Source organism: Methyloversatilis sp. RAC08, from assembly GCF_001713355.1.
Lineage (GTDB): Bacteria > Pseudomonadota > Gammaproteobacteria > Burkholderiales > Rhodocyclaceae > Methyloversatilis.
In genome coordinates this window covers 3,239,825-3,470,510 of the sequence record NZ_CP016448.1, presented here as the reverse complement: position 1 = coordinate 3,470,510, position 230,686 = coordinate 3,239,825, and the positions used below count along the sequence as shown (strand labels likewise).

Here is a 230,686-nt window from a genome sequence, read left to right as displayed (position 1 = left end):
CATCGATCTGAAGCAGCTTGAAGGCGGCGCGCGAACGATAGCCCTGCGCCTGCGCCTGCTTGACGTAAGGATCGTTGATGTGGTCGTGCACCCACTGGCGGCTGGTTTTGTTCTTTGCCATGACTTAGACTTGCGCGCCTTTACGGATTAAGCACATGTTGACCCTTTCGCCTGACGAACGCCGCGCCCTTCGCGCCAGCGCCCATCCGCTCAAACCGGTCGTGATGATTGCCCAGAACGGGCTGACGGACGCCGTTCTGAAGGAGATCGAGCTCGCGCTGAATTCGCACGAACTGATCAAGGTGAGGGTGTTCGACGCCGGGCGCGAACAGCGCGACGCCTGGCTGACAGCGGCCTGCGAGGCGCTCGGCGCCGCCCCGATCCAGCGCATCGGCAACATTCTTGTGCTGTACCGTCCGAATCCGGCGCTGCATGTCGTGGCAGCACCGCCTGCCGCACCGGTGCGCAAGACACGCGCAAACGCGGGCGACAAACCTTCGGCCGGCAAGCCGGTACCGACACGCAGCAAGCCGGCCAAGCCGATCGCCGGCCGACGCGGTGTGGCGCGCAACGCCAAACCCGCCAGCACCTTCAAGGCGCGCGGCCGGTAAGCACCGGGCCGCGAAGGCGGTTTTTCAGACGTAGCGCACATCCACGATTTCGTACTCGCGCACGCCGCCCGGTGCCTGCACCTCGGCCATATCGCCTGCGTACTTGCCGATCAGCGCTCGGGCGATCGGCGAATTCACCGAAATCATGCCGGACTTCAGATCCGCCTCATCGTCACCGACGATCTGGTAGCTCACCGGCTTGCCGGCCCCTACATCTTCCAGATCGACCGTCGCGCCGAAGACCACGCGCCCTTCGGCATCCAGCGTCTTCGGATCGATGACCAGCGCGTTGGCGAGTTTGCCTTCGATTTCCTGAATGCGCCCCTCGACAAAACCCTGACGCTCCTTCGCCGCGTCGTACTCGGCGTTTTCGGACAGGTCGCCATGCGAGCGCGCTTCGGCGATCGCGGCGATCACGCCCGGGCGATCGACGGTTTTCAGGCGGTGCAGTTCCAGCTTCAGCTTTTCGGCACCCGCCACGGTAAGAGGTACGCTCATGTCAGTCCATCTGCGCATGCAGATCCTGCAGCGCGTAAGTTTCTAGTTCGGAAATGCGCATGCCGGCACACGCGGCACGCGCCCCTTCAACCGTCGTGAACAGGGTCACCCGGCTGGCCAGCGCACTGGTGCGGATGGAACGCGAGTCATTGATTGCACTGCGTTTTTCATCCACGGTATTCACGATGAAAGTAATTTCATCATTCTTGATCATATCGACGATGTGCGGGCGGCCTTCATTCACCTTGTTGACCGCGGTCACCGGCAGACCGGCGGCCGCAATCGCTGCCGCGGTGCCGCGTGTGGCAGCCAGCGTGAAGCCGAGTTCGTGCAGTTCGCGCGCCACATCGACCGCCTTGGGCTTGTCGGCCGGTCGCACCGAAATGAAGGCCTTGCCGCCGCGTGGCAGCTTGACGCCGGCCGCCAGCTGACTTTTGACGAAGGCTTCGCCGAAGGTGCGCCCCACGCCCATCACCTCACCGGTCGATTTCATCTCCGGACCGAGAATGGTGTCCACACCCGGGAACTTGACGAAGGGGAACACCGCTTCCTTGACCGAGAAGTACGGCGGCACGACTTCGCGCGTCACGCCCTGATCCGCCAGCGAACGGCCGGCCATGCAGCGCGCGGCGATCTTGGCCAGCGGCAGGCCGCAGGCCTTTGAAACGAATGGAACGGTACGCGAGGCGCGCGGATTGACTTCCAGCACATAAACCGTGTCACCCGACGCATCGCGCTGAATGGCGAACTGAACGTTCATCAGGCCGACCACGTTGAGGCCGCGCGCCATCAGTTCGGTCTGGCGGCGCAATTCGTCGCACAGTTCCGGCGTGAGCGAAAACGGCGGCAGCGAGCAGGCGGAGTCACCCGAGTGCACGCCCGCCTGTTCGATGTGCTCCATGATGCCGCCGATGATGACCTGGGTGCCATCTGAAAAAGCATCGACGTCGACTTCGGTCGCATCGTTCAGGAAGCGATCCAGAAGCACCGGCGAGTCATTGCTCACCTTGACCGCCTCGCGCATGTAGCGTTCGAGGTCAGACTGCTGATGCACGATTTCCATCGCCCGGCCGCCCAGCACATAGCTCGGACGCACCACCAGCGGGTAGCCGATCTCGGCCGCCAGGCGCACCGCCTGATCTTCGGCCCGCGCCGTGCGGTTCGGCGGCTGCCTGAGCCCCAGTTCATGCAGCAGCTTCTGGAAGCGTTCGCGGTCTTCCGCGGCATCGATCATGTCCGGGCTGGTGCCGATGATGGGCACGCCGTTGGCCTCCAGATCACGCGCCAGCTTCAGCGGCGTCTGGCCGCCGAACTGCACGATGACGCCGACCGGCTTTTCGATGGCGACGATTTCCAGCACGTCTTCCAGCGTCAGCGGCTCGAAATACAGACGATCCGAGGTGTCGTAGTCGGTCGATACGGTTTCCGGATTGCAATTGACCATGATGGTTTCGAATCCGTCCTCGCGCAGTGCGAGTGCCGCGTGCACGCAGCAATAGTCGAATTCGATGCCCTGGCCGATGCGGTTCGGCCCCCCGCCCAGCACCATGATCTTGCGCGCCGACGTGGGGTTGGATTCGCATTCGTCTTCATAGGTCGAATACATGTAGGCGGTATCGGTCGCGAATTCCGCCGCGCAGGTATCCACCCGCTTGTAGACAGGGCGCACACCCAGCGTCTGCCGGTGCAGGCGCAGCGCCGTTTCGTCGCACTGGAACAGCCGGGCCAGCCGGCGGTCGGCAAATCCCTTGCGCTTGAGGTCGCGCATCGTCGCGGCGTCGACGCTCTTCAGACTGCGGCCGAAGAAGGCGCGCTCGGTCAGGATGATGTCTTCGATCTGGGCCAGGAACCACGGGTCGATCTTGGTCAGCTGATGCACCGCATCCAGGCTCATGCCGTTGCGGAAGGCCTGGCCTACGTACCAGATCCGGTTCGGGCCGGGCAGTGCCAGTTCGCGCTCCATTTCGTCAGGATCGGATTCGATCTCGTCGAAACCATAGACGCCGACTTCCAGACCGCGCAGCGCCTTCTGCATCGATTCCTGGAAGCTGCGGCCCATCGCCATCACTTCACCGACCGACTTCATCTGCGTCGTCAGACGGTCATTGGCCTGTGGAAACTTCTCGAACGCGAAACGTGGAATCTTCGTGACCACATAGTCGATCGACGGCTCGAACGACGCCGGCGTGGCACCGCCGGTGATGTCGTTCTGCAGCTCGTCCAGCGTGAAGCCCACCGCCAGCTTGGCGGCGATCTTGGCGATCGGGAAACCGGTCGCCTTGGACGCCAGCGCAGACGAGCGCGATACGCGCGGGTTCATTTCGATGACGATCATGCGACCGTCTTCCGGATTGATCGAAAACTGGACATTCGATCCACCGGTATCGACGCCGATCTCGCGCAACACGGCGATCGAGGCGTTTCGCATGATCTGGTACTCGCGGTCGGTCAGCGTCTGCGCCGGCGCCACGGTGATCGAGTCGCCGGTGTGCACGCCCATCGGATCGAGGTTTTCGATCGAACACACGATGATGCAGTTGTCGGCGCTGTCGCGCACGACCTCCATCTCGAATTCCTTCCAGCCGAGCAGCGATTCCTCGATCAGCAGTTCGCTGGTCGGCGAGGCTTCGAGCCCGCGCTTGCAGATTTCGACGAACTCTTCGTGGTTGTAGGCGATGCCGCCGCCACTGCCGCCCATCGTGAAGGACGGGCGGATGATGGCCGGAAAGCCGATGCTGGCCTGCACCTGCAGGGCTTCTTCGAGCGAGTGCGCAATGCCTGAGCGGGCAGAACCCAGGCCGATCTTGGTCATTGCACGCTTGAACTTCTCGCGGTCCTCGGCCTTGTCGATCGCTTCCTGCTTGGCACCGATGAGTTCGACCTTGTACTTGTCGAGCACGCCGTGACGGGCCAGATCGAGCGCGCAATTCAGCGCGGTCTGACCGCCCATGGTCGGCAGCAGCGCGTCCGGGCGTTCCTTTTCGATGATCTTCTCGACCATCTGCCAGGTGATCGGCTCGATGTAGGTCACATCCGCCATGCCCGGGTCGGTCATGATGGTTGCCGGATTGCTGTTGACCAGCACGACGCGGTAACCCTCTTCGCGCAGGGCCTTGCAGGCCTGGGCGCCGGAATAGTCGAACTCACAGGCCTGGCCGATGACGATGGGGCCGGCGCCGATGATCAGGATGGTTTGAATGTCAGTACGTTTGGGCATTTGTCTGTGAGGGGCTGTGGATCAGGGATAAGGGATCAGGGTGGACTTTCCGGGCGGCTGCGCCGCCCGCGTGCATCCCCGGGCCCTAGCCTCTGTCCCCTGACCCCTCCTCCATCATCTTCACGAATCGGTCGAACAGGTAGGCCACGTCGTGTGGCCCCGGGCTGGCTTCCGGGTGGCCCTGGAAGCAGAAGGCCGGACGGTCGGTCCAGGCCATGCCTTGCAGGCTGCCGTCGAACAGCGATACATGGGTGACGCGCACATTGGCCGGCAGCGTCGCCGGATCCACCGCAAAACCATGATTCTGGCTGGTGATCAGCACACGGCCGGAATCGTTGTCCTTCACCGGATGGTTCGCACCATGGTGGCCGAACTTCATCTTCAACGTTCTGGCACCCGCAGCAAGGCCCATCAGCTGATGGCCGAGGCAGATGCCGAAGGTCGGAACCCTGCGATCGAGGAAGGTACGGATGGCGGACACCGCGTAATCACAAGGTTCCGGGTCTCCCGGGCCGTTCGACAGGAAAACGCCATCAGGTTTCATCGCCAGCACCACGTCCGCCGGCGTCTGCGCCGGCACTACGGTGAGCCGACAGCCGCGGCTGGCAAGCATGCGCAGAATGTTCCGCTTGACGCCGAAATCGTAGGCCACAACATGGCGCGGCATGGCCGCCGGCGTCACGAAACCGCGGCCGAGCTGCCACTCGCCCTCGGTCCATTCGTAAGCTTCCCTGGCACTGACGACTTTCGCCAGGTCCATGCCGGACAGGCCGGCGAACGCCCTTGCCTGGGCAACGGCCTCGGCCGCATCGACCTTGCCGGCCATCAGGCAACCGCTCTGCGCGCCCTTTTCGCGCAGCACGCGGGTCAGTTTGCGGGTATCGATATTGGCGATGCCGACAATGCCCTGCTCCCGCAGATAGGCGTCCAGCGTCTGGTGACTGCGGAAGTTCGATGAACGCAACGGCAGGTCGCGAATGACCAGACCGGCGGCAAATACGCGGCTGGCTTCGACGTCTTCGTGGTTGATGCCGGTGTTGCCGATGTGCGGATAGGTCAGCGTGACGATCTGGCGGGTGTAGCTCGGGTCGGTCAGGATTTCCTGATAGCCGGTCATCGCGGTGTTGAACACCACCTCGCCCGTGGTGATCGTTTCCGCTCCGATGCTTTTGCCGTGAAAGACAGATCCATCGGCGAGTGCGAGCAGCGCGGGCGCATGGGCGGACACGTATTTACTCCTGAAATCTGTTCGGGGGACGGCGGCGCACGCAAGCGCCACATATGCGAAGCGGGAGACGCCGGTCTGGGCGCTCCCGCTGATCGTCGAATTATACCTTGCCGGTGGTGCGCCGCGCAATTTCGCGGGCGCCCCGCTGGCAGGAGCCAGCCAGGAGTCTGCGCGGCAGGCTCCTAGGCCGCGGGCGCCATCACCGCATCGCGCGCGTCGAGCAGCGCTTCGGACAACCGGGCGAGATGGACATCCACCCGCTCGTGCTGGCCGACCAGCGCCGGCATGTCGCCCAACCGGGCGCTGTCCTCGAGCTTCGATACAGCCGCTTCGGCCCGCGCTGCGCCGAATACCGACAGGGAACCCCGGAGGCGATGACAGATGCGGGCGACGCCGGCACTGTCCTTCAGCTGGATGCACACATTGAGGCCGCTGCGCAGTTCCGGCAGCTCGCCGAGGAACACATCGATCACGCGCAAGGCCATCGCGCGGTCACCTTCAAGCGTTTCCAGCGTGTGCGAAATATCGATCACCGGCGGTTCGGCCGGCTCCGCATCGACGACCAAACCGTTGAAATCGGTATTGACCGGCGTGCCGTCGGATTCGCTGCGCGACAGCACACGCTCCAGCGTCGCCAGAAGTTCGTCCGCCTTGACCGGCTTGCTGATGTAATCGTCCATGCCCTCTTCCAGGCACAGCTCGCGGTCACCCTTCATTGCATTGGCGGTCATCGCGATGATGGGCATGTGCTGGACGTTATCGGTATCGACCACCCAGGAACGTCGCTGCTCGCGCGCACGGATGGCGCGCGTCGCCTCGATGCCGCCCATGACCGGCATCTGCACGTCCATCAGCACGACCTCGAAGTGGTCGCGCTCCAGAAGATCCAGCGCTTCCTGACCATTGGACGCGACCGTTACGACATATCCCGCGCGTTCCAGCGTCCGCACGGCAACCAGCTGATTGACCGGATTGTCTTCGGCCAGCAGCACACGCCGCTTGCGCGCCCTGCCGATACCTTCGTGCGCCAGCGAGCGCTCGATATCGAGGTCGCCAATGGCAAAAGCGAAGTCGTCCATTTCCGCTGCAAGGTCGTCCGGCTGGGTCGCGAGTGCCTCGGCCAGCGCGCCGGCAAGCTCGTTGGCCGAAAACGGCTTGTGCAGGCGGCCGCGCACACCTAGCGAGCGGGCGTGCGCGTTGTCGGCCGCCTGATTGGAACCGCTGAACATCATCACGACGCGGTTGAGCCGGTTCGGCCCCTCGCAGAAGGCGGAAATGAAATCGAAGGCGTCGGCATCCGGCAAGGTGCGGTCAACCAGCAGGATGTCAAAGGGGCGCCCTGATTCATGTGCCTGCTTGAGTGCCTGGCGCGCCGCCTGAACCGAGTTGACCGCCAGCGCCGAGGCGCCCATGTCGCCCAGCATGGCCGCCACGACGCCGCGTGATGGCAGGTGGTCTTCGATCAGCAGCACATGGCGACCCGCGAAGCGGCGAAAGTGCGCCGGCAGCGTGGCCTGTTCGATCACCGTGCCGCGCAGCGTGAAATGAAAGGTCGAACCCTGCCCGGGCACGCTGTCCAACCACAGACGCCCCCCCATCAGGGACACCAGACGGTTGCAGATGGCGAGTCCGAGCCCGGTGCCACCGAAACGCCGCGTGGTTGACGTGTCGGCCTGCGCAAACGCTTCGAACACCACGGACTGCTTCGCGGTGTCGATGCCGATCCCGGTATCGCGCACCCAGATGTGCAGTTCGACCTCGCTACCGCAGCCGACCGGTGTACCTGTCGTCTCGCAGCCGATCTCGATTTCACCGCGCGAAGTGAATTTGACGGCATTGCCGATCAGATTGACCAGAATCTGCCGCAGGCGCCCGGGGTCGCCGAGCATGCGCACCGGCAGATCGGGCGACAGGCGGCAGTACATCTCCAGCCCCTTGTGCTGCGCCGCGATGGCAAGGCCGCGCGCAGCGTCGCCGACCACTTCCCCGACCGAATGCTCGACCTGTTCGATGGCGAGCTTGCCGGCCTCGATCTTCGAAAAGTCGAGGATGTCGTTGATGATGACCAGCAGGGCATCCGCCGAGGTCTTGATGGCACGTACGTATTCGGCCTGTTCGCTGTCGAGCGAGGTATCGAGCATCAGTTCGGACATGCCCATGATGCCGTTCATCGGGGTACGGATTTCGTGGCTCATGTTGGCGAGGAAGTCGCTCTTTGCCCGACTGGCCGCTTCCGCCTTTTCCTTGGCCAGCAGCAGTTCTATTTCGGCCTGCCGGCGAGCGTCGAGCTGGCCGAGATAACCCGATACCCGGATGACGCGGCCGCGTTCGTCGCGCTCGGTTGCACCGGCTTCCAGCCTGACCCAGACCGTACGGCCGTCGGCATGGCGGACCCGGCAGTCCAGCGAGGCATCGTCCGCCATGCTGACCAGCCGGTCTTCGAGCCACTGGTCGAAGGCGGTGGTTTCGTCGGCATGCACGATGTCGCGCCATACCGGAAGCGAGTCCGGCAGATCGGTCGGCCCGTAACCCAGTGCTGCCTTGAACTCCGCCGAAACTTCGAAACGCGAGCTCGCGGGCGCCCACTGCCAGCGGTGGCGCGAGGCATCGGTCGTGTCACCCGCTTCGAGCAATTGGTCGATGCGCTGCAGCGACTCTGCCAGCGCAGCGGCAGACGGCGTGCCGGCAAGCCATTGCGCGATTGCGGCTTCATCGATCGATGGCAGACCGAGGTGCTGCAGCAACAGGGAGGACAGCGCTGGGTGCATGGAAATCCGGGGCAGGTGGAACCTGCTGAATTAACGGCCGTACAACGGCGGGCTGAAGAACCGGGGGGCGAACGGCTCGGTAGCCACTGCTCAGCGCAGTCCCAGCACGTCCTGCATGTCGTACAGACCGCTATCCCGGCTGACCAGCCAGCGCGCGGCGCGCAGGCTGCCCAGCGCATAGGGCATGCGACTGGCTGACTTGTGGGTGATTTCGATGCGCTCGCCAAGACCGGCGAACAGCACGGTGTGATCACCGACGATGTCGCCACCGCGTATCGTGGAAAACCCGATGGTCGTGTCCTGCCGCTCGCCGGTATGCCCTTCGCGGCCATAGATGGCGCAGTCGGCCAGCGAACGGCCAAGCGCATCGGCCACCACTTCGCCCATGCGAAGCGCGGTACCGGACGGCGCATCGACCTTCATGCGGTGATGCGCCTCGATCACTTCCACGTCGTAGCCGCTGTTCAGGATGCGCGCAGCCACGTCGAGCAGCCGGAACACCGCATTCACACCGACCGCCATGTTCGGCGCGAACACGATGGCGATGTCGCGCGATGCCTCGACCAGCCGCGCGCGCTGCACGTCGCTGAAGCCGGTCGTGCCGATGATCATCTTTACGTTGTGACGCCGGCAGGCATCGAGGTGGGCCAGCGTGGCTTCCGGACGGGTGAAGTCGATCAGGAAATCGGCCCCGGCCAGGGCCGCATCGACATCGCTGCTGATCGGCACGCCGGCCGGGCTGCCGAGGAAGGCGGCCGCGTCTTCGCCGATGGCGGCCGAGTCCGGACGGTCAAGGGCCGCGACCAGACGGGCGCCTTCATCACGCGACGTCGCTTCTATCAGCATGCGGCCCATGCGGCCGGATGCCCCGGCGATCGCTATGCGCATCGGTGACATGGAATCCTTTCAAACGTGAAATGTGCCGCGATGACTCCGCGTCGGGTCATTTCGGCGCAACGACCTCGCCCAGATCTATCGTGCGGGTACGCGGCGCCTCGGGCTGATTCAGATCGGCTTCTTCCGCACCCACCACGTCGCCACCGAGGCTGACCAGCTTGTCATCCTCGAAATAGACGATCAGGCGGCGCTGCTGGGTGTCTTCCGGCTTGTTGCCCGGCTTGAAGTAGTAAAGATAGTCCCAGCGGTCCGGATGGAATACGTCGGCCAGCATCGGCGACCCGAGCACGAAACGCACCTGGTCGCGCGACATGCCGGGCTTGAGCTGGAAAGCCATTTCCTGCGTCACCAGGTTGCCCTGTCGGATATCGATGCGGAACGGGTTAAGACGATTGGTCACATCGAGCGTCGACGGCACATTGGTGCATCCCGCGAGCACCGGTAAAAGGGCGGCAAGAACATAGCGGACAACTACCACGGGGGCGAAGGACATCGCTGGACGGGACTCGGTTAGGGCTTCGGGCAGATCAGCCCGTTCGCGGCGCGACGCCGGACGGGAGACGAAAGTCTATATTATAGCGACCTTGATATTGCCGTCAGCCTTGCCCATGAGCGCAAACTCGCACAACCTGAAGAACATCGGCCTGAAAGCCACCCTGCCGCGACTCAAGATCCTCGAGCTGTTCCAGCGCGCGGATGTGCGCCACATGAGCGCGGAAGACGTCTACAAGGCGCTGCTGCAGGAAGACATGGACATCGGTCTGGCCACCGTGTATCGCGTGCTGACCCAGTTCGAGCATGCCGGTCTGCTGGAACGCCACTTCTTCGAATCCGGCAAGGCGATGTTCGAGCTGAACGAAGGTCACCATCACGATCACCTCGTCTGCATCCAGTGCGGCAAGGTGGAAGAGTTCTACGATGCCGAAATCGAGCGCCGCCAGATCAAGGTCGCCAAGGACCACGGCTTCGCGGTGCACGACCACGCACTGACGATTTTCGCCAATTGCACGACCGAAGCCTGCCCGAACAAGAAGAAGCCGCAGCGCGAACCCGGCCGATCCGAACCGGGTTGATCAGTTCGCCGGGCGCTCGCCCAGCATTTCCTTCGCGTGCGCCCGCGTCGTTTCGGTGATGATCTCGCCGCCCAGCATGCGTGCGATTTCCTCGATCCGCGCCGCGGCATCGAGCGCGTTCACCGCACTGACTGTCTGACCCGCCAGGCTGCGCTTGGCAATTGACCATTGCCAGTCGGCGCGGGCTGCGACCTGGGGCAGATGGGTGACGCACAGCACCTGGCGCGCCTTGCCCAGCCGCGCCAGCTGACGCCCCACCACCTCGGCCACCCGGCCACCGATGCCGACATCGACCTCGTCGAACACCAGCGTCGGCGTTCCGCTGCGCGCGCTGGCGATCACCTGTATCGCCAGTCCGATGCGCGACAATTCACCGCCCGACGCGACTTTCGCCAGCGGTGCCAGCGGCTGCCCCGGATTGGCAGAAACACGGAACTCGATCTCTTCCAGTCCGGTGGCGGACGGTTCAGCCAGCGGTTGAAGTGCGACTTCGAAGCGGCCACCCTGCATCGCCAGTTCGGCCATGGCTGCAGTCACCTCGGCCGACAGGCGCGCGGCCACCGGCTTGCGCGCGGCTGACAGCCGTGTCGCCGCCTGCAGACAGGCGGAGCGCGCTGCATCGCGCGCCTGCTCGAGCCGGGCTGGATCTGCGTCGGCAGCCAGCCGGTCGAGCTGCAGCTGGCTGTCGGCCAGAAGCGACGGCAGATCGTCCGGTGCGCAGCGGTACTTGCGTGCCGCGCCGAGCACGGCCGCGATGCGATCGTCTGCACGTGCCAGCGCAGCCGGGTCCGCATCGAGCCGATGTGCATAGGCGCGCAGCGCGCGTGCGGCTTCGCCAACCTGGGCCGAGGCCGAATCAATCAGGCTGCAGCATTCGCCCAGCGCGGCATCGAAACCCTGCAATCGGCCCAGCACGGCAGCGATGTGAGCGAGTTGCGCATCCAGCGCCACCTCGCCTTCCTCCAGCAACGCGAGCGCCTCGGCACTGCCTTCGAGCAGTTGCGTGACATGTGCCAGCCGACTGTGTTCCTGCTGCAGCGCCGCCCAGGCGGCGGGTTCGAAAGCCAGTGCAGTGAGCTCATCGACCAGCCACTGCATGCGTTCGCGCTCGCGCAGCGCCGCATCACTGTCCTGCACGGCGCGCACCAGCGCTTGCTCGCGCGCCTGCCATTCCCGATAAAGCCTCGTGACTTCAGCGACTTCGGCCTGCAGTCCGGCATGCTGGTCGAACAACTCGCGCTGCGCCGATTCGCGCATAAGGGCCTGGTGCGCATGCTGGCCGTGGATGTCGACCAGCAGTCCGCCCAGTTCGCGCAGCTGGGCGATGCCGGCCGGCGCGCCGCCTATCCAGGCGCGCGAACGGCTGCCGCTGTCGATCACCCGTCGCACGATGACCCGGTCGCCGTCGCATTCGAAATCCTGCGCAGCCAGCCAGTCGCGCGCCGGACTGTCCGGTGCCAGCATGAATTCGGCCGACAGCTCCGCGCGCTCCCGTCCGAGCCGCACGACCGATGCGTCGGCGCGCGCGCCGAGCAGCAAGCCGAGCGCATCGACGAGGATGGACTTGCCGGCCCCGGTTTCACCGGTCAGCGCACCGAAGCCGGCCGAAAAATCGAGTTCGAGCTGGTCGACCAGGATGAAATCGCGGATGAAAAGGCGTTCGAGCATGCAGCGCAGTGAGGATTCGGATCGGTGATGTAAGTCGGGCGGAACGGGAGAAGCTCAGGCCTCTTTCGGCGCTTCGCTCCAGCGGAGCTTTTCGCGCAGCATGGCAAAGTAGCTGTAGCCGGGAGGATGCATCAGGGTCACGCAATGGGGTGATCGCTCGATGCGCAGACAGTCGCCACCCTGCAGATTGAAATGTTCCTGGCCGTCGAAATGGGCGCGCGCGTCATGCCGCAGAAACAGCCGGACATCGAGTACCGAACTGTCACTGAGCGCAATCGGTCGCGACGACAAGGCGTGCGGGCACAGCGGAACGATGAGCATGCTTCCGAGCGACGGATGCACGATCGGGCCGTTGGCCGACAGCGAATACGCAGTCGAACCGGTCGGCGTGGAAATGATCAGCCCGTCGGAGCGCTGGCTGTATACGAATTCGTCGTCCACCCGGACTTCGAACTCGATCATGCGGCCCAGGTCGCCCTTGGACAGCACGACATCATTGAGCGCCAGCGCCGAAAAAACCGACTCCCCGTCACGCAGCACGCCGGCCTGCAGCAGCGCACGGCGCTCGCGGGTGAATTGCCCTGCCATCAGGGCTTCCATCGCCGACAGCATGTTGGATCGGGCGACATCGGTCAGAAAACCCAGTCTGCCCTGATTGACGCCGACCAGCGGCACATCGTGCGGCGCCAGCTTGCGGGCCGCGCTGATCAGCGAACCATCGCCGCCGATCACCACCGCCAGCCCGGCGCGGCGGCCGATGCCGTCGAATGCAGCCGGCTCGAAATCGTTGCCGGACAAGGCATCTGCCGAATCCTGCTCGATCAGCACTTCGCGGCCGGAATCGCGCAGCCAGTGCGCGAGCGTGCGCATCGATTCGCCCACTTCCGCGCTCTGGTACTTGCCAATCAGGGCGACGCAGCCGAACGACGGTGGGGTTTTATCCATCGCCGAATTAAACCACAAAGGCCGCGATCGACCGCGAAGCCGACGAGAGCGGGCCGGCCTGTGTCAATATCCGGGCCTGACACCGTCGCACCCGCGGCACCGTTCTAGAATCTGAAGCCGGAAGCGTACCCAAACCGCGAAGTCATGCTCGAAGACCGCTCCAGACTGCTGCTCAAAACCCTGGTCGAACGCTACATCGCCGACGGCCAGCCAGTCGGCTCCCGCACGCTTTCAAAGTATTCGGGACTGGACCTGTCGCCGGCCACGATACGCAACGTGATGTCGGATCTGGAAGAACTGGGCTTCATCACCAGCCCGCACACCTCGGCCGGACGCGTTCCGACGCCGCGCGGCTACCGGTTCTTCGTCGACAGCCTGCTGTCGGTGCAGCCCCTGGAGCCCGGCCAGATCAGCGAATTGAAGGGCGAACTGCGCCCGGCCGATCCGCGCGTGCTGGTCGGTCAGGCCTCGCAACTGCTGTCGCAACTGACCCATTTCGCCGGCATTGTGGTGGCACCGCGCCGCCAGATGGTGCGCATCCGCCAGATCGAATTCCTCAGCCTGTCCGACAAGCGCATCCTGCTGATCATCGTGACGGATCAGGGCGAGGTGCAGAACCGCATCCTGCTGACCGAGCGCAATTTCTCGCCGGCCGAACTGGTCAGCGCGGCCAATTTCCTGAACCAGAATTATGTCGGTTTCGATTTCGAGGAAATCCGCGGCCGGCTGCAGGCGGAACTGAAAAAGCTGCATGGCGATCTGACGTCGCTGATGGCGGCTGCGCTGCAGGCGGGCAACGAGGCCTTTTCCGGCGACAAGGGCCAGTACGTCATTTCCGGCGAACGCAATCTGCTGGCGGTGGATGATCTGGCATCGAACATGTCCCGTCTGCGCGAGCTTTTTTCGCTGTTCGACCAGCGCACCCAGCTGGCCAGTCTGCTCGATCTGTCTCAGCAGGCAGAAGGCGTGCAACTTTTCATCGGCGGTGAATCCGGCCTGGCACCGCTCGACGAATGCAGCGTGGTCACCGCGCCCTACGAAATACAGGGTCAGGTGGTCGGCAGCGTCGGCGTGATCGGACCGACCCGCATGGCGTACGAGCGCGTCATTCCGATTGTCGACGTCACCGCCAAGCTGCTGTCGAGCGCGCTCAGCCAGACCTGACCCGAACCACCCGAACCGGGCGCGCCATGGATGCGCGCACCGCAACCCCAACGAGCCCATGTCACGATTCAACGCCGAACCGACCTACACCCATGGCCAGCCCGCGCGCACCGGCGTGTTGCTGGTAAACCTCGGCACGCCCGACAAGCCGGATGCCCCGTCGCTGCGGCGCTACCTGAAGCAGTTCCTGTCGGACGACCGCGTGGTCGAGATCCCGAAGGCCGTGTGGTGGTTCATCCTGAATGTCATCATCCTGAATGTGCGGCCGAAACAGTCAGCCGAAAAGTACGCCTCGGTGTGGACCGATGAAGGCTCGCCGCTGCGCGTGCATACCGAACGCCAGGCCAAGTTGCTGCGCGGCTGGATGATTGCCGAAGGTCAGCCCGACATCGATGTGCGATTTGCCATGCGCTACGGCAATCCGGCCATCGGCGACGTGCTGCAGCAGATGAAGATGGATGGCTGCACGCGCATCCTGATGCTGCCGATGTATCCGCAGGCGGCATCGAGCACGACCGGCTCGATGATCGACGAACTGGCGCATACGCTGCTGCGCTGGCGCAATCTGCCGGAGCTGCGCTATCTGCGTGCCTTCGCGGCAGACGCAGGTTACGTTGGCGCGCTCGCGGCCAGCGTGCGCGAACACTGGGCGAAGAACGGCCGGGCGGACAAGCTGGTCATGTCCTTCCACGGTGTGCCGCACTTCCATCTGGAACAGGGCGACCCCTACCACTGCGAGTGCCACAAGACCGGCCGCCTGCTGGCCGAGGCGCTCGGGCTGGCGAAGGATCAGTATCTGGTCACCTTCCAGTCGCGCTTCGGCAAGGCACGCTGGCTCGAACCGTACACGCAGCCGACGCTTGAGAAGCTCGCCGCGGAAGGCCTGCAGAGCGTGGACGTGATCTGCCCGGGTTTCGTCGCCGACTGCCTGGAAACACTGGAGGAGATCGCGGTGGAAAACCGCGAAGCCTTCATCGGCAAGGGCGGCAAGACCTTCCAGTACATTGCCTGCCTGAACGAGCGTGCCGACTGGATTGATGCACTGGGCCGCATCGTGCGACGCGAACTGGGTCACTGGTGGGACGAAGCGAGCCCGGTCGCCGATCAGCTGGCGCTGCAGGCCGAACGCGCGAAGTCTTTCGGTGCGCCGAAATAGCGGCGCACTGCCCGGCTGGAGACAAAGAAAAAGGCGACCCCCGGGTCGCCTTTTTCTTTCGCTGACCGAAGGTCACGCAGCGCGCGCTTCGGCCACCGGCGTTTCGTCGTTCTTGGCACGGCGCGGGCGACCGCGGCGCGATGCGCCGGGATCGAACTGGCCGTCGAGCTTCTTGAGCGCGTCCTTGCGCGCCTTCAGTGCCATCTTGAACGCACCTTCTTCGCCGTACTTGTTGACCGAGAATTTCACCCGCTTGCGCCGGCCCGACGGCAGTGGCCATGAAGCCACCCAGAACCAGCGCTGTTTTTCTTCCGGCATGTCGCGCGTTTCCGACGCACAGTAACGGCACACCCCGACGACGCCGGAGCGATTGTTCTTCTTGACGATGCTCGAATATTCCCGCAGCGAAAACGGCGGAAACTTTGCAATGATGTCGTCCCGGAACTGCTTGGCAGCGGTGAACGCCTTCTGCTTGCCGCCGAACACGCCATCGCTGAAGTGCTTGCGGTGTATCACGCCACGTCGCTGGATGGTCACGAGCCAGCCATGCGTCCGGCTGGCTTCGTTATCCACGCGGCTGATGCCATAAACTGAATTGCGGCTCAAGGTCGGTCTCCTTCCGATCAGCACCGGGTTGGCCGGGTGCCTGTGAGGAGAGTTTCGGCCTGCAGGATCGAAACTTTAGCGGCCTGAGCGGCTGCGTTTCACGATGAAACAGACAGGTCGTGACGTGGGTCCGGACCGCGAAGCGGCGTCGTTCAGCGACGGAGCGGCGGATCCGGTGCCAGTTCGAGATCAAGCCCCACACCAGCGACGCAGAAACCGGACTCTGTCGGCAGCATGACTTCCTCGCCCTGGGCGGCGAGGGCGGTATTGGCGCGGATCAGACGCTGCACGACGGTACTGATCAGCTGGCCGCGGAAATGTTCGAGACATTCCTCGGACGCGAGCGTCAGCGCCGACGGATTGATTTCGAGGAAGGTGATCTGGGTGGTGGCGATCACCGTGGCCGACCGGCTGACATGCTTCGGATCGAGATAGCCCATCTCGCCGACCACGTCGCCGGTACCCAGTTCGGCGAGCAGGCGGCCACCGACGCTGACCTGGACCTGCCCCGACACGATGAGGCCGAAGCGGTTGTCGGTGTCGCCTTCGCGCATCATCACGGCGTTCTCGGCAAACTGGCGCCAGCCGGAAAAACGCAGCACCTCCCACACCTCGACATCGTCGAATTCGGTGAAGAAAGCCATCTTGCGCAATATGGTGAAACGGGTGGTGTCTGGGGGCCGGTAGTTGTCGTCGAGCAGCTTGAAGCGTACCGACGACAGATCCTTCGCGAACTCGGCGCCGTTCTTGTAGCGCGAGTACAGATCCTTTTCGAGCGCCTTGCGGATCACCCGGTCCATGCCTTCGGGCACTTCCGGATTCAACTGCGACGCGGATGGCGGATCGGCGTTGATGATCTTGTAGATGAGCTGGGCCGGATGCTTGGCGCGGAAGGGCAGCCGCCCGGTCAGCAGGTGGAACAGCACCACGCCGAGCGAATACAGATCGGTCTTCTGGTTCAGCGGATAACCCTTCACCTGTTCCGGGCTCATGTAGGCCGGCGAGCCCACGCCCATGATGAAGGTCGAATCCTTGTCGTTTTCCTTTGCGACATTCAGCGCCAACCCGAAATCGGTCACCTTCACGAGGTCGTTGGCGCCGATCAGGATGTTGGCCGGCTTGATGTCGCGGTGCACGACGCCCTGCTTGAATGCGTAGTCGAGCGCCATGCAGCACTTGAACACGATGCTGACGGCGCGCGGCAGCGGCAGCATCTTGTTGAATTCGCAGTAGTGATCGAGTGCTTCGCCCTCGATGTACTCCATCACCAGATAGGCACGCCCCTCTTCCACCTGGGCGTCGAAAATGCGGATGATGTTCGGGTGGTTCAGCTTGGCGGCGATCGCCGCCTCGGTCAGGAACAGCTTGCGCATGCGGCGCGACCATTTGCCCTGATCGCGGTTCTTGTCGCCGAAATCGACCAGCTTCACGGCGACCAGCTCTTCGATGTCATCGGCCTTGCATAGGTATACGGTGGCCGTTGCGCCTTTGCCAATTTCCCGGATAACCCTGTATTTGCCGATGCGATCAAGCATGCTTGCAGTGCGATGGAGGCGTCATGAACAGCAGCAATGATAGGGCATCGGCCGTAAACGAACAAAAGCACTTCCCGGTACCGACCTGAACCGGTGCGCGGTCTGCGGCTTAATGGCAACAGATCCCGGGGCAGGAACCATGCGGATCGACAGGGCTTGAAAACGCCCGACGACGGCCCCAAGTGCATCGGGTCCGAAAGCCAGAGGAAATCGCTGCATGACCGATCAGACCCCGCAAGACCTGCCGAACACGTTGCCGGCCGATGCCGCAGCGGCCGCCGACACGCAGGCACCCGTTGCAGACCAGGCGCTCGCCGCAGCCGAACTGAAGGTGGCCGAACTGCAGGACGCCTTGCTGCGCGCCAAGGCCGAAACCGAAAACATGCGTCGCCGCGCAGCCGAGGATGTGCTGAAGGCAGGCAAATTCGGCGCCGAAAAGTTCGCCAACGCCATGGTGCCGGTCAAGGACAGCCTTGAGGCAGCGCTCGCCGACCACTCGTCCGACGTGGCCACGCTGCGCTCCGGTGTCGAACTGACGCTCAAGCAGCTGCAGCAGGCCTTCAGCGGTGCGGGCATCGAGGAAACCGATCCGCTGGGCGAGAAGTTCGATCCGCACCGTCATCAGGCGATCAGCCAGATCGAGGCGCCAGGCGAGCCGAATCACGTGGTCCAGGTGCTGCAGAAAGGTTATCTGCTGCATGAACGCGTGCTGCGCCCTGCTCTCGTGATCGTTTCCAGGGCGGCCAGCTGAAAGACCCCTTGAAATGTGGGCGAATGCGCCCACATTTCACGCCAGGCGGTCAATTCGCTCCCGACACACACACTTATATATAGAGGACCCCGAACATGGGAAAAATCATCGGCATCGATCTGGGCACCACCAATAGCTGCGTGTCCGTCATGGAAGGCGGCAAGCCCAAGGTGATCGAGAATTCGGAAGGCGCACGCACCACGCCGTCCATCGTGGCCTACACCGAAGACGGTGAAATCCTGGTTGGCGCCTCGGCCAAACGGCAGGCGGTCACCAATGCCGCGAACACGCTGTTCGCGGTCAAGCGCCTGATCGGTCGCCGCTTCGAAGAGAAGGAAGTCCAGAAGGACATCGCGCTGATGCCCTACAAGATTTCCAAGGCCGACAACGGCGATGCCTGGGTGGAAGTGCGCGGCAAGAAGATTGCACCGCCGCAGGTGTCGGCCGAAGTGCTGCGCAAGATGAAGAAGACCGCCGAAGACTATCTGGGTGAAGAGGTGACCGAAGCGGTCATCACGGTACCCGCCTACTTCAACGACAGCCAGCGCCAGGCCACGAAGGACGCGGGCCGCATCGCCGGTCTGGACGTCAAGCGCATCATCAACGAGCCGACCGCAGCGGCACTCGCCTTCGGCATGGACAAGAAGCCGGGTGATTCGAAGATCGCCGTGTATGACCTGGGCGGCGGCACGTTCGACGTGTCCATCATCGAAATCGCCGACGTCGATGGCGAACACCAGTTCGAAGTGCTGGCCACCAATGGCGACACTTTCCTCGGCGGCGAAGACTTCGACCAGCGCATCATCGATTACGTGATCGACGAATTCAAGAAGGATCAGGGCGTCGACCTGAAGAAGGACATCCTCGCGCTGCAGCGCCTGAAGGAAGCCGCCGAAAAGGCCAAGATCGAACTGTCGTCGGGCGCGCAGACCGAAATCAACCTGCCCTACATCACCGCCGATTCGACCGGCCCGAAGCACCTGGCGATCAAGATCACCCGCGCCAAGTTCGAGTCGCTGGTGGAAGAGCTGATCGAGCGCTCGATCGAGCCGTGCCGCATCGCGATCAAGGATTCGGGCGTCAAGGTCAGCGACATCGACGACGTCATCCTGGTCGGCGGCATGACCCGCATGCCCAAGGTGCAGGAACGCGTGAAGGAGTTCTTCGGCCGCGAACCGCGCAAGGACGTGAATCCTGACGAAGCCGTCGCAGTGGGTGCCTCGATCCAGGGCGGCGTGCTGCAGGGCGACGTCAAGGACGTGCTGCTGCTCGACGTGACCCCGCTGTCGCTGGGCATCGAAACGCTGGGCGGCGTCATGACCAAGATGATCCAGAAGAACACGACGGTGCCGACCAAGTTCTCGCAGACCTTCTCGACCGCCGACGACAACCAGCCGGCGGTGACCATCAAGGTCTATCAGGGCGAGCGCGAAATGGCCAGCGGCAACAAGTCGCTCGGCGAATTCAACCTCGAAGGCATCGCGCCGGCACCGCGCGGCCTGCCGCAGATCGAGGTGACCTTCGACATCGACGCCAACGGCATCCTGCACGTCGGCGCGAAGGACAAGGCGACCGGCAAGGAAAACAAGATCACCATCAAGGCGAATTCCGGACTGTCGGAAGACGAAATCCAGAAGATGGTGAAGGACGCTGAACTGCACGCCGAAGATGACCGTCGTGCCCGCGAGCTGGCTGACACCCGCAACCAGGCTGACGCGCTCGTGCATTCGACGCGCAAGGCGCTGACCGAGCACGGCGACAAGGTCGACGCCGGCGAAAAGGAAGCGATCGAAGCCGCGCTCAAGGAGACCGAAGACGCGATCCGGTCGGGCGACAAGGAAGCGATCGAAGCCAAGAGTGCCGCATTGTCGACCGCCGCGCAGAAGCTCGGCGAAGCGATGTACGCGCAGCAGCAGGCGGCAGCCGGTGAAGCCGGCGGCGCGCCGGGCAGCTCGGGCAAGGACGACGGCGACGTGGTCGATGCCGAGTACACCGAAGTGCACGACAAGAAGTAAGCTGCGCGACTTCCGGTTGCCGATGGCGACCTGACCGCCGGGGCACAGAGAGGCAGGGTCGCACCCTGCTCCTCTGTGCCTTGGCGTATCTGTGGTGATAACGAATGGCAAAACGCGATTTTTACGACATTCTCGGCGTCAATCGGGACGCATCCGACGACGAGATCAAGAAGTCCTACCGCAAGCTGGCGATGAAGTACCACCCGGACCGCAATCCGGACAGCAAGGAAGCGGAAGACAAGTTCAAGGAAGCCAAGGAGGCTTACGAAATCCTGTCGGATGGGCAGAAGCGCGCCGCCTATGACCAGTACGGCCACGCCGGTGTCGACCCCAACATGGGTGGCGGCGGTGGTGCAGGCCCCGGTTTCGGTGATGCCTTCGGCGACATCTTCGGCGAAATCTTCGGCAATGCGGCCGGACGCGGCCGCGCTGGCGGCGGTCGCAGCGGTGTCTATCGCGGTGCCGATCTGCGCTACAACCTGGAAATCACGCTCGAAGAAGCGGCCCGCGGCACCGACACGCGCATCCGCATTCCGACCATGGACGAATGCGGAACCTGCGATGGCACCGGTGCGAAGCCGGGCACCAAGCCGGTCACCTGCACGACCTGCAATGGCGTGGGACAAGTGCGCATGCAGCAGGGCTTCTTCTCGATCCAGCAGACCTGCCCGAAATGCCACGGCACCGGCAAAATGGTGAAGGACCCGTGCGGCACCTGCCATGGCGCAGGTCGCGTGAAGTCGAGCAAGACGCTGCAGGTGAAGATTCCGTCCGGCATCGACGAAGGCGACCGCATCCGGTTGGCTGGCGAAGGCGAACACGGCCAGGGTGGCGGCCCGGCCGGCGATCTGTACGTGCAGATCCACATCAAGCCGCACAGCGTGTTCCAGCGCGAAGGTGACGATCTGCACTGTGAAATGCCGATCGGCTTCGCCACCGCGGCACTGGGCGGCGAAATCGAGATTCCGACGCTGGAGGGCGCCGCCAAGATCAAGATTCCGTCGGAAACCCAGTCCGGCAAGGTGTTCCGCCTGCGCGGAAAGGGCATCAAGGGCGTGCGCAGCAGCACCCCGGGCGATCTGATGTGCCACGTGGTGGTCGAGACGCCGGTCAACCTCACGGCACGGCAGCGCGAACTGCTGAAGGAATTCGACGACATCAACCTGAGCGACGAAGCGAGCCACAGCCCGCGCGCCAAGTCGTGGATGGACAAGATGAAGAATTTCTTCGCCGGCTGAGCCCCGGCGCTGCCGTTTCGGGCAGCCGGAAATGAAAACGCCCGCGTCATGCGGGCGTTTTCATTTTGCTCGCGTCAAGGCGAGGCCCGGATCACGCGACCAGCTTTTTCTCGATCTGATCCTTGACCGCAGAAAGGGCCGGCGGCAAACGGTTCTGCAGGCGCGAGAACAGCTCGTTGTGCAGCTCGATCTCCTGCTGCCAGGCTGCGCGATCGATCGAGGTGATGCGTTCGAACAGTTCGCGGCTGAAATCGACCCCGGTCCAGCTCAGGTCGTCATAGCGCGGCGTGGTGCCGAACAGGTGCTCGATGCCGTTCGCCTGGCCCGCCACGCGGTCGAGCATCCACTTCAGCACACGCATGTTCTCGCCGAAGCCCGGCCACACGAACTTGCCGTTCTCGTCGGTACGGAACCAGTTCACGCAGAAAATGTGCGGCAGCGTCTGGCCGCTGGCTTCGATGCTCTGACCGAGCTTGAGCCAGTGACTGAAGTAGTCGCTCATGTTGTAGCCGCAGAACGGCAGCATCGCAAACGGATCGCGCCGAACCACGCCCTGCTGGCCAGCCGCCGCGGCGGTCGTTTCCGACCCCATCGTGGCCGCCATGTAGACGCCCTCGACCCAGTTGCGTGCCTCGGTCACCAGCGGCACCGTGGTCGACCGGCGGCCACCGAAGATGAAGGCCGAGATCGGCACGCCGGCCGGGTTGTCCCAGGCCGGGTCGATGACCGGGTTCTGCGTCGCCGCGACCGTGAAGCGCGCATTCGGATGCGCCGCCTTGGCACCGGTTTCCTTCGCGATGGCGGGCGTCCAGTCGCGGCCCTGCCAGTCGATCAGGTGCGCTGGCGGCTCCTTGGTCATGCCTTCCCACCACACGTCGCCGTCATCGGTCAGCGCGACATTGGTGAAGATGGTGTCGGACGCGAGCGACGCCATGCAGTTGGCGTTGGTGTTCTGGTTGGTGCCCGGTGCCACGCCGAAGTAGCCGGCTTCCGGGTTGATCGCGTACAGACGGCCGTCCTTGCCAGGCTTGATCCAGGCAATGTCGTCGCCGATGGTGGTGACCTTCCAGCCCTCGAAACCCTTGGGCGGAATCAGCATCGCGAAATTGGTCTTGCCGCAGGCGGACGGAAAAGCCGCCGCGACGTAGTGCTTCTCACCCTGCGGATTTTCCACGCCGAGGATGAGCATGTGTTCGGCCAGCCAGCCCTGGTCGCGGCCCATGGTCGATGCGATGCGCAGTGCAAAGCACTTCTTGCCGAGCAGTGCGTTGCCGCCGTAACCCGAGCCGAAACTCCAGATTTCCCGCGTTTCCGGGTAATGAACGATGTATTTGGTGGCGTTGCACGGCCACGGCACATCCTTCTCACCTGCCGCCAGCGGCTTGCCGACCGTGTGCACGCAGGGCACGAAGTCACCGTCGCTGCCCAGCACGTCGTACACCGCCTTGCCCATGCGGGTCATGATGCGCATGTTGACCGCCACATACGGCGAGTCGGACAGTTCGATGCCGATCTGCGAAATGTGCGAACCGAGCGGGCCCATCGAGAACGGCACGACGTACATCGTGCGCCCGCGCATGCAGCCGCGGAACAGGCCGGTCAGCGTTTCGCGCATCTGCGCCGGCGCCATCCAGTTGTTGGTCGGGCCGGCATCTTCCTCACGCGCCGAGCAGATATAGGTGCGGTCTTCGACGCGCGCGACGTCGGACGGGTCGGACAGTGCGAGATAGGAATTCGGGCGCTTGACCGGATCGAGGCGCTTCATCGTGCCCGATGCGACCATGTCGGCACACAGACGGTCGTACTCTTCTTCCGAACCGTCGCACCAGAAGATGGCATCGGGTTGGGTGAGCGCCGCCACTTCGGCGACCCATGTGACCAGCTTGCGGCTCTTGACCCATGCCGGAACGGGTATTTCGCCGGAGCGGATCTGCTCGGGCGACAAGACGACTTTCATGCGACGCTCTCCATAAACCACACTGGACGGTACGCGGCAGCTGCCGCGTACCGTCCGGTTCAACCGTTTGAACGAAACCCGCATCAGGCCGGGTAGGCCCATGCATCGGACAGGTACTGGCGCAGGCGGGGTGACCTGCGCCTTCCTTTCGGAGGTCGCACTTTATAGATAACGGCATCTTATGTCTGCTATAAGAATCACGAATGCTGCGATTCTCTTGGCGCCGGCAGGCGTGTGGCAGACGGCGCCGCAGCGCGGATCAGTCCTCTGCGGGTGGTGCGACGAGCGCTTTGAGTCCCGCCCGATCGATCAGCCAGTGGTAGCGGCTGTCAGGCGCGTCGGACAGAAGATTGCTGCGGCGCAGGATGCCGAGCGCGCGGCTTGCCGATTCCGGCGCAGCACCGAGAATGGCGCCGATGTCTTCCAGACTCAGTCGGATGGCCCGACCCGGTTCGACATCATCGGCAAGGCGCAGCAGCAGGCGCACGACCCGGGTTTTCACGTCGGCGTGACCTGCCGTCAGTTCGGCCAGCCAGGCGTCAGCTTCAGCCAGCGCGGCATGCCAGTGTTCAAGCAGGGGTTTCTGCAGGCGCGGCGTATCCCGGTTGAGCCGCTCGACGAGCACACGCGGAATGCGGCACAGCGCGACCGGTGACAGCGCAATCGAGGTGTGGTCATAGGCCGGACTCACCAGTGCTTCGAGACCGAACACGTCACCGCGACCCAGGATGCGCAGGATGCGCTGGGTGCCGTCCGCCCCGTAGCGCACCAGCTTGACTGCACCGCTGCGCACCGTGAACAGCCACTCTCCGTGCGCACCTGCGTGATAGATGACTGCGCCGGACGGGTAATCGAAGTCGTCGATCTGGTCGTGCAGAAGCGCGAAATCGGACTCGACAAGATCGGCAAACAGTGCGCTGCGGCGCACGCCGCATTTCTGGCAGTCGCTGTGGCCGTGCCAGGCCGACTTGATCGTGATCGCGCGCACCCTACCCCCGGTGAAATTCCGCTAAGCCCGTCGCCAGGTGGTACCGGCGGCAGAGTCTTCCAGTATGACGCCTTGTTGCTTCAATTCGTCCCGTACGCGGTCGGCAGTCGCAAAATCGCGCGCCTTCTTGGCTGCGATGCGCTGTTCGATGAGTGCATCGATCTGCGCATCGTCCAGTCCGCCTGCCTTCGCACGTCCTTGGAGGAACTCTTCCGCAGATCGTTCCAGCAGACCGAGCACGCCGGCCAGCGCACGCAGTTCGCCCGAAACGGCCGGGTCGCCGCTGCGATTGGCGTCATTCGACAGTTCGAACAGCACGGCCATCGCTTCCGGCGTATTGAAATCGTCGTCCATCGCATTGCGCAGTCGCTGACCGGCCGGCGTTGTCCAGTCCGGACGGGCATCGGCCGGCCGGTACGTTCTTCAGCGTCGTGTACAGGCGGCTCAGTGCGCCGCGGGCATCGTCGAGATGGGCGTCGGAGTAATTGAGCGGGCTGCGGTAGTGCGCGCGCCAAGATGAAGAAACGCACCACTTCGGGGTCGTACTGCTTCAGCACTTCGCGGATGGTGAAGAAATTGCCCAGCGACTTCGACATCTTCTCGTCGTCGACACGCACGAAACCGTTGTGCATCCAGTAATTGACGAAGGTGTGCCCATGCGCACCCTCACTCTGGGCAATCTCGTTCTCGTGGTGCGGAAACTGCAGGTCGGCGCCACCGCCGTGGATGTCGAAATGATCGCCCAGCAACTGTGAGCTCATCGCAGAACATTCGATGTGCCAGCCGGGCCGGCCGTCTCCCCAGGGCGAAGACCATTTCGCGTCGGCGGGTTCCGCGGGTTTGGCGTGCTTCCACAGCACGAAATCCAGCGGGTCCTGCTTGCCGTCGATCACATCCACGCGTTCGCCGGCGCGCAATTCGTCTAGCGACTTGCCGGACAGCTTTCCGTAGCCATCGAACTTGCGCACGCTGTAATTGACGTCGCCGCTCGCCGCGCGATACGCCAGCCCCTTGTCCTGCAGCCGCTCGATCAACGACTGCATCTGCGGCACGAATTCGGTCGCACGCGGCTCGTGATCGGGACGCAGCACGCCGAGCGCATCGGCATCCTCGTGCATCGCCGCGATGAAGCGGTCGGTCAGCGCACGCATCGACTCGCCGTTTTCGGCCGCCCGCTTGATGATCTTGTCGTCGATGTCGGTGATGTTGCGGACATAGGTCACGGCATAGTCCGATGCACGCAGCCAGCGTGCCACCATGTCGAACACCACCATCACACGGGCATGCCCCAGATGGCAATAGTCATACACCGTCATGCCGCACACGTACATGCGCACGCGACCCGGCTCGATCGGAAGGAATGCCTGCTTTTCGCGGCCTATGGTGTTGTAGATCTTGAGCATTGGTGTGGGCCAAACGGAGGGTGCTTGGGGCACGCGCAGACCGCGCGGGCGGGTCGGTACGGAATTCAGGCGCAACAACAGGACGTCGGCACGCCTTCTTGATAAGATTCGGGTCTGTCAAACGACGGTTTCACGCCAAAAAGTCTAACACATGGCCTCTTCGACACGTTTTCGTCTGCCGCTCGCATCGCGCCTCGCAGCCGCCCTGATCATGCTCGGCGTATCGCTCCAGCCGGCCTTCGCCAACAGCGTGCAGGAAGCCGAAAAGCTGCTGCGACAAAAGCAGCCACAGCAGGCGCTGGAACAGATCGACCTGTTTCTTGCAAAGGTGCCACGCGATCCGCAGGGCCGTTTTTTCAAGGGACTGATCCTGACCGAACTGGGTCGCGTACCGGAAGCGACTTCGGTGTTCCAGAAGCTGACCGAGGACTACCCTGAACTGCCGGAGCCCTACAACAACCTGGCCGTGCTCTACGCTCAGCAGAAGCAGTTCGACAAGGCCAAGACGGCGCTCGAGATGGCCATCCGCACCCACCCGAGCTACGCGGTCGCACACGAAAATCTGGGCGACATCTACGCCCGCATGGCGACCCAGGCCTACGACCGGGCACTGCAGCTCGATTCTTCGAACATCGGTGCGCAGAGCAAACTGAACCTGATCCGCGAAATGGTGGGCAACACCCCGCGCAGCGGCAGCAAACCGGGGTCCACGAGCACGCTGGCGGCAACTCCGCCGGCGACTGTCGCAGCGGTCACGCCGCCGGTCGCCGTTACCCCGCCCAAGCCGCCGGAACCCGCAAAGACCGCACCGCCCGCTGCAACGGCAACGGAAACACCGGCAGCACCCCCGTCCGCTGCGGCTGCGATTTCACCGGCCGACGGCGCTGCCGGCCTGCCGGTGGCCGACATCACACGAACTGTCGAGGGCTGGGCCGCCGCCTGGGCGCGCAAGGACGTGAACGCCTACCTCGCGCACTACGACAGCTCTTTCGAAGTTCCCGGCAAGAAATCGCGCAAGGCGTGGGAGGCCGAACGCCGGGCACGCATCGACAAACCTGGCGCGATCGAGGTACGCGTCGAGAACGTGCAGGTCAGCCGAGACGGCGCCGATCGCGTCAAGGCGAGCTTCCGCCAGCACTACAAGGCCGTCGGCCTGAAAAGCTCCACCACCAAGACGCTCTTGCTGGTGAGCCGTGATGGTCGCTGGCTGATCCAGCGGGAGCGCGTCGGCGGATGACGGCGATGCGGTATTTTTCCGGACGCGCGGTGGCGCGCGTCCTGCGCAACGCACTGTGCCTGTCGTCGCTGATCGTCCCGCTCGCCATCGGCTCGGGTCAGTCCGGCGACGCTGTGCGCTACTCCGACAGCGGTCCGGAGCCGATGCTCGAACAGGTGTTCCGCCAGATCGAGCGCAACAAGCTTGGGCTCGCGCTCGAACAGGTCGATGCCCTGCTGCAGATCTGGCCCAACTTCCGGCTCGGCCACCTGATTCGCGGCGACCTGCTGATGGCCCGGTCGAGCGCGCTGACCACGATAGGCAATGCGCCAAACGCTCCTGAAGAGCGACTGGCCGACCTGCGCGATGAAGCCGTGGCGCGCATCCGCGCCTACCGCGACAAGCCACCGGTCGATCGCGTGCCGCGCTACCTGCTGCAATTGCAGGCGTCGCAACGTCATGCGGTGGTGGTGGATACTCGCCGCTCGCGGCTCTATCTGTACGAGAACGTCGCGGGTCAGCCACGCTTCATTGCCGACTATTACGTGTCGCATGGCCGGCTGGGCATCGAAAAGATGCGCGAAGGCGACAAGAAGACGCCGCTGGGGGTCTATCAGGTCACCGGTTTCCTGCCACCGGAACGCCTGACCGATTTCTATGGCGCCGGCGCGCTGCCGATCAATTACCCGAACGCGTGGGACCGCAGACAGGGCCGCAAGGGCCACGGCATCTGGCTGCACGGTACGCCATCCGATACCTTCTCGCGTCCGCCGCGCGCGTCCGACGGTTGCGTCGTGCTGGCCAATTCCGATTTCCTCGCGCTGAACAACCATCTGCAGGGTGCGTCGGTGCCGGTCATCATCAGCGACTCGGTGGAATGGCTGTCGCTGGACGACTGGCAGTCCGAACGCAGCGAATTCAACAAGGCGCACGAACAGTGGCGCAGCGACTGGGAAAGCCGTGACGTCGAGCGCTTCCTGTCGCATTATTCGGCGCGATTCAGCGCTGGCAAGAAGGATCTGGCAGCGTTTGCCGCGCAGAAGCGCGCCGTGAATGCCGGCAAGAAGTGGATCAAGGTCGGTGTGGACAAATTGAGCACCTTCCGCAACCCCGGTCGCGAAGACCTGGTCGTCGTCACTTTCGAACAGGACTACCGCAGCGACAATCTGTCGAACCGCATGATCAAGCAGCAGTATTGGCAGCGGGAAGACGGCCGCTGGCGCATCGTGTTCGAAGGCGAAGGCTGAACCCGGCCGCCCGCCATCGGTCTGTCCGGCTGACACGCCCGTTTGCATGCCCGCATGAATCCCCGATCACCCAACCCGGAGTCATCCTCATGAAGAAGTTTCTGCTCGCGCTGCTCGCCAGCCTTGTCCCGCTGGCCGCTGTCGCCGCCAATCCGCAGGTCGAACTCAAGACCAGCCAGGGTCCGATACTGATCGAGCTGTTCCCGGACGCCGCGCCGGCCACCGTTGCCAACTTCCTGCAGTACGCAAAGTCCGGTTTCTACGACGGCCTGATCTTTCACCGCGTGATGAACGGCTTCATGATCCAGGGCGGTGGGTTTGACGCGCAGATGAACCAGAAGGCAGCCGGCGCGCCGATCCGCAACGAAGCCGAAAAAGCCATGAGCAAGGGTGTGCGCAACGCACCGGGCTATCTGTCGATGGCGCGCACCAACGATCCGCATTCAGCCAGCGCCCAGTTCTTCATCAACCTGGTCGACAACCGCTCGCTCGACTACCCGTCGCGCGACGGCTTCGGTTACGCCGCGTTCGGCAAGGTGATCAAGGGCATGGAAGTGGTCAATGGCATCGCCAACGTCCGCACCGGCGACTTCGGCCCGCACCAGAACGTACCGCTGACGCCGGTGGTCATCCAGTCCGCGCGCGTCGTCGAAGCGCAGCCCTGAACCCGGGCGCGCAGTCGCCACGACTCGCTCCCACTCGCCCCCCACCCACGGCCGCCCCGCGCGGCCCCGCTTACGGAGATACACATGGTCAAGCTGCACACCAACCACGGCGTCATCACGCTCGAACTCGACGCTGAAAAGGCGCCGCAGACGGTCGCCAACTTCCTCGCCTATGTCGAGGCAGGTCACTACAACAACACCATATTCCACCGCGTCATCGGCAATTTCATGATCCAGGGCGGCGGCTTCGAACCCGGCATGAAGCAGAAGGACGCCCAGGCGCCGATCAAGAACGAGTCGGCCAATGGTCTTTCGAACACGGTCGGCACCGTCGCCATGGCGCGCACGTCGGACCCGCATTCGGCCAGCGCGCAGTTCTTCATCAATGTCGGCAACAACCTGTTCCTCGACAAGGACCAGGCGCAGGACGGCTGGGGCTACTGCGTGTTCGGCCGGGTCAGCGAAGGCATGGACGTGGTCGAAAAGATCAAGGCCGTGCGTACCGGTCGTTCGGGCTTCCACCAGGACGTGCCGGTCGAGGACGTACTGATCGAACGCGCCGAAGTGGCCTGAGCGCGCAGGCGCGACGACGCATGGACCTGTTCGCTTCCGATCTCCACCTGTCGTCCGCCACGCCAGACCTCAACGCGGCCTTCCTGCGCCTGCTCGAAGGCCGCGCGCGCAACGCCCGGCGGCTGTTCCTGCTGGGCGACCTTTTCGAGGTGTGGGTCGGCGACGAAGACGCCGGTCTGCCGGAACACCGCCCTATCATCGCGGCGCTGCGCGCGCTGAGCGAGGCCGGCACCGACATCCATGTGCTGCCGGGCAACCGTGACTTCCTGCTCGGCGCCGGCTTCACCGCCGCCACCGGCGCCACGCTGCATGGTGACTGGCTGCTGTGCGACATTGCCGGACGGCAGGCGCTGCTGATGCATGGCGACACGCTGTGCACCGACGACCTGCCGTATCAGCAGTTCCGCCGCATGGTGCGCAGTGCCGACTGGCAGAGCGCCTTTCTAGCCCGCCCGCTCGCCGAGCGCCACGCGATCGCCGCCGACCTGCGCCGGCGCAGCCAGCAGGCCGTCGCCGGCAAGGCCGAAGAATTGATGGATGCCAACGGCGAAGCCATCGCCGCCGTACTGCGCCACCATGACTGCACGTTGCTGATCCACGGCCACACGCATCGACCGGCTCATCACGCGCCCGAAGTGGATGGCGTCGCCTGCGACCGCTGGGTGATCGCCGACTGGCGCGACCGCGCCTGCTGGCTCGAAGCCGACGACCACGATCTGCGCGCCTTCACGACGGCCGACGACGGCCGCATCGTGCCCGACCCGCGCCACGCCTGAAGGATGAACACCATGAGCCTGTCCGACATTCCGGATGAACTGACGCTGCGCCTCGCTGCCGATGGCCGCATCGAATGCCGCCGTGGCACTGACGCGGCCGCGCCGGCGATCCGGTTCGACCCCGCATTCTTCGGCCAACCCGAGTCCGCCGACGCCCAGCGCGCCCTCGGCCGCTTCGTGTTTTCGCTGCTGCAGGGCATGGCCCCGGTTCCGGGTACCGAGGCCGGTCCGGCCGTCGATGGCCCGGCCGCGCTGTACGACAATTTCGTCACCCTGCAGAACCGGGCGATGAAGGAATACTCCGCCAGCCTGCTCGAATTGGCCGAGAAGTCCCTGCAGCAATCCGCCGCCGCCGGTTTCGGCCAGGCCATCGAAGCGATGAAGGACTGGCCGTCGGTGCGGACCGTCGCCGACATGCTGATCGCCCGCGGGCCCGAGCAGCCGCGCTGAGTGGCTCTGTCTCTCCGAGCGCCCGACCGGAAGTCGGCCCGCACGCACATGCCGCTGCAACACCTCCTTGCAACTGGCAACAGCCACTCACCGGCACGTCGCGTAGTGTCAGGGTGTCGCGACTGCTCCCGGGCAGTCAGGCCCTCTCCTTCCGCAAGCCCGCCCCGTGCGGGCTTTTTTTTCGGTCGGCCACGCAAACGGCCGCGTTGCAGCAAAAAGCACGGCCAAAAAAGGCACTCCCGCAAAGAAAAAAGCCAACTCACGGGAGTTGGCTTTGACCATCGAATTCATGGTGCCGCTTGTCGGAATCGAACTGACGACCTACCGCTTACAAGGCGGTTGCTCTACCAACTGAGCTAAAGCGGCGCGGGGCGGATTATATCTGCTGTCTGCCGGGCATGGCGCGCGCATCGGTGACTCAGGGCTTCCGGCATGGATTAAACTCGAATCATCATGAACATGTCTCCACATGTCAGCGCGGTGCAAGCGTTTGCCGCAGATGGAGACCCACCTGCCCGATGCCCGATACCGTCACGCCCGTGCCCGTTCCCGGTTCCTCTGCAAATCGTCTGGCCGGGACCGATGCCGCGCCGATGACGGCTCGTCCGCTGAATGTGCTGCTGATCGAGGATTCGGAGGACGACGCGCTGCTGCTGCTGCACCGCTTCCGGGCGGCCGGCTACCAGGTGTGGTCGCAACGGGTGGAAGACGAGCGCTCACTGCGCGAGGCGCTGGCGTCGCGCACCTGGGATCTGGTGCTGTCCGACCACAACATGCCGCGCTTCTCGGCGATGGCGGCGCTGTCCATCCTGCAGAAGCTGGAGCTCGACCTGCCCTTCATCATCGTGTCCGGAGTCATCGAGGAAGACATTGCGGTGTCGGCGATGCGGGCGGGCGCGCATGACTATCTCAGCAAGGGCAAGCTTGATCGGCTGATTCCGGCGGTCGAGCGCGAAATGCGCGAGGCGCGCAACCGGGCGGAACGGCACAGCGCGCTCGATGCCGTGCGCGACAGCGAGGCGCGCTTTCGCGCGCTGGCGGCCAACATTCCCGGCATGGTGTTCCAGCTGCTGCGCCATGAGGATGGCGGCTGGCGCTTCCTGTTCGTCAGCGAAGGCTGCCTGGCGCTGCTCGGTTTCAAGGCCGGCGAGCTGGTGGCCGCGCCGCGCCGCTTTCTCGACATGATCCTGCCGGACGACATGCCGGAACTCGACCGCGCGATGCACCTGTCGGCACACACCCATGCCACGGTGAATTGGGACGGTCGCATCCGCCTGCCCGATGAAGACATCAAGTGGGTGAACCTGCGCTCGTCGCCGCGCGTGCTCGCGTCCGGCGTGCTGATCTGGGAAGGCATCGTTTCCAACATCACGCAGAGCAAGCTGACCGAGCGCGAACTCCGCCAGTCGCGCGGCCAGCTGGCGGAGCTGTCGTCGCACCTGCAGATCGCCAAGGAAGAGGAACGCGAACGCATTGCGCGTGACATCCACGACGAACTCGGCGGCCTGCTGGTGGCGCTGAAGTTCGAAGTGTCGCTGCTGGCAAACAAGACGGCAGCGGATCTGGACGCGATCAAGGCCCGTTCGGTCAGCATGGGCAAGCTCGTGGATGACGCGATCACCACGGTCGGGCGCATCGCGCGCGAATTGCGCCCGGGCATCCTGAAGGAATTCGGCCTCGCTCCGGCTGTCGAAAGCCATGCGGAAGACTTCGCTGCCCGCACCGGCCTGAAGTGCGAGCTGCTGTGCATCGATCACGACATCGACCCGGACGAGGAAACCGCCATTGCGCTGTTCCGCGTGTTCCAGGAGGCGCTGACCAATGTATCCAAGCACGCGGGTGCCCACACCGTGGAGGTGCGGCTGACGCAGGAAGACGACGACATCGTGCTGGAGGTGGGCGACGATGGCCGCGGCCTGGCGCCGGAAGACCTGAACAAGCCGAAGTCATTCGGCCTGCGCGGCATCCGCGAGCGCGTGGTGCACCTGAACGGACGATTCGAAGCGAGCAGCCGCGAACACGGCGGTACCCGCCTGCTGCTGAGGGTGCCGGCCTGCCGCCGCACCGTACTGGAGTTTTCCCGATGAGCAGCATCCGTATACTTATTGCAGATGACCACGCCATCGTGCGTTCCGGGCTGCGCCAGATCCTGTCCGACAGCCCGGACCTCATCGTCACCGGTGAAGCGGAGAACGGTGTCGAAGCGATGCACAAGCTGCGCGACGGCAGTTTCGACCTCGTGCTGATGGATGTGTCGATGCCCGACCGCAACGGGATCGATACGCTCAAGCTCGTGCGCAAGGAATTTCCGCGCCTGCCGGTGCTGGTGCTGTCGATGCACCCGGAGGACCAGTATGCGATCCGCGCGCTGAAAGCCGGCGCCTCCGGCTATCTGACCAAGCAGAGCGCACCCGAACAGCTGGTCACCGCGATCCGTCAGGTCGCCAGCGGCAAGAAGTACGTCTCGCCCACGCTGGCCATGGAACTGGCCAATGCCATCACCGACGACGACGAGCGGCCGCCGCACGAGAAATTGTCGGATCGCGAGTACCAGACGCTGGTGATGATTGCCTCCGGCAAGACGCTGACGCAGATCGGCGAGGAGCTGAGCCTCAGCGTCAAGACGGTCAGCGTCTATCGCGCGCGGCTGCTTGAAAAGATGCGCATGAAGAACAATGCGGAGCTGACCCACTACGGCCTCAAACACGGGCTGACCGACTAGGGTGTGTCGGCCGCCCGGCCGCCCTTCCGAAATGTGGAATAACTTGCGGATCCGCCCTCAAGACCGTCGTCCGCGTGCCGTTGTAAGCATTCGTTACGGACTGTGAATTGCCACTGAAATGTCTGACGCCATGCAGCCGCTCGAAATCGCCCGTGAAGCCTTGCGACGTCTCGCCATGCGTCAGCTTCAGCCGACACCGGAAAATTACCGGTCGCTCTATCACGAAATCGCCGGTACCAAGGCCGACGACCTGTTCCCGGAACGCGCGCTGAAGCTGGTCTGCAGCACCCTGCCCCGCCTCAACCAATCGCAGATCGAATTCGTCGAACGGCTCGAAAGCGCTGTCGTCAGCCGCAGCTGGTCGGCGATCAGTGGATCGCTGGTCGGCCTGCTGCGTGCGCAGGCGGCGCCCCAGCGCAAATGGACGGCTCTGCTCAAGGACCTGTTCAAGCAGTTCGAACGCAATCACGACTCGCTGACTTATTCGCAGAAGCAGGTGGTGATCCAGCAGTTGCTGGATTCGTCGAGCGGCGAGCTCGACGTCCTCTACGCGCGGCTGAGCAAGCTTGCAGACAACTGGGAATCCTGCGAGAGCAGTGGTGCCGCCGCGGCGGAGCCTCATGGCCATGGCACCCACACTATCGTTCCCCGCGCTGGACAACAGTGACGCTGCGCTGCGCGACCTGTTCGCGAGCACGCTCGAAGGTGTGGTGGGCAGCCTGCTGATTTCGGCGCCTGAGCTGCGCGATGAAGCCCTCGTGCTGGGCCAGGCGTTGCGCGACGTGCGCGACATGCGCGGCGTCGATGATCTGGCGTCCAAGTTGCGCAACCTCGTCTACCGCCTGAATTGGGTGGTCGACGATCAGGCTGAAATCCGCGCCGGTCTGTTGTCGCTGCTTGACCTGCTGCTGAAGAATATCGGCGAACTGGTTCTGGACGACCGCTGGATGCGCGGTCAGATCGATTCGCTGCGCGCCTTGTGCGATCACCCGCTGAGCGCGCGCGAACTGGATGAAGTGGAGCGCCGGCTGCGCGAAGTGATCGAGCGTCAGGGCTCGCTGCGCGGCAACATCGACGACGCGAAGCACCAGATCAAGCTGATGCTGGCGGGTTTTGTCGAGCAGCTCGGCAGCTTCACCGAAGCCACATCGGGCTTCGGTGAAAAAATGGAAGGCTATGCGGAAACGATCGCTGCCCGCCGACGACATCGGTTCGCTGCAGGACGTCATCGCCGAAGTGATCGCCGCCACGCACTCCATGCGCGCAACGACCGAAAAGTCGCGAGCCGAGGTCGACAACATGCGTGACCGCGTGCGTGCGGCAGAAAACGAAATCCAGCGCCTGCAGGTCGAACTGGAACAGACCAGCGAAAAAATGCGTCACGACCCGCTGACCGGCGCACTCAACCGCAAGGGGCTGGAAGAGTCCTATGCCAAGGAAGTGTCGCGCGCCGCACGGCGCGGTTCGATGTTGTGCCTTGCCGTTCTCGACATCGACAACTTCAAGCGGCTCAACGATACCTACGGTCACAACACCGGCGACGAGGCGCTGCTGCACCTGGTCGGCACGGTACGCGACTGCCTGCGTCCGCACGACACGCTGTCGCGCTACGGCGGTGAGGAGTTCGTCATACTGCTGCCGGAGACCTCGGTCGAGGATTCGGTCATCGTGCTGCAGCGCCTGCAGCGCGAACTTACCAAGCGCTATTTCCTGGCCAACAACGACAAGCTGCTGATCACCTTCAGCGCCGGCGTCACCGTGGTCGGCCATGAAGAACCGCAGACGTCGGCCATCGAGCGCGCTGACGTGGCCATGTATCAGGCCAAGGCCACCGGCAAGAATCGCGTGGTCATCGCGCCCGAACAGCCGATCGCTGCGTGAGCCGGGCGCGGCAGTCGCCGCGCCCGTCGTTTGTTTCCCGTTGCCGACAACATTCAATCGTGATTCGCGCCGGGCTGCCTGTTCCGGGATGGCCATACGAAGCGCAGTGTAGTCACGCACCCAGTCAGAGATTGGCAGACATCGCTGCTACCAGCGCCTTCCATGCAGAAGTGATGCGGGATCGATGTTTGGTTGTTGGGCATCGCCTGCGGCTCACCCAAACCCCCAAGTGCTTTCCACGGCGGCGGTGCGGTCGGGTGTGCGTAGGTTGGGGTGAGCCGCAGGCGATGCCCAACGAAAGATTCCTGGTTGCGTCATGCATCACGGCGGACACTGAGCCGCCCGTCAGCAGCCCCTCAGCCGCGCTCCGCTGACATTCCGTAACAGTCCGGAGCAGGTCCGGCACGCTGTCCGGAGCACAAAACGGGCCGACCTTGCAGGCAAAAACGATTGCGGCGGCAACCTCACGTGAGCATGAACGCCCGTACATGCCGCAAGGGCAAGCCATTTCATATCGCCGGCCGCCTGAAAGCCAAGACGACAAAGGCTTTCATTAAGGTGCCCCGCTAAAGTTTGCAGCGGCAACTCCGTTACTTCAAACATCGGCGACATCAACAGCGGGCCATGCAGCCCGGAGCGCCGTAACTACACACCACTTCGTGACAGGAGAAACAAAATGCCGCAACTCATCAACACCAATGTGCCCTCGCTCACCGCACAGCGCAACCTGAACTCTTCGCAAAGTTCGCTCGCCACTTCGCTGCAGCGCCTGTCTTCGGGCCTGCGCATCAACAGCGCGAAGGACGACGCCGCCGGCCTCGCCATCTCGGAGCGTATGACCTCCCAGGTGCGCGGTCTGAACCAGGCTGTCCGCAACGCCAACGATGCCATCTCGCTGACGCAGACTGCCGAAGGCGCGATGGGTTCGATCACCGAAGGTCTGCAGCGCATGCGTGAATTGTCGGTTCAGGCCGCCAATGACTCGAACAGCGCCAGCGACCGTCAGGCCCTGCAGCAGGAAGTTTCGCAGCTGCAACAGGAAATCAACCGTGTTGCCTCGACGACCCAGTTCAACGGCAAGAACCTGCTCGACGGTTCGTTCTCCGGCCAGTACTTCCAGGTCGGCGCAAACGCCAACCAGTCGATCGGCATCAGCCTCAGCAACACCAAGGCCACCAATATCGGTGCCAATACCGTCAGCGCCAACGGCACGCTGAACAATGCAGCCGCCCTCGCCGCCGGTGCCGGCGCCCGTGTCGCCAACACCGTCGTCGCGGCCGAAGATCTGACCGTGACCGGTTCGCTCGGCACGGCAGCGGTTGCAGTGAATCTCGCCGATACGGCCAAGGCTGTCGCTGCGTCCGTCAATGCCCAGAGCGCCACCACCGGCGTGAGCGCAACGGCGGCGACCGAAGCCACGCTGAGCGGCCTGACCGCCACCGGCACCTACACCTTCACGCTGTTCGGCGAAAACACGACCGGTGTCGCCGTGTCGGCCACTATCGGCAATACCTCCGACCTGAGTTCGCTCTCGACCGCGATCAATAACTACGCGGCCACCACGGGCATCACCGCAACGGTCAGCGGCGGTTCGGTCACGCTGAAGTCGGAAAGCGGCGCGGACATCTCGCTCACAGACTTCGCTGGCGCTGGCGATATCAGCCTGCAGGGTCGCAATGCCTTCACCAGCGCAACGGCCGGTGCAGCAGTCGTCCTGACAGGCGCGACGGCGACCACCGACTCCTCGACGGTCGGCGGTACGTTGAAGTTCTCGTCGTCGGACGCCTTCTCGGTCACCAGCGCGTCGGCCGGCGGTCTTTTCACCGCCACCACGGCGAACGCCAGTGCGCTGTCGTCGGTTGCTTCGATCAGCGTTGGCACCCAGACCGGTGCCAATGCCGCGATCGACGTCATCGACGCTGCCCTGCAGTCGATCAATACGCAACGCGCTTCGCTGGGTGCCATCCAGAATCGCGTGCAGAACACGATCAGCAACCTGCAGACCACGTCGGAAAACGTCAGCGCAGCCCGCAGCCGCATTCAGGATGCCGACTTCGCGATGGAAACCGCCAATCTGACCCGCGCGCAGATCCTGCAGCAGGCCGGTACGGCGATGCTGGCGCAAGCCAACTCGCTGCCGCAGAACGTGCTCAGCCTGCTCCGCGGCTAAGCACAAGCAACTGAAAGAAACGGGGCACGGTTCGCCGTGCCCCGCTAACTGCAAGGGGAAATCGTCATGGCGATCCAGCCAGTCCCGAGTACCTCGCCACCGCTCACTCCGGCCCTCACGCAGAGCACCGGAGTGAATGTCGTGGTGCCCGCCAGTGTGCGTGAACAACCCGCGCAGAACACCCCGCTCACAACCGAACAGATCGAACAGACGGTGGATGAAATCCGCCGCCAGATTCAGCCGGTGGACCAGAATTTGCTCTTCACGATTGACAAGGAAACAGGGAAGACAATCGTGAGACTCATCGATTCAAGCACCAAGGAAATCCTGCGGCAGATCCCGTCTGAGGAACTGATCGCCATTGCGCGCGCGCTCGGCAAGGGCCAGAGCGGTCTGATCGAGCGCAAGGCCTGAGGGGCCCGTCACCATGGCCATCTCTTCCGCAGGAATCGGCTCCGGGCTTGACGTTTCAGGCCTCGTATCGCAGTTGATGTCGCTCGAACAGCGCCCGCTGACGCTGCTCGCGCAGAAGGAAGCCGGCGTACAGGCGAAGATTTCCGCCTACGGTTCCATCAAGGGTGCGTTGTCATCCATCCAGTCTGCCGCCACCGCCCTGTCGAATGCGGCAACTTTTACCGCACGCAAGGCAGCCATCGGCAATGCCGACGTGGCAACAGTTGCCGGTACGCAAACGGCGGTTGCCGGCAACTACACGCTTGAAGTCAATACGCTGGCTGAATCGCAAGTGGTTGCGTCCGGCCAGTTCGCGGGCAGCACAGCCAGCGTCGGCAGCGGCACGCTGACCATACAGCTGGGCAAGTACGACGCCGGCGCATTCACCGCCAACCCGGACAAGGCCGCCGTCAACATCACCATCGGCAGCGATGCGATGTCGCTGGCCGACGTGCGCGACGCCATCAACGACGCCGACGCGGGCGTCACCGCCTCGCTCGTCAATGACGGCACCGGCCATCGCCTGGTGCTGCGCTCGGTCGATGGCGGAACCGAAAACACGGTGAAGATCACCGCCACCGACGACGACGGCAACAACACCGACGACGCGGGACTGTCGCGCCTGATCTACGACGCATCGACCGGCGGCACCTCGCGCCTGTCGCAGATGATTCCGGCCTCCGACGCCACGCTGACGGTCAATGGCATCGCCATCACATCGAGTACGAACACGCTGACCGACGCGATCGAGGGTGTGACGCTGAGCCTGAAGAAGACCAACGTCGGCTCGCCTACCGTGGTCTCCGTCACCAATGACACGAGCGTCGCCCGCAGCGGCGTCGAGCGTCTCGTCAAGGCCTACAACGATGCACTCGGGATCATCAAGACGCAGACCAGCTACAACACGGAAACCGACCAAGCCGCCACGCTGAATGGCGAGAGCACGATGCTGGCATTGCGCAACCGCCTGAGTGCCCTGGTCGGCACCTCGATCGCCCCCGGCCTGAATCTGTCGTCCATCGGCGTATCGGTGGAGAAGGACGGCAAGCTGGCAATCGACTCGACCAAACTCACGACTGCGCTCGACAACGGAAACGTGGAAAAGCTGTTCCGCGGCTTCGATGACGTCAAGGGCATGGGCAGCCGGCTGACCGGCCTGATGGACGACATGATCGACGCTGGCGGCCTCATTTCCAGCCGCACCGAAGGGTTGACCGCAGCCGCCAAGTCGTTGGAGAAGCGCGCCGAAGCGATGTCCGACCGCCTGCTGACGATCGAGGCGCGCTACCGCAAGCAATTCAGCGCGCTCGACACACTGATCAGCAACATGACCGCCACCAGCAACTATCTGACGCAACAACTGGCCAATCTGCCGACGATATCGTCGAGCTGATGCACTCACCACGACCGGGGAAAAGGGACTTTCATGTTTGCTTCGCTTTCGAATCCGCACATGGCTTACGCACAGGTCGGAATGGAAACCCGGGTAGCCGGAGCCGATCCGCACCTGCTTATCCTGATGTTGTTCGACGGTGCGCTGATGTCGGTATCCACCGCGAGCCACCAGATGGAAATGGGTGAAACCGCGGGCAAGGGCCTGTCGATTTCGCGTGCCATCGACATCATCGGCAACGGCCTCAAGGTGAGTCTGGATCTGGACGCCGGCGGCGAACTGGCGCAGCGGCTGTATGCCCTGTACGACTACATGTGCGCGCGCCTGCTGCATGCCAATGCCCACAACGACCGCGCCGCACTGGAAGAAGTCAGCCACCTGCTGGGCGAATTGAAGGATGCCTGGGAAGAAATCAGGCAGAAGCTGTCGCAAGGCGCGCCCATGTAGGCAAAAGCGGAAATTGCACGGTAATTACCACTTACATGTGCGCCTCCGAACCGCTGCCCGCCTGTACGCTCATTGACTAACCGGTACCTCCTGCACGACGGCCCGACGACATGAATTCACTGCCCCTGCTCGAAGACATGCACCAGATCTCCAGTCACATGGTTGATGCCGCGCGCGCCAACGACTGGGACCGCCTGGTCACGCTCGAACTCGACGTGTCCGCGCTGCGCCAGCGCATCGCCGACAACGACGAAGAAGCGACTTCGCCCTCCGAGCGCGCCCGCAAGGTTGCGCTGATGAAACAGATACTCGCCCACGACGCCGAAGTGCGCCGCCACGTCGAGCCTTGGATGGCACAGGTCAAGGTGTTCCTCGGCAAGCTGCCGGCAGGCCGGGCCGAAAACGGCTGAACGCATGAACAACCTGCTGCCGGGCATCTCGCAACGTCTTGCGGAACTGGCCCGCGGCTCGGTGCAGGTCGCCGGTCCGGTCAGCCCGATCGGCGAACAGCTGCCTGAATTCCAGCCCGGCGAACGCTACACCGCACAGATCATCCAGAACCTGCAGGACGGGCGCGCACGCGCCCAGGTGGCCGGTCAGATGGTCACGCTGCAGCTTCCGCAGGGCGCGCGCGAAGGCAGCACGGTCACCCTCACCCACGTTTCGCGCAATGCGCAGACACTGATTGCCACGCTGGTCCCGGATTCCGCGGCCGGCGAAACTGCCGATGTCAGCCTCAGCGAGCCGGCGCGTGCCATCAGCGCCCTGCTCGACCGCCCGGCGCCACCGCCGACCCGCCTGTCGGCCGGGCAGGCATTGATTGATCCGGCGATGCTGCGCGCGAGCGCCAACGTGACCGACGCCGCCGCGACACCACTGATTGCCGGCCGGCTGGCGAGCGCGATCGGCCAGAGCGGCCTGTTCTACGAGTCGCACCAGGCGCAGTGGGTCAGCGGCGAGCGCACGATCGAATCCACCGAGCGCGAACCGCAGCGTGCCTTTGATCCACACACCCGTGCAACGCCGGCCGCCGGGCAGCGCGCCGATACCGCAACGCTTGCGCGGGCCGGCGCCGAATTCGCACAGATCAGCGACGCAGCCGCCCCGGAAAAGGCCGAAGCCGCGCGCGCAGATTCCGCAACGCCAGCCGAATTGCGACCGCTGGTGCACAACCAGTTGCTGGGCCTGTCACAGCACTCGCTCGCCTGGGAAGGACTCGCCTGGCCCGGACAGATGATGAAGATCGAGATCGATGACCCGCGCGCCGACGGACGCGCCGACGAGGTCGCTGCAGAAGCAGACGCCGATGTACCCTGGACCTCGCGTCTGCGTCTGGTGCTGCCCGGTCTGGGGGAAATCGAAACATCCCTGACGCTGTGGCGCGACCATGGCATCGCACTCAGTTTTTCCAGTGATCCGGAGGCGCGGCTGCGCATGGGCGGCGCCCTGCTCGAGCTGCAGCAGCGCATGAGCGACGCCGGACTGCGTCTGGGTCAGGTGACCTTCGGCGATGCAGCACCGATTACCGAAGGTGAGCCGACCGAGGCGGCCGAGGACGACACGTCCGGTCCTGCTGGCGCGCAGGTGATGGCATGACGCAATCTGCCCGCGCCCAGGCGGTCGCCATGGCCTACGGTGCCGGTGATGCCGCGCCGCGCGTCGTGGCCAAGGGCCGCGGGCTGGTGGCCGACGAAATCATCCGGCGTGCGCGGGAGGCTGGCGTCTTCGTGCATGAATCGCGTGAAATGGTCGCCCTGCTGATGGGACTCGATCTCGACCAGCGCATCCCGCCCGAACTGTATGTCGCCGTAGCCGAACTGCTGGCGTGGATCTATCGTGTCGAAAAAGGCCTGAACGCCGCACCGCCATCGACCATCAGGGTGCCCGCCTGACCTTGCCCTCCAACGCACCGCCGCAGTCCTGCGCAATCAGGCGCGGCACACCGACAGGACGCATTCCATGACCGAGGACATCCGGTTCGATCTGCTAGAAGCCGACGACTTCGCCCGCTACGTGCTGGACGGCACGACCGACATCTTGTTCTACCTGCGCGCGATCAAGGACCAGAAGGCCAACATCTCGGTCTATGCCGGCCGTTCCAGCGAGCCCTTTCTGACCGCTCTACTGGACATCGACGAAGCGCGCGGCGCGGTGGTGCTCGATGCGCCGCGTGACGAGAAGCACCTCGAAAAGGCGCTCAAGTCCTCACCACTCGTCTGCCTCACCTCGCTGGAAAAGGTGAAGGTTCAATTCATGGTACCGCGCTGCCGCGGCGTCGAATTCGAGGGTGGCCAGGCGCTGGAGATTCCGCTGCCGACGCGCATGCTGCGCCTGCAGCGGCGTGACTACTATCGCCTCATCGTGCCGCCCAATCCGCGCCTGCGCTGCCTGATCCCGACCGGTGACGGCAACGGACGCATGACGGAGGCAAACATCGTGGATATTTCGGGTGGCGGACTGGCCGTGGTGGCGCCACCGAGCAGCCTGAACCTGTCGGTCGACAGCTTGATCGACCAGTGCCAGATCATGTTGCCCGAACTGGGCACCATCACCGCCACGCTGCAGGTGCGCAACATGTTCCGCGTCACCGAACGCGGCGGCAGCGAACTGCGTGCCGGTTGCCAGTTCATCGGCCTGCCGGCCACCGCCGATGCATTGATCCAGCGTTACATCCTGCGCATCGAGCAGGAACGTACAAGTGCGCGAGGCGTCGAGTAACCTGGTCTCGACATGTGAATTCACGCCGTATTGCAGGTCGTTAGGTTGCTGACGGCAACTAATGCGTGCGCTAAGGTCTTACGATGATGGCGGAGGCCGTGCCATCCACGATCGAGACCACGAGGCAATGAACATGGTGAACGACCTGCAGACGCTGTTGCCTCACGGCTACTGTTTTTCCTGGCAGAAGGATTTGCTGCTGCTGCACGTAGTGGCCAACGTGCTCATCGTCCTCGCCTACTTTTCGATACCCATCACGTTGTGGTCCTTCGTCCGCCGTCGCGAGGACCTGAGTTTCGGTCCGATCTTCGTGATGTTCGGCGTCTTCATCATGGCCTGCGGCCTGACCCATGTGATGGACATCTGGACGCTGTGGTATCCGGATTTCTGGCTGGACGGCTGGCTGCGTCTTTTCACCGCAGGCGTATCGATCGGAACGGCCATCATGCTGTGGCGGCTGATCCCGATCGCGCTGTCGCTGCCCAGTCCCGAGTCGCTCAGCCGGGCCAACATCGAACTGAAGGCTGAAATCACCCGCCGCAAGCAGTACGAAGCCGAACTGCGCGCGCTGAACAGCCAGATGAAGCAGCAGATCGACGAACTCGAATCGCTGTCGTACGCCATCTCGCATGACGTGCGCGGTCCGCTGCGGCACATAGAAGGATTCGCGCGCGCGCTGGCCGACAAGCACCCGGCACCGCCTGACCACCCGGCTCAGCGCTATATCGAGCGCATCCGGGCGTCAGTGCATCACCTGAGCGACATCGTCGAAGGTCTGCTCGCATTTTCACGCGCCAGCCGCACCGAAATGCGCCGGGAGCATTGCGACATGAACACGCTGATCGCCGAGGTGGCCGAAGAACTTGCCCCCGACATGGACAGCCATGTCGTTGAACTGAAAGTCGGCGCACTGCCGGACGTACAGGCCGATCCGAAGCTGCTCTACCAGGTTTTCTACAACCTTATGGCCAACGCAGTGAAGTATTCGCGCGACCGCGCACCCGCAGTGATCGAAGTCGATTGCATCGACGACAGCGGCGACGATCTCGTTTTCCGTATCCGTGACAACGGTGCCGGTTTCGACATGCAATATGCAGGCAAACTGTTCGGCGTGTTCCAGCGCCTGCATCATTCAAGCGAATTCGAAGGCACCGGTATCGGACTGGCGAACGTGAAACGCATCGTGGAGCGCCATGGTGGCCGCGTCTGGGCCACCGGCGAAACCAATGCAGGTGCCAGCTTCTTCGTCGCCTTGCCACGGCGGGTCCGTGCCGCGGTGGAGCGTTCTGCAGATCCCTTCACAGGAGCAAGCGATGTCCCTGCACTTGCGTGACATTCTGGTTGTCGAAGACAACGTCAACGATGTCGAACTGATGCTGCTCAGCCTTGGCGAACTCAAGCTCGCCAACGACATTGTCGTCGTTCGCGACGGGGTCGAGGGGCTGGACTACCTCTACAAGCGCGGCCGCTTCGCCACGCGCGAAGGTGGCCAACCGCTGTTCATGATGCTCGACCTGAACATGCCGCGCATGGGCGGCATCGACATGCTGGTCGAAATGCGTCGTGACGACAGCCTGCGCACCCTTCCAGTGGTGATCATGACCTCTTCGCGCGAAGATCCGGACCTTCGCCGCTGCTACGACCTGGGCATCAACGCCTACGTCGTGAAACCGGTGGATTTCGACCAGTTTTCGCGCACGGTAACCAGCCTGGGCATTTTCTGGGCGCTGATCAATGAGCCGCCACCGCGAATCTGAACGCTCAGATGAAAATACAACTATCTGATGTAAAAAGTTTTTTTACTCCGATTCGAATTTTTCTGCCTCGAAACATGAAAGTTCGGTGATACCTGCATCCGTTTGAGCCTCTGCCGAGTAGTGGGAATGACGACGCGCTTTCGAGTTGCGGTCTCGTCCATTTCCCCAACCATTTTCTTCGGAGAGGTCAGACATGTACGAAAAAACCCTGTTGGCAGCGGCATCCACCCTCGCGCTCGCCCTCGCAACCCCGGCCGGCGCTGCCGATTTCATCGGTCTGACGACCGGAAACGAAATCGGCATGATCAGCAGCAGCAACACTTCGGCGGCCACTTTCACGTCGATCACCGGCCTGGGCGCCGGCGAACGCATCCTCGGCATCGATCTGCGCCCGAGCAACAACATGGTGTATGGCGTCAGCAGCCTGAATCGCATCTACACGCTTGACGTGTCGAGCGGCATGGCCACCTTCATGGCGGCACTCGACACCCCGCTGGTCAATCCCTCGCTGTCCTACGGCATCGACTTCAATCCGGTTGCCGATTTCGCCGGTGCGGCGTCGCTGCGTTACGTGAGCAATGTCGGTCAGAACCTGGCGATCAACGTCAATACGGGCGTCGTCGGCAATGCTGCCAGCGTCATCCCGTCCGGCTTCAGCGCTGTCGCCTACACCAACTCGGACGCGTCCGCGATGAGCGGCCCGGCATCGACCGCGCTGTACTACCTCAACACCACGACCGATACGCTGCACGTCGCACCGACCGCCTTCAATGCCCCGACCATCACGACGGTCGGATCACTCGGCATTTCGGGCAACGTGATCGGCGCCAACGGTTTCGAAATCGACGCCAGCGGCATGGGCTGGGCAGCCCTGACGCTGGACAACGGCGACAGCGGGCTTTATTCGATTGACCTGGGCACCGGTCTGGCCACGTTCAACGGCGCGCTGAACGCCAACCTGCGCGGTTTCACATCGGCATCCTTCATGGCACCGGTGCCGGAACCCGAAACCTGGGGCATGCTGCTGTCGGGTCTCGGTCTGATCGGCATGATGGCGCGTCGTCGCATGAGCAAGGCCTGAGCACGTAGCGCGAGCTTCGGTTCGCGCTAACTTCAGAGGCTTCGCGCCGCAGGGTGCGAAGCCTTTTTTTGCTCTTGCTCGACGATGCGTGCCAACAGCCCGGATCAGCCGAGCAGCAGGTTGAAATAATCCACCGGAACGACCTTGCGCGCCACCGGTGCCGGCGGGCGTGGCCAGGGTCGCAGCAAGGCGCCCCGATCGGGCGTGAGACGCTGTTCGAATTGCACGAAGTCCCTGCCAATGATCCGGTTGTATTCCCCCTGGAAGGCGACGAGATAGGCATCTGGCGTCAGTCCGCGCGTATTGCCGAGCAGCAGGTTTTCGATGCACAGCGCAGACAGCCGCGCGAATGCGGTCAGCTTGCCGACCTCGGCAGCCGCGTCCAGATGGCCGTCGGCATCGAGCGTCCATTGCTTGCGCTCGAGCAGCTGGGCGTACGCGAGCGCGGCGTCGCGCACCGGTTGCAGTCCGGTGGCGGCTGTCGGGTAGGCATCGTTGTGCAGGCGCGCCTGGGCGATGTCGATCAGCGTTTCGCGGAATCGCCTGTAGCGGTCGAACACCACCGTCACGTAGAGCGACAGCAGCGTACCGAACAGGATGCCGAGCAGCGCGCCGGCTGCATCCTTGCCCCATCGGGCCCAGACAGGTTCATCTGGTGGCGGGTCGGGAGGCAGATCGGACGGCGAGACACAGACGATCTGCGGCTGAGGACAGGCCGGGCAGCCGTCGGTCGGCGGACAGACCGCGCCGGGATCGGCCACGGAATCGGTCGCAGCGGACGCCACGACAACCTCTGCGACCGGTATCGTCGGCGCGCCATCGGTCGCGTGCACGGGCACTTCGAACGCAAGCCACAGCGCGCCGATCACCGCCCCTGCACGAAACACGCGCAGCAGCGTCAAGCCACCGGCCACCGGGTCCATGCGCCCACAGCCCGGTCGTCAGTCGAGCACATAAGTTTCATCCTGTTCGGGCACCACGGCAGACCAGCCCAGCTCGTGTTCCAGCTTCTGGCGCAGGCTGTCCGCCGCGGCAGCCTCGCCATGCGTCACGAATACACGGCGCGGCGCACGCCCGACCGGGCGCAGCCATTCAAGAATCTCGCGGTAGTCGGCGTGCGCCGACAGGCCGTCGACCTTGGCCACCTCGCAGCTGATCGGCGCATCGCGGCCGAAGATGCGCAGGCTGCGCGTGCCCTTGAGCAGGGCATCGCCGCGCGTGCCTTCAGCCTGGTAGCCGGCGATCACGATCGTGTTGCGCGGGTCGGCGCCAAACGCCAGCAGGTGATGCAGGATGCGCCCGCCATTGAGCATGCCGGCGCCGGCGATGATCACCTTGGGGTAGCGATTGCCCGACAGCGCTTCCGACTCTTCCGGCGTGCGGGTGAAGGTGACCGCGTCACGCATGCGGTCGCACGCCTGCTGGCTGAGCCGGTGCTCGTGCCGGTACTGTCGGAACACACCGGTGACGTCGATCGCCATCGGGCTGTCTAGAAACACCGGCAGGTCGGGAATGCGCCGTTCGTCGATCAGCGTGGCCAGCAGATGCATCAGCGTCTGGGCGCGGCCGACCGCGAACGACGGCAACAGCACCGTGCCACCGCGTGCCGCGGTGCGGCTGACGATGTCGGCCAGCGTGGCAAACGGGTCATGTTCAGGATGCAGGCGATCGCCATAGGTCGACTCGACCACCAGCCAGTCGGTTTCGGGGAGTGGCTCGGGAGCGTGCATCACCGGATCGTCCGGTCGCCCGAGATCGCCGCTGAAGGTGATGCGCTGCCCGGCACATTCGATGCAGACGCTGGCCGCGCCGAGGATGTGCCCGGCGCGCTGGAAGGTGACGCGATACGGGCCGATCGCAAACGGTTCGCCGAAGCCTGTGCTGCGCAGATGCTTCATCGCGTGGCGCGCGTCATCGGCCGTGTACAGCGGCTCGGCCGGATGGTGCTTGCTGTAGCCGTACTTGTTGGCGTGGCGCGCGTCTTCTTCCTGCAGGTGGGCACTGTCCTCGAGCAGGATGTCGACCAGTTCGCGCGTGGCGGATGTCGCCCACACCGGTCCGTCGAAGCCTTCGCGCATCAGCCGCGGCAGATAGCCGGAGTGATCGAGATGGGCGTGCGTCAGCACGACCGCAGACAGCCCGGCCGCATCGACCGGAAACGGTTTCCAGTTGCGGCTGCGGATGTTCTTCACGCCCTGGAACAGGCCGCAGTCCACGAGCAGCGAGTGCCCCTCGTGCGTCAGCAGGTAACGCGAGCCGGTCACCGTGCCGGCGGCGCCCAGAAATCGAATCTTCATCGTTGTCGTCCTCCCGCCACGAGTGTAGGCCGCGATGGCGTCAAGCGACAGGCATGACCGTCAGCCCGCTTGCGGGAGATTCTGCGCGATGCGCCAAAGCACGCCGGCCGGATCGAACAGAACGAAATCCCTCATTCCCCAGGGACGGTCTTCCGGCGGACCGACAGACACGCCGAAGCGGCGGGCGATATCGGCCGACACGACGTGCGCGTGCCAGGCATTCACGTCGGCCACCAGCAGATGCATCTGGAACTGCCGGGCGAACACCGGCTCGTCGGACGCCTGAAGCAGGAAGCTCACGTGGCCGTGGCGCACGTACGCGAGCCGGTGGTCCGCCCACGGCACTTCGAAGCCGAGCGCCAGGTAGAACCTGCGCGAAAGTTCGAAGTCGGTGGCCGGCACGAAGGCCTTGATTTCGACCGGATCCAGATTCATCGCGTGTCGCTCCGGTGAACGCCGGCGCGACTCGCCCGCCGACCGATCAGGGCCAGGCCGGCCAGCAGCGTCAAGGCACTTTCCGGCTCCGGCACCGACGACACCTGCCACCCCATGTCGGCAAAGCCCGCGTAGTCGAGCGCGGTGGGCAACTGGCGTTCGCCGAAGGGGGTACTCGGATCCATCATCGTCTCCTGCATCTGGCCATCGCGCTCGCTCATCGTGCCCTCCGCCCAGTGACTGCCGTAGCGGTCGACCGGCACGCCGCCGCCGTACGCCGCCAGCGACGCGGTGCCGGTGAACAGACCGGTGCCGGCATCGATCTGCGCCAGCCAGGAATCGGCTTCGCCAAAGCCGAGGATGTGACCGATTTCGTGCGTGGCTGTGGTCAGGAAGTCAGGGCTGCCGGGCGACAGACCCGCGGCATCGGCACCGAAGTACCAGTCATTGCTGGCGTTGAACCAGATGTAGCCGCCCCAGGTGGCGTAGTCGCTCGCGTGCGGGCCGGTGGTATTGAGCTGGCCGCGCGTCATGACGGCGTCGACAAAGGCGGCACTGCCGGTGGCCTGCAGGTTGACGCCGGTACCGGCGAAGCCCAGCACCCCCGGCGCGGAGGGCGAGCCGCCGACGTAGATGCGCAAGGTGTCGGCTTCGATGGCGACGTCGTTCAGCGTCACGCCGGGCCCGCCCAGGCTCGGATGCAGGAAGGAGACCGACCACTGGTCACCCTCAGCCGGCATGATCGCACTCAGCGTGTCGGTGAAGCCGCGGTAATGGGAGGCGGCCATGTCGAGCAAGGCGCGGCGGTCGACCCGCGGCGCACCGGTCGCCAGGTCGGTAAAGAATCCGCGTGTGTCGTAGGTGTAGTCGAACTCGATCTCGAGTGCCAGGACCGGTGGCGCTGCTGCGCTCAGCAGCCATGCGAAGATTGGCATCGCAACGGAGTGACGTCGTGATGTCGATGTGCGATCACGCATCAGCGGTCTCCCGGTATCGAACAGGGTGTGCGGCACGACGTGCCAGCGCGGCGACCAGGCAGAGGCCGCCCAGCACCGAGGCCCAGGCTTGCGGTTCGGGCACCGCCGACAGCGGTGTGACCGAACCCCTGCCGCCGCCGTAGACGCCCTGCAGCGCAACGACCATTTCGCCGTCGAGCGCAAACACCGGCCCTTCGTAGACAGAGAACTGCGATGACGCTGCCACCGTCGCATCGCCACTGTCGTAATGCCCCATGCCGAGCGAATGCCCGAGTTCGTGCTGGGCCACCGCGTAGAACCACAGTGGCGTCCAGCCGGCGCCGAAGCGCCCGGCGTTGAACACGATGTCGCCCGCCAGGCCGCTGGCGGCCGAAAACGGAAAGTAGGCGTAGGCGTTCGCATCGCTGATGTCGGCGACCAGACCGACGCGGATGTCGGCCAGACCGGTCGGGTCGTACTCGCCTGTTTCCGGCAGCGGCCCGCTATCGGCCAGTTCGACAAAATGGATGGGCAGCACTGCCGCGTAATCCGACAGCGCCTGCTCGAAGGCGCTGCGCAGCAGCGACGCCGGCAGCGCCACGCCGGCGGCATCGCGCAGCCCTCCGTCGAGCAGATTGCTGAAGCTGTAGCTCAACGTGAGGTCGCTGCCCGGCCCGTCCGGCTGGTCCCAGCTTGCATACATCGGGTAGTGGCCGGCCTGTGCGGGTGCCGCAGCAAACAGTCCGGCGAGGCTCAGCGCGCCGACCAACCTTCGTACCGGAACGATCATGCCGCTCACCGCTTGCCCCCGGCGACGCGCTGAGCGCGACGCGCCACACCCAGCAGACCAAGTCCCGCGAGCAACATTGCGTAGGTCTGGGGTTCCGGCACCGCGGAAACGGTCAGGAAGACCGAACCGGGCGCTTCGGTGTTGTTCAGGAAACCGTGCAGGAACTCGTTGCCCGAATTGTCGTTGAGGCCGGTCAATGCCACTACCTGCACTGCATTGCTTCCGCTGACCCAGCCATTGACGAGGGCCGATACATCGAAGGTGACCGCGCCCGACCCGGTCACGACGCTGCGCGCTGCGAGGTCGGCCGGCAGGATGCTCTGGTTGTAGAAGTTGAGCCAGCTCACGCTGCCGCCCGGATTCGTGTCATCGGTGATGGCCGTGAGCGGATTCGCGGCCAGGCCATGTGCCGACACGGTGAAGGGGCTGTCGGCGCTCGCATCGGCGCCGAATCCGCCGTTCGTTGCCTGCACCGTCAGCACGGCGCTGACCGGACCGGTGAAGGACGAGAAGTCGTAATCGAATGCGAGATAGATGGTTTCGGCGCCGACCGTGCCGAACGGGTTGCCGGTCGATACGCGAAACACCGGCCGGTTGTCACCCGCGTAGCCGCGCACGGCGTTTGCGCCCTGGAAGAAGGAAGACGTCATCACGTCCTCGGTCACGTCTATCGTCACGGCGTGCGCCGGAGCCGCGGTCAGCAGGACTCCCAGCATCAGGGCTGCAGCTGCAGACGGGGCATGTTTGCGCATGGTCATGGTGTCACCTCATTGAGCTTGATGGTTTTCTGCACTTCGCTGCCCGCCATGCAATGGCGGTGCGGCGCGACGAGGCGTGCAGTCGGAGGCTGGCGGACCGATGCGGTCGCGGCTGGCGGGTCGGGCGCGTGCGGCGGAACGGACGGCTTGCGCGCCCGTGCGGTTCGGGCGGTGGCTGGCGAAGGACTCGCTGGGTGACGGACGGGGTTGTCGACGCCTGGCTAGCGGGTGCCGCGTGACTGCTCCAACGAAGCTCGTGGGCAGTAGCGCGGGCGACCGAAGAATCTGTTAAATGAGAATCATTGTCAACTGTGACATCCGCAGATTTGATCTGGACGCTTGCAGTCGGCGCCAGAACGCATCACGGTCTTGGCGCAACGACTCAGTCGTTTCGCCTGGCCCGATGAGTGCGGCACGCTTGGGGGCTTGAATGACATCGTTCTCCGCTCTCGTTCCGGAACGGGCGGCCCGTGTTCTCGATCCCGATTCCGCAGGCGTGCACGTGCCGACTCGGCTGCGCAATGGTCGCCTGCGCGCTGGGCAGCACAGGTGTCCACGCCGCCTGCTGCTCAACCGGTACGACAAGTTCGTCGCTTTCGAGATTTGCCGACGGGCCGAACGAACCGCCACGCCCGGCGGTTCGGCGGCCCGCTCAACGACCGGGCGCCAGGCAGCAGCGCCCCCCCCGTCGTGTTGCTGACAAAGGCCGAAGGCGCACCGATCAATGCTTACTCTTACTCCGCACTCGGCGATTCCGGCTTCGACTGCCGTCAGGCCTATGTCCGCGTCGTACCGGAACCTGCCCCGTCGGTGCTGCTCGCCGGCGGCCTGTTTGCGCTGCTGGCACTGCGCCGCTGCTGACAGGCGAAAAAAAACCGGCCAACAGCCGGTTTTGCCTGCGCGATCCGATCGATCAGACCGGCATGTTCATGATGTCCTGGTAGGCATTCACCAGCTTGTTGCGCACCTGCACCATCTGCTGGAAGGACAGGCTGGCCTTCTGCGACGCGATCATCACGTCCTGCAGATTGGCTTCCGAAGTGCCGGTGATGAAACCTTCCGACATCTGCCTGGCTTGCGCCTGAGCCGCATTAACCTGCTCGATCGCATTCTTCAGCGCATCACCGAAGTCAGCGCCCGAATCGGCGCCCGCCTGAGCGGCAGGCTTGCCGGCAGCGACCTGCGCGGTGGAGCGCAGTTCGGTGATCATCTGGTTCAGGCTGGTATTCATGACTTTCCTCCATTGCAGTTCGGCTTGACTGCCCTGCGCTGCGCCGCAAGGCGGCAAAAAATGCCGCCCGCGGACCACCCATTCAGGGGATTCGACCCGGTTGATGATTCATTAGCAATTCCCGCGCCAACACACTGCAAGGAATCTTCAACCTTCCCGCAGCAATCCATCCGCCTTGTAGCGCGCCAGTTTATACCGCAGCGTGCGCTCGGAAATACCCAGTTTCTCGATCGCCTTCTTGCGCGATCCGCCGACCGCGGCGAGGGTTTCCAGTATCAGGTCGCGTTCCATGTCGCGCACCGACCTGACCTTAAGGGGCGCGTCGGGCGTGGCGCTGGGCGGTGCATCGTTGGCCGCGGGCGTCGGCATGACCGACTCCACGGCGGGAGCGGGCACCGCGACCGGGCGCGACAGACCACGCTGGCCGCCAAGGATGATGTGCTCGGCTTCGATCAGGTCATCAGGCGCCATGATGGCCGCGCGCTGTACGGTGTTTTCCAGTTCACGCACATTGCCGGGCCAGTCGTGACCGGCAAGGATTGCCGCCGCCGAATTGCCGAGCCGCAGCACGCGGCCCTGCGCCTTCGCGCATCCGGCAAGGAAGTGGCGCGCCAGCGGCACGATGTCGCCCGGCCGTTCGCGCAGCGACGGAATACCGATCGGGAACACGTTCAAGCGGTAGTACAGGTCTTCGCGGAAGCGGCCGGCGCGCGCTTCGGCTTCCATATCGCGGTTGCTGGTGGCCAGCACGCGGATGTCGAGCGGAATCGGCTTCTTGCCGCCGACCCGCTCCACCTCGCGCTCCTGCAGCACGCGCAGCATCTTGGCCTGCAGCGCCAGCGGCATTTCGGAAATTTCATCCAGCAGCAGCGTACCGCCATTGGCCTGTTCGAACTTGCCGGCCTGCGCGGCGGCGGCCCCGGTGAACGCGCCCTTCTCGTAGCCGAACAGCGTCGCTTCGAGCAGGTTGTCGGGAATGGCGGCGCAGTTGATCGCGATGAAAGGCATCGCGGCACGCGCCGACTGCTGGTGGATGTAGCGCGCAAATACTTCCTTGCCGGTGCCGGATTCGCCAGTCAGCAGTACGGTGGCTTCGGAGCGGGCGACCCGCGCGGCGAGACCGAGCACCTGCCGGGTGCGCGCGTCCTCGGCCACCATGTCGGCCGGCGTCACCACCGGTGCGGCATAGCGATCGATGTGGGCGAGCAGCACGTCCGGTTCGAAAGGCTTGAGCAGGAAGTCGCAGGCGCCGGCGCGCATCGCGGCAACCGCCTTCTCGACATCGCCGAAGGCCGTCATCAACAGCACCGGCAGCGCCGCTTCGCGCGCGCGGATTTCGCGCAGCAGCGTCAGCCCATCCATCGGCTGCATCTTCAGGTCGGTGATGACCAGATTCAGCGCGTGCTCGCCGGTGTTGCGCTCGATCATGCGCAACGCCTGCGGGCCGTCCGCCGCACCGATCACGCGGTGGCCGGCGCATTCGATAGCCAGACACAGCGCATCGCGCAGATTCGGTTCGTCCTCGACCACCAGGATGTTCAGCTTTTCGCTCATTGCACCTTCTCCAGCATGTCTTCCGGGGCACCGCTACCGGCCGTGATCGGCAGGCGCAGCGTGAATTGACTGCCCGCGCCGGGCGCGGACACGCATTCGATGTCGCCGCCGTGCACGCGCGCCACACCGCGTGCAATCGCCAGCCCGAGTCCGGTTCCTTCATCACGGGTCGTGAAGAAGGGCTCGAACAGTCTTTCCTGAATCTCCGGCGCGATGCCGCGCCCGGTGTCGCGCACGGTGAAACCGAGGCGGTTGCCGTCGATGCCGACCGACAGGCCGACTTCACCCTCCGTGCCGCAGGCCTGCACCGCGTTTTCGAGCAGGCTGACCAGCGCGCTGGCAATCGCCTTGCGATCGCCCGACACCGTGCCTGCTGCCGATGCGTCATCGACCATCAGTTCGACACCGGCCGCGCGCGCCACCGGCTCGACCGTGTGGCGCAATTCCTCGAGCAGGCCGGCGACGTCTATCGCCTCGCGGCCAAGCACTTCGCCGCGTGCGAACATCAAGGTGTCGCGGATCAGCCGCTCGAGATGGCGCAACCTGTCCTGCGCGCGCGACGCAATCGAACGCATGTCGGCCGGCGGCAGTTCGCGGCCGATCAGCGTGCCGACGTACAGCGTGGCGGCGGCCAGCGGTGTGCGCAGCTGATGCGCCAATGACGCGGCCATTTCACCCATCGCGGCCAGACGTTCGTTGCGCGCGGCGGCAATCTTCAGCGCGTGCTGGCGCGTCATGTCGTGCAGCAGCACGATGCGGGCGTTCTCGCCGGTCAGCGGCGCGTCGCTGACCGACAGCCGGCGATGCGCACCTTCGCTGTCGGTGCAGTCCCATTCAGCGGGGGCATCGGCCTGAACCAGCCGGCCAGTACACGACGACCACGACTGACCTGCCTGAGCACCCACCATGTCGAACGCCACCGGATTGGCCTGTTCGATTCCGCCAGCACCGTCGACCACGACGACGCCCGCCGGCAACTGGTTCAGCAGGGTGGTCAGGCGGTCGGTCAGGCGCGCCTTCTGTTCGTACTGGCGACGCAACTCGCCATTCGCCTCAGCCAGCTCTTCGGTCAGGCTGGCGACCTGTCGTTCCAGCGTGCCGTAGGCTTCCGACAGCTCGGCCGATGCGGCATTGAACAGGCGGAAGGCTTCGGCCAGGCGTGCTGCTTCCTCCGGCGCAATGCGCGGCGCGTCCGCGGCAGTGGCGGCGGTGACGGCAGCAGTGGCAGCAGCGGGTTCGGCCATGTACGGAACGCCGGCAGGCGCAGGAATTGATCGACCGTGCCAGCGTAGCAAGGCGCAGGCCACGTTTTCGGGCGGATCAGCCGCCCAAAAACCCGCCTTATCCGCGGAACGGCTCGCGCGAGGCACGCCGACAATCCGTCTCATCCTGCAAGGTCTGCCTGCCGCAGACCCCTCATCCGTCACCTGCGCGAGACGAAACATGGCCGCTGCAAACGCCGTACTTGATCCGAACACCGCCCTCGCCGGGGAGTCCAGCCCGCTTGCGCTCGCCCAGCAGCGGCTGGCTGCCCTGCCGATGCAGAAGAAGATGGGACTGGCCGGCGGTCTCGCAATGGCGATCGCGCTGCTGGTCGGCCTCACGCTGTGGAGTAGCAGCCCCAATTACGAAGTGCTGTTCTCCAACATCAACGACAAGGACGGCGGCGCCATTGTCGCGATGCTGCAGCAGCAGAACGTGCCGTACAAATTTTCCGAAGGTGGTCACGCCATTCTGGTGCCGTCGCAGTTCGTCCACGATGCACGGTTGAAGCTCGCCGCCCAGGGCCTTCCGCGCGGTGGTTCGATCGGCTTCGAGCTGATGGAAAAGCAGAAGATGGGGCAGTCGCAGTTTTCCGAGCAGGTGACCTATCAACGTGCGCTGGAAGGCGAGCTGGCGCAGACGATCGGCACCCTGGCGGCAGTGGACAACGCTCGCGTGCATCTGGCCATTCCGAAGCAGAGCGCCTTCCTGCGCGACGACCAGAAGCCGTCGGCATCAGTGGTGCTCGGTCTGCTCGGCGGTCGCACGCTGAGTCCGGAGCAGGTCGGCGGCATCGTGCATCTGGTGGCATCGAGCGTGCCGCAGCTGGCCACCGAAAACGTGTCGGTACTCGACCAGAACGGCAACCTCCTGTCCGGCAACCGCGACATGAAGGATGGCGCAACGCTCAACCCGACCCAGCTGAAATATGTGAACGAGATCGAGGCATCCACCATCCGGCGCATCGAAGCCATGCTGGAGCCACTGATGGGACGCGGCAACTACCGCGTGCAGACCGCCGCCGACATCGACTTCAGCCAGACCGAACAGACGGCCGAAACCTACAAGCCGAACCCGACGCCGGACGCCGCAATCCGCAGCCAGCAGATGAGCGAATCGATCAGCAACCAGCCGGCCGCCGGTGGCGTGCCTGGCGCGCTGACCAATCAGCCGCCGACCCCGGCCACCGCACCGATCACCACCCCGCCGGCACCGGGAACGCCGGCAGCCGAAGGCGCCCCTGGCGCCCCGCCGATGGTACCGATCAACACGCGCAAGGATTCGACGACCAATTTCGAGCTGGACAAGACGGTGCAGCACGTGCGCCAGCCGACCGGCCAGATCCGCCGGCTTTCGGTGGCCGTGCTGGTGGCGCAGAAGGTAAAGACCGATGACAAGGGAAACGCCACGCCCGTGGCGCTGACCGACGCCGAACTCAAGCGCATCAACGACCTGACGCGCGAGGCGATGGGCTTCAGCGAAGCGCGCGGCGATACGCTGAACGTGGCATCTGCCCCCTTCACCGAAATACAGCAGGAAGTGATCGATACGCCGATCTGGAAGGACCCGGAACTGACGGCCATGGCGGGTGACCTGCTGAAGTACCTGCTGGTCGCCGGCGTCGCCGCCTACCTGCTGTTCGGTGTGCTCAAGCCGCTGGTGCGCACCCTGACCGAACCGGTCGAGCGCGACGAGGACGACGTGCGCGACGTCACGCTGGATGCCGATGGCCAGCCGATAGCCCTGCCCGGCAGCGCGGCAGCGCAGCTCGAACTGTCACCGGAGGCGCGCGCAGCACTGGAGTTCGAAACCAAGCTCGAAGCCGCCCGCACGATGGCGAAGAATGATCCGAAGGCGATCGCGGAAGTGATCAAGCACTGGGTGAATGGCGATGAATGATGCTGGAATCGAACGCAGCGCGCTGCTTCTGGTAACGCTGGGCGAGGATGCCGCGGCCGAGGTGCTCAAGCATCTCGGGCCGCGCGAGGTGCAGAAGATCGGCACCGCGATGGCTGGGTTGCGCAATGTGCCGCGCGAACGGGTGACCGAAGTGCTCGACCTGTTCGACGAAGCCACGTCGGCCGGCAGCCGCGTGTCGGCCGACGAAACGCTGATCCGCAACATGCTGACGAAGGCGCTCGGCGAAGAACGCGCCGGCCACCTGCTGTCGCGCATCCTGAACGACTCGGACACTGCCGGCATCGAAGGCCTGAAGTGGCTGGACGCCGCCACCATCGCCAACCTGATCAAGAACGAACACCCGCAGATCATCGCCACCATCCTGACTCACCTGGAGTTCGACCAGGCCGCCGAGGTGCTGAAACTGTTTGCGGAACGGCTTCGCAACGACGTCATCCTGCGCATCGCGACGCTGGACGGCGTGCAACCGGTGGCATTGAAGGAACTGAACGACGCGATGTCGCGCGTGCTGGCGGGCTCGGCCAAGATGAAGAAGACCGCGCTCGGCGGCATCAAGGCGACCGCCGAAATACTGGGTTTTGTCGGCAGCGCGAATGAATCGGCCATCCTTGATGCGGTCAAGGAATACGACGCGGAACTGGCGCAGAAGATCGTCGATGAAATGTTCGTGTTCGAGAACCTGCTCGACATCGACGACCGCGGCATCCAGACCTTGCTGCGCGAAGTCAGCGGCGACCAGTTGGTACTGGCACTGAAAGGCGCCTCGCCCGAGTTGCGCGAGAAGATTTTCAAGAACATGTCGTCGCGCGCCGCCGAATCCCTGCGCGAAGACCTCGAGGGCCGTGGCCCGGTCAAACTGTCCGAGGTCGAGGGCGAACAGAAGGAAATCCTGAAGATCGCACGTCGTCTGGCAGAAGAAGGCCAGATCGTCATGGGCGGCAAGGGCGGCGAGGAAATGCTGTGATCCGGTTCAATGCGGACGACAAAGGCAGGTGCAGCCGATGACATCGGACGGCGCACTCGCTTTCACGCACTGGAAGCTCGAAGTGTTCGACCAGGGCATCGCGCCGACTGCGGGCATTGAGGATGCTCCGGGCGGGTCGCGGGGCCGCGCATCCGCAACGCCGGCACCGACAACAGACGCGATAGCCGAAGCGGACAGCGAGACGCAACCCGACTTCAAGCTGCCCACGGCCGACGAGCTAGAGAAGCTGCAGGCCGACGCCCACCGCGAAGGCTATGCCGCCGGCTACGAAGAAGGTACGGCGCGCGTGCGCATGGAGGCAATGCGCCTGCACAGCGTCATCGAACAGCTCGACGAAGCACTGGCGTCGCTCGACACCGAGGTGGCGCAGGGCGTACTGCACCTGGGCGTGGAAATTGCCCGCCAGGTGGTACGGCAGGCGATCGCGGTCAAACCGGAAGTGATCGTCGGGGTTGTACGCGAAGCGATCAACCAGCTGCCGCATCAGCACACGGCGGTTTATCTGAACCCGGACGACGCATCACTCGTGCGCTCGCATGCCGGTGACCAGCTGGCACACGCCGGCCACCGCATATTCGAAGACACCGCGATCGCGCGCGGCGGCTGCAAGATCGAAGCCGGTGGCAGCCACATAGACGCCACGCTGGCCACGCGCTGGACGCGCATCGTCGAGGCGCTGATCGATGACGCGGACTGGATAGAACATGACTGACGCGCTGGATACCGCGCCCGACGAGGCCTCGCTCGACGATACGCCGGACACCGCGTCGCCGGAGGCGACCGCACCGGCGGTATCGAACCCGCACGTCGCGAAGTGGTCGGGTTTCATGACCGACTGCGGCACGCTGGCCGGACGCGTCAACCCGTACCTGCACGCGGGGCGGCTGACCCGCATCAACGGTCTGGTGATGGAAGCTGCCGGACTGAAGCTACCGCTGGGCTCCGGCTGCCGCATCATGGTGCCGGGCGGCAACAGTTGCGAAGCCGAAGTGGTCGGTTTCCACGGTGACAAGCTGTTCATGATGCCAACCGATGACGTGGTCGGGCTTGCGCCCGGCGCGCAAGTGATTCCGCTCGAAGCGGTACCGCAGCGCCCCACACCGACTGAAAGGCTCGAGCCGCGCCGGCGTGCATCCGACCGTGCCAAGCACCTGCCGGTCGGTGACGCCCTGCTCGGCCGCGTGGTCGATGGCGCTGGCCGGCCGCTCGACGGTCTCGGCCCCGTCATTACGCGGCATTCGCGTTCGGTGGCCAGTCGCGCGGTGAATCCGCTGCTGCGCGAGCCTATACGCCGCACGATGGACACCGGCATCCGCTCGATCAATTCGCTGCTCACGGTCGGCCGCGGCCAGCGCATCGGCCTGTTCGCAGGTTCCGGCGTCGGCAAGTCGGTGCTGCTGGGCATGATGGCGCGCTTCACGTCGGCCGAAGTGGTCGTGGTCGGGCTGATCGGCGAACGGGGCCGCGAAGTGAAGGAGTTCATCGAGCAGATTCTCGGCGCCGCCGGACTGAAACGATCAGTCGTGGTCGCCGCGCCGGCAGATACCAGCCCGCTGATGCGGCTGCAGGGCGCCGCCTATGCCACCACTGTCGCCGAGTGGTTCCGCGACCAAGGCCGCCATGTGCTGCTCATCATGGATTCGCTGACCCGCTACGCCATGGCGCAACGCGAGATCGCGCTTGCCATCGGCGAGCCGCCAGTCACCCGCGGCTACCCGCCAAGCGTGTTCGCCCGCCTGCCGCAGCTGGTCGAACGGGCCGGCAACGGGCCGGAGGGTGGCGGCTCGATCACCGCCTTCTACACCGTGCTGGCGGAAGGAGACGACCAGCAGGACCCGATCGCCGACTCGGCGCGCGCCATTCTCGACGGTCACTTCGTGTTGACCCGCCAGCTGGCCGATGCGGGCCACTATCCGGCCATCGACATCGAACAGTCGGTGTCGCGCGCCATGCACGGGCTCGTGAAACCCAGCCATTTCGATCTGGTACGCCGCTTCAAGGGTCTGTGGTCGCGCTACCAGCGCGCGCGCGACCTCATTTCGGTCGGCGCCTATTCGCCGGGCGCGGACCCGCAGCTCGATCTTGCGGTGAACATGTTTCCGACGCTGGAAGCATTTCTGCAGCAAGCCATGGATGAACGTGAAGGGTTTGAGGACGCAGTGATGAAGCTGCACCAGATTTTCGGTCTGAATCCCTGATTGCAAAAATCGGTGACACGAGTGGCGGCCGTGACCGGCCGCACGCAAAGTGCGCCGTCGAAGAGAGACCTTTGAATCATGGCTGAACCCTTTCGACTGCAGACCATTCTCGACCTGAGCCAGACGCGCATGGACGAGTCGGCTCGCGCGCTGGCGGCACTGATCGCCAGCGAGCACGACCAGTCGCGCAAGCTCACGATGCTCGAGGACTACCGCAAGGAATATCAGGACCAGTTCATGGCCGCTGCGCGCAACGGCATGACACCGGGCCAGTGGAGCAATTACTCCGCCTTCCTCGCCCGCATCGACGACGCCATCGGTCACCAGCAGCAGCAGGTCGAACAATCGCGCGACCGCGCCCAAGCCGGCCAGCGCGTGTGGCTCGACACCCGCACCCGCGTAAAGGCCTTCGAAACCCTGTCCGACCGTCATCAGGCCACGCTGGTCAAGCGTGAAGCCAAGGCCGAGCAGCGCGTGGCGGACGACCGTTCGGGTCGCCTGGTTGCAGACGACTGACTCTGCACCTCCGCGCAGCTCCGCGGCTGGCACGCTAGCTGCTTATACCCCTCCATCAACGGAGGATTTCCCATGTCAGACATCAAGCTCAGCCTGCCCTCGTCCGCCACGCCGCTCGCGTCAAGCGGCCCGGTAGGCGAAGCGCGCGGCATCGGTGCCGATGCGTCGCCCGAAGACGCCGCGACGGCATTTGCAAACTTGCTGCAGGACTCTTTGAAGAACGCGCCCGAAGACCCGCGCGCCGCCTTGCTGGCGAAGCTGCTCGATGATGGCAGCGGTGCGCCGGACGACGAGAAGGTCGATCTGCTGGATGCGCTGAGCGCCGATCCGGCCCGCATCGCGACCGAGCTGCTGCCGGTGGGCCTGCTCGTTCCGGCCGCCCTGTCCGTCGTCGAACGGCTTTCGGGCCGGGGAGATGCGCCGGTCGAACAGTCCGACCTGGATCTCGATCTGACCGGCCAAGGCGGCCGGAAAGCAGGGCGCGAGGCGTCGGGCGACTTGCCGGCGGCAGCGATTGCCGCCGCAACAGACGGCACCGGCGAAGCGAACGGCAAGAATCTGCCGGACGCACTGCTGGCGGGCGACTCCCGGATGGACGTTGGTCAGCCAGCGACGCCGCAGCTCGCCCAGGGCGATTTCCGCGCCCATTTGAGCACGGCACAAAAGCCCGCCACCGAAATGGCCGTTGCCACCCCGATCACGCATCCTGGCTGGGCGGACGACATCGGCCACCAGGTGACCTGGCTGGCCGAAAACGGCAACAGCCGCGCAGAACTGATCCTGACGCCACCGCACCTGGGTCGGATCGAAATTTCGTTGCAGATCGGCGGCGATCTGAGCACGGCACAGTTCGTATCGGCCAACCCGCAAGTGCGGGAAGCGCTGGAGCAGGCCATGCCCCGATTGCGTGAAATGCTCGCGGAAGGCGGCATTTCGCTCGGCGACACCAATGTGAGCGGCGAACAGCGCTCCGGCGAGCAGGGCCAGGGCGGCCAGCGCGGCGAGCGCGGGCGCGATGGGAATGGCGAGGGCGAACTGCTGATCGCACCGGCAGCACGGCGCGGCAGCGGCCTTGTTGATCTGTTCGCCTAGCACCCAGGAAGCAGGATGAAAACGCGCTCCTGATGGCGCCGCCTGTATCGGCGCTAAAAAAACGGGACATTCGGCCGTTATTCGATCATTGAAAGGCGTCAGTACCCGCCGACAATCCCGATCCATACAGGAGCGCACAACATGGCAAAAGCCGCCACCGCAGACGACGTCGCCGCCGACGCCCCCAAGAAGAGCAAGAAAATGCTCTTCATCATCCTTGCCGTCGTGCTGCTGGTCGTCGTCGGCGGTGCCGCCGCCATGTTCATGATGTCCGGCAGTCATGCCGAAGAGGGCGACGACGAGCACGCCGACGAAATGAGCGAGGAAGACCCGGACGCCAAGGCCCTCGCCGCCAAAAAAGCCAAGCTCAAGAAGAAGAAGGAAGCGGAAGCCAAGGGCCTGCCCCCCGTGTTCGTGGAACTCGACCCCTTCACGGTCAATCTGGCGCCGGAAACGCAGGTCGATCAATACCTGCAGGTCAAGGCCTCGGTCAAGGTCGAAGAACAGCCTGCCGCCGACAACCTGAAGGCGTACATGCCGGAGATCCGCCACCATGTGCTGATGCTGCTGTCCGGCAAGAAGGCGTCGGAGCTGGGTACGACAGCAGGCCGGGAAGCACTTGCAGGCGAAATGAGGAATTCCATCAACGCCATCGTTGGCGAAGTACCGACCAACAAGAAGGGCGAACCGGAAGAGCCTGTCGGACCCGTGGAGGCCGTGTTGTTCACGTCCTTCATCGTCCAGTAGGCCCAGGCCGGTCGCCGCGAGGAAACGCGATGTCCGATTTTCTTTCCCAGGAGGAGGTTGATGCCCTGCTCAAGGGCGTCACTGGCGAAGCCGACGATGTAGCCGAAGTCGAAGACACGAGCGGCGTACGCCCGTACAACCTCGGCACCCAGGAAAGAATCGTGCGCGGGCGTATGCCCACGCTGGAGCTGATACACGAGCGTTTTGCCCGCTATCTGCGCATCGGCCTGTTCAATTTCATGCAGCGCAGCGCCGAAATTTCGCTCGGCCCGATCCGGCTGCAAAAGTATTCCGAATTCATCCGCAACCTGGTCGTGCCGACCAATCTGAATCTGGTACAGGTCAAACCGCTGCGCGGCACGGGGCTGGTGGTGTTCGATCCGAACCTCGTCTTTCTGGTCATCGACAACATGTTCGGCGGTGACGGGCGATTCCACACCCGGGTCGAGGGGCGTGACTTCACGCCAACCGAACAACGCATCATCCAGGGTCTGCTGGAAGTGTTCTTCGCCGAGTACGAACGGTCGTGGGAGCCTGTTTTCAAGATCAATTTCGAGTACGTGCGCTCGGAAATGAATTCGCAGTTCGCCAATATCGCCACGCCGTCGGAAATCGTCGTGGCGGCGACCTTCACGCTGGAACTCGGCGGTGTGTCGGCGGAAATGCACATCTGCCTGCCATATTCGATGGTCGAGCCGCTGCGCGACACGCTGAATTCATCGATGCAGAGCGACAGCGTCAGTTCGGACAACCGGTGGATCAACCTGCTCACCCGTCAGGTACAGGATGCCGCGGTGGAACTGAACGTCCAGCTGGGCGGCGGCTCTCTGACCCTGGGCGGCCTGAACAACCTAAAGGTTGGCGACATCATTCCGATAACCATTTCAGACACCGTGCAGGCCGAGGTCGATGGCATTCCGGTTCTGGAATGCAAGTACGGCATACAGGGCGGCCGTTATGCGCTGAAGATCGAGCGCTTCATGGCCGGCGAGGAAGAATTGATCGAACACGCCCTGAACGTGCAGGGCAAGAAAAAGGGTGAGGAACCATCATGAGTGATCTGGCTGAAGCCGAAGAGCAGGTCAGCGAGGACGACTGGGCCGCTGCAATGTCCGAGCAGACCACGGCCGACGATGCGCTTGCCGCACTCGACGGAGAAGCGGCCAAGGATGTCCAGCCAGCCAACATCTTCCAGCAGTTCGGTGATGCGGCGAACAAGTCATCCGAAGGGCTGCGCGACTTCGAAATGATTCTCGACATCCCGGTCCAGCTGACGGTGGAACTGGGACGCACCAAGATTTCGATCCGGAATCTGCTGCAACTGGGCCACGGTTCGGTGGTGGAACTGGACGGCATGGCCGGCGAGCCGATGGACGTGCTGGTCAACGGGACGCTGATCGCGCAGGGCGAAGTGGTGGTGGTGAACGAAAAGTTCGGCATTCGCCTGACCGACATCATCACGCCAGCCGAACGGATGAAGAAACTGAAGCGCTGACGAATGCTCCCGCTCGAACCGGAGATCGGTCCGAATCCGGCTGGAGAATGAAAAAGAGCGATGCCTTGGCGTCGCTCTTTTTTTGTCGGTGCCCACCGTCACGGCAAGTACGGGAGGCTGACGCCGCGGCGATTCGCGGGCTGCACAACGGATGGTATCGTTAGCCGTCCCCTCTTTTCACGGAGCCGTCATGCGACTGCTGCTCGCCATCTTTCTGCCCTTCATGGTCTTCTTCACCATCGGTCGCCCGATCGCCGGCGTGGTTTGCCTCATCCTGCAGCTGACGCTGATCGGCTGGATACCGGCTGCGCTGTGGGCGGTCTATGCGCTGAGTCAATACAAGACCGACAAGCGCATCGAAGAAGCGCTCGGCAAACGGTAACCGGCACAGTCGGTTCGGGGCACACGCGCCAGCGCAAGGAAAGCTCCGCCGGACAGCGGCCTGCGCGCGCTCGTCGGGGAATGCCTACTACTGCCCGGCGGCGTCGGCGATCGCAAAGCCGCTCCCTGTCCGCTTTGCCCGATACATGGCGGCATCGGCAAGCCGGATCAATTGCTCAGGGGTTCCGCCATGCTCCGGATAGAGCGCAATCCCGATGCTCGGCGTGATGATCAGCTGCAGGTCATCCATGTCGATCGGAGCGCCCAGATTCGCCAGTACCATGCTGGCCACGCGCTCGATGTTTTCCCGGCCCTGGGGGTTCATGAGCAGATAGAGGAACTCATCCCCCCCGTTGCGGCATACCGAGTCTTCATCGCGACAGTGTTCGATCAGCCGACGCGCGATCTCCTCCAGCACGCGGTCGCCAGCGGCGTGCCCGTGCGCGTCATTCACAGCCTTGAAATGGTCAAGATCGAGAAACATGACGGCCAGGGTCCAGCCATGGCGTTCGGCGAGCGAAATGGCCTGCGCAAGGCGGTCATCGAACAGAGTGCGGTTAGGCAAGCCCGTCCGCGGGTCGTGCATCCCCTCGAACCTCGCCTTCTTTTCACCCTGCTGCGAAACGGCCAGGGCGGCTTCCGACTCGATCAACGCTTCCCTGGACTGCATCAACGCGGCTTCGACATCCTTCAGGTCATCGATGCCCTGGGCCAGCGTATCCGTCACTTCATGAAGGTCACCCGCGAACGCCTGTACCTTGATTTCGACTGTCTGGCTGTCCTCCAGCGCCTCGCGGGCCGGCAAAGTCGTTGCGCCGCCTGCGATCTTCGCCTTGACGGCCTGATTCGCCGTGCCGAGCTCATCAGCACAGACTTCGACTTTTTCCTTCACCTCATGGCTCTGCTCAAGCGCTCGCATCAAAGTCTGCGGGGCGAGCACGGGGCGATCCGGGCCGGAGTGGTCTGACGTCATGGGAGGGTATTACCGGTATGGTCCGGAGCAGTGTCTGCAGCCGTCGAGATCGTGATCAACATGTCTTCACTTGCTGAATTTCAAGATTTTTGGCACCAGCATTGGCGATACGTTCAACGACTGGCGGGCAATGCGTAACGATGCTGCCGTGCTGCGCACGAAGCCGGATGTCGTGCGGCAGAAATTGCCGCCCTAAAACCGATCTATTCCCGCGCTGAACGAGTGCTGCCGGGCGCTAGCCTTGGCGCATGAAAACTTGGCTCTCGCTTTTGCTTCTTTGTTCCACCGGCCTGCTTCAGGCTGCGGAGCCGGCGGCCACTGCGGCGCCGGCCAGCGGCGCCGGTGCAGTCATGCAGATGGTCGGCGCGCTCGGTGTCGTGCTGGCGACACTGTTCGCCGTGCTGTGGCTGCTGCGCCGCCTGTCCGGCGGTCGCCTGACCGGCAGCGCACCGATCCGCACCGTTGGAGGCATCGCGGTGGGATCGCGCGAACGCGTGGTCCTGCTGGAAATCGGCGAACACTGGCTGGTGGTCGGCGTGGCACCTGGCTCGGTTACCGGCATCGCAACGCTGCCGCGCGGAGAAATCAGTCCGGCCGGTACCGATGCAAAGCCGGTCGCTGCAGACTTCGGTGCCCTGCTGGCGAAGTTGAAAGCAGGTCGATCATGACGCGACGCCTGCTTCCGGCACTGGGGCTTGCCGCACTGGGCGGCATCGCGGCCCCGGATACGTGGGCACAAGCCCTGCCCGCACTGACCAGTACGCCGGCAGATGGCGGCGGCACCAACTGGTCACTATCCATCCAGACCCTGCTGCTGCTGACCAGCCTGTCCTTCCTGCCGGCGGTCATGCTGATGATGACCAGCTTCACCCGCATCATCATCGTGCTGTCGCTGTTGCGTCAGGCCATGGGCACGCAGACCAGTCCGCCCAACCAGGTGCTGATCGGGCTGGCGCTGTTCCTGAGCTTTTTCATCATGGCGCCGGTCGGCGAAAAGATCTACGCCGAGGCCTATCTGCCGCTGAGCGAGAACCGCATCGGCTTCGAACAGGCGCTGGACGCGGGCGCCAAACCGCTGAAAACCTTCATGCTGAAGCAGGTGCGCGAGCCGGACATCGAGCTGTTCATGCGCCTGTCGAACACACCCAAGGTCGCCAATTCGGAGCAGCTGCCGATGCGCGTGGTCGTGCCCGCCTACGTCACGTCAGAGTTGAAGACGGCCTTCCAGATCGGCTTCATCATTTTCATCCCCTTCATCATCATCGACATGGTGGTCGCCTCGGTGCTGATGTCGATGGGCATGATGATGATGTCGCCGGTCATCGTGTCGCTGCCGTTCAAGCTCATGCTGTTCGTGCTGGTGGATGGCTGGAACCTCATCCTCGGCACGCTTGTTTCCAGTTTCGGCCAGATATGAAGGACTGCGCACCATGACGCCCACCACCGTCGTCGACATCGGCCGTCACGCCGTCGAAACCCTGCTCCTCGTGTCCGCACCGATGCTGGGCGCGGCACTGATCACCGGCCTGATCGTCAGCATCTTCCAGGCTGCGACGCAAGTAAACGAAATGACGCTTTCGTTCATCCCTAAGCTGATCGCGGTATTCGCCGTGCTGGTGATCGGCGGCCCGTGGATGATCACCATCATGACCGACTACATGCGCCGGCTGTATTCGTCGATCCCGTCGCTGCTCGGCTAATTACTGAATGATTTCGGTCACCGCCGCCCAGCTCGACCTGTGGATGGCGAGTTTCCTGTTTCCGCTGGCGCGGGTGATGGGGCTCATCGCCGCGGCACCGGTTTTCAGCAATCGCGCCTTCGTCATGCGCGCCCGACTCGCGCTCGGCCTGCTGATCACCTTCGCGATCGTGCCCACTCTTCCGCCGTCCGGGCTCAGTGTAGGAACATGGCCGGGCACGATGGCGCTGGTGCAACAGATGCTGATCGGCATCGCGCTCGGCTTCACGATACGCATCGTGTTCGCGGCGGTCGATCTGGCTGGCGAGCTGATCGGCCTGCAGATGGGTCTGGGCTTTGCGATGTTCTACGACCCGGACAATGCGTCGCAGTCACCGATCATCGCGGAATTCCTCGGTCTGATGGCGACACTGATCTTCCTGTCGATCAATGGCCATCTGATGCTGCTGGCTGTGCTGGGCAACAGCTTCGAGTGGTGGCCGGTCGGTGCCGACCTCTTCCCGGCCAATGGCTGGCTGGCCATCGCGCGCTGGGGCAGCACGGTGTTTTCCGCCGGCCTGATGCTGGCGCTGCCGTTGATCGCGGCGCTGCTGGTGGTGAATATCGCACTGGCCGTGCTCACGCGCGCCGCACCGGCGCTGAACCTGTTCGCCATCGGCTTTCCGGTGACGCTGATCGCCGGCTTCGTGATGCTGATGTTGTCACTGTCCTTCATCGCACCGGCGATGCAGCGCATGTTCGAGTACGGACTCGAAACAGTAGCCCAACTCGCAATGGGGTGAAGCAGGGGTTTCGCAGCGCATTGCGCTGCGCCTGCTGAACGGGCTGGCTGTGCAAAGCCAGCCTCCCAAGCTCTGGGGTTTCGCAGCGCATTGCGCTGCGCCTGCTGAACGGGCCGGCTGTGCAAAGCCAGCCTCCCGAGCTCTGGGGTTTCGCAGCGCATTGCGCTGCGCCTGCTGAACGGGCCGGCTATGCAAAGCCGGCAGCGCGGACAGACGCCGAGGTCGACGTCTACAGCAGCACGTCGCGCGACACACCCGCCCGACGCAGGATCTTGCGCAGCTGGGCGAGCGCCTCGAGCTGGATCTGGCGCACCCGCTCGCGCGTCAGGCTCAGCTGGTCTGCCAGTTCTTCCAGGGTGGCGATCTCGCGGTTGTTGATGCCGTAGCGATACTCGATCACCGTGCGCTGCTTGTCGTTGAGCTGGGCGATCCAGGCCTGCACCAGGCTGCCGATCTCTGCGTTCTGGATCTGCTCCTCAGGCCCTTCCTGATTGTCGTCGGCGAGCGACTCGCCGATCGAAAGCGACGGATCGATGTCGAGCGGTGCATCGAGCGAAGCCGTGTGCTCGTTCAACGACAGAATGTGCCGCACGTCCTCGACCGGCTTGGCGAGCAAGGTTGCGATGTCCTCGGCACAGCAATCGCCACCGCTGCGCGCCTCCAGATTGCGCATGGCGCGCAGCACCTGGTTCAGTTCCTTCACCACGTGTACCGGCAGCCGGATGGTGCGCGACTGGTTCATGATCGCGCGCTCGATGTTCTGCCGTATCCACCACGTGGCGTAGGTGGAGAAGCGGAAACCGCGTTCCGGATCGAACTTTTCCAGCGCGTGGATCAGGCCGAGATTGCCCTCTTCCACGAGGTCGAGCAGCGGCATGCCGCGGTTCAGATAGTGCTTTGCGATGTTCACGACCAGGCGCAGGTTGCGCTCGATCATGGTCTGGCGCGCTTCGAAATCACCCAGGCGCACGCGGCGCGACAGGGCGAGTTCTTCCTCCGGCGTCAGCAGCGGGTTGGCACCTATCTCGTTCAGGTAGAGCTGGGTGGCATCGCCGAGGAATTCCGCCTCGGGCGCTTCGACCGGCTCGGACGCGACCTCGACGCCATCCAGCTCGCCCGCGACGGCATCGTCGTCGACGGGCTCAGCCGGTTCGGCGTCTTCGGGTTGCGAAAGATCGGACATGGATTATCTCGGTGGCAGATACTTCATCGGATCGACGGGCTTGCCCTGGCGCCGTATTTCAAAGTGCAGACGGGGCTTGCCGGCTTCGGTGTCGCTGTCGCCCAGCTCGGCGATACGCTGACCGCGCTTTACCGTGTCGCGTTCCTGAACCAGTATCTTGCTGTTGTGCGCGTAAGCGGACAAAAACGTATTGTCGTGCTTGACGATGACCAGTTTGCCATAACCGCGCATGGCATCGCCGGCGTACACCACGCGACCGCCGGCAGCTGCCAGAACCGGGTCGCCGGTACGACCCGAAACATCGACGCCCTTGTTGCTGCCTTCGCCAAAGCGTCCGATGATGCGGCCGCTCGCCGGCCAGCTCCACTCGACGCCGTCTTCCGTACGTACGGCGTCCGGCGGTGTCACGATGGCGGGTGCGCCGGCCCCTGCAGCACCGGCTGTTGACGCCGGCGCAGCGGGCATTGTGGCCGCGACGGCTGCAACCGGCGGCTGAGGCGTTATCCCGGCCGAACGAATGCGGTCGAGTGTCGCTTCAGAATACGGTTCAACGCCGCCGCGCGGCTCGCGCTTGAGCATCGCGTCCGCTGCCGCGGGAAGCGGCTCGGTCACTGCCGGCGCGCTCGGAGCAGGCGTGTCCAGGGGTCGCGATTCAACGCCCGGCGCGGCGATCGGGCGGGTTTCCATGCCACCCTCCGGCGCAGCAACACGCAGTTCCTGCCCGAGCCTGATCAGATTGGGGTTTTCGAGTCGATTCCAGATCACCAGATCGCGCCAGTCCTGACCATATTCGAGCGCGATGCTGAACAGCGTGTCGCCCTTGGCGACGATGTGTACGCCGGGGCGTTGTGCGGAGGCGGCCGCAGCGGGGGGCGTGGCCGGTACCGCGGCGGGTGGCGCACCCACCGGCGGACGGACCTCAACCGGCGCCGGCCGCGTGCCTGCGCATGACGCAAGCAGCAGACACAACACCGGCACCGCGAACAACGATCTATTCATTCAACCCCCGGCAACAGCGGCACGAAGCGCACCGCGTCCAGTTTCGATTCGACATAGCGCTGCGGCTGTCTTTCGATCAATCTCAGCGATTGGTCGGTGGTACCGACGGGAATCACGAGTCGCCCGCCTTCAGCCAACTGATCGAGCAAGGCCTTGGGCACCGCCGCCGCCGCCGCCGCTACGATGATTGTATCGAACGGCGCCTCGGCAGCCAGGCCGATCATGCCATCTGCGTGTTTCAGGCGAACATTCGGCAGCCGCAAAGGACGCAGGTTGCGCTTGGCACGTTCCAGCAGTGGCGCAATGCGCTCGATGGCATACACGTCACTGGCGAGCTTCGACAATACGGCCGCCTGATATCCACACCCGGCTCCGACTTCAAGCGTCTTTCCGAGAGGACGTCCGCCAGCGCGCAGAAGTTCAATCATCCGTGCGACGACAAAGGGCTGCGAAATGGTCTGCTGGAAGCCGAGCGGCAGCGCAGTGTCCTCGTAGGCGCGCGTGCCGAGTGCCTCTTCGATGAACTGATGACGCGGTATGGACTGCATTGCAGCCAGAACGCCTTCGTCGCGGATGCCGGAAACACGCAGCCGTTCAACCATCCGGGCGCGCGCACGCGTCAGGCTCAGACTTGCGTCCGCTGCCGTCATGCGCCCAGCCAGTCGCGCACCTGCCCCATCTGGGCCATGTGGGTCAGGTCAATCTGCAGCGGCGTGATCGATGCGAATCCATTGGCCGTGGCGTGAAAATCGGTGCCTTCGCCGGCATCCTGAGCCGCACCTGCAGCGCCGACCCAGTAGACGGTTTCATTGCGCGGATTGGTGGTCCGCACTACGGGCTCGGCCTTGTGTCGCCGGCCAAGCCGCGTCACCTGTACGCCTTTGAGCGCATCGAATGAAAGATCAGGCACATTGACGTTGAGCAATACCGGTGTTGCAAAGGGACGGTCGGTCAGCCGGCGCACCAGATCGCACGCAATGCGGGCAGCGGTATCGTAATGCGCGCTGCCCTTGCGCGTCATCGACATGGCGATCGCCGGCACACCGAGCAGGAACCCTTCGGTCGCCGCCGCAACGGTACCCGAATAGATCGTGTCGTCGCCCATGTTGGCGCCGTCATTGATGCCCGACACGACGATGTCGGGAAGGTGATCGAGCATGCCCGTCACAGCGAGATGAACGCAGTCTGTCGGCGTGCCATTGACATAATGGAAACCGTTGCGCGCACGCCGCAGGATGAGCGGACGGTCAAGTGTCAGGGAGTTGCTGGCGCCGCTGCGGTCAGCCTCGGGAGCCACGACGGTCACGTCTCCAACCTCGCCGAGAGCCCGTGCAAGCGCCTCGAGGCCGGGAGCAAAGTAACCGTCGTCGTTGGACAACAGAATGCGCATGGGAAACGGAGGGCGAATGTTGCGGCGCGATGTTGCAACCGATGTCGCAACGAATGAGCCACAGCAGATTGAAGCAAGAAGAATTGGTCGGGGCGGTGGGATTCGAACTCACGACCCCTTGCACCCCATGCAAGTGCGCTACCAGGCTGCGCTACGCCCCGACTCAGCTCAAAATTATATCAGGGGCAGGCTGACTTGAGCCGAAAGCCCCGCAAAAATCGGCAAGCTCGCGTCACGCGAGCAGATCGAGAATTTCCTGAAGTGCCGCACGCAACTCTGCCACGTCGACGTGGTTCGCCGTTGAAACCGGCGCAGCCCCCGCGCGAGGATCGGAATCGTCGAGACGGTTGCGTGCACCGCTGATGGTGAAGCCTTCTTCGTAGAGGAGCTGGCGGATACGGCGAACCAGCAGCACTTCGTGATGCTGGTAGTAACGCCGGTTGCCGCGTCGCTTCACCGGCTTGAGCTGTGTGAATTCCTGCTCCCAGTAGCGAAGCACGTGCGGCTTGACGCCGCACAGCTCGCTCACCTCGCCGATCGTGAAGTAACGCTTGGCGGGAATCGCTGGCAGGACCAGCGGTTCCTTACTCGTCGTTTCCATCGTAATCGATGCCCTCGACGGCCGCCTTCAGCTTCTGGCTCGCATGAAAAGTGACAACCCGGCGCGCGGTGATCGGAATTTCCTCACCGGTTTTGGGGTTGCGCCCCGGGCGCTGCGGCTTGTCGCGCAACTGGAAGTTGCCGAAGCCAGACAGCTTGACGCCGTCGCCGCTTTCGAGCGCGTCACGGATCTCGTCGAAGAATGCTTCGACCATATCCTTCGCCTCGCGTTTGTTCAGTCCTACCTGTTCGAACAGCATTTCCGCCAGTTCGGCTTTGGTCAGTGTGGTCATGCGGCTTCCTCGTAACCCTGTCGCCCTGCCGCCTCAGGCGCGCAGCTTTGCACCGAACTCACGCTGTGCATACATCACCAGTTGATCAACGGTCGCATCGACTTCAGCGTCCGCCAAAGTACGTTGAGTATCTTGCATAACTATACGGAAAGCAAAGCTTTTTTCGTTCTCTGATATGCCTTTACCCTGATACACATCGAACAGGGCGATGTCCTGCACGATGGCCGGCGAAGCGCTGCGAAGGCCTTCCAGTACCTGCGAAAGCGGAGTCGAACGCGGCACAAGCAGCGCCAGATCGCGTCTTACCGCAGGCTGCCTGGACACGGTCTGATACGCCGGTACTGCACTGCCGAGCAATGGTTCGAGCTCGCATTCGAATACCAGCGGTGCACTCACCAACTCGTAGCGCTGCACCAGCTCCGGATGCAATTCACCGATGAACCCGATCACGTGTCCGTCCAGGCTGATAGATGCCGAGCGCCCTGGATGCAGCGCCGCATGGCGCGCAGGAGCGAACGCTGCCAGACGAGGCAGCACCAGCGCTTCGACATCGCCCTTCACATCGAAGAAGTCGGTCAGACGCGACGCGGTACCCCACTGTTCCGCTTGCACCGCCCCCCAGGCCAGTCCGGCGATGCGCAGCGTCTGTGCGAAACCCGGGACCGGCACCGCCTGCGCGTCGTGTGCGAAGCAGCGACCGATTTCAAACACCCTCACGCGATCGAGCTGACGACGACGGTTTGTCACCACGTTGTCGACCAGACCACCGATCAGCGTCGAGCGCATGACCGACATCTGGCTCGCGATCGGGTTGGCCAGCACAACCGGCGTGTCGTTGCCGGCGAAATCCTGTTCCCAGCGCCGCTCGACGAATGCGAAGTTGATCACTTCCTGATAGTCGCGATCGGCCAGCAGGTGACGCACATTTGATGCGCTTCGACGTCCTTCGGACAACTCCGGCATGGCCAGTCGGCCGACCGGCGGGTGGGTCGGGATGTTGTCGTAGCCGTGCAGACGGGCAAGTTCCTCTATCAGGTCTTCCTCGATGCACAGATCGAAGCGCCAGGTCGGTGGCTGAACGATGAAATCGTTGCCATCGCGTACAAAAGGCAGCGTCATGCGCTGAAGACAGGTTTCGATGGCGTCGTCGCCAAACGGCAGGCCGAGCACACGGGACACGCGCGACGGGCGCAGACGTACCGGCTCGCGCAACGGCAGCAGGGTGATGCGGTCATCGATCGGGCCGGCTTCGCCACCGCACAGGTCGAGAATCAGTTGCGTGACGCGCTCGACGCCCGCCACTGTATCGGCAAAATCGACGCCACGTTCGAACCGGTGAGCAGCCTCGCTGGAGAATGCATAGCGGCGGGCACGACCCTGTATGGCATCGGGTTGCCAGAACGCGGCCTCGACATAGACGTTGCGCGTATCGAGCGAGCACGCGGTCGATGCGCCGCCCATGATGCCGGCGAAGCTTTCGACACCGGTTTCGTCGGCGATGACGCCGCAGTCCGGTGTCAGCGTGATGGTCTGCTCGTTCAGCAACACGAGTTGTTCGCCCTCGCGCGCCCAGCGCACGGTCAGACCGCCCTGCACGCGATCGAGATCGAACACGTGATTCGGACGGTTCAGTTCCAGCATGACGTAATTGGAAATGTCGACCAGCACGGATATCGAACGCATGCCGGCGCGTTCCAGCCGGCGCTGCATCCACTCCGGCGTCGCTGCGCGGGCATTTACCCCGCGGACGATACGGCCCGAAAAACGGCCGCACAGATCCGGTGCCTCAATGCTGACCGGCAGCACCTCGGTCAGCGAGACGGGCGCAGCGACGATCTCCGGCACGCACAACGGCGCACCGGTAAGCGCCGACACTTCGCGCGCGATGCCCAGCATGCCGAAACAGTCTGCGCGGTTCGGTGTGAGCTTGATGACGAAAGCGTTGTCATCCAGATCGAGGTAATGCCGGATGTCGCTACCCACCGGCGCATCGTCGGGCAGTGCGAGCAGGCCGCCATGATCCTCCGACAGCCCGAGTTCGCGCGCCGAGCACAGCATGCCGTTGCTTTCGACACCGCGCAGTTTCGCCCTCTTGATGTCGATACCCGGCAGACTGGCCCCCACTGTGGCGCATGGCACCTTCATGCCAGCGGCAACGTTGGGGGCACCGCACACGATCTGCAGTGGCTCGCCGCCCGCATTCACGCTGCAAACCCGCAAACGATCGGCGTCCGGATGCGGTGCAACGGACAACACTTCGGCCACGACAACGCCGTGAAAGGCGGCTGCCACCGGATCAAGCTCCTCGACTTCGAGCCCCGCCATGGTCAGCAGGTGCGACAGCGCCTGCGTATCGATGGCCGGGTCAACGAACTCGCGCAACCATTTTTCTGAAAATTTCATCGGGCTAAAACCTCAGCGGAACTGGCTCAGGAAACGCACATCGCCGTCATAGAACAGGCGCAGGTCATTGATGCCATAACGCAGCATGGTCAAGCGGTCGGGCCCGAAGCCGAACGCAAAGCCGGTATGACGTTCGGCGTCGATGCCACAATGGCGCAGCACATTCGGATGAACCATGCCGCAGCCGGCGATTTCCAGCCAGCGACCCGCCAGCGGACCACTCGGAAATGCGACGTCGATTTCTGCTGACGGCTCGGTGAATGGGAAGAAGGACGGCCGGAAGCGCACGTCGAGCCGATCGGCTTCGAAGAAACGATGCAGGAAATCGCTAACCACGCCCTTCAGGTCGGCGAAGCTCACCGACTCGCCAACCCAAAGGCCCTCGACCTGGTGGAACATCGGCGAGTGGGTGGCATCGGAATCGACGCGATAGACGCGACCGGGTGCAATGATGCGGATTTCCGGCATCGTTGCCGCGCCTGCATGGCGCGCGACATGCGCCTGCATGTAGCGCACCTGGATCGGGCTGGTATGGGTGCGCAGCATCACGTCACTCGCCCCCTCCAGATAGAAGGTGTCGTGCATGGACCGCGCAGGATGGTTTTCCGGCGTGTTCAGCGCAGTGAAGTTATGAAAGTCGGTCTCGATCTCCGGGCCATCCGCCACATCGAAACCGATGCCGCGGAACAGGGCTTCGATGCGTTCGAGCGTGCGGGTAACGGGATGCAGACCCCCCTTCGCATGGCCGCGTCCCGGCAGGGTCACGTCGAGGGACTCTTCCGCCAGGCGGGCCTCGAGAGCCGCGTGGCGCAATGCCTCGCGGCGCGCTTCAAGGGCTGCCTCTACCTTCTGCTTGGCGATGTTGATTGCCGCACCGGCGGTCTTGCGGGCGTCGGGGTCGAGCTTGCCGAGGCCTTTGAGCAGTTCGGTCAGGCTGCCGGACTTGCCGAGAAAACGCGCCTTGACCTGTTCCAGCGCCACGGCATCCGCCGCCGCAGAAAAATCGTTTTCCGCTTGTGAAACAAGCGCTTCCAGATCACTCATCGACTTGAATCCGAACAATATGGGGACAAAAAAAGGAGGCCAGGCCTCCTTTTTCTGCGTGCAACACGCTTAGCCGAGCTGAGCCTTGGCCTGATTCGCGATGGCGGCGAACGCAGCCTTGTCGAATACGGCGAGATCTGCCAGAACCTTGCGATCAACCTGGATCGACGCCTTGTTCAGGCCGTTGATCAGCTTCGAGTAGGTCAGGCCGACTTCACGGGCAGCGGCGTTGATACGCACGATCCACAGCGCGCGGAACTGACGCTTCTTCTGACGGCGGTCGCGATAGGCGTACTGGCCCGCCTTCATCACCGCTTCCTTGGCGATGCGATAGACGCTATGGCGACGGCCGCGGTAACCCTTGGCCTTATCAAGTACCTTCTTGTGACGGGCGCGTGCCGTTACACCACGTTTGACTCTTGGCATCTCGTGGGCTCCTTATGCGTAGGGCAGCATGTTGCGAACGCGAGCGTCGTCCGTCGCATGCACCGCCGTCATACCGCGAAGCTGGCGCTTCGACTTGGTGGTTTTCTTCGTCAGGATGTGGCGCTTGAACGCCTGCGAACGCTTGATGCTGCCGCTCGCCCTGACCTTGAAGCGCTTTGCAGCGCCCTTCTTGGTCTTCATCTTGGGCATGACAAAACTCCATTTATGTCATCTTCACAGGTGGCCGCGAACCTTTCGCAGCACTTTCGTACCCGTGAACACTTGTTGTGCCGCGATTTTTCAATCGCGGCGACGCGAGGCAAAACCTCGCGCATCACCGGACTTCAAGTCCGGCAAATTCTTCTTCAGGCTGAGTGAATCAGACCTTCTTCTTGCTCGGTGCCAGCACCATGATTAGCTGACGGCCTTCAAGCTTCGGAAACTGTTCAACCACCGCCACCGCTTCAAGATCGGCCTTCACACGTTCCAGCAGGCGGATGCCGAACTCCTGGTGCGCCATTTCGCGGCCACGGAAGCGAAGAGTGACCTTTGCCTTGTCGCCGTCCTGCAGGAATCGCGACAGGTTGCGCAACTTGATCTGGTAGTCGCCTTCGTCCGTACCCGGACGGAACTTCACTTCCTTGATCTGTATCTGCTTCTGCTTCGATTTCGCCTCGGCAGCGCGCTTCGCTTCCTGGTACTTGAACTTGCCGAAGTCCATCAGACGACAGACCGGTGGCTTGGCGAGCGGTGCAATCTCGACCAGATCCACACCGGCTTCTTCTGCCAACGTCAATGCCTGACGGGCCGACATGATACCCAGTTGCTCACCCTCTTCGCCAACAAGACGTATTTCCGGGGCGTTGATCTCCGAATTGAGGCGCTGCGATTTTTGCTGACTGATGCTCGTACTCCCGAGGCGAAAAAAATCAGGCCGTGCGATCGATTCCCCGCGTGGCGATTTCATCAGCAAGACGCTGCATGAAGTCGCTCAGGGTCATCTGCCCGAGATCAGTATTTCCCCGGGCACGCACGGCCACCATTTTTGCCGCCTTTTCCTTGTCGCCAACGACGACCTGGTAAGGCAGCTTCTGCAGACTATGTTCGCGGATTTTATAGTTAATTTTCTCCCCGCGCAAATCGCATTCGACGCGCAGACCCGCGGCGCGCAAAGCATTCGTGACTTCCTGTGCGTAATCCGCCTGCGCCTCCGTGATACCCATCACGACGACCTGGACCGGCGCCAGCCACAGCGGAAAGTTGCCGGCATGGTTTTCGATCAGAATGCCGATGAAGCGCTCGAGCGAACCGAGCACTGCCCGATGCAGCATCACGGGCCGGTAACGGCCGTTGTCCTCCGCGACGTATTCGGCGTCCAGACGCTCCGGCAGCACGAAATCGAGCTGCAGCGTACCGCACTGCCACGAGCGTCCGATGGCGTCCTTGATGTGATATTCGATCTTTGGGCCGTAGAAAGCGCCTTCACCCGGCAGTTCTTCCCACTGCATGCCTGATGCGGCCAAGGCATCGCGCAAACCCGCTTCAGCACGGTCCCACACATCATCGGAACCCGCGCGCTTGGCCGGACGCAGCGAAAGCTTCACCGCCAGATCATGGAAGCCGAAATCGCGGTAGACGCGCAGCAGCAATTCATTAAAGGCTGTCACTTCCGACGTGATCTGCGCCTCGGTGCAGAAGATGTGCGCATCGTCCTGCACGAAGCCGCGCACCCGCATCAAGCCATGCAGCGCACCGGATGGCTCATTTCGGTGGCAGGAGCCGAACTCGGCGATGCGCAACGGCAGGTCGCGATAGGAATGCATCGTGTTGTTGAATATCTGCACGTGACCCGGGCAGTTCATCGGCTTCACCGCGTAGTCGCGCTTTTCCGACTCGGTGGTGAACATGTTCTCGCGGTAGTTCTCCCAATGACCGGATTTCTCCCACAGCACGCGGTCCATCATCAGCGGCGTCTTCACCTCGCGATAGCCCGCTTCGTCGAGCACATGGCGCATGTACTGCTCGATCTGCTGCCACACAACCCAGCCCTTGGGGTGCCAGAACACCATGCCAGGCGCTTCTTCCTGCATGTGAAACAGGTCAAGCTGCTTGCCCAGTCGCCGGTGGTCGCGCTTTTCCGCCTCTTCGAGCATGTGCAGGTAGGCGTCCTGCTCGTCCTTCTTGGCCCAGGCGGTGCCGTAAATGCGCTGCAGCATTTCGTTCTTCGCATCGCCGCGCCAGTAGGCTCCGGCTACCTTCATCAGCTTGAACACCTTGAGTTTGCCGGTCGACGGCACGTGCGGGCCGCGGCACAGATCGATGAATTCGCCCTCTCGATACAGCGACACATCCTGATCGGCCGGAATCGACGCGATGATTTCCGCCTTGTAGTGTTCGCCGATGGACTTGAAGAAATCGACCGCCTTGTCGCGCTGCCATACCTCGCGCGACACCGGAATGTCCTTCTTCGAAAGCTCAGTCATGCGCTGTTCGATCGCCGCCAGATCTTCCGGCGTGAACGGGCGCTTGTAGGAAAAATCGTAATAGAAGCCGTTGTCGATCACCGGACCGATGGTCACCTGGGCGTCCGGAAACAGTTCCTTCACCGCATACGCCAGCAGGTGCGCCGTTGAATGGCGGATCATGTCCAGCCCGTCGACATCGCGGTCGGTGACGATGGCCAGCTGCGCGTCGCCTTCGATCAGGAATGAGGTATCGACCAGCTTGCCATCGACACGGCCGGCGAGCGCCGCCTTGGCCAGACCGGCGCCGATGGACGCCGCGACGTCGCGCACGGTGACTGCAGCGTCAAAGCTGCGGACCGATCCATCCGGCAGGGTGATATTGACCATTGGCGATGCTCCGGAAAACGGTAACGGGGATGTAACGAATACTCGGGACGAAAAAAAAGTGCGGCCTGAGCCGCACTTTTCATTTGCACACGCTTGAACGACATCGTTCCGTGCGTCTTGATCTGCAGGCCTCAGACAGCGATGGATACCGGAGTGAAACGCGTTCGCGGTGTCATAACGCAACCTTTCGAAACCTGCAGCTAATGTTGGTAGGCGCGATTGGACTCGAACCAACGACCCCCACCATGTCAAGGTGGTGCTCTAACCAGCTGAGCTACGCGCCTAAAAGAGCGCGCAAGTATAGCCGGAATCCGGCGCGACTCAACACAATTTTCGCGCGGCGATTCACGGCGCCTGCCAGGCGGCCAGATACTCCTTCCAGTGCGCGCCCGGCTGAGCGGCCAGCCATTCGCGCACGAAGTCGATTTCGGCATCGTACTGCGCGCGGTCCAGCACGCCGCGCATCAACTGGAAGCGCTGGAATACGAGGAAGGTGTTGAGCACATCGGTTTCACAGTAATCACGGATCTGCGCAATCTCGCCGCGCTGCCAGGCACCCCACACAGCCGAGCCGTCCATGCCGAGCTTGCCCGGAAAACCGATCAGCTTGGCCAGTTCGTCCAGCGGCGCATTGCCGCGGCCCTGATACAGCGCCAGAAGATCCATCAGGTCCAGATGACGCGAGTGGTAGCGACTGATGTAGTTGTTCCACTTGAATTCACGGGCGTCCGGGCCATCGCCCTCGCCCATTTCCCAGTAGCGCGGCGCGGTGACGCCGTGGATCAGGCCACGATAGTGCAGCACCGGCAGATCGAAGCCGGCGCCGTTCCACGACACGATCTGCGGCGTCAGCCGCTCGATGCCTTCGTAGAAGCGCTGGATGATCTGCCCTTCGCCGTTTTCCGGCTCGGCCAGCGACCACACCTTGAGCGACCGCGCATCGCGCAGCGCGCACGATATGACGACGACGCGCTGCAGGTGCAGCGGCAGGAAATCGTGGCCGACGCTGGCCCGGCGCTGCTGAAAGGCGAACTCCGCCACTTCCGTGTCGGACAGTTCGTCCGGCAGCTGATGCAGCCGGCGGATGCCGGCGATGTCCGGAATGCTTTCGATGTCGAATACGAGTACGGCGGCCATGTCTGTCCCGTGAGGATTGAAATTACTTGCGCGACCACTGCCCGCCGGACTGAACATACCAGCCACTCTGGGCGCGCCCGATCCAGCGCTGCGCGAAGGTGGAGCGGATATCCGCCTCCCACTCGGGATGCCCGTTGGCGCGCGCGATTTCGCGGTACAACGCATCGCGGTCGCCATTTTCCTGTGCCACCAGACCCTGTACCGCCTGGCGCTGTGCCAGCGGCACCGCATTGGCATCGCGCAGCGCGATCCGGCCATCGGCGGTGAGACCCAATGCGCCGGATGCGTAGTGCGGCGCAAGCTGCGCGTGACGTGCCTGCATTGCGTCACGCAACTGGCTGATCGCCGGCGTATTGATTTCCAGATTGCCCTGCGCCCAGACGGCGCCCGCGTACAAAAGGCAAAGCAGAACGATGCGGTGCACTGTCTTCATGGTTGTTTCCCTTCCGGTATCGCCGGCGTCTGGCTGCCGTTCTTCAGTTGCCAGACTTCGTCGATTATTCGATCGGCCGCCTTTTCCGCCGCCGCGGCGGGAAAGTAGATGTTGATGGTGACGCAGCCTGCAAGCAGAGCAGATGCAGCCAGCGCGAGGACCATCGATCTGTGCGTGAGTGACCGGCGTGTGAGCGCCTTGCATTTATGCGACCTGTTCATGACCACCTCATTGAATCACCGGTTTCGTTTCGGTCACGCGCGCCAGCCGTTCCAGCAACACCTGCCAGTCGACACGCCGATTGTAGCCAACCACGCTGAGCGCCGGCACTCCGCCGCCTTCGATCAGCACGAATCCTCCGTTCCGGTCGCTCAGCCCATCCATCTCGCACACACCATTGCGCAGGCGGCACGACACACCGATGCGCCGATATCCGAAGCGCTCGAACACGCCGAGAAAAGTCCGCTGGATCGCCGCAGTCGCGCCTGGTCCGCCCAGCGCAGTGATGCTGTCGACAGCGCGCTGGCTGATCGTCCTCGGATAGTCACCCTCGCTCGAGCGCACCCGCGCGTCAAACGCCAGTGGCACCCAGCGCGACAGTTCCAGTCCGCTGACGTCGCCGTCGAGCCGACCGGTGATACGGCCGAACTTGAAGGTTTCGGTCAGCGCTTCCAGATCGATATAACGCATCTGCAGGTCGGAAAGAACACGCGGCGTCGTGCCGAACGGCTCGATAACCTGCAGACCGCTCGCGGCCATGTAGCCGCCGAACACCTGGATCAGCAGTTGGCCGTCCAGTGACAGCACGCCATCGCGCCAGCGTACATGCGGCACGCTGGCGCCGACACTTCCCGCCATGCGCGGCCAGCCTAGTGCCTGCGTCAGTTCCGGCATCGATAGCGGCTCAAGGTCGGCCGACAGGTCACCGGTCCACCGGCCGTCCGCGCGCTCGAAGCGCAGCATATTCAGCTGCAGGCCCGCATCGAGCAGCGGAATGCGCACCGGCTGAACCGCCACATTATCAGGTGCCGCGTCGACGTCGAGTTCGAAGCGGCCGACAGGCACGCGGCCGAGGCGACCTTCACCCACAGTGATGCGCATGCGTGTCGCACCGGCTCGCTGCCAGGGCAGGTTGGCGTCCATTTGCTGCAGCGAATACCGTCCGGCCATGTCATTCACGTGCGCACCGCGTACGATCAGTTTCGCACTGTGCAACCCGACAGGATCAAGCCGGGCCGCAACATCCGCATCCCCCTGCATGACGAATGCCGGCCAGCCCCGTGCAGCAAACAGCGGTTGGACAAAGCGGTCGTTGAGCACCTTAAGGTCGAGTTCGGCGCCCTGCACGCGCGCCGCGCGCAGTGAGGCACTTGCGCGATCCAGTGTGGCGTCGCCGGTCAGACGCCCGATACCGGCAAGGTCAAGCGCGAGCGACGTCAGATCCAGAGCAGACTGCGACAACCTGAAATCCACCGACAGCACGCTGCCGCCGCCGGTCAGATAGACGCTGTCCCACAGCAGTTCGCCGCCGCGCCAGTCGGTGACAAGCTTTCCACGCCAGTCCGGGCCGTCGCGCTGCACGTCGATGTCGATGACTGCAGACAGCGAATCCGCAGCACGCAGACCATCTGCCGAGCCGAAATGTCCGTCCCGCGCGGTGAGCGTCGCACGCACACGAGGCGACCGTGCGGCTCCGGCCAGCGTCAATGTGGCGTCCACATCAACCTGGCCGCCCGGCACGTACGGTTTCAACGCTGGAAGCTTGCCGAGCAGGTATGTCATCGGTACGCCGGACGACACCAGCCGCAGTTGCGGCGCATCGCCGGCGAGCGCGCCTGTGATCGTTGCCGTGACGTCGGCGTTCAGGCGGACGTCGGCGCGCAGTGCGCGCTGAGGTCCGCCGAGACTGAACTCGACTGACCACGGACCGTAACCGTCGGCACTGAGCCGTCCATCCCTGCAGCGCACTTCGGGCAGCACTGCGAAGTCACCGCATTCGAGCCTGACATGCTGCAGCGCTCGCCCCGACACGAGCGCGCGCGCCGCGGTGATGCGCGCGCGGCCACCGCCCAGACCGGCCGCAGCGATGCGTACATCGTTCAGCTCGACGGCAGGTGCCGACAGTGACTCGAAGCGCAGTTCGATGGCCGCCTGCGGCGAGGAATGCAGACCAAGCAGAATCAGCGCGGCAACGCAGCGGCGCAGCGGCCGCAACAGCCGTTCAGGAGGGAAATACACCCGTCGACAGATAGCGGTCACCGCGGTCGCAGACGATGGTGACGATGGTCGCATTCTCGACTTCTGCCGCTATGCGCAACGCGACGACCAGCGCACCGCCGGAACTGATGCCGGCGCAAATACCCTCCTCCGCGGCCAGACGGCGCGTCATGTCCTCGGCAGCAGCCTGACCGACATACTCCAGCCGGTCGACGCGCGCGCCGTCGTAGATCTTCGGCAGATAGGCTTGCGGCCACTTGCGTATCCCTGGAATCTGCGAACCTTCTTCGGGCTGGCAGCCGACGATCTGGATGTCCGGATTTTTCGACTTCAGAAAGGTCGAGGTACCCATGATGGTGCCGGTGGTGCCCATCGAACTGACGAAATGGGTGACGCGACCTTCGGTATCGCGCCAGATCTCCGGGCCCGTACCTTCGATGTGGGCGCGCGGATTATCCGGATTGGCGAACTGGTCGAGGATGACGCCGCGACCTTCATCGCGCAGCTTCTCGGCGACATCGCGCGCCAGTTCCATGCTGCCCGCCTTGCTCGTCAGCACCAGTTCGGCACCGTAGGCGGCCATGCTCTGGCGGCGCTCGATACTCTGATTCTCGGGCATGACCAGAATCATCTTGTAGCCGCGCATCGCCGCCACCATGGCGAGCGCGATACCGGTGTTGCCGCTGGTCGCCTCGATCAGCGTGTCACCCGGCTTGATGTCGCCGCGTTCTTCGGCGCGGCGGATCATCGACAGCGCCGGTCTGTCCTTGACCGAGCCGGCCGGATTGTTGCCTTCCAGCTTGCCGAGGATGACGTTGCCGCGACGCGCGTTGTCCGCGCCCGGAATGCGCTGCAGCCGAACCAGCGGTGTGTTGCCGACGAAGTCTTCGAGTGTCTTGTAAAGCATGGATCTGCCTTGAAGTCTGTAGGGTCGATTCAGCGCGAGCCGGCCGGTTTGGGGGGAGCGCCTGCCGGCTTGGGCGGCGCAGCCGACGCTGCAGTCGCAGCATCTGCCGACGGCTGGGCGGGAGGACTGCCTGCGGGTCGCGGCGGCGCGCCAGCCGGTCGCACAGGCTGACCCGGCTGCATACCCGTGGTACCACCACCTGCCGGACGCGGCGGTGGCGATGCGGTGGATCGCACCGGCGGTGCTGCTGGCACCGGTGCCGCCGGTGCCGCAGCGGGCGTCGGTACCGCTGAAGGTGCGGCGCGGCGGCGCATCACCACGACGCCGATCACTGCGACAAGCACGATCACCCCGACAATCCACCAGGGAAAGCCGTCGGAGGCCGGTACGGCAGAGGGCGGGCTCGCGGTCGCGCCAGAGCTCGATGCACCGGCTACGGGTCCGACGGTGAGCAGCGGCCTGAGTTCGGCCAAGGTCTTGTCGCCGATGCCCTTCACATTGCGCAGGTCATCCACCGAGGCGAACGGGCCGTTCTTCGCGCGGTGCTCGATGATGGCCTGGGCGCGGCTCGGGCCGACGCCGGGCAATGCATCGAGTTCAGCTTCGGTGGCGGTATTCAGATCGAGCGCGGCAAGCGCCCAGGGAGCGGCGAGGCAAAGCAGCAGACAACAGATCAGGCGACGCATGGCGCAACACTCCACAGGCAGACGAAAAACGGACGTCGCGCGACCGTCGGATCAGGTGTGACGCAGATCGGCCGCCAGTTCGTCGAGCGAGCATACCGCAGTGCCGAGCTTCGCAACGACGATGCCCGCTGCGCGGTTCGCCAGCCGCATCGCATCGGGCATCGAACTGCCTGCCGCCAGCATCACGGCCATCGTGGCGATCACCGTGTCGCCCGCGCCGCTCACGTCGTACACCTCGCGTGCGAGCGCGGGCTCGTGAATGACACCACCCGCGTCGTACAGGCTCATGCCGGCGTCCGAGCGAGTCAGCAGCAGGGCGCCGAGATTCAGCTCGTCGCGCAGCGTGCGCGCACGGCGCGCCAGATCGTCGTCATCCGCCCAGCGCCCGACAACCTCGCGCAACTCGTTGCGATTCGGCTTCAGCAGCGTGGCGCCGACGTAGCGCGAATAGTCGTCGCCCTTGGGATCGACCAGTACGCGTTTGCCGGCGGCTCGGGCAATATCCATCATGTCGCGGATGTTCGACAGTGCGCCCTTGCCGTAATCGGACAGGATCACCAGATCCGCGTCGCTCACCCGGCGAGCAAACTCATCAAGCTTGGCGCGCAATACTTCATGCGTCGGCATGTTCTCGAAATCGATGCGCAGCAGTTGCTGCTGGCGGCCGATCACGCGCAGCTTGATGGTGGTCGATAGCGCGGCGTCCTCGTGCAGGCTGGCGTCGATGCCCGCCGCCTGCATCTGGGTACGCAGCGTACGGCCGGCGTCGTCGGCACCCACCACCGACAACAGGCTGACGTGCGCGCCAAGTGCGGCACAGTTGCGCGCGACATTGGCCGCACCACCCGGCCGCTCCTCGACCCGGTCGATCTTTACCACCGGCACCGGCGCCTCCGGCGAGATGCGCTGCACGTCGCCGAACCAGTAGCGGTCGAGCATCACGTCGCCGGCGACGAGGATGCGTGCGCGCGAGGTGTCAGGCAACGACAAACTGGATGTCGGCAAGCTCATCGATCAGGGCGTGAGGTCGAATTCTTCGGTACGTTTGGGCGGATAGGTTTCCCAGCCGCCGCAGGCCGGACAGCGCCAGTGAAACTGGCGCGCCTTGAAGCCGCAGGTATCGCAACGGTAACGCGCCACACGGCGCGTGTGCGCATGAATGATGCCCTTCATCAGGTCGGAATCGGTGCGCGATTCCGGCGGCAGTGTCTGCATCTGCGCTTCAAGCAGCTTGTCGAGCCCGAGCAACGTCGGATTGCGGCGCAGCTCGTCGCGCACCAGCGCTAGCGCGCCGGCCGGCCCTTCCGTATCGAGCTCTTCCTTGAACACCACGTCGAGCAAGTCGAGCGACGTGTGGCGTTCCAGATAGCTCTTCAGCAACGTGATGCCCTGACGTTCGCGCCCGAGCTTGCGATAGGCGTCGGCGAGACGGCCGGCGACCAGGGCGAGGTAGACGGGATTCTGCTGCTCGACCCGCTGCCACTGTTCGATTGCCAGTTCCCATTGCTGCTCGGCGGCGTGCAGGTCGCCCATCAGTACCAGCGCACGGACACACTTGCGGTGCGTGGCCAGCGCGTCTTCGAGCAGTGGCCGGGCATCGTTGTAACGCGACTGCGCGAGCGCATGGGTCGCCAGTTCGCACAGGAACTGGGCGATGTCCTTCTGCGCGCGATGTGATTCGTCCGGCGGCAAGGCGCGTGCAATCTCTATCGCCTTCGCCCACTCCTTTTCCTGCTGGTAGATGTCCAGCAGGTGGTGCAGGGCCGCCATGTCGAGCGGCGTATTGCGAAGTCCGACGAACACTTCTTCGGCGCGATCGAGCAGACCGGCCTTCAGATAGTCCTGACCCAGTTCCAGCCGGGCATTCAGGCGCAACTCCGGCTTGATGTCCTCTCGCTTCACCAACGCCTGATGAATCTGGATGGCACGGTCCGTCTCGCCGCGGCGACGGAACAGATTGCCAAGCGCGAACTGCAGTTCGGTGGTTTGCGGATCGCTGCGGGTCGCCTCGATGAAGGACTCGATGGCGCGATCCGGCTGTTCGTTAAGCAGAAAGTTCAGACCGGCAAAATAGGAACGCGGCAGCGCTCTGGACTCGCTGACCAGGTGGCGAATGTCGATGCGCGCAGCCAGCCAGCCAAGCCCGAAGAAGAGCGGCAGCGCGAGCAACCACCAGAGTTCGATGTCCATGTTCAGTGGGTAGCCGACTCAGTCAGCCGAAGTGGGCGTCGGGCCCGACTGCTTGCGCGCATGCGTCCAGCCGGCAAACGCACCCAGCAGCACGCCCAGCACGAACAACGCGAGCAGCAAGACCGAAAGTTCGATGCGCCACTCGTGGCCGAAGAACCAGCGCACGGTGACCGGATCGCTGTTGCGCGCAGCAAGGCCCAGCAGCAGCAGGAAGACAACGATGCGCAGCAGCCAGTTGAGTATGGCCATGGGTGGTTGAATCAGGATACCGGCGTTGCGGCAGCCAGTGCCTGATCGACCCGTTCGCGCAGTTCCTTGCCCGCCTTGAAATGCGGCACGCGCTTCTCGGGCACCAGAACCTTTTCGCCGGACTTCGGGTTGCGACCTACGCGCGGCGGCCGGTGATTCAGCGAAAAACTGCCGAAACCACGAATTTCGATGCGGTCGCCGCGCGCCAGTGCGGCCGTCATTTCATCAAGAATCATCTTGACTGCGTAGTCGGCATCCTTCGCCACCAATTGCGGGAAGCGGGTAGCCAGCCGGGTGATCAGTTCGGATTTTGTCATGACAGATCGATTGAGCAGGTGCAAGGAACCGGATGATGACAAGACAACGCCGCCCGCAGGCGGCGCTGTCTCCAAGCCTCAATCGCAAGCCGCGATCAGGAGGGGTTCTTCAGCTTCGCCTTGAGCAGTGCACCCAGATTGGTGGTGCCGCTGCTGGCCGACGACCCTTCAGACTGAATCTTCTGGATCGCGTCGTTCTGGTCCGCCTGATCCTTCGCACGCACAGAGAGCGTGATCGAACGGGTCTTGCGGTCGAGATTGACGATCATCGTTTCGATCTCGTCGCCGACGTTCAGCACGGTGGTCAGGTCATCAACGCGATCACGCGAAGCTTCCGAGGCGCGCAGATAACCTTCAACGTCGTCGTTAAGCGCGATCACCGCGCCCTTGGCATCGACCGACTTCACGTTTCCGCGCACAACGCTGTTCTTGTCGTGGGTGGCGATGAAGTTGGTGAAGGGATCCCCATCCATCTGCTTGACGCCGAGCGAAATACGCTCGCGCTCGACATCGATCGACAGCACGATGGCCTCGACTTCGTCACCCTTCTTGTAATTGCGGACGGCTTCTTCGCCGGTCAGCGACCACGAAAGGTCGGACAGATGAACCAGACCGTCGATCGCGCCGGTCAGTCCGATGAACACGCCGAAGTCTGTGATCGACTTGATCTGGCCACGGACCTTGTCGCCCTTCTTGTGGTTCATCGAGAAATCTTCCCACGGGTTCGCCTGGCACTGCTTCATGCCCAGCGAAATGCGGCGACGATCTTCGTCGATTTCGAGAATCATCACTTCGACTTCGTCGCCCAGCTGGACAACCTTGGTCGGGTGGATGTTCTTGTTGGTCCAGTCCATTTCGGACACGTGAACCAGGCCTTCGATGCCCTGTTCGATTTCGACGAATGCGCCGTAGTCGGTCAGGTTGGTCACCTTGCCGAACAGGCGGGTGCCCTGCGGGTAGCGGCGCGAAATGCCCACCCACGGGTCTTCGCCCAGCTGCTTGAGGCCCAGCGACACGCGGTTCTTCTCCGCGTCGAACTTGAGCACCTTCGCTTCGACTTCGTCACCGACCGCCAGCACTTCCGACGGATGACGCACGCGACGCCAGGCCAGATCGGTGATGTGCAGCAGGCCGTCGATGCCACCAAGGTCAACGAATGCGCCGTAATCGGTGATGTTCTTGACGATACCCTTGACGATCGTGCCTTCCTTCAGATTCTCGAGCAGCTTCTCGCGCTCTTCGCCTGCGGTCAGTTCGAGCACTGCGCGACGCGAGACGACCACGTTGTTGCGCTTGCGGTCGAGCTTGATGACCTTGAATTCGAATTCCTTGTTCTCGTACGGCGCGGTGTCCTTGACCGGACGCAGATCGACCAGCGAGCCCGGCAGGAAGGCGCGGATGCCGTTGGTCATGACGGTCAGACCGCCCTTGACCTTGCCCGACACCAGACCCTTGACGATGGTGCCGTCGCCGAGCGCCTTTTCGAGTTCGTTCCACGCAGCGATGCGCTTCGCCTTGTCGCGCGACAGCCGGGTTTCACCGTAACCGTCTTCGAGCATTTCGATCGCAACGCTGACGTAATCGCCAGGCGCAACCGTGAGCTCGCCGCGATCGGTGCGGAATTCTTCGATCGCGATGTAGCTTTCCGACTTCAGGCCGGCATTCACGACAACGAAATTGTTGTCGACGCGCATCACTTCGGCGGTAATGACCTCACCGGCGCGCATTTCCTGGCGCTGGAGGCTTTCCTCGAACAACGCGGCAAAACTTTCCATGGAATCCATGGATTCGGACGACTGGGCAACTTGGGACATTGGCAAAAAGCCGCTTTCGCGGCAACGGGTTAGGGGTTAACACAACAACCTGCGAACATTCGGAGGCTGCACTTCCGGGACAACAGCGCATCAGGTATCAGCGACGCACCGGCTGCCCTGCTTTCACTTGCTCCCACGCGTCAAGAACCATCCTGACGGCGGCGTCTGCGGACATCGAACTCGTATCTAGCGGAATCGCATCGGCCACGCGCACCAGCGGCGCGTTGGCTCGTTTGCTGTCCCGTTCGTCGCGTTCACGCAAATCCTGAGAAAGACTTTCGAGGTTAGCAGAAACACCTTTTTCGATCAACTGCTTATAGCGCCTCTGCGCTCTGACCTCGACGCTGGCGGTGAGGAACACCTTGAGTGCAGCGTCAGGGAACACCACGGAGGCCATGTCACGACCGTCGGCCACCAGTCCGGGCAGCTGGCGGAAGGCGCGTTGCCGCGCAAGCAGGGCCTGCCGCACGCCCTGATGCACGGCAACCTTCGACGCCCCGACCGATGCGTCCTCGCTGCGCATCGCGTCCGACACTTCCTCGCCGGCAAGCCAGGTCGAATCGTCGGCGAAGCGCACATCCAGTGCGCGGGCAATGGCTTCAAGTTGCTTTCCATCGTCCAGTGACGCGCCACGGCGCAGTGCAGCGACAGCAGTCAGCCGGTAAAGGGCGCCGCTGTCGAGCAGATGAAAGCCCAGCGCCGCCGCGACGCGGGCTGCGACCGTACCCTTGCCGGATGCGGATGGTCCGTCTATCGCGATGACTGGCGCCCGGACGTCGCTGCTCATCGCGCCACCTCGGCCCAGCGAGTGAAGTAGTCGGGGAAGGTCTTCGCGACGCAGCCCGGATCCATGATGCGCAGCGGAACGCCACCCAGCGTTGCCAGAGAGAAGCACATGGCCATGCGGTGATCGTCATAGGTATCGATCGATGCACCGGCGATGAAGGCCTTGGGCGGGGTGATCGTCAGATAGTCGGCGCCCTCTTCCACCGTGGCACCGACCTTGCGCAGTTCGATCGCCATCGCAGCGATGCGGTCGGTTTCCTTGACCCGCCAGCTGGCGATGTTGCGCAGCCGGCTCGGACCGTCGGCAAACAGCGCGCAGATCGCCAGCGTCATCGCCGCGTCCGGAATGTGGTTCAGGTCGAGATCGAAAGCACGCAGTCGCCCGCTTGCCGGAGCGGATGCCTCCATCCAGTTCGGCCCCATGCGAATGACCGCGCCCAGCTGTTCGAGCGCCTGGGCGAAAGCGACATCGCCCTGAACCGAATCGCGGCCCACGCCTTCGACCCGTACCGGGCCGCCGCCGATCGCGCCGGCCGCGAGGAAGTAGGACGCCGAAGATGCATCGCCCTCAACGAAGCATTCGCCGGGTGACAAATACTCCGCCGCAGCCGGCAGGCTGATCGACGACCAGCCATCGCGACGGGCGTCGACGCCGAACTGGCGCATCAGGGCAAGCGTGATGTCGACATAGGGCTTGGAGATCAGCTCACCATCGATGTCGATGCGCACGGCGCGCCTCGTCAGCGGCAGCGCCATCAACAGCCCGGTCAGGAACTGGCTCGACACGTCACCGCGTACGCTGACGGCTTCCACCTGCCGCAACCGCGCCGGGTGGATGCGCAGTGGCGGAAATCCGGTCCGGCCCTCGTAATCGATCTGCGCGCCGACCTGGTGCAGTGCGTCCACCAGATCGCCGATGGGTCTTTCATGCATGCGCGGTACACCGTGCAGGCGGTACTCGCCCCCCATGAGCGCCAGCACCGCGGTCAGCGGACGAAAGGCCGTGCCGGCGTTGCCGAGGAACAAGTCCGCTTCGCGTACCGCGAACTGCCCGCCGGTACCGCGAACGCGATAGTCGTTGCCGCCCGCATGCTGCCATTCCACGGCGAGACTGCGCAGGGCATCGAGCATGCGGTCTACGTCGTCGGAGGACAGCAGGTCGTGCAGCAGCGTGTCGCCGCGCGCGAGCGCAGCGAGCAGCAGCACGCGATTCGAAATGCTTTTCGAGCCCGGCAACCGCAACGTACCGCGGGCAGTCGAGGCAGCAGGAAGATCGAGAAATTCTGTTTTCATGATTGCGGGAAGCTCCGCCGGCACCGTTTAATGAGGATGGGCCCGGCTGTCGGATCAGCTCTGGCGCTGCGCCCAGGCGACGCGCGCTTCTCGGGCGATGCCGAGCAGCTTTTCGATGCCCGCCGCGTCGCCTTGCTCGATCAGCGTGCGATAGCGCGCGAGTTCTTCTTCATAGGCGGTCAATTCGGAAAGCAAGGCGTCGCGATTGGCAAAGAAGATGTCGCGCCACATTTCGGGGTGGCTCGCTGCGATGCGGGTGAAATCGCGAAAGCCGCCGCCGGCAAGGCTGAATATCTCGTCGGCGTTCGACCGCGCAGCCAGTTCGGATACCAATGCGAACGACAGCAGATGTGGCAGGTGACTGACCGACGCCAGCCATCGGTCATGGTGTTCGGGCGAAGTGGTCGACACCTGGGCACCGCACACCTGCCAGGCCTTGCGGACCAGATCGATCGCGGCATCATCGTTCTCGACCAGCGGCGTCAGCACGACCCGGCGCTTGTCGTACAACTCGGCGCGCGCCGCCTGCGGGCCGCTCTTTTCGGCACCGGCGATCGGATGCCCGGGCACGAACTGACCGATGCGGGAGCCGAATTTGGCTCGAGCGACAGCTACGACATCGGCCTTGGTACTGCCGGCGTCCGTGACCACGGTATCGAGTGACAGATGCGGCATCAGGTGCGACATCACGACATCCATCTGGCCCACCGGCATCGCAAGCAACACCAGATCAACGCCTGGCAGGGCAGTTCGCCAGTCTGTCTCGACGCGGTCGACGAGGCCTAGCGACAGCGCTTCCTGCATGCTTTCGGCAGTGCGGCCGATGCCGACGACCTCACCAACCTGTTTCGCCTGCTTCAACGCCGCAGCAAATGAGCCACCGATCAGACCGACGCCGCAGACCAGCAGACGTCCGACCAGCGGCTTCGTCATGACGCCGGTCACGTCCGCGCCCTTGTCAGGGCATCGATGAAGCGCGCGTTCTCCGACTCGAGGCCGATCGACACGCGCAGCCACTCCGGCATTGCGTAGCCGGCGACAGGACGCACGATGACGCCCTGCTCGAGCAATCGGCGGTTGATGCGCGCCGCATCACCCGCACGGAAGGCGATGAAATTGGCACAGGAGCGGATGTACTCGATGTCCTGCGCGTCGAAGAACGCTTCCAGCTGGCGCAGCCCCGCTGCATTGGCGGCAGCCGATGCACGGACGAAGTCCTGATCGGCCAGCGCAGCCGCTGCTGCGGCAAGACCTACGTTCGACACATTGAACGGCTGCCGCACTCGATTGAGCAGATCGATCACCGGCGGCTGACCGATGCCGTAACCGACGCGCAGGCCACCCAGTCCGTACGCCTTCGAAAAGGTGCGCGACACCAGCAGGTTGGGGTAGCGCGCCAGCCAGCGTGCGCTGTCGTAGGCAAGGTGTGCCGGCAGATATTCGCTGTATGCCTCATCGAGAACGACCAGCACATCCGCCGGCACCGAAGCAACAAAACGCTCGAGTGCCGCAGCTTCGACGAATGTGCCGGTCGGATTGTTCGGATTGGCGATGAACACGACACGCGTGTCGTCGCGGATGGCGTCACGCATTGCGTCGGGATCGCAGCCGAAATTGCGTGCAGGCACCTCGATGCCGAAAGCCCCCGCAGCGAGCGTCGCCAGCGGATAGACCGCGAAGGCGTGCTTCGAATACACCGCACTGCACCCCGGACCCAGAAGCGCGCGCGCCACCATTTCGAGCACGTCGTTCGAACCATTGCCGAGCACGATCTGATCCATCCCGATGTCGTGATGGCGCATCAGCGCCTGCTTCAGTTCAAAGCCGTTGCCATCGGGGTAGCGCGGCACCTCGTCGATCGCTGCCAGCGCGGCCGCACGCGCATGCGGACTCATGCCCAGCGGGTTCTCGTTGGACGCCAGCTTGACGATGGAGGACTCTTCCAGCCCCATTTCGCGGGCCAGCTCGGAAATCGGCTTGCCCGGCTGATACGGGGAAATGGAACGGATATGCGCCGCAGCACGGTCGAACACACTCATGAATTGCTCACCGAAACCGGATAGGAACCGAGCACCTTGAGCGAACCTGCTTCGCCGCGGATGCGGGCGATTGCCTTGCTGACGGCCGGCTCACTCAGATGACCTTCGATATCGACATAGAAAACATACTGCCAGCCGCCACTGCCGAAGCCACGTACCGGTCGCGACTGCAACTTCGTCATGCTGACCCCCTCGTCGGCCAGTGGCTGCAGCAGACGCACCACTGAGCCGGAACGATTCTGGACCGTGAAGATCATCGAGGTCTTGTCGCGGCCCGAAGGACCGGCGTCATGCTCGCCGAGCACCAGAAAACGGGTGGTGTTCGCCGGATCATCCTCGATGTTGGCGGCAAGGATGTGCAGATCGTAGGCACGCGCCGCCGCCTCACCGGCAATCGCCGCAGCGCGCTCTTCCTCGGATGCACGACGCGCCGCCTCGGCGTTGCTGGCCACCGCCACCGTCGGTACGCCCGGCAGGTTGCGGTTGAGCCATTCGTGACACTGCGCAAGCGATTGCGAATGGGAGTAAACGCAACGCACCTGATTCAGTGGCGTATCGCGACTCATCAGATTCTGTTCGACGCGCAGCATGACCTCGCCGCACACCATCTGCGTCGTGCTGAGCAGCATGTCCAGCGTTCGTCCGACCGCGCCCTCGGTCGAATTCTCGACCGGCACGATGCCGTACGCCGCGTTGCCGGCTTCCACGGCACGGAACACCTCATCTATTGTGGCCAGTGGCAGCAGTGCCGGCGCCGAACCGAAATGCCGACGTGCCGCACTTTCGGAAAAGGTACCCGCCGGACCGAGGAAGGCGACCGTCAGCGGCTGTTCCAGCGCAAGACAGTGCGACATGATTTCGCGGAACACCGTCTTGACCGCGTGACCGGGCAGCGGGCCTGGATTGTTCTCCTCAAGCCGGCGCAGCACCTGCGCTTCGCGCTCCGGGCGATAGATGTTGCCCTGCTTGATTTCGCCGATGCGGTGCGCGACGCGCGCCCGTTCGGAAATGAGCTGGAGCACGCGCTGATCGATGTCGTCGATCGCGTCGCGCAACTTCAGCAATTCTTCCAGCTCGGAGGTGGAGTTCGGGGGAGTCGGATCGGATGCCATCGTTCAACCGTACCTGCGTTCGAATTCAGTCATGTAGTCGGCCAGTGCCCGCGCACCGTCGAGCGGCATCGCGTTGTAAAGCGAGGCGCGCACACCGCCCACTGCGCGATGCCCCTTGAGGTTGATCAGCCCGCGCCGGCGCGCGCCATCAAGAAAGCGTGTTTCCAGCCGCGGCTCGCGAAGGAAGAAAGGAATGTTCATGCGCGAACGGGAACCCTTCTGGATGCGGTTCGTGTACAGCTTCGAGCCGTCGAGCACGTTGTAGATCAGCGTCGACTTGGCAGCGCTCTCCCGCTGCATCGCCGCAACGCCACCTGCCTTCCTCACATGCTCGAACACCAGCCCGGCAACCCAGATCATGAACGCCGCGGGAGTGTTGTACATCGAATCCCACTCGACGTGGCGCGCATAGTTCATCACCGACGGCACCGCAGCGCGTGCGCGATGCAGCAGGTCGTCGCGGACGATCACGATCGCCAGTCCGGCCGGGCCGATGTTCTTCTGTGCCCCGGCGTAGATCAGGCCGAAGCGCGACACATCCAGCGGCCGCGACAGGATGTTCGACGACATGTCAGCCACCAGCGGAACGCTGCCGGTATCCGGATAGTCGGCAAATTCGACGCCACCTATCGTTTCATTGGCGCAGATGTGCACGTACGCGGCCTGCGGATCCAGTTGCCAGTTCGCCGCCTCGGGTACGCGATCGAATTCGCTTGCGGCTGCGCTGGCGGCGATGCGTACATTGACCAGAGATGCGGCTTCAGCCATCGCCTTGTCAGACCAGTAACCGGTATGGATGTAATCCGCGCTCTGCCCCTCGCGCGCCAGATTCAGCGGCACCATTGCGAAATGCGGCGTGGCACCGCCGTGCAGGAACAGCACGTGGTGAGAATCCGGGATCGCGAGCAGTTCGCGCAGATCGGCTTTGGCGCGGGCGAGAATATCGGCGAACGGTTCACTGCGGTGCCCCAGTTCGAGCGCCGAGTACCCGCCTCCATCAAAATCCTGCCACTCGCGCGCAATCCGCTCGATCACCGGGTCCGGCATCATCGCCGGCCCAGCCCCGAAGTTGTACGCGCGCTCGCCCATGTCAGAACTATTCCGCGTCCTCGCCCCCGGCATCAGCTTCACCGGCCGACTCCGACTCGCCGTCGGAATCGATATCGGCTTCGCTGTCGCTTTCGATCACCTTTTCGACGCCCGCGAGACGGGTGCCACCATCGAGGTTGATCAGCGTCACGCCCTGGGTCGAACGGCCCATTTCCCGGATGTCTTCCACCCGCGTGCGGATCAGCACGCCGCCGGTCGAAATCAGCATGATTTCATCCCGGGTATCGACCAGTACGGCACCGACCACCGCGCCATTGCGCTCGCTTGACGCGATCGCCATGACGCCCTTGGTGCCGCGACCATGCTTCGGATACTCGGTCACCCGGGTGCGCTTGCCATAACCGTTCTCGGTTGCGGTCAGCACACTCAGTTCATCGTTCTTGGACACCAGCATGCAGATCACGCTCTGGCCGCCTTCGATCATCATGCCGCGTACGCCGCGCGCAGTGCGGCCCATCGGACGCACGTCAGCCTCGGCGAATCGCACCGCCTTGCCGGCGTCAGAGAACAGCATGATGTCGTCGGTTCCATCGGTGATCGCGACGCCGATCAGTACGTCGCCTTCGTCCAGATCAACGGCGATGATGCCGGCCTTGCGAGGATTGCCGAAATCCGACAACGGCGTCTTCTTGACCGTGCCGCGGCCGGTGGCCATGAAGATGTAGTGGTTCTCGTCGAATTCCTTCACCGGCAGCACGGCCGTGATCTTCTCGCCTTCCATCAGCGGGAACAGGTTCACGATGGGCTTGCCGCGCGAGTTGCGCGAGCCTTCCGGCGCTTCGTACACCTTGAGCCAGTAGACGCGACCGCGGCTGGAGAAGCACAGGATGTAGTCGTGCGTGTTGGCGATGAACAGCTGGTCGACGAAGTCGTCTTCCTTCACCGCCGCCGCCTGCTTGCCGCGTCCGCCGCGGCGCTGCGAGCGGTAGTCGGCCAGCGGCTGGCGCTTGAAGTAGCCGCCGTGCGACAGCGTCACGACCATGTCCTGCTGGGCGATCAGATCCTCGATGCCCAGATCCTGGGTGTGCGTGACGATTTCCGAGCGGCGGCCGTCGGCGAACTGGTCGCGGATCTGGCGCAGCTCGTCGGAAATGATCCAGTTGATGCGTTCCGGACGGGCCAGGATGTCGAGCAGGTCGATGATCTGCGCGATCACCTCCTTGTACTCGGACATGATCTTTTCCTGCTCCAGGCCGGTCAGGCGGGCCAATTGCATGTCCAGAATGGCCTTTGCCTGCGCATCCGACATGCGGTAGCCGTCGGCGAACGAACCGAATGCAGCGTCAAGACCATCCGGCCGGAAAGCGTCGGCGCCGGCACGGGCAAGCATTTCGTCGACCAGCGGCGACTTCCACGGGCGCGACATCAGCCCGACCTGCGCTTCGGCGCGCGACGCCGAGGCCTTGATCAGCGCAATGATTTCGTCGATGTTCGACAGGGCAACCGCCAGACCTTCCAGCACGTGGCCGCGTTCGCGCGCCTTGCGCAGCTCGAACACGGTGCGACGGGTGATCACCTCGCGCCGGTGCGACAGGAAGCAGTCCAGCATTTCGCGCAGGTTCAGAAGGCGCGGCCGACCATCGACCAGCGCCACCATGTTCATGCCGAAGGTGTCCTGCAGCTGCGTGAGCTTGTACAGGTTGTTCAGGATGACTTCCGGCACTTCGTTGCGCTTGAGTTCGACCACCACGCGCATGCCGGACTTGTCGGACTCGTCGCGGATGTCGGAAATGCCCTCGATCCGCTTTTCGTTCACGAGCTCGGCGATGCGCTCGAGCAGGGTCTTCTTGTTAACCTGGTACGGCAGTTCGTCGACGATGATGGCCTGCCGACTGCCGCGATCGATGTCCTCGAAGTGCGTGCGGGCACGCATGACGACGCGGCCGCGGCCGGTCAGGTAGCCCTCGCGCACGCCGGTCAGACCATAGATGAAGCCGCTGGTCGGGAAATCGGGCGCCTGCACGATATCGATCAGTTGTTCAATCGTCGTATCCGGCTCTTTCAGCAGCAACTGGCAGGCGTCGAGCACTTCGCCAAGATTGTGCGGTGGAATGTTGGTCGCCATGCCGACCGCGATGCCCGCACTGCCGTTGATCAGCAGGTTGGGGATGCGGCTGGGCAGCACCAGCGGCTCCTGCTCCTTGCCGTCGTAGTTCGGTCCGAAATCGACGGTTTCCTTGTCGATGTCGGCCAGCAGTTCAGCGGCAATCTTGTCCAGACGGCACTCGGTGTAGCGCATGGCCGCCGCGTTGTCGCCGTCTACCGAACCGAAATTGCCCTGGCCGTCGATCAGCGTGTAGCGCAACGAGAAGTCCTGCGCCATGCGCACCAGGGTGTCGTATATCGCCGAATCGCCGTGCGGATGGTATTTACCCATCACGTCGCCGACGACGCGCGCGCACTTCACATAGGGCCGGTTCCACTGGATGTTCGCTTCGTGCATCGCGAACAGCACCCGGCGATGCACCGGCTTGAGGCCGTCGCGCACATCGGGCAGCGCGCGGCCGACGATCACGCTCATCGCGTAATCGAGGTAGGAATGCCGCATTTCGTCTTCGAGCGAAATGGGCAGCGTTTCCTTGGCAAAAGAAATGGTCATCTGAGGGCGGGAGGCGGACGGCGGCTGTCGTTGTATGAAACCAGTCAGACGGCTTGCTGTCTGTGCGGGCGGTTTGTGCAGCCAAACCGCAAGTTTAACATGCGCTTGCACTCGCCCCGGGGCCGCCGCACCTCACCCGGACAGACTAGACTTCGCCGAATCGCACTGACCTCGCCACCGCCCGACATCCATGCAGACAGCGCAAGCGCCCGTTGCCATCGACCTGTTGATCGAAGCCCGCTGGATCATCCCGGTCGAACCGGCCGGGGTGGTACTGGAACATCACGCCGTTGCAGTCAGCAACGGCCGCATCGTTGACCTGCTGCCAGCGGAAGAAGCGCGCCAGCGCTACGCGCCGGTTGAACTCCGGTTGCTGGACGAGCATGTGCTGATTCCGGGTCTGGTCAATGCGCACAGCCACGCCGCGATGAATCTGCTGCGAGGCTACGCGGACGACCTGCCGCTGATGCGCTGGCTGAGCGAGCACATCTGGCCGGCCGAGCAGGAACATGTGAGCCATGATTTCGTCCGCGACGGCACCGCGCTGGCCTGCGCTGAAATGCTGCGCGGCGGCATCACCTGCTTCAACGACATGTACTTCTTTCCGGATGCCGCTGCCGAAGCCGCGATCGATCTGGGCATGCGCGCGGTGCTGGGCATTGTGGTGATCGAGTTTCCCAGCGCCTGGGCCAGCGACGCCGATCAGTACATCAGCCGGGGGCTCGCAGTGAGGGATCGCCATAAATCCCATCCGCTGCTTCACTTCACGCTGTCGCCACATGCACCGTATACGGTTTCCGACGCCACGTTCGAGCGCATCCGCACACTTGCCGAGCAACTTGATCTGCCCATCCACACCCATGTGCACGAGACGCAGAGCGAAATCGAGCAGAGCATTGCGCAATATGGAGTAAGGCCGCTTGAACGTCTGCACCGGATCGGTCTGGTCGGTCCCGGACTGATTGCAGTGCATGCAGTGCATCTGGATGCTGACGAAATTGCGCTGCTGGGCCGCGAAGGCTCGAGCGTGGCGCACTGCCCCAGTTCCAACATGAAACTAGCGAGCGGCGCAGCGCCAGTAACGGCGCTGATGGCGGCAGGCGTCAATGTCGGACTGGGCAGCGACGGGGCTGCCAGCAACAATCGGCTCGACCTGTTCCAGGAAATGCGCCAGGCCGGGCTTCTTGCCAAGCTGACGACCGGCGACGCCGCTGCGCTGCCGGCAGCTCAGTTGTTGCATATGGCAACACTGGGGGGCGCACGCGCGCTCGGTCTCGATCACCTCATCGGCTCCATTCGCCCGGGCAAGTCGGCAGATCTCTGCGCCGTGGCGTTCGACGCGTTCGAAACACGTCCCTGTTACGCGCCGATGTCGCACATTGTGTATGCCGCAGGGCGGGAACATGTCAGCGAAGTATGGGTCGCAGGACAAGCGCTTGTCAGCCGTGGCATCATGTTGCACCCGCACAACAACGAATTGAAGGCGCGCGGGCGGCTGTGGCAAAATAAGGTAATCAAATAACGGCTTGCCGCTGCCGTCCTGGCGGATTTCGCTGGTAATCGTGGCTCCAGCAAAGACTTTGCGGGCGTTTGCTCCGGAATCTTGCGGATCCATGGAAGGTCCGATTTACAACCGATTCAAGTCTCATACGAGGGGATCATGCTAAAACAACTGACGCAAAAACCGCTGCTCATCGCTCTGCTTGCTGCTTCCGCCGGCTTTGCTTCGAACGCATCCGCGGCTGAAGACATCAAGGTCGACCCGAAGATCCAGGCCCACGTCCCGTATGTGATCGACAGCCGCGGCGTTGTCGTTCGCAGCGCGACCGGACTGTGCTGGAGAACCGGTTTCTGGACCCCGGCCTACGCAGCGTCAGTGCCTGCAGTCGGCTGCGCATGCGACAAGGACCTGCTGCCGAAGGACGTTTGTGAGCCGCCCGCTCCGGCTGCTGCCGCCCCCGCACCGAAGGCAGAACCCGCACCGGCGCCGGCACCGGCACCCAAGCCCGCCGCACAGAAGATCACCCTGTCGGCTGACGCCCTGTTCGATTTCGACAAGGCCGTGCTTCGCCAGGAAGGCAAGGACAAGATTGACGACGTGGTCAGCAAGCTCGGTTCGATCGACCTCGAAGTGATCATCGCTGTCGGCCACGCCGATCGCATCGGCAAGGAAAAGTACAACCAGACGCTGTCCGAGAAGCGCGCAGCTGCGGTCAAGGAATACATCGTCAGCAAGGGCGTCGAAGCCAACCGTGTCTACACGGAAGGCAAGGGCGAATCGCAGCCGGTCACGGGCGATGCCTGCATGAAGATGGGCGCAGAGAACTTCCGCAACAAGAAGCTGGTGAATTGCCTCCAGCCTGACCGTCGCGTGGATATCGAAATCATCGGCACCCAGAAGTAAGCGGGTCCCTTGATCTGAAAAGCCCTGCACTCGTGCAGGGCTTTTTTTCGTCCGACTTTTCCCGAGGCTGCGTATACCATCGACTGCAACCGATGAACGTCCTGCCCTGTCCATACGCACATGACTACTCAACAGAACGCTGATCCGCTCGAGCTGGAGAAGTTTTCCGAACTCGCGCACCGCTGGTGGGACCCGGAATCCGAATTTCGCCCGCTGCATGAAATCAACCCGCTGCGCCTCGACTGGATAGACGGCTGCATCGGCATCGCCGGCAAGCGCGTACTCGACGTCGGTTGCGGTGGCGGTATCCTGTCGGAAAGCATGGCGGCGCGCGGCGCCGACGTAACCGGCATCGATCTCAGCGAAAAGGCACTGTCGGTCGCGCGCCTGCACCTGCTGGAAAGCGGCCGGAAGGTGCGGTATGTACTCCAGTCAGCGGAAGACCACGCGCGCGAAAGCGCTGATCAGTACGACGTGGTGACCTGCATGGAAATGCTGGAACACGTACCCGATCCCGCGAGCACGATACGCGCATGCGCCACAATGGTGCGCCCGGGCGGTACGGTTTTCTTCTCGACGCTGAACCGTAATCCGAAGTCCTGGCTGTTTGCCATCGTCGGCGCGGAATACATATTGCGCTTGCTGCCGCGAGGCACGCACGAATACGAAAAGTTCATCAAACCGTCTGAACTCGCACAGGACGCGCGAGCGGCAGGCCTGCGCGAAGCCGAATTGATGGGGATGAGTTACAACCCACTGACCAAGGTCTATTCGCTCGGCCGCGACACAACGGTCAACTACCTGATGCGATGCCTGCGCGATGAATGAATTGCACACACGTGGCGTGCTGTTCGACCTTGACGGTACGCTCGCCGATACGGCTCCGGACCTCGGCGATGCGCTGAACCGACTGCGCACCGAGTCGGGCCTGCCCGAACTGCCGGCAGACGTGCTGCGGCCACACACTTCGGCCGGCGCACGCGGCCTGATTGGCGCCGGTTTCGGGATCACCCCCGACGACGAGCGCTATACCGCGCTCGCCAGTCGCTTCCTGGCGATCTACGAAACCGCCCTGTGCGTGCAAACCCGCTTGTTCGAAGGCATGGGTGAAGTGCTGACCCGGCTCGAACTCGCCAGCCTGCCCTGGGGCGTCGTCACGAACAAGGCAGCGCGCTTCACGCTGCCACTGATGCGCGAACTCGGTCTGCACGAACGCGCGTCCAGCATCATCAGCGGTGACAGCGTCCCGGTACCGAAGCCGGATCCTGCAGGCCTGAAGCTGGCGGCCGAACAGATGGCGGTCGCCCCGGCACGTTGCATCTACGTCGGAGATGACCTGCGCGATATCGAAGCCGGCCGGGCCGCCGGCATGCGCACCGTTACGGCAGCCTTCGGCTACCTCGGCACCGGCACGCACTACCGTGACTGGGGCGCCGATCACATCATCCACCACCCGCTCGAACTGCTCACCCTCTTGTAATCACCTTCGGGTGGTACCATGTAGCTGCTGAGGGGGCGACCTGGTCTCGACGTGGGTCGCGAAGCAGCGCAGGGCATACCGAGGGTCGGAGCACCTCGTAAATCCAACCGAAAATTAGATAGTCGCCAACGACGAATCTTACGCTCTGGCCGCTTAAGGCCGGACGCTGCACCGACTGATTAGCGGGTCGGGCCGGGCAACCGGTCGCAGCGCCATTAACAGCTAAAGTAAGGATGCACTCCGCCGCGTGGTGCATCACGAAAACCTAGCGGATCGCCTTTCATCAGCCTGCCGGGTCGGCGGGTGACGGGTTAGACCAAATGGCCAGGCTAAGTATGTAGAACTGTCTGTGTAGGGCTTGCGGACGCGGGTTCGATTCCCGCCGCCTCCACCATCATTGAGTCGAAGGCAGTACCAAGAAAGCCGAGATCTTTTAATTTATAAGGGATTTCGGCTTTTTTCCGTCCACGGTCGGGCTGGATCGCTTGCTGTATTCCTTGTCTGTCAGGCAACACGACAAACTGACCCCCTGACGACACGAGGAATTGACCCTCTTCGTGGAAGCAGGTCGAAGCGGAAGACGTTACCGAGCACTCTCTCCGGTCCGACTGGACCGAAGGGAGGCGGGCGATGCTCAAGCTGGCATCGCTGGCCTCGGCACTTTTTCGTGACGTTGTGATTCTCATTGTGCCCGGCGCTGCCATTCGTGGATCGCTTGTCGCCACTGCACGGGTGAGTGCGCACGCCGGGAGCATCGTGGCAGGCAGTCTGACCGATGCCGCGCTCCCCAGCTTCGTCATTTCAAGCTCATCGTGGCAGTCGGCCGTGCCCCTTGCCGGCGCCAATGGCTGGCTGCAGTAGGATCGTCATCAGGCCGCCTGCAGTACCAGCCCGACCGGACCGGCAAGTTGCACCGGCGACGAGCCAGGGTCGGTAAATATGGTCTTCCAGATTCCAAACGGACTACCGCTTGTCATCGAGATGCGGCGACGCTCCGATCGTTCACAGGCGCTCTGTTGTTCGGCCTGGGCGGGCACCACAGCGCAGGCCCGTCTGTCGACAGGGGCCACACGCTGGCCTGTAGCGGTCTCCTGGACATAGGTGACGGCAGCCGCCGGCCACCTCGTCCCGGACTACTCGCTGATCGGCCAAGGCCGCGGCTACGATTTCCGGCAGGCTGTCGCCGCACCCGTACCCGAACCTGCGAGCAAGGCGCTCATGCATGGCGGACTGTTACTCATATCTGGCCGGCAGCGTGTGCATCGCCGGTTTCGACCGGCCTGAGCGTCCCCCTCGATCGCATGCCCCTTGGATACTTCCCAAGGGTGCCAGATGCGAGTCAGCGCAGGCAGTTTCGGGGTAACGGAAAACCGAAATCATTCATGCGCACCTTTCAGCTCCCGCGAACCATCGCCATCACGCGCCCCATGTCCAGTGTTTCAGCCTGCTGCCGGATCTGTGGCACGTACTGCGCCTGCATCTGCTTTGCTGGCGCGAGCAGGTTCTGGAAGGTGTCACGCAGCATCGCGGCATTCATCACGCGACCGCCGGCGTAGTAGCGCTTCGCCAGTTGGCCGAGCGCATAGGTGGTGGCGAACGAGAACGCCATGCCGGTCGCCGCGCCGCCCAGCTTGCCGAAGGTCTTGCCGGCCGCCTTGCCGAGCAGGCCGCCGAGCAGCTTGCGACCGAACTGTTCGAGATATTGCGACGTAAGCCCGACGCCCGCCGCGGCGATAAATTCCTTGATGTGGCCCTGATCGAGCGCAACGCCGTGGGCTTTGCCGATGCCATAGACCATCTTGACCTGCAGCGGAATGATGGCCATGGACGCCCAGGACTGCGGCAGCAGTTCAAGCGCACCGTTGACAAGCGCGTAGTTGAGAATGGACTTGTCGAGTTCGGCCTCCGGCACGGACGACTGAAACACGGTGGCCGCCGCGGCAGCAGGTACCGCTGCCACCGGGCGCGATGACTCACCGGCGGACACCGGCACGGCCACCTCGCTCGATGCCACGATGGCATCCGCTTCGGCATCGAAAGTGGCCGCCTGCTGAACGTCGATCTGCAGACGTGTCTTCAGGTCACCCAGAAAACGCAGTTCCGCTTCGCTCTGCCGGCCGTCTGCATCGCAGACGCACACCGCCATTTCGTAAGCGAGCTGGCGCTGGCCCGCGTCGGTCAGCGCGGCGATGCGCGCATCGAGCGACACGCGCCTGAGCAGCACATCCTGATAGACGCGCCCCAGGTCGGCACCGCCCGCATCGTCCGAAATGGATTCGGCGATGCGGCGGATTTCGTCGCGCTCGCGGTCATGCTTGCTACCGTCGGTGAGCGCCGCATGCAGCACGATGGCCAGCAGGGCGCTCTGTTCTTCGGGCTTCATGTCGTCACTCCGGTTCGGTTGCTCGACTGCATCGCTGACGCAGTCATTGCGCGGCCTTCAGGGCAGCGATGCGTTCTTCCAGCGGCGGGTGCGTCATGAACAGGCGCTTGAGGCCGCCATTGCCGCCGCCCGCGATGCCGAACGCTGCCATCTTGTCGGGCAGCGGCTGCGGATGCAGCGAGTTCAGGCGCTCCAGCGCGGCGATCATGTTGCTGCGGCTGGCCAGTCGTGCGCCACCGGTATCGGCACGGAACTCTCGCTGGCGCGAGAACCACATGACGATGATGGACGCGAGCACGCCGAGGATCAGTTCGGCCACGATCATCGTGACAAAGAAGGCCGGGCCATGACCGTCTTCATTCTTGAATATGACCCGGTCGACCGTGTGGCCGATGATGCGCGAAAGGAACATCACGAAGGTGTTCACGACACCCTGGATCAGCGCCAGCGTCACCATGTCGCCATTGGCGGCGTGCGCCACCTCGTGGCCGATGACCGCTTCGGCTTCGGCACGGGTCATCTGCTGCAGCAGGCCGCTCGACACCGCGATGAGCGAACTGTTCTTGCTCATTCCCGTGGCAAACGCATTCACGTCCGGCGCATCGTAAATACCGACTTCGGGCATCTTGATGCCGGCCTCGGCAGAATACTTTCGCACGGTTTCGTAAAGCCAGAACTCGGTCGAGTTGGCCGGCGTTTCGATGACTCGCACGCCCATCGCGCGCTTTGCGGTCCATTTGGAAATCGCCAGCGAAATGAGCGAGCCGCCGAAACCCATCACGGCGGCGAAGATGAGCAACGAGCCCAGATTGAGGCCGTTCTCGTTCAGGTAGGGCTCGACGCCCAGCAAGCGCATGGTGATGGACAGCACCAGCACGATGGCCATATTGGTGGCAAGGAACAGCAGGACGCGTTTCATGACGTGAATCTCCTTTTTCTTGGGCGGGCAAAGCGAACTGCCCTCGGTGAATCGGCGTGCCGCACAAAGGCGCAACACATGTCAGTGTCCGATACTAGTGCGGCATCAAACATCGAACAATACGAACTCGACTACGCATAACTTCCATATTTCAGAAGTTTTGGCAGCTTGAAAAAATCGTTGCATACTCCAAGATGAACCGGCGCGACAGCCAACCCGCATCCGCTGACCGTCGCTCATCCGCCACAGCCCGATTTTGCACTGCAGCATCCGCGTGCGCATACTGTGACCTGAACGAAGCCGGAGCGTTTTCATGCCTGTCACTGCTGTCCAGATCCGGGTGCTCGGAGCACTCGTCGCACTTCTTCTCTCACCGCTCGCACCGGCGCTTGACTCACCGCCGGCGCTGAACCTCGACCCGCGGACTTTCACGGTGTCCGGCCTGTCGTCCGGTGCCGCCATGGCGGTGCAGGTGGGCGTTGCGCATTCGTCGCGGGTGCGCGGCATCGGTATCGTGTCCGGGCCGCCCTATCTGTGCGCCCAGGGTTTCGTCACCAAGGCGACCAATGACTGTCTGACGCTGGGTCGCACCTGGCTGCGCGAACTTTTCGGACCGATGTTCGGGCTGTCGTTGTTCAGTTCGGGCGAGCGCGACATCGAAGTAATGGACCTGATCGCCGACACGAAGAAGCTGGCGCAGCGCGACCGCATCGACCCGGTCGCCCACATGGCCGGCCAGCGCATCTGGGAGTACCGCGGCAGCGAAGACCGCGTGGTCGGCGCCAAGGCGTCGGCGGCTCAGCATACCTTCTTCCTGCATTTCAACGGCCTGATCGTGCGCGGAGAGCCGCGCGCGACGCCACATACCTTGCCGACCAACGATCCGTCCCAGGGCGCGTGCGACACCAGCGACGAGGATTTTGTCAGTGGCTGCGATTTCGATGCCGCCGGCTTCATGCTGCGCAGCCTGTACAAGAAGCCGCGCGCCAGGGCGGATGACGGCGCCGGCCAGTGGTACGCGCTGCGCCAGGCGGACTACGTGCCGGTCACACCCGGTATGGCCGATCCCGAAGCTGCGATGCGCATGCTGGGTCTGGCCGAATCGGCGCACGTATTCGTGCCAGAGCGTTGCCGGGACGAAAAGTGTGGTGTCCACGTTGCCCTGCATGGCTGCCAGCAAGGCATGACGGATGAAGCGTTCCAGGCATTCAGCGAAGGCGGGGGCTACACGCGGTGGGCCGGGCCGCTCCGGCTCGTGATGCTGTTTCCGCGCGTCGGCGCGATCAAGCCGCTGGAACGCGGCAATTGGGACAGCGTCGGCAATCCGATGGGCTGCTGGGACTGGTGGGGCTACACCACGCCGACCGATCTGCACGGCTACGCCACGCGCGATGCCCCGCAGATCCGAACGCTGATGAATATGGTCGACAGTCTCGGGAAGACTGAATAGACAACGCCGCAGCGCCGGATGAAGCTCACGCCGCGAGCGCCTGCACCGGCGCCACGGCGGCCAGCAGGATGCGCTCGATGTCATCGTTGGCGCGCACCGGCCGCAGTTGCTGGTAGAGCCCCTCAGCCTGCGGGTAGGTGCGCCGCAGCAGGTTCAGCCACTGCTTGAGCCGACCCGCCGCGTGCCGCGCTTCCACGTGGCCGAGCACGCGCCGCCAGTATTCCGCGAGCAGTGGCGCGAGATGCAGCCAGTCCTGGGCCGGGGCGGTCGCCGCCTCACCCCGAAGGTGCCGTCGGATGCGTTCGGCCAGCAGCGGATCGGCCACCGCGCCGCGGCCGAGCATCACGTCACCCAGACCGCTTTCCGCCCGGCAACGCAGGTAATCCGCCACCGTCCAGATTTCGCCATTGGCGATCACCGGCACCTTCACCGATTCGGCAATGCGCGCGATCCACGGCCAGTGTGCAGGCGGGCGGTAGCCATCTGCCTTGGTGCGGGCATGCACGACGATCATCTGCGCGCCGCCGTCAGCCAGTGCCTGCGCCGCCTCGATGGCGCGCGCGGTGTCCTTCACGCCGAGCCGCATCTTGGCGGTGAAGGGTACGCGGCCGGCCAGCGCGCGGCTCACCGTCTGCACGATGTCGTACAGCAGTTCCGGCTCGTCGAGCAGCACCGCGCCGCCGCGATGACGGTTCACCGTCGGCGCGGGGCAGCCGAAATTCAGATCGATGCCCGCCGGATGAAGCTGCGCCAGCAGATCGGCGTTGTCGGCGAGACAGGCAGGGTCCGAACCGAGCAACTGGACGCGCAGCGGCACGCCACCCGCCGTCTTCGACTGCGTGTGCAGTTCGGGCGCGACCCGCGTATAGACGCGTGCCGGCAGCAGCATGTTGGTGACGCGGACGAATTCGGTCACGCACCAGTCATAGTGAGTCGCCTGCGTGACGACGGCACGCAGGCGTGCATCGAGCAGGCCTTCCATCGGCGCGAGCAGCAAACGGGGTGACGCAGGCGACGGGACGGACATGCGGGCCGATGGCGCCGGCAGGGCGCGGGACACTGGAAGGAACACGATTATCGCCGCATCGGGCTGCCGTTGCGTGAGATGAAGCGGTCGGGGATCAGAAGGTGACGCGAACAGTCACGCGTAATCTGTGGTGCCCGGAGCGGGAATCGAACCCGCATGACTTGCGTCGAGGGATTTTAAGTCCCTTGTGTCTACCAGTTTCACCATCCGGGCCAAGACGCGCGTGCCTGCATATGCAACAGCATGCCGCTCGGAAAATAGCATGTGCGCGCGCCTGACGGCGCGCCGGCCGATCAGCGCTGAAGCACGCTCAGTCGCGGTGCAGCGCACGCGCTGCCCACCTCTCCGATGACCGCCGGAGCGGAAAAGCCATGACGCTCGAACACGGCGAGAACGGCAGCCAGGCTGTCCGCCGCACACGACACGAGCAGACCGCCGCTGGTCTGCGGATCGGTCAGCAGGGCGCGATCTTCGGCGGCGAAGCCATCCGGCAGCAGCACTTCACCGCCGTAGCCGCCCCAGTTGCGACCCGAGGCACCGGTTACGCAGCCCGCGACTGCAAGCGCCCGTACGCCTTCGAGCAGGGGCACCTGCGCCCAGTCGATGCGCACTTCGCAGCCGGCACCGCGCGCCAGTTCAAGCGCATGGCCGGCGAGTCCGAAGCCGGTCACGTCGGTCATCGCATGCACGCCCGGCAGCGCAGCAAGATCAGGCCCGGGCGTATTCAGTTTCGTCGTCGTGGCGATCATGCGAGCGTAGCCGGCGTCATCGAGTACGCCCTTCTTGAGCGCCGCTGAAAGAATGCCTACGCCGAGCGGCTTGCCGAGCACCAGCAGATCGCCCGGCCGCGCATCGGCGTTGCGGCGCACCTGTGCCGGGTGCACCAGGCCCATGGCGACCAGACCATAGATCGCTTCGACCGAATCGATCGTATGGCCGCCTGCCACCGGAATTCCGGCATCGCGGCACACGCTGGCGCCGCCTTCCAGGATGCGGCCGATGGTCGCGACCGACAATACGTTGATCGGCATGCCGACCAGCGCCAGCGCCATGATGGGCCGCCCGCCCATGGCATAGACGTCACTCAGTGCGTTGGTCGCCGCGATGCGCCCGAAGTCATACGGGTCGTCGACGATGGGCATGAAGAAATCGGTGGTGGCGACCAGCGCCTGCTCATCGTTCAAACGATAGACGGCCGCGTCATCCGCCGTTTCGATGCCCACCATCAGTTCGGGTGGCATCGGCATGGCCGGCATGCCCTTCAGGATGTCGGACAGCACGCCCGGCGCGATCTTGCAGCCGCACCCACCGCCGTGCGACAGCGAAGTGAGGCGGGGTTCGGAGGCGGATTGTGGTGCGCTGCTCATGATCGAGTCCAGGGTGAGGCGATTCAGGTAGACGGCGGCACCGTCGGGCATGCGCCGAAGGATGCCAGACATTCGTCGATCAGCGCATGCAGCGATGACTGTTCGTGTTCGGCCGAAAAAAGGCCTGCCTTCGCATCGCACTGACGCGCCAGATGCGCGAGCCAGTCTGCGTCGTCGCGCGCGCGCTCGATCAGCCCGGCCAGCGCGTGTGCGTCGCCCGGCGCACAGTAACCGTCGTAATCCTCGCCCAGCAGGCCGACATTGCCGTCGATATGCGACGCCAGCACGGGCACGCCGGTGCGGACTGCCTCGATCACCGTATGCGCACCGCCTTCCATGCGGCTCGGGTGCACCAGGACACTGGCCCGCTGCAGGTGACGACGTGTGGCGTCGTGCGACAGCCCGCCCAACCAGCGATAACCCGGACAATGCGCCGTCAGACTGCGGGCCGCTTCGCCCAGTTCCGCGTCCAGTGCGCGGCCGATGTGATCGATGCGGATATCCCGCCGCGCTGCCAGTTCGCGTACTGCATCGAACAGGACATCGGGTGCCTTTTCGTCTCTCAGGTGACCTATCATCAGCGCGCGCAGATATCGCGCGGGTGCTGCCAGCCGCACGCGCGACGGACAGGACTGCAGCACGACACGGCAGCGCGGCTGCAGCGCCTGCGGAAGCGAACGCGGGCCGAGGGTGTTCAGCGTGACCAGCAGGTCCGCGATGTCGAGCGAGTGACGGGCCGCGGCATCGGTCGCGATGTCGCGATAAAGATCGGTGCCGGTCAGCACGACGATCAGCGGCCGCGCCGGATATCGCGCGCGCCAGGCGTCGACTGACGCGGCGGATCGACGGGCGTGCAGCGCGATCATCACGCTTTCGTCGCCGCGGTGCCACGCTGCCGCCAGGCGCACATCGCAGCGGCCGCGCAGCATCGAGGCCCAGCGCTGCGCGGTACGCCAGTTGCCGTTGTTGGCGTCGGCCAGCGCCGGCGTGACGATGACCACCTTGGGACGGGATAGGGAGCGTGCTGTCATGAATGTCTTGCAGTCATCGGCCGATGCCCGCAGCGGCGGCAGGGCCTTGCTGATCCAGGCCCTGCGGGACAGCCGCGCCGACACGCTGGCGCGCTTTGCCGATTACCGGCGAGCCTTTCCGGCGCTGCGCATCCCGTATCACGAAACCTTGAACCCGCCGCTGTGGGAACTGGGGCATATCGGATGGTTCCAGACCTGGTGGACGGTGCGCAACCCGCAGCGCGCGCTCGGCCGACACGCCGATCCGGACGCTGCAAGGTTGCCGGCCGCACGCGCCGATGCCGATGCCCTGTTCGACTCGAGCCGTGTGGCGCATGCGCTGCGGCAAGACCTTGCGCTGCCCGACGCAGCCGTCCTGCTCGATGAAATGCGGACGCAGCTCGAGGCCGTGATCGCACAGCTCGAACGGTCGCCGGAGCACGACGATGACCTGTACTTCTTTCGCCTCGCGCTGCTGCACGAAGACATGCATCACGAAGCTGCGCTGTACATGGCACAGCAGCTCGGCATCCAGATCGACGATGCGCGCTGGCGACCTACATCCATCGCACGCTGGCCGACGCGCGACACGCTGCACTGCCCGGCCGGATCCTGCACGCTCGGGCATTCCGGCTCGGGTTTTGCGTTCGACAACGAATGTGCGGCCCACCCGATCGACCTGCCCGGCTGCGACATCGACCGGCAGGTCGTCACCTGGCGTGACTATCTGCCTTTTGTCGACAGCGGCGCGCATGAAGACGAGCTCTGGTGGAGCGCTGCCGGCTGGCGCTGGAAAGTGGCTCAGGCGCGCCACCATCCGCGCTATCTCCGCCGTCATGCCGATGGCTGGTCGCAGCAGCGCTACGGCGTCTGGTTCGAACTCGATCCCGACCACGCGGCCTGTCATCTCAGTGCGCACGAAGCCGAAGCGTGGTGCAGATGGGCCGGGCGGCGGCTGCCCACCGAAGCGGAGTGGGAGCATGCCGCTGTCGCATGGCCCGAAGCGTTCGAGTGGGGGCAGGTGTGGGAATGGACAGCCAGCACCTTCCTGCCCTACCCCGGCTTCACGCCGCATCCCTATCGGGACTATTCCGCGCCCTGGTTCGGCGACCGGCGCGTGCTGCGCGGCGCGTCGTTCATGACGCAGCCGCGCATGCATCACCCTCGCTACCGGAATTTCTTCCGCCCGGAGCGCGACGATGTACCGGCCGGCTTCAGGACGTGCGCGGCAGGCTGAGTGCATGGCTCACGCCGGCAGCGCCAGAAAGACGCCGAACCAGCCCTGTGCATCCATCCAGCACGACACCTCGCCGAAACCGGCTTCGCGCAGAAGCGCTTCGAACGCAGTCGGCGTCCATTTATAGGAATTTTCGGTGTGGATGCGTTCGCCTTCCGAAAAACGCCGCTCGCCGCCCGACCAGCGTACGGTCACCGGACGACGCGCCTCCAGATGCATTTCGATGCGTGACGATGCACCATCGAAATGCGCGACGTGCCGCCAGTCGGACACGTCGAAGTCGGTGCCCGCGACGCGATTCAGGTGACGCAGCACGTTCAGGTTGAAAGCCGCCGTCACGCCCAGCGCGTCGTCATACGCCGCTTCGAGCACAGCGGTGTCCTTGACCAGATCGACTCCGATCAGCAAACCGCCGCCGCGTGCCGCCGCACGCGCTTCGGCAAGCAGGCGACAGGCATCCGGCGGCGCAAAGTTGCCGATGCTCGAACCCGGATAGAACACCAGCACAGGTCCGTCGTACAGGGTGTGCGGCAGTTCCAGGCGGGCGGAAAAATCGCATCCGATGCCCAGCATGTCCATCGCTGGATGCGCACGCTGCAGACAGTCGATCGACTGCCTGAGAAAATCGGCGGAAATGTCGACCGCGATGTAACGACGCGGCCCGAAGGCCTCGAACAGTGCTGCAGCCTTGGCACAATTGCCGGCGCCCAGATCGATCAGGTCGAAACCGCTGCCGGCATGTGCCCGGAAACGTCGCGCCATGTCAGGTGCGTGCGATCCGAATATCGTCGCCTCCGTGCGTGTCGGGTAGTACTCGTCGAGCGCGGTGATCGCGTCGAACAGCCGCGAGCCCTGGTCGTCGTAGAAGTACTTCGGCGAGACCGATGCCACGGGCTGCATCAGTCCGGCCAGCAGGTCATCCAGCCGCAGGGTATCGTCGATCGGGTGCAACTGGATGAAACGTGGCTTGCGCGTCATGGTCCTATCGCCGAGGAAACGTTTGTCCGACGAGCGCAGCATATCGTACGCTGCGCCCTCATCATTGCCTGCGCAACCGCCCGGCGGCCGGGTTGCCCGCGCTGGCGCCACTGGATGATTCATGCCCGCTCCCCGCCGTGTCGGTCTGCTGTTCGCCCATGACTGGGATCGCATCGGTTTCGACCGCCATGCCTCGCGCCACCGCTTCGACCGCGCAGGCTTCGATCTGTTTTCCTTTCCGGACAATCTGCGGCTGATCGGTTTCGATCTCGAGCGCTTCGCCGCGCTTACGGCTGCCAGCGCAAGACGCCGCGCCTGGTCGGCCGTGCTGTCGCATCACGAAGCGTTCGGTGCGCTCGCGGCCGCCCTGGTGGCCGAGCGACTCGGCCTGCCCGGTGCGCCGCCGGAGGCGATTCTGGCCGCGCAGCACAAGCTGCACGCCCGACGGGTGCTGGCAAGCGTGGCGCCCGAGGCCTGCCTGGCATTTGCCGAGCTTGAACTCGATTACGGAGAACCGGTGCCGGAGCGGCTGCCCGCAGGGTTCGACTACCCCGTCTATGTGAAACCGGTCAAGGCGGCCTTTTCCGTGCTGGCGCGCGAGGTCGGCAGCCGGGCAGCCCTGCAGGCGCACATCCGCTTCGACTGGCGGGAACTGTGGGTGATCCGGCATCTGGTCGAGCCGTTCGATCGCGTGTGCCGCGCGCGCTTGCCGCAGGCCGGCAGCGCGCACCGTCTGCTGCTCGAAGCACCGGTCGATCCGGCCACACCGCAGTTCAACCTCGACGGCTGGGTATTCGACGGCCAGGTGCATGCGCTGGGTGTGGTCGATGCGATCGTGTATCCCGGCACCCAGGCCTTCATGCGCTGGGACGTGCCAAGCCGCCTGCCGGCGTCCGTTCAGACGCGCGCGCTCGACATCGCGCGGCGCTTTCTCGGCGCAATCGGCTATTCGCTCGGCTTCTTCAATCTGGAATTCTTCTACGATGCGGTCACCGATCGCCTGAGCGTCATCGAATGCAATCCGCGTCTGGCCTCGCAGTTTTCGGACCTTTACCGGCGCGTGCAGGGCGTCGACGCGCACGCCTGGTCACTGGCGCTGGCACTCGGCGAAGACCCGCGGCGCCTGCAGCGCGAAGAGCCGACCGCCCGGATGGCCTCCAGCCTGGTCTATCGCGCCTTCGACGCGACCGGCCTGCCGGCCATGCCGGACCGGACCCTGCAAGGCGCCTGGCAACGACGGTTTCCCGATGGACTGCTGTTCGCGTTCGGGCGCCGCGGATACAGCCTGCGACGCGATCTGAAATGGACCGGCAGTCACCGCTACGGCATCGTGCATCTCGGTGCTCAGGATGCCACGCAGCTCAGGGCGCGGGCCGAAGCAGCCAGCCGCATGCTGGGCTGGCCGGTGCCCTACGCCGACGACGCCGGTCTGTTGCGTGACGGCAGCACGGCCGTACGCGAGGTGGCCTGACCGCCTGCGCTGACCCAACAAAGATTGCGCGTGCCGTGTAAGCAACGCACAGGTGCGGCGGTCTGTGTCCGATGTTCGACCCAACCGATGGAGACCCTCATGAAACTGACGAACCGCCTCATCCGCCTCACTGCATTGACCGCCTTTTCGCTGTTGACCAGCCTGGCCCACGCGCTGGATATCCAGCCCTACACGGCGGCTGCGCTCGGCGCCGCACAGCAGGCCGGCAAGCCGGTGGCCGTGCACTTCCACGCGGAGTGGTGCTCGACCTGCAAGACGCAGGAAAAGGCCCTCAATGCGCTGAAAGCCGAAAAGGGTCTGGACATGACCGTGCTCATCGCCAATTACGACGAAGAGAAGGAACTGAAGAAGCAGTACAAGGTGCGCAGCCAGTCCGTGCTGATCGTCTTCAAGGGGGAACAGGAAAAAGCCCGCCTCGCCGGTGACACGGACATCGAGAAGATCCGCACCGCGCTGCAGGCAGGTCTGTGAGTTCGGCTGCAGAGCTCGGACTGGCGCTTGCCGCCGGCAGCCTTACGACCTTGTCGCCCTGTGTGTTCCCCATCCTGCCGCTGGTGGTGGGCGGTGCCGTGCAGGCGAACCGTCTGGCACCGGTGGCGATGGGTCTTGGCATGGTCGCGTCGTTCGCGTTGCTCGGTGTGCTGGTCGGCGTGCTCGGCGATGCGCTGGGTCTGGACGGCGATCTGATACGCGCTGCCGGCGCCTGGCTGCTGATCGCCTTCGGCATCGTCATGCTGGTACCGGCGCTGAGTGACCGCTTCAGTCTGCTGATGAGCCCGATTGCCGCCACCGCGCAGCAGGCGAGCAATCGTGTCGATGCCGGCTCGCTGCGCGGAAGCTTTCTACTCGGCGCGGTACTCGGCATGGTGTGGAGCCCCTGTTCCGGACCGCTGCTTGCCTCGGCGCTGACGCTGGTTGCCAGTGAGGGCGGTGCCGCACGCGGCGCGCTGATACTGGGATTGTTCGGCCTCGGTGCCGCGACACCTCTTGTAGGCTTCGCCTACGCGTCGCGCGCCGGTTTCATGCGGTCGCGCAACTGGGTTCTGGCACATATCGACCGCATCAAGAAGGGTTTCGGTCTGCTCATCCTGCTGGCGGGTCTGGCGGTGCTGATGGGCTGGGACAAGCAGCTCGAAGCTGCGGTACTGAATCTGCTGCCGGACGGCTGGGTCCGGACGACCGTGATGTTCTGATCAGGGCTGCGCAAACGCGCGCAGCATCATCGTGGTCAGATCATGCAAACCGCCGCGCGCCTCGCGCGGCGGTTCCAGACCGGCATGAAAACCCTGCGCGGTGAAGCGCGCCAGCAGTTCCGGATCGCGCGACACGATGTGCACCGGCACGTCCCACGAAGCACCTTCGCCACTCACATTGGCCGCCGGCTGGTGATCGCCGACCAGAATGTAGATCGTGTCGCGCTGCTGCGGCTGGCGCAGATAGTCACCGAGCCAGCGATAGGTGTATTCGACAATCGCCAGGTAATCCGGAAACATGTTCAGCCAGTCCGGCTTCACGGCCAGCGCGCGTGCGCTGTCGGCCGGATCGAACGGGGTGTCGCCGAGCAGTTTCTGCGGGTCTGCCTGGTAGGGCGGTACCGGGCTGAACGGCAGATGACAGGTGATCGTCGGGAAGAACACGAAACGAGGGGGTGAATCGACGCGCCGCGGGAACAGCTGCTCGAAGCGCGCCGCAGCGTACTGGTCGGGAATCTTCCAGTAGCCGAATTCAGGGCCGGGGTAATCGAGGTCGCGGCCGTCAACGAAGTGGTCGTACCCGTAGAACACGCGCTCCGGCCAGTCCCAGAACAGCGCCGGGTAGAAGCCGAACGTGCGGTAACCGTTGGCGCGGAACAGCGTGATCAGTGTCGGCCGGTCGGTGGTGAGCAGCAGATCGTGACGCAGCGGGTCGGTCAGATCCAGCCCCGACAGCATGCCCAGCTGCGCGAGATCCGACGCGCCGCCGAACGTCGGCGAGCGCATGAAGGCAGACACCACACTGAAGCCGCCAGCCGCCAGGTCGGCCGCCAGCCGCTCGCGCGCCGGACGCAGGCGCGCGGCCGCCTCGGGATTGTCGTAAGCCACGGCACCGTAGGATTCGAGCGGCATCAGATAGACATCGCTGCCGCGCAGTCCGGCCAGCGCACTGCCGGGTGGCGCGGCAAGCGCAGCATCGAGCGCGTCGGCGCGCGGCAGGATCTGCGCGACACCCTGCCCGGTGAAGATGGTCGTCAGCAGCGTCGCCTGCCGCCAGTAGGTCGGGACGATGGGACGCGACACCACGGGCCAGGTGGCACGAACACCGGCAATGTTGGCCGCGACCAGCAGGACGGCCAGCACCGTGACGACCTGCGCCCAGCGGGTGCGCAGCGCGTACGGGGCGGCGTCGCGCGCGGCGATCCGGATGAGCATCCCGAACAGCCGGTAGATCGCATACGCCAGCAGCACGACGGCTGCGACGGCTGCCGCGCTCATCCAGGCGGGCAGGCTCTGCGCCGACACCCACAGGAAGCGCGGGATCTGCTGCCCGTCCCAGTACAGATTCACCGGCCGCCCGAACAGCGCCGGCACGGTGACGTCGCCGTAGCGCCCGAGCACCAGCAGCATGAACACCACCGTGAATCCGGCGAGCACGCGCGGCGAAGGCGCCCCTCTGGCGGCTGCGATCAGCAGCCCGAGCCACAGGCCGACGAATTCCGGCGCCAGCCGGTGGTCGGGCATGATGGCCGGCGTAGGCCACACGTTGTTGAAACCGAGCAGGCCGTTCAGCAGCAGCAGCGCAAGGGCGGCCGGCGCCACACGACGCCACGGCGGGACCGCGCGCGCGCTCACGCCCGGACGCGTCCGGACGCGATGTAACCCATGCCGAACTGCGTCGGCGTCAGCCGCCAGCCGTCGAGTCGGGGTGCGATGCGGTCCCACGGCGAGCGCAACTCGCCCGGTGCCCCGTTGTAGCCGCGGTTCTTGAAATAGACCCAGATGTTCAGCGGCGCCAGCCAGAACGGAAAGTACTTGATGCCGGCGATAGCGACCGCCGCACCCGGGCGGGCGCAGGCCAGAAGGCGCTCGACGGCTGATGCGGAGCGCAGCACATCATGCGTGTAATGGAACAGCAGCGCGTCGACCGGCGCGGGCAGCACCAGCCCTTGAGCCGGGGTTTCGTACAGCTGAACATTCTGCCAGCCGGCACTTGCCACGCGTGCGCGTGCCTGTTCCAGCATGTCCGGGCTCTGGTCGAAACCGTAGACACGACCCGTTTCGCCCACACGCTCGCGCAGCCTCGCCAGGCTCAGGCCGGTTCCGCAGCCGACGTCCAGAACCGCCTGTCCGGGCTGCAGATCAAGAAGGTCTATCGCGCGCTCCCGGATAGGCCAGGTCGGACCGCAGCTTGCGTCATAGCCAGCCGCCCGATGGCGATACTTTTCGATCGAGGCGGTACGAATCGCCTCGTCAGGCAGGCTGGCAGGTGATCGGGCATTCATCGCGTATCCCGTAGCGCTGAAGAGGAAGGCCCGGGCAACGCTGGCTGCCCGGGCAGTTTCAATTCAGACGTCCGGCGCGGCGCAGGGTTTCGACGATCTGTTCGACTTGCTCTTCCTGCGCGCCTGCAGCCAGCGTCAGTGCGCTGCCGGCGGCGTCGAGAAGCGCAGGCCCGTGATCGCCAGCGACTCGCAATTCGACGCATTCGCCTGCAGGCAGGGCCGCAGCCAGGCTAGGGGGCTGGGCGGAATCCGCATCCACCACCACCACGAGACCGGCATCGAGCAGGATGCCTGCGATGCGCAGGAAATCTGCCGTCGCCGCTGGCAGCAGGATGGTGTGCCGCCCGAGCGACATGAGCTTCTGCTCCAGCCGCATCGCGTCGATGCCTTCGCCGGCCCACAGCAGCAGCGGCGACTGCTGCTTGAGCGCGGCCCGTGCGGCGCGGCCGGTGTCGAGCTGCGTCCAGCCGAGATCCCGCGGCTTGCTGCGCGCGCCATGCAGCAGACCGGCGCCGACCGTGTTGTTGCTCAGCCGGTCGATCAGGATGAAGCTGCCGGTGTCGCGCACCGTTTCGTAGGGATCGAAAGCGATCAGGCGGTCGGTCACCAGCGCGACGCGGCCGATCTCGTTCAGCGCCAGCGACGCGGCGTCGCCGCGCTCCATGGTGTTCACATTGACGCGGTATTCGATCGAGTTGATCGTGGCGCCGACCGTGCGCGTACCGCTCTTCATCAGATAGCTGCGGCCGGTGGCGAGCGCTTCGTCACTCATCCACACCAGCGTGGCGTCGAAACTGTCGCCCGCGCCGGACGGTTGCGCCGCCGTGACGATGACGTCGCCGCGACTGCAGTCGATCTCGTCGGTCAGCGTCAGCGTGACCGACTGACCCGCCACCGCTTCCGGCAGATCGCCGCCCGACACGACGATGCGCTCGACCGTACTGTCGCGTCCGGAGGGCTGCACGCGGATGCGGTCACCCGGGCGCACCGTACCGGAGGCGATCAGGCCGGAAAAGCCGCGGAAGTCGAGGTTGGGTCGATTGACCCACTGCACCGGCAGACGGAACGGACCGCTCGTCTGGACGTCATCGATCGGCACCGTTTCGAGATGCTCCATCAGCGTCGGGCCGGCATACCAGGGCGTGCGGTCGCTCTTGTCGATGATGTTGTCGCCGCGCAGCGCCGACATCGGAATACACAGGATGTCGTTCAGGCCGATCTGCGCCGCGAAGGCGCGGTAGTCGCGTTCGATGCGGTCATACACGTCCTGCGAAAAGCCAACCAGATCCATCTTGTTGATCGCCACGACCACGCGCCTGATGCCGATCAACGACACCAGGAAGCTATGCCGGCGCGTCTGCGTCTGCACGCCGTGACGGGCATCGACCAGGATGATGGCCAGGTCGGCGGTCGAGGCACCGGTCACCATGTTCCGCGTGTATTGCTCGTGGCCCGGCGTGTCGGCGACGATGAACTTGCGCCGGTCGGTCGAGAAGAAACGGTAGGCCACGTCGATCGTGATGCCCTGTTCGCGTTCGGCCGACAGGCCATCGACCAGCAGCGCGAAGTCGAGGTCGCCGCCCTGCGTGCCGACCTTCTTCGAGTCGGCTTCGAGTGCGGCCAGCTGGTCTTCGAACAGCATTTTCGATTCGTACAGCAGGCGGCCGATCAGCGTGCTCTTGCCGTCGTCCACGCTGCCGCAGGTGATGAAGCGCAGCAGGCTCTTGTGCTCGTGCTGCTTCAGGTAGGCACCGATGTCTTCGGCGATCAGGTCGGAAACGTGTGCCATTTAGAAATACCCTTCCTGCTTCTTCTTTTCCATCGAACCGGTCGAGTCGTGGTCGATCACGCGGCCCTGCCGCTCCGAGGTCGTCGTCAGCAGCATTTCCTGGATGATGTCGGTCAGCGTTGCGGCGGTCGATTCGACCGCGCCGGTCAGCGGATAGCAGCCCAGCGTGCGGAAGCGCACGCTTTTCATCTGCGGCACCTCGCCCGGGCGCAGCGGCATGCGGTCGTCGTCGACCATGATCAGCGTGCCGTCGCGTTCAACCACCGGACGCTCGGCAGCGAAATACAGCGGCACGATGGGAATGTTCTCCAGATGGATGTATTGCCAGATGTCGAGTTCGGTCCAGTTCGAGATCGGGAACACGCGGATCGACTCGCCGGGGTGCTTGCGCGCGTTGTACAGCTTCCACAGTTCCGGCCGCTGGCTCTTCGGGTCCCAGCGATGCTGCGCGGTGCGGAAGGAAAAGATGCGTTCCTTGGCGCGCGACTTCTCTTCGTCGCGGCGGGCGCCGCCAAAGGCAGCGTCGAACTTGTACTTGTCGAGCGCCTGCTTCAGGCCTTCGGTCTTCCACAGGTCGGTGTGCAGTGCCGAGCCGTGGTCGAACGGGTTGATGTTGCGCGATTTGGCATCGGGATTGATATGCACGAGCAGGTCCATGCCCAGCTTGCGTGCCATCGCATCGCGGAACTCGTACATCGCCTTGAATTTCCACGTGGTATCCACGTGCAGCAGCGGAAACGGTGGCACCGACGGGTAGAAGGCCTTGGCCGCGAGGTGCAGCATGACCGCGCTGTCCTTGCCGACCGAATAGAGCATGACCGGGTTTTCGGCCTCGGCCACCACCTCGCGCATGATGTGGATGCTCTCGGCTTCCAGCCGTTGCAGGTGGGTCAATGTAGTCATCGTGATGAAAACCGGGGGGCTGGGTTGCGCGCTGGACGGAGATTGCGGGCCGCGAACGCGAGTGAACAGAAGCGAAAGAGCCGATATTTTACAGCGCCGGGGCGTTTGTGGATCACGTGAACCCGGCGCTTGCGGCCGTGGCAAAACAAAAAGCCCCCGCCGCTCCGGGTGAAAACGGGAACGGCAGGGGCCAGCAATCATGTGGTGGAGAGGAGGAGGATCGAACTCCCGACCTTCGCATTGCGAACGCGACGCTCTCCCAGCTGAGCTACCCCCCCAACGAGCGCGCAGTATAGTGCGCAGCACGTGGCTTGTGAAGGAACACGCGACGCCGCAAAAGGTCAGACCAAGATGAAAAATTCCTTCTGGAGCAAACGATGAAGCCTGGCGACAAGCCCGAGCTCGAACGGCGCGTATTCATGCGCAATGGCATCGCGTTGCTGGCGGCCGGTTCAGTGCCGGCGATGCTGTCGGGCTGCGCAACGGCCGGCCTGTATTCGAGCGCCGGCGATCACGATGCATCGGCGATCACGGCGGGCGATGAATGGGCTTACGACGAGCTCAACGGTTACAACCGCGAACGCCAGGCACAGATTCGCTACGTGGCAGAAGCAGGGGCTTCGCCGGTACTGCGGCTTGAGGTCGAAGGCAAACCGCTGAGCGGCCTGCGCCACGACCAGCGCGAGGAATACGACGCGCCATGGGTCGTCACGCGCGATTCGGTCTACGACTACGACAACCTGTACAACCCGCCGCTGCCGCTGCTGCCCGCCTTGCTCGAACCTGGGGCGCGAGAAAGCTGGCAGTCGATGGTGGTGCATGACGCCAAGTCGCGTGCCAGGCGCTGGCATGTGCAGATCGACGCCCTGCGCACCGAGTCGGTCACGGTGCCGGCAGGCACGTTCGAGGCGCTGAACGTGCGCCGGCTGATCAAGTTCGAGCACCCGGATTTCTTCCGCAGCCACTCCGAACGGGTCGAAAACCTGTGGTACGCGCCTGAGGTGAAGCGCTGGGTGAAGCGCGAATGGCGCGGGCAGTACCTGCAGAAGATGCGCGCCCGCATGCCCTACTTTCGCGAAGACTGGATCGTCTGGGAACTGACGTCATTCAAAGTGGCGTAATGCCGGCCCCGGCAAGCGCACGCGTAAGCCGGTCATTCACCGCTGCCCAAGTGACGCCTTCGGGCGTCGCCTCGATCACTATCATCGCGCCGCCACTGGCATCGGCCTCGCGCAGCGCGGCATACAGGCCTCGCGCATAGCCTTCGGGATCTGCCGGCAGCATGCTCCATTGATGCGGGCAGTCGGCCAGCGGCGGCTGCGAGTGGGCAATCACCGCACAGCGGCGCCCGCTGTGGCGGAAGGCATTCAGGAAATCCCGCAAGCGTTCGCCGGCGACCTTCTTCATCGGCGTGCGCGGCGCGTAATGCGCTGCCAGCGTGCCGGACGCGCGTGGCGCGCCCTGCCCGGCCGTCGTTGCAAGCTTGCGACCGATCACCGCCTCTATCTGAGCAGCCGATATCGCACCCGGACGCAGGATGCGCGGCGCTTCACCCGACAGATCGAGAATGGTCGATTCGATGCCGACTTCGCAGGCGCCGCCGTCAAGAACGGTGATCGCGTCGCCGAATTCATCGCGTACATGCGCAGCGGTGGTCGGGCTGATTCGGCCGTAGCGATTCGCCGATGGCGCAGCCACGCCGCTACCAAACGCGCGCAACAGCTGCAGCGCGACCGGATGCGCAGGCACCCTCAGGCCAACCGTATCCTGACCACCGGTGACTTCATCCGGCACGTCGGCGTCGCGTTTCAGGATCAGCGTCAGCGGCCCTGGCCAGAAAGCGTTGGCCAGCGCAATGGCCTCTCGCGGAATGTCGCGCGCCCAGTCGACGATCCGCGCCGTCTCGGGCAGGTGGACGATGAGCGGATGATCGGCCGGCCGGCCCTTTGCAGCAAAGATCCGGCGCACCGCATCAGGGTTCAGCGCATCGGCGCCAAGGCCATAAACGGTTTCGGTCGGAAAGGCGACCAGTTCGCCGGCACGCAGCCGCTCGGCTGCCACGTCGATGTCCGTGCTGCCCGCCGTCACGATGCTCAGTCTTCAATGCCAAGCGACTGGCGGGCATTCATTGCCAGATCAATGACCGGTTCGCCGTGCTCGCCCAGCACCGTGAAATGCCCCATCTTGCGGCCATGGCGCGCGTGGTGCTTGCGATACAGATGCAGTTTCAGCCCGGGGATGCGCAGCAGGCGCGACCACTCGGGCTCATACGCGTGGTGCGGATCACGTTCGTACCAGAGATCACCCAGCAGATTCACCATCACGGCGCGCGAATGCTGCCGTGCGTCCCCCAGCGGCAGGCCGCACAGGATGCGCACCTGCTGCTCGAACTGGCTGGTGATGCAGGCATCAATCGTGTAGTGCCCGCTGTTGTGCGGTCGCGGCGCCATTTCATTGACCAGCAGACGACCTTCCGAAATGAAGAATTCGACGCCGAGCACGCCGACGTAACCCAGTTCGGCGGCGATGCCGATCGCCATTTCGGTCGCTTCTGCGGCCAGCGCACCGCTGATGCGTGCCGGCGCGATGCTCACGTCCAGGATGCCGTTGCGATGGCTGTTTTCCGCAATCGGAAAGGGTTCGACGCGGCCGGCCGCATCGCGCGCCAGCACGCACGACACTTCCATGTCGAGCGTCAACATCTTTTCCAGCACGCAGGCTTCGCCGCGGAAGCTTTCGAAAGCCGCCTTGGCTTCCGCCACGTTGGCGACCCGCGCCTGGCCCTTGCCGTCATAACCGAAGCGCGCCACCTTCAGCACAGCCGGAAACAGCGCCGGATCGACCGACTCGATCTGCACGGCGCTGGTGACCGCGGCGAACGGCCCGACCGCGAAACCGCGATCCGACAGGAAGGTTTTTTCGGCGATGCGGTTCTGCGCCACGGCAACGCACTCGGCGTTCGGACGGGTCGGAATGAACTTGGCGAGATGGTCAAGCGTGTCAGCCGGAACATTCTCGAATTCGGTGGTTACCGCCGCACAGCTTTGCGCCAGGCGCTCCAGCGCATCCGCGTCATCGTAGGCGGCACACAGGTGCTCATCGGCCGTCCGCCCGGCCGGACTGTTGCGATCCGGATCGAGCACGACCACCCGATAGCCCATCTCATGAGCGGCCAGTACGAAGAAGCGGCCCAGTTGGCCGCCTCCCAGCATGCCCAGTGTCGCGGGAGGAAGAATCATGTGTTGCGACTCCGATGAAAGCGCTCGGTACCTGCATCGTCCATATGCGGCGAAGCATTGCCCGAAGAGCGATTAAATTCCGCGAATACAATAACCTGCATGACGGGAGCCTGCATTGCACCTGCCGGACAAATGGCCGCTTCTGGCAGGCGGCACCTGAACGCGTGGTCAGCCGTCAAGCTTCATGTCGAGCACGGTCTGGGTCTGCCGGGCGCGGAAGGCATCCAGCGCCCGGGCCAGCGCCACATCTTCGCCCGCCAGAAGTGCGATCGCAAACAGCGCCGCATTGGCGGCGCCGGCCTCGCCGATTGCAAAGGTGGCGACCGGAATACCTTTGGGCATCTGCACGATGGACAGCAATGAATCCATGCCATTGAGTGCCTTCGACTGCACCGGCACACCCAGCACCGGTACGGTGGTCTTCGCCGCCAGCATACCGGGCAGATGCGCCGCGCCGCCGGCTCCGGCGATGATGGCGCGCAGACCGCGCGCGCGCGCCTCCTCGGCATACGCGAACAGCAGGTCCGGCGTGCGGTGCGCCGACACGACGCGCGCCTCGAAAGGCACGCCGAACTGCTCGAGCAGCGCTGTCGCCGCGCGCAGTGTGTCCCAGTCGGAATTCGACCCCATCACCACGCCAACCCGGGGCGCTCGCGCTGCTTCAGAAGCACTCATCGTCAAGGTCCTCCGGCAGCCCGCGCCGCCCGGAAAAAGGTGCGAACTTTACACCCGTAGAGCAATAAATGAAAAAGCGAAGGGGCACCGGTTCCCCGATGCCCCTTCGCCCGTGTCAGGCTGCTTCAGCGATCAGTCCGGGCGGCGTGCCCGGTCTGTGCGGCCACCGCCTGCGCCACCACGATAACCTCCTTCGCGGCGCGGTGCGCCACCCGGCTTGGCACCCCAGCCGCCCGGACGTGCCGAACCGCCAGGACGAGCGCTGCGCGGCGCCGTGCTGCGCGGTTGCACGCGCGGCTCCAGACCCGGAATCGTGTGCACCGGAATCACGTGGCGGATGAAGCGCTCGATTGTCTTCACGCGGCGCACGTCGTCGCCGGACGCCAGGCTGACCGCAATGCCGCTGCGGCCGGCACGACCCGTGCGGCCGATACGGTGCACATAATCTTCCGCCGACTTCGGCAGGTCGAAATTGATCACGTGACTGATACCGGCCACGTCGATGCCGCGCGCAGCGACATCGGTCGCCACCAGCACGCGCAGCGCACCGCGACGCAGATGACCCAGCGTGCGGTTGCGTTCGCCCTGATGCATGTCGCCATGCAACGCAGCTGCGAGGAAACCGTTTTCGCCGAGCGTTTCTGCGATCTGGTCCGCATCGCGCTTGGTCGCCGTGAACACGATGGCCTGTTCGACGTCTTCACCACGCAGCAGGTGGTCGAGCAGACGCTGCTTGTGACCCATGCCGTCGGCGAACAGCAGACGCTGTTCGATCTTCTCGTGCTGTGCTGCGGTGGCGACGATTTCGATGCGCTGCGCATCGCGCGTCAGGCGCTCGGCCAGACGGCAGACACGCGGTTCGAAGGTGGCCGAGAACAACAGCGTCTGGCGATTCTGCGGCAGGCGCTCGACGATCGCTTCGATGTCTTCGATGAAACCCATGTCGAGCATGCGGTCGGCCTCGTCGAGTACCAGCATTTCGAGGCGGCCGAAATCGATGCGGCCGCTGTCCATCTGGTCGATCAGGCGACCGGGCGTGGCGACCAGCACTTCGTACGGCTGGGCCAGCAGCTTGTTCTGCATGACATAGGATGTACCGCCGACCACGCTGACAGCCTTGGCGTAGCGCATGCCCTTGCCGTACTTGCGGCAGGCTTCGGTCACCTGGATCGCCAGTTCGCGGGTCGGGGTCAGCACCAGCACGCGGGGACCGCGCGCCTTCACCGGCGACTCCTGCATCAGGCGATTCAGCGCCGGCCACATGAATGCAGCGGTTTTGCCGGAGCCGGTTTGCGACGACACCATCAGGTCACGACCGGCCAGAGCGGCAGGCACTGCCTTCTGCTGGACGTCCGTAGGATTGGGATAGCCGGCCTCGACGATTGCGCCAAGAAGGTTTTCGTTGAGACCGAGTTCTGAGAATTCCATGAGTTTTTTCCACACGATGGCCACCCGCCGTGCTGCGCTAGGCAGAACGGAAGGAGCGGGTTGGTCGGGCGAAGTCCCGACGATCTATCGGCACTAACCGATCAACCACGCATGACCAAACAGGCGGGAGAAAAAGACAGGCCAGGGACGATAACTTGCTGTGCACGCACCGGAATGACCCGGAAGCCGATCGGAAATCGGCCGCTCTGCACTGAGGGACGGACTTTACAGACACCGGCGTATGTTTGCAAGTGCTTTTTCGCATTGCAACATTTGGCGCGGCACTCACCCGCCCGCACATGTTGTGCTGCATCCGTCCTGTCCGGTTTCGGGTAGCTGAAACACAAACCATGTGCCGGGGGCTGTTCGCATCGGATTCTTACATCACGCGTGCAGCCAACCCAAGGACGACGTGACGCACGAATCCGATGCGAACAGCCCCTGGCACGATCGGCGAGCTTGCTGACATACTTCGGCGGGTTCGCTCCTTCCTCCGGATGACTTGATGAGCTCACTGACGGACGACTTTGACTTCGAAGCCGCCCTCGCTGCATGCGTAAAGGGCGAGCGCAGCGCACTCCATCGCATATATCAGCTTGAAGGCGGTCGGCTGCTTGGCGTCGCAATCCGCATCGTACGCCGGCGCGACATTGCCGAAGATGTCCTGCACGACGCCTTCGTTCGCATCTGGGACAAGGCGGCGAGCTTTGACCCCAGCCGCGGTTCGGCGCGTGGCTGGATCTACAGCATCGTTCGCCACGGCGCGTTGAACCATATCCGTGACCACGCACGGGAGGTGTCGGTTGATGCCACGCCGGAGACCGAATTCGCAGATGAGGCAGGCTCCAGCGCTGCCGACCCGTACGAACAGGTGTTGCTGTCGTCCGAATCGGGGCAACTGTACGAATGTCTGGAAAAACTTGATGTTGCGAAGCGTTCAAGTATTTTGCTGGCCTATCTGGAAGGTTGCACGCACACGGAAATTGCGAGCCGAATGAACACACCGCTGGGAACGGTCAAGGCCTGGATACGTCGCGGGCTGCAGGCACTGAAGGAGTGTCTTGCATGAATGAGCCCATGGACAACAGTGAACTCGCCGGCCTCTATGTGCTCGGCCTGCTCGACGAAGACGAGCGTGCGCAGGTCAGCCGGCAGGTCGCAGCCGACCCGGCTCTCGCCGCAGAAGTGACCTTTTGGGAGGAGCGCCTGCTTCCGCTCGCTGCGATGGTTGAACCAGAGGCCCTGCCCCCGGCGCTGTGGTCGCGCATAGAACGCAGCATTGCACCGGCTGCGCGCAAGGTGCCGCCCGCCGAGCCTTCAGCATGGAGCCGTCTGTGGGACAACCTGGCGTTCTGGCGCTCCCTTGCGGCTACCGGATTTGCCGCCGCAACGATATTGGCGGTTGCCGGCTTGTCCGGTGCGCCGCGCGATGACACACCGCGCTACATGGTGGTGCTGGTGGCGCCTGACGACAAGGCACCTGGCTGGGTGATCCAGGCCAGCACCGAACAGTCCCTCAAACTGATCCCGCTGGGCAGCAGCGAAGTGCCGCCGGCCAAGGCTTTCCAGTTCTGGACCAAGGCAGACAAGTGGAAAGGCCCTGTTTCGCTCGGGCTGGTTCAGCCGGGCCGCACGCTGGATGTGAAACTGGACAGGCTGCCGCCGCTGGAAAACAACCAACTGTTCGAAATCACGCTGGAACCGGAAAAGGGCTCGCCGATCGATCGTCCGACAGGCCCCATCCTTTTCATCGGTCGGGCCGTCAAGGTCATGTAAAGAACTTGGGACAAAAAAAGGGAGGCCGGCGAGTTCGGCCTCCCTTTTTCAAGCGTTCGATCAATGGCCTTTGGCGTGAACCTCTCGGGCCCGTTCAACCAGCGCATCCAGCCCGAACTTCTTCAGTTTCAGATAGAGCGTGCTCTTGGCGATGCCAAGCGAACGCGCTGCCAGCGCCATGTTTCCATGGCTTCCGTCGATCGCGCTAAGGATGGCTTCGCGCTCGGCTTCTTCAAGACGACGGCTGTCGCGCACTTCGCCGATGCCGAACATGTGCTGCTCTCCGCCATGCATCGGCGCATCAAACGGACGAATACCGCGAACCTGCGGCTCATCGGTGTGGATGATCGCGCGCGGACGCTCTCCGGTCAGCAGCATCGATTCCAGCACATTGCGCAATTCACGCACATTGCCGGGCCACGAGTAGGACGCCAGGTCACCAAGGTCGGCCGCACTCAGTTGCGGGGCCGCCACACCGTGGTGCAGCGCGAGTTTTTCTATCAGCGCGCGAGACAGCACCGGAATGTCGCTCAGACGGTCGCGCAGCGGCGGGATGCGGATGCTGGTCACGGCGACGCGGTAATAAAGATCCATGCGGAATCGACCGTCAGTCACCTCCTTGCGCAGGTCGCGGTTGGTCGCGGTGATGAGCCGGAACTTGACCTTGCGCGGCGCGTTTTCACCGAGCCGGTAGATTTCGCCCTCTTCGAGCACGCGCAGCAGGTGCGGTTGCATGTCGAGCGGCATTTCGCCCAATTCGTCCAGAAACAGCGTGCCACCGTTGGCTGCTTCGATCTTGCCCATCATGCCGCCGCGTCGTGCGCCGGTGAACGAGCCTTCCGCGTAGCCGAACAATTCCGTCGCCAGCAATTCGCGCGACAGGCCGCCGCAATTGACGACGACGAAAGGCGCCGACTTCGCGCTGCCGCAATCGTGAATGCCTTTGGCAAACACCTCTTTGCCGACACCGGTTTCGCCGAGAAGCAGCACCGGTACATTCGATTTGGACAGCTGACGCGCACGCTCGACCGATTCGACCAGCGCCGGATCCTTGCCCACGACGCAGTCAAGCTTGCTCGGCTCCTGTGCTGCGCTCTCCGCAACCAGCGTCGCAGCGCTGCTGTGAGCCGCGCGAGGACGGAAGATCGGAATCGTCTGCAAGGTGCCGATACGCTGGCCGTTGTCGAATACCGGTTCCAGCCATTCGGGTGCAATCCAGCCCTGCAGGCCGGCAGGCAGCCCGTCGTCGGTAGCATGGCCGAGCGAGATCGACGCAATATCGAGCCTGCGCGAGCCGATGCGGCCAACCGCGAGTTGATTGAGCGCTTCTTCTGCCCGCTCGTTGGTCTTGACCGGGTTGCCTCGGCGATCGAAAACCACGACGCCGTCACCACTGGAATGCGTCAGTCTGTGCATGCAGCGCTCAAGCAGGCGGAAACGGATGCCCATTTCATGCTTGGCCAGACGCCCCTCGATCTTGCTGGCAGTCGCCACCACCAGCGCAAGGCTGTGACGGTTGTAGGTCTGGTGCAGTCCGGACACGTCGATCGCGCCCAGCACCGAACTGTCGTAGGGATCAAGGATGACGGTCGATGAGCAGGTCCAGCGCTTGATGCCGGCGCAGTAATGCTCGGCTGAATGGATCTGAACCGGATGACGCACGGCGATCGCCGTGCCGATTGCATTCGTGCCACAGGCGGTTTCGCTCCAGCTTGCGCCGGGCGTCATGTTCATGCTTTCGCCTTCTTCGCGCGTCGCATGGTCGCCTTCGAGACTGAGGATGGTACCGCTGTGGTCCGTAAGCACCATGATGGTGCCTGTTTCGGCCAGAAAATCACGCGCCATCGCCATGACAGGCGTGCTGGCGCTGAGCAGATCACCGTGCTTCTGTTGCAGGGAATAGAGCGAATTCTCGCTCAGGGGAGGCGGGGCTTGGTACTTGCCCGGATCAACGTGCGCGTTCAGGCAACGGCGCCAGGAATCGTCGATCAGCCGGCGCAGCGCATCGGAACTGCACTCTTCACCGTTGAGCACTCGCTCCCAGTGTTTCATGACGTCCCGGTCACGCTCAGGGCGGGAAAACATCTGGCTTTGATCGTCGTCCCTTACATCCATGGCCACCTCCTTTTTTGCACGGAGGCAGACGGATGCCCGGTACGACACAACATCGCGTTGCGAAGCACTGGGTCCGGCTCCTCCAGGACCTGCGTAGCGATGTACTTCGAGGTACACCGTCTCGCGGGCTGAATTTAAATCTTCTGCGCCGACGAAGGGAAATTCGCCGGAAGTACTGCAGCGATCAATGCAGGGCCCTCTCGGGCGATAAATCGCTGGCGTATCCGAAACTTACGCAAAGCTTACTCCTGCCACAACTCAAGCGCTACTGCCGTGGCTTCACCGCCACCGATGCACAAGCTTGCCACACCGCGACGGCCGCCTGCACGGCGCAGTGCACCAAGAAGCGTAACGATCAGGCGCGCACCCGTGGCGCCGATCGGGTGGCCCATCGCACAGGCACCACCATGGGGGTTGACCTGATCCGCGTCCAGACCGAGGTCACGAATTGCAGCGAGCGTCACCACTGCAAATGCCTCGTTGATCTCAAATAGATCGACATCAGCCATCCTCCAGCCGCTGCGTTCGATCGCACCGCGGATCGAAAACGCGGGGGCCATCGGGAAACGCCGCGGTTCGCCTGCATAGGACGCGTGGGCAACGATACGGGCAAGCGGTGTCAAGCCCAGTGCCGACGCACGCGAGGCGCGCATCATGAGCACGACCGCCGCACCATCCGAGATCGAACTCGAATTCGCGGCCGTGACGGTTCCATCCGCTCTGAACGCGGGCTTGAGGGCAGGAATTTTTTCCGGTTTGGCCGACTGCGGCTGCTCATCGCGCGCAATGACCGTGGCTGGCGCGCCGCGTCCCTTGCCGGCAACCGTTACCGGCGCGATTTCCCAGTCAAAGGCGCCAGCTGCTGCTGCGTCACGCGAGCGCGTCAGCGAGCGCAGCGCCCAGGCATCCTGGTCCTCACGCGAAAAACCGTACTCGTCAGCGCATTGCTCGGCGAACACGCCCATCAACGAGCCACGATCGTTGTAGGCATCTTCCAGGCCGTCGAAAAACATGTGATCGATGACCCGATCGTGGCCAAGCCGATAGCCGCTGCGTGCGCGCGAAAGGAGGTAAGGCGCGTTGCTCATCGATTCCATGCCCCCCGCAGCAACAATGCCTGCGGAGCCGGCGACGATTGAATCATGTGCCAGCATGACCGCTTTCATGCCCGACCCGCACACCTTGCTGACCGTCGTGCACGCACAGGAATAAGGGAGGCCAGCGCCAAGGGCCGCCTGGCGGGCGGGCGCCTGTCCGATACCCGCTGGCAGTACGCAGCCCATGTAGAGCTCTTCGATGTCTGACGCCTGGACACCCGCTTGCTGCACCGCAGCCGCAAGCGCAATGGAACCGAGTTGCGGGGCGGCGAGAGACGACAACTCACCCAGGAAGCCACCGAGTGGCGTACGCCGGGCGGCAACGATGACTACAGGATCCTGGGCTGAATTCAATTCATGCTCCTGAAGGGTTGCACACGAAGAAGTGAAGGGCTGACGCACCGCAGGATGCTGCTTCTCGCAACACACTCACGCTCGTTCGCAACTGTGCACCGGAACCAGCTGTCGCAGACCGGACTTCCCACACGTTGATCACGACGTCGTGAGAGGTTTTCATGTGTTCGATATTAGGACGCACCCACTTCGGACAGTCAAGCCCAGGCGTTGCGCAGGCTGAGCACTTCGTCAATGGAACGCGGATCTTCCATGCACGAAAGGTCGCCGACAGGTCGACCGATGTAGGCACTTCGAAGCACCCGGCGCAACACCTTGCCATTGCGCATCTTCGGAATCTGCCCGAGGACATGAATACGTGCCGGACGCAAAGGCTTGCCGAGCAACCGCGCCACGTGATCCGACAGTTCGGACTCCCATACGCTCCAGCCGGTATCTGAATCGGTCCGGGCGTCATGCAGGCGGACGAAACACACCACGGCCTCCCCCTTCACCGCGTCAGGAACACCTACTGCAACCGCCTCGGCGACGAGCGGATGCGACACGAGCGCCGATTCGAATTCGATCGGACCAAGGCGCTTGCCCGCCACGCGGATCGTGTCATCGCTGCGGCCATGCACGAACCAGTAGCCGTCACTGTCCATGCTCGCCCAGTCACCATGCAGCCAGGCGTCCGGAAGGCGCGACCAGTAAGTTTCTTCGTAGCGCGCGCAGTCCTTCCAGAAACCGCGCGCCATGCCGGGCCACGGCTGTCGCACGACCAGTTCGCCGACGGTCCCGCGAACCGGCCGGCCTGCGGCATCGACGATGTCTGCTGCCATACCCGGTATCGGGCCATTGAACCCACATGCCACCTGGGGCAGCCCGGGGAAGCAGGTCAGTATTCCGCCCCCCACCTCCGTGCCGCCAGAGTAGTTGATGATGGGCCGCCTGCGCTTGCCGACGGTTTCGAACAGCCAAAGCCAGGGCGTTTCGTTCCATGCCTCGCCGGTCGACCCGAACACCTTGAGCGTATCAAGCATGCCGGGCGGGGGTACCGCGTCGTGACTGCCCATCAGGCTGCGCACCAGACTGGGTGAAAAGCCCAGATGGGTCACGCCGTGGGACTTGACCACACGCCACAGGCGACCCGGATCCGGATGGTCAGGCGGCGCTTCGCACAAGACGATCGTGCTGCCAAGCATAAGCCCGCCAAACACCATCCACGGGCCCATCAGCCAGCCCATGTCGGTCACCCACATCAAGGTGTCGTCGGCCTTCAGGTCAAACGCCATCGCGAGATCCTGCGCCGCCTTGACCGGAAATCCGGCATGGGTATGGATGACTGCCCTGGGGCGTCCTGCAGTACCCGATGTGTAGATCAGCATCAAGGTCTGATCGGGTGGGAAGCTCTGCGCACCGGAACCGTGCGACGGAAGGGACTTCAATGCTTCGTAGCCCAGCACGCCAAAGCTGAATTCATCTTGATCACGCCCATACGAACCTGCCGACGGCTTTCGGTCCACCACGATGACATGGCGGATAGACGCACATTGAGATGCCGCACTCAGCGCAACGGGGAGCATGCGTATCGGCTGACCCCGGCGGTCATGGCTGTTGGCACAGATCAGCACCGTAGCGCCCGAATCGGCCAGACATTTGGCCATGGCATCGGACGAGAGGCCTGAAAAGAGTGGGACTGAAACGACCCCTATACTGGCTGCAGCAAGCATGACCACCGCAGCTTCGGGAATCATCGGAAGGTAGATTGCAAGCCGGTCACCTGCTCGCATGTCGATGGCCTGCAGCCCTGATGCGACACGGGCCACCTCATCCGCAAGGTCACCGTAGGTCAGACTGCGGAACTCTCCCGCATCGCCTTCCCACCGGATCGCGACCTTTTCGCCGTTTCGCCTGGCATGCTTGCCGACGAGATTGTCGACCAGATCCAGTCGGCCGCCGACGAACCAGTCCGGCCACATGATTCCACCCGACAGATCGAGCGTCTGCCGATACGGGACCTGCCATTCCAGTCCGATTTCCTGCAACACCCGATCCCAGAACGTCGCGGGATCACGTTCTGCATCTTCCTGCAGTTGATCCAGCGTTCCATATCCATGACGTTCGATGAACAGGGCAAGCCGGGTGCCCTTCCACTCGTAATCAGAGGGCGTGAATACCTTCATTGTTGAACCTTGTGATCATGCAATCACGCAAACGTGGGTTCCTGGTCACTTCCTGAGCTCCGCCAGACATGAGAAAAAAGCCCGACCCCGCTGAATGCGGGGGCGGGCGAACATGCCGGGAGGAGGTACCAGCAATACTTGCAAAAGCGCTTACTTGCCGGTTGCGACTTCTTCCAGCACGTTGAGCGAAACGTCGGTTTCCTTGACGCCCGCCGGATTGGACTTCATGTTCGACGACCAGTTGGTGGCGTGGCCACGCTTGACGTCGATGATGTGTCCGATCACGGGCATGACTGCCTTGTAGCCGTCGTCGCCGGTGTCAGGCCGGTTCTGGAAAATGAACATCTTCCAGAATTCGCCCTTGCGATCAAGCGCGAAGCCGAGGTACGGACGCGGGAAATCCACTTCCATGTACACGGTCTTCTTGCTGTACGGATGCTCGTCAGGGCACACGCCTTCGACCACATACACTTCACGCGGCTCCCAGCCGATGTCCGGCGCCGGGTTGAAGTGCGGCGGGATTTCGATGCCGATGCGCGGGAAGCGCTTGGCCGGTTCGGTGTAGGGCTGCTTCACGTCCACACTGATTTCCGGGCTGTGAGCGATCGCCAGCACCCAGCGCTTTTCCAGCAGCTTGTTCGACTTGTACTTCGTCGGGGCGGCATCCCAGATGTCCCAGTCGTCATACAGCTGGTCGGTACCGCCGATCGGGTCCATCCACGCGCCACCCGACAGGCGACGCACGCGACGCACCGACTTCAGGTAGGCGTAGGAGTCATCCGGCACCTTCGAGTCGGCCTGGTTGTAACGGACCGAGAACAGACCCAGACCGCGGATGTCCTGCGGGTAGGTCGCCACGAAGTAGGTCTTCTGCGAAATGTCGCCCTTGCCCACGGTGATCGGGCCGCCGTCAAGACGCCCTTCCATGTAGTAGCGGCGCGACTGGAAGGCCTGCACCCGCTCGTAACCCTTCTTCGCGTCCAGGAAGGCCCAGGCGATGTCGCGCAGGTCCATCGTGGCGCCGTACGTGGCGGCACGCAGGTTCCAGATCACCTTGTCGCCGGCGTGCGGGTCGTCCATCTTGATGGTTTCCGGCGGGAACAGCATGCCGGCTTCCCATCCCGACACCGTACGGTCAGCGGTGTTGAACTTGACGTTGTTGATGTTCTTCTTCGACCATTCAACATACTTCGGATCCATCTCGATCTTCTTCGAGTTCGCGAGCTTGATGGTCGTGTTGTAGTTCTTGATCATCCACTCGAGCTTCTCCGGGACCATGCTGGCGATGGTCTTGTTCTCGAAGGTGTCGTTCTTGATGCTGTCGTAGTTTTCCTTGTTGATCACGAAGCCTGCGGCCAGTTCCTTTGCGAAGGCCTGTCCGGCACCTGCTGCGAGCATCAGCGCGATCGCGCCGGCTACGCCGGTGCGGGCAAGGTTGCTACGGGTTTGGGTACTCATCTTCATCATGTCTTCTTTCCTTTGATCAGAACTGACGGGTCACACGAAGCACGAGCTGGCTGGCACGGCTGAAATAGCCGAACAGCTGGGATTCGCCACCGCTGAACTGCTGACGATTGCTCTTGCCACCATCCCAGAAAATGTCCGCTTCAGCCTTGGCCACCCACTTGTCGTCGAACACGACGGACACGCTCGGGATTGCGAAGCCACCACCGTTGGACAGATCGAAGCCCACTGCAAGACCCGGGTTGATCGTGTCGTTCTTGTAGTTCAGGCCAGTGAACAACGTCAGGATGGTGTTGTGCTCGTTCAGCGGAGTGCCATAGGCAAACAGGCGAACAAGCTGTTCGTTGCCGTCATAGTTCAGCACTTGCGTATTGAACAGCTGGATCGACGAGAACGACGGACGCGACGTGCCGAGCAGGTCCTGGAAGTTCAGGTCCTTGTCGATACGAAGCATCGTACGCAAGGTGTCCTTCTTCACGATTTCGCAAAGACCGAGACCCGCGGTACACACACCACCACCACGCGTGATGTAGTTGCCTTCCCCGAAACCGCCCACGCCTGCGTTGTAGGGCTGGTCCTTCGTGTAGGCCACTTCAGCGCTCAGCACCGCATCAAGCGTTTCGCTGTATCCGCTGACCGTCACACCGAGAACATCGATCTTCGGGTGAATGCGCTGGAACAGCTGATTGCCGTGGGTAACCCCCTGGTGCGCAACCGCGCCGAACAGGCTCGGGACCACGCCGGCACTCGCAACCGGATCGGCAGCGAAGGTCGTCAGGTAGGCAATGGAGTAGTTCAGGCCATATGCCTCGCCGTTCCAGCGGATACCGCCCGTCACGTCGTCCTGATCGCCATCCTTGTGATCGCAGTTCTTGCTCGTGCCCGAGCTCAGGTCAAAGCCGCGATACGGCTGGAAGAACCAGCGGCCGCCGTTGATGTCGTAAGTGTTGCCGATGTCTTCGCAACGATCCCAGCCCGGACGGATGTAGGCTGCGATCAAGCCCTTTGCTTCAGGAATGCGGATTTTTGTCGACAGCAGAATCAACGGCTTGCGCCATTCTTCATTCTCGCCTTCGAAGAACAGACGCCAGCTGTAGTCGTAACCGTGCACCAGATCCATTGCCTGGAAGAAGTCGGATTCGCCCCATACCAGCTGCTGCTTGCCGAATTTGACCGTCACACGCTCGCCGATGGGTACTTCAGCCCAGAACTCACGGATATCGCCGTTGTTGTAGTTCTCGGTGATGCTTTTGGGGTCACGATTGCTGTTGACGCCGAACGCGTTCGCGGAACCGTCGGCGCGCAACTCTTCCAGATCTGACAGGTAGTTTGTCTTGTACTCGCGGTCAAGACGGCCAATGGCCTTCCACTTCACCGGGCCGGTCTTGACGTCGAGGTCAAGCAGCAACGAACCGCGCAGCATCGAAAGCTTGCCGAAGCTGTCCTTGCCAACGCGGCTCAGCTCGGGTTGATCTTCCAGGTTCATCGAAGCCCAGGCGCGCACATAGCCGCTCAGTGCCCAGGTAAAGTCGTCACGACCTGCCCATGTTCCCTCGAGGCCAGCGGCATTCGCGACGGGCATGCCCATCCCGGCCAGCACAGCTGCAACAGCCAGACCCGGTCCGGTCTGCCTGAAGATTTTGCTTCTTCTCATGTCTCCATTCCCTCCGTTTTGGCACTACCCATGAGTCATCTGCTCACGCCCGGCATCGTGTGATACCGGGCGAGGCAAGCGACCCTCACACAACTACTGCAGATCCCTCGGCGCGCTCGATCGGGCGCTCTTTGCTCCCCACGACGAACGCGGGGCGGAACACATATACGATTGCGGGCATGATGAACAACGCGCTGAAGGCCGAAATGAAGAGCCACAGAGCGATCAGCAGGCCCATGTCTGCCTGAAGCCTGAGTGAAGAGAAGCTCCACAGGCCCACGCTGGTAATCAGCGTCAGCGCGGTAAGCAGCACGCCACGCCCCTGACTTGTCAGACAGTTCAGGATGGCCTTTTCCACGTTGTCATGCAGGTGCAGTTCCTCGCGGATGCCATCAACGATGTAGAAGGTGTAATCCACCCCCAGACCGATACCCAGCGCCACCACAGGCAAGGTGTTGATGTTCATGCCGATGTCGTTGTACGCCATGTAGCTGAAGGTGATCGTGTTCGACAGCATCACCGGAATCATGAAGAACACCCCGGCGACCATCGAATGGAAGGTCACGGTGCAGCACACCACCAGCACGAGGAGCGCCAGCGCGATGGCTTCGATCTGTCCTGCGAGAATGACCTCATTGACCGCGGCCAGCACCCCGACAAGACCGCCGGCGAGCAGGTATTCGGCGTTTTCGATCGGATTCTGCTTCACGTAATCCTGCACACGTGCCACGGCGGTACGGATCGTTTCGCCCTGGTGATCGCGGAAGAACAGCGTGACGGCCCCGTTCAGCGCATCGCTGTCGGCGTAGCGATCCATGTCGCCCGGGTCGGAACCCGACACGAACATGTAGGTCAGCTCGCCGTTCTCGCCCGCATCGTTGCCGAGCTCTCCGTACATCGGATTGCCTTCGCGCAGCACACGACGCACCTGCGGCAGGATGTCGGCCAGCGAAATGCTGCCGCCGACTTCAGGCTGGGCTTCCATGTAGCGCTGGAAGTTGGCCATGCTCTGCAGCACCTCCGGTTCGCGCAGCGAACCTTTTTCCTTGCCTGCGACCACAACGAACATGCGGTCCGAACCCTGGAACTGGCGGTTGATGTCAGCCGCATCGGTGTTGTACTGCGAATCCGGCCACAGAATCGGCGACCCGGGATTCGCGTCACCCACCTTCAGGTTGAACGAATACCAGAAGGACACTGCGAATACCGCCAGTGCCACACCCAGCACAACGAACCGTGCCTTGGTGACCACGATGCTTGAAGCAAGATTCAGAATGACCATCAACACCGGACGGATATTGATCGGATGCACGAATCGGTGGCTGTATGAACCATCGGCGTTCTTGCGCGGGTTGAACCACGACAGCAACACCGGCGTCATGATCAGCGCACCGATGAAGATCGCGAAAATCCAGACCGTACCGATGTAGGAAATCTTCTCGAGCATCGGAATCGGAGTCAGCGCCACGACCAGCACACACCCTGCATCGGCAACGATCGCAAGCAGACTGGGCTTGAACAGGTGCTTGGCGCTCGCCACCGCTGCGTCGGAAGCTTTGGCCGTTCCGTGCGCGATCTCATCGTCGAAGCGTGAGATCAGCTGCACCGAATTCGAGATCGCCTGAGCCGTGATCAGGAAAGCCACCACGATGACCAGCGGATCGAGGTGGAATCCCATCAGCTTTGCGGCACCCAGCGCCCAGCAGGCGCTGATGATGGCTGCGATCAGCGGAATGATCGTGCCATGCACGGTACGCGTGATCAGCAGCAGGATCAGCACGAGCGACGCGATCGCTGCGAAGAAGATCTGGATCGTTTCGTCGAGGTAGAAATTCACCCAGCCATACAGCACCGGTTCACCGACGACGCGAACGAGCACGCCATCGCCTTCGGCTTCCTTCACCAGGCCCATGATCTGATCAAAGGCCTTGCTGTAGTTGATTTCCGTATCGAGGAAGTCTGCCGTGATCAGCGTCGCCTTCAGGTCGATCGACACATACGGGCCGTAGATCAGCGGATTGTTCAGCACAGCCTCGCGCAGGATGGCCATTTCCTTGTCATCCGCAGGCAGTCGCGGCCACATGATCGGGCGCGACTCGACCCCCTCGGTGGATGCGCGAACTTCCTTCGTCTTCTTGGAGGCGATGGACACGATCTGATAGGTATCGACCGCATCCACCTGCTGCAGACCGACCGTCAGCTTCTGGACCTTTTCAAGCACTTCCTTCTTGAAAATATCGCCGTCCTTGACTTCGACCATGATGCTGACCATGTTCGAGCCGCCGAAGGTGGACTTGAATTTCTGATTGACCTCTACGTAAGGGTGGTTTTTCGGAAGCAGATCGCTGAACACCGTCTTCACCTCAACGAACGAGGCGAGATAGGCCATGACGACCGTGGCAATCAGGACCGCGAGTACGACCGGTATCCGATTCTTGATCAGCAACGCGAACGCATGTTCGACCTTGCTGAAAGTAGTATTTTTCACGCGATTCTCCTTGCCTACTATCGACCGACGACGGTGATCTTTCCGTCTTCGAGAATTCCGAGATTTGCGCCGGCCACAAAGTACTTCGAGCCGGCCCGGACGATCTGGGTGCGCCACGCGACGTCACCTTCGGCAAGACGCCCGGCAGTCCACTCGGTGGCGTCCGCGTTCGACGTGACCTTCACACCCTTGTCGCCGACTGCAATCCAGCTGTTTTCATCCCAGATGACATCGAGCAAGTGTTCGCGCGTGAGGCCGGGTACCGAGCGCCAGGTCACGCCCGCGTCGTCAGTTACCAGCAGCGTTCCGGTCAGGCCCACGGCGACGCCATGCGTCGCGTCACGGAAGGTGACTGCCATCAGACTGGACTGATTGTCGGTTTCGACCGGCGTCCAAGTCTCTCCGCCGTCTTCGGTACGCATGATCGAACCGATCTCGCCTACCGCCCAGCCTGACTGACCGACGAAGTAGATGGCGTTCAGTGCACGGTCATCTTCCGGAAGCAGCCGCGTCCAGTTCGCACCCTTGTCGGTTGATTTGTAGAGCCCGGAAAACTCGCCAACGGCCCACGCCGTGTCGCCGAATACACGCACACGGAACAGCTTGTTGGGATTTTCGGACTTCGGAGTGTTTGCAAGCTTCCAGCTCGCGCCGCCATCCGTGGTGTGCAGGATCGTGCCTTCGTTGCCCGCTGCGACCGCGGTCTGTGCATCCCAGGCTGCTATGCCTTGAAGATTCACAAGCGTGGGAGTGGGCTGTCTAAGCCAGGTCTTGCCGCCGTCGTCGGAACGGACGATCTTGCCTGCCGTACCCGCTGCCCAGGCAATCTGCTCGGTGGGGGTGATGATGCTGAAGAAGTTGTCGCGCCGTTCGATCGGCTTCGGTTCAACCTTGGTGATGACTGCTTCCGCCTTGACGAAGAAGCCGGCGTAAAGCAGACCGCCAATAATGATGATCGGGAGTAATTGAGTAATGATGCTCAGTATCTTCTGAACACCACCGCCAGAGTCTCTTGCCTGTTGCATCTTCAGTCTCCTTCACGCGTCATTTCGTGCTCTGCGCGCGACGCTTTTCATGACCTGTCTTCGAAGTTCGGCACGACCGTTCCCTACGGCGGTGTAGAGCGCTTCGGCTCTGCCGGCATCAAGTACAGGGTGTTTGGAGGAACGCAGCCGGCTGTAGCCGGCTGCGAACTGGCCCCTGACCTCCTCCGGTCAGGGGCCACGCGTACCTTGTTTAGGCAGCGCGTTCGGGTACGGGCAAGCCCACCCACTCCTTGTAGAACGTTTCGATGTCCGGCTCGAAGTCATGGATCACCGGGTACCACGGGGTCGGAGCTTCGACGTCGTGCATCGTGCCGCAGCTCGGGCAGTAGTACTCGCGATAAACCTGCCACTTCGTGTCCGGAGCCATCAGCGCCGGATAAACGTCGGCCATCGCTTCTGGCGTGTCACGCACGTAGATGTTCGCGAACAGCTTCCAGTTTTCCTTGTAGCCGCAAAACTCGTGGCCACAATCGCACTTGACGATCCACTGCTTGTTCTTGGCCGACTGCACGATGTACAGATGCGGGCCCAGCGGAAGGACGATGCGATCCGGAAACGTCACCTTCGCCTGCAGTGCTTCCACGTACATGCCGAAGCGTGCCTTGTCCTTCGGCATCGACAGCATGCGGAACGTCGTATCCCAGTCGAGGGTGCCCGCGGCCAGGTGTGCTACTTGCTCTTTGTTGTAAGTCGACATTTGCTACTCCTAGATTCGCTTAACGTTCAGGTCGGAAATTATTCTTCGACCTGGACGATGGTACGGACGTCCGGCATCAACGACAGGTCCATACGGAACTTGGACCCGTACGACGGAACACCCAGCTCGGTTTCCAGAACATCCCAGTCAGCCGGCAGGTTCCAGAACGTCTTGAATTCGTTCTTGAACTTTTCCGACAGTGCGAAGCTGGTAGCAAACATGTGCTGAACCGGCGTGGATGCGTGCTTGTTGATGATGCGGGCACGCTCTTCCTTCATCCACTCGCGGGTCGGCACCGAGCGTGCGATACGTTCCTTGCGGAATTCGGCACGACGGGCAGCGGTCTTTGCAGCATCAACCGTGTAGACACCCTTGGCGTTCTGCGTAACGACGGCAGCGTAGACCTTGGCAGCGAATTCCGGCAGCAGGAACAGCTCATTCAGGTCCTTCTCGATCGACTTGACGTCGCGATCCAGCGGATCGCCGAAGCCCGGGCCACCACGCAGGTAGTTCAGGTACAGATCGTGGTTGGCGTAGCAGTCTTCCGTCGTCATGCACTGCTTGTCGCGCTTGACGAGCGACGTTGCATCGATGCTCTGCTCGTAGATGTGCAGGCCCGGATCCAGATCGGCGCCCAGCGGGATCGCTTCGCCGTTGGCGATGCGGCGCTCGAGGCCCGTGTTGTGGGCTTCGAAACGGTAGCCGGTTGCCGACGGGTAACCACCCATCAGACCCCAGTCACTGTTCATGTAGCCGTTGCCCATGAAGAACATCGACCAGTCCTGGGAATTCCACACCATACGCAGGGTTTCGAAGCCGCAGCCGCCACGGTACTTGCCGTAGCCGCCGGAATTGGCCTTGACGTTGCGACCCAGGTACAGCAGCGGTTCTGCCATTTCCCAGATTTCGATGTCGCCCATGTCGCCTTCCGGATTCCAGATGGCGGCAGCGTGGTTCAGACCGTCCTTGACAGCGCAGGCACCGGTGCCGCACGACGACGCTTCGAAGCTGTTGACCGCGTGGATTTCGCCGTCCTGGTTGATACCGCCACCTTGCAGCCAGTTCGACGTGTTGGCGTTGCCGGCATTGACTTCTTCGAGGTAGCCGCGGCTGAAGTAAGCCTGCGACAGACCGCGCCACAGAGCCGACCAACCCGACACCAGGAAGTGCCATGCGTAAGCGTGGCCGGTGCGGCGGTCATCCGGGTTGCACCATGCGCCCTTCGGCAGGTGGAACTCGGTCGCGTAGTAGGCACCGTCATTGATACGCTGCGTCGGAACGAGGGTCTGGCACATCATCACCCAGATGCCGCTGGTGAAGGCGACCTGGTGGGCGTTGAAGGTATGCCAGCCCCAACGGCTTGCACCTTCGAAGTCGAGGCGCCACTTGCCGTTCTCCTTGATCGTCATCTTGCACGGCGAGTGCATGATCGAATCAAGCTTGGCAAACTTGCTCGACACACCGATGTCTTCGTGAGCGTACGGCACATCGACGAAAGCGACCTTGCGATAAACGCCCGGGATCGTCATGTCCTTGATACGCATCATCAGGCCGCGACGACCTTCTTCGATGACTTCGTAGGCGAACTTTTCGTACGCTTCGATGCCGTCAGCCGCGATCACTTCTTCAACCAGTTCGCGGATCATGTGGCAGCCGGCGATACGGGTCTTTTCGTCAAGGATCCAGTACTTCGGCGTACGGACCGAACGCTGCGACTCATGCAGCCAGTCGCGCAGCGGGGTGTCATTCACACCGGTCTTGCGGCAGGTGATCATGTAGCCGTCGCCGAAACGCGAAGTCTGGCCCGTCGACATCGAACCCGGCGTCACGGCACCGGTGTCGATCACGTGCGTCACACCACCCACCCAGCCGATCAGACGGCCGTCGTGGAAGATCGGGACGATGGTCGCGATGTCGCACGGGTGGACGTTGCCGATGGCGCAGTCGTTGTTGGTGAACATGTCACCCGGGGCGATACCGGGATTGGCTTCCCAGTTGTTCTCGATCATGTACTTGATCGCAGCGCCCATCGTGCCGACGTGGATGATGATGCCGGTCGAGGTCAGAACGCAGTCGCCGACTGCGTTGTACAGCGTGAAGCACAGCTCGCCTTCCTGCTCGACGATCGGGCTGGCCGCAATCTTCTTTGCGGTTTCACGAGCGTGAACCAGGCCGCCGCGCAGCTTCGAGAACAGCTTCTCGTAGCCGATCGGATCGCGTTCGCGCAGTTCGAGGGTTTCCAGTCCGTTGTAGCAGCCGGTTGCTGCGGTGCGCTCCATGATGCCGGCGCGGAACTGGGACAACGTCTGGCCGTTCTTCAGCAGATCGGCAAAACCGGTTTCAGTGTTGCTGAGCATATTCATAGTTGTTTCTCCTCACTTGACTTCTTTGAGATGGAACAGGCGATGCTTGTCGACCGTGGTCTCGAAGCCATTCGGCACGACGAACGTGGTAGCGTCCGACTCGATGATCGCGGGTCCGACGATGTGGTTGCCGGCCTTCAGCAACTCCATCTTGTACAGCTTCGCATCGACCCACTTCTTGTGACGGTAGAACGGACGCGTACCGAGGAAGGCTTCGGCCGGCGGCGTCGGGCCACCATCCGGATCTTCCGGCAGCACCGGCTTCTGCGTCACGACGGTACCGCGCATGATCGCGCCGGTAGCCGAGTTGCCCAGTTCCGGCGAACGTGCCGAATTGGCATACACGCGGCCGTAGGTGGTTTCGAAGGCTTCGACGATCTTGTCCCAGTCCGCTGCAGTCGATGCATTGGTGATCGGGGAAATGATTTCGAGGTCGTTCAGCTGGCCCGTGTATTGCATCTTGTAACCCGGGATCAGCAGCACGTCTTCCGGCTTGTAGCCATTGATGACGAACTCTTCGACCACCTTGGAGGCCAGTTCGGCCCAGGCGCTCTGCAGCACTTCGCACGCCGCGATCTTGGCTGCATCGGTGCCATGCTGCGGCACAGCCAGGTCAACCGACTTGTCGTAGCGGTATTCGAAGTCTGCGCAGGCGCAACCGAAGGCTGAGAAGCCAGCGGCCCATGCCGGAACGACGACGTCCTTGAAGCCCACGCCTGCGGTGTAGCCGTAGGTGTGAACCGGACCGGCGCCGCCGTACGAGAAGCAGGTGAATTCCGTCGGGTTGTAACCACGGGCGCTGATGTTGGCGCGCAGGTATTCCGACAGCGTCAGGTCAAGCAGTTCGATCACGCCGGCTGCTGCGTCTTCGACCGACAGGCCCAGCGGGTCAGCGATCTGTGCCTTGATGTGGTCACGTGCGCGCTGTACGTCGAGCTTGATCAGGCCGCCGAGGAAGTTGTTCGGGTTCAGGTAACCCAGCACAACGTGGCAGTCCGAAACCGACACCGTATCCAGACCGCTTTCCGGCCAGCAGGTGCCGACACGGTAACCGGCGCTGTCCGGGCCCAGCTTGATCGACTTCGAGTACGGATCGATACGAACGAACGAACCTGCACCGGCACCGACCGAGTCCATCGCCACCAGCGGCAGCGACAGCACGAGGCGCGCCATGTCCGGGTCGGACTTGATCGCAAACGAACCCTTGGTGATCAGTGCCACGTCGAACGACGTGCCGCCGATGTCCGAGCACGCGATGTTTTCGTCACCGAGGCACTCGCCGAGCATCTTCGAACCGATCACGCCGCCGATCGGGCCGGACACGATGGTACGGGCCAGTTCCTTGGCCTTCCAGCTGATCGTGCCGCCGTGCGTAGCCATCACGCGCAGGTCGAACTTGGCACCATGCTTCTTGAAACGATCGCTCACCAGCTTCAGGGTCGCACGCGACGGTTCTGCGCCGTAGGCTTCCAGAATCGTGGTGTTCATGCGGTGACTTTCCTTGCGCTGCGGGTAGTAGTCCACCGAGGCGAAAACAGGAATGTCTGCACCGAGCTTCTTCAGCTCTTCCTTGCAGGCGTCGCGAGCCAGCTTTTCGCTGTCTTCATTCTTGTGCGACTGAAGCAGGCAGATCACGATGGCCTTGGAACCGGCTTCAACCAGTTCGCGCGTGGCCTGACGGACTTCTTCGACCCGCAGCGGGATCACGATCTTGCCTTGAACGTCCGTACGCTCGGTCACGCCACGGGTGCGCGAAATCGGCACCAGCGGCTCGTCGTAGCGGTGGGTGTTCAGGTGAATGCGGTCTTCGAGGGCGTAGCCGAGGTAGCTCTGCAGTGCGCGGCCCATCGAGTGAACCTGCTCGAAACCCTTGTTGCAGATCAGGCCGACATCGAGGCCCTTGCGCTGCAGTACGCGGTTCAGCATGGCGGTACCCGAATACACGCAGGTCACCAGCTCCGGATACACATCGTCAACTTCGCGGCCCCAATGCGCCAATGCATCGACCGAAGAGTTGTAGATCGCCAAGGATTCATCCTCGGGATTGCTTTGTGCTTTGCCGACCACGAAGCGGCCGTCAGCACGGACAAAAAAGGTGTCAGTCATGGTGCCGCCTGCGTCAATCCCCAGCACCTGAACCGACGAGTTTTCGATCGTCATCTCCACGTCTCCATTTAATTAACCTGCCTGTGTTTGCTTCCGGCCCGCCCGAACGGACCGGCCTTTATTGATCGACCGTCGTGCAATCGAACACTTCTTCTCTGCAAGGAAGGTGCCAGCGTGCATTCGATCACGCAAAACAAGCCCAAGCATTTGTTTTGTAATAACTAAAGTCCAATACCCGTCGCCGGCGCCCTGAACCGTACGACCGTCCGGACGGATGGAATTCGGACGGCTTGCTCGAAGCGGACCGTCTGTCGGTCGGACAGTCCGTCCGGACGCATGCAGAACAGGGGACTGGCGAGGACAGCCGGATGTTGCGACGCAACATGTCAAATCGCTTGAAACGGCTTGCCGCCGCCACGGGCGCGGAATGGGCCATCGTGACGATGCGATGCGGCCGACATGAATGCACGCTCGACGCACAGCGAAATGATTCAACGGATGTTCATTCGAACGGCGTTCCGATGGGCGAACAGGAGGCGAAAACGCGGGCACTTCCGCGTAGCAGACCGCGCTTCGCGAGCCTCGGGAAAAGCGTCGAATGGAAGTCCGGATGCGCGTGCTCAGCGCAAGAGGATGGATTTGACGCGATACACCTGCTCGGCCGGTTCGAACGGCCGTGGCACGGATACACCACGTCGACATGCTTCGCGCGCGGATATCCTTTCGATCCAGCGCGCCAGCGCGCGGTAGGGCGTCATGTCGATGCCGGACCAGGCATGCATGCGTACGCACGCCCACTGGGCGATATCGGCGATGCTGAAATCCCCGGCGAGGTATTCATCTGCCTGCAGTTGCGCATCAAGGCGGGCAAACAGCGCGCGCAGTTCGCTGCGCGAGGCGCCGCCATTGCCTGCTGGGTCGGACGTGACGCGTCGTGTCAGAGCGGAAACGCCGCCGGACACCGGGTTGGCAAAATCCGTGGCGAGCCATTGCTCGACCCGGGCCCGCCCGGCTTCGTCGCGCGGCATCAGGCGTCCGGTCTTGTCCGCCAGATAGAGCAGGATGGCCCGTGACTCGATCACTGCGTGATCACCGGCCGTGCGATCAACGATGGCCGGCACGCAACCGCACGGGCGGATGCGCAGAAAATCCGGCGCGAGCTGCGGATCGCTGCAGGCGTCTACGGGATGAACGATGTAGGGGAGGCGCAACTCCTCGAGCGCGATCGACACCTTCCAGCCATCGGGTGTCGGTGCGGTGTAAAGATCAATCACCTGCGCGTCCCCTGAATCGTCAGCCCGGCGTCAGGCCTTGGCGCTCGGACGGGCGCTGACTTCGTCGAACCAGCGCTGCAGGTTCTTGCAATCGGCCGGAATCTTGATGTCGGACCAGAACGCAAATTCGACGCTGCAGAACAATGTGCAGTCGGCGATCGAGAACATGTCCCCCGCGATGAAGCGGTTGTTGGCAAGTTGCTCGTCGAACTTCCGGAAGAACAGCTCCAGGCGCATGCGGCCGCGATCGACCAGCGCGGGAATCTGCGGCACCGGCACGGCGAATCCGGGCAGGCCACGGTCGATGAAGGCTTCGTGCGTGTTGCGGAACACCTCGCCGGCGGCCATCATGCCTTCGTCGAAGGCACGGCGCTCCCACATTTCGACGACGCCGCGCTCGTAGGCATTGCGGCCGAACATAGGGGGCGACGGATACATCTCGTCGATGTAGCGCGCGATGGCAATCGATTCACCCAGTTGACGGCCATCATCGAGTTCCAGCATCGGCACCATGGCCTGCGGAAACTTCGCGATGTAGTCGGGGCGCAGTTTCAGGTCGTCACCGCCGACCTCGATGATTTCGATGTCGAGTCCCTTTTCCGCGATGCACATGCGGGCGCGTTTCGGATTGGGTGCTGCGTGCCAGTCGTACAGTTTCATCGGGGCGATCCTCCTTGTTGTCACAACATGTCCGAATGTTCGGCGAGGTACTTGGCCACACCACGGTCTGTCGGCATTACGCCGACCCTGCCTTTCTGCCATCCCGCCGGACACACCTCACCGTTGCGCTCGGTGTGCTGCAGCGCATCGATGACGCGCAGAAGTTCATCGATGTCCCGCCCGATGGCGAGACTGTTGACGATCTGGTGCTGCACGATACCGTCCCTGTCGATCAGGAAGGTGGCGCGCAATGCCACGCCGGTCGGGCCTTCGACGTCGAAGGCCCGAACCACCGCGTGGGTCACGTCGCCGATCAGCGGATAGCTCAACTGACCGACTCCGCCCTCTTCCCGCGGCGTCTTTTTCCACGCAAGGTGGGAGAAGGTCGAGTCGATCGAGCACCCGACCACATCGACCTGGCGCCGCGAGAACTCGGCCATGCGGTGTTCGAACGCAATCAGTTCCGACGGACAGACGTAAGTGAAGTCGAGCGGGTAGAAGAACAGCACCACATAGCGCCCCCGATAGTCGGCGAGACGAAACGGCCGGAAATCGTTGTCCGGCCAGACCGCACTCTCCGTGAATTCGGGGGCGATGCGCCCGACCAGCGCACTCACGCCCGGCCCTTTCCCGACTCGCCAAAACCGAATTGTTCGGCACGGAAGGGGCGACGCGCCAGGCTCGCCAGCGTGTCCGGATCACAGCCTTCCGGATGCCGCCACGCCATCAGGCGCTGGTAGCTCGCGAGCAGCTTCATGAAACGCGGCAGGGCGCGATCCGGCAAGGCCGTATTGTCGTAAAGCTCCATCAGCTCGCCCAGCTCGCGTTGGTCGAAGCCGAGCTGCACGGCCGCGGCAGCAATGATCAGACGATCATCGTCGTCGCAGCGGAAGCCGTCGTCGCCCTCGGGCACGATGATGCCGAGCGTTTCGAAAACACCGAAACGGCTCAGTGGCAGACCGTAGCCTTCGACCAGCTGTTCGCGGCTGAGAGTGCGCCCCGCATCTGCAGGCCGCGCGGCCGACTTCGCTGAAGCGGCCGCGGGTTTCATCGCATCACCACCGGAGCGGTATGGATCGGAGCGCCGGTCTTTTCCTGCACCTCTTCCAGGCTGACGCCCGGTGCGAGTTCGCGCAGTTCCAGTCCGTCCGGCGTCACCACGAGCACGCACAGATCGGAAATGATCATGTTGACCACGCCGACGCCGGTCAGCGGCAGATCGCAGTTCCTGAGGATCTTGTGCTCACCCGCCTTGCTGCAGTGGTCCATCAGCACGATCACGCGCTGCACGCCGGCCACCAGATCCATCGCGCCGCCCATGCCCTTGACCAGCTTGCCCGGAATCATCCAGTTCGCCAGGTCACCGTGTTCGCTGACCTGCATCGCGCCCAGGATGGCCAGATTGATGTGCCCGCCGCGGATCATTCCGAACGAATCGGCGCTGCTGAAGAAGCTGCTGCCCGGGATGGTGCTGACCGTCTGCTTGCCGGCATTGATCAGGTCCGCGTCGACTTCGCTTTCGAGCGGAAAGGGGCCGATGCCGAGCAGGCCGTTTTCCGACTGCAGCCAGACATCCATACCGTCCGGGATGTGGTTGGCCACCAGCGTGGGCATGCCGATGCCCAGATTCACGTAATAGCCGTCTTTCAGTTCGCGCGCGGCGCGCCGCGCCATGTCGTCTCGTGTCCAGGCCATGTCATTGCTGCCTTGTGGTGAGTTTTTCGATGCGCTTCAGCGGTGCGGTATTCACGATGATGCGATGCACGAAGATGCCGGGCGTGTGGATCTGATCCGGATCCAGCGCGCCGGTCGGCACGAGCTCCTCGACTTCGACCACGGTTACCTTGCCGGCCGTCGCCACCATCGGATTGAAGTTGCGCGCGGTCTTGCGGTAGATCAGGTTGCCCGATTCGTCCGCTTTCCACGCCTTCACCAGCGATACGTCGGCGCGCAGGGCATGTTCGAGCAGATAGCGCTGACCGCCGAACTCGCGCGTTTCCTTGCCGTCCGCCACCGGCGTACCGACGCCGGTGCGCGTGTAGAAAGCCGGAATGCCGGCGCCGCCGGCACGCAGCTTCTCGGCCAGACTGCCCTGTGGCGTCAGTTCGACTTCCAGTTCGCCGGACAGCAGCTGACGCTCGAACTCCTCGTTCTCGCCGACGTATGAAGCGATCATGCGATGCACCTGGCGGTTGCCGAGCAAGCGCCCGAGACCGACGCCATCGATGCCCGCGTTGTTGCTGATCACCGTCAGATTCTTCACGCCGCTGTCTGCCACGGCGTTGATCAGCAGTTCCGGAATGCCGCACAGACCGAAACCGCCCACCGCGAGCGTATGGCCGTCGGTGATCAATCCCTTGAGCGCGGTGACCGCGTCCGGGTAAAGCTTTTTCATCTGCCTCCTCCTTGTGCCTGCACGCACTTTTGGTCGCAACACTCCATGTCGGTGTGCCGCCGACCAGCAGTAGCGGCCAGCAAAGCCTGTGCCTGCGCGGGCATGCTGCACTGCACTCATTCCAAACCCTTGTTTTTGAATCCCAAAAATCCGGGTGTCCGAACCATGACGACATGTCCGGACGGTGGGCAGTCCGGAAATCGTCCGTCGCCATCAGTCCGGGGTTCGACTTTCAGCCGACCGACTGCATCCGGATGGCAACGCACGTCGTAGAGACGTCACGAATGATGAATGCCTGCGAACGCCCGCGCGGCAGCGCGAAGAACGTTGTCGACGAGGAACATGTTGCGCACTAAGGAATCTGATGCTAAATCTTAGGTCTGTCGAAAGCTCTGGCAAAAAGCGCTGTCATGCCCTCGTGCTGGCAGCGTTTTCCGTCAGGGCACGCACGATGACCGCATCCGCGAACAGCAAGCCGATGCGACACAAGAGTTTTCCGGTTTCCGAAGGCATGTACGAGATTCCTGAGTCACCGCAATGCCGTGTCAGCGTGGGGCCGCGTGCCGCGTTTCTTGCCTCGACACACCTCACTCTGCGCAATGCACCACGATTCTCGTCCCGTGCAGGACACCCACCCCATGCAAGGCTGGCGGACGGCTCTGACCTCGCCGTCATGACAGCGCAACGCCGCATAGTCCGCCCCCGGTCCGGGAGGCGGACATGTAGGGAGGTCGCGGGCGACACACGTCGCCCTTCAGTCAGACATCGGCCATGACGGAATTCAACAGCCCTCCCCGCTGACGGATTCGCCGGACGCCGATCTTTCGTTTGATCCTGAACCACAGACCAAAGGAGTAGGAGACGATGCAAAACCAAGGCAACCAGACGCGACGTCGCAGTGCGCTGCGAACAGGCGTGGCAGGCGCAATCACACTCGCGATCGGATTGGGCGCGAGCCCGGCATTCGCGAAGGAGCTTCCAGCAGGCTTCGTGATCAACAAGGAAAACTACGAAAGCATCAAGAACGACACCTTCGAGAACAAGACCATCGCCAGCATGGTCCCGGAAAAGCTCGAGTGGATGATCAAGAACTACAACCTGACCATCAAGCTCGCCAACTCGAAGAAGATCGAGATGGATCCGAAGTATGTTGAATGGTCAAAGAAGAACATCAACACGGTGAAGTTCAATCCGGCCGACCGTACGGTGTCCGGATGGCAGGCCGGCATGCTGTTCCCGCCGGAAACCATCAAGATGGACGACCCGCACGCCGGCGACAAGGTGATCTGGAACCTGCGTGCCGCCACGTACGGCGCCACGATGGACCTGCGCGACATCGCCTGGGCCTTCCTGGACGCGAAGAAGGGTTACGAGCGGGTGCAGGCCTTCCAGTCGCGCCGCTACTACATGGAAGGGCGTCTTGACGGCGGCCCGATCACCGTGGGCAAGGGCGACATTTCGCAGAAGACCTACTTCGTGGCGACCTACCCGCAGGACATCCGCGGTCTGGGTCTGTTCTCGGTCCGTTACAACCAGGCCGACTCGAAGGTGCCGGACGACTCCTACGCCTACCTGAAGTCGGTGCGTCGCGTGCGTCGCCTGTCGGGTGGCGCGTGGATGGACCCGATCGGCGGCACTGACCAGCTGTATGACGACTGGGACATCTGGGATGCCGCCCCGACCAAGTATGTGTCGAACAAGCTGATCGAGAAGCGCTGGGTGCTGGCCATTGCTCACAGCCCGGAAATCAGTGTGGACGTGAAGCAGCCCTACACCGAACCGGCCAAGCGCTTCCCGCGCATCGGCATCGACATTCCGCCGCATTTCAACCCGGCGCCGGACATCGGCTGGGAGCCGCGTGAAGTCTACGTCGTCGAAGGCATCCCGCCCCCGGAACACCCCTACAGCAAGAAGGTGGTGTACATGGAAGTCGACTTCCCGCGCCCGTATCTGGGCTATGCGGAAGACCGCAAGGGCGAGTTCTGGAAGATGTTCATCTTCCAGAACCGGCCTGACATCGGCGACGACGGCTACAAGGCAGTCATGCCCGTGATCGGACACATCATCGACGTCAAGCGTGGCCACGCCACCAACTGGTCGTCGAACATGAAGTCCAATCCGGCGGGCGTCAAGGAAACCGACGTGTCGCTCAACGTGCTGGAAGAAGTCGCAACCGGCAAATAAGTCGTCCTGACACCAACCGAGGGCCTGCCCGTGCTGCGCGCGGACAGGCCTTCTCTTTTGACGGCCATGAATGTGCGTCAGCACATTCATCGTCGAAGGATTCGCGCGCCGCCCGCAATTCAATGTCAACGCTCTGGCGGCATCACAGCGCCGCCCGCTCATGACGCATGCCTCTGGAATGAATGATGCAGCGGTCCGGAAATCGGTCACTGCGGTCGGACAGGGTCCGACTTTCATCCCCGGATACGAGCCGTCATCGCGGCAGACGGCGTGCAGCCGTAACGCAAAGCGTGGCATGGCCCGTGCTTCGTTGTTTGACCACTAATGTATTGAACCCGGCACATACCGGGCACCCAGGAGACTCTGCATGTATACGAAGGAATTTCACGCCGATTCGCTCGCATGGCAGCCCAGCGGCATCGATGGCGTGCACTTCAAGGTGATCGACGGCGAAGTCGCGACGACGGCGTCTACCGTGCTGTACAAGTTCGACGCGGGATCGTGCGTGCAGTCGCACCTGCATACGCAGGCCGATGAAGTGGCCTACGTGCTTGAAGGCCAGTTCATCGAGAACGGCAAGACCTACGGTCCGGGTTCGGTGTTCACCGCGCCGGCCGGCACGGCACATGGGCCGCACACGACCGACACCGGCTGTACGGTGATGTTCGTACTGTCGAAGGGCCTGGATTTCATTCCGGCCGAATGATCCCTCCGCGCTGCCGGTGGCGGTAACGGTCCTCGTTGCCGGCAGCGCACCCCTCCCGCCTTCGTTTTTCCGGTCTTCGTTTTTCCGCTTCGTTCTGCCCGCCTGATCCGTCCTTCGCCCGCCTTGCGCGGCGCGGTCAGAACACCTGTGCGACGACCTGCACATGCACGTAGTAGCCGCGCGGCTCCTGCGGCCGGTCGCGGATCGGCAGCCCCAGCGTCACCCGCGCCGATATGTTCTGATTGATGTTCGCGTTCAGACCCCAGCCGTAGCTCGCCATCGTGTCGCTGCCGCGCGTCGATTCCGGCGGTCGGAACGGCTCCACCGCGCCGTAGTCCAGAAACAGGAACCCGCTCGTCCTGATCGGCGCCACCGGCGCCTGCGGCAGCGGGTGGTGCAGCTCCACCGACGCGATCAGCCCCTTGTCGCCGCTGAACAGACCCGTCTGGTAACCGCGCACACTCCCCTCGCCGCCGATCAGGAATTGCTCGCTCGAGGTCAGGTTCTCGTCGCGCGTGTATTGAAACGCCACCGTGTTGTGCACCGACCACCCCTCACCCAGCTCCTGCACCCGGCGCACCGAGCCGCGCCAGATCTTGAACGACTCCGACACCACGTCGTCTATCGGGTCCGCATCCCCCGCCGAGTAGGTCAGCGATCCGGTCCAGATCCGGTCGCTTTCCCACCACTGCGCATCCACGCCCGCCGACACGTCCTCGATGTCCGTCGACTGGAACTTGCGACCCTCGATCCAGCTTTCCGTCTTGCGCTTCTTCGCCCCGCCCAGCACATCGAGCTGGTAGTTCTTCCCGATCAGCAGCGGGTGGCGCAGCAGCGCCGTCCAGGCCGTCGATTCACCGCGGATGCGCAGCGGCGCGAACGGGCCGTTCCTGATCCGCGTGTGGTCTTCGAACCAGGACAGCGTGAGCCGCGTGCCCAGCGTGCCCAGCGGTATGCTGTACGACAGCGCGCGCCCCTCGTGACCGCCCGTCTCCGCGCCGATCAGCGACGCGCTCAACGCGTCCCGAAAGCCGAACAGGCTGCGGTTCTGGTAGAACACGCCGGCCCGATACACCCCGGTCGCGTAGCTGCCGCTGGTGTCGGCGAACACGCGCATTTCGTGCTTCGGCGGCTCCACCGCCGTCAGCGCCACATCGGTTTCGCCGAACTTGGCGCCCGGCTTCAGTTCGGCGCGCAGCTGCACGTCCTGGCTGCGGTTGAAGCGCATCATGCTGCGCTCGAGTGCGCCCACGTCCGCCAGCTCACCCTTCGTCTGTCCCAGCCGCGACAGGATGAAGCTGTCCGCCGTGCTCGCGTTCCCTTCGAGCAGAATGTCACCCACACGCCCTTCGACCAGTTTGATCGTCACGTTGCCGTCGGCCACTTCCTGCGCCGGCAGCACCGCCTGCGCGGTCGGGATGCCGCGCTCCCGGTACAGCGTGTTGATCCGCTCGACCACCTCGACCACCTCGGCCAGCGTGACTTCGCGCCCTTCCACCGTCGCGGCCAGCCCGCGCAGCGTCTCCTCCGACAGCAGCTCCGACTTCGTGAAGTCGATGCGCTTGAGCAGGAACTTCGACGTCACCGTCGGCTTCTTCGCCGGCGCAGGCTTGAGCCCTTCGCGGTCGATCGACGGCTCCGACTCCGGCCGGCGTTCGCGCTCTTCGCGCAGCCGCCGCTCAAGCTCCAGCGAGCGCTGCTGGATGCTGCCCGGGTCGGCCGCCGGCGGCAGCTGCGGCGCAACCTGCGCCTGCGCCGGCAACACAGCGCCCAGCGCGCACGTCAGTGCGGCCACGGCCAGCGGGGTCCTGCGGGACTGCCTGCTGAACAACCTGGGTGTGCGCCTCACTGTGCCGTCTCCTTCGGGGTGTCATTCTCTGCCTCGTCCTCGGCCTGGCGGCGGGCCTCGGCTTCCTCTTCCGTCTCTTCCTCGCCCGAATTCACGGCCGGGATGTCCAGCGGAATGTTGATCGCGATCTGCGACAGCGCCGGCACCACATTGACCGCCTGCGGGCGCGTCGGATTCGGCACCCGTCCTTCGATCGCGTTGCGCGACTCCTCACGACCGCTGTTGTCCGGGTCCGTCGCATTGACCACTTCGTGCAGCGGGCTGCGCGTCAGCGCGGTCTCGTCCGTCACCAGACGGTAGCGCTCCAGGCGCAGCGCAAACCGCCCGTCCGGCGCATTGAGCTGGATGTCCGCCGGCTCGATCACCGTCGTCACGTTGTCCATGTACACATTGCTCTGCGGGTTGATGAAGCGCGCCTGATTGTCGATCCGTCCGTCCAGCACCTCCAGCCAGCCACGCTCCGTCTCGATCCGCGCGTCCTGCGAGTACAGCCGCTCAAACCGCGTGCCGATCGGACTGTCGAACGTCAGATCAACCCAGCGCGCCATGCCGCCCTGCGGTCCCGTTACATTCATCAGCAGCGGACCCGCCGTGCCGGTTTGAACGATTCTCGCAGTAATCGAACCGACGCCTATCGACAGCTGCGAGTCCACCTTCAGCGTGCCTGCCTCGATGTCGCCATCGGTGATGATTTCGATGGTGTCACCACTCAGCCGCTTCACGCTGACCCGACCGTTGACGCTTTCCAGTCGCACGCCCTGCCCGGCGGTCACCGCATCCATCAGGATGTCCTGCTCGGCGAACACACTTGCGTTGCCCGCATCCGCCGTGGCTTCCAGCACCGTCACGCTGTGGCCTGCCCGCAGATCGAGATTGCCGCGCACAGCACGGACGCTGCTGCCGCTGACCGTGCCGATGGCCATGACCGTCGCGTCACCGCCTGCATTGACGTTCCCCAGTTCAAGGTCGGACGAGAAATCCGGATCGGCTGCAGTGATGCCGGACAGATGCACGTCTTCCGCCGCCTCTGCGTTGACCACGTGGCCGCTGCCCGGCGCAACGACCAATGCTTCGCCGGGCGCACCGATGCTGCCCGCAAGCGAACGCAGATCGATGTCGCCTTCCGCGGTCTGCAGCGCCACGACACGCTGCGTGCCGCGGGCATCCAGAATGCTGCCGGCGCTGGTCAGGTGAATGCCGCCGGCGCTGGCGAACATTTCGGCCACGCGCATCGGTCCGCTCAGTTCATTCAGCCAGATGCCACTTGCCGCACGCGCCGTGAGCGTCGCAGCCGTGCCCAGATCGAGGCTGACCGGCCGCGCCGCGCTGCCGATGCTGCCGTGGCTCGCTTCAAGAATGGTGCTGCCGCCGCGCAGATTCGGAACGGCGCCCGCGCCGGCATCGATGATGCCGCCCGACACCTTGAGCCGTATCGTCCTGCTGTAATCGACGCCGCCGCCGCTGGCGTCGAGCGACACCAGATTGATGTCGCCAGGCAGCGCCGTGCCGTTGCGCTCGTAGTCGTCGGCCCCGAGGAATACGTGGCCGCGCGCATTCACCGTCACGCTGCCGTCCGCTGTCGTCGCCACATCGACGTCGTCACGCTTGAGCACGGTGGCAGTCTTCGCAACCGTGTCCACCGCCACGTCATCGGCTTCGGCCGCTGCCAGCGCTCGCCGCTCGTCGGGGCTCAGCGTCGCCAGTGCAGCGATGCTGACGGTGAATTGCCCCTCGTCGCGTCCGACGCCTCCAGCCGTGCCGGAGGCATTGAGCACGATGTGACGCCCGACCACATTGGGCTGTTCGATGCGAGTTTCGGTGTCCGACACCGACTTGTTGTAGATCGCCGCGCTGACGCCGTAGCGCACCTGGTTGTCGGTCCACACGTGGGTGCCGTTCGAAATATCGGCCAGCGTATGGTCCGTGTCGGCCGACCCGACATAGCGGAAATCGGCGTCGTAGTCGGGCACTGATCCGGTGGCCAGCGCCACGCCCAGACCACCCAGCTTCTGATGCAGCTCGCGCAGCCGTTGCGGCGCCGCCGCCGCATCGTAGGCGTCGGCGCGGTAGACGAAGCTGTCCGCATTGGCCGGGTCTTCGATCAGCTGAACATTGCGCAATGACCAGTACTCGCGGTACTCGCGATCAATGCCTGCACGATGCGCCTTGAGCGCATCGGCCAGACTGTCGGCCGCGCCATCGGATTCGCGCAGCCGCAGGCTCTGCCAAACGGCATCCAGCTCGGCTTCGGCACGCGTATCGCGCGTCTCGTTGCGGTTGCCATCGACGATGCGGCCGTTGCGGGCGGTCAGCGTCACGTCTCCGGTGAGCGATTCGACCTTGTCCAGCTGCAGGTCGCCGTCCGGCTGCAGCACATGGATGTCACCCATCGCCGTGACGTCGAGGCCACCCTGCAGCGTGGCCTGCGTCTGCACCACGAGCGCCTGCGCATCACTGCCGATGCGCCCGTTCAGCGACACCAGTTCGACGCCACCGCCCTGCACGCGCACGGCATCGCCGGCGCCGGCCGACACGATGTCAGCATCGGCCTGCAGGAACACGCGACCGTCGGCACCGGTGATCGCCTGCGCCACCCGCATGTCGCCCGACACCGCCAGCAGACCCACGTCGCCGGCCGCACTCACCGCATCGATGCTGCCATTGCCCAGCAGATTGAGCGACAACGGCGAAGTCGCGCTGCCTATGCCACTGGCGGCCCGCATCGTCAGGCTTTCCGTCATGACGGTACCGCGCGCACTTTCCGATGCGATGGCACCGCCCGGCAGCCCGTTGCCGGCAGTCGCATCGAGCGAAATCAGACCGGTCCGGTTGGTCAGGCTACCGGCGAGGATGATGCCGCCGCGACTGGCGATGTCGATGCCGCCGGTGTCATGGCCGATGAAACTGATCGGAATCAGGTGGTCGGCCTTGACCGTGTGCGTGTTGTAGCGCTTGGTGCCGAAATCGCTCCAGACCTCGTAAGTGTGCCACTTCCAGATGCAGAAGAACCAGGAGCACTTCGACCGTTCCGTCGACCACTGCCGGAAGGACGTGGTGACATCGCGACGCTGGTAGCGATAGGCATCGTCGCCCAGGGTCTGATCGAGTCGCGTGTATTCGCCTTCCATCAGGGGTGTCGTGTCCGGATACTCGACGTAGGCCGTGCGATCCGCGATCGACCAGCTGCCCGGGAAGAACCAGAACTTGGTCTCCTTCTCGTAGCGCGCGTAGGTGTTCGTGGTGCTGCGCTGACCGGTCACCCAGGTGTAGGTCTGGTCCTCGACCGGCGCGTAACCGGTGCTGCGCGTATCGGTCAGGTCCTCGTAGGCCTTCACCAGACGCTCGACCAGCTTGTCGCCGGCCGGTGTGCTTTCGGTCGTGACGATGACGTCCGAGGTCTGCACATCGGCGCCCAGACGCGTGACGATGCGGGTGACCGGCGTCAGGCTGTTGTAGTAGGCGGTGGTCTGCGTGCTCGACTGCAGCGGGCTGCTGACGATGGCACCGAGGCCGCCGTTCGCGGCCGGGTCCCAGCGGCGCAGGTAGTCGGTGATGCGCACGCGGCCTTCGATGTCATTGCCGGTGTCCAGCCCGGTGATGACGATATCGTAGCCGGTGAGATTGTCGATATCGAAGCGGCCGTAGCCGTCCATGGCCGCGATGCGGCCACCGCCGGTGTTCAGGATTTCACCCAGCAGTTCGAGCTTGCCGCCTTCGACCTTCACCGGCTCCAGTTCGATGCGGTTCAGTTCCGCATTGAAGAACGCGACGATGTTGCCGTCGGTGCCGGTGATGCGGAAACGCGGATCCGCCGGCTTCATGCCGCCGGCCACCAGCGCGTCGTAATTCGTCTTCGCCTGCGCCAGCGTGGTCGCGGTCTTGTAAGGACCGATGTTGAGATTGACGCGCGCGTCGGCGTCGATCGTGATCGAACGGTCGGGAATGCCGCTCTGCAGCAGGCCGTTGATGTTGAGGTAGCGGGCGCTGATGAAGATGTTGTTGCCGGCGATGGTCGGCGCACCGTTTCCGATGCGCACGTCATCAGCCGCACCGCTGAACAGGCTGCTGTCCTCGAAGTTGTTGGCGGTTCCGCCACTGCCGCCGCTGAGCGTGCGCGTGCCGCCCCACAGGTCGCGCGCGGCGCCGGCGGTGTGATAGAAGGCCGACGGCGAACTGAACACGAAATCACGCCCCGCCGTGATGTTGATCGTTGCCGCCTGGATATTCGGTGCGGTCAGCGGATTCGACGGATCCTTCGGCTGCACCAGCACGCTGCCGCGTTCGCTTTCCAGCGTGACGGTGCCGAGCAGGTTGCTGATGTCGCCCACCACTTCGATGTCCGGCGCGCGGGTATCCGCGTCGAGCGGAATGTGGGTGTTCCTGACCTCGATCAGCGGCACAGCCGAATCCGGCGCGATGTCGACGCTGCCGAAGCCGGCCGAACCACCCTTGTTGCGGGCATTCAGTGCGGCGTTGATGTCGGCTGTCGTCGGGCTGGTGCCCGGCGTGTTCAGGATGGCGACGCTGTTCAGCACGAGCCGTCCGGTCGCATCTTCCGGAATGGTCAGTGCATCGGTGCGCAGAAATGCCGAGCTGTTGTTGATGATCTGTATCTTCGCGTCGCCGCGCGCCACCAGCTGACCGCTGCCGGCGAGGTAATCGCCCATCACGTTGATGTTGCCGCCGCGTGCGCTCAACTCGGGCAGGACGATGAAGGCGGCGTCGGACACCGAAGCCGTCGCGCCGCCCGCGGGGAACAGATCGGCGAGCTGCTGCTCGAGGAAGTTGATTTCGGCCGTCAGCGCCGCCACCGTTTCCGGGCTGCTGGCGTCGGCGCCGGTGCTGGTCACGCCCTGATACTGGCCGCGGATGTTCTTCAGCGAGTCGATGCGCGTCTGCAGATTGTCCTGCAGGTTTTCGATGCGCGCGACCGGCATGTCGAGGCCGTCGGAACGCGATATCCAGTACTGCTTCGAATAGGTGTCATAGACGCAGCCAGCAACGCCGGGCGCCTGGCACTTCGCCTCCTGGCCGTCGCGCGGCACCTGCGTGCTGAGTGTGACCGGCAGTGCACCGCCACCGGAATCCGTCTCGCTGATGGTCATCCAGCGCTGATTGTGGATGCCGGCGTCGATGAAGCCATTCACCGTCGCGCCGGCCTGAGACAGTTCGATGCTGCGTCCGCTGTTCTGCTCGATCGACACGTCGCCACCGCCGAACAGGTTGCTGATGCCGCTGGCGATGGCGCTCGCCGCCTGGCTGTACAGATCGCGCGCGACGCCATGTCCATTGACGATATGTCCGAAGCCCTTGTCAGCAATCAGGCTCACGTCCTTGACGCTGCGCAGGCTGCCGTCGACGATGATGCGGTTGGTCTGGGTGAGCAGGCCGTCCGCGCCCCAGTCCAGACCGGGTATCGGAACCAGCGAATTGTTGTACAGATCGGTGTGCGCGACCGACGAGAACCGGTTGCGCACGCCACCCGCATCACGCCCGGCACCCAGGTTGATGAAGCCGTCCGCGCGAATGTCCGATCCGGCGCCGATCGATGTGGTCGACCGGCTGTGGATGTCCGATTTCGAATAGCCGTCGGCATAGGCAGCCAGACCCCAGGTCTTGGAACTGGCGCGCGCTTCGACATCGACGTTTTCCCGCGCCGCGAGATTGAAATCGCCCACGGTATCGATGACGACATTGCTGCCGACGCGCGCTTCGGTACGTCCGACATCCCCGGCCGCGGTGGTCAGCGGGTTGATGTTCACTTCGATGATGGATTCGGCATCGGCCGCACTGATGGCGCCGCCGGCTTCCAGCTTGGCGCGGTCGCGCAGCATCACCTCGGACACCGCATTGAAACTGGTGCGTCCCGCGTCATCCGGATCGCCGAGCACGCGCACCCGCGCGTTGTCGCCGACCTCGACCCGGGTGATGTTGTCCACCCGCGTTTCGCCGGAGCCGGCCGCGCCGCCGGCCAGACCCCCGGCACCCGCGACGACGTTGAATTGGGCGAGCCAGGGCTTGCGCGACTGGTTCAGCGCATGCACATCCAGATCCCAGGTGTTCAGGTGCGCACCGGCGCGAATCCCGGCCACCACCCTGGCATCGATGTCATTGCGCGCCTGTGCGCCGCTGGCACCGACCACGCCGGCAGACAGCGAATCGACGCGGGCATTGAAAGTTGCCGTGTGATCGGCGCTGACTTCCATGCGCCCGCCGGTGTCGGTCACCAGTGCATCACCCGCCGTGCCGCCACCGAGCAGCGCCTGCGTATCCGAAAGATTGCGCGTGGACGCCAGCGCGGCAGCCCCCGCGATGATGCCGCCGGAACCGGCTGCGGCATCGGCCGACGTTTCGTCGTGACCGGTCGCGACCACGCTGAGCGCGTCGCCCACCGTGCCGGTGTTGCCGTTGTCGATGGACGCTAGCGTGACCGAGCCGGCGACGGCGTACGCCTGGTTGCCCCCGAGCGCAAGCAGCCCGCCCAGGGTGACGCCACTGGTGACGGCCGTCTGGCGCGTCAGGTTCGACGCCGTCAGCGATGTGCTGTCGGTGATCGCGAGCGCATTGCCCGTACCCATCGTTGCGTTGACCAGCGCGTTGCCGCGCGCGCGGGAATCACTGCCGTTGGCGCTGACCAGCAGCGAGCCGCCGGTCGCGTTGGCGTATGAGTAGGCGCTGTTGCCGACGCCGTTGCCGACTATCGGCAGCAACGTCGCTGCATTCAGCGACAGCGCACCGGCCGTGATGCTGTTGTAGCGACCCACCGTTGCGAAGGACTGCGTCGACGCCGACGCTTCAGCCAGCGACACGCCGATCGACACGGCGAGCGAGCCGTTGTAGCCCCGGGCGACCGCACTGACCTGCGGCGTGCTGTTGGCGGTGACCGACACGGCCGAACCGGCGCCGTTGATGGTCACACGGTCAGCGACAGCTGCATTTGCCGTTCCCAGCGCGCCGGCGCGCGACTCCGAGCCGGACCCGGCGGCCACGCCGCCGGCACCGGCTTTCGACTCGGCAGCCACCGTGTCTTCACGCGTCGCCCGCACATCAAGCAGCCCGCCCGCCAGCGTGACGCCGGTGGCTGCGGTCTGCGCCGTCGCCGTGTCGCTGCCGCCGATCTGCGCGGTCGTGCTGCCGGTCTTGTCGGCGCGCGCGATCACGATGCCGGCCGCCACCACACCGACGGCATAGCCTTCGGCTCTGGAGCGGGCATCCAGCGTGTCATTCGCGGTCACGCGCACGTCGCCCGCCGCACTGCTGACGGTCGCCAGGGCGCCTGCTCCCAGACCGGCGCGCACCGTATTGTTCAGATCGACTGTCGCCACCGCTGCACCGACACCCACCAGACCGCCAGCAGCCTGGAAACTGTCGACCTGCAGCGCCGGTTCGGCCTGGACGAGCGGATCGCTGTCCGGCAATTCGCCTGCTTCGGCGCTCAGTTCGATGTCGCCGGTATCGGCCTGCAGTGAAATGGCGCCGACCGTGGTCGCGCCGACATTGTGGCGCACGTCGAGCACGCTCACCGAGGCGCCGACGCCGGCCAGGCCGCCCAGCGCGATGCCGCCGGCCCCGACTTCGATGCGGTCGATTTCCGACGCACCGATGCGGATGTTGCCGCCGGCGACCAGCGTGTCGCGCGTGCCGTCGCTATCGACCACGGTGGCCAGCGTGGCGCCCAGCGGCGACGCGTTGACCTGATCCTTCGTCGCGACCTTGCCCGCCGCGTTGACGCGCTCGATGTCGGTCTCCGAGAAGCTGTCCGCCGTGCGGACATTGCCTTCGTCTTCGTCGGTGGACAGCAGGTCGCGGCTGGAGAAGGCCTGTGCAGAACTGAGGGTGCCCTCGTTGTCGCCGTCGGTGTTGTCCAGTTCGCCGGATGCGTCGGCGTTCATCGTTGCATTGAGCAGCGTGACCGCGGCCGAGCCACCGATGCCGAGCGTTCCGCCGGCCGCCGCAGCGGCTGCCAGGTTGGACAGCTTGCGCTCGGCCTGCGACGTGACGTCGATGTCGCCACTGACGTGAACATTGCTGTCCCGGATGGTCGCCGATGTCGTGTTGTCGACCTTGGTCACCGACGCACCCGCGCCCACGCCTGCCATGCCGCCGAGTGCTGCCGCACCGGCCCGGCTTTCGGTCACGACCTTGTCGCTGGCGCTGACGAGCAGGCTGGCGGCGCGATCATCGCTGCTGCCGATGCCGCTGTCGATCACCGAAGCTTCGGTGGTGCTGCTGATGATGCCGACCGCCACTGCACCGGCCACGCCGGCGAAGCCGCCCCCAGCACCGCCGACCGCCCAGGTACGCATTTCGGTCGTGTTGCCTGCAGTGACATTCACGGCGCCGGCGGTGTCGACGGTGACGTCTTCAATGCGCGCACGTGTGGTGCTGTCATCGAGGCCGACGGCAAAGGTGCCGGCGCCCGCGGCACCGCCCACTGCAAGTCCGCCACCGGCCACAAGGAAGGTCGAGTAGTGATTCGACGTGACGTCCAGCGAGCCGACTTCGAAATCCGCCTGCTGCGCAGATGCTTCCGTGGTGCTGGTGAACTTCGCCACCGAGCCGCTGCCCACTACGGCAACCACGCCGCCCGACGCACCGACCACCACGGATGCCACACCCTGGGCCGACAGCGCATCGATGTCCGCACCGCCTTTCGCACGGATGTCGGCACGACGGGTGTCACCGCCGGTGACCCTGGCGACGGTGTTGCGCTGGAACACATTGACGTCGGCCGACGCGCCGATGCCGGCCGCACCGATGGCAATGGAGCCGATGAAGGTGTTGCCGTAGGCGTGGTCGGCGGCCCGGATGCTGACCGCCTGCGCATCCGACGCGCCCGTGTTGTCACCGCCGTTCAGAACCGAATCGGTCACGGTGGCCAGTGTCTCGCCGCCGATCAGGCTCACGCTGGCGGTCACGGCGACACCGGCATACAGGCCGCCCCCGACATTCGCGACACCGGTCGTGGTGTGATGCGTGGCCAGTGCGTTGACCGCGATGCCGCGCACATTTTCCTTGCCGCGCGAGGCGGTCAGGTCGGGCGCGACGAAGGGGTTGGAGGACGAATAGCCGCCGCCCTCGGTATTCATCTCGTCGATGCTGTCGCGCAGGTTCACACCCGCCACCTCACCGGTGTTCACGCTCACGCCCTCGCCCTGCTGCGCACGTGCGGCGACCTCGCTGCCCTTGATCGCGGCTTCGGTCGTGCCGGTGATTTCATTCACCGTCACCGCCGCACCCACGCCGGCGGCGGTCAGGCCGATGCCGGCAGCGCCCGCCAGCACGGAAATCCTGTCATCCGCCTCGGCCAGCACCGCAACGTCATCGCGCGCTTCGATCACTGCACCGTTCTCGATCAGCGCACGTGTGTCGGAGCCGATCAGGTTCACCGCGACCGATCCGCCGACGCCCACCTTGACGCCGGCACCGACGCCCGCCGATGCGGTCTTGATGGTGGCCAGCGAATCGGCGCTGATGACGAGGCTCGCAAGGTCCAGACCATCGGCCGTCTTCTTGCCGGACACGCGGGCGAGCGTCACGTTGCCGATGTCGTTCACCGCGACGGCAGCACCGAATCCGGCCGACAGGCCCAGCCCGACACCGCCGGCCAGCGATTCGATGAGGGAGGTGTCGGTCGCCGTGACCGTGACGTCCGCCGCGCTGGCATCGACATCCGAATCGACGATTTCGGCCGTCGTGCGGGTCTGATCGCTGAAGTTGGTCGACGCGGAAGCGGCGCCACCGAAGGTCGACGCGAGGCCGCCGGCCACGGACGCCGACTTGATGGTCGAGGTATTGGTCGCCGTCAGCGCCAGCGAATCCACGGTCTCGCCGGTCTGGTCCTCGACCGACGAGTCCTCGAGCGCTGCCCGCGTCGTGTTGCCGATCTCGTTGTAGGCCACGGCCACGCCGACGCCCGCGGTGCTGAGCGAAAACCCGACTGCGCCGGCGAGCGATTCGATCGTCGACAGGTCGCTGGCCGACAGCGCGATCGCGCCGCCCGACTTCAGCACCACGCCGTCGGCCAAGGCCCGCGTTTCGTTGGTGATCGTATTGACGGTGACAGCACCGCTGAGCGACACGCCATTCGACGCGCTCAGTGCGGCCGCGACCGACACGATGTCGTTGTCGCTGGTCGCGCTCGCCGAAATGCCCGCGGCGCCGCGCACCACCTCGTCGTCGATGTCCATGCCGGTATCCGCTTCGTCGCCGACCAGTTCGGCAACGGTGTCGGAATCGACCGTGGAAATCGCCACCGCTGCACCGAAGCCGGCCTTGCCGCCATAGCTTGCCGCACCGGCCACGCTGCGGATGTCCGAACTGTCACTGGCGATCAGCGACACCGAGCCGCCGGTATCCACACCTGCCCCGCTGATGGACACCAGCGTGCTGTTGTCCACATTGCTGTAGGCAACGGAACCGGCAACGCCGAACTTCTGACCACCGGCGACGCCAGCGGAAATCGACCACATCGGACCGCCGTTCCAGGCGTCGAGCACGACATTGCCTGATCCACCGAGCGTCAGCGCCGTACGGGCAATGGTGACCTGCGTGATCTTCTCCAGCTGATTCCAGGTGAAGGCTCCGCCCAGGCCTGCGCTCTTGCCGGTGGCGATGGTCAGCGCACCGGCACCGGCCAGCGCCAGCGCGTCGTTGCGCGCGCCGGCGTTGAGCCCGTGCGTCAGCGACACCGACAGGTCGGTCACGCCATCGGCATCGGTATTGATATCCAGCGTGGAGGCCGCCGTACCGGCCACCGACATGCTCGCAAGATCGGCCACGGTTGCCCGGGTCGTGTCACTGACCAGATTGATCGACACGGCGGCAGAAATGCCGATGCCGGATTTGCCCTGTTCGCCCTTGTCCTTGACATTGGTTTTCGAGCCGTCTCCACCGGGCTTGCCGTCCGTGCTTTCATCGCCACCACCGGGCAGCGAGCCGGCCACGGCGAAGGCGCCTTGCGTGGCGCCGGCACGCGCCTTCAGGAAGATGTTGCCGCTCGCCGCGAGCGTGCCGCCGGTTCCCGTCTCGTCTGCACGATTGCCTATCAGTGCATGCGTGTCGCGGTCGAGGTCGTTGAGCGCGATGGAAAAGCCGATGCCGATGCTGCCCGATCGCGCCACGCCGCCGGCGACATTGATCGACATGCTGTTGTCGATCGCCTGCAGCACGACGTCGCGCGCACTGACCGTGGTGCCCGACGCAATCTGCGCAATCGTGTGCAGATCGCTGTCGATCAGCGAGAACGCCCCCTGGACCGACACCTTTCCGGCCTTGCCGGCCGCTTCGGCGATGGTCACCTGGTCGAAATCGGTTTCGGCCAGCAGCGCCAGTCCGTCGGCGCGCACCGTGGCGCCGCGCGCAATGGTCGCGTCCGATCCGCCGGTCAGCGTCAGGTGATGGTAGGTGCCGCCAAAGCCCGCCGAGGCGCTGTTCGCCCCGCCCTCCGGCAGCGTGGTCAGATCGATTTCCGGCACGCCCGCCAGATTCAGCAACCCGTGCGAGGCACGCGCGGACAGGGTGACATCCTGCGCTGCCGACAGCGGTGCGGTGCCGGCGTTGATCTGCGCCGAACCGATCTTCGCGTTGGCCTGGCTGTCGAGGGTGAAGTGGTCGACCGCTCCGGCGAAGGACAGCCGCTCGCTCTCGACGCCACTCTGCACCCACGAAGTCGCATTGATCGGCTGGCCGATCAGGTCGAACAGGTTGCCGCCCAGATTGGTCCACGCGTCGGGGTCGGCCCAGTCCATCGTGTCGAGGGTGTCGTAGGCGTCGACCCATTGCGTCCAGAACGGCGTCAGCTTCGTGTCGGCGGCGACCGTGATGGCACCGCCCGCATTCACCGTCGCACCATCGCCGATCAGCGCATCGGTGCGATGCGTCACGTCGATCACCGCGATCGAACCGGAGATCGCGATCTTCTTCTTTTCTTCCGTCTTCTTTTTCTGTTCGTCGGGCGGCAGCGGATGATCGGGATCGGGCGCTTCGAGCGAGCGCTCGTCGACGGCGGCCGACGTTTCGAAAGACAGCGATTCCTCTGCATTCGCGAACACGTCGACCCGGCCGCGCGAAGTCACATTCGCACCGGCGGCGATTTCGGCCTTCACCGCATTGCTGTTGTCGACCCATGCGAAGGACGCCGACAGGCCGAAGTTGCCGCTCGACCCGGCGCGCGCATCCTTGTTCGGCACATCGGCGACGAAGGCAGTCAGCTTCTCGAACAGCGCCACATCGATCGGGCGGGCGTTGCTGAAACCCTCTTCGGGATTGGGATCGCCCGCGGTGCCGGCCGATGCACTCACCTCGGTCTGCGCGTCGTCGGCCAGCGAAGCCGTCACGCTCACGCGGCCGGCATCGGTCACCGTGGCGCCGAGCGAGGCGGTCATCGTGGTGGTGTTCACCAGCACGGCAATGCCGGACGACGCCATGCCATCCTTGAACGAACTGCCGGTGGCCGACACCTCGATCGACTTCGCACCGGTCGCCTCGACATCGAGCGATGCCGCCCTTTCGATCACCGCCGCGCTGCCGACCGTCGTTTCGGACCGCTGGTTCGCGATACCGACGGCGAAGGCGAAGTTGGCGTACTCGCTCGCCGTCGACAGCATGTTGTTGTAGTGGCCGGTGTTGATCGTGTCGACCTTGACCAGCATCGTGCTGTCGGCCTGCGAGCGCAGCGTCATCGCGCCGCCGGACGACAATGTGGCGCGCCTGATGTCCACGGTGGCCAGCGCGTCGGTTTCGCCGTAGCCGATGCCGAGCACGGACCCGACCACCCGCATCGACGCATCGGTCACCGCCACCGATTCGATCTTCAGATCACCACTCGCTTCGATGCGCGCGCCGCCATCGACATCTATCGTGGCGTGGGCAACCGACACGGTGGCATCGACCACCAGCGCCAGATCGTCGAGAAATTCCAGCAGCGCGTCGGTGTATTCCTCGCCCGTCCACACCCACTTGTCGTTCGCGTCGGCCTTCAGCGTGACGTCGCGCCCCGTGACGGTGGCGTTGTTGACGGTGATGGACGCGATGGAATCGTCGACCGAGCCCAGCACCGGCGTCGACTGGTTGTCCGTGGCCAGCAACTGGATGTCGCCTCCGAAAGGGGCGAAATCGCCGTCGGCGTGCGCCAGCACCTTGCTGCCGGACTTCAGGTCGATGTGCTTCGCTTCGAAGGTGATGTCGCCGGACGGCCCGACCGAAGCGCCGGTCGCGTGACTTGCCGCGTCGGTTCCGGCGACGCGGCGGCTGGATACCGTCACGTTTTCGTTCACCGTGATCCTGTTGTCCGCCTGCAGCAGCAGGTTGGCGGCCGTCACCGTAACGCCATTGTCCGGCCCCGCCGGAATGCCGGTGTAGCCGCCCGCACCGCGCAGCAGGTTCGCACTGAGCACGATGTTCAGCGGATCGATCAGCACCAGACCGGCTGCGCCGCCCGCCCGCCCGTCAGCCAGAAACTGCCCGCCGGCCAGCTCCACCGTATCCTTCGCCGAAAACTCGACGAAGCCGCCATCGCCGCTCGCCCCCGCACTCGCGTCCATCACCGCACCGCTGCGAATCACTGCGCTGCGCTCGGCCATCGAATACACGCGCCCGCCGTCCGAGCCCTCACCATCGCCCGCCGCCGTCACCATCGCGTCGATGTCGACCACGATGTCGCGCCCGGCCCGCAGATCGATGTCGCCCCCGTCGGTGCCGCCGCCGCCGCGCGCATCCAGCGTGCCGGCAATCTCGATGTCCTCGTCCGCCGCGATGTAGATGCGCCCCGCCCGCTCGACCAGCCGGCTGCCCGCGCTCACACCCTGCGTATTCACGATGTCGGTGAAGTCCGGCGCGCGACCTTCGAAGCGCGCACCCGTCAGCACCGCTCCGGCCACGCTCACCGTGCCCGCCGCCAGCGTCACCCCGTCTGCCGCATTGATCTGCCCGTCGATGCGGATCGCCGCGCTCGACAGCGGCGCCGTGCCATTGAGCAACTGGCCCACCGATCCGGCGTCCGGCTGACCATTGACGAAGAAGCGGTCCGCGAAGCGCTGCGTCGGCGTGCTCACCGACAGCGAACCCACATTCACCACGCCACCCGCGCCGACGACAAATCCGTGCGGGTTGGCAAAGAACACATTGCCGCCGATGCGCCCGTCGCGGATCGCGTTCAGCGTGCCGTGGATGTCGCTGCGCGCATCGCGCACGATGTTCACCAGATTCACCGCCCCGCTCGGCACGTGCAGATTCGCCGTGTGCCCCGAATTGACGCTGAACGTGTTGAACGAGTTAAAACCGGCGTTGCCCGCGATCGTCCCGGTCCGGATGTCCGTCACCGCACCGACCGTGCTCACCGTCGTCAGCGTCCGGCCATCCGCCTGGATCGCCTGCGCCCACGCCGCCGGCGACATCAGCAGCGGCAGACTCGCCATGCCGGCCAGGGTGCAGAACGAGGGCGCGAGCGCCGCCGATAGCGTGCGCAAGCCGGGCAGACTTGAAGTGGAGCGCGTCGGTTTCATTGCCTGATCCTTTTCGATCACCAAAGAAACCAATGTGCGCGTGTAGGACAAACTCCTACTTGATCTTGCGCAATGTCACGAGATGTGACGTGTCACGACCGGATCCGCGGTGATCCGGGAACACAAGATGCGCCGAGCCTTGCCGGAAGACGGCCGGATCGCTTCAACTCAAAACGCTGTTCCAGAAAGGATTTTCATCAATTTCCCGCCGCTGCAAAAGCTGGGCGCCGCGCCGGCACCACCCGACGGGTCGGGCGTGCCGGGCAATCCCGGGCCTTGCGCGGCGCGGTCAGAACACCTGTGCGACGACCTGCACATGCACGTAGTAGCCGCGCGGCTCCTGCGGCCGGTCGCGGATCGGCAGCCCCAGCGTCACCCGCGCCGATATGTTCTGATTGATGTTCGCGTTCAGACCCCAGCCGTAGCTCGCCATCGTGTCGCTGCCGCGCGTCGATTCCGGCGGTCGGAACGGCTCCACCGCGCCGTAGTCCAGAAACAGGAACCCGCTCGTCCTGATCGGCGCCACCGGCGCCTGCGGCAGCGGGTGGTGCAGCTCCACCGACGCGATCAGCCCCTTGTCGCCGCTGAACAGACCCGTCTGGTAACCGCGCACACTCCCCTCGCCGCCGATCAGGAATTGCTCGCTCGAGGTCAGGTTCTCGTCGCGCGTGTATTGAAACGCCACCGTGTTGTGCACCGACCACCCCTCACCCAGCTCCTGCACCCGGCGCACCGAGCCGCGCCAGATCTTGAACGACTCCGACACCACGTCGTCTATCGGGTCCGCATCCCCCGCCGAGTAGGTCAGCGATCCGGTCCAGATCCGGTCGCTTTCCCACCACTGCGCATCCACGCCCGCCGACACGTCCTCGATGTCCGTCGACTGGAACTTGCGACCCTCGATCCAGCTTTCCGTCTTGCGCTTCTTCGCCCCGCCCAGCACATCGAGCTGGTAGTTCTTCCCGATCAGCAGCGGGTGGCGCAGCAGCGCCGTCCAGGCCGTCGATTCACCGCGGATGCGCAGCGGCGCGAACGGGCCGTTCCTGATCCGCGTGTGGTCTTCGAACCAGGACAGCGTGAGCCGCGTGCCCAGCGTGCCCAGCGGTATGCTGTACGACAGCGCGCGCCCCTCGTGACCGCCCGTCTCCGCGCCGATCAGCGACGCGCTCAACGCGTCCCGAAAGCCGAACAGGCTGCGGTTCTGGTAGAACACGCCGGCCCGATACACCCCGGTCGCGTAGCTGCCGCTGGTGTCGGCGAACACGCGCATTTCGTGCTTCGGCGGCTCCACCGCCGTCAGCGCCACATCGGTTTCGCCGAACTTGGCGCCCGGCTTCAGTTCGGCGCGCAGCTGCACGTCCTGGCTGCGGTTGAAGCGCATCATGCTGCGCTCGAGTGCGCCCACGTCCGCCAGCTCACCCTTCGTCTGTCCCAGCCGCGACAGGATGAAGCTGTCCGCCGTGCTCGCGTTCCCTTCGAGCAGAATGTCACCCACACGCCCTTCGACCAGTTTGATCGTCACGTTGCCGTCGGCCACTTCCTGCGCCGGCAGCACCGCCTGCGCGGTCGGGATGCCGCGCTCCCGGTACAGCGTGTTGATCCGCTCGACCACCTCGACCACCTCGGCCAGCGTGACTTCGCGCCCTTCCACCGTCGCGGCCAGCCCGCGCAGCGTCTCCTCCGACAGCAGCTCCGACTTCGTGAAGTCGATGCGCTTGAGCAGGAACTTCGACGTCACCGTCGGCTTCTTCGCCGGCGCAGGCTTGAGCCCTTCGCGGTCGATCGACGGCTCCGACTCCGGCCGGCGTTCGCGCTCTTCGCGCAGCCGCCGCTCAAGCTCCAGCGAGCGCTGCTGGATGCTGCCCGGGTCGGCCGCCGGCGGCAGCTGCGGCGCAACCTGCGCCTGCGCCGGCAACACAGCGCCCAGCGCGCACGTCAGTGCGGCCACGGCCAGCGGGGTCCTGCGGGACTGCCTGCTGAACAACCTGGGTGTGCGCCTCACTGTGCCGTCTCCTTCGGGGTGTCATTCTCTGCCTCGTCCTCGGCCTGGCGGCGGGCCTCGGCTTCCTCTTCCGTCTCTTCCTCGCCCGAATTCACGGCCGGGATGTCCAGCGGAATGTTGATCGCGATCTGCGACAGCGCCGGCACCACATTGACCGCCTGCGGGCGCGTCGGATTCGGCACCCGTCCTTCGATCGCGTTGCGCGACTCCTCACGACCGCTGTTGTCCGGGTCCGTCGCATTGACCACTTCGTGCAGCGGGCTGCGCGTCAGCGCGGTCTCGTCCGTCACCAGACGGTAGCGCTCCAGGCGCAGCGCAAACCGCCCGTCCGGCGCATTGAGCTGGATGTCCGCCGGCTCGATCACCGTCGTCACGTTGTCCATGTACACATTGCTCTGCGGGTTGATGAAGCGCGCCTGATTGTCGATCCGTCCGTCCAGCACCTCCAGCCAGCCACGCTCCGTCTCGATCCGCGCGTCCTGCGAGTACAGCCGCTCAAACCGCGTGCCGATCGGACTGTCGAACGTCAGATCAACCCAGCGCGCCATGCCGCCCTGCGGTCCCGTTACATTCATCAGCAGCGGACCCGCCGTGCCGGTGTGAATGACCCGGGCGGTGATCGATTCGGTGCTGAAGCTCATCTTCGACTTCACGCTGAGCGTACCGAGATCGATGTCGCCCTTGCCGGAAATGTCCAGCGTATCGCCGGCGAGCCGCTTCACGCTGACGCGGCCGTTGATCGCCTCCAGCTTCACGCCCTGCCCGGCGGTCACCGAATCCATGATGATGTCCTGTTCGGCGATCACCGTCGCGTTGCCGGCCTCCGCCGTCGCTTCCAGCACGGTCACGCTGTTGCCGGACAGCAGGTCGAGGTTGCCGCGCGCGGTGTAGGCACTGTTGCCGCTGATCGTACCGCCGGCCTTGATCGACAGATCGCCGTCGGCGTTGATCGCGCCGATCTCGACATCGTCCTTCTCGTCGATCTGCACGCCGCCGGCGGTCGACATCGCGTCGAGCAGCGCGATGTCGGTTTCCAGTGCATCGGCCGCCGGCAGCGGCGTCCCGTTGTTCCAGGTCGCGCTGCCGATGCCGTCGGGGGCTTCAAGCACCACACCGGCCCCCGGCGTGGCGGCGACCAGATCGTAGGTGCCGATGTCGCCGCCATCGTAAATGCCGCCGCCGGCGACGATGCGCAGTGCCTGGGCAGTGGCGTTGTTCGTCGCCTCGATGCGGCCGACCACGACATCGCCGGTGGTCGCAATGTCGATGCCGCCGTCGCGGGCGCGCAGCGTCGCCCCGTCGGCCATGATGTAGCGCGCGGCCGACAGGTCGATGTTGCCGACCGCCGCCACCGTCTGCGCCGACTGCATCAGGTCACCCGCGGCGTCGAGCATCAGATTGCCGCCCGCTTCGATGGTGCCGATGTTCAGGTCGCCGGGCGAACGCAGCGTGACGTCACCGGCGCTGGCCAGCGCGCTGCGTACGTCGAGCGCACCATCGACGGCACGTACGTGGATGCCGTCGGCAGCTTCGAGTTCGACCCAGCCGTCAGGCGACGCGCCCAGATCCAGCGCGTCCAGTTCGCTGCTGCCGGCGCCGCCGATGGTGGTGGCGGCGAACAGGCTGAGGTAGCGCGCCTGGATGTCGCGCTGCAGATCGGACGACACTTCGACCAGCGCACCCGCCGAGCGGATGCGTGCAAGGCTCGGTGTGTAGATCTGGTCGATGCGCAGGTCACCCGCCAGATTCGACAGGAACAGATCGCCCCCGGCGCGTGCCGTCACGGTCGCGTTGTTGGCCACCTGCACGATCAGGTCCAGCGTGTCCTGGCCGAGGTTGCCGCTGCCGGCTTCGAGCGTCACGTTGCGTGACTGCACGGCAGCCTGCCCGATCGTCGCGGCACTCAGCAAGGCACCGGCGGTCTTCATCCGCACGTCGGCCGGGGTGGCGATCAAGGCCACCCGGACGTCTTCTTCCGAACCGAGGTAGATGCTGTCGGTCGCCGTTGCGGTGATCGTGCCGTTGTTCTGCGCAGTGAAATCGACATCGTCCTTGCGCAGGATGGTGATGGTCTTCGCATCGGTGTCGATGCGCACGTCAGCGCGCTCGGCGGCGATCAGTGCGAGCTGTTCGTCTTCGCTCCACGCGGTCGGGTTGGTACCGATGACCAGCGCCGTGCTTTCCTTGCCGATGCCGCGGGCGGCGATCAGCTGGATGTTCTCGCCGATGACGTTGGCTTCCTCGATCAGCACTTCGGTATCCGAGGTGTCCTTGAACAGGCCGGCTGCGATGCGGTTGGTGACTTCGGCTTCAGTCCAGGCGCCGCCGTCGCGCAGCGCATCGGCGCGCGTGGCGTCCTGCGTGGCGACGTTGTAGCTGAAGTTCTTGTTGAACGTGGAAGCGCTGCCGGTGCCGAATTCGGCCGCCGCCTGATGGAAGAAGGCGGTACGCTGGTTCTGGTAGGCGGCGATTTCGGCGTCACCCCAGCCATTGGCGGTGCGCAGCGCCTGTGCGGTCTGCGCATCGAGCACGAAGGTGTAGCCGGCGTCGTAGGCGGCCGCGGTGAAGCCGGTGGATACACCCGTGGCGTCGAAGTTTTCCTTCAGGCCGCGCATCTGCCAGTACTGCAGGTAATCCTGCTCCTTCTGATCGTTGTACGCCTTGAGCGTGTTGTCGATGCTCTGGTTCGCACCCGCCGACGCGGTCAGCCGCGCACGCTGTGCCACCTGCAGCAACTGCGTACGGGTTTCCACATCGACCTGCTGGGCGTCATTGACGTCGAGTATCGAGCCATTGACCGACTCGAGCCGCACGTCGCCACCATTGGCCGACACCGCGAGCAGTCTCATGTCGCCGTCGGTTTCGGTCAGCCCGGTGTCGCCAGCGGCACTGGTTTCGATCCAGCCATTCGACGAGCGGACATCGATCTCGAGCGGATCGGCAATGCTGCCGATGCCCGCGTTCTCCGATGTGAGCCGTACGAAACCACCCGCGACGTTGTTCGCCGTGCCATTGGCGTCGACCAGATTGGCGTCCGCCTTCAGGTCAACCAGGCTGCCATTGCCACCGGTGACATTGACGAGGCGCAGGTCGCCCTTGGTTTCCCACAGTGCCACGCCGCCGGTCGCCGTCGCGGTCAGCGCGCCCGTGCCCTGCAGGTCGAGCTTGATGTGATTGCTGCCGGCCAGGGCCGGGCCGCCGATCGAGCCGTTGGTCGCGGTCATCGTCAGGTTGCCGGCGATGATCTGGGCGACGTCACCCGCCACAATGCCGGTGCCGGACAGCGACGTGTTTCCGGTGAGATTGCGTACAGCCCCCTGCAACGCCAGCGCGCCGTTGCTGCTGACGTTCAGCAGCCCCGTGTCGTGACCGATGAACTGGATGTTGATGGACTTCGATGCATTCAGGCTGTGAACATAGTAATTGCGCTCGGTCCACTCCCATTCCTTGCGCGACACATACGTTTTCGAGACGCACAGATCACCGGCGCAGTCCGAACCGTAGCTGTCGACAATCCAAAGCGAGTCGACGCCCTTGGTCGCGACGCCGGTTCGCGTCTTGGTGAAATCCATGATGTAGTCAGCCGTGCGGTTGTCCTGCGCCAGCCAGTCACCGCTGATGCGTTCCGTCCGCGTCGTCGTGGTGTCACCGCCGGACCGGCCGCCCGGATCCTTGGACAGTGCATCCAGAAACGCGGCATCGAACAGCAGGCTCTTCGAATAGGTTTCCCATTTGTAGACGTCGTAGGTTTCCGCATTGATCCACTTGAACCGGCGCTCGCCACGCGGGTTGTACGTCGCGAGCCTGCCGGAGGCATCGCCGAGCACATTGACCGTCGGGCGGAGGCCGTCGGACGACGCATTCGTCTGCGTGTAGGTCACCTGTCCGTTCAGACGCGTGATCACGGTTTCCAGCGGCTTGCCGTTGAGCTTGGTGCTGGTGTCGATGATCTTGATCGTGCCGGCCGCTGCCGAACCGGTATCGAGCCTGTTCAGCGCCAGACTTGCGCCGGAGGTGTTGTTGACCTCGATCCGCCCGTAGCCGTCGCGCACCTTCAATTGACCGTTGCCGGTGCTGAAGATGTCGCCGTAGAACTGCATGTAGCCGCCCTCGACCTGGATCGAGCCCAGCTCGAGGGTGTTGCTGGCGCTGTCCCAGCGCACCTTGGGTCGGAACACATCAGCCAGCGTGCTGCCGGCCGATGGCAGTTCGAGCGCGACCCAGCCGCCGTTCGCCGCCCTCGCCTGATTCAGCACGGTCGAATTGATCGTCAGGTTGTAGTCGGTCAGCCCGCTCTGGATCAAGCCGTTGATGTTCAGCTTCTCGCCGCTGATGAACACATTGTTCCCGGCGATGGTGCTGCCTTCGGACGTCAGGCCGGCATTGGCGACCGAATACGCCTTGTAGGTGTTGTACCAGGGGGTGGTCGAAAAGGCACTGGTGGCGACACCGAACTCCGACTTTGCGATCGCCTCGTAGTGCTGCTGGAAGCCGTTGAAGAAATTGCCTGCACTGTTGATGTAGCCCGCGACAACGTCGTACAGCGAAGGGTCGCCCGCGAGGTGGCTGAAGCCGAGCGAGAAGGTCTTGATGAAATCGCCCTTCGTCGCGATGTCTATCGTCTGGGCGATGACATTCGACGCCACCAGCACGGAACCGGTGCTTTCGATCTTGACGATGCCGCGCGCGTTGGACAGGTCACCATCGACATGTATTTCCGGCCTCAGTGCATTCAGGTTGACCGGATCTTCATAGGTGTTCTTCAGCAGTATCTTCGGGTCGGGCGAATTGGTGCGATCGACCACATTGCCGGCGCCGAAGCTCGCCACCTGACCATACTGGTTGCGGGCGTTGATTTCGGCCGTCGAACTGACCCGCACCCCGTTGAGCGTGACCAGACCGCCGGCCTCGCCCGGGATGCACAGCGCCGCCATGCAGTCGAGCGCTGCGACACCCGGCTTGATGCGCAGGAACTGGTTGCCGTTGTTGATCACTTCGATGATCGAATCGCCCGGCGCGATCAATTCCGCCGACGAGGCTCCCGTGAGCCAGTCACCGGTGATGCTGATGTTGCCGGTGTAGGCGGCAGCCGGGTCCACATCGACGAAATTCACGGTCGCGCCGACACCCAGCTGCGTCTGACGCGCCTGCAGTATCTGGATGTCGTTCAGGAAACCGTTGGCGATATCCGGATTGTCATTGATGTACTCGTTGTAGAGCAGTTGCAGCGCGTCGATCCGGCTCTGGATTTCACGCGCGAGCGACACATTGTTGCGCCGGCTGAAGCTCATGTTCTCCGACTGGCGCACCATCTGGCCGTTGGCGCCGAACTCCAGGTACTGGTGGTGGCGCGTACCGGCGAATACCGTGCCATTGACGTTGACGCCGGAACGCGAGTCGGTGAATTGCGAACCGCCCTTGATGTCGAGGCTGATGTCGTCGTCGAAAATCCTGCCCAGCGCTTCCAGCGCCTCGCGGTACAGGTCGGTGCCGCTGCCATAGCCGCGCGTGGTGTGGCTGCCTTCGCCCGCCTTCAGGTCGATGTCCTTGACCGAGGCGACCGCCGCACGTGCGATCTGCTGTTCGCGGATGCCGGTGATGCCGGTCAGGTCGGCGCTGTAGGCGGCAATGCTGATGCGATTGTCCTGGCGGATTTCACCGTGTGCGTCCGGCACGCTGTTGATCGGGATGACCGTCTTGTTCCACAGCCGGGTTTCGGCGTCGGCAACGAGGTTGTTGTTGTGGCCGGCCAGCAGGCGGATGTTCTCTTCCGATTCGAGCCGCGCACCGTTCAGGTGGATGTCGTTGCTGGTGATCAGGCGCGACAGCGACTCGCCGGACGGCGCACCCGCCAGGCCGTAGGTCTTGCTCTGCGCCTCGGTATCGATGATGGCTTCGGTGCGCGCATCGAGCACGATGTCGCCGTCGCTCTGCACCAGCGTGCCGGCACCGACCGTGATGTCGGCGTCGTTCTTGTCGGCCATGATGTACGACTCGGTGTGCGCGATCGCGATCGCGCCGCCGGTGTCGAGCAGCACCGCGTCGTACACATCGACATCGTTCTTTGCACCGATGCGTATCGCACCGGCGTTGAGACCGGCCACCCGTGCATCGATGAAGGCATTGCTGCCGATCAGCACGTCGGTGTCGTTGCGTATCGTCGAGTAGCTGGCGCCGGATGCGCCGGACAGGATGCCACCGGACGCCGCCTGCACCGTCCAGTCGGCACCGGCCGAGCCCTTGATGACTCGCGTTTCGGCGTCGATGTCGACCGTCTGCGCATTCTCGATGCGGGTGCCGTTCAGCAGTTCGACCTTGGTCGTGTTGTCTACCGTGTTGGTGACCCAGGCGCCCGAGTAGCCGGCGACCGACGCCGACGTGCTGTCGGCGGTGCCCTGGAAGTCGGTGGTGTGCTTGGCGTCGATGTCTACGGTGGCCGCACGCAGCGTGCCCGCGACCTGCGTCGTGGTGGTCGCGTCGGCGTCATTGACCACGCTGGCCGCCAGCAGCACGCCGAGGCCGCCGGCCCCCGATTCCGATTCGGCATCCAGCGTGTCGCTGCTTTCGCTGCGGATGACGATGCTGCCGGCGTTGATCGTGCCTGCACCGATCAGCGCTTCGGTCGTGCTGTCCACCGTCGTTTCCGCGCTGTTGCCACCGGCTGCGATGAAGCCGATCGCGATGCCGCTCACATCGCTCAGCCCACTCACTATCGATTTCGACAGCGTGTTGAACACGCCGTTGCCGAGCTTGATGTCGTGACCGGCACCCATCTGGACACGCGTGATCGATTCGACCGTGGCGACGGCTTCGGTCGCGGTTGCGCCCAGCAGCAGACCGCCGCCGGCTGCCAGCGCGTCGGCGTTTGCCGTTTCGCGCCCGGAGCGCGGCAGGGTTTGCGCCTTCAGCGTGAGGTTTCCGGCCGTCACGTCGAAGTCGGTGCCGATGGTGACGAGAGAATCGGTATCGACGGTGGCTTCGGCCAGCGACACGCCGATCGACAGCCCGGCCGACACGGCGATGCCGACGGTGATCGCTTCCGCCACCGGGTCACTGTCGGCGCGGATCTGCGTCAGGCCGCCGACGGTCGTCACCTTCACGTTGTTGCCGACAGTCGCCCGGGCGGCTGATTCGTCGCTCACATTGGCATCGGCGCCCGCACCGGCCACGATGCCGCCTGCGGCCGCTTCCACCTCGCCCTTCGAAGTCGTGCGCGACTGTCCGTACACGTCGAGCGACTCGGCGGTGATATCGGCGCCGTTCAGCAGTTGTGCTTCGGCGGAACTGGTTTCATCGACGTAGGCGATCGCGGCACCGATACCGACGACACCCAGGGCGGCCGCCCCGCCTTCGGCATCGAGGTTGTGATCGACCTTTGCATTGACCGTCACGCTGCCGGTGCTCGCCGTCACGATGCCACCCAGACTGGCCGTCGCGGTCGAGGACTTTTCGTGCCACGCGAAGCTGGCAGCCAGCCCGGCCAGACCGGCACCGCCGGCGTAGGTGCGCAACTTGGAAACGTCCGGCTGATCATCGGTCGCCCGCACGGTCACGTCACCGCTTGCCGTGGTCGAGCCGGCCAGACTGGCCACCGTGCGATCTTCGACCATCGAAATCGCGATGCCGCCGCCCAGCGACACGCCACCGGAAATGGCCGCACCGATCGCCGTGGCGTCGGTGTCGCTGCGCGTGTGTGCAAGCACTTCGACATTGCCGCCTGCGTTCAGCGTGGCGCCGCTGGCCACGATGGCGGCGGCGGACGTATTGCTCGGCGTCGCGTTGAAATCGGACGACGCATTGATGCCCGCACGCGCCGCGTTCGCGCGCGCTGCCGACGCGTCGGCGGCATCGGTGTCGCTGTCGATCTGGTTGCCGGTGGCGCTGCGCGACGCCAGTTCGGTCGCCTTGCTGACCGATCCAGTGGTGTTGTCGCTGGCGTCGCCATCCGGCCGGGTGCCGATGGAAATGACCGATACCGCGCCGGCGATACCGGCACTCAGCCCCCCCGCCGCAGCGGCGGTGGTTGAGTCGATATCGCGCACGCTGTCGGCAGTGACGGAAATGTCGCCGTCAGCAGTGATCTTCGCGCCGGTCGCCACCGTAGCCGACGAACCGCTGCGTACCAGCACGACATCGACCGCGGCACCGACGCCGGCGCCGCCGATGCCCACGCCCAGACTGCCCACACCGCTCTCGACCTTGATGAGGTCGTCCGCCTCGATGAATACATCCTGCGCATCGGTACCGCCGAATGCGGTGTCCGAATTGATCTCCACACCGGTGCCGACCTGCGCATCGGTCGTGCCCTTGGCCAATACGACGTTGATGGTGCCCGCCACCCCGACGCCGCCAGCCGCCGCCGCCGTGGCGGCAAGCACTTCCTGATCGAAGTGCGAATCGGCGCGGATGGTCGTTGCGCCATCTGCATCCAGTCGGCTTTCGCGGCTGCTGTCGCCACTGACCCGGGCCAGCGTGGTCTGCTCGATAACGGTCACGGCGGCCGTGATGCCGACACCGGCCACGCCGCTGACCGCCAGCGCACCGGCGTCGATGTCGACTTCGGTGTCCGATGTGGCCTCGACCTTGATCGTGCCCTGCGACTCGAGATCGCTTTTGTGGACCAGCGCCTGCGTCGTGCCATCGACCAGCAGCACACCGATCGTGCCGGCCAGGCCTGCATAGGTACCGCCGCCGACCGCCAGGATGGCCTGTTCGAACTTGCTGGTCGAACCGGCATCGACGGTCACCGCCTTGTTCGCCTTCAGCGTGGCGTTGTCGACGTTCGCCGTCGTCACATGCGACACCACGGCCGTATCGGCTGCACCGCCGATGCCGGCGTCGCCGCCGATGGCCGCGCCACCCGTGGCCGACCCGATCTGGTCATGGTGATAGGCCGCGACGCGTGCTTCCTGATCGCCGCTGCCCAGACTGGCGTTGAGCGTGGCCCCGCTGGTGACCTGGGCCGTCGTGCTGCCGCCCATCATCGCGATGCCGACTGTCGCGGCAACGCCGGCGTTGCCGCCGCCGGCCGCGCTGAGCGCAATGTTCTCGACCATTGCGGTGGACGACGCGACCACGCTGACACCCTTGACGCTGTCCTTCTGCTGGCGACCGGACAGCGGCTGCTGCGACGGCAGCTGGTTGTTGTTGTAGGCGCTCAGTGCGCCGCTATCGATCAGGTCAGCCAGCCCGTTGCCCAGCGCCGTCACCGAAGTGTTGGCGCCGGTCACCTCGGCCGTTGTCGTCGACTGGATGTCGTTGAACGCGATGCCGCCGGCTGCGCCGATACTGCCGCCGAAGGCCACGCTGCCGGCACGCGACTTGATGAAGTCATCCGCCTCGGCCGTGACCACCGCATTGCCGGTCGCATTGACGATGGCACCGTCGTCGATGCGCGCGGTCGTGCCGCCGCCGGCGTTGTTCAGCGCGATCGAGCCGGCGAAACCGGCGGTGCCTGCGGCCGAGCCGGCAATGGCCCACACGTCGAGCGTGCCCTGACGCTCGGCGTCGATCCGCACGTTGGCGCCATCGGCGCTGCCGCCCGACATTTCGGCACGCACTTCGCCACCGATCGAGTTGTACGAACCGGCAGCGCCCACCGCTGCCGTACCGGCGCCGCTCGCCGCGCCGGAAATCGACAGGATTTCCGATTCGTCGCGCGCCTTGATCATGATGTCGCCGCTGGCGTCGAGGTCGGAACCCGATGCATGGGCCACGGTGCTGTTGCTGATTGTGTTGATGCCCAGCGAACCGGTCACCGCCACCTTGGCCGAACCACCGCCGCCTGCAGCGACCGCCTCGATCTCGGCGTTCTCGGTGGCTTCGAGCCGGATGCTCGTGCCATCCACATCTGAATTGGTCACCAGCGCTTCGGTGGTGTTGTCGATGACGTTATAGGCGATGCCGACCCCGATGGCCGCGCCGCCAAGCGACAGCGCCGCGCTGCCGGCGATCGACAGCATGCCGGAGGTGTCGCGCGCCGTGACGATGACAGCGTTGTTGTCCGCCTGAACCTTCGATCCGATGATGCTGGCGCTGACGGTATTGTCCGTTTCGACCGACGAGAACGACCCGGATACCGCCACCTTGTCTGCCACGCCTCCGGCCACCGCCGTGGCATCGATCCGCGTGTCGGCGGCTGCATCCACCTTCAGTTCGCCATTCGTCGTGCGCACGTCGGCACCACCGGCAATGGTGGCTTTGACCGTATTGCCGACCTCGCTCCAGGCGACCGAAGCACCGATGCCCGCGTTGCCCGACGTGGCACCGATGGCACCCGCGAGTGCGAAGATTTCGGAATCGTCCTTTGCCAGCAAACTGATGCCGGTCCCGGCGTCCATGCCAAGTGCGGTCTTCTTGCCACTTACCCGAGCTTCGGTCGTGTTGTGGATGGTATTGATCGCTACCGCACCGGAACCCGCCAACGGCCCCTTGCTCAGACCGAGCGAAGCCGAAATGGTGTCGATGTCGTTGTCGGTCTGCGCATCCAGCGTGATGCTGCCGCTGGCCTGCAGATCGGAATCATCGACATACACGAGGGTATCGTTGTCGAGCTTGTTCCAGGCGAACGAAAGGCCGATGCCGGCCTTGCCGCCGAAGGCGATCGCACCGGCCACCGACTGTATGCCTGACAGATCGCTGGCGTTGATGAACGCATTGCTGACACCGCTCAGCGACGAACGTGCGATGTAGGCGTGCGTGGTGTTGCTGATTTCGTTGATCGACACCGAACCGGCGACACCCGCCTTGCCCTTGGCACCTGCCAGCGTGGCCGACAGGGTCTTGATGTTGCCATCGACGTCGGCAGAGATTGTCAGCGTGCCATTCTGCGTGACGCTCGCGTCGGCGATGTAGGCGCTGGTGGTGCCGGCAAGCGTGTTCTGCGCGTACGAGCCGGCGATGCTGTTGCCGTCCTGCTGGGTTGAGATCGTGACGGCACCGGACAGTGCGTTGATGTCCAGCGTGTTGTCTGCGGTGACCGACACGTTGTCAGCCTGCTGGATCTGCACGCCGCTGGAAATGTAGGCCAGCGTGTCGGCTTCGATGTCGTTGACCGATGCGTCACCCGATACCGCGATGCCGAACTTGCCCTTGCCGGTGCCCGACCCTGCGCCGCCGCCCGACGAACCGGAGCCGGCGGAACCGCCGCTCGACGAACCCGATCCGGCGACGGCTGCACTCGAGCCGCCGTCCTGCGTTTCGCCTGCATCGGCCGGCACGTCGGTCTGCGACTTGCTGCTGGTGGCGACCGCGCCGGCCAGCGAGTAGGCCCCGATTTCCGTGTCAGCCGTGGCATTCAGCGTCAGGTTGTCGCCCACCTTGATGACGCCGGTGGACGGTGCCAGATCGACGAGCGGTGAGCGATTGCCGATGAAGGCGCGCACGTCGGCGTCCAGCGTGTTCAGCGATACCGACAGGCCGATGCCGACCGGCCCCTTGGTGACGACGATGCCGCCCGCCACCGAAATCGTGCGGATTTCGCTGTCCGCCTCGATGGTCAGGTTCTTTCCCGCATCGACCTTCGCCTTGTCGTCGATGTAGGCAATGGTGTCGGTGCGCACCGTATTCATCGACAGCGTGCCCTGGATACCGACCTGATCGGAACTGCCGCCCGCCTCGGTGACGGTGACCATCTGGTTGTTGCTTTCGGCCTTCACCTCGACATCCTGCTCGGCGCGCACATCGGCGCCATCGCGGATGCCCGCCACCGCTTCGCCGCTGACGGTCAATACGTTTGCCGAACCGCCGATCGCCGCCTTGCCGCCACCGCTGCCGAGGAATTTCTTCGACAGGATGCCGGCTGCATTGACCGTGTTGACGTCGTTCTTCGCATACACGGTGACCGACTGGCCACTCAGATCGAGCGCCGCATCGACCGCGTTGTCATAGATCGTGTTGAGCTTGGCGCCCTCGCCGACCCAGGCGTTCGAGTTGTTCTCGAGCGTGAATACGGTGACTGCTGCTGCGAGGCCGACGCCACTCTTGCCGCTGGCCGAATTCAACGCGAACGTCGTCAGCACGAGGTCGAGCAGATTGCCCTGCAGATGATTCAGGATGACGGCCGGCGAACTCCAGTCGATCTGCCAGGGATATGGAATGTGCGTCTGTGCATCGACCCGGATCGCGCCTCGCGCATCGACCTCGGCCAGATCGCCGATCCAGGCGTCGCTGTTGTTCAGGAAATTGGCAATCACCACCGAGCCGCCGATGGCGGTGCCGGTCGAGGTGGCCTTGGCGTCCGCACTGGCGCTCGGACGATCGTTGATCAGGGACACCACATCGACCTTGCCGTGCGCCTTGACGCTCGCACCTGCTGCAATGCTCGCGCTCGCGTTGTTTTCCGAGTCGGTGTAGGACACGGCACCGGCGGCGTTGAACTTGCCCTCCTTGATGCCGGGGAACATGAAGTCGGTGATCTTGCTGGCCGTGCCGGAGCTGACCAGTCCGGTGGCGCCCAGTATCGAACTGCCGACATTGCGCTGGATGCCGGCGGTGAAATTCGTCATCTTCGCCGACAGCGTGTTCGGGTTGCCCAGCGTCGCCGCTTCGGCAGCGCTGCTGTTCTTGGCGATGTCGGTCGTCGCGTCGACCTTGACGTCGCCGTTGGTGGTCGTGACATCGCCGCCCAGCGTGGCGGTGGTGTTCGTGGTCGAGGTGGTGACTGCAACGGAAATGCCCAGTCCGCTGCCGCCGGTGTTCGATGCGATCGCGCCAGCCGAAATATCGGCCTTGGTGTTCGCTTCGACCGCGACGGAGCCGGCGTTGGTTGTGGTGTCGTCACCGATGATGGCGCTGGTGGTGGCGTTGTTTGACGCGCGCACGAAGGTCGCGTCGATCGGCTTGTTGGTCGAATTGACACTGGCAGTCACGTTCAGCTCGGTGTCGGTCACAGCCTTGACCGATGTGGCATTGCCGCTGGAGAGCTGGGTCGTACCCTGAACCTTGGTTTCCGCGATCGCCGTGGACTCGCCCCATGCCACCGAAAAGACGACCAGCCCGGCGAACGTGGGCTTGGCGGCCGATGTGGCAGACGAGGACAGCGTCAGCGTATCGGTCGCCGCCAGTTCGGTCGCGCCCGTGACGGTGACCCGGGCGGTGGATTCCGACAGCGACACCAGCGGGATGCTGGAAAAATCGAACAGCTGATCGTTCAGCAGTTGCACTTCGCCGCTGTCTTCGGCCGGCAGCCAGCTCTGGTCGGCCAGCCGCAGCGCATTGCCCAGCACGTTGAAGGTGAGCGAGGTGTCCGACGTCGCTGCGACATCGACCTTGCGACCGCTGATTTCGCTGGCGACACCGTTGTGGTCGCCGATGGTCACATCCGCCGTGGCGATCTTTTCGAAGCCGGCGCGCGCGCCGGCATGCGCCTTGATCGTCACGTCACCGCTGCCACTGATCGATGAGCCCTTGATTTCGGTCAGCGCGGTGGCATCGGTCGTGATGGCGAGGTATTCGCCGCCGGGTCCGTCGGAAATGTCGTCCATTTCCGTGTCAAGAAAGGTCTGCGCCTGCGACAGCGAGATATTCGGCGCGGTTTCCAGCAACTGGACGATCTGCGAGGTATCCGCCAGCGCCGACAGCTTGATGTTCGCGCCGCGTATGGTCGCGTTCTCGACCTTGATCCGAGCATCGGCCGAGCGGACTGCGCCGATGGCGTTGATGTCACTTGCCAGCAGGCTGACATCGCCGGCACTGAAGGCGCCGGTCGCATGGGCAAGCACCTTGCTGCCGGACTTCAGTTCAATCTCGCGCGCCTCGAAGGTGATGCTGCCGGAGTGGCCGATCGACGCACCATCGACGTGATCGCTGTCGACCAGACGGCTGGATACGACGATGTTTTCATTGACCGTGATCTTGTTGGTCGCCTGCAGCAGCAGGTTGGCGCCGGTGACGCTGACGCCGCTGTCCGGCCCCGCCGGAATGCCGGTGTAGCCGCCCGCACCGCGCAGCAGGTTCGCACTGAGCACGATGTTCAGCGGATCGATCAGCACCAGACCGGCTGCGCCGCCCGCCCGCCCGTCGGCCAGAAACTGCCCGCCGGCCAGCTCCACCGTATCCTTCGCCGAAAACTCGACGAAGCCGCCATCGCCGCTCGCCCCCGCACTCGCGTCCATCACCGCACCGCTGCGAATCACTGCGCTGCGCTCGGCCATCGAATACACGCGCCCGCCGTCCGACCCCTCACCATCGCCCGCCGCCGTCACCATCGCGTCGATGTCGACCACGATGTCGCGCCCGGCCCGCAGATCGATGTCGCCCCCGTCGGTGCCGCCGCCGCCGCGCGCATCCAGCGTGCCGGCAATCTCGATGTCCTCGTCCGCCGCGATGTAGATGCGCCCCGCCCGCTCGACCAGCCGGCTGCCCGCGCTCACACCCTGCGTATTCACGATGTCGGTGAAGTCCGGCGCGCGACCTTCGAAGCGCGCACCCGTCAGCACCGCTCCGGCCACGCTCACCGTGCCCGCCGCCAGCGTCACCCCGTCTGCCGCATTGATCTGCCCGTCGATGCGGATCGCCGCGCTCGACAGCGGCGCCGTGCCATTGAGCAACTGGCCCACCGATCCGGCGTCCGGCTGACCATTGACGAAGAAGCGGTCCGCGAAGCGCTGCGTCGGCGTGCTCACCGACAGCGAACCCACATTCACCACGCCACCCGCGCCGACGACAAATCCGTGCGGGTTGGCAAAGAACACATTGCCGCCGATGCGCCCGTCGCGGATCGCGTTCAGCGTGCCGTGGATGTCGCTGCGCGCATCGCGCACGATGTTCACCAGATTCACCGCCCCGCTCGGCACGTGCAGATTCGCCGTGTGCCCCGAATTGACGCTGAACGTGTTGAACGAGTTAAAACCGGCGTTGCCCGCGATCGTCCCGGTCCGGATGTCCGTCACCGCACCGACCGTGCTCACCGTCGTCAGCGTCCGGCCATCCGCCTGGATCGCCTGCGCCCACGCCGCCGGCGACATCAGCAGCGGCAGACTCGCCATGCCGATCGCCAGTCCGTGCGGGCGATGCAGATTGGCCACCAGGGTACGCAGCCGGGGCAGGCTGCGACGACGTTGCGTGCTCTTCATGGTGTGACTCCCGGTTACTGCCACGACCGTGCTTTGCGGTCGTTCGTAGGAATTATTCCTACATGATTGTAAGCTGATGTGACAAGGGTGTTGTTCAATGCATCACGTCCGGATGCCGTCGAATCCGCATCCGGACGCTTCATGTGTCAATTTCTGCAAAGCGGGGCCGCCCGGCGGCGGCGCATCGCCTGCAGCGCGACGAAAGCGAGCCCCGTCAATGCCAGGGAGCCCGGTTCTGGCACGGTCGTCACGAGCGGATCGGCCAGCTCGAAGGTCGCGCGTACATCGCGAAAGTGGTACAGGGGCGTATTGGCCAGGAACTGCACCGATTGGGTGCGGTTTGCATCCGGTGTCACAGTCAGCACGCCGGTCGCGCCCAGGTCGAACGTCAGCGTCGGCAGATCGAAGCGATAGAGCTGGTACTGGCCGTTGGCGATTTCCTGCATGCCGATGTCGACCTCGAACGATCGGGTGACACCCATGACGGTCATGCTCAGCGCGTGGGTCCGGTACTGGATGCCGCTCATGCCGGATTCGTCTGCCGGCCCGGTGCCCGCAAACAGCTTGAAGTAGTTGGCCAGCACCGGAGCGTCGCGCGTGAGGTCCAGCGCGCCGCTCAATCCGTCAATGCGGGACCGCGCGCTCGCCAGCGGCTGCCCCTCGAAATAGGTCTGTACGGACGAGCCGGTCGTCTGGAAGGTGATCGGCACGGCGCACGCTGCACCCGCCCACAGGCACACGGAGAAAACAGCGCAGCGCAGCGCCCCGCCAGCGGGAATGTTCATCTGAACCTCCTTGTTGTGGATCGCGGCGGGCGCCTGCCCGCTCGCGACTTCCGGACCGTGCCCGCTTCGAATCCCGCGCCCGGGAAACGCACAGGGGGCGGAATCCGGCACACGTACAGCCGGAAATTTCAGGAGGGAATTAGGCGCGCCGCCTGTTGGGCGGTAAATACGAACAAGCGCGTAGCGCGCGGCCAGAAATGTCGGCGGCCAGGAACTGGATCACGGCCGGATCAAGCCAGGGGCAGGCGCTGGCGGATCGACCACGCCACCAGTTCGGCCGCATTGCGCAGGCCGAGCTTGCGGGCGATGTTTTCGCGGTGCTTGCGTACGGTGTGCTCGGAAATGCCCAGTTCGGCGCCGATCTGCTTGCTCGACAGGCCGCGTCCGACATGGCTGGCGATGTCCATTTCGCGGCTGGTCAGGCTTTCTTGTTCTGTCGTCGCGCCATGACCGAACAAGGTCGCCAGTTCCGGGCTGACGTGGTAGCCGCCGTCGCCGACGGTGTGGATGGCCGACACCAGCGCGTCGGCGTCGTCGGTCTTCAGCATGTAGCCATGAGCGCCGAAGGACAGCGCGGCCTGCACGGTGGCGGCATCCTGACGCGCCGTCACGACCAGCACGCGGGTCGTCAGATGGGCGGCAGCGATGGCCTGCATCACTTCGAGCCCGTCGAGCCGCGGCAGGCCGAGGTCGAGCAGCAGCAGGTCGGGCTGGAGCTCACGGGCGAGCCGCAGCGCGCCTTCGCCATCACCCGTTTCGCCCAGCCAGCGCACGCGCGGCGCACGCGACAGCATCAGACGCAAACCCTGGCGCACCAGGGCGTGGTCTTCGGCGACGACGATGCTAATCTCGCGGGCTTCCATGCGCCGGAAAATACCATGGCGATGACGTCGATACTGCTCGACGCACACGACTGCACGGATGACAGCGCGGACGAGCGCGAGGCGGTCCGGCGCGATCTGCTGGGTGTGCTGTTCGGCCATACGCCCACCATCGTCGCCGGCAACGTGGCCGTGGCGAGCACCGCCGCGGCGGTGCTGGTCAGCACCGAGGGGCACTCGGCGGTCTGGGTCTGGCTGGCCGTCGTCTGCCTGCTGGTCGCCCTGCGCGCGCTTTACGTGCGCTGGATGCAGCCGCAACTTGCCGTGCTGGCCGGTCACCAGCTCGACCGCACCGAGCGCATCTATACAGCTATCGCGGCGCTGACCGGTCTGGCCTGGGGGGTGCTGCCCTGGCTGGGTTACGAAGGGCGCGACCCGTTCATGGATTTCTTCAGCGTTGCCATGCTGGTCGGCATGGCCGGCGGCGCGGTCACCGCCACCACGGCGCTGCCACGCGCACTCAATCTGTATCTGATGTGCGCCCTCGTGCCGTTCATCGTGAAGTCGTGGCTGATCGGCGGCGTCATCAATATTGCCGGCGGCTTGACCATCGTGTTCTACCTGGCGGTGCTGATTTCGTTTGGCCGCAACGCCCACGCGACGATGCGCAACGCCCTGCTGCTGACCCGCCAGAACGCCCGCCTGGCCGACACATTGCGGCGCGAACGCGACGCGGTGCAGACCGCGATGCGCGCCAAGAATCTGTTCATGGCCGGTGTCACGCACGACCTGCGCCAGCCGGTGCATGCGGTCGGCCTGCACATGCGCTATCTGCGCTCGCTGCGCGATGACGAAGTGAACCATGCGACGGTGAATGAAGCCTGTGCCGGTGTCGACGAGGCGGTGCGCGCGATGAGCAGCCAGCTGTCACGCCTGATCGAACTGTCGCGCCTGGAGGCGGGCGAGGCGCGCGTGCTGCGCCGTGCATTGCCGCTGGCCGAGGTGCTGGCGTCGTGCACCGCCCAGTTCGGCCCGCTGGCGCGTGACAAGGGCATCGAACTGGTGATCCGGTCCGGCCGGGCGGTTGTGGACAGCGACCCGATGATGCTGCGCTCCATTCTCGACAATCTGGTGTCGAATGCCGTGCGCTACACCGACCACGGCCGCGTGCTGATCGCCGCCCGTCCACGTGGCGACGACGTGGAGTTGCAAGTCTGGGACACCGGGCCGGGCATCGCCGAAGACCTGATCCCGCAGATCTTCATTCCGTACCGCCGTTTCGACGACCGCCAGACGCGGCACGATGAAGGTCAGGGTCTGGGTCTGGCGCTGGCGCGCAAGCAGGCCGAGCTGCTGGGGCACCCGCTGACCGTGCGCTCGCGCGTCGGCCACGGCAGCGTGTTCGCACTGAGGGTGCCGAAGGTGTAGCTCGCAGCGCCAGTATCGGCGCGCCCCCTGTGGGAGCTTCCTGTGGGAGCTTCCTGTGGGAGCTTCCTGTGGGAGCTTCCTGTGGGAGCTTCCTGTGGGAGCGGCGGCCTCGCCGCGATACGCACTCTGCACGGCGATGGTCGCGGCACTATCGCGGCGAGGCCGCCGCTCCCACAGGCCGCCACTCCCACAGGCCGCCGCTCCCACAGGGGCCGCTCAAGAAGACACTACTTCCTCAGCCAGCCGGGCTCTCCGGGTCATGTTGCAGTGCAATCGCGCAGCGCGCCGTCGCCATCGACCGCAAGGCCAGACGGCAGGCGGACGACCGCCCGGCGGGCTGACTGTCAAGGCTGTTGCCACGTGTCATCGAAGCGTAAAGTTCGGTAAAACGACGTCAGGAGACACCCCATGCAACAGATCGATCTGGTCCCACTGACCGAAGAAGAGAAAATCGCCTGCCTGCCCGAGCAGGAAATATCCAGTGAAGTGCTGATAGAGAAATACGCCAAGGGCGGCGAAACGACGGTGGCCGAAGTGCGCCGCCGCGTCGCGAAGGCGCTCGCCCAGGCCGAGGCGGAAGACCGCCGCGCGCACTGGGAAGCGAAGTTCCTGGACGCGCAGGAGCGCGGCTTCGTGCCTGCCGGACGCATCAGTTCGGCCGCCGGTACCCAGCTCACGGCCACACTGATCAACTGCTTCGTGCAGCCGGTCGGCGACTCGATCACCGAAATCGAAGACCAGCGCCCGGGTATCTACACGGCGCTTGCGCAGGCCGCTGAAACCATGCGCCGCGGCGGCGGCGTGGGCTACGACTTTTCCAGCATCCGCCCGGTCGGCGCGCGCGTGCGCGGCACGCAATCACGTGCGTCCGGCCCGGTCAGCTACATGCGGGTGTTCGACCGTTCGTGCGAAACCGTCGAATCGGCCGGCAGCCGTCGCGGCGCGCAGATGGGCGTACTGCGCTGCGATCACCCGGACATCGAACAATTCATCCACGCCAAGGACAGCGGCGATCTGACCAATTTCAACGTGTCGGTCGGCGTGACCGACACCTTCATGAAGGCGGTCGAAGCCGACGGCACGGTCGAACTGGTGCACAAGGCCGAGCCGGCCAGCGACATCAAGGCGGCCGGCGCGTACCAGCGCGAAGACGGCATGTGGGTCTATGCCAAGCCGCGGGCACGCGAGCTGTGGGACCAGATCATGCGCTCGACCTACGACCACGCCGAGCCGGGCATCCTGTTCCTCGACCGCATCAACCGCGACAACAACCTCTATTACTGCGAAAGCATCGAGGCGACCAACCCGTGCGCCGAACAGCCGCTGCCGCCCTATGGCTGCTGCGATCTGGGGTCGATCAACCTGACCCGTTTCGTGAAGAAGCCGTTCAGCGAAACAGCCGAATTCGATTTCGACGGCTTCGCCGAAGTCTGCGCGGTGGCCATCCGCATGCTGGACAACGTGCTCGAAGTGACCCACTGGCCGCTGCCGCAGCAGCGCGACGAAGCCATGGCCAAGCGCCGCGTCGGACTCGGCTTCACCGGCCTGGGTGACGCGCTGATCATGCTGCGTCAGCGCTACGACACGCAGGAGGCGCGGCTGATGGCGTCGCGCATTTCCGAAGTGATGCGTGACGCCTCCTACCTCGCGTCGGTCGAACTGGCGAAGGAGCGCGGCAGCTTTCCGCTGTTCAACGCCGACATGTACCTGTCGGGCGGCAATTTCGCGTCGCGCCTGCCGGCCGACGTGAAGGAGCAGATCCGCAAGCACGGCCTGCGCAATTCGCACCTGCTGTCGATCGCGCCCACCGGCACCATTTCGCTGGCCTTTGCCGACAACGCGAGCAACGGCATCGAGCCGCCGTTCTCCTGGACCTACACGCGCAAGAAGCGCATGGCCGACGGCACCTTCAAGGAATACGCGGTCGAGGACTACGCTTGGCGCATGTACCGGCACCTCGGCGGCGACGTGACCAAACTGCCGCCCTGGTTCGTGACCGCGCTGGAAATTTCCGCCGCCGCGCACAAGGACATGGTCGCAGCGGTCGCCCCCTATGTAGACACGTCGATTTCCAAGACGGTGAACGTGCCGGCCGACTATCCGTACGCCGACTTCGAGGATCTGTATCTCGCCGCGTGGAAGGCCGGCCTGAAGGGTCTCGCGACCTACCGGCCGAATAGCGTGCTGGGCAGCGTGCTGTCGGTGGACGCGCCGAAGACGGAAGAGAAGAAGCAGCCGCACGACGTCGAAATCATCACCGGCACCAATCAGCGCCTGTCAATCGGCGCGCTGCCGGCGCCGGTGCTGTCCAGCCTGCGCTGGCCGGGCCGGCCCGACATGCCGGACGGCAACCCGAGCTGGACCTACATGCTGAAGACGCCGGGCGGCGAATTTGCGCTGTTCGTCGGCCACATCGAGAACGAAGGTGCGGACGGCCGCATGCAGACCCTGCCGTTCGAGGTTTGGGTCAATGGCGCCGACCAGCCGCGCGGTCTGGGCGCCGTCGCCAAGACGCTGTCGATGGACATGCGTGCCAACGATCCGGGCTGGCTCAAGCTCAAGCTCGACGTGCTGGCGCGTACCGCCAGTGACCAGGGCTTCGACATGCCGATGCCGCCCAGCGGCGAGCACCGCCGCATGCCCGGCGTGGTGGCGGCCTTCGCCAACGTGATCCGCTACCGCTGCGACAAGCTCGGTGCCCTCGAACGCGAAGCGCCGACACCGGTGCTCGACACGCTGTTCGCGCTGCAGGAGCCGAAGACCGGTACCGACGGCACGCTGAGCTGGACGGTGGACATCAGCAACCCGGCCACCGGCGAAGACTTTGTACTGGGCCTGAAGGAAATCACGCTGCCCGGCGGCGAAACCCGCCCTTACTCGGTCTGGCTGTCGGGCAATTACCCGCGCGCACTCGACGGCCTGACCCGCATCCTCGCGCTCGACATGCGCGTGATGGACCCGGCCTGGATCGGCATGAAGCTGCGCAAGCTCATCAGCTATCCGGAACCGCTGGGCGACTTCATGGCCTTCGTGCCCGGCACCCGCCGCCAGCAGAACTGGCCGTCGACCGTCGCCTACGTCGCCCGGCTCATCATCCACCGTTACGCCATGCTGGGCATCCTCGACGAAGCCGGCTTCCCGATGCGCGAAATGGGCATTCTCGAATCGCCGCGCGGCGACGACGAACCCAGACTCATGCAGGGCGCGCTGTGCGGCGAATGCGGCAACCAGTCGGTCATCCGCAAGGACGGCTGCGACTTCTGCACCGCCTGCGGGGCGGTGGGGAGTTGCGGCTGACACGGTCCGTCCCGGCGGCGCGCCCGCATCGCGCCGCCGTCTGCATCAATCCTCGCTAAAGATTGTCCTGCATCAGTCGAAACTGACAGAAGCGGATCACGATGAATGTGTTCGCATTCTTCGATGCAGGCCGAGAGGTGATGTCATGAGATACACACTGGGGCGCGTGTTCGCCGGGTTGTTTCTCTCCGTTCTTGTTACAGGCAGCATCGCTGCAGATCTTGCAGAGGTCCGCGTACGCGGAGAGTTGCGCCACCTCGGCGTCCGCTACGCCAACTTCGTTACCGGCGCCGGCGACGGTTTCGACGTAGAACTCGTGCAGGGCTTCGCGCGCCACATCGGTGTCGGATACCGGCTGGTATACAGCGACTTCTATTCGGTGATCCGCGACCTGCTCGGCCAGGACGTGGTGCGCGAAGGCAGTGCGGTGCGGCTGACCGGCAAGCACCCGGTACGCGGCGACATGATTGCCACGGGATTGACGGTGCTGCCCTGGCGCGAGCGGGTACTGCTGTTTTCGGCCCCGACCTTTCCCTCGCAGGTCATGTTGATCGCACGCGCAGATTCGCGCATCCGGCCCATCCGTGGCAGCGACGATCTGCGCCGCGACATCGAGGAAACACGGGCACTGGCCGTGGGCCACAGTCTGCTCGTGATGGAAAGAACCTGTCTCGATCCGGCCAATTACGACCTCAAGGGCCGCAATATCGAACTGCGCGCCTGGACAGAAAGTACGAACATCAACGAAATGGTGCCGGCACTGTTGAATCGCCATGCCGATCTGTCACTGCTTGACGTGCCCGACCTGTTGCTCGACATGAAGAAGTGGCCGGGCCAGTTCAAGGTGCTCGGCCCGATTTCGGAAGTCCAGGATCTGGCCGCCGCCTTTCCGAAGGATGCTCCGGAGCTGCGCAAGGCGTTCGACGAGTATCTGCGCAGCGTCCGTGCGGACGGACGCTACGACCGGTTGGTGATCAAGTATTACCCGGGTGTGCAGCGTCACTTCCCGGAATTCTTCGTTCAACCCCATTGAGCGGCTGGCGATCATGCCCCCCGTCGTGAGCGCGTGGCTGACCTGGCAACGCGTGGCGCAACTCGCGACCGCCCTGTTTTCGGTATCGGTCGGCGCGCTGCTGGTGCACTCGCATGACTCACAGCAGAAACTGAAGTCATCGGAAGAAGCGCGGCTGCTGGCCGACGCACGTCAGACGGCCGGTCTGCTGACCGACTTTCTGGCGGAGCAGCGTCATTTCGTGCGCAGCCTCGCCGACAGTAACGAGATCGATGTCTTCCTGACCAATCGCGCACTGGGCATGTCCATGCGCTATGGCCTGGGCGCCAACCTGTACGAAGTCGACAGCAGTTTGCGACGCGCCATCGAGCGCCGGCAGGCGCTGGGCAGCCCGGTCTATTCGCGGATCCGTTATGTCGATGAATCCGGCGAGGTGCTGGCCGATACCTCACCCGGCGGACTTGATCTGCCGCCGATGAAGACCGCCGGCCTGGATCCGGTACTCGACATCGATGCCGTGCACCACCGCATCATTGCGTCGGCAGCGGTCGGCTACCGCGGCACGCCCGGCGGCACGGTCACGACGGTCACCGATCTGGCGCTGCTGTCGCGCTATCTGTCGTCGCCGATTGACGACGAAGGACCACGCCAACTGCTGATCGACGCAAACGGGCGGCCGCTGACGGCTAGCCTGTCCATGGCGCTGACGGCCGAGCCGCTCCCTGCGCTGACCAGACTGCCCGAAGGCAATCCGGTCCCGGCCGCTCAGTTGCCGGCGGGCTTGCCCTTGCCGGTTCAGGCGGGCGATCTGGTCCTGCGCAGTGCGGTCGGAGACACCGGGCTGTCGCTGGTGACGCTGGTACCGGAATCCAGGTTGCACGGGCCGCTCGCCGTCCGGATCTTTCCCTACGTTGCAGTGGCCGGGCCCCTGCTGCTGCTGCTCGTGCTGCTGGCTACGCACGGCACACGGCAACGGGCGCGAAAGCTGGAAGCAGATGTGCTCGAGTCCAACCGTGACCGCTCCGAACTGAAGGAAAAGAACGACGCGCTGGTGCGCGAAGTCACGCGCCGGGAAGCGCTGGAAAGGGAACTGCGCGAAAGCGAGGAGCGCTATCGCACCTATATAGAACATGCGCCTGAAGGTGTTTTCGTGACCGATGCGGAAGGTCGCTTCATCGACGCGAATCCGTCCGCTTGCGCCATGGTCGGCTACGCGCGCGAAGAACTGCTGACCATGTCGGCGACGGATCTGTCACCGTTCGGCCTTTCGGGCGACCAGGCCGAACTGCACCGGAGCATCCTCGAAGGCGGCAGCCAGACTGCGGAAATCACCTTGCGCCGCAAGGATGGGCAGGTGCTGGTCGCCGAGCTTCACGCCATTGCGCTGCCGGGCGACCGGATGATGGGGTTCTGCGTCGACATCACCGAGCAGAAGCAGGCTGAGGAACAGATCCTGCAGCTCGCCTACTACGACCCGCTCACCGCCCTGCCCAATCGACGCCTGCTGATGGACCGCCTGCAAAGGGCCATGGCGGCGAGCGGCAGAAGCCGGCAGTTCGGCGCCCTTTTCATCCTCGATCTGGATCACTTCAAGAACCTCAATGACACGCAGGGACATGATCTTGGTGACCGACTGCTGATCGAGGTGGCAAGGCGGCTCACGTCCGCCCTGCGTCAGGAAGACACGGTGGCCCGGCTGGGCGGCGATGAATACGTGATGGTCATCGAAGGTCTGGGGCTGGATGCCGGCACCGCCACGAGACAGGCCGAAGCGGTCGCAGACAAGGTACGCAGCGCGCTCGCGCAGCCCTTCGTGCTGCAGGCGGACCGGCCGCCTCACCACTGCACCACCAGCATCGGCGTGACGCTTTTCCAGGCGTATGACACGGCCGCCGAACTGCTGCTGAAGCAGGCAGACGTTGCGCTCTACCAGGCCAAGAACGCCGGTCGCAATACGTCGCGCTTCTTCAATCCGGACATGCAGGCCGCCATCGACGCCCGCGCCGCGATGGAAGCGGCACTGCGACGCGGCATCGCACAGCATGAATTGAAGCTCTACTGCCAGCCGCAGGTGGATGCGAACCACCGCGTGACGGGCGCCGAGGCATTGCTGCGCTGGCTGCCGCCCGACTCGCCGGCGGTCCCGCCGCTGCAGTTCATTCCGCTGGCCGAGGAAACCGGGCTCATCGTCCCGATCGGCGAATGGGTGATCGAACAGGCCTGCGGCTGGCTGAAATGCTGGCAGGGCGACGCCGACATGGCCACGCTCTGCCTGTCGGTGAATGTGAGTGCCCGGCAGTTCCACCAGCCGGACTTCGTCGACTGCGTGCTGGACGCCGTTCGCCGCCACGGCATCGACGCCCGCTACCTCACGCTCGAACTGACCGAAAGCGTGGTGCTCGACCGCGTCGAGGAAGTGATCGAGCGCATGCTGCGCCTCAAGGCAGTCGGCATCCGCTTTTCGATCGATGACTTCGGCACCGGTTATTCCTCGCTGTCCTACCTCAAGCGCCTGCCCGTCGACGAGGTGAAGATAGACCGCACCTTCATCCGCGACCTCACGCACGACCAGAACGATCTGGCCATCGTGCGCGCCATTCTGGCCATGAGCCACTCACTGGGTCTGTCGGTGATTGCCGAGGGCGTGGAAACCGATGCCCAGCACGCGCTGCTGATGCAGTACGGGTGCGATGGCTTCCAGGGCTATCTGTTCGGCCGGCCCGAGCCGGTGGATGAGCTGGTCACCCGCTCACGCCGTGATGCGCGCGGCATCATCACGGCGATGTAGCAAAGGCTCGTTGGCGGCGACCTGTGAGCTGTCCATGGGCTGACGCGGATGCGCGCACCGGTATCCTTGTATCCGGTCCGTACTTTCTTCGATCCTGAAATGGCCGCTTCCCTTTTGCGCATCGGCGCCTGCGCGGGGCTCGCCCTCGCCGTGGCCGCCTTTGGCCCGGACGACCCCGCACTGCGCGCCGCGCTGGCGATCTTTGCGCTGGCCGGATCCCTGTGGATGACGCAGGCTCTGCCGCTGACGCTGACCGCGCTGCTGGTGCCGCTGCTGGCGGTGCTGTTTGCCGGTGTGCCGCCATCGAAGGCGCTGGCGTCGTTCGCGCACCCCATCATCTTCCTGTTCCTCGGCGGCTTTGCGCTGGCGGCGGCACTCGCACGGCACGGACTGGACCGCTGGCTCGCGCGCCGGGTGCTCGCACTGTCGGGCGGCCGCCGGGTGAGCTCGCTGGCCTTGCTGTTTGCACTGACTGCACTGCTGTCGATGTGGATCAGCAATACCGCCACCGCAGCCATGATGCTGCCGCTGGCACTCGGTCTACTCGGCCCGGATGCCGATCCGCGCGAACGCACCTTCGTGCTGCTCGGCGTGGCGTACAGCGCCAGCATTGGCGGCATCGGCACGCTGGTCGGCAGCCCGCCGAACGCCATCGCCGCTGCCCAGGCCGGCATCGGCTTTGCGGAGTGGCTGCGCTTCGGACTGCCGCTGGTCGTCGTGTTGATGCCGCTGATGGCGGCGACGCTGTGGCTGGTGCTGCGTCCCGAGCTGGGCGGCCGCATCGAACTGCCGGCAGACGACGGCGAAGATGGCTGGACGCCCGGACGCATTGCCACCGCTTCGGTATTCGCATTCGCCGTGCTGGGCTGGGTGTTCGGAGCGCCGCTGGCACGCGCGCTGGGCGTCGAACAGGACATCGATGCCGTGGTCGCACTGGCCGCCATCGTTCTGCTGGTGGCCAGCCGCGCCATCGACTGGCCGGACATCGAATCACATGCGCAATGGGGCGTACTGCTGCTGTTCGGTGGCGGACTGGCGCTGAGCGCCCTGATGGGTTCGAGTGGCGCGAGCCGCTTTCTGGCCGATGCACTGACCGACCTGCTGCGCGGCACGCCCGACTGGCTGGTGCTGCTGGGCATCATCGCCTTCGTCGTCATGCTGACCGAACTGGTGAGCAATACCGCAAGCGCCGCGCTGCTGGTTCCGGTTTTCGCCGTACTGGCCCCCGACTTCGGCCTCGATCCGCGCGCGCTGTCGGCGGCCATTGCGATCTCGGCCTCGTGCGCCTTCATGCTCCCGGTCGCCACGCCTCCGAACGCGCTGGTATTCGGCACCGGCCACGTGTCGGCGGCTTCGATGATGCGCTGCGGACTGGTGCTGAACGCAGTGTGCATCGGCGTCATCACGCTTTACGCACGCCTGGTGTGACGACGGCTCCGCGTTATCAAAGACTGAAAGATGCCTGGCGGAAGCGGAGCGAATCCTACCTATATGTTTTTTTGTGAAGCGCCCTGTGTCTCAACATCATTTCAAAAACGTTATGCCATCCTGTCTTGCTGAATGTCGAATCAGGCTTTCGAGGCATTTTTCCCAAGTTTTTCGTGGTTCATAAAGTCGGGGCGCGTCACTGATAACAGGAGCAGAAATTGGGGGGCAGTTTTTTGCCGTTGCGACACAGTGACGTCGGCACTGAGGCGACATCGTCAGCGATGCACTCGTCGCGCCGAATCACTAATTTGATTCGTAAAAACAAATAGGAATGTACATGTCGCTTTCTACTTTACTCGGGCGGATGCTCGTTGGCGTGTCGGTGTTCGCGAGCTGTGGGCCCGCGGGGGCGGCCTTTTCTCGGGTCTCGGTAACGGCCTTCTCCGGCGAACTGGACGTCGTGAAACACCTCACCGGCAGCACTGGCGTGTCCTTGTCGGTCGGTTCGTCGTCTGCTGCGTCCGGGGAAGGCTTTCCCGACTCGACGCCAGTTGGGTCGTATGCAACGTCCGCGGTTGCTGCCGCAAAGGGCAGCGTAGGACCGGGCTACCTTCGATTGTATGCAACTGCGCTCGCCAAATCGGCGACAAGTTACAGCCAAGGGCCTGCTTTGGGCCAAGCCCATGCCTCCGGACAATTCACTGACTATTTCCTCGTGTCTGCCCCTGGCTGCGCAGCCTGCTCCACCGGCTCACGCGGTTATCTGCAGTTTGCGGTCGTCTTCGATGGCACGAACAGCAGTGACGCATTTGTCGATTCTACGGGCAGCAATCCGGATGGCGACGGCGGCAGTAGCATTGCCCTAGCTTTTTGGAGTAGCAAGCTTCTTGTAGAGTCCGACGGTGTGGCCAGTGTCAGCTTGGTCGGTTCATCCGTCCAACAGATTCAGAACGGAGAACCATCCGTTGACTTCCCGACCGGTGCCGGCATTGGCCGACATGTGCTTGGGATGGAATTCTTCTTCGGGCGTCCGTTCTCGATGCAGTGGTACTCCGAGGTCAGCGTTTCCGCATTTGTAGAACCTATCGGGACCGAGATATCGTTCAGCGGCCAAGCCAGTGCTGTCGCCGACTTTTCCAATACATTTGTCTGGGACGGCATCACCGGCCTGCTCGATGCGAACGGAAATCCAGTAGCGTCATTTACTGCGTTCAGCCCCGATGGTGTCAGTTATGTGGGGAGCTTGGCGCCAGTGCCCGAGCCGGGCACTTTGTCGATGTTGCTGGCTGGGTTGGCAGCACTGTGCCTGCGACGGAACGTCCGAGGACGCCTGAACCTGTGATTGTGCGGTATCTGCCCAAATTGGCGGAAGCTCAGGGATTCGAACCCTGGATACCTTGCGGTATGCCGGTTTTCAAGACCGGTGCAATCGACCACTCTGCCAAGCTTCCGCTGCACTGCTCGCGATGAATATCGAGGCGTCAGCCGTTTCGACCCCACGATTTCATTCGGGGCAGGATACTAACACGCGTCCAATGCGTTGAAACTTAACGACCCGTGCGATAGTCTTTAGTGTGTTAATCATCCTTCGGGGTAACGCCATGCAACCGCAATTCCAGACCATCCAGACTGCCGGCACCGCAAGCGCCGGGCAGAACCGCGTATTGCGCAACACCTACATGATGCTCGCTGCGTCGATGGTTCCGACATTGCTCGGCGCCGTCGTGGGCATCCAGATGAACTTCTCGTTCATGGCGGGTAGCCCGTTCATCGCGTTCGCGCTGTTCATGGGCATTGCCTGGGGCTTCATGTGGGCGATCGAGAAGAACAAGAACAGCGGGCTGGGCGTCGCCCTGCTGCTTGGCTTCACCTTCTTCATGGGCCTGATGCTGAGCCGCATCCTGCAGGTCGCGCTGGGCTTTTCGAACGGTGGGTCGCTGATCGCGATGGCGGCAGGCGGCACGGCGGTCACCTTCTTCACGCTGGCGTCGATCGCCAGCACGACGAAGCGCGACTTCTCGAACATGGGCAGCTTCCTGATGGTCGGCATGATCGTGCTGCTGCTCGCCATCGTCGCCAACATCTTCCTGAAGATGCCGGTGCTGTCGCTGGCGATCTCCGGCGGCATCGTGATGATCTCGGCGGCCTGGATGCTCTATGACGTGCAGCGCATCGTCCGCGGCGGCGAAACCAACTACGTGTCGGCGTCGCTGTCGGTGTATCTGAACCTGTACAACATGTTCGTCAGCCTGCTGCACCTGCTGATGGCGCTGACCGGCCAGCGCGACTGACCCCGGCTGAACGGAATGAAGAAGGCGGCTGCGGCCGCCTTCTTCATTTCTGCCGTCGCACGCGACCGGATCAGCGCTCGATCAGCGCGATCGACTCGACGTGCGAAGTCTGCGGAAACATGTTGGCGATGCCGGCGCCGCGGAAGCGATACCCCTTGTCGTTGATCAGCACGGCCAGATCGCGCGCCAGCGTGGCCGGGCTGCACGACACATACACGATGCGCTGCACCGCGCCTGCGGCATCTGCCCGGGGCAGCGCCTTGACCAGATCGAAGGCGCCTTCGCGCGGCGGATCGATCACCATCTTGTCGAAGTGGCCGAGCGCGGCGAGGCTTTCGGGTGTCGCCTTGAACAGATTGGCGACACGAAAGCTGGCGCGCGACGCCAGACCGTTCGCTTCGGCGTTGCGCGCGGCGCGCTGCACCAGCGCTTCGGCGCCCTCGATACCGACCACGTCAGCGCCGAGCGCCGCAATCGGCAGCGAAAAGTTGCCCAGACCGCAGAACATGTCGGCGATGCGCTCGCCCGCTTGCGGCGCCAGCATCGACATGGCGCGACGCAGCAGCGAGCGGTTGATGCCGTGATTCACCTGGGTGAATTCCGACGGCGCAAAGGCCAGGCGAACGCCGAAATCGGGCAGCTCGTACGCGAGTTCGGGCATCGGCAGCGGCCAGAACGGCGCCAGCGTGTCGGGGCCGCCCGGCTGGACATAGATGGACACCCGCTGCGCGTCGGCAAACGCACGCAGCGCGGTTTCGTCCTGCGCCGACAACGACGAGAGCACGCGAAACACCAGCACGGTCATCTGCTGCGCGCCCTCGCCGCCGATCGCCACCTCGACCTGCGGCACTCGGTCGCAGATCGAAAAGCCGTTTATCAGTTCGCGCAGCGGCAAAAGCATTGCCGACATGTGTGGCGGCAGCACCTCGCACGACGACATATTCGTCACATGGCTCGACTTGCGTTCCCGGAAGCCCACCAGCACGCCGCCCTTGCGCGACACGTGACGCACCGACAGGCGTGCCCTGTAACGGTACCCCCAGCCGGGCCCGATCAGCGGCGTGAACACCGTCTCCGGCTTCACGCGGCCGACATGCCACAGCGCATCTTCCAGCACGCGCTGCTTGACCGACGCCTGCGCGACCACGTCGAGGTGCTGCATGCTGCAGCCGCCGCAGGTGCCGAAGTAACGGCAGCGCGGCTGCACCCGCTGCGGGCTGTGCTTCAGGATGCGGCTGATCTGCGCCAGTTCGTACGACGGCTTGCGGACATAGGGTGAAAAATCGATCTGCTCGCCCGTCAGCGCACCATCCACGAAGATCACCTTGCCTTCGAAGTGCGCAACGCCGCGACCTTCGTGGTCCATCGATTCGATACGGACAACCGGCATGGCTCAACCTTGCATGATTCTTGGGGGATGCGGATTTTACCCGCTGCGCACGCGCTTTCCGGCGCATCGGAGATAATCCGCACCATGGACAAGACACTGCTCGGCGGGCTGAGCCCGCGCACCTTCCTGCGTGACCACTGGCAGAAGAAGCCGCTGCTGGTGCGTGGCGCGATCCCCGGCTTCGACGGGCTGCTGAGCCGCGACGCGCTGTTCGATCTGGCACGCGACGAAGACGTCGAATCGCGCTTCATCGCGCATGACTCCGCCGGCTGGCAACTCGAACGCGGCCCGCTGCCGAAGCAGCTGTTGAAGCGGCCGAAGTCGCAGCCCTGGACGGTGCTGGTGCAGGGCCTGAATCTGTTGCTGCCGCAGGCCGATGCCCTGATGCGCCGCTTCGCGTTCATCCCGTATGCACGGCTCGACGATGTCATGGTGAGCTATGCCACCGATGGCGGCGGCGTCGGGCCGCACTTCGACTCCTACGACGTATTCCTGCTGCAGGGCAGTGGCCGGCGCCGCTGGCAGATCAGCGCACAGAAGGATCTGACGCTGGTCGACGGCGCGCCGCTGCGCATCCTGCGCGACTTCGTGCCCGAGCAGGAATGGCTGCTCGAACCCGGCGACCTGCTCTACCTGCCGCCGCACTACGCGCACAACGGTGTCGCCGAAGGCGAATGCACCACGTACTCGATCGGCTTCCGCGCCCCGTCGGCGCAGGAATTGGGCACCGCCTTCCTCGACCACCTGCGCGACCGGCTGTGCCTCGACGGCATGTACGCCGACCCGGATCTCGCGTTGCAGGACGACCCGGCCAGACTGCCGCCGGCCATGATCGATCGCGTCGCCGACATACTGGGCGCCATCCGCTGGTCGCGCAGCGACGTCGAACAGTTCCTCGGCAGCTACCTTTCGGAACCGAAGCAGCACGTGTTCTTCGACCCGCCGGACGACACGCCGGGTCTGAAGCGTTTCGCACAGAAGGTGTCGAAGCACGGTGTTCGGCTCGACACGCGCACGCAGCTGCTGCGCAGCGGCCGCCATCTCTGGATCAATGGCGAGGCGGTCGATGTACCGCAAGGCAGCGCCGGGACGCTTGCAGCGCTGGCGCGCGATCGACTGCTGGCCGCCGTGCCTGACCATGCCGGCACACTGGCACTGCTGCACGACTGGTATGGCGACGGCTTCCTGTACCCGGGTGCCCACGGTGACTGACGCTGCCGAGCCGCTGCGCTTCACCGATCGCGCGGGCTATCAGGCCGCAGTGGTGCAGCAGATCGAACACAGCCGCCTCGGCCTCGACATTTTCGACGTCGATCTGGTGGACACCGCGCTGGCCAGCTCACCATGCGTGGCACAGTTGTCGGACGCGCTGGCGCGCGACCCGGCGATGACGGTGCGCATCGTGCTTCATGACGCCGATGCGCTGCAGCATCGCATGCCGCGGCTGTGGAATTTGTGCGCCGCGCAATCGCACCGGATGCATATTCGGCAGACACCGCGCACCCTGCGCCATCTGACCGAAACCTTCATGCTCAGCGCCGGTGGCTCCCTGTTGATTCGCACGCACAGCAAGCATTTCCGCGGCAAACTGCTGATCGGCGATGCGCTGGAAAACGCCGGATACAAGCAGCGCTTCAGTGAATTGTGGGAGGCCTGCTCATGTTGCATCAGCACAACAAAGTTCGGCCTGTAAGGTCATGTTTCCCGCGCGCTACCTTGATACATGACGCCCGTGCTACTATTTTGGGCTGATCGATGCTGCACGTTCGATCTTGTCAGACAGAATTTTTGTTGTCGCCATCAGCCAAGGAAATCAAAATGAAACAGTCCCTCCTCGCCGCCGCCCTGCTCGCCCTGACTCTCGCCGCTTGCTCGAAGCCGGAAGAAGCACCGGCACCGGTTGCCGAACCCGCTCCGGCCGCTGCCCCGGCTGACGCTGCCCCCGCAGCCGCTGATGCCGCCCCGGCTGCCGCTGACGCAGCTGCAGCGACCGCTACGGATGCTGCAGCCACCGCTACGGATGCAGCCGCTGTCGCCACCGACGCCGCTGGCGAAGCTGCCAAGGCTGCCGGCGAAGCCGTTGATGCTGCTGCCGATGCTGCCAAGGCTGCTGCTGAAGAAATGAAGAAGTAATTCTTCGCTTCGAAATGAAAAAAGCCGGCGAGATGCCGGCTTTTTTTCGTCTGTCTTTTCGTCTGTCGGTTTCAGAACTCGCAGCGGTTCATGGTACGGCCTGATGCTTGCGATCGGCGCGAAATGACAATTCAGTCCTGACAGCTCAGTTCGCCGGCGTCTCCGCAGCATCCTGCAGGCTTTCGGTCAGCGGCTGGATCAACGGCGACTCCGGCGGCAGCAACTTCAGCAGTCGCTCCCAGTGCTTGCGTGCGCCCGCCTTGTCGCCGCGCTGCATCGCGGCACTGCCGGCGAGCGCTAAGGCCTTCGGATGATCCGGATCGATGGCGAGCGCCTTCGCCAGCATGGCTTCAGGCTCACCCGACAGCTGGCGCCCCTTGCTCATCGCGAGCACATCGGCGTAATCGGTCCATACCTGTGCGTCACCACTGACGATCTTCACCAGATTCCCATACGCCACGCTTGCCTCGTCGAAGCGCTGCATGGCGCTGTACGAGCGCGCCAGCATCTGCCAGCCGTCGGCGTTGTCCGGCTCGCTCTTCATGCGCTCGGCGAGTTGATCCACCATCGCCCTGATGCGCTCCGGAGTGATTTCCTCCTGTCCCATGGCCTGCTGCTCGCTCGGGCTGCTGCGCGGCGCATCCACGGCCTCGGGATTGCCGAGCGCAAGATAGACCGGCACGGCGAAGACCGGCACGGCGAGGGCCGACACGATGGCCACCCAGCGGCCGGAACTGCGCACCGACGTCGGTGCGGCACCCGCTTCGTCGAGCACCCGACGCTCCAGTTCCGCGCAGGAAATGCGGTACTGCGCATCGTCGATCAGACCGGCCGCCAGATCGCGGTCGAGTTCTGCCAGGGCGTCGCGGTGAATGGCCAGCGTCAGCGCACGCTGGGCTTCGGGGACTGCGCCGGAACGCCCGCGCAACAACGGGGCGAGCACGAAGGCGAGCGCCAGGGCGAGCATCAGCCCGGCGCCGATCAAGAACTGCGTCAAACCTGTTTCTCCTCGCCGGCCAGCAGCGCGCGCGCGCGCTTCTGCTCATCGGCACTCAATGTATTGGCGGCCGCCGCCTGGACCGTACGACGGCGCAGACGACGGCCGAGCAGCAGCACGACCACGCCCAGCAGCACGAATGGCCCGGCCCAGAGCAGCACCGTGCTGGCCTTGAGCGGCGGTCGGTACAGCACGAAGTCGCCGTAACGCTCGACCATGTAGTCGAGAATTTCGCGGTCGCTGCGACCGGCGGCGATCTGCTCGCGCACCTGCTTCTTCAGGTCCATCGCCAGATCGGCGTGCGAATCGGCGATGTTCTGGTTCTGGCAGACGAGGCAGCGCAGTTCTTCGCCGAGATGCTGGACGCGCGCCTCGACCGCAGGATCGTCGGCGAGCGGCTGCGCCTGATCGGCGTGCGCAGGCAGCAGCGCGCAGATCGACAGCGCGATCAGCAGGAACAGATGGCGCATGTCAGGAGGCCTCGAGTTGCCGGATGCGCGGCAGGATGTCGTCGCGCAGCAGTGCGGGCGTCAGCGGCCCGGTGTGCTTGTGGCGGATCACGCCCTGGCGGTCGATGATGAAGGTTTCCGGCGTGCCATAGACACCGAAGTCGATCGCGACGCGACCGTCACGGTCGTGCGCCGACAGCAGGTAGGGGTCGCCGTAGTCGGCCAGCCACTTAAGGCCTGCGTCGCGTTCGTCCTTGTAGTGCAGACCGACCATCGTGACCGTGCCGGTCTTCGCGAGTTCGACCAGCAGCGGGTGTTCCTGCCGGCACGACACGCACCACGACGCCCACACATTCATCAACCACACCTTGCCCTTCATGTCGGCCGGCGAGAAGGTCTTGTCCGGTGCCCCCAGTTGGGCGACGCTGAACACCGGCACCGTACGGCCGATCAGAGGGCTGGGCACTTCGCGCGGATTCAGGAACAGGCCGGCAAACAGGAAGCCGGCCAGCACGACGAACAGGCCGAGCGGCCACAGATAGCGACTCATGCGTGCTGTTCCTGCGCCGGTCCCGGTTTCACCACCGTTGCAGCTGCTTCTTCGGCAGGCTGCCGCCCGTCGCGTTGCGCGAGCTTGCGGTAGCGCCGGTCAGCCGCTGCGAGCGTACCGCCGAGGGCCATGATGAGCGCGCCGATCCAGATCCAGTTGATGAAAGGCTTGTAGAAGATGCGCACGATCCATGCGCTGCCGTCAGGCAGCGGCTCGCCCATCGACACATAGATGTCGCGCGTGATGCCCGAATCGATCGCCGCTTCGGTCATCGGCATCTGCGACACGCGGTACATGCGCTTCTCCGGATACATCATCGCGACCGACCGGCCGTCCCGAGTCATTTCGATGCGCCCGCGCGCGGCGTCGTAGTTCGGCCCCTCATGCGCGAACGCGCCGTCGAAACGGAAGGTGTAGCCGGCCAGCGTCGCCGTCTGCCCGGGCGCCATCTTCAGGTCGATGTTCTGTTCGAACCCCTTGACCAGCGTGATGCCGACGATGGTGACCGCGATGCCCAGATGTGCGAACCACATGCCCCACCAGCCGCCGGGCAGCGCCCTGGCGCGGGCGAACCAGTTGCCGTCACCGGTGCGGCCGCGCAGCCGCTCGACCAGATGCTGCACGCTGGTTGCGACGATCCACACGACGATGAAGGTACCCAGGCCAAGCATCGGTGCAAAGCCGCCCGACATGACCATCATGACGACCGTGCTGACCACGCTGACTGCGAAGGCCCAGCGCAGGCGCGTCACCAGGCCGGGTGCGCCGTCCTTCTTCCAGCGCACGAAGGGCCCGATCGCCATCAGGAAGGCGACCGGCGTCATCAGCGGCACGAATACCGCATCGAAATATGGCGCGCCGACCGAAATCTTGCCCATGCCCAGCGCATCGAGAAACAGCGGGTACAGCGTGCCCAGCAGCACTGCCGATGTGGCCACCGCCAGCAGCACATTGTTGCCGAGCAGCGCGGTTTCACGCGAAATGAGCGCGAAGCCGCCGCCCAGCCCGACCGACGGCGCACGGATCGCGAACAGCAGCAGCGAAGTGCCGATGACGAACACCAGCAGCGCGAGGATGAACACGCCGCGTTCCGGGTCGGTGGCGAAGGCATGCACCGAGGTCAGCACGCCGGAGCGTACGAGGAAGGTGCCGAGCAGCGACAGCGAAAAGGCCGAGATCGCGAGCAGTACCGTCCAGCTCTTGAAGGCGCCGCGCTTTTCGGTCACCGCCAGCGAATGGATCAGTGCCGTGCCGACCAGCCAGGGCATGAACGATGCGTTCTCGACCGGATCCCAGAACCACCAGCCGCCCCAGCCGAGTTCGTAGTACGCCCAGTAGCTGCCGAGTGCGATGCCCAGCGTCAGGAACACCCAGGCTACGGTGGTCCACGGCCGCGACCAGCGTGCCCACGCCGCGTCTAGACGACCGCCGATCAGCGCCGCGATGGCGAAGGCGAAGGCGACCGAGAAGCCGACATAGCCCATGTAGAGCATCGGCGGGTGGAAAATCATGCCCGGATCCTGCAGCAGCGGATTCAGGTCGCGGCCATCGACCGCTGCCGGCAGCAGACGGTCGAACGGGTTCGAACTGGCCAGCATGAAGGCGAGAAAGCCGACCGTGATCAGTCCGAGCACCGCCAGCACGCGTGCCACCATGTCCGGCGGCAGGCGGCGCGAGAACACGCTGACCGCCAGCGCCCAACCCGCCAGCATGAACACCCAAAGCAGCAGCGACCCTTCGTGACTGCCCCAAGAGGCGGCGATGCGGTACTCCAGCGGCAAGGTCGAATTCGAGTTGGTCGCGACGTTCAGCACCGAAAAGTCATTCAGGATGAAGGACTGGATCTGGCACACGAAGGCAAACGCGACGAACACGAACACGCCCTGGGTCAGCGGGCGCGCTGCCGCCATCAGCCGCGCGTCGCCGCGCTGCGCGCCGACCAGCGGCAGGATGCCCAGCAGCAGCGAAAGGACCAGCGCAATGGACAGCGAAAAATTACCTAATTCGGGATACATGCTTGCTCAACCCCTGAAACCGGACGCGCCAGGGCGCGCCGGTGTTGGACTTCACTGGACGACCGTGCCCTGCGCCTTCTTCGCCTGTTCGAGCGCGTGCGCCGCTTCCGGCGGCATGTAATTCTCATCGTGCTTGGCAAGCACTTCGCTGGCGGCAAAAACACCGCCGTCGTTCAGCTTGCCCTGCGCCACCACGCCCTTGCCCTCCTTGAACAGGTCGGGCAGCGCGCCGGTGAACGTGACTGGAATCTTGTGCGCCGTATCCGTCACCACGAACTTGACCGACGTGCCATCGTCGCCGCGTTGCAGGCTGCCCTCTTCGACCATGCCACCAATGCGGAAGGTGCGGCCCTGCGGCGCTTCGCGCGCCGCCACCTGGCTCGGCGTGAAGAAGAAAACCATGTTGTCCTCGAACGCGGTCAGCACCAGCGTGGCTGCGCCGGCCAGCGCGATCACGCCGACGGCGATCAGGGCGAAGCGTTTCTGCCGCGGTTTCATGCGCGCCCCCGCCGGTCGGCATCCATGCGTTCGATCGCCACATCGCGTGCCGCACCGGCGCGCGCTGCGCGCATGCGCCTCGCAACCATCACCAGTTCGGCGGCGACCAGCACAGCGGTCACCGCGTACGAGCCCCACACGAAGAATCCGTATCCGCCCATCGCCCAGAAATGGCTGGCGCTTTCCCAGTTCATGCCTTGCTGCCTCCTGCCTGTGTTGCGTTGCCGAGCTGACGCACCCAGTCGGTGTGCCGCTCGCGTTCGATCATGATGGCGCGCACACGCACAAGTGCCACGCCTATCGTGTAAGCCCATGCCGCCAGCGCCATCAGCAGCATGCCGGTGAGCATGGTGCTGGCCATCGACGGCGACTGCGTCAGGCTTACAGACGCCCCCTGATGCAGGGTGTTCCACCACTTCACCGAAAAATAGATGATCGGCACGTTGATCGCACCGACGATGGCGATCAGCGCCCCTGCGCGATCAGCCCGGCGCGGGTCGTCGATGGCCGCCTGCAGCGCCATGTAGCCGCAATAAAGAAAGAACAGAATGAGTTCTGACGTGAGTCGCGCGTCCCACACCCAGTAGGTGCCCCAGGTCGGCTTGCCCCACAGCGCACCGGTCCACAGTGCGATGAAGGCCCACAGCGCGCCGGTCGGCGCGAGTGCACTCGACATCATGAAGGACAGCCGGGTGTTGAAGATGAGCCCGACCGCGCACCAGAAGGCCATCACCAGGTAGATCACCATGGACATCCACGCGGCCGGCACGTGGATGAAGATGATGCGGTAACTGTCGCCCTGCGTCGCATCGGTCGGTGCGATGAAGAAGCCGGTGTAGAGGCCGGCGATCGTCAGCACGATGGCGATGATCCAGGTCGGCCACAGCAGCTTGCCGGCAAGCGGGAAGAAGGTCTGCGGACTGGCGTAATAGAACAGGCTGAAGCCGGACGACGGCGCGCGCGTTGCAGTAAGCGGTGAGTCAGACATCAGCGGTTTCGGGTTGATCCGGGTTCAGGTTGCCCGGTGGTGTGACCGGGGTGGTGTGGCCGGGAGTGGCTGTCGCACAGCGGAGGCCCGGTCACCTTCGAAGGCGACCGCCTGCCACATCAGCGGCCGACAGTTTAACCGACTCGCCGCTTTGGCCCGAATGCTGCAGGAACAGTTCAATCCTGAGCGATGCGCAGCGCGGTGGCGCTGGCCAGCGGACACACCGCCAACGCCACCAGCAGCACCGCCGACAGCAGCGCCAGATGGGACTGTATGCCCAGCCCGGCCCGCCAGGCATCGAGCGCGCCGGCGCCGAAGATCAGCACCGGCACGTAGAGCGGCAGCACCAGCAGCGCGATCAGCGCACCACCGCCGCGCAGGCCCAGCGTCAGCGACGCGCCGACTGCGCCGAGCAGCGACAGAGACGGCGTGCCGACCAGCAGCGTCGCGCACACGATCAGGGTTTCGTCGGCTGACAGGTTGAACTGCAGGCCGATCAGCGGCGCAATCACCACCAGCGGCAGACCGGTCAGCAGCCAGTAGGCGCACACCTTGCCCAGCACTATGACGGGCAAGGGCTCGACCGACAGCAGCATCTGTTCCAGCGTGCCGTCGGCTTCGTCCGATTCGAACAGCCGGCTGACCGACAGCAGCGTCGCCAGCAGCGCGGCGACCCACATGACGCCAGCCGCAATGTGACTCAGTTGCTCTGGTTCCGGTCCGACACCGAGCGGAAACAGGCTGGTCACCAGCAGGAAGAAGCCGAGCGCAGTCAAGACGTCGGAGCGCCTTCGCCAGGCCAGCAGCAGGTCGCGGCGCACCACCGACACGAACAGGCTCAGCATGCGTAGTCGTCCAGATTGAGTGTCTGCCGGCGCTCGGCGTCGATATCCACCGGCTGGTGAGTGGTGTAGATCAGCGCGCCGCCACGGCGCAGATGCGCAGCCATCGCCGCCGCCAGTACCCCGACGGCGCGCACGTCGAGCGCAGTGAAGGGTTCGTCGAGTATCCACAGCGCGCTGCGCGTATCGGCCAGCAGTCGCGCCAGCGCCACGCGCCGGCGCTGCCCCTGCGACAGGCTGCGCGCGGGCACATCGAGGCGCGCGGCCAGACCGATGTCCACCAAGGCTTCGAGCAGCACCGTGTCGGCGATGCGCTCGCCAGCGATGGCTGCACTCGCGTGCAGATTCTCGAGTGGCGTGAAATCGTCCTTCACGCCGTTGCGGTGACCCAGATAGAGCAGGCCGCCGCGCCAGTCGTCGCGCACCGAACGGGCCGGCTGGCCGCGCCAGCGCAGCTCGCCCGATTCCGGTTCGGACAGGCCGCACAGGATGCGCAGCAGGCTGGTCTTGCCGCTGCCGTTGGCACCTGCCACATGCAGCAGTTCGCCTTCGCCGACCGCCAGGTCGAGCCCGGCGAACAGCCGCGCGCGACCGCGCACGCAGGTCAGGGCGTGGGTTTCGAGCAGCGGGACGGAAGACTCAGGCATCGAAGGTTCGGACAGCAGGCACGGCGCGACGACGGGAGGGGGCCGCGAATTATCCGTTAAAACCGGCGCGCGAAGGTCTGGTGATATGCGCGGTCGAGCTTTCCGGCATCGCCCTGCGGCCCGAGGCCTGACCGGACGCATCGCGAAAGGCAAGAAAGGGCCGACACAGGGTAGAAACAAGGGACAAAGAAAAACGGCTCGCGAAGGAGTCGCGAGCCGCACAAAAGAACCGGTTCAATCCGCTGGCAAACCGGCCTCCCCATTGCCCCCCTGCCACCGGCCACCGTCCGAGGAGCCGTCGGGCGGTGGCCACAGAGCTGGCATGGAAGTTCTAGCAGGGGTTGTGCCAGCTCAACGAAATATTTCAAGTCATTGATTTCATTATGCTCGCCCATCCAGCCCAGGTTTTCGCACTCAGCGGACGTTGCAGATTGCAGCGACCCGGGCTATTCATGCCTGTCCGATCACCAAAAACCCGCATGAAACCGACCGATGCGCCATTCGCATTACCGTTGAAATCCGCAACGCAACGTTTCAACATGCAATTGATGAAACTGTTGCCCCGATCGCTGCACGGCAAGATCCTGCTCGGCTACATCGTGCTCGGCGGCCTGTTCGTGCTGCTCGTGTTCGCCGCACTTGAACAGGTGCGCGACCTGCTGTCGCATGTCGACGACGAATACAAGGTCACGCGCATGCACGACGTGGTGCGCGAGGCGCGTCGGCTGGAGAAGAACTACCTGTTGTTCCGCAAGCCGTCGGAACTGAAGGCGGCGGTCAGCAAGGCGGAAGAGGCGCTGGCGCTGATCGAGCGCGACCGCCCGCTGATGCAGCGTGCCGCACCCGGGTTCGCGCTGGACGAACTCGAGCAGTCGCTGTCCGACTGGCGCGACCTGCTCGATGACCGCCTGCAGCGCCGCATCAAGCCGACCGACCCGATCTCGCCGCTGGAAGAGCGCATGGAGGCCGTCGGCAAACAGGTGTTCGACAGCAGCGAGCGCCTGTCCGACCAGGCGCGCGAAGCGATGCGCAGCGCGCTCACCGGCCAGGAATCGCGGCTGTACGTGATCATGTTCGCCGCCATCGTGCTGGTGCTGGGCATCGGCCAGCTGGTGACACGGCGCGTCGTGGTGCCGCTGCGCGAGGTCGAAAGCGATCTGGCGCGCGTCGGTACCGGCAATCTGGCGCGCCTCACGCCACGTGATCACGACGACGAGATCGCGGCGCTGGTCGACGCCTTCAACCGCGCGCTCGGCGACCTCGAAGAACGCCAGCTGGCCGTGCTGCGCACCGCACGGCTGGCCTCGCTGGGCACCATGCTGTCCGGTGTGGCACACGAACTGAACAACCCGCTGTCCAATATTTCGCTCAACGCCCAGCTGCTGCTCGAGGAGCCCGAGCGCGGCGACTCGACGCCGCTCAATGCCTTCGTCGAACAGATCGATGATCAGGTGCAGCGCGCCCAGCGCATCGTGCGCACGCTGCTCGCCTTCGCGCGCGACAGCCACTTTGCGCTGGTGCGCCAGCCGCTGCGGCCTCTGGTCGAAGAAACCATCGCACTGCTGCGCGCCGAACAGCCGGATGCCGGTGACGCCGTCACGCTGCACATTGACCCGGCGCTGGAAATCCACGCCGACGGTCAGCGCATCCAGCAGGCGCTTCTGAACCTGATCCGCAATGCACTCGAAGCCTGTGACGAAACCGCAACCACGCCGCACATCGTGGTCAGCGGCACGCAGCGCGACGGCGGCACGGCGATCGACGTGAGCGACAACGGGCCCGGCATTGCACAAGGCGATCTGCAGCGTGTGTTCGACCCTTTCTTCACGACCAAACCGGTCGGCAAGGGCTCCGGACTCGGGCTGTTCGTGGTGCATGAAATCGCGGCCGAACACGGCGGCCGCGTCAGCATCGCGCGCGAACCGGACGGCGGCGCCTGCGTCACGGTCTGGATACCTGCGGAGGAAACATCATGAGTGGAGCACGCGTACTGCTGGTCGATGACGAGGCGGTCGCCCGCGAGGGCCTGGCCACCGCACTGCGGCGCGACGGCTTCGACGTCACGACGGCCGACAACGGCGACAGTGCGCTGGCGCTGCTGCGCACGCGCGATTTCGAGGTGATGCTGACCGACGTGCGCATGCCCGGCATGGACGGCCTCGATCTGCTGCGCCGCGCGCGCGAAGCCTGGCCCGACATGGAGGTGCTCGTGGTGACCGGCTTCGCGACCACCGAATCGGCGGTCGAGGCGATGCGCACCGGGGCCTTCTATTACATCTCCAAGCCCTTCCGGCTGGGCGAGGTCCGCAAGCTGGTGCGCGAAGCCGCCGACAAGGCGCAGCTGCGCGCCGAAAATCACCGCCTGCGCCAGCTGGTCGAGCAGGCGGCGGAAGAACGCATCATCACGCGCGACGGCGGCATGCGCGCCATTCTCGACATCGCACGCGGCGTGGCGCCGACCGACTGCAACGTTCTCATCGTCGGCGAAACAGGCACCGGCAAGGAGTTGCTGGCGCGCCACCTGCACGCGCACAGCCGACGCGCCGGCGGGCCGTTCGTGGCGGTCAATTGCGGCGCGCTGACCGAAGACCTGCTGGCCAACGAACTGTTCGGCCACGAAAAGGGCGCCTACACCGGTGCCCAGCAATCGCGCGGCGGCCTGGTCGAGGCGGCGCAGGGCGGCACGCTGTTTCTCGATGAAGTGACCGAAATGTCGGCGGCGATGCAGGTCAAGCTGCTGCGCCTGCTGCAGGAGCGCGAGTACATGCGGGTTGGCGGCACCGAGCCGGTGCGCGCCGACGTGCGCTTTCTCGCGGCCACCAATCGCGAACCGCGCAGCGCGGTCGATGCCGGCACGTTCCGGCAGGACATCTATTTCCGGCTCAATGTGGTCACGCTGCAGTTGCCGCCGCTGCGCGCGCGGCGCGAAGACATCCCGCTGCTGGCGCAGCAGTTCCTGCGCCGCGCCGCACTGGCGATGGGCAAGCCGGTCACGGCCATTGCGCCGTCGGCGATGCAGAAACTGTGTGCCTACGACTACCCCGGCAATGTGCGCGAACTGGAAAACCTGATCGAGCGCGGCGTGGCGCTGGCCGGCGGCAGCATGCTGGGCGAAGCCGATCTGCCGGCCGGATTTGCCGCGTCGGCGGTTCATCGCGACGCGGGCGCCCGCGTGGGCGGCGAAATCCGCACACTGGAATGCGTCGAGCGCTCGCACATTCTCGACGTGCTGGCCGAAGTCGGTGGAAATCGCGCGATGGCGGCACGCCTGCTCGGCATCGACCGCGTGTCGTTGTGGCGCAAGCTGCGTCGCTACGAAGAACTTGGGCTGATCGAAGCCGGCGACACCGACGGCGCACTGCGGGTGCGCGACGCGCCAGCCTGAACGCACCAGATCGGTGCACGCACCGTCTGCGTGCATCGGCCGATCGCAGGCAAACCCGCGTCCGTGCATGGAAGGCGACTGTTGCGCCCTTTGGCACGCTTGATGCAAGGCTGGCGCATTGCTTCAACGTGCGCGCCGTGTTTGCCAACCTCCACCATCTATCGCATCACGCTGCCTGGCGACACCAGCTCGAAATGCTGCTGGAGTCGGCCGGCGAAGGCATCTACGGCATCGACCAGCGCGGCCGCTGCATATTCATCAATCGCGCCGGGGCCGAACTGATCGGCTTCGATGCCGACGAAGTGCTCGGCCGCAACATGCACTATCTGATCCACCACGCGCATTCCGACGGCCGCTGTTACGAAGTCGAGGACTGCCCGATCTTCCGCGCCTTCCAGGAAGGGCGGGGCGTGCGGGTCGAATCCGAAGTGCTGTGGCGGCGCGACGGCAGCGCCTTTCCGGCCGAGTACACGTCCTACCCGATCCGCGACGCCGGCCAGATCGTCGGCGCCGTGGTCACCTTCGCCGACATCAGCGAGCGCAAGCAGGCCGAGGCGGTGCTGCGCGCCAATCAGGCTGAACTGGAACGGCGCGTGTCGGAACGCACCGCGGCGCTGTCGCAGGCCAACGCGAAGCTGCAGCAGTCGCACGGCGCGCTGCAGCGGCTGTCGGCCCACCTGCAGCAGGTGCGCGAGGACGAGCGCGCCCACATCGCACGCGAAATCCACGACGAGCTGGGCGCGTCGCTGACCGCGCTGCAGTTCGACCTGAACTGGCTGCGCGCCAAGGTGGCGTGCGACGACACGCTCGAGCGCAAGTTCGACGACATGGTGGGCGTCACGCAGCAGGCGCTGGGCGCGGTGCGGCGCATCCTGACCGACCTGCGGCCTGGCGTGCTCGACCACCTCGGTCTGTGGGCGGCGATCGAGTGGCAGTTGCAGGAAATGCAGGCGCGCAGCGGCGTGCGCTGCACGCTGAACGTTCATGACACCGGCCCGGAGCGCCGGCTCGGGCGCAGCGCGGAAGTGGCGGTGTATCGAATCGTGCAGGAAGTGCTGACCAATATCGCACGCCATGCCGGCGCCACCGAAGTGCAGGTGGATGTGACCGGCGCGGCCAGCCACATCGAACTGCGCATCCGCGACAACGGTCGCGGCATGCAGGTGCCGGCACAGCCCACCTCCTTCGGCCTGCTCGGCATGTATGAACGCACCCGCGTGCTGGGTGGCGAATTGCAGATCGACAGCGCGCCGGGCGCCGGCACGATGGTCACGCTGCGCGTACCGGATTCGACCCGATGAATTCGTTCGCGGACGCCAGCCGGCCCACGCGCGTCGTCATCGTCGACGATCACCTGATGCTGCGCCGGGGAATTGCGCAGATCCTCGGCGAGAACCCGGCCATCGCAGTGGTCGGCGAGGCAGCGGGCGGCCCGGATCTGATGCGTCTGTTGCGCACCGACGGCGCCGACGTGGTGCTGCTCGACATCGCGCTGAACGACCGCGACGGCTTCGATGTGCTGAAACAGCTGCGCGGCGAATTTCCGCAGGTTGCAGTGCTGATGCTGTCCACCTACCCCGAATCGCAGTTCGGCGTGCGCGCGCTCAAGAGCGGCGCGTCGGGCTACCTGAACAAGGGCTGTTCGACCGAACAGCTGTTCGACGCCATCGCCCGCGTCGCGCGCGGCGGCCTGTTCGTGACCCCCGAACTGGCCGAGCGGCTGGCTTTCGGCGTGCGCAGCGACACCCCCGCCAGTCCGCTCGACAGCCTGTCGAACCGCGAAATGCAGGTGCTCAAGCTGCTCGCCAGCGGCCACAGCGTGGGCGACATCGCGCGCGAGCTTTCGCTGTCGGCCAACACCATCAGCACCTATCGGGCACGCTTGTTCGAAAAACTCGACATCAAGAACCCGGTCGAACTTGTGAGCTTCGCCGCCCGCCATCAACTGGTGACGCTGTGATCCTTCGTGCCTGACCGGCAGGCAAGGGAAGATCGCCGAGGCGCTGCGGGATGGGTGCCGTGGGAGCTGTCCCTGTGGGAGCGGCCGAGGTTTTGTGGGAGCGGCGGCCTCGCCGCGATCAGTGCCGCGACCGTCATTGTGCAGAGTGCGTATCGCGGCGAGGCAGCCGCTCACACAGGCCGCAGCCGGGGCTGTTCGCCTGCGCTCGCCATCGCTGACTCATCCGGGAGACCTGCCATGCCACTGCCCGCCCACCCCAAGGCCCTGCTGATCGATCTGGCGGGTGTGCTTCATGTCGGCGACCAGATCATCCACGGTTCGATCGAAGCGCTCGCCCGGCTGCGCGCCGCCGGCTTGCCGCTGCTCTTCCTGACCAACACGACGCGCACGCCGCAACGCACGCTGGTCGCGAAGATGAATGCGCTCGGCTTTGCGATGCGCGAAGACGAACTGCTGACCGCTCCGGGCGCCACGCTGAATCTGGTGCGCTCGCGTCGGCTGCACCCGCACTGGATCGTGCATCCCGACCTGCGCAGCGAAGTCGGGCCGGATGCCGCACAGCCTGACGCTGTCGTGCTCGGCGACGCCGGTCCGTACTTCGACTATGCCACGCTGAACATCGCTTTCCGCCTGATCCAGCGCGGCCTGCCCTTCATCGCCATGGCGCGCAACCGGACCTTCAGGGAAGAGGACGGCCTGTCGCTCGACATGGGCGCCTTCGTCGCCGCGCTCGAATACGGCACCGGCGTAACGGCAGACATCGCCGGCAAACCGGCGGCGCCCTTCTTCCAGGCCGCGCTCGACCGCCTCGGCGTGGCGGCCGCCGACGCTATCATGGTCGGCGACGACCTGCGCGACGACATCGGCGGCGCGCAGGCGCTGGGCATCGCCGGTGTGCTGGTGCGCACCGGCAAGTATTCAACCTCCGACGAAAGTCACCCGGACATCCGGCCGGACGCCATCCACGACGATTTCGCCCGTTTCGCCGCGTGCCTGACTTAGGGCCCGCCAGCGGGCGATGAGCGGCGCGCCTTCTGCGGGAGCGGTACATGTGGGGTAAATCCCGTGGGGTGCATCCTGTGGGGTGCATCCTGTGGGGTGCATCCTGTGGGGTGCATCCTGTGGGGTGCATCCTGTGGGGTGCATCCTGTGGGGTGCATCCTGTGGGGTGCATCCTGTGGGGTGCATCCTGTGGGGTGCATCCTGTGGGGTGCATCCTGTGGGGTGCATCCTGTGGGGTGCATCCTGTGGGGTGCATCCTGTGGGGTGCATCCTGTGGGAGCGGCGGCCTCGCCGCGATACGCACGCTGCAATGCGACCATCGCGGCACGATCGCGGCGAGGCCGCCGCTCCCACAGGGGCCGCTCCAACAGGCCGCCGCTCCCGCAGGAACTGCGCTGACTGCAGCGGGCGTCTGCGAGCGCTGCTCGGCGCCCGAGAAGCGGCCCTTGCCCGCGATACCAGCGTCGGTCAATCGCCGCGCGCCTTGCGGTCCCGTTCGCGCAGCGCGGCCAGTTTTTCGGCGATCTTCGCTTCCATGCCGCGATCGGTCGGCTGATACCACTGCGGTTCGGGCATGCCGTCGGGCAGGTAGCGCTCGCCCGCCGCGTAGCCGTCCTGCTCGCTGTGCGCGTAGCGGTACTCGGCGCCGAAGCCCATGTTCTTCATCATTTTCGTCGGCGCGTTGCGCAGATGCATCGGCACCGGGCGCGAACCGTCCTCGGCCACGAAGCGGCGCGCGGCGTTGTACGCCATGTAGACGGCGTTCGACTTGGCGGCGCACGCAAGAAAGATGACGGCCTGGGCGAGCGCCAGTTCGCCTTCGGGCGAGCCGAGCCGTTCGTAGGTCTGGCAGGCCTGCAGCGACAGTTCCAGCCCGCGCGGGTCGGCCAGACCGATGTCCTCGACCGCCATGCGCACGATGCGCCGGCCCAGGTAGAGCGGATCGGCGCCGCCGTCGAGCATGCGCACGAACCAGTACAGCGCGGCGTCGGGGTTGGAGCCGCGCACCGACTTGTGCAGCGCGGATATCTGGTCGTAGAAGGCGTCGCCTCCCTTGTCGAAGCGGCGCAGATTGCGCGACAAGGTGCTGTCGACGAAGGCTGCGGTGACCGGATCGACTTTGGCGGTGCGCGCAGCGGTATCGAGTTGTTCCAGCAGATTCAGCAACTTGCGAGCGTCACCATCGGCGAAGCCGATCAACCGGGCGCGCGCGTCCTCGTCAAAGGCCAGCCCGTTCAGGGCGCAGGTGCGGGCGCGCTCGAACAGCGCCTGCAACTCGTCCTCGTTCAGGCTCTGCAATATGTATACGGCGGCGCGCGACAGCAGCGCGGAATTGACCTCGAAACTCGGGTTTTCGGTCGTTGCTCCGATGAAGGTGACGGTGCCCGACTCGACGTAGGGCAGGAAAGCGTCCTGCTGCGCCTTGTTGAAGCGATGCACCTCGTCGACGAACAGGATGGTGCGCCGGCCGGTGTTCGCGGCGACCGCTTCGGCGCGCTGCATGGCTTCGCGGATGTCCTTCACGCCGGCAAACACTGCAGACAGCGCGGTGAATTCGGCATCGAAGGCGGTGGCCATCAGGCGCGCCAGCGTGGTCTTGCCGACACCCGGCGGCCCCCACAGGATCATCGAGTGCGGAATGCCGGATTCGAACGCAAGCCGCAGCGGCTTGCCCGGCCCGAGCAGATGCTGCTGACCGATCACCTCGTCCGGCGTGCGCGGGCGCAGCAGTTCGGCCAGCGGTGCGTGGGCCGAACTTCTGGCCTCGCCGGGTGCAGCACTGGCGCGCGCGGGCGGCGCCGGTTCGTCCGGCATGCCGAATAGATCAGCCATGCACGGTGATCACGAAAGGCCGCTCACTGATTCGCGCCGTCGCCGATCACGTCGGCGCCGGCGGGTGGCGTGAAGCGGAACTGCGCGTCATCGAGCTTCGGATTGCGTTCGAAGCTGTTGAATCGCAGCAGCGTGGTCTGACCGAAACTGTCGCGCAGCACCATGCCGCGCAGCATGCCGTCGGCGAAGCCGATGCGCACCGATTCGAAACCGCCTTCCGCGGCATTGGGTTTGGCGTCCACCCAGGACAGTCCGTCCTCGACACCGCCTTCGCGCAGTTCGAAATTGCGTTCGAGTTCGTTGCGACCGGCAAGCAGCGCTGCGGGCGTCGACGCCAGGGCGTCGCCCAGCGTCTTCACCGTGACCTGATTCAGATCGCGGTCATGCACCCACAGCTTTTCGCCATCGCCGACCAGCAACTGGTAATAGGGCTTGTCATAGGTCCAGCGGAACTTGCCGGGGCGCGAAAACGCCATCGTGCCGCTCGCTTCCTGCGGCTTGCGACCGGACTTCGCGGTCACCCGCTGCTCGAAGCTCGCACGACCTGACTGGGTTGATTCGATGAAGGCACGCAACTGCTCGATGCCGCTCGCGGCCGAAGCCGGCAGCGCCAGCAGACACAACGCGGCGACGACGGATGCCCGCCACGGATGCACCATGATCATTCCTCCCGCACCGGCGCCAGCACTTCGCGACCGCCGGTGGCATTCATGGGTGACACGAGCCCGGATTTCTCCATCTGCTCGATCAGGCGCGCGGCGCGGTTGTAGCCGATGCGCAGGTGACGCTGCACCAGCGAAATCGACGGCCGGCGCGTCTTGACGACGACTTCGACCGCCTGATCGTACAAAGGGTCCGCTTCGCCGCCAGCACCGCCACCCGCACCTTCGAGCTGCAGTTCGCCGCCGTCGTCGTCGGTCGCGCCGGTCAGCAGGCCTTCGATGTAATCCGGCGCGCCGGTGCTCTTCAGATGATCGACCACCTTGTGCACCTCGCCGTCGGCGACAAAGGCTCCATGAACCCGCGTCGGCAGGCCAGTACCGGGCGCGAGGTAGAGCATGTCACCCTGGCCGAGCAGCGCCTCGGCGCCCATCTGGTCGAGAATGGTGCGCGAGTCGATCTTGCTCGACACCTGGAAGGCGATGCGGGTCGGAATGTTCGCCTTGATCAGGCCGGTGATCACATCGACGCTCGGCCGCTGCGTCGCGAGTATCAGGTGAATGCCGGCCGCGCGCGCCTTCTGCGCCAGCCGGGCGATCAGTTCTTCGATCTTCTTGCCGGCCACCATCATCAGGTCGGCCAGTTCATCGATGACGACGACGATCATCGGCATCGTCTGCAGCGGTTCGGGCGTGTCCGGCGTGATCGAGAACGGATTGTTCAGCGGCACCCCGGCTTTTTCGGCTTCCAGCAGGCGGGCGTTGAAGCCTGCCAGATTACGCACGCCGAGCGTCGACATCAGCTTGTAGCGACGGTCCATCTCGCCAACGCACCAGTTGAGTGCGTTGGCGGCATGGCGCATGTCGGTCACGACCGGTGCGAGCAGATGCGGAATGCCTTCGTAAACAGACAGTTCCAGCATTTTCGGGTCGATCATGATGAGCCGGATGCGGCTCGGATCGGCCTTGTAAAGCAGCGACAGGATCATCGCGTTGATCGCCACCGACTTGCCCGAGCCGGTCGTACCGGCGACCAGCACATGCGGCATGCGCGCCAGATCCGCCACCACCGGCAGGCCGCCGATGTCCTTGCCGAGCGCCATCGTCAGCGGGCTGGCCATGTCGTGATAGGCGACCGAACCGAGGATTTCCGACAGGCGCACGATCTGCCTGCGTGCGTTGGGGATTTCCAGCCCCATGCAGCTCTTGCCCGGAATGGTCTCGACCACGCGGATGCTCGTGACCGACAGCGCGCGGGCCAGGTCTTTCACCAGACCGACGATCTGGCTGCCCTTGACGCCGGTCGCCGGCTCGATTTCGTAGCGCGTGACGACCGGGCCCGGATAGGCGGCCAGCACCTTCACCTCAACATTGAAATCGGCCAGCTTGCGTTCGATCTGGCGCGAAATGAGTTCCAGCGTTTCCGGACTGGGCGGTTCGATGTCCGGCTTCGCTTCGTCGAGCAAGGCGAGCGGCGGCAGCGAGCCGGGCAGATTGGCGAACAGCGTCTGCTGACGCTCCTGATTGACCCGTTCCGACTGCTGCACTTCGACTTCCGGCACTTCGATGCGGATCGGCTCGCGCCGGCGCGACGGCTTGCGCCGCTCGGCCTCGACCACCGCCTCGCGCTGTTCCGCCACCTGCTGGCCGACCCGGCGGTCGCGCCACGTGGTGAAGGCGCGCACGCTGCCGAACCACACAAGTTCCAGCACCCTGCCGACCGCTTCGGCCGCACCGAGCCAGGTCACGCCGGTCATGCCGCTCAGCCCGACGCCAAGCGATACCAGCAGCAGCAGCGTGCTGCCGGTGAAGCCGAATCCGCTGCTCAGCAGCTGGCCGAGTTCGTTGCCCAGCATGCCACCCGGCCCGACCGGCAGATCAGCCGACAGACTGTGAAAGCGCACCGCCTCGAGCGCGCTGCTCGACAGCAGCACCAGCAGAAAACCACCCAGCGCGACGTAGAGCGGGCGGCGATCAAGCCGACGTTCGCTGGCGCGCGACAGCCAGATGCAGCCGCCGATCAGCAGGGCCACCCACCACCAGGCCGACAGCCCGAACAGGAACAGCGCCAGATCGGCCAGCCAGGCACCGAAACGGCCGGCCGGGTTGGACAGCCCTTCGGACGCGGCGGCGTGTGACCAGCCCGGATCGGCGCGGTCGTAACCGCCCAGTGCCATGATGAGGTAAAGCGCCAGCGCGGCAAGGACCAGCCAGCGGGCCTCGTGCAGCACGGCGGCGATGCGTTCGGGGAGGGGAAGTTGCTGAGCGTCTTTCGCCACAGGGGAGATGGCGCGGGGCCGGGGTTGAAACAGGCCCGATTATAAGACGCGGGCCGCATCAGCGGCCCGTGTCGGAAAGCGGCGACCTGCGAGCGTCAAACGGTTTCGAGGCGCTCGCGCAGATGGATCTTGCCGTTGGCTTCTTCGATCAGGCCCTGCAGGTGCAGATCCTTCATGACGCGCGACACCATTTCGCGCGACGCACCGATCATCTTGGCAATGTCCTGCTTCGAAATCTTGCGATTAACGACCTTCTGGCCATCCACCTCGTCGGCCATTTCGAGCAGCAGGCGCGCCACGCGACCATAGACATCCATCAGCGCAAGACTTTCGATCTTGCGGTCGGCGGTGCGCAGGCGCGCCACCAGATTGCGCATGATGAACATCGACACGTCGAAGTTCTCCTGCAGCACGCGCTTGAAGTCGGTCTTTGCAATGACGATCAGGTCACTCGGCACCACGGATACCACGGTGGCCGAACGCGGGTTGTCGTCCAGCACGCCCATTTCGCCGAACAACTCGCCCGGACCGAGCATCGACAGGATGACCTCGCGGCCCTCCTCGTCACTCACCAGCACCTTCAGGCTGCCGGACAGGATGAGGTAGACGAAGTCAGTCTTGTCGCCGGCGCGGACCACGATGGAACCGCGCGGCACGCGCCGCATGTTGGATACCTTGGCGACCGGGTCGAGCGAACTGTCGGGCAGCCCGCTGAACATCGAAAACGTGCGCAAAGCCGTAACTGAAACGGGGTGAGCCGTTACCATCTCTAGACCTCCTGATGCGAGCATGCCTGACAGGAACAGGCTGCGCCGCTTTGAATGGATCGTCGCGCCTGTGGTCATTCTCCGGGCCACTGCGTCGTCGCCGGAGATGGGGTTGAGCCACAAACACTGATGCGGCCCTGATTATAGGGACTTTTCCACACTGGAAACAAATTGCCCCAATATCTGTCTTGTTTATCGGGCGGATGACACAAGAACTTGAGAGCGATCGTGCGCAGGCGCGATCGCTATAATCCGTCGCTTCCGCGCCTCGTCAATTACGGAGCGTCCGGGCACCTCGGGCGCCAAGAGATTCCTGGCGCAGTCAGTTTCAAAGCTTCGTCGTTCTTCCACCTCACCGGAATCAAGTCATGGCTTCACGGCACTCGCGTCTTCTCATTCTGGGCTCCGGCCCCGCCGGCTACACCGCTGCGGTCTATGCCGCGCGCGCCAATCTCAAACCCGTGCTGATCACCGGCATGGCCCAGGGCGGCCAGCTGATGACCACGACCGATGTCGACAACTGGCCGGCCGATGCCGAAGGCGTGCAGGGCCCGGACCTGATGGCGCGTTTCCAGCGCCACGCCGAACGCTTCGAAACCGAACTGCTGTTCGACCACATCCACACCGCCCACCTGACCGAAAAGCCGATCCGGCTGGTCGGCGACAACGGTGAATACACCTGCGACGCGCTGATCATCGCGACCGGTGCCAGCGCCAAGTATCTGGGCCTGCCGTCGGAAGAGAAATTCGCCGGCAAGGGCGTGTCGGCCTGCGCGACCTGCGACGGCTTCTTCTACCGCAATCAGGATGTCGCGGTCATCGGCGGCGGCAACACGGCGGTCGAAGAGGCGCTCTACCTGTCCAACATCGCACGCCACGTCACCGTGGTGCACCGTCGCGACAAGTTCAAGTCCGAGAAAATCCTGCAGGACAAGTTGTTCGACAAGCAGAAGCAGGGCAAGGTGACCATCCGCTGGCACAGCACGCTGGACGAGGTGCTGGGCGACAAGACCGGCGTGACCGGCATGCGCGTCAAATCGACGCTCGACGGCTCGACCGAGGACGTTCAGCTGTCCGGCGTGTTCATCGCGATCGGCCACCAGCCGAACACGTCGCTGTTCGAAGGCCAGCTCGACATGGAAGGTGGCTACATCGTCACCAAGGCCGGGCGTCAGGGCGATTTCACGGCAACCAGCATCCCCGGCGTGTTCGCTGCCGGCGACGTGCAGGACCACATCTACCGTCAGGCGGTCACCAGCGCCGGCACCGGCTGCATGGCTGCGCTCGATGCCGAGCGCTACCTCGACAGTCTCGGCCTGGCCTGATTCCGGTTGGACATGACGCGCGATGTCTTCGAACAAGAGGCGGCGCCACCCGGCGCCGGCGCTGCCCGACGCTGAAGACATCGCGCTGTTCAGGCAGGCGGTGGAAGGCGTGCATCGTCTATACACCGACCGCATCCTGCTCGAAACCCCGCCGCCGCGCGCCTGGCCGGTACAGCGTGAAGCGGACGACCGGTCGGTGCTGGCCGAATCGATCCGCGGGCCGCTATCGACCGATCTGCGTCTGGAAGGCGGCGAAGAGCCGTCCTTCCTGCGCGCCGGTCTGGGCAAGCAGGTGCTGCGCGACCTGCGACGCGGCCGCTGGGTGTCGCAGGGGCAGATCGATCTGCACGGCGCCACACGCGACGCCGCGCACGATCTGGTGGTCGGTTTCATGCACGACGCGCACCGGCGCGGACTGCGCTGCGTGCGGGTCATTCACGGCAAGGGATTGGGTTCGCCCGGGCGGGAGCCGGTGCTGAAAGGCCTGGTGCTGGGCTGGCTGATGCATCGCCAGGAGGTGCTGGCGTTTTGTCAGGCTCGGCCGCACGAAGGCGGCGCGGGGGCCCTGATGGTGCTGCTCAAACCGATGTCCGGCCAGTAGTCCAGGAGGCCCGGAACCAGGCGATGGCCGTCAGATGGCTTCTTCGCCCGACTCGCCGGTACGGATGCGGATGACCTGTTCGACCGACATGACGAAAATCTTGCCGTCACCGATCTTGCCGGTTCGGGCAGCCTTGATGATGGCTTCGACCGCGCGGTCGACGGTCTCGTCGGCCACGATGACTTCGATCTTGATCTTGGGCAGGAAATCGACGACGTATTCGGCGCCCCGATACAGTTCGGTATGGCCTTTCTGCCGGCCGAAACCCTTCACTTCGGTCACCGTCAGACCGGTCACGCCCACTTCGGACAATCCTTCGCGGACTTCGTCGAGCTTGAATGGCTTGATGACGGCTTCGATTTTTTTCATGGTGCTTTCTCCTCGCTAAGGCCGCGAAGTATAAAGGCTTCAGGCTTCACTGGCAGCGCCGTTAACCGGGCATCGTCAGCGGGTAGCGGGGAGGTCCGGCATGAAGGGCATGGTATTCACGGAATTCATCGACATGGTCGAGGCACGTTACTCGCCCGAACTGATGGACGAAGTCATCGAGGCGGCTGCACCGCCGAATGGCGGCGCCTACACCGCCGTGGGTCAGTACGACCACCATGAACTGGTGAAGATGGTGGTCGAGCTGTCGGCACGCACCGGCAAGACCGTGCCCGAACTCGTGCGCACCTTCGGCGAATACCTGTTCGGCCGCTTCCACCAGGGCTACGGCCACCTGTTCTCGGGCATGAATGACTCCTTCCACATGCTGTCGAGCATCGAATCCATCATCCACCCCGAAGTGCGCAAGCTCTACCCGGACGCACGGCCACCGCGCTTCGACATCGGTGGCGACGGCATCAACACGCTTGAAATGACCTACCGCTCGGACCGCCACTTCGGTGACCTCGCGGAAGGCTTGATCACCGCCTGCATCGCGCACTTCAACGAGAACATCGGCATCCGCCGCGAAGACATTTCGGATGCGCCCGGCAGCGTCATCCGCTTCACGCTCACCCGCGGCACGGCATGAGCGAGCCGGGCAGCACGGCGCCGGACGACAGGCAGATCGCGCTGTACGAGCGCAGGCTGGCGCGCGAGCGCGCGGCCCGGCACGCGGCAGAACAACTGCTGGAAGACAAGGCACGCGAGCTGTTCGACAGCAACGAGGCGCTGCGCGCCCTCGCCGCCTCCCTTGAGTCGCAGGTCATCGAACGGACCGCCAGGCTGTCCGAGGCGCTGGCGCGGGCCGAACAGGCCGACCGCGCGAAGTCCGATTTCCTCGCCACGATGAGCCACGAAATCCGCACACCGATGAATGGTGTGATCGGCATGGCCCAGCTGCTGGCGACATCGGAACTGAATGCGGAGCAGACGCAGTACGTCGACACCCTTCTCGAGTGCGGTGATTCGCTGCTCGGCCTGATCAGCGACATCCTCGATTTCAGCAAGATCGAGGCGGGCCGTCTGGAGCTGGACATTCATGCCAGCACGCTGTCCGACCTGCACGACAGCGTGCTGTCGATCACCCGGCCCCAGGCGAGGGCAAAGTCGCTGTCGCTCGAACTCGATTCTGCGGTCGCACCGGACACCCACGCCATGATCGATGCCGGCAGGCTGCGTCAGGTACTGGTCAATCTGGTCGGCAACGCCATCAAGTTCACCGCCGCCGGATCGGTCGTGCTGCGCGTGCGGCCGGCACCGATGCCTGACGGCACACCGGGCGTCGAATGGGCCGTCATCGACACCGGCGTCGGCATCGCGGACGACAAGCGCGCCCGGCTGTTCCGCCCGTTCTCCCAGGTCGACACCTCCACCACCCGCCACTTCGGCGGCACCGGGCTGGGGCTGGCGATCAGCCAGCGCCTGGTGCAGGCCATGGGCGGCCTGATCGTCGTCGACAGCACGCCCGGTGCAGGCAGCACCTTCAGCTTCGTGCTGCCGCTGACCGAAACCATTGCCAGCAGCCCCCCGGCCGCCGTGACGGACGACGCAGCGCCACGCCTGCCCGCCGATCTGCGCGTGCTGGTGGCCGACGACAATCTGGTCAACCGTCTGCTGGTGCAGCGGATGCTGCAGCGTCTCGGGGTCGAACCCGATCTCGCACACGACGGCGCCGAAGCGCTCAGCCTGTGGTCGGAACGTGGCTACGACGTGATCCTGATGGACATGAGCATGCCGGTGATGGACGGCCTCGAAGCGACGCGCTCGATCCGCAGCAGCCCGGGCCATCAGCCGCAGATCATCGCGCTCACCGCGAATGCCTTCGAAACCGACCGGCGCCATTGCCTGGACGCCGGCATGGACGACTTTCTCGCCAAGCCGATCAACTTTGCGCAGTTGATGGAAAAGCTGAACGCATTCTGACCGACCGTACGGCGCAGCGCTCCTTGACCTCGTGCGCTGCGCATTACGGGCGCACCCACGCATCACGAAATCATCACGTTTCGTACCTAGACTCCGTCGCATACCTTTCCGGAGCCGTCGCATGAGTGCCATGTCGCGATTTGTGATGGTTTCCCATGCGCGCCCGTGGTGTCTTTCGCTTGTGCTGATCGCTTTCGCCGCTCCGGCGCAAGGTGTCGAAATACAGCGCGCGCCGGCAGCCGATGCGACCCTGTTCGGCGACGAGCCGGGCCTGGCAAACGGATCGGGTTCCCACCTGTTCATCGGCGCCACGGCGGCCGGTTTTCCACGACGCGCCCTGGTGCGCTTCGACCTCTCCGACGTTCCGCCCGGATCGACCGTACGGTCTGCTTCCTTGCGTGTGGTGATCGACCGCATCGCCAATGGCGCACCCGCCGACAGTGTGGCGGGCCTGCACCGGGTGCTCGCCGCGTGGGGTGAGGGCGCTTCGGGTTCAGGCGGAGGAGGCAACGGCGGTGGCGAGCTCGCGTTGCCCGGCGACGTGACCTGGACGCAGCGCTACCATGCGGCTGCCCCGCCCCAGAGCTGGAGCACCCCGGGTGGAGACTTTGCGGCGGAAAGCGCATCGATTCTGCTGGTCTCGACCGGCGCCTTCGTGTGGGCAGGCACGCCGGAAATGCTGGCCGACATTCAGGGATGGGTGAATGATCCGTCGTCCAACCACGGCTGGTTGATCCGCGGTGCAGAAGCAACGACGCGCTCCGCCAAGCGCCTGGTCAGTCGGGAAGGGGGAGTGAATGTGCCGTTGCTGACCCTGGAATACGATCCGCCGACCGCCGCGTCGGGTGATGTGCCTCTTCCCGCCTGGGCCCTGGGCGCACTGGCTGCCTCACTGCTTGGCGCAGCGGTCCGGCCACGACTGCGCAAACGAGAATCGGAAACTTCGAAACCGTGACGGAAGGCAAGCCCGCAGATGACTCGGTCGGCACCATGGCTTTCTGGCGCGTCGGCATTTTCGCGCTGATTTTCGCCGCGCTGCAGTGGGGCTGGTCGGTGCAGCAGGACAGCGCGCTGTTCCGGCTGTGGGTCGAAGACCTCAATGTGCGCGCCGCCGTCGTGCTGATCGCCGCAGTTCAGCCGGAAAGCGGTGCCGCAGCGGCCGGACCGCGCGTGCAGGCACCGGGTGGCGGCATCAATGTGCTGCAGGGTTGCGACGGTGCAGAGTTGCTGTGGCTGATGACAGCCGCCTTCGCCGTGGCGCCGCTCGCCTGGCGCTGGCGATTGGGTGGCTGGCTGGCCGGGCTGCTGCTCGTGTGGCTGCTCAACGTCACGCGCATCACGGCGCTGTTCTTCGCCTGGCGCAGTGATCCACGCTGGTTCGACTGGCTGCACAACTATATCGGGCCCATCGTGCTGGTGGCGCTGCTGGCGCTGTATTTCCAGTGGATCATGCATCGCGCGCCCGTTCCCGAACCTGAACCGGACATCGGCTATCGATGAATCCGGGCCATGTCGCGCTGCGCTTCATCGCAGCGCTGTGCCTCATCGGCGCGCTCGTGCTGTGGCAGGGCGAGGCGCTGATGCAGCGTCTGCTGCCCGCGATCGCGCTGACGATGGACCTGATCGATCGTCATCACAGCGTGCTGTCTCTCGGCATCACGCAAACCGGCGCCGACACGGTGATCCGCCTCGAAGCCGGCATCCGTCAGCTGATCCTGACCGGCACGCATGTGACCTATGCCGACCCGCGCGCCCGCGCCGTCATCACCACGCCGCTGGCGACCTTCTGGCTCGCACCCACATTGTTCATTGCGCTGCTCGCCGCCTGGCCGGCACAGCGCACCGCCGAATGGCCACTGCGCGCACTGTGCGCCCTGCCCGCCCTGGCTCTGCTGCTCGCGCTCGATGTCCCCTTCGTGCTCGACGCCCTGCTCTGGGCACTGCATCGCGACGCGCATGACCCGCACGGCAGCTCGCCGATTCTGGTCTGGTCAGCTTTCCTCAAATCCGGCGGACGATTCGTGCTGGCGGGTCTGCTCGCTGTGTTGATCGTGAGATTGACGGCGCGCGTCGCGTCGCGAAGCGCCTGACGCACGGGGGCCGAACGCGCCAGGCGACGCGCGCGTCACGACCGAATGGGTGGACGAAATCACCGTCCATGAAGTTTTCATTACACCGCGGACGCCATTCCATAAACATGGATGAAATCAATTAGCATCATTTCCGATGCGTGGGTGTGCCGCGCGTGGACGTCGTGATCGCCGAAGCCGTGTCATGTCGTCCTCATCATTTGGCCCGGACTTCAGCCGCCGGTCTTTCTCGATGCGACATGCGGTCAAACACGGTGGTCCGATGCAACAAAGCCCGGCATCCATCGGGATGATCGGGAACAAGATAAAAATGGCGATTCAGTCTTTGCTTCGAGCGTGTGCCGCCGTGCGCACAGCGCTCGCATCCATGTGCGTACTGCATGCGGCGCTGTGCAGCCTTCCTGCGCAAGCCGCCACCCCGGGCGACGGGCTGGCCGAGCCGGTCACGGCGCCCAGCGCCCAGACGCTGGACTTCGCGCCACTGACCGACCGCGCGCGGGTGCTGCCGGCCTTCAACCTGAGCGCCACGGCGTCATCCGGGCTGGCGGCGATATTCGAAAGCAGCACACCTGCGGTGTGTTCAGTGTCGGGCAACACGGTCACGACGCTCCGCGTCGGACGCTGCTCGATCACGGCGACTCAGGCGGGCGACGACGATTTCCTGCCGGTGAGCGTGACGCGCAGTTTCGAGGTGACGGCAGCACTGGCGGCGGGCGGCGGGCATTCGCTGGAAATCCGAGCGGATGGAACGCTGCATGGCTGGGGCGCCAATGCCTCGGGTCAGCTCGGCGACGGCAGCACCATGACTCGCCCGACACCGGTGCCGGTGAGCCTGCCGGCCGGGGTGTCCGCACTGAGCGTTGCCGCGGGCGGCGCCCACAGCCTGGTCCTGGGTTCGGATGGCAAGCTCTATGCGTGGGGATCCAACGCCGAAGGCCAACTCGGAGACGGCAGCACCACGCAGCGCACGACACCGGTGCAGGTGAGCCTGCCCGCCGGGGTGTCTGCCCTGGGCATCGCAGCCGGCGATGGCCACAGTCTGGCCATGGGCTCGGATGGCAAGCTGTACGCGTGGGGGAACAACGACTTTGGGCAGCTTGGCGACGGCGGCGTCCAACAGCGCGCGACACCGGTACAGGTGAGCCTGCCGGTCGGGGTGAGCGCGCTCAGCGTTTCGGCGGGTCGAGTCCACAGCCTGGCCACGGGCTCGGACGGCAAGCTGTATGCGTGGGGGAGCAACACCCGCCGCCAGATCGGCGACGGCAGTCTTGCCCAGCTGCGCGCGACACCGGTTCGGGTGAGGCTGAGTACCGGAGTATCTGCGCTCAGCGTCACCGCTGGCGACGATCACAGTCTGGCGGTGGGCTCGGATGGCAATCTGTACGCATGGGGGAGCAATTTCGACGGCCAGCTCGGCGACGGCAGTGCCGTTCCGCCAGGGACACCGGTGCAGGTGAGCCTGCCCGCTGGCGTGTCTGCGCTCAGCCTCGCCGCCGGCGCCACCCACAGCCTTGCGCTGGGTTCGGACGGCATGTTGTACGCCTGGGGTGGCAATTCCGACGGCCAGCTCGGCGACGGCAGCTACACCGGGCGCGCCACACGCCTGCAGGTGAGTCTGCCCGCCGGCGTGTCTGCGCTCGGTGTTGCCGCGGGCGGTGTCCACACGCTTGCGATGGGTTCGGACGGCACGCTGTATGCATGGGGCGGCAACGAGTATGGCCAGCTCGGCGACGGCAGCGCTGCTTCTCGTACGCCACCGGGGCGAGTGAGCCTGCCGGCCGGCGTGTCGGCGCTCGACATCGTGGCCAGCGGCGACCACAGCCTGGCTCGGGCCTCGGATGGCAAGCTGTACGCATGGGGCGAAAACGCCGTCGGCCAACTGGGCGACGGCAGCACCTCGGATCGCACGACACCGGTGGCGGTGAGCCTGCCGGCGGGCGTGTCCGCACTCAACGCCGCAGTCGGCGCATCCCATGGTCTGGTCGCGGGCTCGGACGGCAGATTGTATGCATGGGGGGAAAACAGGTATGGCGAGCTCGGCGACGGCAGCACCTTGCAGCGCACGACGCCGGTTCAGGTGACTCTGCCCGCCGCGGTGTCTGCACTCACCGTCGCAGCCGGTACCTTCCACAGTCTGGCACAGGGGGCGGATGGCACGCTGTACGCATGGGGGAGCAACGGCTACGGCCAGCTTGGCGACGGAAGCACCCTCCAGCGCACGACGCCGGTGTCGGTGAATCTGACGGCCGGGGTCAGTGCACTCAAGGTCACCGCGGGCCGACTCCACACCCTGGCTCAGGGCTCGGATGGCAAGCTGTATGCGTGGGGGGACAACCTCTACGGCCAGCTCGGCGACGGCAGCACCACGGCTCGCCCGACACCTGTACCGGTCGTTTTCCCCACCGGCGTGTCCGCACTCGGCGTCGCAGCCGGCCAATACCACAACCTGGCTCGTGGCTCGGATGGCAAGCTCTATGCGTGGGGCGACAACGGCTTCGGCCAGCTGGGCAACGGCAGCACCGCGGACAGCAGGACACCGGTGCTCGTGAGCCTGCCAGCCGGGGTGTCCGCGCTCAGCGTCGCAGCCGGCGATTACCACAGTCTGGCCCTCGGATCCGATGGCAAGCTGTATGCATGGGGAAACAACTACTACGGCCAGCTCGGCGGCGGCAGCATCACACTGCGCACAACGCCCGAACCGGTGAGCCTGCCCGCCGGGGTGTCCGTGGTCAGACTTGCCGCGGGCTTCGACCACAGCCTCGCCGTGGGATCGGATGGCCAGGTGTTCGCGTGGGGACGCAATGCCGACGGCCAACTCGGCAATGGTGTGCTTCGCAACAGCGCCGTACCGCTGTCGGTCAATAGCGCGCAGACGATCAGCTTCGCAGCGCTGCCCGATCTGCCGTTGTCGGCTGCCACCATCGCCGTGAGCGCCAGCGCGAGTTCCGGCCTGCCGGTGCGCTTCGATTCATGGACCCGCTTGGTATGCACGGTGAGCGGCGACACGGTCGCACTGCTGCGTACCGGCATCTGCGTGGTGTCGGCCGATCAGCAGGGCGACGAAAGCCGCGCGCGTGCCGACACGGTGACCCAGTCCTTCACCGTAACCGGCACCGCGCAAACCATCAGCTTCGCGCCACTGGGCAATACCTGGCTGGGTGAAGCGGCGCCGGCGCTCGTGCTGTCGTCCAGCTCCGCACTGCCGATCACACTGGTGTCGAACACGCCCGGCGTGTGCGAGGTGGCAGGCGGCGGGCTCACGCTCCTCATGATCGGAACCTGCCAGCTCACGGCCAGCCAGCCGGGCAATGCCATTTTTGAACCAGCCGCACCGGTCAGCCGCAGTTTCATCGTGTCTGCTGCGCGCAGCACGCAAAGCGTCAGCTTCAGCGCGCTGCCCACGCTGGCGGTGGGCGCCAGCGGC

At 64.4% G+C, this 230,686-nt stretch carries 187 protein-coding genes, 6 tRNA genes, 1 other RNA gene and 1 pseudogene (2 of these 195 cut by a window edge); 84 read left to right on the top strand and 111 right to left on the bottom strand.

Annotated elements, in window-relative coordinates; all coding sequences use genetic code 11:
- A protein-coding gene (locus BSY238_RS15750) for an RlmE family RNA methyltransferase (protein ID WP_069039981.1) crosses the window boundary here: on the bottom strand, positions 1-121 show its beginning. It extends 512 nt beyond the left edge of the window; the window shows 121 of its 633 coding nt (coding positions 1-121); its start codon is at positions 119-121; its stop codon lies beyond the left edge, outside the window.
- Between the two features lie 34 nt (positions 122-155).
- Between BSY238_RS15750 and BSY238_RS15745 the strand changes: the two genes are divergently transcribed.
- Positions 156-611, top strand: a complete 456-nt coding sequence (locus tag BSY238_RS15745; protein WP_069039980.1) for a YhbY family RNA-binding protein — start codon at positions 156-158, stop codon at positions 609-611.
- Between the two features lie 24 nt (positions 612-635).
- On the opposite strand, the gene greA is transcribed toward BSY238_RS15745, so the two are convergent.
- The 6 genes from greA to BSY238_RS15715 all read right to left on the bottom strand — a co-directional run bounded on the left by greA (position 636) and on the right by BSY238_RS15715 (position 9,712).
- Complete coding sequence (gene greA, locus BSY238_RS15740) at positions 636-1,109, bottom strand: transcription elongation factor GreA (protein ID WP_069039979.1); 474 nt, start codon at positions 1,107-1,109, stop codon at positions 636-638.
- A gap of 1 nt (position 1,110) precedes the next feature.
- Positions 1,111-4,326: a carbamoyl-phosphate synthase large subunit gene (gene carB / locus BSY238_RS15735; protein WP_069039978.1), complete on the bottom strand. Its 3,216-nt coding sequence runs from the start codon at positions 4,324-4,326 to the stop codon at positions 1,111-1,113.
- Positions 4,327-4,411: 85 nt separating this feature from the next.
- Positions 4,412-5,554, bottom strand: a complete 1,143-nt coding sequence (carA, locus tag BSY238_RS15730) for a glutamine-hydrolyzing carbamoyl-phosphate synthase small subunit (RefSeq protein ID WP_069039977.1) — start codon at positions 5,552-5,554, stop codon at positions 4,412-4,414.
- Positions 5,555-5,736: 182 nt separating this feature from the next.
- A complete protein-coding gene (locus BSY238_RS15725) occupies positions 5,737-8,322 on the bottom strand; it encodes a response regulator (protein WP_069039976.1) in 2,586 nt (861 codons plus the stop codon).
- 90 nt (positions 8,323-8,412) lie between these two features.
- Positions 8,413-9,210 carry a 4-hydroxy-tetrahydrodipicolinate reductase gene (gene dapB / locus BSY238_RS15720; protein ID WP_083224072.1) on the bottom strand — a complete coding sequence of 266 codons (798 nt, stop codon included), beginning with the start codon at positions 9,208-9,210 and terminating at the stop codon, positions 8,413-8,415.
- Positions 9,211-9,265: 55 nt separating this feature from the next.
- Entirely contained in the window at positions 9,266-9,712 is a 447-nt protein-coding gene (locus BSY238_RS15715; RefSeq protein ID WP_190295033.1) for an outer membrane protein assembly factor BamE, read from the bottom strand.
- A 115-nt stretch (positions 9,713-9,827) separates the two neighbouring features.
- Between BSY238_RS15715 and fur the strand changes: the two genes are divergently transcribed.
- Positions 9,828-10,292 (top strand): ferric iron uptake transcriptional regulator, encoded by a 465-nt coding sequence (gene fur, locus BSY238_RS15710; RefSeq protein ID WP_069039973.1) that lies wholly within the window; start codon positions 9,828-9,830, stop codon positions 10,290-10,292.
- Here the strand turns inward: fur and recN are convergent, their stop codons facing one another.
- Together recN and BSY238_RS15700 are read right to left on the bottom strand one after the other, a co-directional pair.
- A complete protein-coding gene (recN, locus tag BSY238_RS15705) occupies positions 10,293-11,960 on the bottom strand; it encodes a DNA repair protein RecN (RefSeq protein WP_069039972.1) in 1,668 nt (555 codons plus the stop codon).
- A gap of 54 nt (positions 11,961-12,014) precedes the next feature.
- Entirely contained in the window at positions 12,015-12,905 is an 891-nt protein-coding gene (locus tag BSY238_RS15700; RefSeq protein WP_069039971.1) for an NAD kinase, read from the bottom strand.
- Positions 12,906-13,049: 144 nt separating this feature from the next.
- On the opposite strand from BSY238_RS15700, the gene hrcA reads away from it, so the two are divergent.
- Together hrcA and hemH are read left to right on the top strand one after the other, a co-directional pair.
- A complete protein-coding gene (gene hrcA / locus BSY238_RS15695) occupies positions 13,050-14,069 on the top strand; it encodes a heat-inducible transcriptional repressor HrcA (protein WP_069039970.1) in 1,020 nt (339 codons plus the stop codon).
- Positions 14,070-14,127: 58 nt separating this feature from the next.
- Positions 14,128-15,225 (top strand): ferrochelatase, encoded by a 1,098-nt coding sequence (gene hemH / locus BSY238_RS15690; RefSeq protein WP_069039969.1) that lies wholly within the window; start codon positions 14,128-14,130, stop codon positions 15,223-15,225.
- Between the two features lie 72 nt (positions 15,226-15,297).
- On the opposite strand, the gene BSY238_RS15685 is transcribed toward hemH, so the two are convergent.
- Both BSY238_RS15685 and BSY238_RS15680 read right to left on the bottom strand, forming a co-directional pair.
- Entirely contained in the window at positions 15,298-15,831 is a 534-nt protein-coding gene (locus tag BSY238_RS15685; RefSeq protein WP_190295032.1) for an AP2 domain-containing protein, read from the bottom strand.
- Between the two features lie 152 nt (positions 15,832-15,983).
- Positions 15,984-17,366, bottom strand: coding sequence for a serine/threonine-protein kinase (locus BSY238_RS15680; RefSeq protein ID WP_069039967.1), 1,383 nt, complete (start codon positions 17,364-17,366; stop codon positions 15,984-15,986).
- 217 nt (positions 17,367-17,583) lie between these two features.
- Between BSY238_RS15680 and grpE the strand changes: the two genes are divergently transcribed.
- From grpE to dnaJ, 3 genes are all read left to right on the top strand, one after another.
- Entirely contained in the window at positions 17,584-18,117 is a 534-nt protein-coding gene (grpE, locus tag BSY238_RS15675; protein WP_069039966.1) for a nucleotide exchange factor GrpE, read from the top strand.
- Between the two features lie 95 nt (positions 18,118-18,212).
- A complete protein-coding gene (gene dnaK, locus BSY238_RS15670; RefSeq protein ID WP_069039965.1) occupies positions 18,213-20,132 on the top strand; it encodes a molecular chaperone DnaK in 1,920 nt (639 codons plus the stop codon).
- 104 nt (positions 20,133-20,236) lie between these two features.
- Positions 20,237-21,370 carry a molecular chaperone DnaJ gene (dnaJ, locus tag BSY238_RS15665; RefSeq protein WP_069039964.1) on the top strand — a complete coding sequence of 378 codons (1,134 nt, stop codon included), beginning with the start codon at positions 20,237-20,239 and terminating at the stop codon, positions 21,368-21,370.
- Positions 21,371-21,461: 91 nt separating this feature from the next.
- On the opposite strand, the gene BSY238_RS15660 is transcribed toward dnaJ, so the two are convergent.
- The 3 genes and pseudogenes from BSY238_RS15660 to cysS form a co-directional block, all read right to left on the bottom strand.
- Positions 21,462-23,327 (bottom strand): phosphoenolpyruvate carboxykinase (GTP), encoded by a 1,866-nt coding sequence (locus BSY238_RS15660; RefSeq protein WP_069039963.1) that lies wholly within the window; start codon positions 23,325-23,327, stop codon positions 21,462-21,464.
- A gap of 259 nt (positions 23,328-23,586) precedes the next feature.
- A complete protein-coding gene (locus BSY238_RS15655; RefSeq protein WP_069039962.1) occupies positions 23,587-24,315 on the bottom strand; it encodes a Crp/Fnr family transcriptional regulator in 729 nt (242 codons plus the stop codon).
- Between the two features lie 21 nt (positions 24,316-24,336).
- Positions 24,337-25,718, bottom strand: a pseudogene (cysS, locus tag BSY238_RS15650) (cysteine--tRNA ligase).
- Positions 25,719-25,869: 151 nt separating this feature from the next.
- Between cysS and BSY238_RS15645 the strand changes: the two are divergent.
- The 6 genes from BSY238_RS15645 (at position 25,870) to BSY238_RS15620 (ending at position 30,645) form a co-directional block, all read left to right on the top strand.
- The gene (locus BSY238_RS15645) at positions 25,870-26,955 is read left to right on the top strand and encodes a nuclear transport factor 2 family protein (RefSeq protein WP_069039961.1); all 1,086 of its coding nucleotides are present in this window, start codon (positions 25,870-25,872) and stop codon (positions 26,953-26,955) included.
- Entirely contained in the window at positions 26,952-28,181 is a 1,230-nt protein-coding gene (locus BSY238_RS15640) for a L,D-transpeptidase family protein (RefSeq protein WP_069039960.1), read from the top strand. Before BSY238_RS15645 ends, BSY238_RS15640 begins: the two co-directional genes overlap by 4 nt.
- A gap of 89 nt (positions 28,182-28,270) precedes the next feature.
- On the top strand, positions 28,271-28,846 hold the full coding sequence (locus tag BSY238_RS15635; protein WP_069039959.1) for a peptidylprolyl isomerase: 576 nt from the start codon (positions 28,271-28,273) through the stop codon (positions 28,844-28,846).
- An 84-nt stretch (positions 28,847-28,930) separates the two neighbouring features.
- On the top strand, positions 28,931-29,419 hold the full coding sequence (locus tag BSY238_RS15630; RefSeq protein ID WP_069039958.1) for a peptidylprolyl isomerase: 489 nt from the start codon (positions 28,931-28,933) through the stop codon (positions 29,417-29,419).
- Between the two features lie 20 nt (positions 29,420-29,439).
- Complete coding sequence (locus BSY238_RS15625; protein ID WP_069039957.1) at positions 29,440-30,195, top strand: UDP-2,3-diacylglucosamine diphosphatase; 756 nt, start codon at positions 29,440-29,442, stop codon at positions 30,193-30,195.
- Between the two features lie 12 nt (positions 30,196-30,207).
- Positions 30,208-30,645, top strand: coding sequence for a hypothetical protein (locus BSY238_RS15620; RefSeq protein ID WP_069040738.1), 438 nt, complete (start codon positions 30,208-30,210; stop codon positions 30,643-30,645).
- Positions 30,646-30,935: 290 nt separating this feature from the next.
- Here BSY238_RS15620 and BSY238_RS15615 read toward each other — a convergent pair.
- Positions 30,936-31,011: transfer RNA gene (locus BSY238_RS15615), tRNA-Thr, on the bottom strand.
- A 227-nt stretch (positions 31,012-31,238) separates the two neighbouring features.
- On the opposite strand from BSY238_RS15615, the gene BSY238_RS15610 reads away from it, so the two are divergent.
- The 16 genes from BSY238_RS15610 (at position 31,239) to BSY238_RS15545 (ending at position 45,267) form a co-directional block, all read left to right on the top strand.
- A complete protein-coding gene (locus BSY238_RS15610) occupies positions 31,239-32,732 on the top strand; it encodes a hybrid sensor histidine kinase/response regulator (protein WP_069039956.1) in 1,494 nt (497 codons plus the stop codon).
- Entirely contained in the window at positions 32,729-33,367 is a 639-nt protein-coding gene (locus BSY238_RS15605) for a response regulator (RefSeq protein ID WP_069039955.1), read from the top strand. Before BSY238_RS15610 ends, BSY238_RS15605 begins: the two co-directional genes overlap by 4 nt.
- A 118-nt stretch (positions 33,368-33,485) precedes the next feature.
- Positions 33,486-34,034, top strand: a complete 549-nt coding sequence (locus tag BSY238_RS18835) for a hypothetical protein (RefSeq protein ID WP_223300167.1) — start codon at positions 33,486-33,488, stop codon at positions 34,032-34,034.
- The gene (locus tag BSY238_RS18830) at positions 33,994-34,674 is read left to right on the top strand and encodes a hypothetical protein (protein WP_223300166.1); all 681 of its coding nucleotides are present in this window, start codon (positions 33,994-33,996) and stop codon (positions 34,672-34,674) included. The genes BSY238_RS18835 and BSY238_RS18830 overlap by 41 nt, the downstream gene beginning before the upstream one ends.
- A complete protein-coding gene (locus BSY238_RS18825) occupies positions 34,667-35,248 on the top strand; it encodes a GGDEF domain-containing protein (RefSeq protein ID WP_223300165.1) in 582 nt (193 codons plus the stop codon). Before BSY238_RS18830 ends, BSY238_RS18825 begins: the two co-directional genes overlap by 8 nt.
- Before the next feature lie 676 nt (positions 35,249-35,924).
- Positions 35,925-37,418 (top strand): flagellin N-terminal helical domain-containing protein, encoded by a 1,494-nt coding sequence (locus BSY238_RS15595; RefSeq protein ID WP_069039954.1) that lies wholly within the window; start codon positions 35,925-35,927, stop codon positions 37,416-37,418.
- 66 nt (positions 37,419-37,484) lie between these two features.
- The gene (locus BSY238_RS15590; protein ID WP_083224071.1) at positions 37,485-37,832 is read left to right on the top strand and encodes a flagellar protein FlaG; all 348 of its coding nucleotides are present in this window, start codon (positions 37,485-37,487) and stop codon (positions 37,830-37,832) included.
- A gap of 13 nt (positions 37,833-37,845) precedes the next feature.
- Positions 37,846-39,264, top strand: a complete 1,419-nt coding sequence (fliD, locus tag BSY238_RS15585; RefSeq protein ID WP_069039953.1) for a flagellar filament capping protein FliD — start codon at positions 37,846-37,848, stop codon at positions 39,262-39,264.
- Between the two features lie 33 nt (positions 39,265-39,297).
- Positions 39,298-39,711 carry a flagellar export chaperone FliS gene (gene fliS, locus BSY238_RS15580; RefSeq protein WP_069039952.1) on the top strand — a complete coding sequence of 138 codons (414 nt, stop codon included), beginning with the start codon at positions 39,298-39,300 and terminating at the stop codon, positions 39,709-39,711.
- A gap of 110 nt (positions 39,712-39,821) precedes the next feature.
- Complete coding sequence (locus tag BSY238_RS15575) at positions 39,822-40,121, top strand: flagellar protein FliT (protein ID WP_069039951.1); 300 nt, start codon at positions 39,822-39,824, stop codon at positions 40,119-40,121.
- 4 nt (positions 40,122-40,125) lie between these two features.
- Positions 40,126-41,307 (top strand): flagellar hook-length control protein FliK, encoded by a 1,182-nt coding sequence (gene fliK / locus BSY238_RS15570; RefSeq protein ID WP_069039950.1) that lies wholly within the window; start codon positions 40,126-40,128, stop codon positions 41,305-41,307.
- Complete coding sequence (locus BSY238_RS15565; RefSeq protein WP_069039949.1) at positions 41,304-41,603, top strand: EscU/YscU/HrcU family type III secretion system export apparatus switch protein; 300 nt, start codon at positions 41,304-41,306, stop codon at positions 41,601-41,603. The genes fliK and BSY238_RS15565 overlap by 4 nt, the downstream gene beginning before the upstream one ends.
- A 67-nt stretch (positions 41,604-41,670) precedes the next feature.
- Complete coding sequence (locus BSY238_RS15560) at positions 41,671-42,429, top strand: flagellar brake protein (protein WP_069039948.1); 759 nt, start codon at positions 41,671-41,673, stop codon at positions 42,427-42,429.
- A 133-nt stretch (positions 42,430-42,562) separates the two neighbouring features.
- The gene (locus BSY238_RS15555; RefSeq protein ID WP_223300164.1) at positions 42,563-43,762 is read left to right on the top strand and encodes a sensor histidine kinase; all 1,200 of its coding nucleotides are present in this window, start codon (positions 42,563-42,565) and stop codon (positions 43,760-43,762) included.
- Positions 43,743-44,186: a response regulator gene (locus tag BSY238_RS15550; protein ID WP_069039947.1), complete on the top strand. Its 444-nt coding sequence runs from the start codon at positions 43,743-43,745 to the stop codon at positions 44,184-44,186. Before BSY238_RS15555 ends, BSY238_RS15550 begins: the two co-directional genes overlap by 20 nt.
- 193 nt (positions 44,187-44,379) lie before the next feature.
- On the top strand, positions 44,380-45,267 hold the full coding sequence (locus tag BSY238_RS15545; RefSeq protein ID WP_069039946.1) for a DUF4394 domain-containing protein: 888 nt from the start codon (positions 44,380-44,382) through the stop codon (positions 45,265-45,267).
- A gap of 104 nt (positions 45,268-45,371) precedes the next feature.
- On the opposite strand, the gene BSY238_RS15540 is transcribed toward BSY238_RS15545, so the two are convergent.
- Genes BSY238_RS15540 through BSY238_RS15515 form a run of 6 tightly spaced genes read right to left on the bottom strand, consistent with a single transcriptional unit; the run spans position 45,372 to position 50,503 of the window.
- Positions 45,372-46,190, bottom strand: coding sequence for a hypothetical protein (locus BSY238_RS15540; RefSeq protein ID WP_069039945.1), 819 nt, complete (start codon positions 46,188-46,190; stop codon positions 45,372-45,374).
- An 18-nt stretch (positions 46,191-46,208) separates the two neighbouring features.
- The gene (locus tag BSY238_RS15535) at positions 46,209-47,564 is read right to left on the bottom strand and encodes an MBL fold metallo-hydrolase RNA specificity domain-containing protein (protein WP_069039944.1); all 1,356 of its coding nucleotides are present in this window, start codon (positions 47,562-47,564) and stop codon (positions 46,209-46,211) included.
- A 60-nt stretch (positions 47,565-47,624) separates the two neighbouring features.
- Positions 47,625-47,999, bottom strand: a complete 375-nt coding sequence (locus tag BSY238_RS15530) for a VOC family protein (RefSeq protein WP_069039943.1) — start codon at positions 47,997-47,999, stop codon at positions 47,625-47,627.
- Entirely contained in the window at positions 47,996-48,934 is a 939-nt protein-coding gene (locus BSY238_RS15525; protein ID WP_069039942.1) for a PEP-CTERM domain protein, read from the bottom strand. Before BSY238_RS15525 ends, BSY238_RS15530 begins: the two co-directional genes overlap by 4 nt.
- 34 nt (positions 48,935-48,968) lie before the next feature.
- Positions 48,969-49,745 (bottom strand): PEP-CTERM sorting domain-containing protein, encoded by a 777-nt coding sequence (locus BSY238_RS15520; RefSeq protein ID WP_223300163.1) that lies wholly within the window; start codon positions 49,743-49,745, stop codon positions 48,969-48,971.
- A gap of 5 nt (positions 49,746-49,750) precedes the next feature.
- Positions 49,751-50,503 carry a PEP-CTERM sorting domain-containing protein gene (locus tag BSY238_RS15515; RefSeq protein WP_069039941.1) on the bottom strand — a complete coding sequence of 251 codons (753 nt, stop codon included), beginning with the start codon at positions 50,501-50,503 and terminating at the stop codon, positions 49,751-49,753.
- A gap of 690 nt (positions 50,504-51,193) precedes the next feature.
- Between BSY238_RS15515 and BSY238_RS18445 the strand changes: the two genes are divergently transcribed.
- Positions 51,194-51,364, top strand: coding sequence for a PEP-CTERM sorting domain-containing protein (locus BSY238_RS18445; protein ID WP_150123958.1), 171 nt, complete (start codon positions 51,194-51,196; stop codon positions 51,362-51,364).
- A 52-nt stretch (positions 51,365-51,416) separates the two neighbouring features.
- Here the strand turns inward: BSY238_RS18445 and fliE are convergent, their stop codons facing one another.
- The 3 genes from fliE to BSY238_RS15500 all read right to left on the bottom strand — a co-directional run bounded on the left by fliE (position 51,417) and on the right by BSY238_RS15500 (position 54,532).
- Positions 51,417-51,734: a flagellar hook-basal body complex protein FliE gene (fliE, locus tag BSY238_RS15510; protein ID WP_069039940.1), complete on the bottom strand. Its 318-nt coding sequence runs from the start codon at positions 51,732-51,734 to the stop codon at positions 51,417-51,419.
- 147 nt (positions 51,735-51,881) lie between these two features.
- A complete protein-coding gene (locus BSY238_RS15505; RefSeq protein WP_069039939.1) occupies positions 51,882-53,288 on the bottom strand; it encodes a sigma-54-dependent transcriptional regulator in 1,407 nt (468 codons plus the stop codon).
- Complete coding sequence (locus BSY238_RS15500) at positions 53,285-54,532, bottom strand: sensor histidine kinase (RefSeq protein ID WP_083224070.1); 1,248 nt, start codon at positions 54,530-54,532, stop codon at positions 53,285-53,287. The genes BSY238_RS15505 and BSY238_RS15500 overlap by 4 nt, the downstream gene beginning before the upstream one ends.
- Before the next feature lie 199 nt (positions 54,533-54,731).
- Here BSY238_RS15500 and fliF point away from each other — a divergent pair, with 199 nt between their 5' ends.
- The 10 genes from fliF to BSY238_RS15450 all read left to right on the top strand — a co-directional run bounded on the left by fliF (position 54,732) and on the right by BSY238_RS15450 (position 63,886).
- On the top strand, positions 54,732-56,450 hold the full coding sequence (fliF, locus tag BSY238_RS15495) for a flagellar basal-body MS-ring/collar protein FliF (RefSeq protein ID WP_069039938.1): 1,719 nt from the start codon (positions 54,732-54,734) through the stop codon (positions 56,448-56,450).
- Complete coding sequence (fliG, locus tag BSY238_RS15490) at positions 56,443-57,435, top strand: flagellar motor switch protein FliG (protein WP_083224167.1); 993 nt, start codon at positions 56,443-56,445, stop codon at positions 57,433-57,435. Before fliF ends, fliG begins: the two co-directional genes overlap by 8 nt.
- Before the next feature lie 37 nt (positions 57,436-57,472).
- The gene (locus BSY238_RS15485; protein WP_069039936.1) at positions 57,473-58,168 is read left to right on the top strand and encodes a flagellar assembly protein FliH; all 696 of its coding nucleotides are present in this window, start codon (positions 57,473-57,475) and stop codon (positions 58,166-58,168) included.
- Complete coding sequence (fliI, locus tag BSY238_RS15480) at positions 58,161-59,654, top strand: flagellar protein export ATPase FliI (RefSeq protein WP_069039935.1); 1,494 nt, start codon at positions 58,161-58,163, stop codon at positions 59,652-59,654. Before BSY238_RS15485 ends, fliI begins: the two co-directional genes overlap by 8 nt.
- 78 nt (positions 59,655-59,732) lie before the next feature.
- Positions 59,733-60,170, top strand: a complete 438-nt coding sequence (gene fliJ, locus BSY238_RS15475) for a flagellar export protein FliJ (protein WP_069039934.1) — start codon at positions 59,733-59,735, stop codon at positions 60,168-60,170.
- 72 nt (positions 60,171-60,242) lie between these two features.
- Positions 60,243-61,262, top strand: a complete 1,020-nt coding sequence (locus tag BSY238_RS15470; RefSeq protein WP_069039933.1) for a flagellar hook-length control protein FliK — start codon at positions 60,243-60,245, stop codon at positions 61,260-61,262.
- Positions 61,263-61,403: 141 nt separating this feature from the next.
- Positions 61,404-62,009 (top strand): flagellar basal body-associated FliL family protein, encoded by a 606-nt coding sequence (locus tag BSY238_RS15465; RefSeq protein WP_069039932.1) that lies wholly within the window; start codon positions 61,404-61,406, stop codon positions 62,007-62,009.
- A gap of 29 nt (positions 62,010-62,038) precedes the next feature.
- Positions 62,039-63,064, top strand: coding sequence for a flagellar motor switch protein FliM (fliM, locus tag BSY238_RS15460; protein WP_069039931.1), 1,026 nt, complete (start codon positions 62,039-62,041; stop codon positions 63,062-63,064).
- Positions 63,061-63,504, top strand: a complete 444-nt coding sequence (gene fliN / locus BSY238_RS15455; RefSeq protein ID WP_069039930.1) for a flagellar motor switch protein FliN — start codon at positions 63,061-63,063, stop codon at positions 63,502-63,504. Before fliM ends, fliN begins: the two co-directional genes overlap by 4 nt.
- A gap of 190 nt (positions 63,505-63,694) precedes the next feature.
- Positions 63,695-63,886, top strand: a complete 192-nt coding sequence (locus BSY238_RS15450) for a YqaE/Pmp3 family membrane protein (RefSeq protein ID WP_069039929.1) — start codon at positions 63,695-63,697, stop codon at positions 63,884-63,886.
- 87 nt (positions 63,887-63,973) lie between these two features.
- On the opposite strand, the gene BSY238_RS15445 is transcribed toward BSY238_RS15450, so the two are convergent.
- Entirely contained in the window at positions 63,974-64,858 is an 885-nt protein-coding gene (locus BSY238_RS15445) for a GGDEF domain-containing protein (RefSeq protein ID WP_069039928.1), read from the bottom strand.
- Between the two features lie 70 nt (positions 64,859-64,928).
- Here BSY238_RS15445 and BSY238_RS18945 point away from each other — a divergent pair, with 70 nt between their 5' ends.
- From BSY238_RS18945 to fliR, 5 genes are read left to right on the top strand one after another with little or no spacing between them, the layout of a single operon-like run.
- Positions 64,929-65,054, top strand: coding sequence for a hypothetical protein (locus BSY238_RS18945; protein WP_257784848.1), 126 nt, complete (start codon positions 64,929-64,931; stop codon positions 65,052-65,054).
- 52 nt (positions 65,055-65,106) lie between these two features.
- Positions 65,107-65,526 carry a flagellar biosynthetic protein FliO gene (gene fliO / locus BSY238_RS15440; protein ID WP_069039927.1) on the top strand — a complete coding sequence of 140 codons (420 nt, stop codon included), beginning with the start codon at positions 65,107-65,109 and terminating at the stop codon, positions 65,524-65,526.
- On the top strand, positions 65,523-66,275 hold the full coding sequence (fliP, locus tag BSY238_RS15435) for a flagellar type III secretion system pore protein FliP (protein ID WP_083224069.1): 753 nt from the start codon (positions 65,523-65,525) through the stop codon (positions 66,273-66,275). The genes fliO and fliP overlap by 4 nt, the downstream gene beginning before the upstream one ends.
- 13 nt (positions 66,276-66,288) lie before the next feature.
- Positions 66,289-66,558: a flagellar biosynthesis protein FliQ gene (gene fliQ, locus BSY238_RS15430; protein ID WP_069039926.1), complete on the top strand. Its 270-nt coding sequence runs from the start codon at positions 66,289-66,291 to the stop codon at positions 66,556-66,558.
- 7 nt (positions 66,559-66,565) lie between these two features.
- Entirely contained in the window at positions 66,566-67,339 is a 774-nt protein-coding gene (gene fliR, locus BSY238_RS15425) for a flagellar biosynthetic protein FliR (protein WP_069039925.1), read from the top strand.
- A gap of 229 nt (positions 67,340-67,568) precedes the next feature.
- Here fliR and rpoS read toward each other — a convergent pair whose 3' ends face one another.
- The 32 genes from rpoS to gyrA form a co-directional block, all read right to left on the bottom strand.
- Positions 67,569-68,522 (bottom strand): RNA polymerase sigma factor RpoS, encoded by a 954-nt coding sequence (rpoS, locus tag BSY238_RS15420; protein ID WP_069039924.1) that lies wholly within the window; start codon positions 68,520-68,522, stop codon positions 67,569-67,571.
- 3 nt (positions 68,523-68,525) lie between these two features.
- A complete protein-coding gene (locus BSY238_RS15415; protein ID WP_069039923.1) occupies positions 68,526-69,521 on the bottom strand; it encodes a peptidoglycan DD-metalloendopeptidase family protein in 996 nt (331 codons plus the stop codon).
- Positions 69,518-70,171: a protein-L-isoaspartate(D-aspartate) O-methyltransferase gene (locus BSY238_RS15410; protein WP_069039922.1), complete on the bottom strand. Its 654-nt coding sequence runs from the start codon at positions 70,169-70,171 to the stop codon at positions 69,518-69,520. Before BSY238_RS15410 ends, BSY238_RS15415 begins: the two co-directional genes overlap by 4 nt.
- On the bottom strand, positions 70,168-70,911 hold the full coding sequence (gene surE, locus BSY238_RS15405; protein ID WP_069039921.1) for a 5'/3'-nucleotidase SurE: 744 nt from the start codon (positions 70,909-70,911) through the stop codon (positions 70,168-70,170). Before surE ends, BSY238_RS15410 begins: the two co-directional genes overlap by 4 nt.
- A gap of 84 nt (positions 70,912-70,995) precedes the next feature.
- Positions 70,996-71,072: transfer RNA gene (locus tag BSY238_RS15400), tRNA-Pro, on the bottom strand.
- Between the two features lie 71 nt (positions 71,073-71,143).
- Positions 71,144-71,512: a MerR family transcriptional regulator gene (locus tag BSY238_RS15395; protein ID WP_069039920.1), complete on the bottom strand. Its 369-nt coding sequence runs from the start codon at positions 71,510-71,512 to the stop codon at positions 71,144-71,146.
- Positions 71,496-71,804, bottom strand: coding sequence for an integration host factor subunit alpha (locus BSY238_RS15390; RefSeq protein WP_069039919.1), 309 nt, complete (start codon positions 71,802-71,804; stop codon positions 71,496-71,498). The genes BSY238_RS15395 and BSY238_RS15390 overlap by 17 nt, the downstream gene beginning before the upstream one ends.
- Positions 71,805-71,837: 33 nt before the next feature.
- Complete coding sequence (pheT, locus tag BSY238_RS15385; protein WP_069039918.1) at positions 71,838-74,207, bottom strand: phenylalanine--tRNA ligase subunit beta; 2,370 nt, start codon at positions 74,205-74,207, stop codon at positions 71,838-71,840.
- A 12-nt stretch (positions 74,208-74,219) separates the two neighbouring features.
- Positions 74,220-75,251, bottom strand: a complete 1,032-nt coding sequence (locus tag BSY238_RS15380) for a phenylalanine--tRNA ligase subunit alpha (protein WP_069039917.1) — start codon at positions 75,249-75,251, stop codon at positions 74,220-74,222.
- Between the two features lie 69 nt (positions 75,252-75,320).
- Positions 75,321-75,677 carry a 50S ribosomal protein L20 gene (gene rplT, locus BSY238_RS15375; RefSeq protein WP_069039916.1) on the bottom strand — a complete coding sequence of 119 codons (357 nt, stop codon included), beginning with the start codon at positions 75,675-75,677 and terminating at the stop codon, positions 75,321-75,323.
- 12 nt (positions 75,678-75,689) lie between these two features.
- Complete coding sequence (gene rpmI / locus BSY238_RS15370) at positions 75,690-75,887, bottom strand: 50S ribosomal protein L35 (RefSeq protein ID WP_008062636.1); 198 nt, start codon at positions 75,885-75,887, stop codon at positions 75,690-75,692.
- 169 nt (positions 75,888-76,056) lie between these two features.
- Entirely contained in the window at positions 76,057-76,644 is a 588-nt protein-coding gene (infC, locus tag BSY238_RS15365; RefSeq protein WP_083224068.1) for a translation initiation factor IF-3, read from the bottom strand.
- Entirely contained in the window at positions 76,607-78,529 is a 1,923-nt protein-coding gene (thrS, locus tag BSY238_RS15360; RefSeq protein ID WP_069039915.1) for a threonine--tRNA ligase, read from the bottom strand. Before thrS ends, infC begins: the two co-directional genes overlap by 38 nt.
- A 207-nt stretch (positions 78,530-78,736) precedes the next feature.
- Positions 78,737-78,813: transfer RNA gene (locus BSY238_RS15355), tRNA-Val, on the bottom strand.
- A gap of 61 nt (positions 78,814-78,874) precedes the next feature.
- Positions 78,875-79,666 (bottom strand): 3'-5' exonuclease, encoded by a 792-nt coding sequence (locus tag BSY238_RS15350; protein WP_069039914.1) that lies wholly within the window; start codon positions 79,664-79,666, stop codon positions 78,875-78,877.
- Between the two features lie 22 nt (positions 79,667-79,688).
- Positions 79,689-80,099 carry a YdbL family protein gene (locus BSY238_RS15345; protein WP_069039913.1) on the bottom strand — a complete coding sequence of 137 codons (411 nt, stop codon included), beginning with the start codon at positions 80,097-80,099 and terminating at the stop codon, positions 79,689-79,691.
- Positions 80,096-80,263, bottom strand: a complete 168-nt coding sequence (locus tag BSY238_RS18570) for a hypothetical protein (RefSeq protein ID WP_190295031.1) — start codon at positions 80,261-80,263, stop codon at positions 80,096-80,098. The genes BSY238_RS15345 and BSY238_RS18570 overlap by 4 nt, the downstream gene beginning before the upstream one ends.
- A gap of 64 nt (positions 80,264-80,327) precedes the next feature.
- Positions 80,328-82,313 (bottom strand): hypothetical protein, encoded by a 1,986-nt coding sequence (locus BSY238_RS15340; RefSeq protein WP_223300161.1) that lies wholly within the window; start codon positions 82,311-82,313, stop codon positions 80,328-80,330.
- 7 nt (positions 82,314-82,320) lie between these two features.
- Entirely contained in the window at positions 82,321-83,223 is a 903-nt protein-coding gene (gene cysM, locus BSY238_RS15335; RefSeq protein ID WP_069039912.1) for a cysteine synthase CysM, read from the bottom strand.
- Between the two features lie 29 nt (positions 83,224-83,252).
- Positions 83,253-83,909 (bottom strand): ComEA family DNA-binding protein, encoded by a 657-nt coding sequence (locus BSY238_RS15330; protein ID WP_069039911.1) that lies wholly within the window; start codon positions 83,907-83,909, stop codon positions 83,253-83,255.
- A 51-nt stretch (positions 83,910-83,960) separates the two neighbouring features.
- On the bottom strand, positions 83,961-84,920 hold the full coding sequence (gene rfaE1 / locus BSY238_RS15325) for a D-glycero-beta-D-manno-heptose-7-phosphate kinase (RefSeq protein WP_069039910.1): 960 nt from the start codon (positions 84,918-84,920) through the stop codon (positions 83,961-83,963).
- A gap of 3 nt (positions 84,921-84,923) precedes the next feature.
- Complete coding sequence (gene lapB / locus BSY238_RS15320) at positions 84,924-86,099, bottom strand: lipopolysaccharide assembly protein LapB (protein ID WP_069039909.1); 1,176 nt, start codon at positions 86,097-86,099, stop codon at positions 84,924-84,926.
- Between the two features lie 18 nt (positions 86,100-86,117).
- Complete coding sequence (locus BSY238_RS15315) at positions 86,118-86,348, bottom strand: LapA family protein (RefSeq protein ID WP_069039908.1); 231 nt, start codon at positions 86,346-86,348, stop codon at positions 86,118-86,120.
- An 11-nt stretch (positions 86,349-86,359) separates the two neighbouring features.
- Positions 86,360-86,665 (bottom strand): integration host factor subunit beta, encoded by a 306-nt coding sequence (locus BSY238_RS15310; RefSeq protein ID WP_069039907.1) that lies wholly within the window; start codon positions 86,663-86,665, stop codon positions 86,360-86,362.
- A 95-nt stretch (positions 86,666-86,760) separates the two neighbouring features.
- A complete protein-coding gene (gene rpsA / locus BSY238_RS15305) occupies positions 86,761-88,440 on the bottom strand; it encodes a 30S ribosomal protein S1 (protein ID WP_069039906.1) in 1,680 nt (559 codons plus the stop codon).
- Positions 88,441-88,576: 136 nt separating this feature from the next.
- Complete coding sequence (gene cmk / locus BSY238_RS15300) at positions 88,577-89,266, bottom strand: (d)CMP kinase (protein ID WP_069039905.1); 690 nt, start codon at positions 89,264-89,266, stop codon at positions 88,577-88,579.
- On the bottom strand, positions 89,263-90,558 hold the full coding sequence (gene aroA, locus BSY238_RS15295; protein WP_069039904.1) for a 3-phosphoshikimate 1-carboxyvinyltransferase: 1,296 nt from the start codon (positions 90,556-90,558) through the stop codon (positions 89,263-89,265). Before aroA ends, cmk begins: the two co-directional genes overlap by 4 nt.
- Before the next feature lie 54 nt (positions 90,559-90,612).
- Entirely contained in the window at positions 90,613-91,491 is an 879-nt protein-coding gene (locus BSY238_RS15290) for a prephenate dehydrogenase (RefSeq protein WP_069040730.1), read from the bottom strand.
- Between the two features lie 8 nt (positions 91,492-91,499).
- Complete coding sequence (gene hisC / locus BSY238_RS15285; RefSeq protein WP_069039903.1) at positions 91,500-92,597, bottom strand: histidinol-phosphate transaminase; 1,098 nt, start codon at positions 92,595-92,597, stop codon at positions 91,500-91,502.
- Positions 92,594-93,709 carry a prephenate dehydratase gene (gene pheA, locus BSY238_RS15280; protein ID WP_069039902.1) on the bottom strand — a complete coding sequence of 372 codons (1,116 nt, stop codon included), beginning with the start codon at positions 93,707-93,709 and terminating at the stop codon, positions 92,594-92,596. The genes hisC and pheA overlap by 4 nt, the downstream gene beginning before the upstream one ends.
- Before the next feature lie 3 nt (positions 93,710-93,712).
- Positions 93,713-94,798 carry a 3-phosphoserine/phosphohydroxythreonine transaminase gene (gene serC, locus BSY238_RS15275; protein ID WP_069039901.1) on the bottom strand — a complete coding sequence of 362 codons (1,086 nt, stop codon included), beginning with the start codon at positions 94,796-94,798 and terminating at the stop codon, positions 93,713-93,715.
- 7 nt (positions 94,799-94,805) lie between these two features.
- On the bottom strand, positions 94,806-97,418 hold the full coding sequence (gene gyrA / locus BSY238_RS15270) for a DNA gyrase subunit A (RefSeq protein WP_069039900.1): 2,613 nt from the start codon (positions 97,416-97,418) through the stop codon (positions 94,806-94,808).
- 190 nt (positions 97,419-97,608) lie between these two features.
- On the opposite strand from gyrA, the gene BSY238_RS15265 reads away from it, so the two are divergent.
- The 6 genes from BSY238_RS15265 (at position 97,609) to BSY238_RS15240 (ending at position 102,163) form a co-directional block, all read left to right on the top strand.
- Entirely contained in the window at positions 97,609-98,940 is a 1,332-nt protein-coding gene (locus tag BSY238_RS15265; protein ID WP_069039899.1) for a TRZ/ATZ family hydrolase, read from the top strand.
- Positions 98,941-99,078: 138 nt separating this feature from the next.
- The gene (locus BSY238_RS15260; RefSeq protein WP_069039898.1) at positions 99,079-99,822 is read left to right on the top strand and encodes an OmpA family protein; all 744 of its coding nucleotides are present in this window, start codon (positions 99,079-99,081) and stop codon (positions 99,820-99,822) included.
- Between the two features lie 120 nt (positions 99,823-99,942).
- Positions 99,943-100,650 (top strand): bifunctional 2-polyprenyl-6-hydroxyphenol methylase/3-demethylubiquinol 3-O-methyltransferase UbiG, encoded by a 708-nt coding sequence (gene ubiG / locus BSY238_RS15255; RefSeq protein WP_069039897.1) that lies wholly within the window; start codon positions 99,943-99,945, stop codon positions 100,648-100,650.
- Complete coding sequence (locus BSY238_RS15250) at positions 100,643-101,302, top strand: HAD family hydrolase (protein WP_069039896.1); 660 nt, start codon at positions 100,643-100,645, stop codon at positions 101,300-101,302. The genes ubiG and BSY238_RS15250 overlap by 8 nt, the downstream gene beginning before the upstream one ends.
- A 31-nt stretch (positions 101,303-101,333) precedes the next feature.
- Positions 101,334-101,696, top strand: a transfer-messenger RNA (tmRNA) gene (gene ssrA, locus BSY238_RS15245).
- 236 nt (positions 101,697-101,932) lie between these two features.
- Entirely contained in the window at positions 101,933-102,163 is a 231-nt protein-coding gene (locus BSY238_RS15240) for a hypothetical protein (protein WP_069039895.1), read from the top strand.
- A gap of 532 nt (positions 102,164-102,695) precedes the next feature.
- Here the strand turns inward: BSY238_RS15240 and BSY238_RS15235 are convergent.
- Complete coding sequence (locus BSY238_RS15235) at positions 102,696-103,685, bottom strand: YcjF family protein (RefSeq protein ID WP_069039894.1); 990 nt, start codon at positions 103,683-103,685, stop codon at positions 102,696-102,698.
- 43 nt (positions 103,686-103,728) lie between these two features.
- The gene (gene htpX, locus BSY238_RS15230) at positions 103,729-104,604 is read right to left on the bottom strand and encodes a protease HtpX (protein ID WP_069039893.1); all 876 of its coding nucleotides are present in this window, start codon (positions 104,602-104,604) and stop codon (positions 103,729-103,731) included.
- A 313-nt stretch (positions 104,605-104,917) separates the two neighbouring features.
- Here htpX and BSY238_RS15225 point away from each other — a divergent pair, with 313 nt between their 5' ends.
- A complete protein-coding gene (locus BSY238_RS15225) occupies positions 104,918-106,054 on the top strand; it encodes a hypothetical protein (RefSeq protein WP_069039892.1) in 1,137 nt (378 codons plus the stop codon).
- A 25-nt stretch (positions 106,055-106,079) separates the two neighbouring features.
- On the opposite strand, the gene BSY238_RS15220 is transcribed toward BSY238_RS15225, so the two are convergent.
- From BSY238_RS15220 to senB, 4 genes are all read right to left on the bottom strand, one after another.
- A complete protein-coding gene (locus BSY238_RS15220; protein ID WP_069039891.1) occupies positions 106,080-107,036 on the bottom strand; it encodes a tRNA dihydrouridine synthase in 957 nt (318 codons plus the stop codon).
- Positions 107,037-107,209: 173 nt separating this feature from the next.
- Positions 107,210-107,294: transfer RNA gene (locus tag BSY238_RS15215), tRNA-Leu, on the bottom strand.
- 80 nt (positions 107,295-107,374) lie between these two features.
- A complete protein-coding gene (gene selD, locus BSY238_RS15210; protein WP_190295030.1) occupies positions 107,375-108,448 on the bottom strand; it encodes a selenide, water dikinase SelD in 1,074 nt (357 codons plus the stop codon).
- Positions 108,449-108,471: 23 nt separating this feature from the next.
- Positions 108,472-109,479, bottom strand: coding sequence for a selenoneine biosynthesis selenosugar synthase SenB (senB, locus tag BSY238_RS15205; RefSeq protein WP_069039890.1), 1,008 nt, complete (start codon positions 109,477-109,479; stop codon positions 108,472-108,474).
- On the opposite strand from senB, the gene senA reads away from it, so the two are divergent.
- Positions 109,478-110,695 (top strand): selenoneine synthase SenA, encoded by a 1,218-nt coding sequence (gene senA, locus BSY238_RS15200; protein WP_069039889.1) that lies wholly within the window; start codon positions 109,478-109,480, stop codon positions 110,693-110,695. The two genes, senB and senA, sit on opposite strands and share 2 nt — an antisense overlap.
- Positions 110,696-110,704: 9 nt before the next feature.
- On the opposite strand, the gene egtD is transcribed toward senA, so the two are convergent.
- Positions 110,705-111,673: an L-histidine N(alpha)-methyltransferase gene (egtD, locus tag BSY238_RS15195; protein WP_069039888.1), complete on the bottom strand. Its 969-nt coding sequence runs from the start codon at positions 111,671-111,673 to the stop codon at positions 110,705-110,707.
- 121 nt (positions 111,674-111,794) lie between these two features.
- Here egtD and BSY238_RS15190 point away from each other — a divergent pair, with 121 nt between their 5' ends.
- The 3 genes from BSY238_RS15190 to BSY238_RS15180 all read left to right on the top strand — a co-directional run bounded on the left by BSY238_RS15190 (position 111,795) and on the right by BSY238_RS15180 (position 114,358).
- Positions 111,795-113,144, top strand: coding sequence for an ATP-grasp domain-containing protein (locus BSY238_RS15190; protein WP_069039887.1), 1,350 nt, complete (start codon positions 111,795-111,797; stop codon positions 113,142-113,144).
- A gap of 99 nt (positions 113,145-113,243) precedes the next feature.
- Positions 113,244-113,636, top strand: coding sequence for a thioredoxin family protein (locus BSY238_RS15185; RefSeq protein ID WP_069040728.1), 393 nt, complete (start codon positions 113,244-113,246; stop codon positions 113,634-113,636).
- Positions 113,633-114,358 (top strand): cytochrome c biogenesis CcdA family protein, encoded by a 726-nt coding sequence (locus BSY238_RS15180; protein WP_069039886.1) that lies wholly within the window; start codon positions 113,633-113,635, stop codon positions 114,356-114,358. Before BSY238_RS15185 ends, BSY238_RS15180 begins: the two co-directional genes overlap by 4 nt.
- Here BSY238_RS15180 and BSY238_RS15175 read toward each other — a convergent pair whose 3' ends face one another.
- From BSY238_RS15175 to BSY238_RS15155, 5 genes are all read right to left on the bottom strand, one after another.
- Positions 114,359-115,993 carry a sulfatase-like hydrolase/transferase gene (locus BSY238_RS15175; protein WP_069039885.1) on the bottom strand — a complete coding sequence of 545 codons (1,635 nt, stop codon included), beginning with the start codon at positions 115,991-115,993 and terminating at the stop codon, positions 114,359-114,361. It abuts the gene before it with no gap.
- Positions 115,990-116,643 (bottom strand): class I SAM-dependent methyltransferase, encoded by a 654-nt coding sequence (locus tag BSY238_RS15170; RefSeq protein ID WP_069039884.1) that lies wholly within the window; start codon positions 116,641-116,643, stop codon positions 115,990-115,992. The genes BSY238_RS15175 and BSY238_RS15170 overlap by 4 nt, the downstream gene beginning before the upstream one ends.
- A gap of 58 nt (positions 116,644-116,701) precedes the next feature.
- Entirely contained in the window at positions 116,702-118,432 is a 1,731-nt protein-coding gene (cysN, locus tag BSY238_RS15165; protein WP_069039883.1) for a sulfate adenylyltransferase subunit CysN, read from the bottom strand.
- Complete coding sequence (cysD, locus tag BSY238_RS15160; protein ID WP_069039882.1) at positions 118,433-119,335, bottom strand: sulfate adenylyltransferase subunit CysD; 903 nt, start codon at positions 119,333-119,335, stop codon at positions 118,433-118,435.
- Positions 119,336-119,537: 202 nt separating this feature from the next.
- Positions 119,538-119,613 (bottom strand) — tRNA-Ala (locus BSY238_RS15155).
- 99 nt (positions 119,614-119,712) lie between these two features.
- On the opposite strand from BSY238_RS15155, the gene BSY238_RS15150 reads away from it, so the two are divergent.
- On the top strand, positions 119,713-120,456 hold the full coding sequence (locus BSY238_RS15150) for a DUF3108 domain-containing protein (protein ID WP_069039881.1): 744 nt from the start codon (positions 119,713-119,715) through the stop codon (positions 120,454-120,456).
- On the opposite strand, the gene BSY238_RS15145 is transcribed toward BSY238_RS15150, so the two are convergent.
- From BSY238_RS15145 to BSY238_RS15130, 4 genes are all read right to left on the bottom strand, one after another.
- Positions 120,443-121,423, bottom strand: coding sequence for an L-threonylcarbamoyladenylate synthase (locus tag BSY238_RS15145; RefSeq protein WP_069039880.1), 981 nt, complete (start codon positions 121,421-121,423; stop codon positions 120,443-120,445). The two genes, BSY238_RS15150 and BSY238_RS15145, sit on opposite strands and share 14 nt — an antisense overlap.
- 5 nt (positions 121,424-121,428) lie before the next feature.
- Complete coding sequence (locus tag BSY238_RS15140) at positions 121,429-122,547, bottom strand: 5-(carboxyamino)imidazole ribonucleotide synthase (protein ID WP_236952630.1); 1,119 nt, start codon at positions 122,545-122,547, stop codon at positions 121,429-121,431.
- 195 nt (positions 122,548-122,742) lie between these two features.
- On the bottom strand, positions 122,743-123,249 hold the full coding sequence (gene purE / locus BSY238_RS15135; protein WP_069039878.1) for a 5-(carboxyamino)imidazole ribonucleotide mutase: 507 nt from the start codon (positions 123,247-123,249) through the stop codon (positions 122,743-122,745).
- Positions 123,250-123,381: 132 nt separating this feature from the next.
- Positions 123,382-124,677: a DEAD/DEAH box helicase gene (locus tag BSY238_RS15130; RefSeq protein WP_069040727.1), complete on the bottom strand. Its 1,296-nt coding sequence runs from the start codon at positions 124,675-124,677 to the stop codon at positions 123,382-123,384.
- A gap of 505 nt (positions 124,678-125,182) precedes the next feature.
- Between BSY238_RS15130 and BSY238_RS15125 the strand changes: the two genes are divergently transcribed.
- The gene (locus tag BSY238_RS15125) at positions 125,183-125,746 is read left to right on the top strand and encodes a sigma-70 family RNA polymerase sigma factor (RefSeq protein WP_069039877.1); all 564 of its coding nucleotides are present in this window, start codon (positions 125,183-125,185) and stop codon (positions 125,744-125,746) included.
- Positions 125,743-126,453 (top strand): anti-sigma factor, encoded by a 711-nt coding sequence (locus BSY238_RS15120; RefSeq protein ID WP_069039876.1) that lies wholly within the window; start codon positions 125,743-125,745, stop codon positions 126,451-126,453. Before BSY238_RS15125 ends, BSY238_RS15120 begins: the two co-directional genes overlap by 4 nt.
- A 60-nt stretch (positions 126,454-126,513) precedes the next feature.
- On the opposite strand, the gene BSY238_RS15115 is transcribed toward BSY238_RS15120, so the two are convergent.
- The 16 genes from BSY238_RS15115 to BSY238_RS15040 all read right to left on the bottom strand — a co-directional run bounded on the left by BSY238_RS15115 (position 126,514) and on the right by BSY238_RS15040 (position 148,331).
- Positions 126,514-128,505 (bottom strand): sigma-54-dependent Fis family transcriptional regulator, encoded by a 1,992-nt coding sequence (locus BSY238_RS15115; RefSeq protein ID WP_223300158.1) that lies wholly within the window; start codon positions 128,503-128,505, stop codon positions 126,514-126,516.
- A gap of 305 nt (positions 128,506-128,810) precedes the next feature.
- On the bottom strand, positions 128,811-130,067 hold the full coding sequence (locus tag BSY238_RS15110; RefSeq protein ID WP_335625438.1) for an acetyl-CoA C-acyltransferase: 1,257 nt from the start codon (positions 130,065-130,067) through the stop codon (positions 128,811-128,813).
- Positions 130,068-130,216: 149 nt separating this feature from the next.
- A complete protein-coding gene (locus tag BSY238_RS15105; RefSeq protein ID WP_069039873.1) occupies positions 130,217-132,184 on the bottom strand; it encodes an AMP-binding protein in 1,968 nt (655 codons plus the stop codon).
- Between the two features lie 150 nt (positions 132,185-132,334).
- Positions 132,335-133,651, bottom strand: a complete 1,317-nt coding sequence (locus tag BSY238_RS15100; protein WP_069039872.1) for a DUF1329 domain-containing protein — start codon at positions 133,649-133,651, stop codon at positions 132,335-132,337.
- A 16-nt stretch (positions 133,652-133,667) separates the two neighbouring features.
- Positions 133,668-135,302 (bottom strand): DUF1302 family protein, encoded by a 1,635-nt coding sequence (locus tag BSY238_RS15095; RefSeq protein ID WP_069039871.1) that lies wholly within the window; start codon positions 135,300-135,302, stop codon positions 133,668-133,670.
- 85 nt (positions 135,303-135,387) lie between these two features.
- Positions 135,388-137,790, bottom strand: coding sequence for an efflux RND transporter permease subunit (locus tag BSY238_RS15090; RefSeq protein WP_069039870.1), 2,403 nt, complete (start codon positions 137,788-137,790; stop codon positions 135,388-135,390).
- Between the two features lie 17 nt (positions 137,791-137,807).
- Positions 137,808-138,815 carry a WD40/YVTN/BNR-like repeat-containing protein gene (locus tag BSY238_RS15085; protein ID WP_069039869.1) on the bottom strand — a complete coding sequence of 336 codons (1,008 nt, stop codon included), beginning with the start codon at positions 138,813-138,815 and terminating at the stop codon, positions 137,808-137,810.
- Between the two features lie 211 nt (positions 138,816-139,026).
- Positions 139,027-139,533, bottom strand: a complete 507-nt coding sequence (locus tag BSY238_RS15080; RefSeq protein ID WP_069039868.1) for an acetone carboxylase subunit gamma — start codon at positions 139,531-139,533, stop codon at positions 139,027-139,029.
- Positions 139,534-139,571: 38 nt separating this feature from the next.
- Positions 139,572-141,896 (bottom strand): hydantoinase B/oxoprolinase family protein, encoded by a 2,325-nt coding sequence (locus BSY238_RS15075; protein WP_069039867.1) that lies wholly within the window; start codon positions 141,894-141,896, stop codon positions 139,572-139,574.
- Between the two features lie 12 nt (positions 141,897-141,908).
- Positions 141,909-144,002 carry a hydantoinase/oxoprolinase family protein gene (locus BSY238_RS15070; protein ID WP_236952600.1) on the bottom strand — a complete coding sequence of 698 codons (2,094 nt, stop codon included), beginning with the start codon at positions 144,000-144,002 and terminating at the stop codon, positions 141,909-141,911.
- 620 nt (positions 144,003-144,622) lie between these two features.
- The gene (locus BSY238_RS15065) at positions 144,623-145,276 is read right to left on the bottom strand and encodes a glutathione S-transferase family protein (RefSeq protein WP_069039865.1); all 654 of its coding nucleotides are present in this window, start codon (positions 145,274-145,276) and stop codon (positions 144,623-144,625) included.
- A 30-nt stretch (positions 145,277-145,306) separates the two neighbouring features.
- A complete protein-coding gene (locus BSY238_RS15060) occupies positions 145,307-145,936 on the bottom strand; it encodes a glutathione S-transferase family protein (RefSeq protein ID WP_069039864.1) in 630 nt (209 codons plus the stop codon).
- A 20-nt stretch (positions 145,937-145,956) separates the two neighbouring features.
- A complete protein-coding gene (locus tag BSY238_RS15055) occupies positions 145,957-146,553 on the bottom strand; it encodes a peroxiredoxin (RefSeq protein WP_069039863.1) in 597 nt (198 codons plus the stop codon).
- Positions 146,550-146,987, bottom strand: coding sequence for a hypothetical protein (locus tag BSY238_RS15050; protein ID WP_069039862.1), 438 nt, complete (start codon positions 146,985-146,987; stop codon positions 146,550-146,552). The genes BSY238_RS15055 and BSY238_RS15050 overlap by 4 nt, the downstream gene beginning before the upstream one ends.
- Entirely contained in the window at positions 146,984-147,631 is a 648-nt protein-coding gene (locus BSY238_RS15045) for a 3-oxoacid CoA-transferase subunit B (protein ID WP_069039861.1), read from the bottom strand. Before BSY238_RS15045 ends, BSY238_RS15050 begins: the two co-directional genes overlap by 4 nt.
- Position 147,632: 1 nt before the next feature.
- Positions 147,633-148,331: a CoA transferase subunit A gene (locus tag BSY238_RS15040; protein ID WP_069039860.1), complete on the bottom strand. Its 699-nt coding sequence runs from the start codon at positions 148,329-148,331 to the stop codon at positions 147,633-147,635.
- A gap of 864 nt (positions 148,332-149,195) precedes the next feature.
- On the opposite strand from BSY238_RS15040, the gene BSY238_RS15035 reads away from it, so the two are divergent.
- Positions 149,196-150,515 (top strand): DUF1329 domain-containing protein, encoded by a 1,320-nt coding sequence (locus BSY238_RS15035; RefSeq protein ID WP_069039859.1) that lies wholly within the window; start codon positions 149,196-149,198, stop codon positions 150,513-150,515.
- Between the two features lie 367 nt (positions 150,516-150,882).
- Complete coding sequence (locus BSY238_RS15030) at positions 150,883-151,221, top strand: cupin domain-containing protein (protein WP_069039858.1); 339 nt, start codon at positions 150,883-150,885, stop codon at positions 151,219-151,221.
- A gap of 136 nt (positions 151,222-151,357) precedes the next feature.
- Here BSY238_RS15030 and BSY238_RS15025 read toward each other — a convergent pair whose 3' ends face one another.
- The 6 genes from BSY238_RS15025 to BSY238_RS15000 all read right to left on the bottom strand — a co-directional run bounded on the left by BSY238_RS15025 (position 151,358) and on the right by BSY238_RS15000 (position 186,298).
- Positions 151,358-153,016, bottom strand: a complete 1,659-nt coding sequence (locus BSY238_RS15025) for a ShlB/FhaC/HecB family hemolysin secretion/activation protein (protein WP_223300157.1) — start codon at positions 153,014-153,016, stop codon at positions 151,358-151,360.
- Between the two features lie 50 nt (positions 153,017-153,066).
- Positions 153,067-167,574, bottom strand: coding sequence for a leukotoxin LktA family filamentous adhesin (locus BSY238_RS15020; RefSeq protein ID WP_069040726.1), 14,508 nt, complete (start codon positions 167,572-167,574; stop codon positions 153,067-153,069).
- 289 nt (positions 167,575-167,863) lie between these two features.
- The gene (locus tag BSY238_RS15015) at positions 167,864-169,522 is read right to left on the bottom strand and encodes a ShlB/FhaC/HecB family hemolysin secretion/activation protein (protein ID WP_223300157.1); all 1,659 of its coding nucleotides are present in this window, start codon (positions 169,520-169,522) and stop codon (positions 167,864-167,866) included.
- Between the two features lie 50 nt (positions 169,523-169,572).
- Positions 169,573-184,650, bottom strand: a complete 15,078-nt coding sequence (locus BSY238_RS15010; RefSeq protein ID WP_069039857.1) for a leukotoxin LktA family filamentous adhesin — start codon at positions 184,648-184,650, stop codon at positions 169,573-169,575.
- A gap of 146 nt (positions 184,651-184,796) precedes the next feature.
- Positions 184,797-185,435: a PEP-CTERM sorting domain-containing protein gene (locus BSY238_RS15005; protein ID WP_069039856.1), complete on the bottom strand. Its 639-nt coding sequence runs from the start codon at positions 185,433-185,435 to the stop codon at positions 184,797-184,799.
- Positions 185,436-185,665: 230 nt separating this feature from the next.
- On the bottom strand, positions 185,666-186,298 hold the full coding sequence (locus tag BSY238_RS15000; RefSeq protein ID WP_069039855.1) for a response regulator: 633 nt from the start codon (positions 186,296-186,298) through the stop codon (positions 185,666-185,668).
- A gap of 15 nt (positions 186,299-186,313) precedes the next feature.
- Between BSY238_RS15000 and BSY238_RS14995 the strand changes: the two genes are divergently transcribed.
- From BSY238_RS14995 to BSY238_RS14970, 6 genes are all read left to right on the top strand, one after another.
- Positions 186,314-187,684, top strand: coding sequence for a sensor histidine kinase (locus BSY238_RS14995; protein WP_069039854.1), 1,371 nt, complete (start codon positions 186,314-186,316; stop codon positions 187,682-187,684).
- 408 nt (positions 187,685-188,092) lie between these two features.
- The gene (locus tag BSY238_RS14990) at positions 188,093-190,981 is read left to right on the top strand and encodes an adenosylcobalamin-dependent ribonucleoside-diphosphate reductase (RefSeq protein ID WP_069039853.1); all 2,889 of its coding nucleotides are present in this window, start codon (positions 188,093-188,095) and stop codon (positions 190,979-190,981) included.
- A gap of 145 nt (positions 190,982-191,126) precedes the next feature.
- The gene (locus BSY238_RS14985; protein WP_069039852.1) at positions 191,127-192,014 is read left to right on the top strand and encodes a transporter substrate-binding domain-containing protein; all 888 of its coding nucleotides are present in this window, start codon (positions 191,127-191,129) and stop codon (positions 192,012-192,014) included.
- Positions 192,015-192,027: 13 nt separating this feature from the next.
- Positions 192,028-194,781, top strand: coding sequence for a putative bifunctional diguanylate cyclase/phosphodiesterase (locus BSY238_RS14980; RefSeq protein WP_083224064.1), 2,754 nt, complete (start codon positions 192,028-192,030; stop codon positions 194,779-194,781).
- Positions 194,782-194,880: 99 nt separating this feature from the next.
- Entirely contained in the window at positions 194,881-196,209 is a 1,329-nt protein-coding gene (locus BSY238_RS14975; protein ID WP_150123957.1) for an SLC13 family permease, read from the top strand.
- A gap of 337 nt (positions 196,210-196,546) precedes the next feature.
- Positions 196,547-197,551, top strand: a complete 1,005-nt coding sequence (locus BSY238_RS14970) for a PEP-CTERM sorting domain-containing protein (protein ID WP_190295029.1) — start codon at positions 196,547-196,549, stop codon at positions 197,549-197,551.
- 21 nt (positions 197,552-197,572) lie between these two features.
- On the opposite strand, the gene BSY238_RS14965 is transcribed toward BSY238_RS14970, so the two are convergent.
- Positions 197,573-197,660: transfer RNA gene (locus tag BSY238_RS14965), tRNA-Ser, on the bottom strand.
- Between the two features lie 150 nt (positions 197,661-197,810).
- Between BSY238_RS14965 and BSY238_RS14960 the strand changes: the two genes are divergently transcribed.
- Positions 197,811-198,500, top strand: coding sequence for a Bax inhibitor-1/YccA family protein (locus tag BSY238_RS14960; RefSeq protein WP_069039848.1), 690 nt, complete (start codon positions 197,811-197,813; stop codon positions 198,498-198,500).
- Between the two features lie 70 nt (positions 198,501-198,570).
- Here the strand turns inward: BSY238_RS14960 and rlmD are convergent, their stop codons facing one another.
- Positions 198,571-199,890, bottom strand: a complete 1,320-nt coding sequence (gene rlmD / locus BSY238_RS14955; protein WP_069039847.1) for a 23S rRNA (uracil(1939)-C(5))-methyltransferase RlmD — start codon at positions 199,888-199,890, stop codon at positions 198,571-198,573.
- A gap of 84 nt (positions 199,891-199,974) precedes the next feature.
- Between rlmD and BSY238_RS14950 the strand changes: the two genes are divergently transcribed.
- The 3 genes from BSY238_RS14950 to BSY238_RS14940 all read left to right on the top strand — a co-directional run bounded on the left by BSY238_RS14950 (position 199,975) and on the right by BSY238_RS14940 (position 202,023).
- Positions 199,975-201,102: a cupin domain-containing protein gene (locus BSY238_RS14950; RefSeq protein ID WP_069039846.1), complete on the top strand. Its 1,128-nt coding sequence runs from the start codon at positions 199,975-199,977 to the stop codon at positions 201,100-201,102.
- A complete protein-coding gene (locus BSY238_RS14945) occupies positions 201,095-201,583 on the top strand; it encodes a DUF7931 domain-containing protein (RefSeq protein WP_069040724.1) in 489 nt (162 codons plus the stop codon). Before BSY238_RS14950 ends, BSY238_RS14945 begins: the two co-directional genes overlap by 8 nt.
- 125 nt (positions 201,584-201,708) lie before the next feature.
- Complete coding sequence (locus tag BSY238_RS14940; RefSeq protein WP_083224063.1) at positions 201,709-202,023, top strand: hypothetical protein; 315 nt, start codon at positions 201,709-201,711, stop codon at positions 202,021-202,023.
- A gap of 145 nt (positions 202,024-202,168) precedes the next feature.
- Here the strand turns inward: BSY238_RS14940 and ccmI are convergent, their stop codons facing one another.
- From ccmI to ccmA, 9 genes are all read right to left on the bottom strand, one after another.
- On the bottom strand, positions 202,169-203,020 hold the full coding sequence (gene ccmI / locus BSY238_RS14935; RefSeq protein ID WP_150123956.1) for a c-type cytochrome biogenesis protein CcmI: 852 nt from the start codon (positions 203,018-203,020) through the stop codon (positions 202,169-202,171).
- Positions 203,017-203,490, bottom strand: a complete 474-nt coding sequence (locus BSY238_RS14930) for a cytochrome c-type biogenesis protein (RefSeq protein ID WP_069039844.1) — start codon at positions 203,488-203,490, stop codon at positions 203,017-203,019. The genes ccmI and BSY238_RS14930 overlap by 4 nt, the downstream gene beginning before the upstream one ends.
- A gap of 1 nt (position 203,491) precedes the next feature.
- Positions 203,492-204,019, bottom strand: a complete 528-nt coding sequence (locus tag BSY238_RS14925; protein WP_069039843.1) for a DsbE family thiol:disulfide interchange protein — start codon at positions 204,017-204,019, stop codon at positions 203,492-203,494.
- A complete protein-coding gene (locus tag BSY238_RS14920) occupies positions 204,016-206,034 on the bottom strand; it encodes a heme lyase CcmF/NrfE family subunit (protein ID WP_069039842.1) in 2,019 nt (672 codons plus the stop codon). The genes BSY238_RS14925 and BSY238_RS14920 overlap by 4 nt, the downstream gene beginning before the upstream one ends.
- A gap of 51 nt (positions 206,035-206,085) precedes the next feature.
- Positions 206,086-206,532, bottom strand: coding sequence for a cytochrome c maturation protein CcmE (gene ccmE / locus BSY238_RS14915; RefSeq protein ID WP_069039841.1), 447 nt, complete (start codon positions 206,530-206,532; stop codon positions 206,086-206,088).
- The gene (gene ccmD, locus BSY238_RS14910; protein WP_069039840.1) at positions 206,529-206,726 is read right to left on the bottom strand and encodes a heme exporter protein CcmD; all 198 of its coding nucleotides are present in this window, start codon (positions 206,724-206,726) and stop codon (positions 206,529-206,531) included. The genes ccmE and ccmD overlap by 4 nt, the downstream gene beginning before the upstream one ends.
- Positions 206,723-207,520 carry a heme ABC transporter permease CcmC gene (gene ccmC, locus BSY238_RS14905; protein ID WP_069039839.1) on the bottom strand — a complete coding sequence of 266 codons (798 nt, stop codon included), beginning with the start codon at positions 207,518-207,520 and terminating at the stop codon, positions 206,723-206,725. The genes ccmD and ccmC overlap by 4 nt, the downstream gene beginning before the upstream one ends.
- Positions 207,521-207,696: 176 nt before the next feature.
- Positions 207,697-208,365, bottom strand: coding sequence for a heme exporter protein CcmB (ccmB, locus tag BSY238_RS14900; protein ID WP_069039838.1), 669 nt, complete (start codon positions 208,363-208,365; stop codon positions 207,697-207,699).
- The gene (gene ccmA / locus BSY238_RS14895) at positions 208,359-209,009 is read right to left on the bottom strand and encodes a cytochrome c biogenesis heme-transporting ATPase CcmA (protein ID WP_069039837.1); all 651 of its coding nucleotides are present in this window, start codon (positions 209,007-209,009) and stop codon (positions 208,359-208,361) included. The genes ccmB and ccmA overlap by 7 nt, the downstream gene beginning before the upstream one ends.
- A gap of 548 nt (positions 209,010-209,557) precedes the next feature.
- Between ccmA and BSY238_RS14890 the strand changes: the two genes are divergently transcribed.
- The 5 genes from BSY238_RS14890 (at position 209,558) to BSY238_RS14870 (ending at position 215,356) form a co-directional block, all read left to right on the top strand.
- Positions 209,558-210,985: an ATP-binding protein gene (locus BSY238_RS14890; protein WP_150123955.1), complete on the top strand. Its 1,428-nt coding sequence runs from the start codon at positions 209,558-209,560 to the stop codon at positions 210,983-210,985.
- The gene (locus BSY238_RS14885) at positions 210,982-212,394 is read left to right on the top strand and encodes a sigma-54-dependent transcriptional regulator (RefSeq protein WP_069039835.1); all 1,413 of its coding nucleotides are present in this window, start codon (positions 210,982-210,984) and stop codon (positions 212,392-212,394) included. The genes BSY238_RS14890 and BSY238_RS14885 overlap by 4 nt, the downstream gene beginning before the upstream one ends.
- A gap of 137 nt (positions 212,395-212,531) precedes the next feature.
- Positions 212,532-213,695 carry a sensor histidine kinase gene (locus BSY238_RS14880; protein WP_069040722.1) on the top strand — a complete coding sequence of 388 codons (1,164 nt, stop codon included), beginning with the start codon at positions 212,532-212,534 and terminating at the stop codon, positions 213,693-213,695.
- Complete coding sequence (locus tag BSY238_RS14875) at positions 213,692-214,354, top strand: response regulator (RefSeq protein ID WP_069039834.1); 663 nt, start codon at positions 213,692-213,694, stop codon at positions 214,352-214,354. The genes BSY238_RS14880 and BSY238_RS14875 overlap by 4 nt, the downstream gene beginning before the upstream one ends.
- Positions 214,355-214,591: 237 nt before the next feature.
- Positions 214,592-215,356 carry a TIGR01458 family HAD-type hydrolase gene (locus BSY238_RS14870; protein ID WP_069039833.1) on the top strand — a complete coding sequence of 255 codons (765 nt, stop codon included), beginning with the start codon at positions 214,592-214,594 and terminating at the stop codon, positions 215,354-215,356.
- A gap of 468 nt (positions 215,357-215,824) precedes the next feature.
- On the opposite strand, the gene BSY238_RS14865 is transcribed toward BSY238_RS14870, so the two are convergent.
- From BSY238_RS14865 to BSY238_RS14850, 4 genes are all read right to left on the bottom strand, one after another.
- Entirely contained in the window at positions 215,825-217,189 is a 1,365-nt protein-coding gene (locus tag BSY238_RS14865; protein WP_223300156.1) for a replication-associated recombination protein A, read from the bottom strand.
- Between the two features lie 23 nt (positions 217,190-217,212).
- Positions 217,213-217,848: an outer membrane lipoprotein chaperone LolA gene (lolA, locus tag BSY238_RS14860; RefSeq protein WP_442922953.1), complete on the bottom strand. Its 636-nt coding sequence runs from the start codon at positions 217,846-217,848 to the stop codon at positions 217,213-217,215.
- Positions 217,849-217,850: 2 nt separating this feature from the next.
- Positions 217,851-220,079 carry a DNA translocase FtsK gene (locus BSY238_RS14855; RefSeq protein WP_069040720.1) on the bottom strand — a complete coding sequence of 743 codons (2,229 nt, stop codon included), beginning with the start codon at positions 220,077-220,079 and terminating at the stop codon, positions 217,851-217,853.
- Positions 220,080-220,222: 143 nt separating this feature from the next.
- The gene (locus BSY238_RS14850) at positions 220,223-220,846 is read right to left on the bottom strand and encodes a Crp/Fnr family transcriptional regulator (protein ID WP_069039831.1); all 624 of its coding nucleotides are present in this window, start codon (positions 220,844-220,846) and stop codon (positions 220,223-220,225) included.
- A gap of 416 nt (positions 220,847-221,262) precedes the next feature.
- Here BSY238_RS14850 and trxB point away from each other — a divergent pair, with 416 nt between their 5' ends.
- Together trxB and BSY238_RS14840 are read left to right on the top strand one after the other, a co-directional pair.
- A complete protein-coding gene (gene trxB, locus BSY238_RS14845; RefSeq protein ID WP_069039830.1) occupies positions 221,263-222,219 on the top strand; it encodes a thioredoxin-disulfide reductase in 957 nt (318 codons plus the stop codon).
- Between the two features lie 22 nt (positions 222,220-222,241).
- Positions 222,242-222,820, top strand: a complete 579-nt coding sequence (locus BSY238_RS14840; RefSeq protein ID WP_069039829.1) for a Smr/MutS family protein — start codon at positions 222,242-222,244, stop codon at positions 222,818-222,820.
- A 30-nt stretch (positions 222,821-222,850) separates the two neighbouring features.
- Here the strand turns inward: BSY238_RS14840 and BSY238_RS14835 are convergent, their stop codons facing one another.
- Positions 222,851-223,189, bottom strand: a complete 339-nt coding sequence (locus BSY238_RS14835; RefSeq protein WP_069039828.1) for a P-II family nitrogen regulator — start codon at positions 223,187-223,189, stop codon at positions 222,851-222,853.
- Positions 223,190-223,289: 100 nt separating this feature from the next.
- On the opposite strand from BSY238_RS14835, the gene BSY238_RS14830 reads away from it, so the two are divergent.
- From BSY238_RS14830 to BSY238_RS14805, 6 genes are all read left to right on the top strand, one after another.
- Positions 223,290-223,838, top strand: a complete 549-nt coding sequence (locus tag BSY238_RS14830; protein WP_069039827.1) for a heme NO-binding domain-containing protein — start codon at positions 223,290-223,292, stop codon at positions 223,836-223,838.
- Positions 223,835-225,172, top strand: a complete 1,338-nt coding sequence (locus BSY238_RS14825) for a response regulator (protein ID WP_069039826.1) — start codon at positions 223,835-223,837, stop codon at positions 225,170-225,172. The genes BSY238_RS14830 and BSY238_RS14825 overlap by 4 nt, the downstream gene beginning before the upstream one ends.
- A 121-nt stretch (positions 225,173-225,293) precedes the next feature.
- Positions 225,294-226,127: a DNRLRE domain-containing protein gene (locus BSY238_RS14820; RefSeq protein WP_069039825.1), complete on the top strand. Its 834-nt coding sequence runs from the start codon at positions 225,294-225,296 to the stop codon at positions 226,125-226,127.
- 35 nt (positions 226,128-226,162) lie between these two features.
- Entirely contained in the window at positions 226,163-226,672 is a 510-nt protein-coding gene (locus tag BSY238_RS14815) for an exosortase/archaeosortase family protein (RefSeq protein WP_150123954.1), read from the top strand.
- Positions 226,669-227,262, top strand: a complete 594-nt coding sequence (locus tag BSY238_RS14810; RefSeq protein WP_069039823.1) for a hypothetical protein — start codon at positions 226,669-226,671, stop codon at positions 227,260-227,262. The genes BSY238_RS14815 and BSY238_RS14810 overlap by 4 nt, the downstream gene beginning before the upstream one ends.
- A gap of 367 nt (positions 227,263-227,629) precedes the next feature.
- Positions 227,630-230,686, top strand: the 5' portion of a protein-coding gene (locus BSY238_RS14805) for an RCC1 domain-containing protein (protein WP_069039822.1). The gene runs 309 nt beyond the window's last position; the window shows 3,057 of its 3,366 coding nt (coding positions 1-3,057); the start codon lies at positions 227,630-227,632; its stop codon lies off the right edge, out of view.

Bases quoted from the DNA above. Each gene is read 5' to 3' on its own strand.
- BSY238_RS15745 (WP_069039980.1), top strand. From the start codon at position 156: ATGTTGACCCTTTCGCCTGACGAACGCCGCGCCCTTCGCGCCAGCGCC.
- greA (WP_069039979.1), bottom strand. From the start codon at position 1,109: ATGAGCGTACCTCTTACCGTGGCGGGTGCCGAAAAGCTGAAGCTGGAA.
- carB (WP_069039978.1), bottom strand. From the start codon at position 4,326: ATGCCCAAACGTACTGACATTCAAACCATCCTGATCATCGGCGCCGGC.
- BSY238_RS15725 (WP_069039976.1), bottom strand. From the start codon at position 8,322: ATGCACCCAGCGCTGTCCTCCCTGTTGCTGCAGCACCTCGGTCTGCCA.
- dapB (WP_083224072.1), bottom strand. From the start codon at position 9,210: ATGCGCATAGCGATCGCCGGGGCATCCGGCCGCATGGGCCGCATGCTG.
- BSY238_RS15715 (WP_190295033.1), bottom strand. From the start codon at position 9,712: ATGTCCTTCGCCCCCGTGGTAGTTGTCCGCTATGTTCTTGCCGCCCTT.
- fur (WP_069039973.1), top strand. From the start codon at position 9,828: ATGAGCGCAAACTCGCACAACCTGAAGAACATCGGCCTGAAAGCCACC.
- recN (WP_069039972.1), bottom strand. From the start codon at position 11,960: ATGCTCGAACGCCTTTTCATCCGCGATTTCATCCTGGTCGACCAGCTC.
- BSY238_RS15700 (WP_069039971.1), bottom strand. From the start codon at position 12,905: ATGGATAAAACCCCACCGTCGTTCGGCTGCGTCGCCCTGATTGGCAAG.
- hrcA (WP_069039970.1), top strand. From the start codon at position 13,050: ATGCTCGAAGACCGCTCCAGACTGCTGCTCAAAACCCTGGTCGAACGC.
- hemH (WP_069039969.1), top strand. From the start codon at position 14,128: ATGTCACGATTCAACGCCGAACCGACCTACACCCATGGCCAGCCCGCG.
- BSY238_RS15680 (WP_069039967.1), bottom strand. From the start codon at position 17,366: ATGCTTGATCGCATCGGCAAATACAGGGTTATCCGGGAAATTGGCAAA.
- grpE (WP_069039966.1), top strand. From the start codon at position 17,584: ATGACCGATCAGACCCCGCAAGACCTGCCGAACACGTTGCCGGCCGAT.
- dnaK (WP_069039965.1), top strand. From the start codon at position 18,213: ATGGGAAAAATCATCGGCATCGATCTGGGCACCACCAATAGCTGCGTG.
- dnaJ (WP_069039964.1), top strand. From the start codon at position 20,237: ATGGCAAAACGCGATTTTTACGACATTCTCGGCGTCAATCGGGACGCA.
- BSY238_RS15660 (WP_069039963.1), bottom strand. From the start codon at position 23,327: ATGAAAGTCGTCTTGTCGCCCGAGCAGATCCGCTCCGGCGAAATACCC.
- BSY238_RS15645 (WP_069039961.1), top strand. From the start codon at position 25,870: ATGGCCTCTTCGACACGTTTTCGTCTGCCGCTCGCATCGCGCCTCGCA.
- BSY238_RS15640 (WP_069039960.1), top strand. From the start codon at position 26,952: ATGACGGCGATGCGGTATTTTTCCGGACGCGCGGTGGCGCGCGTCCTG.
- BSY238_RS15635 (WP_069039959.1), top strand. From the start codon at position 28,271: ATGAAGAAGTTTCTGCTCGCGCTGCTCGCCAGCCTTGTCCCGCTGGCC.
- BSY238_RS15630 (WP_069039958.1), top strand. From the start codon at position 28,931: ATGGTCAAGCTGCACACCAACCACGGCGTCATCACGCTCGAACTCGAC.
- BSY238_RS15625 (WP_069039957.1), top strand. From the start codon at position 29,440: ATGGACCTGTTCGCTTCCGATCTCCACCTGTCGTCCGCCACGCCAGAC.
- BSY238_RS15620 (WP_069040738.1), top strand. From the start codon at position 30,208: ATGAGCCTGTCCGACATTCCGGATGAACTGACGCTGCGCCTCGCTGCC.
- BSY238_RS15610 (WP_069039956.1), top strand. From the start codon at position 31,239: ATGACGGCTCGTCCGCTGAATGTGCTGCTGATCGAGGATTCGGAGGAC.
- BSY238_RS15605 (WP_069039955.1), top strand. From the start codon at position 32,729: ATGAGCAGCATCCGTATACTTATTGCAGATGACCACGCCATCGTGCGT.
- BSY238_RS18835 (WP_223300167.1), top strand. From the start codon at position 33,486: ATGTCTGACGCCATGCAGCCGCTCGAAATCGCCCGTGAAGCCTTGCGA.
- BSY238_RS18830 (WP_223300166.1), top strand. From the start codon at position 33,994: ATGGCACCCACACTATCGTTCCCCGCGCTGGACAACAGTGACGCTGCG.
- BSY238_RS18825 (WP_223300165.1), top strand. From the start codon at position 34,667: ATGCGTGACCGCGTGCGTGCGGCAGAAAACGAAATCCAGCGCCTGCAG.
- BSY238_RS15595 (WP_069039954.1), top strand. From the start codon at position 35,925: ATGCCGCAACTCATCAACACCAATGTGCCCTCGCTCACCGCACAGCGC.
- BSY238_RS15590 (WP_083224071.1), top strand. From the start codon at position 37,485: ATGGCGATCCAGCCAGTCCCGAGTACCTCGCCACCGCTCACTCCGGCC.
- fliD (WP_069039953.1), top strand. From the start codon at position 37,846: ATGGCCATCTCTTCCGCAGGAATCGGCTCCGGGCTTGACGTTTCAGGC.
- fliS (WP_069039952.1), top strand. From the start codon at position 39,298: ATGTTTGCTTCGCTTTCGAATCCGCACATGGCTTACGCACAGGTCGGA.
- BSY238_RS15575 (WP_069039951.1), top strand. From the start codon at position 39,822: ATGAATTCACTGCCCCTGCTCGAAGACATGCACCAGATCTCCAGTCAC.
- fliK (WP_069039950.1), top strand. From the start codon at position 40,126: ATGAACAACCTGCTGCCGGGCATCTCGCAACGTCTTGCGGAACTGGCC.
- BSY238_RS15565 (WP_069039949.1), top strand. From the start codon at position 41,304: ATGACGCAATCTGCCCGCGCCCAGGCGGTCGCCATGGCCTACGGTGCC.
- BSY238_RS15560 (WP_069039948.1), top strand. From the start codon at position 41,671: ATGACCGAGGACATCCGGTTCGATCTGCTAGAAGCCGACGACTTCGCC.
- BSY238_RS15555 (WP_223300164.1), top strand. From the start codon at position 42,563: ATGGTGAACGACCTGCAGACGCTGTTGCCTCACGGCTACTGTTTTTCC.
- BSY238_RS15550 (WP_069039947.1), top strand. From the start codon at position 43,743: ATGTCCCTGCACTTGCGTGACATTCTGGTTGTCGAAGACAACGTCAAC.
- BSY238_RS15545 (WP_069039946.1), top strand. From the start codon at position 44,380: ATGTACGAAAAAACCCTGTTGGCAGCGGCATCCACCCTCGCGCTCGCC.
- BSY238_RS15540 (WP_069039945.1), bottom strand. From the start codon at position 46,190: ATGGACCCGGTGGCCGGTGGCTTGACGCTGCTGCGCGTGTTTCGTGCA.
- BSY238_RS15535 (WP_069039944.1), bottom strand. From the start codon at position 47,564: ATGAAGATTCGATTTCTGGGCGCCGCCGGCACGGTGACCGGCTCGCGT.
- BSY238_RS15530 (WP_069039943.1), bottom strand. From the start codon at position 47,999: ATGAATCTGGATCCGGTCGAAATCAAGGCCTTCGTGCCGGCCACCGAC.
- BSY238_RS15525 (WP_069039942.1), bottom strand. From the start codon at position 48,934: ATGCCAATCTTCGCATGGCTGCTGAGCGCAGCAGCGCCACCGGTCCTG.
- BSY238_RS15520 (WP_223300163.1), bottom strand. From the start codon at position 49,745: ATGATCGTTCCGGTACGAAGGTTGGTCGGCGCGCTGAGCCTCGCCGGA.
- BSY238_RS15515 (WP_069039941.1), bottom strand. From the start codon at position 50,503: ATGACCATGCGCAAACATGCCCCGTCTGCAGCTGCAGCCCTGATGCTG.
- fliE (WP_069039940.1), bottom strand. From the start codon at position 51,734: ATGAATACCAGCCTGAACCAGATGATCACCGAACTGCGCTCCACCGCG.
- BSY238_RS15505 (WP_069039939.1), bottom strand. From the start codon at position 53,288: ATGAGCGAAAAGCTGAACATCCTGGTGGTCGAGGACGAACCGAATCTG.
- BSY238_RS15500 (WP_083224070.1), bottom strand. From the start codon at position 54,532: ATGGCCGAACCCGCTGCTGCCACTGCTGCCGTCACCGCCGCCACTGCC.
- fliF (WP_069039938.1), top strand. From the start codon at position 54,732: ATGGCCGCTGCAAACGCCGTACTTGATCCGAACACCGCCCTCGCCGGG.
- fliG (WP_083224167.1), top strand. From the start codon at position 56,443: ATGAATGATGCTGGAATCGAACGCAGCGCGCTGCTTCTGGTAACGCTG.
- BSY238_RS15485 (WP_069039936.1), top strand. From the start codon at position 57,473: ATGACATCGGACGGCGCACTCGCTTTCACGCACTGGAAGCTCGAAGTG.
- fliI (WP_069039935.1), top strand. From the start codon at position 58,161: ATGACTGACGCGCTGGATACCGCGCCCGACGAGGCCTCGCTCGACGAT.
- fliJ (WP_069039934.1), top strand. From the start codon at position 59,733: ATGGCTGAACCCTTTCGACTGCAGACCATTCTCGACCTGAGCCAGACG.
- BSY238_RS15470 (WP_069039933.1), top strand. From the start codon at position 60,243: ATGTCAGACATCAAGCTCAGCCTGCCCTCGTCCGCCACGCCGCTCGCG.
- BSY238_RS15465 (WP_069039932.1), top strand. From the start codon at position 61,404: ATGGCAAAAGCCGCCACCGCAGACGACGTCGCCGCCGACGCCCCCAAG.
- fliM (WP_069039931.1), top strand. From the start codon at position 62,039: ATGTCCGATTTTCTTTCCCAGGAGGAGGTTGATGCCCTGCTCAAGGGC.
- fliN (WP_069039930.1), top strand. From the start codon at position 63,061: ATGAGTGATCTGGCTGAAGCCGAAGAGCAGGTCAGCGAGGACGACTGG.
- BSY238_RS15450 (WP_069039929.1), top strand. From the start codon at position 63,695: ATGCGACTGCTGCTCGCCATCTTTCTGCCCTTCATGGTCTTCTTCACC.
- BSY238_RS15445 (WP_069039928.1), bottom strand. From the start codon at position 64,858: ATGACGTCAGACCACTCCGGCCCGGATCGCCCCGTGCTCGCCCCGCAG.
- fliO (WP_069039927.1), top strand. From the start codon at position 65,107: ATGAAAACTTGGCTCTCGCTTTTGCTTCTTTGTTCCACCGGCCTGCTT.
- fliP (WP_083224069.1), top strand. From the start codon at position 65,523: ATGACGCGACGCCTGCTTCCGGCACTGGGGCTTGCCGCACTGGGCGGC.
- fliQ (WP_069039926.1), top strand. From the start codon at position 66,289: ATGACGCCCACCACCGTCGTCGACATCGGCCGTCACGCCGTCGAAACC.
- fliR (WP_069039925.1), top strand. From the start codon at position 66,566: ATGATTTCGGTCACCGCCGCCCAGCTCGACCTGTGGATGGCGAGTTTC.
- rpoS (WP_069039924.1), bottom strand. From the start codon at position 68,522: ATGTCCGATCTTTCGCAACCCGAAGACGCCGAACCGGCTGAGCCCGTC.
- BSY238_RS15415 (WP_069039923.1), bottom strand. From the start codon at position 69,521: ATGAATAGATCGTTGTTCGCGGTGCCGGTGTTGTGTCTGCTGCTTGCG.
- BSY238_RS15410 (WP_069039922.1), bottom strand. From the start codon at position 70,171: ATGACGGCAGCGGACGCAAGTCTGAGCCTGACGCGTGCGCGCGCCCGG.
- surE (WP_069039921.1), bottom strand. From the start codon at position 70,911: ATGCGCATTCTGTTGTCCAACGACGACGGTTACTTTGCTCCCGGCCTC.
- BSY238_RS15395 (WP_069039920.1), bottom strand. From the start codon at position 71,512: ATGGAAACGACGAGTAAGGAACCGCTGGTCCTGCCAGCGATTCCCGCC.
- BSY238_RS15390 (WP_069039919.1), bottom strand. From the start codon at position 71,804: ATGACCACACTGACCAAAGCCGAACTGGCGGAAATGCTGTTCGAACAG.
- pheT (WP_069039918.1), bottom strand. From the start codon at position 74,207: ATGAAATTTTCAGAAAAATGGTTGCGCGAGTTCGTTGACCCGGCCATC.
- BSY238_RS15380 (WP_069039917.1), bottom strand. From the start codon at position 75,251: ATGAGTGATCTGGAAGCGCTTGTTTCACAAGCGGAAAACGATTTTTCT.
- rplT (WP_069039916.1), bottom strand. From the start codon at position 75,677: ATGCCAAGAGTCAAACGTGGTGTAACGGCACGCGCCCGTCACAAGAAG.
- rpmI (WP_008062636.1), bottom strand. From the start codon at position 75,887: ATGCCCAAGATGAAGACCAAGAAGGGCGCTGCAAAGCGCTTCAAGGTC.
- infC (WP_083224068.1), bottom strand. From the start codon at position 76,644: ATGAAATCGCCACGCGGGGAATCGATCGCACGGCCTGATTTTTTTCGC.
- thrS (WP_069039915.1), bottom strand. From the start codon at position 78,529: ATGGTCAATATCACCCTGCCGGATGGATCGGTCCGCAGCTTTGACGCT.
- BSY238_RS15350 (WP_069039914.1), bottom strand. From the start codon at position 79,666: ATGGCCGCCGTACTCGTATTCGACATCGAAAGCATTCCGGACATCGCC.
- BSY238_RS15345 (WP_069039913.1), bottom strand. From the start codon at position 80,099: ATGAAGACAGTGCACCGCATCGTTCTGCTTTGCCTTTTGTACGCGGGC.
- BSY238_RS18570 (WP_190295031.1), bottom strand. From the start codon at position 80,263: ATGGTCCTCGCGCTGGCTGCATCTGCTCTGCTTGCAGGCTGCGTCACC.
- cysM (WP_069039912.1), bottom strand. From the start codon at position 83,223: ATGCTTTACAAGACACTCGAAGACTTCGTCGGCAACACACCGCTGGTT.
- BSY238_RS15330 (WP_069039911.1), bottom strand. From the start codon at position 83,909: ATGCGTCGCCTGATCTGTTGTCTGCTGCTTTGCCTCGCCGCTCCCTGG.
- rfaE1 (WP_069039910.1), bottom strand. From the start codon at position 84,920: ATGAGCTTGCCGACATCCAGTTTGTCGTTGCCTGACACCTCGCGCGCA.
- lapB (WP_069039909.1), bottom strand. From the start codon at position 86,099: ATGGACATCGAACTCTGGTGGTTGCTCGCGCTGCCGCTCTTCTTCGGG.
- BSY238_RS15315 (WP_069039908.1), bottom strand. From the start codon at position 86,348: ATGGCCATACTCAACTGGCTGCTGCGCATCGTTGTCTTCCTGCTGCTG.
- BSY238_RS15310 (WP_069039907.1), bottom strand. From the start codon at position 86,665: ATGACAAAATCCGAACTGATCACCCGGCTGGCTACCCGCTTCCCGCAA.
- rpsA (WP_069039906.1), bottom strand. From the start codon at position 88,440: ATGGAAAGTTTTGCCGCGTTGTTCGAGGAAAGCCTCCAGCGCCAGGAA.
- cmk (WP_069039905.1), bottom strand. From the start codon at position 89,266: ATGAGCAGCGACGTCCGGGCGCCAGTCATCGCGATAGACGGACCATCC.
- aroA (WP_069039904.1), bottom strand. From the start codon at position 90,558: ATGAAAACAGAATTTCTCGATCTTCCTGCTGCCTCGACTGCCCGCGGT.
- BSY238_RS15290 (WP_069040730.1), bottom strand. From the start codon at position 91,491: ATGACGAAGCCGCTGGTCGGACGTCTGCTGGTCTGCGGCGTCGGTCTG.
- hisC (WP_069039903.1), bottom strand. From the start codon at position 92,597: ATGAGTGTGTTCGACCGTGCTGCGGCGCATATCCGTTCCATTTCCCCG.
- pheA (WP_069039902.1), bottom strand. From the start codon at position 93,709: ATGGCATCCGATCCGACTCCCCCGAACTCCACCTCCGAGCTGGAAGAA.
- serC (WP_069039901.1), bottom strand. From the start codon at position 94,798: ATGGGCGAGCGCGCGTACAACTTCGGGGCTGGGCCGGCGATGATGCCG.
- gyrA (WP_069039900.1), bottom strand. From the start codon at position 97,418: ATGACCATTTCTTTTGCCAAGGAAACGCTGCCCATTTCGCTCGAAGAC.
- BSY238_RS15265 (WP_069039899.1), top strand. From the start codon at position 97,609: ATGCAGACAGCGCAAGCGCCCGTTGCCATCGACCTGTTGATCGAAGCC.
- BSY238_RS15260 (WP_069039898.1), top strand. From the start codon at position 99,079: ATGCTAAAACAACTGACGCAAAAACCGCTGCTCATCGCTCTGCTTGCT.
- ubiG (WP_069039897.1), top strand. From the start codon at position 99,943: ATGACTACTCAACAGAACGCTGATCCGCTCGAGCTGGAGAAGTTTTCC.
- BSY238_RS15250 (WP_069039896.1), top strand. From the start codon at position 100,643: ATGAATGAATTGCACACACGTGGCGTGCTGTTCGACCTTGACGGTACG.
- BSY238_RS15240 (WP_069039895.1), top strand. From the start codon at position 101,933: ATGCTCAAGCTGGCATCGCTGGCCTCGGCACTTTTTCGTGACGTTGTG.
- BSY238_RS15235 (WP_069039894.1), bottom strand. From the start codon at position 103,685: ATGAAGCCCGAAGAACAGAGCGCCCTGCTGGCCATCGTGCTGCATGCG.
- htpX (WP_069039893.1), bottom strand. From the start codon at position 104,604: ATGAAACGCGTCCTGCTGTTCCTTGCCACCAATATGGCCATCGTGCTG.
- BSY238_RS15225 (WP_069039892.1), top strand. From the start codon at position 104,918: ATGCCTGTCACTGCTGTCCAGATCCGGGTGCTCGGAGCACTCGTCGCA.
- BSY238_RS15220 (WP_069039891.1), bottom strand. From the start codon at position 107,036: ATGGAAGGCCTGCTCGATGCACGCCTGCGTGCCGTCGTCACGCAGGCG.
- selD (WP_190295030.1), bottom strand. From the start codon at position 108,448: ATGAGCAGCGCACCACAATCCGCCTCCGAACCCCGCCTCACTTCGCTG.
- senA (WP_069039889.1), top strand. From the start codon at position 109,478: ATGAATGTCTTGCAGTCATCGGCCGATGCCCGCAGCGGCGGCAGGGCC.
- senB (WP_069039890.1), bottom strand. From the start codon at position 109,479: ATGACAGCACGCTCCCTATCCCGTCCCAAGGTGGTCATCGTCACGCCG.
- egtD (WP_069039888.1), bottom strand. From the start codon at position 111,673: ATGACGCGCAAGCCACGTTTCATCCAGTTGCACCCGATCGACGATACC.
- BSY238_RS15190 (WP_069039887.1), top strand. From the start codon at position 111,795: ATGCCCGCTCCCCGCCGTGTCGGTCTGCTGTTCGCCCATGACTGGGAT.
- BSY238_RS15185 (WP_069040728.1), top strand. From the start codon at position 113,244: ATGAAACTGACGAACCGCCTCATCCGCCTCACTGCATTGACCGCCTTT.
- BSY238_RS15170 (WP_069039884.1), bottom strand. From the start codon at position 116,643: ATGAATGCCCGATCACCTGCCAGCCTGCCTGACGAGGCGATTCGTACC.
- cysN (WP_069039883.1), bottom strand. From the start codon at position 118,432: ATGGCACACGTTTCCGACCTGATCGCCGAAGACATCGGTGCCTACCTG.
- cysD (WP_069039882.1), bottom strand. From the start codon at position 119,335: ATGACTACATTGACCCACCTGCAACGGCTGGAAGCCGAGAGCATCCAC.
- BSY238_RS15150 (WP_069039881.1), top strand. From the start codon at position 119,713: ATGAAGCCTGGCGACAAGCCCGAGCTCGAACGGCGCGTATTCATGCGC.
- BSY238_RS15140 (WP_236952630.1), bottom strand. From the start codon at position 122,547: ATGCTGGGAGGCGGCCAACTGGGCCGCTTCTTCGTACTGGCCGCTCAT.
- purE (WP_069039878.1), bottom strand. From the start codon at position 123,249: ATGAGTGCTTCTGAAGCAGCGCGAGCGCCCCGGGTTGGCGTGGTGATG.
- BSY238_RS15130 (WP_069040727.1), bottom strand. From the start codon at position 124,677: ATGGAATTCTCAGAACTCGGTCTCAACGAAAACCTTCTTGGCGCAATC.
- BSY238_RS15125 (WP_069039877.1), top strand. From the start codon at position 125,183: ATGAGCTCACTGACGGACGACTTTGACTTCGAAGCCGCCCTCGCTGCA.
- BSY238_RS15120 (WP_069039876.1), top strand. From the start codon at position 125,743: ATGAATGAGCCCATGGACAACAGTGAACTCGCCGGCCTCTATGTGCTC.
- BSY238_RS15115 (WP_223300158.1), bottom strand. From the start codon at position 128,505: ATGAAACACTGGGAGCGAGTGCTCAACGGTGAAGAGTGCAGTTCCGAT.
- BSY238_RS15105 (WP_069039873.1), bottom strand. From the start codon at position 132,184: ATGAAGGTATTCACGCCCTCTGATTACGAGTGGAAGGGCACCCGGCTT.
- BSY238_RS15100 (WP_069039872.1), bottom strand. From the start codon at position 133,651: ATGATGAAGATGAGTACCCAAACCCGTAGCAACCTTGCCCGCACCGGC.
- BSY238_RS15095 (WP_069039871.1), bottom strand. From the start codon at position 135,302: ATGAGAAGAAGCAAAATCTTCAGGCAGACCGGACCGGGTCTGGCTGTT.
- BSY238_RS15085 (WP_069039869.1), bottom strand. From the start codon at position 138,815: ATGCAACAGGCAAGAGACTCTGGCGGTGGTGTTCAGAAGATACTGAGC.
- BSY238_RS15080 (WP_069039868.1), bottom strand. From the start codon at position 139,533: ATGTCGACTTACAACAAAGAGCAAGTAGCACACCTGGCCGCGGGCACC.
- BSY238_RS15075 (WP_069039867.1), bottom strand. From the start codon at position 141,896: ATGAATATGCTCAGCAACACTGAAACCGGTTTTGCCGATCTGCTGAAG.
- BSY238_RS15070 (WP_236952600.1), bottom strand. From the start codon at position 144,002: ATGACTGACACCTTTTTTGTCCGTGCTGACGGCCGCTTCGTGGTCGGC.
- BSY238_RS15060 (WP_069039864.1), bottom strand. From the start codon at position 145,936: ATGAAACTGTACGACTGGCACGCAGCACCCAATCCGAAACGCGCCCGC.
- BSY238_RS15050 (WP_069039862.1), bottom strand. From the start codon at position 146,987: ATGAAACCCGCGGCCGCTTCAGCGAAGTCGGCCGCGCGGCCTGCAGAT.
- BSY238_RS15045 (WP_069039861.1), bottom strand. From the start codon at position 147,631: ATGGCCTGGACACGAGACGACATGGCGCGGCGCGCCGCGCGCGAACTG.
- BSY238_RS15040 (WP_069039860.1), bottom strand. From the start codon at position 148,331: ATGAAAAAGCTTTACCCGGACGCGGTCACCGCGCTCAAGGGATTGATC.
- BSY238_RS15035 (WP_069039859.1), top strand. From the start codon at position 149,196: ATGCAAAACCAAGGCAACCAGACGCGACGTCGCAGTGCGCTGCGAACA.
- BSY238_RS15030 (WP_069039858.1), top strand. From the start codon at position 150,883: ATGTATACGAAGGAATTTCACGCCGATTCGCTCGCATGGCAGCCCAGC.
- BSY238_RS15020 (WP_069040726.1), bottom strand. From the start codon at position 167,574: ATGAAACCGACGCGCTCCACTTCAAGTCTGCCCGGCTTGCGCACGCTA.
- BSY238_RS15010 (WP_069039857.1), bottom strand. From the start codon at position 184,650: ATGAAGAGCACGCAACGTCGTCGCAGCCTGCCCCGGCTGCGTACCCTG.
- BSY238_RS15005 (WP_069039856.1), bottom strand. From the start codon at position 185,435: ATGAACATTCCCGCTGGCGGGGCGCTGCGCTGCGCTGTTTTCTCCGTG.
- BSY238_RS15000 (WP_069039855.1), bottom strand. From the start codon at position 186,298: ATGGAAGCCCGCGAGATTAGCATCGTCGTCGCCGAAGACCACGCCCTG.
- BSY238_RS14995 (WP_069039854.1), top strand. From the start codon at position 186,314: ATGGCGATGACGTCGATACTGCTCGACGCACACGACTGCACGGATGAC.
- BSY238_RS14990 (WP_069039853.1), top strand. From the start codon at position 188,093: ATGCAACAGATCGATCTGGTCCCACTGACCGAAGAAGAGAAAATCGCC.
- BSY238_RS14985 (WP_069039852.1), top strand. From the start codon at position 191,127: ATGAGATACACACTGGGGCGCGTGTTCGCCGGGTTGTTTCTCTCCGTT.
- BSY238_RS14980 (WP_083224064.1), top strand. From the start codon at position 192,028: ATGCCCCCCGTCGTGAGCGCGTGGCTGACCTGGCAACGCGTGGCGCAA.
- BSY238_RS14975 (WP_150123957.1), top strand. From the start codon at position 194,881: ATGGCCGCTTCCCTTTTGCGCATCGGCGCCTGCGCGGGGCTCGCCCTC.
- BSY238_RS14970 (WP_190295029.1), top strand. From the start codon at position 196,547: ATGTCGCTTTCTACTTTACTCGGGCGGATGCTCGTTGGCGTGTCGGTG.
- BSY238_RS14960 (WP_069039848.1), top strand. From the start codon at position 197,811: ATGCAACCGCAATTCCAGACCATCCAGACTGCCGGCACCGCAAGCGCC.
- rlmD (WP_069039847.1), bottom strand. From the start codon at position 199,890: ATGCCGGTTGTCCGTATCGAATCGATGGACCACGAAGGTCGCGGCGTT.
- BSY238_RS14950 (WP_069039846.1), top strand. From the start codon at position 199,975: ATGGACAAGACACTGCTCGGCGGGCTGAGCCCGCGCACCTTCCTGCGT.
- BSY238_RS14940 (WP_083224063.1), top strand. From the start codon at position 201,709: ATGAAACAGTCCCTCCTCGCCGCCGCCCTGCTCGCCCTGACTCTCGCC.
- BSY238_RS14930 (WP_069039844.1), bottom strand. From the start codon at position 203,490: ATGCGCCATCTGTTCCTGCTGATCGCGCTGTCGATCTGCGCGCTGCTG.
- BSY238_RS14925 (WP_069039843.1), bottom strand. From the start codon at position 204,019: ATGAGTCGCTATCTGTGGCCGCTCGGCCTGTTCGTCGTGCTGGCCGGC.
- BSY238_RS14920 (WP_069039842.1), bottom strand. From the start codon at position 206,034: ATGTATCCCGAATTAGGTAATTTTTCGCTGTCCATTGCGCTGGTCCTT.
- ccmE (WP_069039841.1), bottom strand. From the start codon at position 206,532: ATGAAACCGCGGCAGAAACGCTTCGCCCTGATCGCCGTCGGCGTGATC.
- ccmD (WP_069039840.1), bottom strand. From the start codon at position 206,726: ATGAACTGGGAAAGCGCCAGCCATTTCTGGGCGATGGGCGGATACGGA.
- ccmC (WP_069039839.1), bottom strand. From the start codon at position 207,520: ATGTCTGACTCACCGCTTACTGCAACGCGCGCGCCGTCGTCCGGCTTC.
- ccmB (WP_069039838.1), bottom strand. From the start codon at position 208,365: ATGCTGAGCCTGTTCGTGTCGGTGGTGCGCCGCGACCTGCTGCTGGCC.
- ccmA (WP_069039837.1), bottom strand. From the start codon at position 209,009: ATGCCTGAGTCTTCCGTCCCGCTGCTCGAAACCCACGCCCTGACCTGC.
- BSY238_RS14890 (WP_150123955.1), top strand. From the start codon at position 209,558: ATGAAACTGTTGCCCCGATCGCTGCACGGCAAGATCCTGCTCGGCTAC.
- BSY238_RS14885 (WP_069039835.1), top strand. From the start codon at position 210,982: ATGAGTGGAGCACGCGTACTGCTGGTCGATGACGAGGCGGTCGCCCGC.
- BSY238_RS14875 (WP_069039834.1), top strand. From the start codon at position 213,692: ATGAATTCGTTCGCGGACGCCAGCCGGCCCACGCGCGTCGTCATCGTC.
- BSY238_RS14870 (WP_069039833.1), top strand. From the start codon at position 214,592: ATGCCACTGCCCGCCCACCCCAAGGCCCTGCTGATCGATCTGGCGGGT.
- BSY238_RS14865 (WP_223300156.1), bottom strand. From the start codon at position 217,189: ATGGCTGATCTATTCGGCATGCCGGACGAACCGGCGCCGCCCGCGCGC.
- lolA (WP_442922953.1), bottom strand. From the start codon at position 217,848: ATGGTGCATCCGTGGCGGGCATCCGTCGTCGCCGCGTTGTGTCTGCTG.
- BSY238_RS14850 (WP_069039831.1), bottom strand. From the start codon at position 220,846: ATGTTCAGCGGGCTGCCCGACAGTTCGCTCGACCCGGTCGCCAAGGTA.
- trxB (WP_069039830.1), top strand. From the start codon at position 221,263: ATGGCTTCACGGCACTCGCGTCTTCTCATTCTGGGCTCCGGCCCCGCC.
- BSY238_RS14840 (WP_069039829.1), top strand. From the start codon at position 222,242: ATGTCTTCGAACAAGAGGCGGCGCCACCCGGCGCCGGCGCTGCCCGAC.
- BSY238_RS14835 (WP_069039828.1), bottom strand. From the start codon at position 223,189: ATGAAAAAAATCGAAGCCGTCATCAAGCCATTCAAGCTCGACGAAGTC.
- BSY238_RS14830 (WP_069039827.1), top strand. From the start codon at position 223,290: ATGAAGGGCATGGTATTCACGGAATTCATCGACATGGTCGAGGCACGT.
- BSY238_RS14825 (WP_069039826.1), top strand. From the start codon at position 223,835: ATGAGCGAGCCGGGCAGCACGGCGCCGGACGACAGGCAGATCGCGCTG.
- BSY238_RS14820 (WP_069039825.1), top strand. From the start codon at position 225,294: ATGAGTGCCATGTCGCGATTTGTGATGGTTTCCCATGCGCGCCCGTGG.
- BSY238_RS14815 (WP_150123954.1), top strand. From the start codon at position 226,163: ATGGCTTTCTGGCGCGTCGGCATTTTCGCGCTGATTTTCGCCGCGCTG.
- BSY238_RS14810 (WP_069039823.1), top strand. From the start codon at position 226,669: ATGAATCCGGGCCATGTCGCGCTGCGCTTCATCGCAGCGCTGTGCCTC.